Source organism: Streptomyces sp. NPDC026301 (assembly GCF_055567935.1).
Genome location: NZ_JBVHPN010000004.1, coordinates 55,925 through 281,622, shown reverse-complemented (window position 1 = coordinate 281,622; position 225,698 = coordinate 55,925). Strand labels below are relative to the sequence as shown.

The following is a 225,698-nucleotide window of genomic DNA, read 5'->3' as shown; positions in this document are numbered from 1 at the left end:
GAGGCGGGGATGCCGGCCGCGACGAGCGCGGGCAGCACGGACCCCGTGCCGTAAATGAAGTTGGTGCCCCAGCGGCCGAACCACGCGCCGGTCGGGTCCTGCTCGGCCAGCAGCCATTCGATGCCGCGCCGCACGCGCGGGTCGTGGGTGGCGCCGACGTCCGCCGCCATCTCCACGACGTGCGCGGTGACGTCGGCCGACGGCGGGTCGATGACCTCGCCGAAGTCGCAGAAGGGCAGCCGGTCGGGGAAGGGACTGGTGTTGTCGGCGTCGAAGGCGCCCCAGGCCCCGTCGCGGGACTGCATGCCGAGATTCCAGCGCACGGCGCGGCGTACGGCGTCCTCGACGCGCTGCGGGTCGGGGTGCTCGACGCGGCGCAGCGCGAGGACGACCTCGGCGGTGTCGTCGATGTCCGGGTAGTTGTCGTTCTCGAACTCGAAGGCCCAGCCGCCGGAGGGCAGCCGCGGCCGGCGCACGGCCCAGTCGCCGGGCCGGTCGATCTGCTCGTCCAGCATCCAGTCGGCGGCCTTGACCAGCTGCGGGTGGTCGCGGGGCAGTCCGGCGTCGGCGAGCGCGATGGTGGCGAGGCAGGTGTCCCAGACCGGGGACTGGCAGGCCTCGATCATCCGGGCGCCGTCCTCGCGCCAGACGGCGAAGCGGTCCAGGGAGGCCAGGCCCTCGCGGAGCACGGGGTGGTCCAGGTCGTAGCCCAGGAGGTGCAGCGCAATGACCGAGTAGACAGCGGGCGGCTGGATACCGCCCCAGCAGCCGTCGTTCTCCTGCCTCTCGATGATCCAGCGCGCCGCGGTGCGCATGGCGCTGCGGCGCAGCCGGCGCGGCGCGACCTTGCGGTAGACGTGCAGCGCCGCGTCCAGGCGCTGGAAGACGCCGTCCCAGGTGGTGACGGGGGCGAGCGGCCGCGGTGGGTTCGGGTGGCGCGGGTCGGTGTGCAGCTCGTCCAGGGCGAACGGCGCGGGGCGCACGGGCCGGTGGGCGGAGACGATCGTCAGCGGGACGATGGTCTGCCGGGCCCAGCAGCCGAAGTCGTAGATGTTGAGCGGGAACCACTTCGGGAAGGCGATGAGCTCGGGCGGCAGCTCGGGCAGGTCCTCCCACTTCCACCAGCCGAAGAGGGCCAGCCAGATGCGGGTGAAGACGCGGGAGGCCGCGATGCCGCCCTGTGCGCGGATCCAGGCGGACGCCCTGGCCATGTGCGGGTCGTCGGGCCGGTCGCCGGCCAAGCGGAGGGCGACATAGCCCTCGATGGTGGTGGAGAGCTCTCCGGGGCCGCCGTAGAAGCTGGCCCAGGTGCCGTCGTCGCGCTGCTCGCCGCGTACGAAGCGGGCGGCGGCCTCGGTGGTCTTCGGGTCGCTGATGCCCAGGAACTGGCGGAGCATCAGGTCCTCGGCGTCCATCGTCACGTTGGTGTCGAGGTCGCCCTTCCACCAGCCTGCGGGGTCCTGGAGGGAGAGGAGGTATTCGGTGGCCCGGGCGGTCGCCTGCCGCGCCGCGCCCGTCGGGTCGTCGGGCGCCGGGGGCGGGGCCGCGGGGCTCCGGTGGGTGGTCTCAGCGGTGGCATCGCTGGCCGAGGGTGCCCGGGCCGGCAGGGCCGCCCCGGTGCTTCCGTCGGTCGTCGCTGTCATGGCTTCCCCTTCTGCAGTAATCAAAGACGAATGCATGGGGCTTCCGTCGGCCGGTGCCGGGCCCCCGGTATGGCGTACCGAGGGCGGCCGGCACCGGCCGGCGACTGCGAACTAGTTCGGTGTAATCGTGATCATCTCTTCCGTACGACGACGAAGTCCGCGAGGGCGACGAGCTGGCCGCGGACCTCTTCGGGCATATCGATCTCGTCGAGTGCGGCGATCGCGGTGGCGTGCTGGCGGCGGGCCTCCTCCGAGGTCCACTCGCGGCCACCGGCCTCCTCGATGAGAGCCGCGCGGGAGGCGAATTCCGCCTCCGTGAAATCGGCGATCTCGGTCTCGCTCTTCTTGGCGTCGGCGGCCAGGATGCGGGCGAGCTTCTCGGATGCCGGGCCGCCCGCGTCCAGGGCGGCGACGACCGGCAGCGACTTCTTGCGCTGCCGCAGGTCGGACCAGGTCTGCTTGCCGGTGGCGTCCGGGTCGCCCCAGATGCCGAGCAGGTCGTCGACGGCCTGGAAGGCGAGGCCGAGGTGGTAGCCGTACTTCTCCAGGATGTCGGCGGTGCGGTCACTGGCGCCGCCGAGCACCGCGCCGATGGAGACGGCGCAGGCCAGCAGCGCGCCGGTCTTGTTGCCCTCCATCTCCAGGCACTCCGCGACGGTGACCCGGTCGCGGTGCTCGTAGGAGATGTCCTGGGCCTGGCCGTCGATCAGCTTGCGGGTGGCGAGGGTGAGCCGGCGCGCCGCGCGCCCGGCGTCCACGGTCCCCAGTTCCAGCAGTATCTCGTTGGCGAGTGCGAAGAGCGCGTCACCGACCAGGATGGCCTGGGCGGGTCCGTGCACCTTCCAGACGGTGTCGCGGTGCCGGCGCTGCTCGTCGCCGTCCATCAGGTCGTCGTGCAGCAGCGAGAAGTTGTGCACGAGCTCCACGGCGACGGCACCGGGGATGCCGACCTCCGGCGCGGCGCCCGCAGCCTCCGCCGAGAGCAGCGCGAGCGCGGGGCGTACGGCCTTGCCGCCGTCGCCCGCCGACGGCGCACCCGCGGCGTCGATCCAGCCGAAGTGGTACGCGGCTACGGTGTCCATGGGAGGCGCGAGCCGGTCAACGGCGGCCCGCAGCACCGGAGTGGCGAGCCTGCGCCCGCGCTCCAGGAGTGCGGTGACGCCCTCGGTGTCGATTACTGGGGAAGCCGGGTGCACGGTTTCTCCTCTGTTTCCGGTGCTCGTGCTCGTGCGAGCGCGCGTACTCGTAGTCATGCCGCCTCCTGGGGCAGTGATCCCTGGGGGAAGCCGAGTTCGGTGAGTGCCTCGCGTGCGGCACTGGTGCCGCTGCGAACAGCGCTTTCCATGGTCGCGGGCCACCCTGTGGCGGTCCACGAACCGGCCAGGTACAGGCCGGCGGACTGGGTGCGGGCGGCGGGCCTGAGACGGCCGACGCCCGGTGCGGGGGCGAACGTCGCGGTGCGCTCGCGGGTGACGAAGAAGTCGCGGACCTTCGCGCCCCGCGCGGCGGGCAGCACCCGCGCGAGCTCCGGAAGATACCGCTCGCGCAGCACGCCGACCGGCAGGTCGATCTCGTCCTGCGCAGCGGACTGCGAGACGGCGAGGTACTGCCCGCCGCCCTGCAGCCCGGACGCGTCCGTGCGGTCGAAGACCCACTGCAGCGGCGAGCCGAGCGTCGCGAAGAACGGGCGGCGCAGGACCTTGCGGTCGTAGAGCACGTGCACGTTGAGGATCGGAGCCGTACCGATGTCCAGCAGCCGGTCGGGACGGGCCAGCGCGCCGGGCGGCAGGAGGCCGTGCGCCTCGCGCTGCGGCAGGGCCAGTACGACCGTGTCGGCGGCCAGCTGCTCCTGGCTGTGCGGGCCGTTCTCGACGGTGACCTGCCAGCGCCGCTCGTCGGTGCGCGTGAGCGCGCTCGCCCGCGTACGGGTCTCCACGCGCACCCCGGCCCTCTCCAGCGCGGCCCGGGCGAGCGTGTCGTGGACCTCGCCGAGCGGGACGCGGGACCAGCCGATGTCGGCGGCCCCGGGGTCGGAGAGCAAGCCGGTCTTGAAGACCATGGCGGCGAGCCCGGCAGAGGCGTCGGCGGCGCGGGCGTTCAGCGTGGCGACGCCGACCAGGTCCCACAGCGCCTCGACGGCACGCGGTGACTGGCCGTGCCGGGCGAGCCAGCTCGCGAAGTCGATGCGGTCCAGCGCGGGGTCGGCCGGGTCCAGGGCCTTCAGGGCGAGCGCGGCCCGGCCCACGGAGGCGCGCTCGGCGAGCGAGAGGTGCGGGTAACCGGCCAGGCTCGCGGCGAGGTGCAGCGGCACGGGCAGGGCGGTGCGGCGCAACCGGCCCAGGCGCATGCCCGTCGCGGCGCGCGCCGGGTCGGCGTCCAGCACCGGCACGTCCAGTCGGTCCTGAATCGGCATCAGGTGCGCGCCGCCGACGCGCTCCAGGAAGTCCCGGTAGGCGGTGCAGCAGCGCAGGTAGACGTGCTGGCCGTTGTCCACGCTCAGCTCGCCGGCCGCGGAGTCGCGGCGGAAGGAGAAGGCGAGGCCGCCCAGCCGGGGCCGGCCCTCGACGAGGGTGACGCGCAGCCCGGCGTCGGCGAGCGCGAGGGCCGCCGTGGTGCCCGCGAGGCCGCCGCCGACGACGACCGCGGTGGCGCCCCCGTCGCTGGAGGCGCCCGCGGTGACGTGCGTGGCCGGCCGTGTGTCGGCGGAAGTCATGCGTCCTCCCGGGATGCCGCTGTCATGGACGCAGCAGTACGCCACGGGGTTGCCCGCCGCTCCCGGGACCGTCGCACGGCGTGTACCTGCGCGGACGTGCTCCGGCTCGCTCGGCGTGTCATGCGCGCCTCCTGACGGCCTGCCGGCGGCCGATCGCCCGCGCGTCGAGCCCGGAGAGGCCGCGGACGGCCACGAACGCCTTCTCATGGCCGGGCAGCGAGACCCGGCCGCGCAGCACCGCCTCGGGATCGTCGGCGATGCGGCGGAGCAGCCGGTGGTAGATCCCGGCCATGGCGGCGACGCAGGCGCCGCTGCGCCGGTCCAGCATGGGCAGCAGCCGGAAGCCCTCGGCGAACAGGGCGAGGGCCCGGCGTACTTCGAAGTGGACGAGCCCGGTGAAGTCCGCGCCCGCGGGCGGGACGGAGCCGTGGAAGCCCGCGGCGCAGCCGAACTTCTCCAGGTCCTCGGCGGGGAGGTACGTACGGCCGTTGGCCGCGTCCTCCCGCACGTCCCGGAGGATGTTGGTCAGCTGCAGGGCGAGCCCCAGCGTATCGGCGTACTCGGGGGCGCGGTCGGCCTCCGGCGCGCCGGGCACGGTGCCGAACACGCCGAGCGAGAGCCGCCCGATGGCCCCGGCGACGCAGCGGCAGTAGCCCTTGAGGTCGTCCCAGGTCGCGTACGTCTCGCCGTGCACGTCCATCAGGACGCCGTCGATCAGCTCGTCCAGGCCGTCCAGCGGGAGCGGGAAGCGGCGCGCGGCGTCCGCGAGCGCGACCGCCACCGGGTCGGTGTCGTCCTCCGCGACCCGGCCGTCCTTGATGCGCGCCAGCAGGCCGCGGGTGTCCGCGAGCCGCTGCTCCTTCTCGGCCGGCGCCAGCGCGCCGTCGCCGATGTCGTCCACCCGGCGCGAGAACGCGTACAGCGCCGACATGGCCTGGCGCTTGTCGGCGGGCAACAGCCGGATTCCGTAAGCGAAGTTACGCGCCTGCTGCCCGGTAACGGCCTCGCAGTAGCGGTACGCAGCGAGCACCGGCGCGGACGCGTGTGCGATTGCCTCCACGGTCCGACTCACCCCTCTCTTCGCAGTGTCGCCCCTACCGCGCGCAGCAGACCGAGCTTGCTGGGCTTGGGCGGTCCAGGGAGGACGTCGTGATCGGCGGCCGCCACCGCCTGGAGGGCGGCGCGTCCGCCGGCGACGAAGCCGGCGAGCAGCAGCTTGAGTCTGCCGTGGACGCTACCCACCAGCGGGGCACCTTCATTCAGCAGCTCACCGGCGCGTTCGGCTTCGAATGCAAACAGTGCGCGCGCGGGTGCGCCCCCTCTCGGGGCGGCCAGGTCGGATTCGGTGACGCCGAAGCGCTTCATGTCCTCGGCGGGCAGATAGATGCGGTCTCTCCGCAGGTCCTCGGAGACGTCCTGGAGGTGTTCGACGATCTGAAGGGCGGTGCAGATGGCGTCCGAACGGCGGACCCGCTCGGGCGTGGTCGTGCCCGTGATGCCCAGGACCAGCCGGCCCACGGGGTTGGCGGACAGTTCGCAGTAGTCCAGCAGGTCCGCGTAGCTCTCGTAGCGACCGACGCGCTGGTCCTGCCGATTGGCTTCGATCAGGCGCTCGAACGGCCCGGGGCTCAGCCCGCAGCGTCGTACGGTCGGGCCGAGGCGGCGCATGAGGGGGTGCCGGGGGCCCGGCGCCCGGTCGCTGTAGACCCGGCGCAGGTCGGCGTCCAGCGCGTCGAGCAGGGCGGTACGTTCGTCGGCCTGCGAACGGTCGAGGCCGAGCAGTACCGCGTCGCCGCCGCCCGGTGCGAGGTCGCCGTCGCCGATGTCGTCGACCAGACGTGCGAATCCGTAGACGGCCATCAGGTCGGCGCGCCAGGCGCGGGGCAGGAAGAACGGCGCGACGGGGAAGTTCTCGTGCGCGGCCTTGTCCAGAACGGCGCGCTCGGGCGCGACAGGCTCCGGGCTCACCGGAGGCTGCCCGGCGCGTTCCGGAGCCGGAGAGATCCCGTAGCCATTGCCGTCACGTCTCCCGTTCTACACCGCCACGCTAAAACTTCATATTTCGGACACGCCGCACGCGCAACCCGTCCGATCAGGGCGCTCATCGCCGCCGTCGGACCATATTGCCCGACTTGTACCACATGTGCCGTTCCGCACCCGTACAGCTTACGCCGTACATCTCACGCCCGTCCGAGGGGGTGCCGAACCATGGAGCAACGATCCGGACAACTCCGCCGGGCGGACAACTGTTCCGCCTGCGGCCAGAGTTGACCATTTCTTCAACATCGAAGGCCCCCGCGCCCGGACGCGCGGGGGCCTTCTCTCCGGATACGGGGCTACTTGCCCGTTTCCTTCTCGTATGCCTTGATCACGTCGTCCGTGGGGCCGTCCATGAGGAGCTCGCCCTTCTCCAGCCACAGCACCCGGTCGCAGGTGTCCCGGATGGACTTGTTGTTGTGGCTGACCAGGAAGACCGTGCCGGCCTCCTTGCGCAGCTCGCGGATGCGGGCCTCGGAGCGCTTCTGGAACTTGCGGTCGCCGGTCGCGAGGGCCTCGTCGATCATCAGGACGTCGTGGTCCTTGGCCGCGGCGATGGAGAACCGCAGGCGGGCGGCCATGCCGGAGGAGTACGTGCGCATCGGCAGGGAGATGAAGTCGCCCTTCTCGTTGATGCCGGAGAAGTCGACGATGCCCTGGTAGCGCTCGCGGACCTGCTCGCGAGTCATGCCCATGGCCAGTCCGCCCAGGATGACGTTGCGCTCGCCGGTCAGGTCGTTCATCAGCGCCGCGTTCACCCCCAGCAGCGAGGGCTGGCCGTGCGTGTAGACATGGCCGCGCTCGGCCGGCAGCAGGCCCGCCACCGCCTTGAGCAGGGTGGACTTGCCCGAGCCGTTGGTGCCGATCAGGCCGATCGACTCGCCCCGGTAGGCGGTGAAGGTCACGCCCTTGACCGCGTGCACCTCCCGCACCCCGGTGGAGGGCTTGCGGCGCACGATCCGGTTCAGCGCCGCGGTGGCACTGCCCCGGCCCGCGCCGGTGCCATAGACCCGGTACACGATGTGCAGATCATCCGCGATGACGGTCGGGATGCGCTCCTCCGCGGTCGCGGCGTCCTGCACCGCCGGCTGCTCCAGGTCGGTCTTCTGCTGCTCAGCCACGGCCGTACCGCTCCTCCGCCTTCCAGAAGTACACAAAGCCCGCCGCGCCCATCACGACCGCCCAGCCCAGCGCCAGCGCCCACACATGCTGCGGGAGGGTGTTGAAGGAGTCGATCAGGGAGAACCGCACCAGGTCGATGTAGACCGCGCCCGGATTCACATCCAGCAGGAACCGGATCGCACCGGGGACGTGCTTGGTCTGCAGGATGTGGTCGATGCTGTACATCACGCCGGAGGCGTACATCCAGGTGCGCAGGATGAACGGCATCAGCTGCGCGAGGTCCGGGGTCTTGCTGCCCAGCCGCGCCATGATCATCGCGAGACCGGTGTTGAAGACGAACTGCAGACACAGCGCCGGAATCGCCAGCAGCCACGACCAGCCCGGCACCTGCCCGAACGCCAGCAGGATCACCACGAGCACGCCCATGGAGAACATCAGCTGCTTGAGCTGCATCAGACAGAAGGAAATCGGCAGGCAGGCGCGCGGGAAATGCAGCGCCCGCACCAGGCCGAGATTGCCCGAGATCGCCCGCGTCCCCGCCAGCACCGAGCTCTGCGTGAACGTGAAGATGAAGACGCCCGTCACCAGGAAGGGCACGAAGTCCGGCACGCCCCGGCTGGTGCCGAGCAGCAGACCGAAGATCAAGTAGTAGACCAGCGCGTTCAGCAGCGGCGTGGCCACCTGCCACAGCTGGCCCAGCTTGGCCTGGCTGTACTGGGCGGTCAGCTTGGCGCTGGAGAAGGCCGAGATGAAGTGACGGCGCTGCCACAGCTGCCGGACGTACTCCGGCAGGCTCGGCCGGGCGCCGCTCTGCGTCAGCCCGTACTTCTGGGCCAGCTGCACCGGCGCGAGCCCGCCTTCGGGGGCCCGCGGGGCATTCATGGCGACCGCACTGTCGTGCCTGGTCTCGCTCACAGTTGACACTTTCGTCCTCAAGGTGCGCTTCCCGGGGGTGCCTCAGGCTCTGAGTACCCCCGGGTCGCGCCGGATGCTGCTCTCCGACCGAGCTTGTCAGATGACCGGCGGACGGCCCAGTCGGGTCAGGCGCCACACGGTACGCCACTTCATGGGACGCCTGGGGCCGCACGACGTGGTCCAGCCCTCCTTGAAACCGCCCAGCCAGGCCCGCAGCCCCGGCAGGGACGGGCGCCTGGCCAGCGTCAGCAGCAGCCATACCCCGAGGTAGACCGGGACCAGCGGAGCGGGCAGGTTGCGGCGCGCCAGCCACACCCGATTGCGCGCCACCATCCGGTGGTAGACGGCGTGCCGGGTGGGGGCCATGGTCGGGTGCAGCAGGACCATGTCGGCGCGGTAGTCGATCATCCAGCCCGCGTCCAGGGCCCGCCAGGCGAGGTCGGTCTCCTCGTGCGCGTAGAAGAAGTCGTCGGGCAGACCGCCGACCTCGTCGAAGACCTTCGTGCGGACCGCGTTCGCACCGCCGAGGAAGGTCGTCACGCGGGAGGAGCGCAGCGGGTCGGCCGCGCGCAGCCGCGGTACGTGGCGGCGCTGGGTCTCCCCGGTGTCCGGGTCCGCGATGCGGAAGCTGATGATCCCCAGCTTCGGGTCGCGGGCGAACGCCTCGCGGCACAGCTCGGCGGTGTCCATATTGGCGAGCAGGCCGTCGTCGTCCAGGAAGAGCAGGACGTCCTTGTCTGCCCCGGCGGGGCCGAACGCCTCGATGCCGACGTTCCGGCCCGCCGGGATGCCGACGTTCTCCGGCAGCTCCACCGTCCGTACGCCCTCGGGGAGCTCCGGCAGCGGCGAGCCGTTGCCGACGACCACCACCTCGATCGCGTCGCCGTTCTGCTTGGCGACGGAGTCGAGGAGCGCGCGCAGCTCCTCGGGGCGGTTGCCCATGGTGAGGACGACCGCGCCGAGCTTCAGGTTCTGTGGAGTCTGGGTCACTTGAGCCTGCTTGAAGCCAGGATGGACACGAGGTGGAGCAGCGTCTGGACGAGCGCGATGCCGGCCAGCACGGCGACGCCGAGCCGCGAAAAGAACAGATCGCCCCTGACCGCGTCCAGGATCGCCAGGACCAGGATCAGCAGGGACGCCTCGATCCCGAGGATCAGCCGGTGGAACTTCAGCGCCCCGGCGGCCTTGCGGGCCAGCGCCATGCCGGACGAGCGCGGCTCGGACGCCGCCTCCTTGACCGGCGGCAGCCCGGCCTGGTGGCGGGCGACGCCGACGAGGTCGGTCTCGGCCTTGACCAGGATGGCGCCGAGGGCCGCGAGCGTACCGAGGAAGGCCCACAGCCAGTCGATCCGCCCGGAGCCGAACAGGTCGGCGGCGCGCAGGCCGAAGCCGACCAGGACCGCGGCGTCGCACAGGTAGGCGGCGACACGGTCCAGGTACACCCCGGCCATCGAGTACTGCTTCTTCCAGCGGGCGATCTCGCCGTCGACGCAGTCGAGCAGCAGATAGAGCTGGACCATCACCACGCCGAGCACGGCGCCCGTGATGCCCGGCACCAGGAGGGCCGGGGCGGCGAGGGCGCCGGCGGCGGTCATCACGTAGGTCAGCTGGTTGGGCGTGACCCGCGTGTTCACCAGGTGCCGGTCGATGCGCAGCGAGATCTCGCGCATGTAGAGCCGGCCGCCCCAGTGCTCACCGCTCCGCCGGTCCTTCACCCCCTCCGGGTGAACGACCGGCCGGAGTTCAGCTACCGATGGTTTTGGCATAGTCGGCGTATGCGTCCCTGATCTGATCGGCGGACAGGTCCAGGTGTTCCAGGATCGTGTAGCGACCGGGGCGGGTCTTCGGGGCGAACTCCACGACCTGCACGAACTCCTCGTCCGTGAAACCGATCTCGCCCGGCGTGACCGGCAGGCCGTGCCGCTGCAGCACCTGGACCATCAGCGCGGACGTCTCCTTGTCCCCGCGCAGGTGCGTGGCGAACGCGGCACCGAGGCCGCACTGCTCGCCGTGGCTCGCAGCCCGCTTGGGGAAGAGGATGTCGAACGCGTGGTTGATCTCGTGGCAGGCCCCGGAGGCCGGCCGGCTGTCGCCCGCGACGGACATCGAGATGCCGGTGAGGACCAGGCCCTCGGCCAGCACCTGGAGGAACTTGTCGTCGCCGACGCCGCCCGGGTGGCGCAGCACGGCCTCGCCGGCCTGGCGCGCCATGGCGGCGGCCAGCCCGTCGATGTCCTCGCCGGTCTCGCGGTGCGAGAGCTCCCAGTCCGCGACAGCGGAGATGTTGGAGATCGCGTCGCCGATGCCGGAGCGGACGAACCGTACGGGGGCCTCGCGGATGATGTCGAGGTCGATGACCACGGCGATCGGGTTCGGCACACCGTACGAGCCGCGGCCCGCGTCGTTGTCGAGGGTGGCGACCGGCGAGCACAGGCCGTCGTGCGACAGGTTCGTCGCGACGGCGACCAGCGGCAGGCCGATGCGGGCGGCGGCGAACTTGGCGCAGTCGATGATCTTGCCGCCGCCGAGGCCCACGACCGCGTCGTAGTGCCCCTTCTTCATGGCGTCGGCGAGCTTGATCGCGTCGTCGAGCGTGCCACCGCCGACCTCGTACCACTCCGCGCCGGGCAGCGCGGGGGACAGCCGCTCCCGCAGCCGGGCGCCCGAACCGCCGGAGATGGCGATCGCGAGCTTCCCGGACGCGGAGATGCGCTGATCGGCCAGCAGGCCCGCCAGGTCGTCCAGCGCGCCCGCGTTGATGTCAACGACGACCGGGGACGGGATGAGGCGGGTCAGTACTGGCATGCGATTTCACGGCCCTTCGCGAGGTCGTCGTGGTTGTCGATCTCGACCCACTTGACGTCGCCGATCGGGGCCACGTCGATCCGGAAGCCGCGGTTCACGAGCTCCTGGTAGCCGTGCTCGTAGAACTGCTGCGGGTCCGTCTCGAAGACCGTCTTCAGGGCGTCGGCCAGCTCGTCGGCGGCCTCGCCCTCGATGAGGGTCAGGCCGATGTACTCGCCGGTCGCCTCGGCGGGGTCCATCAGCTTGGTGATCTTCGTCATGCCCTTCTCGGGGTCGACGACGACCTTCATCTCCTCTTCGGCCAGGTCCTTGACCGTGTCCAGCGCGAGGATGATCTTCTTGCCGTCGCCGCGCGCGGCGAGCAGGGTCTTCTCGACGGAGACCGGGTGCACGGTGTCGCCGTTGGCGAGGATCACGTCGTGCTTGATCGCGTCACGGCCGCACCACAGGGAGTAGGCATTGTTCCACTCCTCGGCCTTGTCGTTGTCGATCAGCGTGAGCTTGAGGCCGTACTTCTGCTCCAGGGCCTCCTTGCGCTCGTACACGGCCTCCTTGCGGTAGCCGACGATGATCCCGACCTCGGTCAGGCCGATCTCGGCGAAGTTGCCGAGGGTGAGGTCCAGAATGGTCGTGTCGCCATCGACCGGCACCAGAGCCTTGGGCAGGGTGTCGGTGTAGGGACGCAGACGCCGTCCGGCGCCGGCCGCCAGCACGAGGCCGATCATGCGGGTTCTCCTTCGTCGTGTACGGCGGGTGCATGAGAGGACACCCAGAAGCGGATGCTCTCAGTGAGCACCAGCAGCGCCAGGGCCCCCGCGAGGACCGTGAGCGCGATTGTGAAACCTGAGGTGGGCAGTGCGGCCGCGGCGATCGAGACCACGAGGGCACGGCCCTCGTGTCCGCCGGTCGCCCGCACCAGAGAGCGCGGAGGCGCGCCGCTGCCGCCGCGGATGCGGTACACCGTGTCGTAGTGATGGTAGGCGACCGCGGCCACCAGCCCGAATGCCGCCGGCAACGCCCCGTTCACCTCGGAACGGGCCGCAATCACCAGAATCGCGACGTACTCGCCGACGCGGAAGAGCGGCGGCACGAGCCAGTCCAGCGCGCCCTTGAGGGGGCGGGCCACGGCGAGGCCGGAGAGTACGGCGTACACCAGCGCGGCGACGCAGACCCAGGGGCTGCCCCAGCCGGCGAAGGCGGCGGTGGCGATCATCACAGCGGCACCGACGGCGGCGATCACGGGGGCCGCGAAGCCGGGGAGCTTGCGGGCCGCGCCCTTGAAGGCGGCGGCGAAGCCCTCGCCGAGCGGCCCGGAGTCGCCGAGGTCGGCGAGGGCCTGCGCTGCCCGGTCGGTACGGCGCGCGCGGCGGGTCAGCGAGCGCAGCACCCGGCCCGCTGTGGTGTAGCAGCCGGCCAGCGCGCAGCCGATGAGCAGCACGTAGAAGACGATGCGGGGCGTCGTGACGGCCGTGAGGACGGCGATCAGGGCCCAGCGCTCGCCGATGGGCAGCACGATCATCCGGCGGGCCCAGACCGTCCAGCCGACGCTGTCGAGCTTGTCGGAGAGCGCCGCGGTCGGGCTGGTGTTGGCGGTGGCGTCGTGGTTCGCCTCGTTGAAGGAGAAGTCCACGACGTGCCGGACCGTCTGCAGCACCATCGCGCCCAGCGCCAGCGCCCAGACGTCATCGCCGCCACGCGCCGCGCCCAGCGCCAGGCCCGCGTAGTACGCGTACTCCTTGGCCCGGTCGAACGTCGCGTCCAGCCAGGCGCCCATCGTCGAGTACTGCAGGGAGTAGCGGGCGAGCTGCCCGTCGGTGCAGTCCAGGACGAAGGAGAAGAGGAGGAGCAGGCCCGCGGCGATGAAGCCGGCGCGGGTCCCGGTGGCCGCGCAGCCCGCCGCGATCAGCGCGGTGAGCAGGGACGCGGTGGTGACCTGGTTCGGCGTCAGGCCGCGCCGCGCGCACCAGCGGGCGAGGTAGCGGGAGTACGGGCTGATGCAGTACGTCGTGAAGAACCCGTCGCGGGACTTCACCGCGGTACGCAGGCGTACGGCCTCGTCGTCCACGGCGCTCACCGCGGCCCGCGCCTCATGGCGCTGCTGTGCGCCGGAGGGTACGGAAGCGACCAGCGAGCCGAGCTCGGGGCGGTGCACCGATACGCCCTCGGCGTCCAGCGTCTCCGCGACGGCGTCCGGGAGCCCGTCGGCGGAGCCCGCCGTGGCGAGCGCCCGGGTGAGCGCGGCGCGCGCCTCGGGCTGCGCCGTGAGCGCGCCGGTGACCGCGGCGGCCGGGAAACGCGGGTCGGTCAGCGCCAGCCGCAGGCTGTGCAGGTGGCCGACGAACCGCGGGTCGACCAGGGCGACCCGCCGGCCTGCCGGGACCTCGGCCAGCAGCCGGGCCGCCTCGGCGGCGTCGGCCGCGCTGCGGACATCGAAGCCCAGCTCGCGCAGGTCGCCTTCGAGCGGCGACCCGGCGACCGGCGCACCGGTGAGGATTGCGGTCGACAGACGAATTCACTCCCTGAATGCTGGCAAGGCCGCCGGCCGGTCCGCATTCGGTACGAACTACCCGGGCAGCAGTCGTGGCACACCTCGGGCCCCGGAGGGGTCGGTGGCACGTCGGCAGAGGTTATCGGATCGCCGGATGCGGCCGTTCACCACGCATTCACCGGGCGGTGGCCGTCCGGCGGTGGCGTCTGCCGCGATCATCATGGTCGATCTTGCCGTCGATGAACAACTGCGGCCCTGGTTAGGGTGCCGGTTATGACATGGCTGATCACAGGTGGGACGGGTTATATCGGCGCGCATGTGGCGAGGGCCATGGCGGCGGCGGGAGAGAAGGTCGTCGTACTGGACGACGTCTCCAGCGGATTCCCCGAGCGGCTGCCCGCCGGGGTGCCGCTGGTGCGCGCTTCGGTACAGGACCGTGACGTGGTGGACGCCACGCTCGCGGAGCACGGCGTGACCGGCGTCATCCACCTCGCCGCGAAGAAGCAGGTCGGTGAGTCGGTGGAGCAGCCGCTGACGTACTACCGGGAGAACGTGCACGGGCTGACCGTGCTGCTGGAGGCGGTGGCGGCGGCCGGGGTGCAGCGCTTCGTGCTCTCCTCCTCGGCGGCGGTCTACGGGATGCCGGATGTGGACCTGGTCACCGAGGACACCCCGTGCCTGCCGATGAACCCTTATGGCGAGACCAAGCTCGCGGGCGAGTGGCTGGTGCGCGCCGCGGGCCGGGCGCACGGCATCGCGACCGCGTGCCTGCGGTACTTCAACGTCGCGGGCGCGGCGGCGCCGGAGCTGGCGGACGTCGGGGTCTTCAACATCATCCCGATGATGTTCGAGAAGGTCACGGCCGGTGAGCCGCCGCTGATCTTCGGCGACGACTACGACACCCCCGACGGCACCTGCGTCCGCGACTACATCCACGTCGAGGACCTGGCCGACGCGCACGTCGCCGCCGCACGGCGGCTCACCGGCCAGGAAAGCCCCGGTGACCTCACGCTCAACGTCGGCACCGGCCAGGGCGTCTCCGTACGGGAGATGGCGGACCTCGTCCTCGGGATCAGCGGCCGCTCGGACCTGACGCCCGTCGTCGAGGGACGGCGGGCCGGCGACCCGGCGCGGGTGGTCGCCTCCTGCGAGCTGGCCACCAAGGAGCTGGGCTGGCGCGCGCGGCACGGCATCGACGCGATGATCGCGTCGGCATGGGAGGGGTGGTGCCTGCGGCATCCGGAGGCACGTGGGGTGACGCGAGACGGCGCTCGGTCCGCCTGAGACGGCGCGCGGCCCCTGCTGTGCGCCGTGCGTTCTGCCACGCCGCACACGGGGCGTCGCCGTACGCCTGATACGGGCGCTACTAGGGCAGACTTGACCATCGAGGACCGAGGAAAACGCGAAGGATGGGCATGCCGATCACACCTGCCAACGGACAGACCACCGGGGCCGCCGCGATGACCGCGACAGACACGGCCGCCGAGCCGATCATGCTGGAGTTGGTGGACGAGGACGGTAGAACGATCGGCACGGCGGAGAAGCTCGCCGCCCATCAGGCGCCCGGGCAGCTGCACCGGGCCTTCTCCGTCTTCCTCTTCGACGAGCAGGGCCGGCTGCTGCTGCAGCGCCGGGCGCTGGGGAAGTACCACTCCCCCGGCGTGTGGTCCAACACGGCCTGCGGCCACCCGTATCCGGGCGAGAAGCCCTTCGCGGCCGCGGCGCGGCGCACCGCCGAGGAGCTGGGCATCGCCCCGTCGCTGCTCGGCGAGGCCGGCACCGTGCGCTACAACCACCCGGACCCGGAGTCCGGGCTGGTCGAGCAGGAGTACAACCACCTCTTCGTGGGCCTGGTCCGGGACACTCCGGAGCCGGACCCCGAGGAGGTCGGGGAGTACGCCTTCGTGACGCCGGACGAGCTGAACCGGCGGCACTCCGAGGCGCCGTTCTCGGTGTGGTTCATGACCGTGCTGGACGCGGCGCGCCCGGCGATCCGTGAACTCACAGGGACGACTGCGGGCTGGTAGCAGCGGCCACCTGGGCGAGCGGCAGTTCGGCCCATACGACCTTGCCGCCGCTCGCCGTGTGTTCCACGCCGCACTTCCCGCCGGCCTCCGTCGTGATCATCTTGATCAGCCAGAGGCCGCGGCCGCCGAGGTCCTCCTCGTCGGCCTCCAGCGCCTTGGGGCGGTAGGGGTGGTTGTCCTCGACGGCGATCCGCACCCAGTCGGCGCCGACGGCCAGCTCGACGGTGATCTGCGGGGAGAGCAGGGCCGCGTGCTGCACCGCGTTGGTGACCAGCTCGGACGTGATCAGTAGCAGGCCGTCCACGATGTCGGGCCCCGCGGGCACGCGCTGGTCGCCGAGCAGATCCCGTACCGCGTGCCGCGCCTGTGGCACCGAGGACTCCAGTGCCGGAGCGGTGAACCTCCAGACACCTTCGTACGCGAGCGGGGCGGTCAGCTCCTCGGGTTCGCACGCGAGCGGGGCCGTCAGCTCCTCGGGGGGTTCGGCTGGGGGTCCGGAAGGCATCCTCACCCTTCGAGTGTTGGGAATCCCACCGTCCGGACTGGGCTGCTGACGAAAAGTCAGCACTTATCGACAGCTTCCGATCGCTTTTGTGCGCTGCGATCACGCCGGGGATCGACTCTGACCCTTTTGTTCCCGTTTCAAGAACTGCCGGGAAGGGATGCCTTTCTCCCGCTTCGCCCCGGACCGACCGGAGCGCCGTCTCCGCGGACCGCCCGCGCATACGCCAGAGGCCCCTTCCCGAAGGAAGGGGCCTCTGACACGCACTGTTGCGGCAGTAGCGGGGACAGGATTTGAACCTGCGACCTCTGGGTTATGAGCCCAGCGAGCTACCGAGCTGCTCCACCCCGCGTCGGTGAACACAACCTTACGGGTTCCGTGCCACAGGGCCAAATCCATTACCGGACGCCGTACGGCGGCATCCGGTCAGCGCCCTCCGGCGGGCCCGCGCGCCGGGCCCGCGCGGTCAGCGCTCGGCGACCCGGCCGTCCGCCACCTCGATCCGCCGCGTGGTGTGCACGGCGTCCAGCAGCCGGCGGTCGTGGCTGACCAGCAGCAACGTGCCTTGGTACGACGCGAGCGCGGACTCCAGCTGCTCGATCGCCGGGAGGTCGAGGTGGTTGGTCGGCTCGTCCAGTACGAGGAGGTTCACCCCGCGGCCCTGGAGGAGGGCGAGCGCCGCCCGGGTCCGCTCCCCCGGCGACAGCGTGGCCACCGGGCGCAGCACGTGCCCGGCCTTGAGCCCGAACTTCGCCAGCAGCGTGCGGACGTCCGCCGGCGCCATCTCGGGGACGGAGCGGCGGAAGGCGTCCAGGAGCGGCTCACCGGCCGCCTCCGGGCCCTGGAAGAGCTGCCCGCGGGCCTGCTCGATCTCCCCGACGAGCACGCCCGGCCCCAGATACGCCTGGCCCTCGTCCAGCGGGAGCCGGCCGAGCAGCGCGCCGAGCAGTGTCGACTTGCCCGAGCCGTTCGGGCCGGTGATCGCGACCCGGTCCGCCCAGTCGATCTGCAGGTCCACCGGGCCGAAGCGGAAGTCGCCGCGGTCCAGGCAGGCGCCGCGCAGGGTGGCGACGACGGCCCCGGAGCGCGGCGCTGCCGCGATCTCCATCCGCAGCTCCCACTCCTTGCGCGGCTCCTCGACGACGTCCATCCGCTCGATCATGCGCTGGGTCTGCTTGGCCTTGGCGGCCTGCTTCTCGGTGGCCTCCACCCGGGCGTTACGGCCGATCTTGTCGTTGTCGGGAGCCTTGCGGCGGGCGTTCTTGACGCCCTTCTCCATCCAGTTGCGCTGGAGGTGGGCGCGCGCCTCCAAGGACGCCCTGGTCTCGGCGTACTCCTCGTACTCCTCGCGGGCGTGCCGGCGGGCCCGCTCGCGCTCCTCCAGATACGCGGCGTACCCGCCGCCGAAGGTGTTCACCTGCTGCTGGACCAGGTCCAGTTCGACCACCCGGTCCACGGTCCTGGTCAGGAACTCGCGGTCGTGGCTGACCAGGACGGTCCCGGCGCGCAGCCCGGTCACGAACCGCTCCAGCCGCTCCAGGCCGTCCAGGTCCAGGTCGTTGGTGGGCTCGTCGAGCAGGAAGACGTCGTACCGGGAGAGGAGGAGGGAGGCGAGCGAGGCACGGGCCGCCTGGCCGCCGGAGAGCGAGGTCATCGGCTGGTCCAGGCCGACCGCCAGGCCCAGCTGGGCCGCGGTCTCCTCGGCCCGCTCGTCGAGGTCGGCGGCGCCGAGCGCGAGCCAGCGCTCCAGGGCCTCGGCGTACGCGTCGTCCGCGCCCGGCTTCTCCTCGACCAGCGCCTGGGTGGCCTCGTCCAGCGCGAGCTGGGCGTCGGCGACGCCGGTGCGGCGGGCGAGGAAGGCGCGCACGGACTCCCCGGGGCGCCGCTCGGGCTCCTGCGGGAGGTGGCCGACGGTCGCGGTGGCGGGGCTCAGCCGCAGCTCGCCCTCCGGCGGGGCGTCCAGCCCCGCGAAGAGCCGCAGCAGCGTGGACTTACCCGCTCCATTGGCACCGACCAGCCCGATCACCTCACCCGGCGCGACGACGAGGTCGAGCCCGGAGAAGAGCGTGCGGTCGCCGTGCCCGGCGGCGAGATTCTTGGCAACGAGGGTGGCAGACATCAGACGGCGATCGTAGCGGCGGGGCGGGTGGGGGGTCGCGCGGCTATTGGGGCGGGGTGCGGGGGCCGCGTGCGCGGCCGGGGTACGGGGGTGGGATGCGGGGGTGGGGTGCGGGGCGGGGCGCCGCGGGGCCTGGCTGTGCGGGGCCGGTGTCGGTGCGGGCGGTGTGCGGGGCCGGTGTCGGTGCGGGCGGGGTGTGCGGGGCCGGTGTCGGTGCGGGCGGCGGGCGCGGTCGGCCGGGCACGTGGTCCGTGGCGCCCGGCGTGGTGGTGATCACGGTCCCCGGGTCGGGACGCGGTCGGTCGTGCCGCTTTACGATCCCCTCCATGAACCCAGGGCTCAGCACGCGTGTCAGTGACGGCACCGCGACCGTGACCATCGGCAATCCCGCCAAGCGGAATGCCATGACGGCCGGCATGTGGCGGGCGGTTCCGGAGCTGGTGGAGCGGCTGGCCGCGGACCGGGCCGTACGCGTGCTCGTGCTGACCGGCGAGGGGAACACCTTCTGCGCGGGCGCGGACATCGGGTCGCTGCGGGAGTCGGGGGACGAGAACCGGGGCCTCGCGCAGGCCGCCGAGGAGGCGCTCGCCGCCTTCCCCAAGCCGTCGCTGGCCGCGATCCGCGGCTACTGCGTGGGCGGCGGCAGCCAGCTGGCGGCAGCCTGCGACCTGCGGTTCGCCGAGGAAGGCGCGCTGTTCGGCGTCACGCCGGCGAAGCTGGGCATCGTCTACCCGGCCGCGTCCACACAGCGGCTGGTGCGGCTGGTCGGTCCGGCGACCGCCAAGTACCTCCTGTTCTCGGGTGAGTTGATCGGCTGTGAGCGGGCGCTGCGCACCGGGCTCGTGGACGAGGTGCTGCCGGAGGGTGAGCTGGACAAGCGGGTCGCGGACTTCGCGGCCGTGCTGGCGAGCCGGTCGCAGCTGACCCAGGCGGCGGCGAAGGAGTTCGCCGACGGCCCCGCGAGCGCGGAGCGGAGCGCGTACTGGGAGGAGCAGGCGCGCGGCAGCGGCGACACGGCGGAGGGCGTCACCGCCTTCCTGGAGCGCCGGGCGCCGCGCTTCGACTGGACGGCGTGAGCCCCGGCCGACGACGGCCCCCCTCGGTCCCCCGGCCCCCCCGGCGCCTCACGGCTCCCCGGCTCCCCGGCTCCCCGGGGCTCAGCCGAAGGACACCCGGTCCAGCCAGAAGTCCAGCAGCTCCGCGTCGCCTATGACCTGTATCCCGTCGCCCCGCGGTGACCGGCGGCGGTAGATCGTCAGCAGCAGCTCGGTGAGCGGTCCCCGGACGGCGACCGCCGCCTTCTCGTGCGCCCGGCGCCAGGTGATGGCGTCCCCCGTCAGGTCGACCACCCACTCGGCCCCGGCCTCGGGCGCGGTGTCCGTGGCATGGAAGTGCAGCGTGCGGCCGGGGCCCAGCAGCTCGCGCAGCTCCGGGTGGTACTCGAACATCACCGGCAGCGAGCCGAGCTCCAGCCACTCTTCGACTGCATCCAGCGCCACCTCCTCGTCGAGGACGTACTCCACGCCCAGGGCCAGCGCGGCATCGGCCCGGTGGATCGCCGTCTCGTGCGTGAAGCGGCGGGCGAAGAACGTCGAGCCCTGCCCGGCGTCACCAGGGAGCGGGGTCCACATCTCCGCGTCGGGTCCCGCCTCGCGCAGCGCGTCCGCGAGCAGCCCGACGCCCTCGGCGAGCCAGCCGTCGAGCTCGGCCGGGTCCTCGCCGACGTACGGGGAGAGATCGCGGAAGTGCTCGTCGGGCAGCGGCTCGGTCGCCCCGCTCCGCACCAGGTCCGCCGCCCAGCGCTGCGCGCCGCCGAGGTGGCGCAGCAGTTGGTTGACGGTCCAGCCGGGGCAGGAGGGCACCGGCCGCGAGAGGTCGGCGCCCTTGATGTGGGATCGCAACAGGTCGGTCTGCGCCACGATTTCGGCGCGGTGTCGGTCATAGCGCAGTCGGGTCATGGAACGCACCGTAGACCCCGCCACTGACAATCCCGCTGACCTCGGCGTTCGCGCCGACCGCGGTCAGTTCGCCGGGGCGGGACGGCCCTTCGGCACCAGCCCGCTGTCGCCGCGCAGCCGCTCGACGATGCCGGCCGGGGCCTTCGCCGGGGAGCCGCTGTCGTACGGCGGCTGCGGGTCGTACTCGATGGTCAGCTGCACCGTCTGCGCCAGCTCGTCGCCGCCCAGCCGGCCGAGCAGGCTCAGGCCCATGTCGATACCGGACGACACCCCGGCCGCTGTCGCGTACTTGCCGTCGAAGACGACCCGCTCGCCGGTGGGTTCGACGCCGTACTCCTTGAGCCGGTCGAGCGCGAGCCAGTGGGAGGTGGCGCGCCGGCCCTTGAGCAGCCCGGCGGCGGCCAGCAGCAGCGACCCCGTACAGACGGACGTGGTCCAGGTGGTGGCGGCATCGACGGTACGCAGCCAGTCGAGCAGTGCGTCGTCCGTCAGCAGGGCCGACTGGTCGGGACCGCCCGGCACGACCAGGATGTCGGGGCTCGTCACCTCGTCCAGCGCCGCTTCCGCGACCATGGCCAGCTGCCCGCTGTCGTTGCGCACGGGTCCGGTGCGCTCGGCCACGAACACGGTCTCGGCCCCCGGGAGACTCCGCAGGGTCTCGAAGGGCCCGATGGCGTCGAGCGCGGTGAAGCGGTCGTAGAGAAGGATCGCGATCTGCATGAGATTCCTTTCACAGGTGGTCAACTTGTCCGCGCGTGCGGCCGGAACCGGCGCCGGTACTCCGCCGGGCCGGCGCCGAGGGCGCGCACGAAGGCGCGGCGCATGGCTTCGGGGGTGCCGTAACCGCAGCGCCGGGAGACGCGTTCGATGCCGTCGGTGGTGTCCTCGAGAAGCCGGCGCGCGGCCTCCAGCCGGACTCTGTCGACATAGCGACCTGGCGTCATGCCGACTTCGTCGCGGAAGGCTCGGGCGAAATGGCGAGGTGAGAGCCCGCAGCGGGCCGCCAGCGCCTCGACGGAGAGGTCGGCTGCCGGATTGCCCGTGATCCAGTGCTGCACCTCGCGCAGCGGCGGGCGCTCCGCGGTCTGCGCGGCGAGCTGGGCGCTGAACTGCGTCTGATTGCCGGGTCTGCGCAGGAAGACGACGAGATGGCGGGCGACGGTCAGCGCGACCTCCCGGCCGAGGTCCTCCTCCACGAGGGCCAGCGCGAGGTCGATGCCCGACGTGACGCCGGCGGACGTCGCCAGGTCGCCGTCCCGGATGAAGATCGGCTCGGCGTCGACGTCGACGCCGGGAAAGCGGTCGGCCAGCGCGTCGCTCAGCGCCCAGTGCGTGGTGGCGCGGTGCCCGTCCAGCAGCCCGGCGGCGGCCAGCAGGAACGCGCCCGAGCACACCGAGACCTTGCGGCGGGCCCGCGGCGCCCGCGCCCGCAGCCAGTCGACGAGCCGCGGGTCGGGGTCACGGGTGCCCTCTCCGCCCGGCACCAGGAGGGTGTCCGGCGGACCGGCGTCCGGCAGCGCGAGGTCCGGGGTGATCCGCAGGCCGCTGGAGGTGCGGACCGGCCCGCCGTCGAGCGTGGCGGTACGCACCCGGTAGGCGCCGGGCGCGCAGCGGTCCGCGCCCGTGAAGACCTCCAGCGGGCCGGTGACGTCCAGGCTCTGGACGTCGTCGAAGAGAACGACCAGTACGTCGTGCGGTGGCATGGCCCCATCCTGGGCGGGCGGCCGGATGGCGGCAATGACGACTTTCCCACCTTTCCTGCCATGCCGAGTGCACCTCCCGTCCTTCCGGCCCGGCCCCTCTTCACACCGCCCCGCCCTACCAGGCATACCGACGGGTCGGTAACGTGCCGCCATGACCACAACGGCTTCCCCGCAGGACCGCTCCGCGCTGCCCGACCGCGCCGGACGACGCTGCCACAACGTCATCAACCCGCTGCACTCCACGGTGTACTTCTCGCCCGACTTCCCCGAGGAGCTGGCGAAGCTCGGCATCGAGGAGCGCAGCACCGCTTACTTCCTGGGGCGGGCCGCCGCCATGGGCCCGGTGGGCCCCGGCGTCATCGCCGCGACGTTCTACAACTTCAAGTACGAGCTGATCGCCCGGCACATCCCGGACGCCTGGGCGACCGTCAGCCCGCAGCAGGTGCTCGACGCGCGGCTGCGCGCGGCCGACAGCACGCTGCGCCGGCTGCTGGGCGACGAGCTGGTGGAGTCCGACAGAATGGCCGAGGCCGCAGGGCTCGCGCTGCGCGCCGCCGAGGCGTGTTCCCGGCACGCCCGGCCCCTGTACGCCGCCCACGCCGACCTGCCCGTACCGGACGCGCCGCACCTGGCGTACTGGCACGCCGCGACCCTGCTGCGCGAACACCGCGGCGACGGCCACCTCATCGCGCTCGCCGACGCCGGCCTGGGCCCCCTGGAGGCGCTGGCCTCGCACACCGCCAGCGGCCGTGGCATGAGCACCAAGTGGATCCTGGCGACCCGCGGCTGGTCCGCCGAGGAGTGGCAGGGCGCGCGCGACGGGCTGCGCGAGCGCGGCATCCTGGACGCGGACGGCGGCCTGACGGAGGCCGGTACGCAGCTCCGCGCCGACCTGGAGGAGGCCACCGACCGGCTCGACGCGGCCCCGTACGAGCACCTCGGTGCCGAGGGCGTGGCCCGGCTGACCGAGCTGGCCACGGAGTTCACCACCACCGCGGTCGGCAACGGGGCGTTCCCCGCCGACCTGTTCGGCCAGGGCTGAGCCCGGCACCGGGGCGGGCGGCCGGGGTACGGCGGCCCGCCCTGTAGTGCCGTGCCTCTTGTCACACCTGTGGCCTCCTGCCCGGGTCACGCGACAGGCTCTGCCGCGACCCTGCACAATGCAGGCTCAAGCACAGCGCGAGAAGGCAGGTCGGGAGCATCGTGACGGCAACCACCGAGTCCACCGGACCCACCCAGGCCCCCGGGGCCGCCGGGGCCCTCGGGTCCATCGAGAGCAGGATCGCCGGGGAGCTCGGCGTCAGGGAGCGGCAGGTGAAGGCCGCGGTCGAACTGCTCGACGGCGGCTCGACCGTGCCGTTCATCGCCCGGTACCGCAAGGAAGCGACGGAGATGCTCGACGACGCGCAGCTGCGCGCGTTGGAGGAGCGGCTGCGGTACCTGCGGGAGCTGGAGGAGCGCCGGACGGCGGTACTGGAGTCCGTACGCTCCCAGGGCAAGCTGGACGCGGCCCTTGAGGCGCAGATCCGGGGCGCGGAGTCCAAGGCCCGCCTGGAGGACATCTACCTGCCGTTCAAGCCCAAGCGGCGGACGAAGGCTCAGATCGCCCGTGAGGCCGGTCTGGAGCCGCTCGCGGACGGGCTCCTGAGCGACCCGGCGGTGGAGCCGCAGGCAGCCGCAGCGGCGTTCGTGGACGCGGACAAGGGCGTGGCCGATCCGGCCGCGGCCCTCGAAGGCGCGCGGGCCATCCTCACCGAGCGGTTCAGCGAGGACGCGGACCTCATCGGCGAGCTGCGCGAGCGGATGTGGACCCGGGGGCAGGTGGCCTCGAAGGTCCGCGAGGGCAAGGAGGAGGCGGGCGCCAAGTTCGCCGACTACTTCGACTTCGCCGAGCCGTTCACGGAGCTGCCCTCGCACCGCGTCCTGGCGATGTTCCGCGGCGAGAAGGAGGAGGTCCTCGACCTCTCGCTGGAGCCGGAGGCCGAGCCGGCCGAGGGCCGGACGGCCTACGAGCAGGCGATCGCCCACAAGTTCGGGATCGCCGACCGCGGTCGCGCGGCCGACGGCTGGCTGCTGGACACCGTGCGCTGGGCCTGGCGCACCCGCGTCCTGGTCCACCTCGGCATCGACCTGCGGCTGCGGTTGCGCCAGGCCGCCGAGGACGAGGCGGTACGGGTCTTCGCGTCGAACCTCCGCGATCTGCTGCTGGCCGCGCCGGCCGGCACGCGCGCCACGATGGGCCTGGACCCCGGCTTCCGTACGGGCGTGAAGGTCGCCGTCGTGGACGCGACCGGCAAGGTGGCCGCGACGGACACGATCTACCCGCACGTGCCGCAGCAGAAGTGGGACGCCGCGCTGGCCACTCTGGCGAAGCTCGCCCGTGAGCACGACGTGGAGCTCATCGCGATCGGCAACGGCACGGCCTCGCGCGAGACGGACAAGCTGGCCGCCGACCTGATCGCCGCGCAGCCGGAGCTGAAGCTGACGAAGGTGATGGTGTCCGAGGCGGGCGCCTCGGTGTACTCCGCCTCCGCGTTCGCCTCGCAGGAGCTGCCGGAGCTGGACGTGTCGCTGCGCGGCGCGGTCTCCATCGCGCGCCGCCTCCAGGACCCGCTGGCCGAGCTCGTCAAGATCGACCCGAAGTCGATCGGCGTCGGTCAGTACCAGCACGATCTGTCCGAGGTGAAGCTGTCACGCTCCCTGGACGCGGTGGTCGAGGACTGCGTGAACGGCGTGGGCGTGGACGTCAACACCGCCTCGGCGCCGCTGCTCTCGCGGGTGTCGGGCATCGGCTCGGGGCTGGCGGACAACATCGTGGCGCACCGCGACGCCAACGGCCCGTTCCGTACCCGCAAGGCGCTCAAGGACGTGGCGCGGCTGGGCCCGAAGGCGTACGAGCAGTGCGCGGGCTTCCTGCGCATCCGGGGCGGCGACGACCCGCTGGACGCCTCCAGCGTGCACCCGGAGTCGTACCCGGTGGTGCGGCGGATCGTCACTGCAGCGGGCAGCGACGTGCCCTCGCTGATCGGCAACACCGGCGTGCTGCGCACCCTGAAGCCGGCCGACTTCGTGGACGACTCCTTCGGCCTGCCGACGGTGACGGACATCCTGGGCGAGCTGGAGAAGCCGGGGCGCGACCCGCGGCCCGAGTTCAAGACGGCGACCTTCAAGGAGGGCGTCGAGAAGATCGGCGACCTGCAGGCCGGGATGCTGCTGGAGGGCGTCGTCACGAACGTCGCCGCCTTCGGTGCCTTCGTCGACATCGGCGTCCACCAGGACGGGCTGGTGCATGTCTCGGCGATGTCGAAGACGTTCGTGAAGGACCCGCGTGACGTGGTGAAGCCGGGCGACATCGTGCGCGTGAAGGTGCTCGATGTCGACATTCCGCGCAAGCGGATCTCGCTGACGCTGCGGCTGGACGACGACCACACGGCGGCCGCCGGTCAGGGCGGCCAGGGCGGCGGCCGTGGCGGCGGACGGCGCGAAGAGCGCGGCGAGCAGCAGCAGCGGCGCGGCGGCGCCCCGCGGCAGCGGCAGGGCGGCAGCCAGGGCAGTGGCCAGGGCCGGCGCGGTGGCGGCAACGGCGGCAACGACCGCGGCGGGCGCGGCGGCGGCCGGGACGCGGCCCCCGCGAACGGCGCGATGGCCGACGCGCTGCGCCGCGCGGGCCTGCTCGGCAAGGACAAGGGCGGGCGCTGACGGTCCTCCGGAGGCGGGGGGGGGGGGGGGGGGAAGAAGCCCCCCACCCCCCCCCCCCCCCCCCCCCCCAAACCCCCCCCCCCCCCCCCCCCCCCCCCCCCCCCCCCCGCCTCCGTACGTCTCAGACCGCCCCCGCGTACCCCCGCATCCGTTCCAGTTCCGCCGCGACGTCGCTGAGCGTGGCGCAGTCGGGGGCCGACTCCAGGGCGGGCGGCGGCAGCGGCCGGGGGCGGTGGCGGCGCGGCGCGTTCAGCGCGGCCGCCATGTCCGTGAGGACGAGGCACAGCCGCCGCGCGTCCTCCTCGCTGGGCCGCTGCGCGCCCTGGTCCAGGCGGACGGCCGCCGCCGTGGTCGCGTCCACGATGCGCTCGGCGGCCTTGACGACGGTCGGCCAGTCGGGGTCGCCGCGGCGGTGCGCGAGCAGCTCAGCAGCCGCCGTCTCGGCGGCCGTACGGGCCTCGCCCAGCGCCTGGTAGGCCGCCCGGCGCAGCGCCAGCCGCTCCCCCGTGTCCGTGCCGGGCTCGGTCGCGAGGACCTGCCGCAGGTACGCCTCCGTGCAGTGCAGCGCGGCCCCGACCCGCGGCCCGACCCGGCGCCGCGGGTCCGCCAGCCGCGGCAGGTGACCGACGACCAGCACGATGAGGCAGGCGATCGAGGTGTCGACGATCCGCTCGGGCGCGGCCTCCGGCGCGCCGCTGACGTGCACGAACGACAGCACCATGAGCGTGATGGCGACGGTCTGCAGGGCGAAGTGCCGGGTCGCGAAGGGCAGCAGCGCGCCGCCCGCCGTGGCCATCACCACGGGCCACCACGCGCCGGGCAGCGCCAGTCCGGCGAGGGCGAAGACCAGCACGCCGCAGGCGGTACCGGCGAAGCGGTTGACCGTACGGGAGAACAGCGGGCCGAGGTCGGGCTTGACGAGGAACGTGGCGGTGGCGGGCAGCCAGTACCAGTGCTCGGCGCGCAGCAGCAGCGCCATGGCCGTGCAGGCCGCGATGCAGATGCCGACCCGCAGGCCGTAGTCGCGCCCGGCGGGCCCGAAGACGCGGCGGCCGGGCCCGCGCCGCCAGGCGAACACGCCCGCGACGCCGCGCGCGAAGGAGGCCCAGCGCCCGGTCTCGAACGCCGCGCGCGACCCGAAGGGGGCCCAGGCGCCACTGTCCTCGGACACGCCGCGCTCGCTGCTGTCCTCCTCCAGTACGCCGCGTTCCGAGGCGCCTACGGGAGCGGCGGGACGCAGCCCCCGAAGGAGCCGCTCGTCCGTCGCCCCCGCCGCGGTGCCGCCCGCCGGCGGCTGGGTGCGCGCGAAGACCACCGCCGCGTCGAGCAGCGCCCGGTCGAAGGCGCTGCGGGCGGGCGTGGAGGTCTCGGGCGCGGGCAGCCGGCCGGGAGGGCGCCCGGTGCGCAGCGCCCGGGAGAGGGCCCGCGGCCCCTCGGCGACGCGGGCGGGCAGCGGCCGGGCCTCCCACAGCAGGGCGACGCTGGCCTCGCAGAGCGTGGTGGCGGCGGCGAAGCGTTCGATGAGCCGGCGCTCGTCGGTACGGGGCCTGCGGCGCAGCAGCCGGCGCAGCCGCATGGCCTCGTCGGCCCGGTCCAGCGCCGTGGTCAGCCGGCGCCTGGCCGGTTCGGCGCCCGGCGTGCCGACGGCCGTCAGCGCGTCGGCGAGCGCGTCGAAGACGGTGGCCACGGCCGCGCGCTCGCCGCTGAGCGAGCCGCCCGGGGGCCGCGGCGAGCGCAGCACCAGCCGCAGCAGGAGCAGCCAGCCCGCGCCGGCCAGCGTCAGCAGGCCCTTGGTCCACGGCTCGAGCTGCGGCAGCGGCATGCCGGCGCCGAGGATCGCGGCGGCCAGCATCTGCATCCCGGCGGTGGAGCGCACGGGTCCGGCGACGCTGCCGGCGCCGGAGACGAATCCGATGCCGAAGAGGGCGAGCACCAGCCACCAGCCGACGTCCGCGAGCGAGGCGCCGGCGAACATGCCCAGGGCGACGGCCAGCGCGGGCAGCCCGATGTGCACGACGCCCCTGCGCCGGGTGCCGGGCCGGTCGTTGACGCCCGCGAGCATCGCGCCCAGGCCCGCGAGGACGCCGGCTGCCGGGTGTCCGGTGGCGATGCCCGCGCCCAGCAGCGGCCCGGCGCACAGCGCCCCTCTGACCACCGCCGGCCACGGCACGGGCAGCCGCTGCCACTGGAAGGGGTGGGCGAGCCAGACGGGTACGGCGCGGGGCATGAGCCTCCTTGAGTCGGCTGCGTACGGATGCGGGACGGTGCGTAGGGGTCTGCGCTGCGTACGAGTACGGACGGTCCGTGGGGCGTCGTCGGCCGACGGTCTGCTGGTACCAGCCTAAGTGCCGGGATTGTCCGGGTCGCTGCCGGAGGGTTAAGTCAAGATCACAAACCACCGAAGAGACTCCGGATACGGTCCTCGATACGGTCCTCGCATGACGAACGATGTGATCGTGGTGGGAGCCGGTGTCACCGGCCTGACCTGCGCCGTCCAGCTCGCCGAGACCGGCCGCGCGGTCCGGGTGGTCAGCCGGGACCAGGGCGCCGGTACGACGTCCTCCGTGGCGGGCGGGCTGTGCTGGCCGTACCGCATCCTCCCGGAGGAGGCAGCGGTCGAGTGGTCGGTGCGCGGCTACGAAGCGCTGGCGGGCCTCGCGGAGACCGAGGGCGCGGGCGTACGGATGGTGGCGGGCACGATGGCGGCGGCGTCGGTCCCGGACCGCTGGCGGGACGCCGTACCGGGGCTGCGCGCCGCGCGCCCTGAAGAGCTGCCCGCCGGGATACCTCTGGGCCTGCGGGCCCGCACCCCGTTGGTGGACATGCCGACGCACCTCGCCTACCTGGAGCGGCGGCTGGCCGCGGCGGGCGGCACCGTGGAGCGGCGCCCGGCCGACTCCCTGGACGCGCTGGCCCGGGAGGCCGGCGCGGTGGTGAACTGCTCGGGCCTGGGCGCCCGCGACCTGGTGCCCGACCCGTCAGTACACCCGGTGCAGGGCCAGGTGGTGATCGTGGAGAACCCGGGCATCGAGGAGTGGTTCGTCGCCGCCGACGGCCACACGGACGTCACGACGTACGTGCTGCCGCAGCCGTACGGCGTGGTGCTCGGCGGCACCGCCGTGGAGGGCGCGTGGTCCACCGAGCCGGATCCGGCGGTCGCCGAGGCGATCGTGGAGCGCTGTGCCCGCATCCACCCCGGGCTGGCCGACGCGCGGATCCTCGCGCAGCGGGTGGGGCTGCGCCCGGCCCGGCCCGCGGTGCGCCTGGAGGCCGAGCGGCTGCCCGGCGGCAGGCTGTGCGTGCACAACTACGGGCACGGCGGCGCGGGCGTCACGGTGGCGTGGGGCTGCGCCGACGAGGTGCTCCGGCTGCTGGAGGCGGCGGCCTGAGCGCGTCCGAACACGCGGGAGCGGAGGGCACAACGGCCCTCCGCTCCGATGACGCGCCCGTGGATCAGTCGGGGATCAGTCGCTGATCAGTCCTTCCCCGTACCCGCCGGAGCAGGGCCGTCCGTGTCGCTGACGACCGTCGTCTCCTTCGCCGAGCCGCCGGTGGCCGGCCCGATCCGGATCTCGAAGTCGCCCTCGTACTTCTCGTGTCCGGCCACGACCGCGGCCTCGATGACCTCCTCGCCGATCTGGCCGCGGACGATGAGCGGATCGCTCCGCAGGTCCTTCAGCAGCGCCCAACACATCATGATCATGACCAGGGTGAACGGCGCGGCGACCAGGATCGTGAGGTTCTGCAGGCCCGTGAGGGCGTCACCGCTGCCGCCGCCGATGAGCAGCATGATCGCGGCGACCGCTCCGGTGACCACGCCCCAGAAGATGACGACGGGCCGGGTGGGCTCCATCGTTCCCTTCTGGGACAGGGTGCCCATCACGATGGACGCGGCGTCCGCACCGGACACGAAGAAGATGCCGACCAGGATCATGACAAGCACGCTCATGAGAGTGGCGACCGGGTACTGGTGCAGCACATCGAAGAGCTGGCCCTCCACGGAGGAGGTGTCCGACAGCTGCTTGTGCTCCTTCAGGAACATCGCGGACTCGCCGAAGATCGCGAACCAGATGAGGCTCACGACGCTGGGCACCAGGATGACGCCGCCGACGAACTGACGGATCGTGCGGCCCCGGCTGATGCGCGCGATGAACATGCCCACGAAGGGCGTCCAGGAGATCCACCACGCCCAGTAGAAGACCGTCCAGCTGCGCAGCCAGGCGTCGACGCCCGCACCGCTGCTGGCGCCCGTACGGCCGGCCAGCTGCGGCAGTTCGTCGAAGAAGGTGGCGACGCTGGTGGGCACCATGTTCAGGATGAGGATGGTCGGCCCCGCGATGAAGACGAAGACGGCCAGGATCAGCGCCAGCACCATGTTGATGTTGGACAGCCACTGGATGCCCTTGGCGATGCCGGAGACCGCGGAGAGGATGAACGCGACCGTCAGCACGGTGATGATGGTGACCAGCAGGGTCGTGCTGACGCTGTCCTTCCAGCCGAGCACCTTGATACCGCTACCGATCTGCAGCGCCCCCAGACCCAGCGAGGCGGCCGAGCCGAAGAGCGTCGCGAAGATCGCGAGGATGTCGATGACCCGGCCGCCCGCTCCGTTGGCCCGCCGGGCCCCGATCAGCGGTGTGAAGACGGCACTTATCGTCTGCCTGCGGCCCCGCCGGAAGGTGCTGTACGCGATGCCGAGCCCGACCACCGCGTAGATCGCCCACGGGTGCAGCGTCCAGTGGAACAGCGTGGTGGCCATCGCCGTGTCCATGGCCTGCGCGGCGTCATCGGGGTGGGTGCCCGGCGGCGGGGTGCTGAAGTGCCCCAGCGGCTCGCTCACGCCGTAGAACATCAGGCCGATGCCCATACCGGCGCTGAACATCATCGCGATCCAGGAGACCGTACGGAACTCGGGCCGCTCGCCCTCCGCTCCGAGCGTGATGCGTCCGTACTTGCTGATCGCCAGCCAGATCGCGAAGATCACAAAAGCGGACGCGGCCAGGACGAAGGCCCAGCCGCCGTTCTTGATGACCCAGTCGAGCATCGTGCTCGACGCGTTCTCGAGTGACTTGGTGGAGGTCGCTCCCCAGACGATGAAGGCCAGGGTGAGCAGTGCCGTGACGCCGAAGACCGTGCGGTCGGTCCGGGCGGGCAGGGCACGTTGCGCCTCCGAGGGCAGATCGATCGGGGCCGTTGGCCCGCTCCCGCCCTCCGTTTCGTTCTCTCTGTCCGTCACGTGGTGACCTTTCGATGGGCTGGATTTCTCCTGGCCATTACCCCCTACCACAGTTCAACACCCGGTTGACGGCTTCGCGTCCGTAAGGTGATCTGCGGATCGTGCGTCGAGCAGCAGGGGCACCAGCGCGCGCAGGGGCTGGCGCAGCCGGACGAGGGCGCCGTCGCCGTCACGCTCGACCCGTATGCCGTGCAGCGCGAGTTCGTCACCGACCTCCGCATAGCTCTTCTCGTCCAGCCGGTAACCGCACGGCGGGTCCTGGAGGGTCTGCTCGTCCGTCGCCGGGTCGTTGTCGGCGCCGCCGAAGTAGACGGGCCCGCGGTCCGCGTAGCCTGCCAGCCGCGCCGCGGTGGTGGCCGCCTCGATCCGGCCACGGCGCTCCCCGAGGAAGGCGAACGCGCCCTTGAGCCCGGCGAGCTGGGAGCTCACCCGGCGCCGGTTGTTCACGGCCGGATCGTCCTTCTCGGCCTGGGTGAGCGGCGTCGTACGGGTCTCGACGAGCAGCCCGACGGAGTTCTTCACGCCTGCCGTGTTGCGCAGGATGCGCTCCTGTCCGTCGCCCGCCACCTGCTTGACGGGCTCGCCGGTCTCCGGATCGGTCCAGATGCCGTAGATGCCGGTACTGAAGCCGCTGTCCTGCACGGTGGGGCGTACGTATCGCTCGGAGAGCGTGCCGGCCTCCTCGTGCACCGCGTCCGGGGTGTTGAGGCTGCGCGGCCACAGGGACAGCAGGTCCTTGTCGTAGTACGGCGGGGTGGCTCCGTACTCGTGCAGGTCATAGATCGTGTCGGGGCGGTAGTCGCGGAATACCGTGGCCATCGTGCGGGCCTCGGCGGTCTTCAGGGCGAGGTGGTCGCGGTTGATGTCCACGCCGTCGGAGTTGCCGCGGGTGTTCGCGGCCCGGCCCTCGGGGTTGGCGGTCGGGAGGACGAGGACGCTGGTGTGCTCCAGGAAGCGGCGGGTGGCCGCGTCGGTGGCGTAGGCGAGGTTTCGTACCGTGGACAGGCACGCCTCGCGCCCGGAGGGCTCGTTGCCGTGCTGGGAGCAGATCAGCAGGACGGAGTTGCCGCGGCGTACACGGTCGGCGGTGGGCGGCTGTGCGGCGCCGATGCGGACGAGCTGGAGCGGGCGTCCCTGTTTCGTCGAGCCGATGCGGTCGACGCGCGTGCGCGCGCTGTCCCGGTCGACGCGGGCGAGGAACTCCTGCTCCTCGGGCTGGGTGGTCCAGCGCGCGCCGTCGCTGGTCTCGAAGCCGGTACGAGGGCCGTCGCTGGTCTCGAAGCCGGTACGGGGGCCGTCGTGCGCGGTGGCCGCGGCCGCTGCCGGGGCGGGACCGGCCAGGAAGGCCGTGGTGAGCGCGGTGGTGACGGCGCCGAGGAGCGCGGCGCGGAATCTGTACCTCACGAAGCGGTGCCTCCCATAGGTGGAGCGGACAGGGTGCTCCGGGCCGGGGCCACATGCGTACGATGCGGCCCCGGCCCGGTGGTCAGCGGGCGTCCGGCACGGGCCGGCCGAGGCGCGGCGCGTCCAGTCCGGCGAGCGGCCCTGCCCCGGTGTGCGGGGCCTTCGGCGTACCGGAGAGGGCGTGCGCGGCGCCCGTCAGCGGCAGTTCGGCCTTGGTGCGGGACAGGTCGAGGGTGAGCGTCGGGCGGGTGGACGGCGGGTCGATGAGCCCGGCGTCCGTGCCGCCGACGATCAGCGCGAGGCGGTGCCCGGCGGGCACGACATGGTCGGTGGCGGCCAGGTCCAGGGTGATCGTGTACGGCTTTCCGGGCGTCAGCGGACGGCCCTTGTGCGGGTCGGCGTACGTGCCCAGATCGGCCCAGCCGCGGCTGAAGACGGTCTGCTGCACTTTCTCGGTGTCGGGCGCGGTCTCCTTGAAGCAGGCGCTGTCGCCGTCCCGGCTCGCGCCCCAGCAGGTGCGCCGGTCCAGCGTGGTGATGCCTTCGCCCTGGCCCGCGTAGTCGCGGATGGTGGCGGGGCCGAGGTCGACCAGTACGGCCGACAGGTGGGCGGTGGCGGTGGACGGGGTGGCGGTCACGGTGACCTTGCCGGAGCCGGACAGGCGCAGCGGTGCCGCCAGCGGCGCGGTGCTGAACGCGGCCTTCTCCGCGGTCGGCTGGTCGGCGTGCGCCGCCCAGTCGGTCTCGCTCAGCTTCGGGTCGTCGGTGAAGGTCTCGGTCGCGCCGGACGGGGCCGGCCGGCTGCCGAGCACGCCGACACCGGGCGCGTCGCCCGTACCGGGGCGCAGGGTGGTCCGGGCGGCCGTGCCGGGCGCGGGCCAGACGCGGTCCGTCGACCACTCCCCCGGCGCCCGCTCGATGTCGGCCATCGGGGCGCGGTCGACGCCGTTCTCGTAACCCATCAGGTAGTGATCGAACCACCGGTGCAGGGCGGGAACCCAGTCCTCGCGCCGGAAGTCGAACGGATCGACGTGCCCGGTCTGCGAGAGCCAGATCTTGCGCTCCACCCCGTGCTTCGCCAGCGCGTCCCACCACTGCCCGAAGTGCTTGGTGCGGACATTGAGGTCCTGCATGCCGTGCACCACGAAGACGCTGGCCTTCACCTTGCGCGCGTCCTTCACGTAGTCGCGCGCGGACCACAGGTCCGTCCAGTCACCGTTGCGCGGCGCGCCGTCCACGAGCTGCTTCTGGACGGCGGCGCAGCGGTCGCGGGCCGCGGGGCTCTCGACGTAGTCCGACAGCCACTCGGGGCCGGAGTCGTAGAGCGGCGCGCCCTGGGAGAAGTAGTAGTCGTACCAGGAGGAGATGGCGCCGATGGGCACGATGGTCTTGAGGTTCGGCACACCGGTGGCGGCGACGCCGTTGGCCACCGTGCCGTCGTAACTCTTGCCGATCATGCCGGTCCTGCCGTTGGACCAGTCGGCGGTGACCCGTTTCCCGCCGGTACGGGCGTCGTACGCGCGGGCCCGCCCGGCCAGCCAGTCCACGACGGCCTTGGCGGACTGCACGTCGGAGCGGCCGCCGACGTCCACGCAGCCGTCGGAGCGGTTGGTGCCGGCCAGGTCGACCAGGACCGTCGCATAGCCGCGCGGCACGAAGTAGTTGTCGTAGAAGAGCGGGAACTGCACGGGGCGGCCGTCGGCGCCGTAGGTCTTCTTCTGGCTCTCGTTGCCGCGGCCGCAGCAGGAGTAGTACGGACTCGCGTCCATGATCACGGGTATGCGGCGGCCCTGCTGCGCGGGTTCGCGGGGCCGGACGATGTCGACGGCGACCCGGTCGGTCCTGCCGTCCGAGTCGCCGTCGATCTTCGTGTCCACCCATACCGACTCGCGGATGGCGCGGTCGTAGGAGTACACGGGTCTGCTCTCACCGGTGACGGCCCGCGTCTCACCGGTAGTGGCCCGCGCGCTGTCGGCGGGTGGGAGCAGGACGGCCAGCAGGGCGGCGGTGGCCGCCACGACGAACGCCTGCCACGGTATGCGGCCCAGCCGCGTGCGTATGGTCACCCGCGGGACCGTAGCGCGGGCTCCCGGGGCGACGTAAGAGTCTGTGTCCGAACGGAAATGGCTTACTGATCGGTGCCGGAGGACTGGCCGGAGTTGTCGGCGCACTGCTGGTTCTGCGGGGAGGCGAGGACGTTGACGTCCTGGACCGTGACCGGCACCAGGATGCCCACCAGCGATCCGACATTGGCCTTCGCCGGCACCCCGAGGCACAGCGCGTTCAGCGTGCCCTGGACCGCCCCGAACTGCGCGCTCAGTTTTCCGTGGGTCGTCGAGTTGCCGAACGCGGACTGCGCGCCGTTGCCGCTGAGGCTGGTCGGGCCGTCGCCGATCGCGACGGCGCTGCCGGCTCCGCCGGCGATCGCCGCGGCGGCGAGGCCGCAGGCGGTCATGGTGCTACGGATGTACATGGCTCTCTCCACAGGATGATGCTGCGCCAAAGCCAGGAGTACATCCTGCGGTGCGGTGCGTGCACACCCATTCACCTGATCGTCGGCGTGCCCAAGACAAGCCTTCAATAGACAGGACTTCCCTACGTAGCAGGCAGGGAAGTGACCATGACGGCATGATGTCGGTCATGTGTCAGATATGGCCATGCACCTGACGTGGGACGCGCGAGTACATAGGGTCGGGAGCGACCCCGACCAGGGTCGGCACCACCCCCCACGAAGGCCGGAACCGACCGGCCTCTCCGACGAGTTGGAGGACTCGTGCGTCACAGACTCCTCGTGCCGGGCGCCGCCGCGCTCAGCCTGCTGCTGGCGATCCCGGCATCGGCTGCCGACTACTCCCCCGGCGCGCCGGGCGTGGGTGACTCCTACTACCCCGAGAGCGGCAACGGCGGGTACGACGTCTCCCACTACGACCTGCGCCTGAAGTACCAGCCGAAGACGGACCTGCTGGAGGGCACCGCGACCCTCCTCGCGAAGACCACGCAGGACCTCTCGCGCTTCAACCTCGACTTCGGCCTGAAGGTCAGCGAGGTTCGCGTCAACGGCAGGAAGGCGGCCTTCAAGGCGTCCGGCAAGCACGAGCTGGAGGTGACGCCGGACGCGCCGCTGCCCAAGGGCAAGGACATCAGCGTCGTCGTCCGTTACGCGGGCAAGCCGTCCGAGCTGAAGATCGACGGCTTCACGGCCTGGGCGCGCACCCCCGATGGCGGCGTGGTCGCGCAGGAGCCGGACTCGGCGGTCTGGTGGTACCCGAGCAACGACCACCCCACCGACAAGGCCACGTACGACATCTCGGTGGCCGTGCCGGACGGCACCCAGGCGCTCAGCAACGGCGTGCTGCTCTCGCAGTCCTCCAAGCTCGGCTGGACGCGCTACAACTGGCGCTCGGACAAGCCGCAGGCGACGTATCTGACCACGCTCGCGGTCGGCAAGTTCGACATCACCAAGGACACCACGGCGAACGGCCTGCCGGTCATCAACGCCGTCAGCAAGGACCTGGGCAGCAACGAGGGCGCGGCGAAGTCCAGCATCGAGCGCACCACCGAGGTCGCGGAGTGGCTGGAGGGCGTCTTCGGCCCGTACCCGTTCAACGCGCTCGGCGGCTACGTCCCGAACGTCCCGGCCGGTTACGCGCTGGAGACCCAGACCCGCCCGTTCTACGGCAAGAAGGCGTTCGACGCGGGCACCAACGTCTCGGTCGTCGTGCACGAGCTGGCGCACCAGTGGTACGGCGACAGCGTCTCGCTGAAGGACTGGAAGGACATCTGGGTCAACGAGGGCTTCGCGCGCTACAGCCAGTGGCTGTGGTCGGAGAAGGAGGGCGAGGGCACCGCGCAGGAGCTGGCGGACTACGTCTACGCCCAGCACCCGGCCGACGACGCCTTCTGGACGGTGAAGCCGGGCGACCCGGGCGCGGAGAACCAGTTCGACATCGCGGTCTACGACCGGGGCGCGCTGGCCCTCCAGGCGCTGCGCAACAAGCTCGGCGACAAGACCTTCTTCGCACTCCTGAAGTCCTGGCCGACCGAGAACAAGTACGGCAACGCCTCGGTCGCCGACTTCGTGAAGTTCGCCGAGGAGAAGTCTGGCAAGCCGCTCGCCGCCTTCTTCGACACCTGGCTGTACCAGCCCACCAAGCCGTCGGCCCCGGCCGCGCAGGGCGCCACGATCGCGGCCGGCAAGGCCCCGGCGGCACAGCCGAAGTCCTGGAAGAAGATCGCCGCGACGAACGACGTGCACGCGCACGGCGACGTCCACACGCACGACGGGCACCGGCCGGAGTAAATCTTCCCGCCAACTGGCGGTTACCAGAAGGTAATCGCGGCTGATTGGATGTGCGGCGCCGGATCAACCCCCCACCCCACAGGGAGATTCAGTGCCGCACTCCACGCCGCGACGCATGCGCGCCGCCGTCCTCGCCACCGCGATAGCTGTCGCCTCGTCGCCGCTCCTCACAGCGGCCAACGCTTCCGCCGCGAACACCCCCGCGCTCAAGGTCCTCACGTACAACACATTCCTGTTCAGCAAGACGCTCTACCCCAACTGGGGCCAGGACCACCGGGCGAAGGAGATACCGGCGGCGGACTTCTTCCGCGGCCAGGACGTCGTCGTGCTCCAGGAGGCGTTCGACAACTCCTCCTCCGACGCCCTGAAGGCGAACGCCGCCGCCGCGTATCCGTACCAGACCCCGGTGGTCGGCCGCGGCAAGGACGGCTGGGACGCCACCGGAGGCGCGTACTCCTCGCTCACCCCGGAGGACGGCGGCGTCACCCTGCTCAGCAAGTGGCCGGTGGTACGCAAGGAGCAGTACGTCTACAAGGACGCCTGCGGCTCCGACTCCTACTCCAACAAGGGCTTCGTCTACGCCGTACTGAACGTGAACGGCACGAAGGTGCACGTCGTCGGCACCCACACGCAGTCCACCGACCCCGGCTGCGCGGCGGGCGAGGCCGCCGCGATTCGCGCGAAGCAGTTCAAGGAACTGGACGCCTTCCTCGACGCCAAGCACATCCCGGCCGATGAGCAGGTCATGGTGGCGGGCGACTTCAACGTCGACTCACGGAGCACGGAGTACGGGGCGATGCTGGACGCCGCCGGCCTCGCGGCCGCCGACGCCCGCACCGGACACCCGTACTACTTCGACACCCAGGAGAACTCCATCGCCAGGGACCGGTACCCCACCGACCCCCGCGAGGACCTGGACTACGTCCTGCACCGCGCCGGCCACGCCCGCCCCACCGACTGGCGGAACGAGGTCGTCAAGGAGGAGTGCCCGCCCTGGACGGTCACCAGCGGCGGCAAGGACTACACGTACACGAACCTTTCCGACCACTACCCGGTGACAGCGGGCTGAGCCCGGCCGCTGAGCCCGATCGCTGGGCTCGTCAGCGGCGCGGTCCCGGGACCTTCGGTGCGGGCGGGCCCTCCAGGCCGTCCGCGCCGCCGGTGGCGGCTCGTTCCGCGGCGAGGCGGTTCACCCGGCCGCGGACCACGAACCAGCCCGCGACCAGGGCCACGGCGATCACCGGGGCCAGCATGACCGTGTCCCGGCCGACGCCGTTGTCGAACCACATCAGGACGATGACGCCGAGCAGGAACGCGATGGTGACGAGGTCGGTGACCGGCGTGCCCGGCAGCCGGAACTTCGGGCGCTCCAGGACGCCCTCCTTGGTGCGGCGGACGAACACCATGTGGCAGATCATGATCACGACCCAGGTGCTGATGACGCCGAGCGCCGCGATGTTGATCACGATCTCGAACGCCTTGCCCGGCACCACGTAGTTCAGCACGACGCCCAGCACACAGACCGCCGAGGTGAGCAGGATGCCGCCGTACGGCACCTGGTGGCGGTTCATCCGGCCGACGAACTTCGGCGCGGAACCGGCCGCCGACATCGAGCGCAGGATGCGCCCCGTGGAGTACAGGCCGGAGTTGAGGCTGGACATGGCGGCGGTGAGCACGACGAGGTTCATCACGTCGCCGGCGGCCGGCACGCCGACGTTGGAGAGCACGGTGACGAAGGGGCTCTGGCCTGCGGTGTACTTGTCCCACGGCATCAGCAGCGTCAGCAGCACGACGGAACCGACGTAGAAGATGCCGACCCGCCACATGATCGAGTTGACGGCCTTCGGGACGACCTTGTGCGGCTCGCTGGTCTCGCCCGCGGTGACGCCGACCATCTCGACGGCGGAGTACGCGAAGACGACGCCCTGGAGGACGACCACGACCGGGAGCAGGCCGGTCGGGAAGAGCCCGCCGTTGTCGCTGATCAGGTCGAGTCCCGGCGTGTGGCCGCTCACCGGGTGCTGGGTGGCGAGCAGGAAGATGCCGATCAGCATGAAGATCACCAGCGCGGCGACCTTGATGATCGCGAACCAGAACTCCAGCTCACCGAAGATCTTCACCGAGATGAGGTTCACGGCCAGCACGACCGCGAGCGCGATCAGCGCCATCGCCCACTGGGGCACGTCGGTGAACATGCTCCAGTAGTGCGTGTAGAGCGCGATGGCGGTGATGTCGGCGATACCGGTGGTCGACCAGTTCACGACGTACATCCAGCCCGCCACGTAGGCGCCCTTCTCGCCCAGGAACTCACGGGCGTAGGAGACGAAGGAGCCGGAGGAGGGGCGGTGCAGCACCATCTCGCCCAGCGCGCGGACGACGAAGAAGGCGAAGAGGCCGCAGATCGCGTAGGCGATGGCGAGCGCGGGGCCCGCGGCGGCCAGCCGGCCGCCGGCGCCGAGGAAGAGGCCGGTGCCGATCGCGCCGCCGATGGCGATCATGTTGATGTGGCGGGCCTTGAGGCCCTTGCTGTATCCGGCATCGCCAGCGTCGTGCGGGGCGTTACCGTTCCCCCCGTCCGGCGGCCGGTAGGCGTCTTCCTGGACGGTGTGCGTGCTCACAGGTGCGTCATCTCGCTTTCGGGAGGGCGGTGGAGCGACGGCCGGCTGCTGCGGATCGCGCGAGTCGGGCCGACCGCACACCTTCCCCGAAGTACGGACATCCGTCTGTGAAAGAGATCACATGGACGAGATCGATCATGTGCCTGATCGCTGGTAGTCGGCGGTCTTCCTCAGTCCTTGAGGATCAGTACCAGCGCCAGTACCGCGGCCAGCGGCCAGCCGGCCAGCAGTACGAACGCCCACAGCCCGCCGCCGGGCCCCCTGAGCAGCGCCACGAGCCGCCCGACCAGGCCGGGGCGATCCTCGGGGACCCCGTCGCCCTGCTGCGGCCCCTCGTCCGCCCGGGGTCCCGGCATCGCCTCCCCGGGCCCTGCCGAGGCGGCCGACGCGCCCTTCGTGGCGGGCGCCGGTACCGCCGGCTGCCCTGGCTCCGGTACCGGCACGGTCCCCGCGGCCAGCGCCGTCACCGGAACCCGCGCGGAGACCGCGGGCCGGAACGCCCGCTCGTCCTCCAGGAAGCGCGCGAAGATGTCCAGCACCATCGGGCGCAGCCCCGGCAGGTCGGCGTCCGTCACGGACACCCGCGCCCGCGACCCCTCGCTGACGACCACGCCGTACGCGAGCTCGATGGGCCGGCCGCTGCGGTCGCGCAGCACCACGCCATCGGAGCCGGGCGGCGACGCCTGGACGATGCGGTACGAGAGTCCGATGCGCCCGCCGCCCGGCAGCGGCGCCTCCGCGTGCCGGCTCTCCCCCGTCTGCGTCAGGCCGCCGGTGATCGCGTCGCGCAGCACCCCGGAGAGGTTGCGCTCGCCCAGGAAGCGCGGCACGAGCAGCGTCCGCTGGCCCACCACCCGGCCGCGCGCCACCAGGAAGGGCCAGCAGCCGGCCTCCCGTACCCCCCTGCGGCTCACGACGCCTCGCCGTCGCGCAGCACGGAGGCGGGCATCTTGGCCACGAAGGAGGCCAGCTCGGCGTTCATGCGGTCCATCGCGATCCGCCGCGCGGAGGCCGCCTCCTCGGTGAGCCGGTCGACCTGGCCCAGCTCCTGTTCGCGCAGGCCCATCTTGCGCTCGCCCTGCTCCGTGAGCCGGCTGGCGAACATCTCCACCGCGGCCTCGCTCACCTTGTCGAGCTTCTTGCCGCCCACCACGGCGCCCAGGACGCCGCTGATGGCCTTGCTGAGCCGGGTGCTGAGGGTGCCGCTCAGCCACTTGATCCGCTCGGCGGCGGTGAGCGCGGTGCTGCGCTGGATCTCGCGGATGAGCTGGCGGCGGGTGGCCTCGTCCAGCCGGCCGAGGATCGAGGAGAAGATGTCGGGCAGGATCGCGAGGAACGGGATCTCGACGTACTGGGGGTGCGGCAGCGCGCCCGGGTGCTTGCGCATCCGGCCGTCCGGCTCCAGCGTCGCGTAATCGGGGCCCACCGAGCTGACGGGCAGCAGCCGGACGGCGGGCGCGTACTCGTTCCCCGCCATCGCGACGTTCCCCACGAGGTGCGCGAACTCCTCTATGCCGCACAGCGCCTCCTGGACGGCGGCCAGCGACTCCGCCTCCGTACCGGCGTATCCGGCGAGCAGGTCCCACTTGGTGATCACGAAGTGCACCGGCTTCTCCGCGGACTGCAGCAGCCCGAAGATCATCGACATTTCGTGGTGGAAGTGGTCCAGGCCCTCGTTGGTGCCCCGCAGCAGCTCGCGTACGTACTGCCCGTCCAGCAGGCACAGCACCGTGTCGGCCGCCACCAGCCGCTCGGTCAGCTGCTCCTGGGCCCGCGAGGCGGCGTCGTCCTGGGTGGCCTCGGTGAGCAGCTCGCCCGCGTAGTCCAGGTACTTGATGCGCAGCACCGAGTGGTTCGTGGCGTTCCGCCGGGTCTTGCAGTCGAAGGTGTACTCGCGGTCGTCGTTCACCCGCGTCGAGGCGGGCCACTCCCCGGGGCCCCGCACCTGGCGGTGGATGCCCAGCAGCTCGACGCGCTGCGCCTGCGCGCACTCCAGGAAGATCGCGGCGCTGCTCTGCACTTGCAGGCGCTTGAAGAGGCTGGAGAGGTAGACGGTCTTGCCTGATCCGGACGGCCCGACCACCAGTACTCGGACGGTGAACGGGTCGTCGCTGAGTTCGAGCATGTATCCCCCGAGAGCTCTGTACGAACAGTGGATGCTACTGACGGGGACAGCGGGCCGGAAGGTGGTCGGCGCTCCCTCACTCGCGAGAGTGGCGACGACGAGGACGGCGCAAGTGAGGACATCAGTGGCGAGATCGGTGGTGACATCGGTGGTGAGACAGCAATACTGTCCAACATGAGGGAGCCCGCCGAGTCCGCCGAGTCCACTGCCGACCTGAGCCTGACCGTCGACGAGCTGGCCGCCCGGGCCGGTGTCACGGTCCGTACGATCCGGTTCTACAGCACCCGCGGGCTGCTCCCGCCGCCGGAGATCGGCCCGCGCCGCGTCGGCAGGTACGGCCCCGATCACCTCTCGCGGCTCGCGCTCATCGAGGAACTGCAGCACCAGGGCATGACGCTGTCGGCGATCGAACGGTACTTGGAGCAGCTGCCGCCCGACGTCAGCCCCCAGGACCTGGCCATTCACCGCGCCCTCGTCGCCGGCTGGCTCCCGGACCGGGCCGAGGAGCAGACGCTCGCGCAGCTGGAGCGGCGGGTGGGCCGGTCGCTGACCGAGCAGGACCTGGACCGGCTGGCCGCGATGAGCGTGCTGGTGCGCACGGAGGACGCGGGCGTCTTCCAGGTGGATCCGGGGCTGCTCCAGCTGGGCGTGCGGCTGCTGGACGTGCCGATCGCGCTGGAGACCATCCTCGCGGCCCGTACGGTCGTACTGGAGCACACCCGCTCGGCGGCCCGGGAACTGAGCCGGCTGTTCAGGGACGAGGTGGGCGCCGCACAGGAGAACGGCGGGCCGGACGCCGCCGAGGTGGCCCGGCGCAAGTCCCTCTCCGCCGACATGCAGCCGCTGGTCGTGCAGGCGCTGGTGACTGCTTTTCAAAGGTCGATGAAGGACGAACTGCGGGAGTGGTTCGGCGGACGGTGAGCGCGAGAGGGGCGGGCCGCGCGGGCCCGCCCCGTACGCCGTCGGTGCTCAGTCCTTGAAGGTCTCGCCCTTCTCGGCCTTCTCCAGGAGCAGCTTCGACGGCGCGAAGCGCTCGCCGTACGCCGCCTGGAGCTCCTTGGCGCGGGCCACGAAGCCGGCGACGCCGCCCTCGTAACCGTTGATGTACTGCATCACGCCGCCGGTCCAGCCGGGGAAGCCGATGCCGAAGATGGAGCCGATGTTGGCGTCGGCGACCGAGGTGAGCACGCCCTCTTCGAAGAGGCGCACGGTGTCCAGCGCCTCGGAGAAGAGCATCCGCTCCTGCATGTCCCTGAACGGGATCTCCGCGTCCGGCTTCGTGTAGTGCTCGCGCAGCCCCGGCCACAGCCCGGCACGCTTGCCGTCCTCGCCGTACTCGTAGAAGCCCGCGCCCCCGCTGCGCCCCGGCCGCCCGAACTCGTCGACCATGCGGTCGATGAGCGCGTCCGCGGGGTGCGGCGCCCAGCTGCCGCCGGCCTCCTCGATCGCCTTGCGGGTCTCGTTGCGGATCTTCCGCGGCAGGGTCAGGGTCAGCTCGTCCATCAGGGAGAGCACCTTGGCCGGGTAGCCGGCCTGGCCCGCCGCCTGCTCGACGGAGGCCGGGTCGACGCCCTCGGCGACCATCGCCACGCCCTCGTTGATGAAGTGGCCGATGACGCGGGAGGTGAAGAAGCCGCGGCTGTCGTTGACCACGATGGGGGTCTTGCGGATCTGGCGTACCAGGTCGAAGGCGCGCGCCAGCGCCTCGTCGCCGGTCCGCTCCCCCTTGATGATCTCCACCAGCGGCATCTTGTCGACCGGCGAGAAGAAGTGCAGGCCGATGAAGTCCGCCTTGCGCTGGACGCCTTCGGCGAGGCCGGTGATCGGCAGGGTGGAGGTGTTGGAGCACAGCAGCGCGTCGGGCGCGACGATGCCCTCGATCTCCTGGAACACCTTGTGCTTGAGCGCGGTGTCCTCGAACACCGCCTCGATGACGGCGTCACAGCCCGCGAGGTCCTGCGGGTCGGCGGTCGGCGTGATGCGGGCCAGCAGTTCGTCGCGCTTCTGCTCGGTCGTGCGGCCCTTGGCGAGCGCCTTGGCGAGCAGGCCCTCGCTGTACGCCTTGCCCTTCTCCGCCGCCTCCTGGGTGACGTCCTTCAGGACGACCTGGACGCCGGCTCGGGCGCAGCTGTACGCGATGCCCGCGCCCATCATGCCCGCGCCGAGCACGGCGACCTTGGTGACCTTGCGCTCCTCGATGCCCTTCGGGCGGTTGGCCCCGGAGTTGACGGCCTGGAGGTCGAAGAAGAACGCCTGGATCATGTTCTTGGAGATCTGGCCGGTGGCCAGCTCGACGAAGTACCGCGCCTCGATGGCCTGCGCGGTCTCGAAGTCGACCTGGGAGCCCTCGACGGCGGCCGCGAGGATGTTGCGCGGGGCCGGGTACGGCGCGCCGTTCAGCTGCTTCTTGAGGTTGGCGGGGAACGCCGGGAGGTTGGCCGCGAACTTGGGGTTCGCGGGCGTGCCGCCGGGGATCCTGTACCCCTTGACGTCCCAGGGCTGCTGGGACTCGGGGTGCGCGTCGATGAACGCGTGCGCCTTGGCGAGCAGGTCCTCGGGGGTCTCGGCGACCTCGTGGATCAGCCCGTTGTCCTTCGCGCGCGTGGCGTTGTACTGGGTCCCCTGGAGGAGGACCTTCAGCAGCGCGTCGGCGATGCCGAGCAGCCGTACCGTACGGGTGACGCCGCCGCCGGCCGGGAGCAGGCCGAGGGTGACCTCGGGCAGGCCGATCTTGGTGCCGGGCGTGTCGAGCGCGACGCGGTGGTGGCAGGCGAGCGCGATCTCGTAACCGCCGCCCAGCGCCGCGCCGTTGATCGCCGCGACGACGGGCTTGCCGAGCGTCTCGATGCGGCGCAGGTCGCGCTTGATGCCCTGGCCCGCCTCGAATGCCTGCTGGGCCTTGTCGGGCGTGACGGCGATCAGGTCGCGCAGGTCGCCGCCGGCGAAGAAGGTCTTCTTGGCGGAGGTGAAGACGATGCCGCGTACGGTGTCCCGTTCGGCCTCCAGGCGGTCGGCGACCGCGGCGAGGGAGGTCTTGAAGGCGTCGTTCATCGTGTTCGCCGACTGGTTCGGGTCGTCGAGGACGAGGGTGACGACGCCGGTCTCGTCCTGCTCCCAGCGGATGGTGCTGGCTTCACTCATGGTGCGTTCTCCGTAAGGGGTCGGGACGGACGGTCAGAGGCGCTCGATGACGGTGGCGACGCCCATGCCGCCGCCGACGCAGAGGGTGGCCAGGCCGTAGCGCTTGTCCTGGCGCTCCAGCTCGTCGATGAGGGTGCCGAGGATCATCGCGCCGGTGGCGCCGAGCGGGTGGCCCATGGCGATGGCGCCGCCGTTGACGTTGACCTTGTCCAGGCTCAGGCCCATGTCCTTCACGAAGCGCAGCACGACGGCGGCGAACGCCTCGTTGATCTCGACCAGGTCGATGTCGTCGATGGTCAGCCCGGCCTTGGCGAGCGCCTTGCGGGTGGCGGGTGCCGGGCCGGTGAGCATGATGGTCGGCTCGGAGCCGGAGACCGCCGCGGAGACGATCCGGGCGCGCGGGGTCAGGCCGTACCGCTCGCCGACCTCCTTGGAGCCGATGGCGACCAGCGCGGCGCCGTCCACGATTCCGGAGGAGTTGCCCGCGTGGTGCACATGGTCGATCTGCTCGATCCAGTGGTACTTCTGCAGCGCCACCGCGTCAAAGCCGCCCATGTCGCCGATGCCGGCGAAGGAGGGCTTGAGGGAGGCGAGCGAGTCGGCGGTCGTGCCGGGGCGCATGTGCTCGTCGTGGTCGAGGACGGTCAGGCCGTTGCGGTCGGTGACCGGGACGACGGAGCGCTTGAAGCGGCCGTCCTTCCAGGCCGCGGCGGCCCGCTCCTGGGACAGCGCGGCGAACTCGTCCACGTCGCGGCGGGAGTAGCCCTCGATCGTGGCGATCAGGTCGGCGCCGATGCCCTGGGGGACGAAGTTGGTGTCGAAGTTGGTCATCGGGTCGTTGAACCAGGCGCCGCCGTCCGAGGCCATCGGTACGCGCGACATCGACTCCACGCCGCCGGCCAGCACCAGGTCCTCCCAGCCGGAGCGGACCTTGGCGGCGGCCATGTTGACGGCTTCGAGGCCGGAGGCGCAGAAGCGGTTCTCCTGTACGCCGGCGACGGTGTCGGGCAGCCCGGCGGCGATGGCCGCGATGCGGGCGATGTCGGAGCCCTGGTCGCCGACGGGGCCGACGACGCCGAGCACGATGTCGTCGACGGCCGCCGGGTCGAGGTCGGGGAAGCGCCGGCGTACCTCGTGGATCAGGCCGACGACCAGGTCGATCGGCTTGGTGCCGTGCAGCGCGCCGACGGCCTTGCCGCGGCCGCGCGGGGTGCGGATCGCGTCGTATACGTACGCTTCGGAAGTCACGGTGTGCAGCCTTTCAAAGGGGTGAGGGTGAGCCCTGGGTCTTTCCGTGCGCCGGTCCTGCCGGACGTGGCGTCAGCCGAGCAGCGAGCGGCCGATGATCTCCTTCATGATCTCGGTGGTGCCGCCGTAGATCGTCTGGATGCGGCCGTCGGTGAACGCCTTGGCCACGCGGTACTCGTTCATGTAGCCGTATCCGCCGTGCAGTTGCAGACAGCGGTCGGCCACCCGCTTCTGCAGCTCGGTGGCCCACCACTTGGCCATCGAGGCGTGTACGGCATCCAGTTGCCCGGCCGAGTGGTCGACAATGCAGCGGTCCAGGAAAGTGCGGGTGACGGCACACTCGGTGGCCATCTCGGCGATCTCGAACCGGATGTGCTGGAGCTTGGCGAGCGGCCGCCCGAACGCCTCGCGCTCCTTGACGTACTGCGTGGTGATCTCCAGCAGGTGCTCGGCCGCGGCGATGCCGGCCACCGCGATGCCCATCCGCTCCTGCGCGAGGTTGGTCATCAGGTGGATGAAGGCGCCGTTCAGCTCGCCGAGCAGATTCTCCTTGGGCACGCGCACGTCGTTGAAGAACAGCTCGGCGGTGTCCTGGGCCTTCTGGCCGATCTTGTCGAGGTTGCGGCCCCGCTCGAAGCCCTCCATGCCGCGCTCGACGACCAGCAGGCTCAACCCATGCGCGCCGCCTTCCGGCGTCGTCTTCGCCACCACGACGACGAGGTCGGCGAGGATGCCGTTGGAGATGAAGGTCTTGGAGCCGTTCAGTATCCAGTGGTCGCCACGGTCCTCGGCGGTCGTTCTGATGCCCTGCAGATCGGAGCCGGCGCCCGGCTCGGTCATGGCGATGGCGGTGATGATCTCGCCGCTGCAGAAGCCGGGCAGCCAGCGCCGCTTCTGCTCCTCGGTGGCCAGCGTGGTGAGGTACGGGCCGATGATGTCGTTGTGCAGCCCGACGGCCAGGCCCGCGGCGCCGGCCCGGGTGAACTCCTCGGCCAGCACGGCGGAGTAGCGGAAGTCGGCGTTGCCCCCGCCGCCGTACTCCTCCGGCACCGCCAGGCCCAGCAGGCCCTGGCGGCCGGCCGCGCGCCAGGCGTCCCGGCTGACGATGCCGTCCCGCTCCCACTGCTCGTAGTGCGGCGCGACCTCCTTGGTGAGGAAGGTGCGCACGGTCTCGCGGAAGGCGTCGTGGTCCTCGGTGAAGATCTGGCGCGGCAGCTGTGCGGGCTGGGTCATCGTGGGCCTTCCTCGGTGCCGTCCTCGGGACGTGCGGTGGTGGTCAGGGCGGGGACGTCCCAGTCGCGGGCCACCGCTTCGGTGTCCGCGCCGGGCAGGGCGGGGCCGCCGCGCACCGCGCCGGGCGTGCGCGAGAAGCGCGGCGCGGGCGCGGGCTGGGTGACACCGGCGTGTTCGACGAAGGTGCCGCGGGCCGCGAGATGGGGGTGGTCCGGCGCCTCGCGCAGCGACAGCACGGGCGCCACGCACGCGTCGGACCCGTCGAAGACGGCCGTCCACTCCTCGCGGGTGCGGGTACGGAACCGGTCGGCGATGGCCGTACGCAGCGCGCCCCACCGGGCGAAGTCCTCCCGCGGAGGCACGTCGTCCGCCAGGCCGAGCAGCCGCAGGAACTCGGCGTAGAACCGCTGCTCCAGGGCGCCGACGGCCATGTGGCCGCCGTCGAGCGTCTCGTACGTGCCGTAGAAGGGCGCCCCGCCGTCCAGGAGGTTGGCGGCGCGCCGGTCCTGCCAGGCGCCCGCCTCCAGCATTCCGCGGATCATGGTGGTGAGGTGGGCCGTGCCGTCGACGATCGCGGCGTCCACGACCTGGCCGCGCCCGCCTTCGGTGCGCGCGTGCTGGAGCGCGGCGAGGACGCCGATGACGAGGTAGAGCGAGCCGCCGGCGTAGTCGCCGAGGAGGTTGGCGGGGGCGACGGGCGGTCCGTCCGCGGTGCCGGTCATGCCGAGCGCGCCGGTGAGCGCGATGTACCCGATGTCGTGGCCCGCGGTGTCGGCGAGCGGGCCGTCCTGGCCCCAGCCGGTCATCCGCCCGTAGACCAGCCGGGGGTTGCGGGCCAGACACGGCTCCGGGCCGACGCCCAGCCGCTCGGCGACGCCCGGCCGGTACCCCTCGATCAGCACGTCGGCGCGCGCGGCCAGGTCGAGGACCTGACCCGGTCCCTCCGGGGCCTTCAGGTCGACCAGCACCGAGCGCTTGCCGCGGTTGGTGAGGTCGTGCGCCGGGTCGATGCCGATGCCGGAGCCGCCGGGGCGGTCCACGCGTACGACGTCGGCGCCGAGGTCGGCGAGGAGCATCGCGGCGAACGGGCCCGGCCCGATACCGGCGAGTTCCACCACGCGCACTCCGCTCAGCGGGCCGTTCCCTGTCTGCGCCATCGCGCCCCCAGCTTGTGACACCAATGCTGTAACACTCGTGATGTTAAGAACGTGTTCCAGTTTCCACAAGCCCCTCCTGAAGGCTTTCGGGGCGGCGCCCGAAGGGGCCTCCCCGAGGGGCCTTCCCGAGGCTCGGCCACCCGCCTCCCTTGCCCGCGCGGGGACAGCGATGACAATGGCCGGATGCCGTACTCGCACCTCGCCGCCGCACTGTTCGACCCCGCCACCGGCCAGGGCTGGCGCCAGATCACCGAGCTGGCCATAGCGCTGCTGCTGTCCTCCCTCATCGGGCTGGAACGCGAGGCGCGGCAGAAGAGCGCCGGGCTGCGTACCCACACCCTCGTGGGCGTCGGCAGCGCGCTCTTCATGGAGGTGTCGATCCACGGCTTCGGGGCCGTCACGGGACTGAACGGCATCGGCCTCGACCCGTCCCGGGTCGCCGCGCAGGTCGTCTCCGGCATCGGCTTCATCGGCGGCGGCCTGATCTTCGTGAAGAAGGACGCCGTACGCGGCCTGACCACGGCCGCGACCATCTGGCTGACCTGCGCCATCGGCATGGCCTGCGGCGGCGGGCTGCCGCTGCTCGCGCTCGCCTCGACGGCCGTGCACTTCCTCGTCGTCCGCGGCTTCCCCAAGATCACCGACCGGATGTCGATGGCCCCGTCCCTGGAACGCTTCGAACTCCGACTCGCCTACCGCTCCCAGCACGGCCTGCTCGGCCGGATGCTGGAGCTGTGCACCGGCAGCGGCTTCCAGGTGACCGACGTACAGGTCGAGACCGCGCCGGAAGAAGCGGACCGGGTCGCCAACGAAGTACTGCTCCGCCTGGAGGGCATCGCCTCCCCACACGAACTGGTCGAACGCCTGGCCCAACTGGACGGCGTCCGCGGCATCACGCTGGGACGGGAGGCGGACCGTACGGAGTGAGGGCGGGTGCCTAAACCCCGGCCGGATCAGCGCACGTCGTCTGATGCGTGCGACCGCAAGGCGCCGGAAGGTCCTCGATCTCGATGGGGGTATCCCTGGCCGTCAAGGCCTTGGCTACGAGCCCATCGTGCACGGGCCCGACGGCGAGGCACCTCCCTGGCCGTCAAGGCCTTGGGGAGGAGCTACTAGGACGTCCAGGCGGCAGGCCGGCGTCGCTGAGCGGCGGCGAACTGCATCCAGTGCGCGACAGCCAGGCGCCAGACCTCACGCAGAGGCCCGGCCGGCCGGCCCAAGCGGCGAGCACAGAAGCCGCGCGGGCCCCGGCGGTGGGCGGAACACGCTCGCCACCGGGCATCCGCCGACCGCACCCGGACACGCCCTGAACATCCGGTCGGCATCTGCAGTGGTCTCGCCTCCGCCATGAACCAACCGTCACGTGAGGGGCCACGCCCAGGCGTTGCGGCATGGCGGAGGCCTGCCGTAACGTCTTGATGATCTTCAATCCATTACGCATGGAGTTAGGCGTGCTCGATCCACGGTTCCCCCGTTGTCCCGCGGCAGTGGCGCAGGTGACGGCGCAACCGGAGCACGCGCGCGGGTGCTGCCGGCCGGCGGGTCGGTTCACACGGGCGGAACCGCCGATGGCGTGCGGTGCGCCGGGGCCGCCGTACCCGGCGAGCGGTCATGGGCGGCAACGGTGGAGCCGCCCCCCACCAGATGCTCACCCGCGTTCTGGACACCGGAATGGGCTCACAACAGGTGGCTGCGACCCGCGGCACCACCAAGCAGTGCACACAACGACTTTGTTCACCCGTCTGTCCGGCGAACCGAGGGAATCGGGGGAATCGATTGCCATGTTGATACATAAGCAAGAAGAGAGCTGCGGTCACCGGTTGCGGCGTGCCGCATCGGACGGTGCGGAGATTCGCCAGGCTCGGCGCTTCGCCGTGGTGCTGGGGCGCATACGATGAGCGACCTGAAAGCCGACACGCAGCGGATTCGGGAGTGTTCACGCGCGCTGCACCGGATCTACGAATCTTTCACCACCAGGGCCAACCCGACTGATGATTACTCGACAGGAGAGTTGGGGAACCAGAGCGTCGTCGATGCCTTCGGGGAATTCGCCAGCAACTGGAAGATCCACCGCGAAGACCTGGCGGAGAAGATCAAGACCCTGGGCGTCATCACGGAAAAGGCCGCCAAGAGTTACGACGCTCTGGATGCCGAACTCGCCAGAGCCCTGCGCAAGCAGGACGCCGAGAGGCAGCACCATGGCGGGGCGAAATGAGGCGCCCTCCCGCTCATGAGTGGGCAGTCCTGGACGAGGACGAAGACCCCATACCCGGTGACCCCGACCTGGTCGCTGCGCTGGGCCAGTCACTTCGCGATACCGCGGAGGACATCTCACGCGAGGCGGGTGACATAAAAGCTCTCTCCGCCGTCGAGTCCTGGCAGTCCAAGGCGGCTGACAAGTTCCGCGAGACCGCAGATGACACGATCGAGCCGCTCCGCAAGGCCTATCACCGCTACGACAAGGCCGCCGGCGCCATGGGGGAGCGAGTCCGCCCGGAAAGCACAGCCGACTGGGCCTCCGCTTTGGAGCATGCCCAGCAATTGGCCGACAAGGCCCTGAAGGCGGGGCGGGCTGCACACGAGGATCACCAGTCCGCCGTCAGTGCCATAGGTAAGCTGCCATCTCACACACCGGACGACGACCCGGACCGCGTGCGGCTGAAGAAGAAACGTGGTGAGGCTGCCTCCGACCTGCAAAAGGCGAAGTCCGCCCTGCAGGACGCGAAGGAAGTGCGCGATCGTGCCGCCGAGAAAGCGGCCAGAGTCATCCGCCGCGCCATTACGCACGACGGCATGCACGACACCAACTGGGACAAGGCCAAGGACACCGCCGGGACGGTCCTGTCGGACACCGGGCACCTCCTGGAGGACATGGGCGAGGTGGCGCTGTCCGACCTGGCGTCGCTCGGCAACGCAATGCTGCACGACGCCGGGCAGGTTGGCGAGGTGCTGGGCGGTATGGCGCTGGTGACGCTGGGTGCGGGCGGCGAGGTCGGCGGTGCGATGCTCGACGTCACCGGCGTCGGAGCAGTCCTCGGGGTGCCGGCCGGCGTGGTGTCGGCCGGCGCGATTGCCGGCGGCGTCGGGCTGATCACCGCCGGTGCGAGCCAGTTGGCCATGGACGCGGCCGGACCGAACCGGGTCGACATGACCTCCGACAGCGGCGGTGGCGGAGGGAAGGGCGACTGGTCCGGGCCGGAGACCTCGAAGGGCGAGCCCAAGCCGATCTCCGAGGAAGAACAGGTCCGCCACACGCAGCGGAAATCGGACCTGTCGGATCTGAGCCGCAACAAGCAGGTCGCCGAGGTCCGCAAGGGTGTCACGGAGGACGGGCAGAAATATAAGCCCGAGGGAGCCGCCCTGAAGGGCGGCAAACACGGCATCGACTGGAACGAGGGGCCGCAGCGGGCCAAACAGTCGGGAAATCCGCAGGGGAAGTTCGGCAGCCCGGCCGACGTGGACTACGCCGTCCGGAAGGCCAGTGAACTCGGCCCGGGAAAACAGGGATTCTTCGATCTGCCACCGGACAACGATTGCATCGAATTCCTGCCGGAGGGGGCCACGAGAAAGCCGAACGCGATGTATGTCAAGGTCCGTCCGGATGGTACGGTTCACGCGTACCCTTACACCAAATAGGCTGGTCATGGATTTCTGGATTCAAACGGGCTCGCCGGAGGCACGCGACGTCCCCGGTGTCGTGGACAACATGCCCGAAGCCATCGCGGAGATGTACCCGGTCGACACCGAGCGCATGATCCTTTCGTGGAACGGCGTGCCGGTGTCGCTGGTGTACTGCGAGGACGTGCAGGTCATGGTGGACGACATCGCCATGATGCTGGCGAGGCTGGCGGAGGGGACGGACACGCCGGTTCACGTGCACTGGGGACCGTCCGGGTTCCAGGTGGAGTGGCGGATCACACGGGACGACGCCGACTTGGTCATCGACTCCCGCTGGGACAGCGTCGACTACGGCCCCGCCGACCTGCTGAACGAGCGCGCCCGACTGGTGGTGCCCGAGGCGCATTTCCGCAGTGAGTGGCTGAAGGTATTGCAGCTCCTCGTCGACGACGTCACCGCGCGGTCCGTCGCCATGGAGGACCGGCTCATTCTCGACCAGGTCCGCGCGGTGCTCGCCGCCGGAACACTCCCCGTCGCTTCCGCGGAACAGATCCAGAAGGGCGCTCGTACTCCGCAGGCTGCCGGGAATACGGTGCAATTCCGTGCCCTCGCCGAGGACGACGAGGAATCCGGCGCGGTGCTGTGGACAGCGGATTCCGACGTCGCCCGCCTTTTCACCGGGCAGGCTGCGCTCGTCTCGCAGTTGCTCAGTGTCCCGTCCGGCATCGGTGCCGACTCCGAGATCTATGTGGACATCCTGCGCGAGTTCTGCCAGGAGGGACTGCGCCGTTACGGGCGCACCGACCAGGGCGTGGAGCGAGCGCTGACCGTCGGATTCCTGGCAACCGCGCTGGAATTGCTACGGCGCGCCGGCCACGATGTCCCCGCGACGGAATTGCCCGAACAGCGCGTCGCCTGGACCGCCTTGCGCGACCAGCACGCCTCGCAGATGCCTCGCTGACGGCCTCAGGGCCGGCCGAGAGTCCCGAGGGGATGCGGTAGCCGGCGTCCGCCCCGGCCTCGGTCACCGGGAGCGGGCGGCGGCGATGCGGGGCAACAGCCGCATGCCGGCGGCGGTGCCGGAGACAGCGCGTGCCAGGTGGCGGTGCCGGAGACAGTGCGTGCCAGGTGGCGGGCGCCCGGGCGGGGGTTCAGACACAGGCTCTGATCCCTCGGTGGGCTGCCGTCAGAGCAACGAGGCGTCCTCCAGCAGTCGGCGGACGGCCTGCACGGCGGCCGGGCCGAGAGGGAGCTGCGGCGCGGCGGTGGCCGGGCAGTCGATGACGCCGAGCAGGTGCAGCGCCGCCTTGAACGCGCCGAGCGCGGAGGAGCTGCGCCCCATGGCGGACTCGTCGCCGACATCGGTGGTGGCGAAAAGGGCCGCCAGCCGGTCCTGTTCCGCCGCGTCCCCCGGCCACCGCCCGGCCCTGGCGGTCGTACAGCCGGACGTAGCCCTCCGGATCGACGTTGGCGAGCCCGGGGACGACACCGTGTGCACCGGCCAGCAGCGCGCCGTCCACGGCCGGCTCCGACCGGTGTTGGCGCGCCACGACGCACATGGGGCCGTGCCGCGACGCGCACGGGGTCGTGTTGACGCCGCGTATAGCTGTTCCCTAGCGTGCGAGCCTTGCCGGCGCGATCACAACGAAGGGGCCACACCATGGGACGACAGGACGACGCGGGGCGGGCGTACGACGTCGTCCTCTTCGGCGCGACCGGCTTCGCGGGCCGGCTCACCGCCGCCTACCTGGCCGCGCACGCGCCCGAGAGCTGCCGCTGGGCGCTGGCCGGGCGCAACCGGGCGAAGCTGGAGCGGCTCCGCGACGAGCTGGCGGCCCGTCACCCGGCCTGCGCCGACCTGCCGCTGCTGCACGCCGACTCCGCCGACCCCGATTCGCTGCGTTCCGTGGCCACGGCTACGCGAGTGCTGGCCACGACCGTCGGCCCCTACCTGACGTACGGCGAACCGCTCGTGGCGGCCTGCGCCGCGGCGGGCACGGACTATGTGGACCTCACCGGTGAGGCGGAGTTCGTCGACCGGATGTATCTGCGCCACGATGCGACGGCGCGGGCCTCGGGCGCGCGCCTGGTGCACGCCTGCGGCTTCGACTCGGTCCCGCACGACCTCGGCGCGCAGTACACGGTGGGGCTGTTGCCCGAAGGCGTACCGCTGCGGCTGGCCGGCTTCGTCCGCAGCAACGCCACCTTCTCGGGCGGCACGCTGGCCTCCGCGCTGACCGCGGTGTCCCGGCCGCTGGGCATGGTGCGCGCCGCCCGCGAGCGGCAGCGCGCCGAGCCGCGCCCGGTGGGCCGTACGGTACGCGCGGTGCTCGGGGCGCCGACCCGGGAGCAGGGCGTCTGGGGCGTACCGCTGCCGACCCTCGATCCGCAGGTGATCGCCCGCTCGGCGGCCGCCCTGGAGCGGTACGGGCCGGACTTCCACTACCGGCACTACGCCGGCGTCAAGTCGCTTCCGGTGGCGGTCGGCGGCGTACTGGGCGCGGGTGCGGCGTGCGGCCTGGCCCAGCTCCCGCCCGCGCGCCGGTGGTTGTCGGCACGGCTCGCGCCGGGCGAGGGACCGGACGAGGCGCGCCGGGCGAGCAGCTGGTTCGCGGTCCGCTTCGTGGGCGAGGGCGGCGGCCGGCGGGTCGTGACCGAGGTGGCGGGCGGCGATCCCGGGTACGACGAGACGGCGAAGATGCTCGCCGAGTCGGCCCTGAGCCTGGCGTACGACGAGCTCCCGGACACCGCGGGCCAGGTGACGACCGCGGTGGCGATGGGCGACGCGCTCAGGGAACGGCTGACGCGGGCGGGGCTGCGCTTCCGGGTGGTCGGCACGGACTGAGGCGCGGCGGGCGGGGCGGCGGGGCCGACGGGGCGCCGCACGGGATGCGGCATCTCCGGAGTGCAGCGCCTGGGGAGTGCAGCGCCTACGGAGTGCGGCGCCCGCTCACGCCTCCGCGAGCGTCCTCCGGCACAGCTCGTCGGCGGCCCGGGTGGTCTCCGGCTGCCGGTACTTCACCGCCAGCCGCAGCGTGTGGGCGCACGCGCGGTCCAGCCCGACGCGGTGCCCCACGGACACGAAGACCGGCTTCACACCCGGCTGCGTCCGCAGCGCGCGGCCGACCTCCTCGCCGCCGTCCAGCAGCGCCGAGGTGGCGCCGCGCTCCCGCCCCGGCGCCTCGTACGTGAAGGTGAACGGGTTCTTCCCGACGCCGATCACCGGCAGCCCTGTGAGCACCCCGAGGTGGCAGGCGAGCCCGAAGCGGCGCGGGTGGGCAAGCCCGTACCCGTCGCAGACCACGAGGTCGGGGACGCGCTCGAGCTGGTCGAGCGCGTCGAGCACGGTCGGGATCTCCCGGAAGGCGAGCAGCCCGGAGACGTACGGGAAGGACACCGGGCCGACCGCCGTCGCCTCGTCGACGACGCGCAGCGTACGGGCGTCCAGCGCGACGGCCGCCGCTGCGACCACGCCCCGCTCGTCGTCGTACGCCACGTCCACCCCTGCCACCGTGCCGTCGAAGTCCGGCTCGGGGCCAGGCTCATCGAGTACTACATGGCGGCGCAGCCGGTCCTGGGCGGCGCGGGCGGCGGCCTCGTCGGTGGGCCAGTGGCGCAGTTCGTCGTCGCGGGAGACCGTTCCGGAGTTCATCATGATCCCGCCACGCTACCGGGTCCGGCGAGGAGTGGAGACCAGTGATCACAGCTCGCCGCTCGGGTGCAGCCGGGCGAACTCCTCGGCGAGGATCCCCATGATGACGACATCGTGGTGCCGGCCGGCGCAGAACGCGTGCTCCCGCAACCGGCCCTCCTCGATGAAGCCGAGCCGACGATGGAGCGCCAGCGACGCCTCGTTGAAGCCGTATATCCGCGCTTCGCACTTGTGGTACCGCCGCTCGCCGAACATGAAGCGCAGCAGCAGTACGGCGGCTTCCGAGGCGTAGCCCTTGCCCTGGTGGCCGGCGCCGGTGGCGATGCCGTACTCGAACCGGCCCGTACGGGGGTCGGCGTGGGTGGTGGCGACGGTACCGACCAGTTCCCCGGTGTCGAGCGCCTCGACGGCCAGCTTGAAGCGGTCGCCCTCGGGCTCGGCCCCGGCCCGCTCCTTCGCCCAGGCGCGGTACCCCTCGGCGGAACGGGGCGGACGGATCATGTCTCCCGACCGCTGGTGCGCGGAGTGTTCGTCGAAGCCCATGAATATCCGCCAGTCGTCGGGCTCGATACCGCGCAGCCGCACCCGCTCGCCCGTCCAGAACGATGTCATCCCACCATTCGATCAACCCGGGCATCCGGCGTCCAGGGAGCTGCCCGACGGCCCGCTCCCCGGCCCTCGCGGGCCCCGTTGTGGAGAGGCGGCGTCCAGGTGGTGTGCCGTCCCCGAAGCGTGTCGTGTGCCCTCGCCCCCCGTAGCGGGCGCGAGGCTGGCCCCGAGTGCCGGCAGGTGCGAACCGCCGCCGGGCGGGAACCCGCGTCCCGTACAGGACCGGTGCAGTCGGCGCAGGGCAGGAGGGCACGCGCGATGCCGGAGCAGAACCACAGGAACGGGAACCGGACGCCACTGGACCGTGCGGCGGGTACGAGTAACCGCACTGCCCGGAGCCGCGTCGACGACGTATGGGGCGCCAGGACCCCGTACGCCCCCGGAACCCCCTGGCCGGAGCGCGTCGACCAGTACCTCACCGTCGACGAGCCGCAGGTCGACCACTGGACGCCCGCCACCTGCGTGTTCTGCTCCAACGGCTGCGGCCTCGACCTCGCCGTCGCGGACGGCCGGGTGGTCGGCGTCCGCGGCCGGGCCGGCGACCGCGTCAACCGCGGACGACTGGGCCCGAAGGGCCTGTTCGCCTGGCAGGCCAACAACTCCCCCGACCGGCTCACCACTCCCCTCGTACGCAGCGGCGGCCGGCTGCGCCCCGCCGACTGGAACACCGCGTTGGACACCGTCGTGGAACGGTCCAAGGACGTACTGGAACGGTACGGACCCGGCGCGCTGGCCTTCTATACCAGCGGCCAGCTGTTCGCCGAGGAGTACTACGCCCAGGCGCTGATCGCCCGCGGCGGCCTCGGCACGCCGCACCTGGACGGCAACACCCGGCTCTGCACGGCGACGGCCGAATGGGCGCTGGTGGAGAGCTTCGGCAGCGACGGCGACCCGGGCTCGTACGCCGACATCGACCTGTGCGACACGCTCTTCCTGGTCGGCCACAACGTGGCGGAGACCCAGACGGTGCTGTGGACGCGGATGCTGGACCGGCTGCACGGCCCGGACCGCCCGCGCCTGGTGGTCGTCGACCCGCGCACCACACCCACGGCACGCGAGGCCGACGTCCACCTGGCGCTGCGCCCCGGTACGAACGTCGCGCTCCTCAATGCCCTGCTGCACGAGCTGATCCGCACCGACCGGATCGACCACGCCTTCGTACAGGAGCACACCGTCGGCTTCGAGGAGCTGCGCGCGACGGTCGCGGACTGCACACCGGAGTACGCGGCGGAGATCTGCGGCGTGCCCGCCGACGACCTCCGCGAGGCCGCCCGCCTCCTGGGCGCGGGGCAGCGGCTGGTCTCCACCGTGCTGCAGGGCGTGTACCAGTCGCACCAGGCGACGGCCGCCGCCGTCCAGGTCAACAACGTCAACCTGCTGCGCGGCATGATCGGACGGCCGGGCTGCACGGTCTTCCAGATGAACGGCCAGCCGACGGCCGAGAACACCCGCGAGACGGGCGCCAACGGCACTCTCCCGGGCTTCCGCAACTGGCAGAACGACGCCCAGGTACGCGAGCTCGCCGACGCCTGGAACGTCGACGTACTGCAGGTCCCTCACTGGTCACCGCCCACCCACGCCATGGAGATCTTCCGCCACTGCGAGGACGGCTCCGTCAGGTTCCTGTGGATCACCGGCACCAACCCGGCCGTCTCCCTCCCCGAGCTGCACCGCATCCGGTCCGTATACGGCCAGGACCGGCTGTTCATCGTGGTGAGCGACGCGTTCGCGACGGAGACGACGGAACTGGCCGACGTGGTGCTGCCGGCCGCCCTGTGGGGCGAGAAGACCGGCTGCTGCACCAACGCCGACCACACGGTCCACCTCTCGGAGAAGGCCGTCGACCCGCCGGGCGAGGCCCGCCCGGACTTCGACATCCTGCTCGATTACGCGCACCGGATGGACTTCCGCGACAAGGACGGCCGGCCGCTGCTCCCGTGGAAGCGGCCCGAGGACGCCTGGCGGGCCTTCACGGCGGTGACGGCGGGCCGCCCGTGCGACCAGAGCGCGCTCACGTACGAACGGCTGCGCGGCGGCGACGGCATCCAGTGGCCGTGCACCGCCGCCGCCCCCGAAGGCACCGAACGCCTCTACACGGACCACGTCTTCCCCACCCACGCCGACCACTGCGAGGACTACGGCCACGACCTGCTCACCGGCGCGCAGAACGAGGAGGACGAGTACCGCGCCCACGACCCGGCAGGGCGCGCGTTCCTGAAGGCGGCCGCCTACCAGCCCCCGCACGACCCCCTCGACGCCGACTACCCGCTGCGCCTGACGACCGGCCGCACGGTCCACCACTGGCACACCCGCACCCGTACCGCCCGCAGCCCCGAACTGCAGGACGCGGCCCCCGGGATGTGGGTCGAGCTGCACCCGGAGGACGCGGATCCGCTGGGCATCAAGGACGGCGACACGGTCACCGTCAGCTCCCGCCACGGCCGCATCGAGGCCCCCGTACGCCTGTCCGGCCCCCGCCCAGGGGTCGTCTTCGCCCCCTTCCATTACGGGTACTTCGACCGCCCTGTGGACGACGGGCCCGCCGCTCACACCCGCGCGGCCAACGAACTCACCCCGACCCAGTGGGACCCGGTCTCCAAACAGCCGCTCTACAAGGTGACGGCGGTACGGGTGACGAAGGCGACGGCCCCCACCACGGAAGGCTGACCCCCATGAACAAGATCGGCCTGCTCCTCTCCGAACTGCACGATGCGGAGACCGATTTCGCCACCGCCTGCCGCAGGACCGCCGAGCGCCAGGCCGCCGACCACGGCACGTCCTCCCCGTGCCGCACCATCGCCACCCAGTGCGACACGCACGCCGCCCGAGTACGCGCCATCGCCGAGCGCTACGGCAAACGCCTCACCCCGCCCCGCCGCCCGCCCGCGCCCGTCTCCTCGGCCATGGACTCCGTACGCCGCACGTCCTCCGTGGTCCTCGGCCGCCGCCCGGAGTCCGGCCTCCTCCTGCTCCGCGACCTGCGACAGCTCTTCCTCGCGGCACAGGCCGTGAACGTGCACTGGATCTGCCTGGGCCAGGTCGCCCAGGCGGTACGCGACCAGGACCTCCTCACCGAGGTGACGGCCCACCACAAGGAAACCCTCACCCACATCAAATGGATCAAGACCCGCATGAAGGAGGCCAGTCCCCAGGCCCTTACGGTCGCGGACTGACCCCCTCTCGGGAGCGGACACCCTCCTGCTCTCGGTGGCGGACACCCTCCTGGCCTTCTTGCCGAGGGTTCCGAGGGCTCTCCGGTCCCGGATGGGGCCTGTCGGCCCATGGTGGTGCGTGCGCGGGTGTACCAGGCTGGGGGCGTCGTCCCGAAGGGACGCGATGCCCGGACGTCGCCGCCCCCCGACGCCGCCGCTCTTGGGCACGGACCGGGCAGCACCGGACACGAACCAGGCGGGACCGAACACAGGCCAGGCGAGACCGAACACGGACCGGGCAAGGACCGGACACGGACAAGGACGGAGCCGAGACCATGACGGAGCCCGGCGGTGGTGCGCAGACCTCCCCCATCCGCGTCTTTCTGCTGGACGACCACGAAGTGGTCCGCCGCGGCCTGCGCGACCTCCTGGACGCCGAGCCGGACCTGACCGTCGTCGGCGACGCGGCCGACGCCCGCCAGGCGCTCGCCCGCGCCCCCGCACTGCGGCCACACGTCGCGGTGCTCGATGTACGGCTGGGCTCCAGTACCGACAGCGGGGATCACGAAGGCATCGACGTCTGCCGGGAGTTGCGCGGCACGCTCCCCGGCCTTGCCTGCCTGATACTCACCTCTTTCGATGACGACGAGGCGCTGTTCGACGCCATCATGGCCGGCGCCGCGGGGTACGTACTGAAGCAGATCAAGGGATCCGACCTGGTGACGGCCATACGGACGGTGGCGGCCGGCCAGTCGATGCTGGACCCCGGCGCCACGGCCCGCGTCCTGGCCCGCGTCCGCGGCCCAGTGGCGCCCGCCGGCCCGCCGGAACTGGCCCGCCTCTCCCCCCGGGAGCGGCAGATCCTCGACCTGATCGGCGAGGGCCTGACGAACCGCCAGATCGCCGACCGCCTCTTCCTCGCCGAGAAGACCGTCAAGAACCGGATCTCCGCCATCCTGACCAAGCTCAAGGTAGGCCGCCGCATCCAGGCCGCGGTCATCGCGGAACGCGTACGGGACCGGGGATTCGGACGGGACCGGGAACTCGTACGAGATCGGGAACTCGTACGGGACCGGGAACTCGTACGGGAGCGGGGGCCGGGGCGGAACCGGAACCAGGGCCCGGAGCCGGCTCGCGAGCCGGATCGCGAGACGGAGGAGATCCCCCTCAGGAAGCGCCCCGTCCCGGAACCCCAGGAAGCGCCATGGCCAAGTACCGCGTACTGATCGCCTACGCCTACGGCACCAAGGCCGAATTCACCCACGGCATCGCGGAGGAAATAGCCGCCGTGCTGCGCGAGGACGGCTTCGATACTGAACTGCGCCCCGCGGCGGAGGTCGTCAGCGTGGGCCCGTACGACGCCGTCGTCCTCGGCGGCGCGCTCCACGCGCACCGCTGGCACCGCGACGCCCGCCGCTTCGCCCGCCGGCACGCGGCACAGCTGCGCTCCCGCCCGGTGTGGCTGTTCAGCAGCGGCACTTCGAGCGCCTCGGCGAGCGACCCCGACGTGCCGCCGGTCCCCGGCGCGAGCCGCGCGATGAACCGGGCGGGCGCCCGCGGGCACATCACGTTCGGCGGCCGCCCCGGTCGGCCCGGTTGGTCCGGTCGGTCCGGTCGCTACAGCCGCTCCGGCCGCCCGGCCCGCCGCCTCCGCGGCCTGCTCGACCGCTCGACGGCGGACCGGGACGGGGGCCGGGACCGGGACCGGGACCGGGAGCGGCCCGGCGGCGACGAGGCACCGTCTGCCGATCACCGGGACACGACCCGGGTCCGCGACTGGGCCCACCACATCGCCAACGAGGTGAACGGCCCCTGAGAGCCGGCGTTGGAGAGCCCACGCTCTTGTGCGGTGCCGACGTTCTTGCGCGGAGACGGCCTTCTTGTGCGGAGACGGCCTCTTGTGCGGAGCCGGCGTGGCCGCGAGGCCTCAGCCCTGGCCGCCGCCGAAGAGCGCGCCGAGCACATCACCGGCGAACTCCAGCCCCGCCTGCTCCCGCGGGGTCAGCTGGTCCGGTTCGTCGGCGGGCGCCGCGACGGCGGACCCTGTGGCAAGGAGCCCGGCGGCGAAGAGAGCGGTGAGCATGACAGTGAGACGACGCATCATGTGCTGTTCCCAACCGTGAGGAGACAGGTGCGGCCTCCATCCTCGGCCGCCCTCCGATCGCCCGCCACGCGACGCCCCATCCACTGCTGCGAACGGACCACCCGACCGCCCTCCCGCCCCTGCGGTCCCCCGTCACCCGTCATCCCTCACCCGTCATCCGTCGCGCCCTCGCCCGTTCCGCCTGCCCTGCATTCCCTGTCCTATATTCCAGGGATGTTCATACTCGAATTGACCTACACCGCTCCCCTCGACCGCGTAGAGGCCGCGCTCGACCAGCACGTCGCCTGGCTGGACCAGCACTTCGCCGCCGGGCATTTCCTCGCCTCGGGCCGCAAGCAGCCGCGCGACGGCGGCGTCATCATCGCCTCGGTCGACGACCGCGCCACAGCGGAGAAGATCACCCAGGAGGACCCGTTCGTCACGGCCGGCGTGTGCGAATACCGGATCACGGAATTCATCGCGACCAAGACCGTCGCGGACCTGGCGAGCTACCGGCAGCAGCTGCCCAGCTGACGACGACCGGGAGCAGACGGACAAGAACGGACAAGAGCAGACTTCGGGCGAGAGCCCGGCGAAGGGGTGCGCGAGCCGGAACCGGCCCGCGCACCCCTTCGTTTCCTCTGCACGCACTCGCTTCCTCCCAAGTCATCCCAGTCCGTCCCAGTCCATCCCGGGCCCTCCCCCGCGAGCGATCCCCTCCACGGCTCATCCGAACGAGGGATGGCGACCCTCCTCGTTCATGCGTACAGTTGATTGCAACGAAGCCGAAAATTGCATCTTCACTCACTCATTCAGCCACTCATTGAGCGCCAACACGCAAAACACCAACCGGCCGACTGACCGACTAGCCGACTGACGGAGGGGCGGGATCACCATGACCGGCACGTCGTACATGGAGCAGGAGCTGAGCAGCCAACCGCAGACGTGGCGCAAGGCCGCGCGCCTGGGCGGTGAAGCGGGCCCGTTGCCGAAGCACGGCCTGCGCGTCGCCGTCATCGGCTGCGGCACGTCGTGGTTCATGGCGCAGTCGTATGCCGCGCTGCGCGAAGCCGCAGGCGCCGGCGTCACCGACGCTTTCCCCGCCTCCGAGAGCTTCCTGGGCGCGGACCGCGGTTACGACGCGGTGGTGGCCATCACCCGCTCCGGGACCACGACGGAGGTCCTGCGCGTACTGGAGGCCGTCCGGGGCCGGATTCCCACGGTGACCCTGCTCGGCGACCGGGACACCCCGGCGAGGGAGCTCTCCGACGAGACCGTCGCGCTGCCCTTCGCCGACGAACGCTCCGTCGTACAGACCCGGTTCGCCACCACAGCCCTGGCCCTGCTCCGCGCCCACCTCGGCGAAGACCTCTCCGCTGCGATACGCGACGCCGAGGAGGCGCTGACCACTCCCGTCGCGCAGGAGTGGGTCGACGCCGAGCAGTTCTCCTTCCTCGGCACGGGATGGACCGTCGGCCTGGCCAACGAGGCGGCACTCAAAATGCGCGAGGCGTCGCAGAGTTGGACCGAGTCGTATCCGGCCATGGAGTACCGGCACGGCCCGATATCCATCGCCGCCCCGGGCCGCGTCACCTGGCTCTTCGGCGCCGCGCCGGACGGGCTGACGGACGAAGTCACCCGCACCGGCGCCCGGTTCGTGGCGCACGACCGTGACCCGCTCGCAGACCTCGTACTGATCCATCGCGTCGCACTGGCCCGGGCCCGCGCCCGCGGCTTGGACCCCGACAACCCGCGCAGCCTCACCCGCTCGGTCATGCTCGACAACACCCCGCCGACCCCCTGATCCCCTGCCCTTCCTGCCCCCCTGATCCCCCTGTCCTCCCTGTCCTCCCTATTCGCGATCCTTCCTGATTCCTCCTCCGCCCTGACTGTCTTCCTCATGTCTTCCTCATCCGCCCACACGCCAGGGAGGCCGGCTCCATGCCCCTCGTCCCCACGTCAGAGATAGTCCGGGCCGCCGATGAGGCACGGGTCGGCGCGGTGTCGTTCAACGTCATTCACCTGGAGACCGCCGAGGCGCTGGTCGCGGCCGCCGAGCGCACGGGCATCCCGGTCATCCTCCAGATCAGCGAGAACTGCGTCCGGTATCACGGCAGCCTGCTGCCGATCACCCGCGCCACCCTCGCGCTCGCGGAAGCCTCCTCCGCGCGGACGGCGGTGCACTTGGACCACATCACGCAGCCCGAGTTGGTGCACGAGGGAGTCGCGGCCGGGGTGAGTTCGGTGATGGTCGACGCCTCGGCCCTGCCCTACGAGGAGAACGTCGCGACCACCACCGAGCTGACCGCCTGGTGCCACGAGCGGGGGGTGTACGTCGAAGCGGAGCTGGGCGAGGTCGGCGGCAAGGACGGTGTCCACGCGCCGGGCGTGCGCACCGACCCGGAGGAAGCGCTGGCGTACGTCACGGCCACGGGAGTGGACGCGCTGGCCGTGGCGGTCGGGTCGTCGCACGCCATGCGGGAGCGGACGGCCGTACTGGACAAGGAGCTCATCGCCGAACTGCACGAGAAACTGCCGGTTCCCCTGGTGCTGCACGGTTCCTCGGGCGTACCGGACGAAGAGCTGCGCCGGGCGGTGGCCGCCGGCATGACAAAGATCAACATCTCGACCCACCTGGTCTCGGTCTTCACCCGCTCCCTCCGGGACACACTGGCCGACGACCCGGACCTGGTGGACTCGCGGAAGTACGTCAAGCCGGCCCGGGCAGCGGTCGCCGACGAGGCGGCCCGAATACTGAGTGCCCTCGGCGCGACGACGGCCCTCCCGGGCCAGTACTCCCCGGCGGCCTCGGCCCGCGGCTGACGCCGACTCCGACTCCGGAGCCGGTGCCGGAGCCGGTGCCACAGCCCGTGCCGGTGCCGGAGCCGACGCACCAACGCGGCGAACGGCGGACAGGCGGCGGTTAGGGTCTTCGCATGAAGCGCCATGAACGGATGAATGCCCTGCTGGAGCTGCTCGGGGAGCGCGGCAGGGTGGATGTCGACGAGGCGGCGACCGCGCTGGAGGTCTCGGCCGCGACGATGCGCCGCGACATGGACGCGCTGGCCGAGCAGCAGTTGCTCACCCGGACGCGTGGCGGTGCGGTGCTGAGCTCCGTGGCGTACGACCTGCCCATCCGTTACAAGCACGCCCATCGCGCGGCGGAGAAGGAGGCGGTGGCCCGGGCAGCGGCCGAACTGGTCGGGCGCGGCGATGTCGTTGGGCTCAGCGGCGGTACGACCACCACGGAGATCGCCCGGACCCTGGCCACCCGGCCGGAGTTCGCGGAAGCCGGTCCGCACCCCCATCTGACGGTCGTCACGAACTCGCTCAACATCGCCAATGAGCTCGCCGTACGGCCGCAGATCAAGATCGTGCTGACGGGGGGCGTCGCGCAGTCGCGGTCGTTCGAGCTCGTCGGCCCGTTCAGCGAGCTGGTGCTGCGGCAGATTTCCGTGGACATCGCGTTCATCGGCGCGAACGGCATGGACCCGCAGATGGGGGCCACCGTGCACGACGAGGCGGAGGCCCGCGTCAACCGCCTCATGGCCGAGCGGTCCCGGCGGGCCGTCGTCGTCGCGGACTCGTCCAAGATCGGTGCCCGCTGCTTCGCCCGGATCGGCGACGCCGATGTCTTTGACACGTTCATCACCGACGACAGGGCGGAGGAATCCGTGCGAAAGGAGTTCACCGACCGCGGCCTGCGAGTCATCGCCGCGTCGTCCCAGCAACAGGAGACCATCACGACCGCAGAGGGCTGAGGCGGCGGCGTGACGCGGGCCGGCGCGGCCTGAGCGGCATGAGCGGGTCGGCGCGCACTGAGCGGCATGACGCGGGTCGGCGCGGACTGAGCGGTCTGAGCGGCGTGACGAGGTCGGCTCTGCTGCTGCCGCGGCGGCCGGAGCCACGGGTATCGCGTATCGCGTGTCCACCCCACGCGACACCCGTGATCCTCCAGTCGTCGCGGGCCCGACTGCCAGGTCCGGTTCGTGCGTCACGTACGGCGGAGGAGGGCTTCGGCGCCGCCGTCTATGAAGAGGAGTTGGCCGGTCACGTGGGTGTTCTCGGGTGAGGTGAGCCAGGTCAGGAGCGGGGCGACCTGTTCGGGGCGGGCGTGACCGTTGAGCGGCATCGGGACGACGGTGTCGACGACCTGGCGCGTGGCGGGGTCAGCGAGCATGCCTTCGGTCATCGGGGTCAGGACGGTGCCGGGGCCGATGGCGTTCAGGGGGATGCCGGCGCCCGCCCAGTCGTCGGTGACGGCGGTGCGCCGTACCCAGCGGACGATGGCCGCCTTGGACGATCCGTAGAGGAGGTGCCCCTCGCCTCGGTCGATGGCGCTCTGCGCTGCCGCGGTCGTCGCCGCCTCGTCGCCGGCCAGGGCGGCGTCGACGATGGCCGGGTCGCAGGGGTGTACGGCGGCGACGGAGGCGACAACGGCCGCGCGCGGGTCGGTGCCGGCGGCGAGCAGCGGGCGCAGGCGTTCCAGGGTGGCGACCGCGCCGAAGTAGTTGACCTTGAGAGTGTCGGGCGTGAAGTGCGCGAGGCCGGCGCAGGCGATGACGGCGTCGAGCCGGCCGCCGGTGAGTTCCCGGGCGCGGGCGGCCAGTTCGGCGCGGCCCTGTTCCGTGGCGAGATCGGCCGCTATCGCGACGCCGGCTGCCTCGGCGGTCCGGTCGGCGCCGATGACGGTGTGGCCCGCTGCCCGGAGGCGGGCCGCGGTGGCCTCGCCAATGCCTGATGCCGCTCCGGTGACGAGGTAGGTGCGCGAGGCAGGGGGCATGGCCGGTGGCTCCTTCGCTGCCGGCGCCGCCGGCCTCGGGCGAGTGGAGTGACCAACCTAGATTAAATGGCATGTCGTGCCAATAAGGGCGGCAAGGAGAGGAGGGAGAAAGGAGGAGGAAGGAGGGAGGAGAGGGGGAATGCGGCGAGGAGGTGGCGGGGAGGGGGACGTGGGCGCTGCGGGCTTCGCGGGTGGAGTGAGTGTTGTGGGGGCTGTGGCAGAGTGACGAGGTTCCGGGCGGCGATGCCCGAGCGGCGGCGGTGCCGGGGTACGGGACGGCGGGGAGCGGGCGGGAGAGGGGTGACGCGTATGGCAGCGGGGCGGGGGCGGCCGTCGATCGACGAAGGGCGGCGCCAGGCGACGCGGATGGCGATCGCCGAGGCGGCGGCAGAGTTGTTCTCCGAGCGGGGATACGAAGCGACGACGGTCGAGCACATTGCAGGGGCGGCCGGCATCTCGCTGCGTACCTTTTACCGGTACTGCCCGGCGAAGGAGGACGCGCTCACGCCGGTCTTCAGGGCGAGCGTCAGCGGCCTCGTCGACGAGCTGGCGGCGCGGCCTGCCGACGAACCACTGAGCAAGGCCGTCGAGGCGGCGTTCGCCGACTCGGCGTCCCTGCGCCGCCTGGCCGACGCGGACCGGGCGCGGCGGCTGCTCCGGGTGATGGGCTCGGTACCGCCGCTCCGTACGCGCTGGCTGGCAGCCGGGCGGGAGCTGCAGGACCGGCTGGCACCGGTGCTCGCGCCGCGTACCGGCGGCGATCCCCACAGCATGGAGACCCGGCTGCTGGCCGCGGCGCTGATCGATGGGATCACGGTGGCGATGGAGTACTGGGCGCGGGGCGATGGGGCAGAGGACGTCATGACGCTGACCGCTCGGGCGCTGCGGTATCTGCGGATCGACCACCTGTAGACGGTCGACGGGCGGCAGCCAGCGACGATCCGGTTGATCGGCGACGGTCCGGTCGATCGGCGACCGGTTGCGGACCTACGGCGGGCGGCGGCCGGCGGCGGAGAGACCGCCGAACCCGTGGTTCGTAGCACGGCCAGAGCGTTCTCGTGGGTGTGCTCCCGTGTCGGGCGCCCCGCGTGCCCCCCGTACCGCAGCGTGCTCCCTTGTACGGGCAGGGTGCCCCTTGTCCGGCTCGCGGAAAATGCGATAGTCAAGTGACCGATCACGGGGGGACCCATGCGTAGATTTCTGGCTGCAGTCATCGCTGCCGCCGCACTGAGCGGGACTCTGGGCATAGCGTCGGTGGAGCCGGCCGCGGCCGCGTCCCGGCACCATCGGGCACCGCAGTGCGTCAAGGTGGTCAAGTACTTCACGAAGAAGCACAAGCGGTACGTCCGGCTGACGAACCTGTGCGACAAGCGGACAGCCTGTTACACCGTCGTCGTACCAACGCGCCCTGATCCGCGCGGCAGGCTGAAGAAGGGCGCGACGAAGAACGTGCGCTACGGCACGGATCGCGACCCGCGGGCGCTGTACGTCAAGAACCGTCCCTGTTGAGGATGACGCACGGCAAGTGACGGCGGCTGACAGCCACTGGTCGGGGGCGGCTGCGCTTCGGGCTGAGCCGCCTCCGCCGGGGGCTCCCATGACCTGCCTTCACTGCGGGCTAATTCTTCACTAGTAAAACACCTGTTAATATTTGCGTATGGGCAAGCATGCTGGACCGACGCGACTGAGACAAAAGGACACGAAGAGCAGTGGTGGCGTGATCCGGGCGCGGCCGCTGCCGGTCAAGAGCACCGTGCGGCTGCGTCGCCCCGTGGAGACGCGGCACTGGCACAAGCCCGCGTTCAGCGCGGCCGCCGCCATCGCCGTGCCCGACCTGGCGCTGCTCGCCCTGGACCGGATGGACCTGGTCCTCTACACCTCGGCCGGTGCGATGTGCGCGCTCTACGCGCACAACAAGCCGTACGCCGCGCGCGCCCGGACCGTCGCCTGGGTGGTCCTTTCCATGATCGCCAGCCTCGCCGTCGGCCTGGTCAGCTCCGCCTTCATCGGCAACACCATGCTGCTCGTGCTGATCGCCTCGGCGCTGGCGGCGGTGCACAAGATGATGTGCGACGCGACCCGTATCGGACCGCCCGGCAACCTCATCATCACCTTCATCTCCGCCTCCGCCTTCTTCGTGCCGCAGCAGCCGGGCCTGATCCCCTTCCACCTGCTGCTCGCCGTCGCGGGCGGGGCCGTCGCGTGGCTGGTGTGCATGGCGCCCTGGCTCGTACGGCCCGAGGGACCGCAGCGGATCGCCACGGCGCGGGCGCTGGAGGCCGCCGCCGGGCTGCTGCGTGCCGCGCCCGACGCCGCCGCCGGCCCCCGGCACGCCACCGCGGCCGCGGTCAACGCCGCCTGGCAGACGCTGTTCCTCGTACCGGCCCGCAGCGCGGCCAAGTACGCCGCCAGGGCCCGCCTGGAGGGCCTGCTCATCCAGGCCGAGTCCGCCCTGGCCGAGCCGACCACCGGCGCCCGCGCCCGCGCCGCAGACGCCGGTACCCGCGCCATAGCCCCTGGTACGCGCGCCTCGGACGCCGCCACCCGCGCCGCGGACGCCGCGTGCTTCGACGCCTGGGCGCATGACCTGCGCCGCGGCCGGCCGCTGCCCGAGGTGGCATTGGACGCCGGGCAGACCGCAGAGCTGGCGGGCATCGCCGCCGACCAGGAGGCAATGGCCCGTACCGGCCGGGCGGCACTGGCCCCGACCACCCCGGCCCCAGCCACCCCGGCCACCCCGACCCCCGCCGGCTCCGACTCCGGCTCCGGCCCCGGCCCCGGCCAGGACGGTGGCGTGGCCGATCTGCGGCGCCCCTCCCCCGACCACCTGCGCGGCTTCCGGCCCGTACTGGCGCGGCTGCGGCCCGGTTCGCCGCTGCTGCCGCTCGGGGCGCGCGTCATGATCGGCTGTACGCTCGCGGGCTGGGCCTCCATGGCGATCGGCTCCGAGCACCCGTACTGGGCGGTGGTCACCGCGGCCTCGGTCTTCCAGGCCAACACCACGCTCTCCTGGCAGCGCGCCGTCCAGCGCGCGCTGGGCAACCTCCTCGGGCTGCTGCTCTTCACCGCGCTGCTGCCGGTGATCCACACCGGTCACCTGGCGATGGTGCTGCTGGTGCTCCTCTTCCAGGTCGGCGCGGAGGCGTGGATTCCCCGCAACTACTGGCTCGGCTCCGTCTGCGTCACCCCGATGGCGCTGCTGCTCACCTCCTTCGGCAACGCGATGCCCGCCGACGTCCTCGTGCGCGACCGGTGGGTGGACACGGTGGTCGGCGCGATCATCGGCCTGATCTGCTGCGTACTGGTGACCAACCGGCGCGCCACCGACCGCATCGAGGCCGCGGTGGCCCGCGTCGTCGCGGCCAGGGAAGCGGCGGCCGCGGTGCTCGACGCGGATCTGCCGGACGACCACGAAGCGGGGTGGGCCCGCGACCGGCTCGCCGCGGCACTGGTCGAACTGCGCGAGGCCGTCGAGGTCGCCTCCGGCGAGTGGTGGCAGCGCGCCCTGCCCGCCGAGCGCGTCACCCTCACCGAGCGCGACGGCCACCGCACCCTCGCCCGCCTCGTCCGGCGCCTCACCGCGCCGACGCTGGCGGCGTAACGGCCCAGCGGACAGCGGACAGCGAACCACCACCAGCAGCAGCAATACCAGGCGTACGTCGGCGGCCCCGCCCCGGCGTGAGACACGGGTACGCGCCCCGTGGGCAGAATGGGCGCGGAAGAACGGCGGACGAAGGAGAGCTGAGCGTGGCCGAGGACATCGTCGCAGGGGTGCTGCGGCAGTGGCAGCAGGTGCATCCCGGTCTCGACACCGGGCCGATGGCCGTGATCGGCCGGCTCAACCGCTGCTCCGCGCTGCTCCAGCAGGCGGTGGACGCACCGCTGGTACAGGAGGGGCTGACCCGCGCCGAATTCGACCTGCTCGGCACGCTGCGGCGCACGGGGCGCGAGCTGACTCCGGGGCAGCTCGCGCGGGAGACGTTCGCGTCGGGTGCCGCCGTCACCAAGCGGCTGCGGCTGCTGGAGGAGCGCGGCCTGGTCGCCCGGCGCGCGGATGCGCGCGACCGCCGGGTCGCCCACCTCAGCCTCACCGACCAGGGCCGCGAGCTGATCGACCGGCTGCTGCCCGATCAGCTCTCGTTCGAGTCCAGCCTGCTGTCCGGGCTGTCCGGCGAGGAGCTGGGGAACCTCTCCACGACCCTCTCCGACCTGCTGCTGCACCTCGAAGGGCGGCTGGGCACCCCGCGCACCTGAGACTGGGCACCCGCGTACCTGAGACTGGGCACCCGCGTACCTGAGAGCGGCCCCGGCCGCCGGGGCAAAGCCCGGCCGCGCCGAATCGCGGTCGAGTGCGCCGCTTCCTACAGTGAGCCGTAAGGCCCAGGGGCTTGTGCGGTAGTGAGGAGTGACCCATGGACCAGCAGGAGATCCTCTCCCGTATCGCGGCGATGGTGGAGACCGAGAAGGCGCTGCGCGAGCGCATCGCCGACGAGGAGAGCGGCGGTGACGAGGAGCGCACGCAGCTGGCGGCGCTGGAACGCGAGCTCAACCAGTGCTGGGACCTGCTGCGGCAGCGGCGCGCCAAGAGCGAGTTCGGGCAGAACCCGGACGAGGCGGCCGTCCGCCCGTCGTCCCAGGTGGAGCAGTACCGGTCGTAGGACCGGCCTCGAAGCCCGCCCCGGGGCCTCAGTCGCAGGACCCGCCCCGGGGCGCTGCGCCGCTCCGGAGTGGCGTACGCGTGTCCGGCGGTGGCGGCCGGTACGTTCGGCGTATCCGGCGGTCGCCCCGGGCGCCGGGGCGCGTACGGCAACCGGCGGAGAGCGAACGCGTCCTGCTTCCGGCCGCTGCCCCCGGGAGGCGGTGCGCGGTCGGCGTGAGGAGCGGTTGTCCGCTTCCCCGGGGACCCGTGACGCAGCTCACGCGGAAATCCGGTGCACTGCCGTAACGATGCGGTCGTCATAGATGTCGTACAGGCAAGGAACCGCACCGGACAGACACCAGGGAGCCGACGATGCCGGACATCATCGACCACGCTGTTCAGGCCGGCCTCATCGCGACGGAACCGCAGTCGCGCGCCGTCCTCGCCCGTCTGCGCTACAAGAGCACCGACCCGTTCGCCGTCCAGGCGATCTTCCCGGCCGCTGCCTCTCTGGACGGCGCGGAGGTCCGCTGGACGTTCGGCCGCGATCTGCTGGCGGACGGGCTGCAGGGGCCGGCCGGGGACGGTGACGTGCACGCCTGGCCGTGCGGACCGCGCCACACGATGCTGGAGTTCCACGCCGCTGACGGCATGGCGATGGTCCGGTTCGCCTCCGCCGATCTCCGGCGCTTCCTGTCGAGTGCGTACCTCGTGGTGCCGCGCGGCGCCGAGTCCCGCTTCCTGGACGTGGACGCCGACCTCGCGGCGCTGCTGCGCGAGGCGTGAAAGGCGGGACCCGGGTGCGCGCCCAGTAGGAGCACCTGATATTCCGTATCTGACACATCGGACCCGGGAGGGAGCCAAAGGTGGGCGCCTCCCCCAGACGACACGGATCACACCTGACATGACATAGATCACACCCATGTCACATGCACGGCTCACCCGGGCACTGCGTCTAGCAGAGTGGGCCGTGTGCACACCCGGCCACGATCACGACCCGACAGCCGTAAGGGAGCAGCCGCGATGCAGAGCGCCATCGACCAAGCCGTGCAGGTCCGTCTGATCGCGACCGCGCCGGGGTCGCGTCCGGTGCCCGCCACCCTGCACTACCACCCGGCAGACCCGCTGGCCGTACGGATGTCCTTCCCGCCGGAGATCTCGCTGGACGGCGCGGCGGTGGAGTGGACGTTCGCGCGAGAGCTCCTCTCCGAGGGGCTGCGCGGGGCGTCCGGCACCGGCGACGTACGGGTGCGGCCGCTCGGCGGCGACCGGACCGTACTGGAGCTGCACGTGGCGGACGGCGTCGCGATGGTCCAGATGAGCTCCGCCGACATCCGGCTCTTCCTGACGCGTGCGTACGAGGCGGTGCCCGCCGGGGAGGAGCGGCTCGACGTGGACGGCGGCCTCGCGGAGCTGCTCGGTGGCGAGAGCTGAGAGAGCCGGGAGGGCGTGACGGGGCCCCGTCGGGTGCCCCTGTTACCGACCCGTCAAGAAACGTACCGATACTGGTCACATGCCACGAGTACTGCTCATCGAGGACGACGCCGCCGTTCGGCACGGGGTCTCGCTCGCGCTGCGGCGGCGCGGCCACGAGGTGGCGGCCGCGGCCAGCGGCGAGGAGGGGCTGACCACGCTGCCGGCCTTCCGGCCCGACATCGTGCTGCTGGACCTGATGCTGCCGGGCAAGGACGGCTTCGAGGTGTGCCGCCGCATCCGGGCCGACCGGCAGCTGCCGATCATCATGCTCACGGCGCGCGGCGACGACCTCGATGTGGTGCTCGGCCTGGAGGCGGGCGCGGACGACTACATCGTCAAGCCGGCCCGCGGTGAGGTGCTGGAGGCCCGCATACGGGCGGTGCTGCGGCGTACGGCGCCGCCCGCGCTCGGCGAGTCCGCACCGCACGAGCCGGGCCCGCTGCCGGTGGAGGCGCACGGCGAACTGGTCGTGGACCGGGCCGGGCTGGTGGTGGCCAAGAACGGCCAGGACCTGGCGCTGGCGCCGTCGGAGATGAAGCTGCTGCTGTTCCTGTCGGCGGCGCCGGGGCAGGTGTTCAGCCGTCAGCAGCTGCTGGAGCACGTGTGGGAGCACAGCTACCACGGGGACGCGCGGCTGGTGGACGCGTGCGTGATGCGGCTGCGGACGAAGATCGAGGACATCCCGCGCAGCCCGCGTTACGTCCAGACGGTCCGCGGCTTCGGCTACCGCTTCGGCCCACTGTGAGGGACCACTCCGAGGACCGGCACGCCGGGCAGGGCTCCTCCGATGTCCGGACCGCTGGGAACGACCACTCCGGCGCCCGGTCGGCCGCGAGCCCGCCGACGGCTCCCCCGGCCGGCTCCCGGCGGGCCCGGCTGCGCCAGTTGCTGCGCGGCCTGCGGGCCCGGCTGGTCGTCGCGTTTCTGCTGGTCGCGGCCGTCAGCGCGCTGACGACTGCCGCGCTCACGTACCGGGAGGCCCGGAACGCGATCCTGGAACGGTCGCAGGACACCGCCATCAACGATCTGCGGGCGCAGATCAATTCGCTCGCGCCCGACCTGCCCGTGCCGCCCAGCCGGGCCGATCTGGACGAGTTCGCCCGGCAGCTGGACCGGTCCGGCAAGGCCCGGGACTGGGACGTCGAGGCGGACTACGAGGGCGTGCCGGGCGACGGCTCGGACGCGGACGTGGCGGTGCCCGACGCGCTGCGGGAGTCCGTGGAGCGGCGGCACGTACCGGCGTTCCAGCGGGTCGAGCGCGGCGGCGAGCCGTGGCTGCTGATCGGCATGCCGGTCACCCGGGCGCACGACCGCGCCCCCTCGGCGCTCTCCGTTTACGCCCGGCTGCCGCTGCGCGCCGAGGAGGCCAACGTCGAGGAGCTGGTGAGCGCCGCGCAGCGGGGCGCGCTGCCGGTGCTGGCGCTGGCCCTCGTACCGGCGCTGTTCGCGGCCCGTGGCGTGCTGCGCCCTGTCCGCAAGCTGCGGCAGGCGGCCGGGCGGCTCGCCCAGGGCAAGCTGGACACCCGGCTGGAGGTCAAGGGCGGGGACGAACTGGCCGAGCTGTCCCGTACGTTCAACGACATGGCGGCGCACCTGGAGGAGAACGTCGCCGAGCTGCGCCGGCTGGAGTCCAACTCGCGGCGGTTCGCGGCGGACGTCTCGCACGAGCTGCGCACGCCGCTCGCCGCGATGAGCGCGGTCACGGACGTACTGGACGAGGACGTGGAGGCCGGGGAGCTGGACCCGGACACCGCGTCGGCGGTGCGGCTGATCAGCCAGGAGACCGGCAAACTGGCCCGCATGGTGGAAGACCTGATGGAGGTGTCGCGGTTCGACGCGGGTGCCGCGGCGCTCCATGTGTACGACGTGGACGTCGCGGAGGCGATCCGTAAGACGCTGCAGGCCAGGGCGTGGCAGGACCGGGTGACGGCCGATCTCGCGGCGGGCGTGCGGGCCCGGCTGGACCCGCGCAGGCTGGACGTGGTGGTCGCCAATCTGGTCGGCAACGCGCTGCACCACGGGGGCGAGCCCGTCGCCGTACGGCTGCGTGCTCCGGAGGACGGCCGGCTGGTGATCGAGGTGGCGGACAACGGACCGGGCATCGATCCGGAGGTGCTGCCGCACGTCTTCGACCGCTTCTACAAGGCGGACTCGGCCCGGGCCCGGTCCGAGGGCAGCGGTCTGGGGCTGGCGATCGCCATGGAGAACGTACGGCTGCACGGCGGCACCCTGCGCGCCGCCAACTCCCCGGAGCCGGACAGCGGCGCGGTCTTCACGATCGAGCTGCCGCTGCGCTCGGGCGAGGAGGAGGCATGAGTCGTGCGAGGTGGGTGAGGCGGGTGAAGTATGCGAGGTGGGTGAAGCGCGTGCGGCCCATGAGGCGCCGCCGGGCGGCCGCCGCCCTGACCGCGCTGCTCGTCGGCGCGACGCTGGCCGGCTGCGGCGTCGAGCCCAGCGATGTGATCGACGCCGGGGAGCCGGCGACGGGGCTGAAGTCGGACGGGCAGGCCCCCGCCGACGTGCAGCTGTTCTTCCTCGCCTCGACCGGTCTGCGGTCCGCGGCGCGGTCGGCGGACCGCCCGGCCACCCCGCAGCGCGCCGTCGACCTGCTGCTGACCGGCCCGAACGCCGCCGAGCGGCAGCGGGGCCTGACGACCGCGCTGCCGGACCTGCGCGGGCAGGTCACGGTCACCTCGCGCGCCGGCCGCCTCACGGTGGCCATGCCGGCCGACCCGGAGAAGCTCGACCAGCCGGCGCTCAGCCAGCTGGTGTGCACGGCGGCCAACGGGCAGGTGCCCGGCGACCGGCCGCCCGAGGAGGTCCCGGTGACCGTGCGCGGCAAGGACGTCGAGGTCGGCCCGCTGGTCTGCGGCGGCAACAACGCCTACCCGTACATCACACCGCGCTCGGCGTCCCCGCAGGGCACCCCCACGGCGACTCCGGACAGCACACCGCACTCCTGACCACTGCCCGCACCGCTGACCGGGCGGCGGCCGTTCCTCTACGCTGCTGTCGGCGATCACTCCGGTCACCATGCCGACGGCGCAAGGGAGTTGCGGATGACACGGCGGTCAGGAACGCACGGGGGCGCGGCTTCGGGAGCGTACGACTACATCGTCGTCGGGGCGGGCTCCGCGGGCTGTGTGCTCGCCGCGCGGCTGTCCGAGGACCCGACGGTGCGGGTCGCGCTGGTCGAGGCGGGCGGCCCGGACCGCAGGCAGGAGGTCCGCATCCCCGCGGCCTTCCCGAAGCTGTTCAAGACGGAGTACGACTGGGACTTCACCACCACCGCGCAGGAGGCGCTGGACGGCCGGGCGCTGTACTGGCCGCGCGGCCGCACCCTCGGCGGCTCGTCCTCGCTCAACGCGATGATGTGGGTGCGCGGCCACCGCGACGACTACGACGCCTGGGCGGCGACGGCCGGCGAGGAGTGGGGGTACGACCAGGTCGCCCGCTACTTCCGGCGGGCCGAGCGGTGGGCGGGCCCGCCCTCGGGCGGCGAGGGGCGCAAGGAGCCGGTGCACGGCGCGGCCGGCCCCCTGTGGATCTCCCCGGCGCGCGACCTCCACCCGCTCTCCACCGCCTTCCTCGACGCCTGTACGGAATCCGGCCTGCCGCTGCTGCCGGAGCTCAACGGCCCGGATCACAGCGGCTGCGCGGCGACCCCGCTCTCGCAGCGGCGCGGGCGGCGCTGGAGCACGGCGGACGGCTATCTGCGGCCCGCGCTGCGGCGCGCCAACCTCACGGTGGTCACCGGCAGCGAGGCGCGCCACGTCCTCTTCGACGGCGGCCGGGCGTGCGGGGTGGAGCTGGCGGACGGCGTGCTGCGGGCCCGGCGCGAGGTGCTGCTGAGCGCCGGCGCGATCGGTTCCCCGCAACTGCTGCTGCGCTCGGGCATCGGCGACGCCGACGACCTCAAGGCGCTGGGCATCGCGCCGGTGGCCGATCTGCCGGGTGTCGGGCGGCACTTGCAGGACCACCTCTCCGTGCCCGTACTGCGGTACGCGCAGCACCCGGTCACGCTCACCGGTGCCGATACGCCCGCGAACATCGCGCGCTATCTGCTGGCCCGGCGCGGCCCGCTGACCTCGAACGTCGGTGAGGCCGTCGCGTTCATCCGCAGCGCCCCGGAGCTGGCGGCGCCGGACCTGGAGCTGATCTTCGCGCCGGTGCCGTTCGTCGGCCACGGCCTCACGCCGCCGGCCGAGCACGGCGTGACCATCGGGGTCATCCTGCTGCAGCCGGAGAGCCACGGCCGGATCACGCTGACCGACGCCGATCCGGCCGCGCCGCCGTGCATCGAGCCCGCGTACCTGAGCGCGCCGGCCGACCTGCGGCGGATGGTCGCGGGCGTGCGCTTCGCCGACGAGCTGTACGGCACCGCGGCGCTGCGCCCGCACGTCGGCGGCGCGCTGCCGCCGTGTCCGGAACGCACGGACGACGCCGGTGCCGAGGCCATGGTGCGGGCGCTGGCGGAGACGCTGTACCACCCGGTGGGCACCTGCCGGATGGGCACGGGCGACGACGCGGTGACCGATCCGGCGCTGCGGGTCCGGGGCGTCGAAGGCCTGCGGGTCGTCGACGCGTCGGTCATGCCACGCATCACGCGCGGCCACACCAACGCCCCCACCATCATGATCGCCGAACGGGCCGCCGACCTGATCCGCTACGGGAACGGCGAGTGAGTCGCAGCCGGGTGACGCTCAGTCAGGTGCCGTCATCCGTACCCGCAGGAACCGCGGCCGGTACAGCGTCACGTCGTCGTTGACCGCGCCGGCGGCCGGAGTGCCGGGCGGGCCGAGGGTGTTGACGTCGTAACTGAGCACGAGGCCGGGCCGGCCGGTGAACTCAGGGTGCGCCTGCGGGTTGTAGACCGCGGTGCGCTCGTCGGAGTCCGCCGGGTCGGGCGGCCGGGGCGGGGTGACCGCGCCGTTCGGACCGTGCCAGGGGCCGTGCGCGGTGCAGGACCAGTAGCTGGTGAAGGTGGCCAGGCCGCGGCCGCCGGGGCCCGCCGCGTCCATGGTGAACAGCAGCCATGTGCCGCCGTCGCGGACGACGGTGAAGGCGCTGCCGACGCCGCGCCGGCCGCCGCTCCGCAGCACGGGCACGGCACGCGCGGCGCCGGCCCGCCAGCCGGCGCCGTCCCAGTAGCGCCAGGCGCGCGCTTCGGCGAGCCGGCCGACGGGGACCCGGGCGAGGTACGCCCGGGCGGCCGGGTGGTTGGTGGGGGCATCGCCGCCGTACACGTAGGTGTAGCGCCCCTCCGGTACGGCCGCCGTCCCGTACAGCACGCGGGCTCCGGGGTCGGGCACAGACGCGCGGTCGGCGACCGTGGTGACGCGTTCCAGGCGCAGCCGGGGCAGGGAGAGCGTGGCGACCTCGGTGGAGCGGGGCTCGCCGAAGAGCCAGGGGCCCGTTCCCGGGGCGCGGTTCCACAGCAGGACGCGGAGTACCCGTTCGGAGGAACCGGGTGTACGGGGTTCCACGCGCGCGGCCACCGGCCAGCGCCACGCCCCCGTCGGCGCGCGCCCACGCGGCGGGTCGGGGAAGTAGCCAGCGGGCCCGGCCGGAGTGTGGCGGACCAGGGTGTCGTACGGGCGTCCCGTCCGGTCCCCGACGACGAGGGAGTTGCGGAGCAGGGCGGGCGGGCCGCCGCCGTCGGCCTTCCGGCGCCAGGAGTGCGGCTGTCCCTTGGGGTTGGGCGGTCCCTCGACCCGGTCGAGGAAGGTGTCGGAGAACAGCCAGAGCACGCGGCCGTCGGGCAGCCGTACGGAGTGGGTGCCGTCGCCGCCCGTCCAGTCGTCCAGCCGGGAGTTGTCGTCGCCGTACCGGGCGAACGCGCTGGTGAGGCGGGGTTCGGGAGCCCAGGAGGCGATCTCCCTGGCGGCGCAGGGGGCGGCGTGTCCGCCTGTCGGTACGGTACCGAGCACGGCGGCCACGACGGTCGCGGCGAGCAGCGCCGCCAGGGCGGTGGTGCGCCGGGACACCTGGCCGACGGGACGTCTCATGCCCCGATCATGCCTCGGCGGGCCGCGCGCTTCGGTCCGACACAGGCTCTCAGTGGTGCCCGTCGTGTCCGGGAATCGTGCCGTCCGGCTTGGCGATCAGGAGCATGCCGGCCATGCCCATGTCGGAGTGGCTCTGGACGTGGCAGTGGTACATCCAGGCGCCGGCGCCGACGCCCTCGCCCGCCAGGAACTGGAAGCCGAAGGAGTCGGCCGGGCCGGTGATCTTGTTGTCGACGATCCGGCTGGGGTCGTCCGGGCCGGTCAGCAGGCCCGTGCGGTTGTCGGCCCAGCGGTGTCCGTGCACGTGGAACGTGTGGTAGTACTCGCCGTGCGTGATCATGATGATCTCGACGCGGTCGCCGATGGTGGCCTTGAAGTCGGGCCCCTTGGGCAGGTTGTTGATCGTCATGTCGTTGAAGACGATGGTGAACTGGCGGTCCGGGTCGGGCAGGATGTCGCCCTCCCTGCGGACCACGACCGGGCCGTAGAGGCCCTTGCGTATGCCGCCGGTGCCGTGTTCGGTGCCGACGACGTGGTCGTGGTAGTGCCAGTAACCGGCGCTGCCCGGGCGCCAGGTGCCGTCCTTGCGTCTGCCGGGGGTGTGCGTGCGCCAGGTGTAGGTGCGGGTGCCGCCCGGCTCGATGTGACTGCGGTTCATCTTCGTGCCGTCGCTGGCGGTGTCGTAGTCCACGCCGTGCACATGGAGGCTGGCCGCGACGTCGAGGGTGTTGGTGACCTCGATGTGCAGGGTGTCGCCTTCGGTGCACTCGATGAGCGGGCCGGGGACGGTGGCCTTGCCCTTTTCCAGGCCGTAGCCGAGCTTTCCGTCGGGGAGTTGCTCCATGTAGAGCTTCAGGTGTTTCACCTCGCCGCCGGCGCCTGCCCTGCGTACGGTCCCCTGGGGCGCGGCGGCCGTTGCCGCGGGGGCCAGGCCGATCGTGCCGAGTGCCGCGGCGGCGGCCCCGCCCGCGAACAGCCGGCGGCTGACCGCCCCGGGCACGGCGGTGTTGACGGAGTCCTCGGTCATCGTGCTCCCCTCGCAGAAAGCGCTCTCGGCAGTGAGCCGTCCGGAACGGTAGCGCCGTGATCTTCGTTTATCCACGCCAAGGACAAAGTTTGTTGACTTGCGGTCATAGCTCTTGGCGGGCCGCCGAAAGAGGTCTAGCTTCGTCGGCTGTCGCTGTGTGCTCACAGCTGTGTCCTCAGAGGGGTGGGTGAACCATGCGTCGCGCACCACGTCAGAAACGCACCACCACCGGGCGGCTGAGACGGACGGCCGGGCTGTCCGCGCTGGCCGTCACGGCGGCCCTGCTGGGCGGGACCCCCGCGCTGGCCGGGGCCCCGCCGGAACCGTCCGTACCGAAGCTCGCACTGCCCTCGCCGCCCGGCGGCGAGAACGTCCGCGTACTGGTCTTCCACGCCTCGGCGGGCGAGGAGCCGCCGACGGTGAACGCCGGCATCGAGGCGATCGAGAAGATCGGGCGGCAGGGGCCGGCCGCCGAGCACTTCGCGATCGACGCCACGGCCGACCCGTCGGTCTTCGCCAAGCCCCGGCTCGGCCGGTACAACGCGGTCGTCTTCCTGACCGGCGGCGGCGATGTGCTCGATCCCGAGCAGGAAGCGGGCCTGGAGAGCTACATGGAGGCCGGCGGCGGGTTCGTCGGCATCCACGACGCGGCCCGCGCCGAGCCGTACTCCGACTGGTTCACCGGCCTGATCGGCGCCCGCCCCACGGGCGGCACCGACAACATCCAGCGCGCCACCGTCGAGGTCGGCGACCGGGACAACCCGGCCACCAAGAGCCTGCCACTGGAGTGGAAGCGCCCCGACCGGTGGCTCAACTGGGCCGAGAATCCCAGCGGTTCGGTGCACACCGTGGCCCGCGTACGGGAGAACACCTTCCGGCCCGGCACGGGTGCGAACGGCGCCGACCATCCCATCTCCTGGTGCCGCGACTACGACGGCGGGCGGTCCTTCTACACCGGCATGGGCGGCACGGCCGCCGGCTTCCAGGAGTCCGACTTCCGGGCCCACCTGCGCGGCGCGCTGCTGTGGACCACCCGGCTCGCCCGCGCCGACTGCCGGGCGACCATCGCCTCGAACTACACCGCCGAGCGGGTCACCCGGCCCAACCAGCCGGGTCAGCACGACCAGATCGGCGAGCCGCACGGCGTAGTGACCGCCAAGGACGGCCGGGTGTTCTACATCGGCCGCGGCGGCGAGGGCTCGGACGCGCCCGTGATCACCGACTGGAACAACCCCGACATCGGCAAGGGCAAGGGCACCGTCCACGTCTACGACCCGAAGACACAGCAGGTCACGCTCGCGGGCGAGGTCACCGTCTTCGGCAACAAGGGCGGCGGCGACGAGCTGGTCAAGAACGAGGAGGGGCTGCTCGGCATCGAGCTGGACCCGCACTTCCTCGACAACGGCTGGGTGTACCTGCACTACACGCCGCACTCGAAGATCGACCGCGAGACGCACATGGCCGAGCGCCGCGTCTCCCGCTTCACCATGGACCTGAAGACGGACAAGCTGGACATGTCCTCGGAGAAGGTGCTGCTGAAGTGGCCGGTGCAGATCCACAGCTGCTGCCACGCGGGCGGCGGCATGGCCTGGGACTCCAAGAACAACCTCTACATCGCCACGGGTGACAACAACTCCAGCCAGTTCAGCGACGGTTACTCGGGCAACAACCCGCAGCCCAACTTCAAGGGCGTCTCCTTCGCCGACGCCCGCCGGACCGCGGGCAACACGAACAACCTCAACGGGAAGATTCTGCGGATCCACCCCGAGGACGACGGCACGTACACCCTCCCCGAGGGCAATCTCTTCACCGGCAAGGAGACCGCCGAGGGCGGCGGCAAGACCCGCGGCGAGATCTACGTCATGGGCGTCCGCAACCCCTCCCGGATCTCCGTCGACAAGAAGACCGACACGCTCTACGCGGGCTGGGTCGGGCCGGACGCGACCGACCCGAGCGAGACCTGGGGACCGGCGAAGTACGACACGTTCGCCACGATCACCCACGCCTCCAACCGCGGCTGGCCGTTCTGCATGGGCAACAAGCAGCCCTACCGCGACCGCAACCTGCCGGACCCGGGCAAGCCGCTGGGCTGGTACGACTGCGACAACCTGAAGAACGAGTCGCCGAACAACGACGGGCTGGTCAACATCCCGCCCGCCGAGGCCAACAACATCTGGTACTCCCCCGCCGGCGGCGGCCCGGACTTCCCGCGGGACGCCAACGGCGTGCCGAGCTACAAGAAGTCCGAGCAGAAGTTCCTGCTGCCCTGGCTCAAGGGCGGTGGGCAGGCCGCGATGGACGGCCCGGTCTACCGTTACGACGCCGCCACGGCGGGCAAGGACGCCTGGCCCGCGTACTGGGACGGCAAGTGGTTCGTGGGCGACTTCTACGACGGTGAGCAGCCGCGGAACGCGGTCGTCATGGACCCGAAGACGGCCGGTTCGGGCGGGCTGCCCGTGCACGCCGAGACCCTCGACAAGATCATTCCGGTCGGGGCCGACGGCATCCGCAACCTGATGGGCTGGACGTTCGCGCCCGACGGCTCGCTCTACGTCCTGGACTACGGGCGCGGCTTCTTCACCCACGACGGCAAGTCGGCGCTGTGGCACATCACGTACCACGGCGGCCCGGCGACTCCGCTCCCCGCTGACCTGGCCCGGAAGGCGGTCCGATGAACCGGCGGCTGACCGCTCTGCTCTCCGTCCTGTTCCTGCTGCTCGGGGTCGGCGTCACGACGGCCCACGGGCAGCCGGCGCCCGCCGAGGTGCAGCAGACCCTGACCTGGACGGCGGGCGACGACATCACCAAGTACGCCTCGGCGCCCACCACAGCCGTGGCCGGGAAGACGACCATCGTCTTCGAGAACAGCGAGGCCACCGGCAACACCATGGGGATGCCGCACACCCTGACCTTCGTCACCTCCGACCCGGAGTACAACCAGGACGTCAGCCTCAACATCATGGCGAATCCCGGTGACTCCTCCGGCGGCAAGCACACCGCCGAAGTCACGCTCAGCCCCGGCAAGTACCGCTACCACTGCACCATCCCCGGCCACGAGCAGATGCAGGGCATCCTCGTCGTCACCGACGGCGGCAACGAGGACACCACGGCGCCGGAGACCTCGGCGAAGGTCGAGGGACAGAAGAATGCCGACGGCGCGTACGTCGGCAGTGCCACCGTCAGCGTCTCGGCGACGGACGGCGGCTCGGGCGTGGACCGGATCGAGTACGCGGTGGGCGACGCCGGCTTCCAGCCGTACACCGCGCCCCTCGTGGTCGACCAGGTCGGCACGCACAAGATCCGTTACCGCGCTGCCGACAAGGCGGGCAATGTCGCGGCGGAGAAGTCGGTGGACTTCACCGTCGTCGCGCCGCCGACGGACGACACCACGCCGCCGGAGACCAGCGCGACCGTGACCGGCGAGAAGAACGCGGACGGCGCCTACGTCGGCATGGCGACGGTGACCGTCACCGCGTCCGACACCGGGTCCGGGGTCAACACCATCGAGTACGCGCTCGGGGACGGCGCCTGGCAGCCGTACACCGGGCCCGTCATGGTGCACGAGGCCGGTGCCCACAAGGTCCGCTACCGGGCCGCCGACAAGGCCGGCAACGCCGCGCCGGAGAAGTCCGTGGACTTCACCGTCGTCGCGCCGCCGCCCGAGGACACCACCCCGCCGGACACCGCGGCCAAGGTCGAGGGGGACAAGAACTCGGACGGCGCGTACATCGGGAAGGCGACGGTGACCCTCACGGCCACCGACGAGGGCTCCGGTGTGGCGAAGACCGAGTACTCGCTGGACGGCGGGCCGTATCTCGCGTACGAGAAGCCGGTGATCGTGGACCGGGTGGGATACCACTCGCTCGCGCACCGGGCGACCGACAAGGCGGGCAACACCTCGCCCGCGCGGACGGCCTCCTTCACCGTCGCCACGGGCGGCGGGGTGCCGGCGCCGCCCTGCCCGGAGCACGACGAGCGGCTGACCGTCATCGTCGGCACGGTCGACACCGGTGTACCGAACCGGGTCACCGGCAACCGCTGCATGATCAACGAGCTGATCGAGGACGAGAAGGACTGGTCCTCGCAGGCGCTCTTCCTCAAGCACGTCACGGAGGTGACCGACAAGCTCCTGAAGGAGGGTGTGATCGACAAGCGGGAGTACCGCGCGATCAACAAGGCGGCCCGCCAGTCCGGCATCGGCAAGCCCGGGCAGCACACCGGCTACCGCGACCTCTTCGACGGGACGCAGGCGTCCTTCGAGAAGTGGGAGCACGTGGGCGGCGGCGCCTTCTCGCTCACCGGTGACGGCGCCATGACCAGCAGCACCAAGGTCGACGGCATGGGCATGCTGTGGTTCCCCGAGCGCCGCTTCGACGACTTCTCGCTGAAGCTGCGCTTCCGGGACGACGCGCCGGGCACCGGCAACGCCAACGGCGGGGTCTTCGTCCGCTTCCCCGATGTCCACGACCACCCCGAGGAGTCCCGTCCCGAGTGGGTCGCCATCAAGTACGGACATGAGGTCCAGATCCTGGACCGTCCGGACGGCGACATGTACAAGACGGGCTCGATCTACGGGTTCGACCGGGTCGGCCTCGGCGGCGCCGGGGTCACGCCCAAGGGCACCTGGAACGACTACGAGATCCGGGTGACCGACCAGCACTACGAGATCTACCGCAACGGCAAGCTGATCAACGAGTTCGACAACACCGGCGGGCAGGTCTTCAACCCGCCGCGGGACGACGACCCGGGCACCGACGGCCGGCGCTACGCCTCCGGCTACATCGGCCTCCAGGTCCACAGTACGAGCGACGTCATCTCGTACCGCGATATCCGCATCCAGGAGCGGTGAGCGCGCGTACTGACGGCGGCGGCCGCCGGGGATCTTCCCTGGCGGCCGCCGCTTTCGTCCGTGTCAGGCGGTCAGCAGACGCCGTCCCCCGGCTTCGGGTTGCCGAGCCCGAAGGCCGGGCGCAGGCGGAGGCCCGCCCAGGTGCCGACGAGCGCCGCCGCGCCCCAGATCCAGCCGTGCAGGCTGCCGGAGGCGATGCCGGCGAGGTACGCGCCGATGTTGCAGCCGCCGGCCATCCGGGCGCCGACGCCCATCAGGACGCCACCGAGCACGGCGGCGAGCGCGGTGCGGGCGGGCAGGCCGCGGTGCAGCTTCCATACGCCACCCGCCGCGGCGGCGACAGCCGCGCCGATCATGATGCCGAGGTCCGTCAGGCTGGTCTTGTCGGCGAGGACCGGGCCCGCGTACGAGGCGGCGTTCTTCGGGTCCTGCCAGAACGCCCAGTGCTCGGGAGAGCCGCCGAGCGCGCCCACCAGCTTCGAGCCCCACAGCGCGAAGGCGCTGGTGATCCCCCAGGCGCCGCCGGAGACCAGCAGCACGCCCGCGCCGAGGACGGCGAGCGCCAGCGCGCCGGCCCACAGGGTCCAGGAGCCGCGGAAGACGCGGGCCGGGGTGGTGCGCGCGGACGGCGGGGTGCCGACCGGCGGCGGGTTGCGGCGGGCCTGGACGCGGCGGGAGACCAGGACGACCACGGCGAGCAACACCATGGTCACGGCCCAGGAGCCGGCCCAGCCCAGGTGGTCGGAGAACAGCACCGGGTCAAAGGCGGGCAGGTCGCGCCAGAGGTTGTACTGCCAGGCGGCGAGGGTCGAGCCGGCGATGAAGCCGCCGAGGGTGAGCACGATGGTGCTCTGGCCCGAGCCGACGGCGAAGAGCGTGCCGGAGGCGCAGGCGCCGCCGAGCTGCATGCCGACGGCGAAGAGGAAGGCGCCGACCAGCAGGGCGATGCCCAGCGGCCCCGCGCTGGGCGCGGGTACCGAGCCGAACAGGCCGGTGCCGGTGCCGATGAGCAGCGCGAAGAGCGTCGCCGTGGTGCCGAGCAGCAGGGCGTGGGCGCGCAGCCCGGTGCCGTTGCCGACGGCGATCAGCTGCCGCCAGGCGGAGGTGAAGCCGAAGCGGGAGTGGAAGAGGGCGAAGCCCAGGGCGATGCCCAGGAGCAGCAGGATGCCGGGCTTGGCGCCGTTGGCGGTCCACACGTAGGCGGTGAGGCCCGCGCCGATCAGGCCGGCGACCACCAGGGGCGTCCGGCGGACGGGCGGCGCGGGCTCGGCCTCGGGCGCGGGCGTGCGGGTGGGTGCCGGGGTGAGCAGGGTGCCGGTACGAGGCGGGGCCTCGGCCGCCCCGGCGGGGGGAGCGGTCGTCACGTGGGTCTCCGTGGGAGGGGATGCGGTACGTACGGACGTACCGGAAAGGGCCGGACCGGGGGCGTCAGCGGCTACAGAGCGCGTCGTCGACGTCCCACGGCGTCGCCGCGAAGAGCGCGAGCGTGAGCACACTGGCGGGTCCGAGCATGCCCTCCACGGTAATACCGGGTGTAAGCCCCACGTAACGCCGTCTCGTATGGCGAGACGATGTGTCCGCTCGGCGATATCACGGCCGTACCTCCGCGACCGGGCACAATGGGCGCATGCCCCGTCGTACCCCGCGCCCCCAGCACACCGCAGCCCCTGCGATCACCGCGTCCTCGCCCTGCCCCTGCGGCCTTTCCGCCCCGTACGGGGAGTGCTGCGGGCGGTGCCACGCCGGGACGGCGGCGGCGCCCACCGCCGAGCGGCTGATGCGCTCGCGCTACAGCGCCTTCGTGGTCCGCGACGAGGCCTATCTGCTGCGGACCTGGCATCCGGACACCCGGCCGCCCCGCATCGAGTTCGACGCGGGGCAGCGCTGGCTGGGCCTGGAGATCCTTCAGACGTCCGAGGGCAGCGCGTTCCACACCACCGGAGCCGTCGAATTCCGGGCGCGGTTCCTGTACGGCGGCACGGAGGACACGCTGCACGAGCACAGCCGCTTCGTCCGGCACGACGGCACGTGGGTGTACCTGGACGCGCTCTTCGCGGAGTGACCGTCGGCGGTCACCCGCCCGGTACGAGTGTGATCCGTCGCGTCGTGTGCCGCTCGATACGGTCGCGCGAGTACAGCAGTGGGAACGCCTCGTCCGCCGCCCATGGCTCGAACAGGTCCCGGTAGTGCGGGCCGGCCGGGTCGCCGGACTGGCCGGGCGCGTTCATCGCCACCGAGTCGTCCCACGAGCCGACGTCCACGACCAGCCGGAAGGTGGCGCCGCCGGACTGCCGGAAGCCGGGGCCGTACGCCGTCGCCGAGACCGTGTCGCCGCTGCCGCCGCGCGGCGCGGGGCCCACCGAGGACCAGTCCGCGGCCTCTTCGCCGAGGAGCGCGGCCAGGGGGTGGTGCGGATGCGCTTGGTGGAGCGCGCCCCAGCGCCACGCGCCGGGGTCGGGCCCGAGCAGCTCCGCGGTCTCCGCCATCGCGGGGCCGAGGCTGGTGAGGATCGCCGCGCGGATCGCCGCGTCCGGGTCGGGCCCGAGCCGGTCCCCCGGTGCGAGGAGGAGCGAGAGGTCGACCCGGGGGTCGGCGCTGGCGTCCTCGGCGGGCAGCACGCGGGCCAGCGCCGCTGCCACCCGCTCCGCAGGGAGCAGCCGGGCGAGGGCGCGGCGCAGCAGCTCGGCGCGTAGGTGGCGGCGGTACCAGATCTCGAAGAGCGCGGCGGCGGGCGAGTCCGCGTCGAGCGACGCGTCCCAGTCCCGCAGCAGCTTCAGCCCCTCGCTCACCTGCTGGTCGTCCGCTGTGAGGCCCGCCAGCAGCGGCTGGATCTCGCGCGCGGGCAGGCTCACGTAGTCGTTCTGCAGAGCCACGCAGTCCGGCACGGTCCAGTCCGACCGCGCGGCCAGCGCCTCGGCGAGGCGGTGGTGGCGGTGGGGCGCGTACCAGTCGTAGGTGACGGTCCGCTCGGCGTGGGGGTACTCCTCGGGGAGGTTGAGCTGGTTGGCCGTGGCGAACCAGCCGTCCTCCGGGTCCCGTACGGAGGGCAGCGCGCCGACCGGATGGTGCCCGTCCCATTCGTACCGGCCGTCGCCCGGCACCGGGAGGGTGCCGTCCCAGCCGCGGCGGACGGGGACGCGCCCGGCCGGGCGCCAGCCGGTCGTGCCGTCCGGGGCCGCGTAGACCTGGTTCTCGCCGGGCGCGCCCCACCGCTCCATGGCGGCGACGAAGGCGTCGGGCCCGGCCGCGCCCATGTAGTCCATGCTGCCGAGGTACGGGGCCATGCCCGGCTCCAGCCAGGCGGCCCGGACCGCGAACGCGGCGGCCCGGTCCGGGCGTTCGTCGATGACCGGGCCGTGCCGGGTGAACCACAGGTCGGTGGTGACGGGCTCGCCGCCGCGCACCGGAATGGTCTCGGTGACCTTCGTCATCGCCTCCCAGCCGTCCCCGTAGGCGTACCGCTTCGGGTCGGCGGGGTCGGTGCGGTAGACGTACAGGTCCTCCTGGTCGATGGGGAAGATCGTGAGGCCGAAGGCGAGGCGGCCGTTGTGGCCGATGGAGACGCCGGGCAGGGCCGGCTCGCCCGCGCCGATGACGTCGAGGCCAGGGGCCGAGAGGTGCGCGAGGTAGCGCAGCGCGGGCAGGGTGACGGCGCGGTGCGGGTCGTTGGCCAGCAGCGGGCGCCCGGTGGCGGTGCGGGACGGCCCGAGCACCCAGTTGTTGCTACCGTCGATGCCCTGGCGCGGCGCGTTCGCGGCCCACGGCGGGGTGGTGGCCATCCGGTACACGCGCAGCACGTCGTCCGGGATGACGGAGAGGTCCAGGCCCTCCGGTACGCGCAGCTCGTGGGCGGGCTCGCGGACCTTGCGCAGCTCCTCCACCTCCGGCCCGAAGTCCCGCAGGGTGAGGGCGCGTTGCACCTCGTCGTGGAGGTTGTAGTAGAGGCCGTGGCTGCGGATGCGGGCGACGTCGGCAGGCTGCCAGTACGCCGGTTCGTAGTCGAGCAGCCGGAACTCCGGCGGGAGGTACGCGCGCTGCTCGCGACAGAGGGTGACGAAGGCGTTGATGCCGTGCACGAAGGCGGTGGTGGTCCGCTCGGTGTCCGGGCCGTACGCCTGCCACTCCGCCGCCATGTCGCCGCGGTAGAGGAACAGCCGCGCCGCCCGGTCGTGTTCGGCGTACTCGGGGCCGAAGACCTCCGCCAGCAGGCCGAGGCCGCGCCGCCGCCACAGGTCGATCTGGAAGAGCCGGTCGCGGGCCGCGTTGAACCCCTGCGCGAGGAAGAGGTCGGCGCGCGAGGAAGCGTAGAGGTGCGGCACGCCCCAGCGGTCGACGAGGATCTCCACGGGGGCGGCGAGGCCCGGTACTTCAAAGGTGACCGCGGTGCCGGATGCCGTCATCGGGTGGCCTCCTCGTGTACGCGCTCGCCGCCCACGTATGTCGCGCGTACGGGGATCGCGGCGATGCCGTGGGGGTCGGTGGTCAGCGGGTTCTCCCCCAGGACGACGAAGTCGGCGAGGTGGCCGGGGGCGATCCGGCCCTTGTGGTGGGCCGTGCCCTCCGCCTCGGCCGAGCCGAGGGTGAAGATGCGCAGCGCCTCGGCGGCGGTGACCCGCTGCGAGGGTCCGACCGCCGCGCCGTCCTCGATGCCCTCGCGGGTGACCATCGACTGCAGGCCGAGGAGCGGTTCGTACGGGCCGCAGGGGTAGTCCGAGGACCCGGCGACGGTGACGCCCGCGTCCAGGAACGAGCGGTGCGCGAACATCCGCTCCGTGCGCTCGGGCCCGTACCAGGTGTTGAGCGCGCCGCCGTGGTAGCCCGCGTACCCGGCGAACGGCACGGCGATCGCGTCCAGCGCCTTCATGCGGGCGAGGATGGCGTCGTCGATGAGGGTGCAGTGTTCGATGCGGTGCCGCAGCCCGGGGCGCGGCAGCTCGCTGTGCGCCGCTTCGAAGGCGTCCAGGACGAGGCGGATCGCGGCGTCACCGTTGGCGTGCACGCCGATGCGGTTGCCGTCCGCGTGCACCTCCCGGACCTGCGCGAACAGCTCCTCGGTGGACGTGGTCTGGAGACCGTGCCCGTCCGGGCCGCCGCACTCGGGGTCGGCGTACGGCTCGGCCAGCAGACAGGTCCGGCCGCCGATCGCGCCGTCCAGGAACGCCTTGACGCCGACGAAGCGCAGCAGGTCGTCACCGAAGCCGCTGCCGACGCCGAGTGCCCGGGCCTTGGCGTAGTGGTCGATGGAGAGCAGCATGCCCGTACGCATCGTCAGCCGTCCCTGGCCGCGCGCGGTGCGCAGGAGGGCAATGTCATCCGGGGCGATCAGCGCGTCGCAGATGGAGGTGAGCCCGGCGGCGTGCCACAACTCCTGGGCGCGCAGCAGGCCGCGCAGCCGGTCCTGCGGGGAGCTGGGGGTGAGCGGGGAGTCGCCGCGGGCCGTGGCCGGATAGACGACGTTCATCAGGGCGCGTTCGATCAGCCGCCCGTCGAGGCGGCCGTCGGCGTCGCGGCCGAAGTCGCCGCCGTCCGGGGCCGGGGTGTCCTCGTCGACGCCCAGGGCGCGCAGCGCCGCCGAGTTGGCGACGCCCCAGTGCCCGGCGACCTGCACGACGAGGACGGGGTGGCCGGGCGCGGCCCGGTCCAGCTCCCGGCGGGTGATCCGGCCGGTCTTGACGTCGTCGTACCGGCTGCCGCGTATCCACTCCCCCGGTGCCGTGCGGGCCGCCTCGGCGGTGACGGCGGCGAGCAGGTCGTCGACGGTCGCGACCGCCGCGGCCGAGAGGTCGAGGTGGAGCAGGTCGGTGGCGGCCATCGCGAGGTGGATGTGGGCGTCGTTGAGGCCGGGGATGAGGGTGGCGTCACCGTGGTCGACCTCGCGGGCGCCGGGGAAGCGGTCGCGCAGCGCGGCGAGGGAGCCGGTGGCGCGTATCCGGCCGTCCGCGACGGCGAAGCCCTCGGGCTCGGGGGCGCCTGCCGGCCCGGCGGCACCGGGCACGCGCTGGCTGACGATGTGGGCGGCGCGGTGGAGCACGGGGGGCGTCTCGTCGATCACTTTGCCTCCTCGGTGGCCGCCTGGGCGGGGTCGTTGCCTTCCGTACGGGGTGCGTGCGGTGCGGGGCGCGCTCCCCCGGGCCCGGCGAGCGTGACCGCCACAGTGACCACAAGATTGACGGCCAGCCCGACGATGCCGCCGTTGACGCCGTACAGCGGGTCGTTGCCGCTGGCCCACAGCGCCACCACGACGGCGAGCCCGGCGAGCATCCCGGACACCGCGCCGGCCTTCGACATCCGCCGCCAGAACAGCGCGAGCAGTACCACCGGGACGAGCTGCGCCAGCCCCTCGTACGACAGGACCGACAGCTGGACCAGGGTGTTCGGGTAGAAGAGGGCGCCGCCCAGCGCGATCAGTCCGGCGATCAGACAGACCAGCTGGGAGAGCCGCTTGGTGCGGACGTCGTCGGCGGGCGTGCGGCCGGTGCGGCGGCTGCGCGGGTCGGCGCCGTTGCCGCCGCCGAGCAGCGTGCGGCCCCAGAGCGTGCCGATCGCGAGCATGAACACGCTCATCGGGACGATGGCGGAGAGCGCGCCCGCGACGCCGATGATGGCCACGGCGGGGGCCGGCAGCGAGTCGGTGACCAGGCTGAACAGCGCCAGGTCCGGATTGCCGAGGGCGGGCATGACGAACAGCGCGGTGGCGCCGATCATCATCGGGACGAAGAGCAGGAGTTGGTACCAGGGCAGCAGTACGGCGTTCCGGCGCAGCGCGTTGGGGTTCCGCGCGCTGAGGTAACCGGCGACGGTGGTCGGGAAGATCGTGATCGTCACGGCGTTGAGCAGCAGCGTGCTGATGAACCAGGCCGCGTCCCGGCCGCCGGACGCGTGCCCGGGGAAGGTCAGCCACTCGGGCTTCTCCGCGACCATACGGTGCATGAAGTCGCCGACACCGTCGAGGTAGTGCATCGGGACGTACACCGCGAGGAAGACCACCGCGGCGATGACCAGGACGTCCTTGAGCGCGCTGACCCACGCCGAGCCGCGCAGCCCGGACACCAGGATGAAGATCTCCGCGACGACGAACGAGATGACCGCGGCGACCCGCAGGTCCACGCTCCCGTACGTCATCGCGTTGACCACCACGCCCATGCCCTGGATCTGCACCTGGATGTAGGGCACGAGGAACACCGTGGCGATCACCGCGACGAGGATGCCCACCGGCCGGGAGCGGAAGCGGTGTTCGGCCATGTCCGCGATGGAGATCAGGCCGTGCCGGCTCGCGTACGTCCAGATGGCCGGGCCGACGACGTACGCCACGGCGAAGCCGACCGTGAGGTAGGCGACGAGGTAGAGGATCGGCACGCCGAAGGAGTACGACCAGCCGGCCGTGCCGAGGAAGGAGAAGCTGGTGTAGGTCTCGCCGGCCATCAGCAGCCAGATGAAGAGCACGCCCAGGCCCCGGCTGGAGACCGACCACTCGGCCAGGCCCTTGTCCCGGCCGCGGGCGCTGAGCACGCCGATGAGGATGGTCGCGACCATGGCGAGGCCAAAGATGGTCGTCGCGAGCGCCGCCGAGCCGCTCATGCGGTGCCTCCTTCGGATCCTTCGGGCCCTTCGGCTCTTTCGGTGCTTTCGGGCAGCGGTTCGGCCGCGCCCGTGCGGTACGCGGGGTCCAGGCGGGTGACGGCCCAGATGACGAGGGGGCTGACGACCGTGGCGGCGAGAATCCAGAACAGCAGGAACGGCACGCCGAGGACGCGCGGCTCGATGCGGTTCGCCACGAGCGGCGCCAGGCAGTACAGGACGGCCGGGACGAGCAGCAGCCACAGCGCGGGGCGCCGGGCGCTCACTTGGGGCAGGCCGTCGAGCGGGTGCGCGCCGGCCTCCGCCGGGCCCTCCCGCCCGCGGTCCTCAGGGGCGTGCGACATGGGGCTCCTTCGAGGGGTTTCGAAAGGGATCGAGGGGTACGGGACGACGTGCTGCGGTCGCTGGCCGCTCGGACGTTACCGCAGGTCAGGCCGAGGTCAGACCGTGGGTTCGTAGCGGCCGTCGACCGCGGTCCAGCCGCCGTCCACGGTCAGCACGCTGCCGGTGACGAAGGTGGACGCGTCCGAGACCAGGTAGTGCACGGCACCGGCCAGCTCCTCGGCGCCGGCCCACCGCCGCAGCGCGGACGCCTGCGCGTACGCGTCGTACCACTCGGGGTCGGCGGCGATCTGGTCGGTCAGCGGCGTGCGCACGACGCCGGGCGCGATGGCGTTGAACCGCAGCCCGCGCGGCCCCCATTCGGCGGCCGCCGTCCGCAGGAACTGCACCAGGCCCGCCTTGGACGCCGCGTACACGCTCTGGCCCGGCTCGACCTGTATCGCGCGCATGGAGGCGAGCCCGACGACGCTGCCGCTGCCGCGCTCGGCCATGGCCGGGGCGACGGCCTGTACGAGCGCGAAGTGCGCCCGGAGGTTGAGCGCGACCACCCGGTCGAACTCCTCCAGGGTGTAATCGACGATCCGCTTGCGGACGTTGGCGCCGACGGTGACGACCAGGCCGTCCGGCGCGCCCCACGCGGCGGCGGCAGCGCGCACCGCGTCGCCGTCCAGCACGTCGAGCTCGAACGGGGTGGCCGTGCCGGTGCGGCTGCCGGGCGCCGGCGGCTCCTCCCGCGCGAGCCGGGCGGTCTCCGCCGCGCCCTTGAGGTCGCGGTCGGCGACCGTCACGTCCGCGCCGTGCGCGGCCAGCGCCCGCACGGCCTCCCGGCCGATGCCACTGCCCCCGCCGACGACCACGATGTGCCGCCCGTCGAGGCGGAAGAGGTTCGCGTACGTCATGCCCGGCTCCTTCGCCTGCTGATCGAGTACTGGCCACTGATCAAGTACTGGCCATCTGACGTCATGCACGGATCACCATGTACGGATCGCCGCCATCCGCGTCACCGTCAGCTCCTCGATGGCGAAGCGCGGGCCCTCGCGGCCGATGCCGGAGTCCTTCACGCCGCCGTACGGGGCGACGTCACTGCGGTAGCCCGGTACGTCGTTGATGACGACACCGCCCACGTCGAGCGCGTCGATCGCTGTGAAGGCGGCGCCCAGGTCGCGGGTGAAGACCGCGGCGTGCAGCCCGTAGCGCGAGTCGTTGACCAGCGCGTACGCGGAGTCAAGGTCCGGTACCGCGCGCAGCGCGACGACCGGGCCGAAGATCTCCTCGGCCCAGGCGGGCAGCCCGCCGGGCACGTCGGCGAGCAGCGCGGGCGTGAGGCAGCGCCCGTCCCGCGTGCCGCCTGCGACCACCCGTGCGCCGGCCGCGCGGGCCTCCTCGACCCATGCCAGTACCCGGTCGGTGGCCGCCTCGTCGATGAGCGCGGAAACCCGCGTCGCCTCCTCGCGCGGGTCGCCGACCACGACCTCGGCGAGCCGTTCGGCGATCCGCTTCTCCAGCTCCTCGGCGATCTCCTCGACCGCGATCACCCGCTGGACGGCGATGCACGCCTGGCCCGAGGCGTAGTAGCCGCCGCGGAGCACGGCGTCGGCCGCCGCGTCCAGATCGGCGTCGGCGGCCACCACCAACGCGGCGTTCGAGCCCAGTTCGAGGACGACCTTGCGGGGCGCGGCGTCCCGGGCGATGCGGTGGCCGATCGCGGCGGAGCCGGTGAAGGAGACGGCGGCCACCGCGTCGTGCGTGGTGAGCGTGCGGCCGACCGCCGCGTCACCGGTGACCAGCTGGACCGCGCCGGCGGGCGCGCCGGCCGCGGCCAGCTGCTCGCGGACCAGGTGGACCAGCCAGAGCGTGGCGAGCGGGGTGGCGGGCGCGGGCTTGACGACCACGGGGCAGCCGGCCGCGAGCGCTGGCGCGATCTTGTGGGAGGCCAGCAGCATCGGGTAGTTGAAGCCCGCGATGCCCACCACGACGCCGATGGGGCGGCGGGTCCAGAAGCCGGTCATGCCGTCCCCGGAGGGCAGCAGGTCCAGCGGCACGGTCTCGCCGTGGATGTGGGCCACCTCGTCGGCCGCCGCCTCCCACGTGGAGACCGCGCGCTGCACCTCCGTACGGCAGTCCACGCGCGGCTTGCCGGTCTCCAGGACGAGCAGATCCTCCATGGGGCGCGCGACCTCGGCGAGCGCCGCCGCCACGCCCCCGAGCACCCGGCGCCGGACCCGAGTGGGCAGCCGTGCCACGTCCTTACGGAGCGCCGCCGCGTGCTCCACCGCCCGCCGCGCCAGCACCTCGTCGCCGACGGGCGCCCGCGCGACCTCGCTGCCGTCGTACGGGAAGGTGACGGCCTCCGTACGGGGCGCGGGCACCCAGCCGTCGCCGACCGGCAGCCCTTCGGGGAACAGGTCCTCCACTGCGTACAGGGTCATCGCGCCGCCCCTTCCCCGGTCGCTCCGCTCACCTCGGTTACGTCGGTCGCCCCGGTCACTCCGGTCGCTCCGGTCGCTCCGCTCAGGAAGTGGCGCGCCGCCTCGGCGTACACCCGGGTGTACTCGCCGATCTCGCGCACCTCCACGTACTCGTCCTTCTGGTGCGCGATCCACTTGCCGCCGGGTCCGTAGACGACCGTGGGCAGGCCCGCGTCCCGGGTGAGGACCGTGCCGTCGGTGGTGCCGGGCACGGCGCCGAACGGCGGTGGGCTGCCGTGCACCCGCTCGTGGGCCGCCACGATGCCGGCGACCACGGGGTGGTCCTCGGGGATCTCGATCGCCGGGCGGTCGTCGACGACGGTCAGCCCGACCGTGACGCCGGCCGTCGCCGCGGCCTCCTCGGCCTCGTGGCGGATGCGCGCGATCAGCTCGGCGTGGTCGGCGCCCGGGATGGTCCGTACGTCGACGCCTACCAGGCCGTGCGCCGGGATGACGTTGAGCTGGTCGGGGTCGCCGCCGTGCAGCACGGTCGGGGTGACGGTGACGCTGCCGGCGTGCGGGTGCGTGCCGAAGCGCACCTCGGCCCAGGTCTGGGCGCGGCCGAGCGCCTCGACGATGCGGGCGCCCGCGACGATCGGGTTCTTGCCCTCCTGCGGCATCGCGCCGTGCGCCATCACGCCGGTCAGCTCCAGCCGGAGCCGGATGCCACCGCGGGCCGAGGTGCACACCTCGTACCCCTCCGGCTCGCAGACGATCACTCCGTCGATCTCCGCGGCGAGCGGCGAGGCGGCGAACGCCTTGGCGCCGAGCATCATGCCCTCCTCGTCGCAGAGCACGCCGAGGACAATCCGCCCGGGGAACGGGCCGGCCTGCTGGAGCGCCCGTACGCCGTAAATCATGGCCGCCACGCCGGACTTCATGTCCGCGGCGCCCCGGCCCCACAGCCTGCCGTCGCGGATCTGCGCGCCGTACGGGTCGACGCTCCACGCCGCCGGGTCGCCCTCGGTGACCACGTCCGTGTGGCCCTCGAACATAAGGGTCGGGCCCTCGCCGCCCTTGCCGTCGACGACGGCGATGACGTTCGGCCGGCCCGGCGCGACCTCCACCACCTCGTGCTGCCAGCCGAACTCGGTGAACAGCGCGGCGACCAGGTCGGCGGCCGGCCGTTCGACGTCGGTGGCACCGGTGGCGTTGACCGTACGCAGCCGGATCAGGTCCTGGGTGAAGGCGACGGCCGCGGCTTCGTCGATCGCGATGCCGGTCGGCGGGTGGGTCTGGGCGGCGTGCATAGAACCTCCAAAACACCTGGCCGGGAGGCCAGTCCACTGGTCAGACCAGTTGATTTCCCGTACTCTGCTCGCACGTTCGTACGTTGGTCAAGAGCGGCAGAGGCAATCGCCGCACCAGGAGGGGGGCGAGCAGCACAATGTCCGACAGCGGTACTCCCTTCACCCCCATCCAGCCCGTGCGTGCCTACCAGCGCGTCGCCCAGCAGATAGAGGACCGCATCCTCAGCGGCGAACTGCCGCCCGGCGCCCGGCTTCCCGGCGAGCGGGACCTCGTCAGCCAGTTCGGTGTCGGCCGCTCGACCGTCCGCGAGGCCCTGCGAGTACTGCAGTCGGCGGGCCTGATCCGTTCCCGCCCCGGCGACCCGCTCGGCCCCGAGGTGCTCGGCGTCTCCGCCGACAATCTCAGCCAGGCGCTCGGCCGGCTCACCCGCTCCCACCTCTGCAGCCTCGGCGAACTGATCCAGTTCCGGATGGTCCTGGAGGCCGAGAGCAACCGGCTCGCGGCCCGGCTGCGCACCGAGGACGATCTGACCCGGATGGCCGAACTGATCGAGCGCATGCGGTCCCTGACCGGGGCCGGAGCGGGGCTGCGGGCGTTCAGCGAGGCCGACGCGCTGTTCCACCAGGCCGTCGCGGAAGCCAGCCGCAACGCCCTGCTCGGCCTCTGCGCCCGCGCCGTCCACGACGCCGTCGTGGAGATCATCGAGCACAAGATCGCGAACGCCGCGGACGCCACCGCCTGGATGGCACGCTCCGTCGACCACCACGAGCAGGTACTGGCCGCCATCCGCGCGGGCGACGCCCCGCACGCGGCCCAACTGGCCCGCCAGGCACTGCACGCCTACTACGCCGACCACGTCGAACCGGACACGCGAGCCCTCCTGACGGCCGCGCTGGAGGACTCCTGAGCAGAGGCCCGGCACGGCGGCCGCTGACGGGCGACACCTTGGCGGGCCGGACCGCCGCGGTCGAGCGGGGCCACCGGCGAAGCGGTCGGCGCCTCGCCACCGGCCTCGGGGAACATCGGTACAGCCGTTGGCGCTGAGAACAATCATGGTCGGACAGCGCACGGACTGGAGGCTCCGCCGGGGTTCTTGGACAAATCGCCGGACGGTGCCGGTGCTGGGTGGTCTGCGGCCGCTGCGCGATCCGGATGCGCCCGGCCGTTCTCGGTCAAGCTCTGGCCTGTTGTCCGTCTGAAGGTTTCCACGGCGTCATTCATCCGTTCGAGTGGCCAGCACGGAACGCTTTCCGGGAGTGATGTTGGCGGGGTGAGCATGTGTCTGACACCTCGTTACCATCCCTTTCACAGAAGGCGGGTACAGCCATGTCTGTTGACGGAACTGCGGAGACCCCGTTCGCGCTCGGCGCCGACGACCTCACGAAGCTGGGCGCGATCCGCGAAGCGCTGCTGGACCCGTCGCCGCGCCGGATCGGCCGGGTGGACCAGTGGGGCCTGGCCGACGAGTACGAGATGTACGCGGAGACCGCCCGGTACTCGGAGGTCTCGCTCACCATGCAGGACGGGACCGTCCTGGACGCGTCGCTGAGCGTCCCGCGCGACCTCGCACCCGGACAGACCTGTCCGGCGGTCGTCCTGCCCGCCCCGCTGATCAACATCGGGCACCGGGCCTACCTCGGCATGCTCTCCCGCTGGGCGCGGGGCGGCTACGCCGTCCTGGCCTACAGCCAGCGCGGCCTCGCCGAGTCCACGGGTGAGATCCACGTCGCCGGACCGCAGGACGTCGCCGACGCCACCGAGGTCATCGACTGGCTGATCCAGCAGGGCGATGTCGACTCGGACCGGATCGGGTTCTTCGGTTCCTCCTACGGCGCCGGGACGAGCCTGCTCGCGGCCGCGCGGGACCCGCGGATCAAGGCCGTCGCGGGCACCAGCGCCTGGGCCGACCTCTTCACCTCGCTGTACGAGAACGGCACCCGCCACCTCAAGGCGTTCGAGGCGCTCGTGCAGCTCTTCGGCGAGGACCGGTGCTCGAAGGAGTTCCGCGAGGTCATCCAGAAGATCCGCGCCAACACCATCGACGACAAGGTCAGGGAGTTCGCCGCGCAACGGTCGCCCAAGAACTACCTGGACGCCTACAACGACGCCGCGACGCCCATCCTGCTGACCACCTCCTGGCACGAGACCATCTTCTCGGTGCCCGCCGTCATCGACTTCCACAACCGTCTGACCGGGCCCAAGACGCTCCTCGTCCAGGTCGGCGACCACGGCAACGCCGAGCTCCCGGGCTTGGCCGGCCTCCCCGCCAAGCCCACCGACATGGCCTACCGGTGGATGGACCACCACCTCGGCGGCAGCGCCGGCGACGGGGAAACTCCGCGGTTCGACGTCCGCTCGGAGTACATGTTCAACCCCCTCTCCGACGTCCGCCACCCCTCCTGGGGCGACTTCGCCCTGCCGAAGCGGCGGTTCCACCTCGCCGACGCACCCGCCGGGGAGAGGGACGGGCAACTTTCCGAGAGCAACCCGCAGGCAGGCTGGACCCGCTCGGTGAAGGCCACCGGCAAGGGCACCGACATCGTCGTCGCCCCCAAGCTCGTCCAGACCGGCATGGCCGAACGCATGGGCCTGCCCCACGCCTACAAGACCACCGAAATCGACCGCGGCCTGGCCGCCGTCTTCACCACCACGCAGCTGCCGCAGTCCTCACGCGTCCGCGGCGAGCTGGAACTGCGGGTGACGGTCAAGTCGCAGCAGGCGGACGCCACGATCGTCGCCTACCTGCTCGACACCGACCCGGCCACCGGCAGGGCCCACATCATCACCCACGCCCCCTGCACCGTCACCGCCGCCGAGCACACGGGCCAGGCCACGACCGTGACCATCCCCCTCCAGCCCGCCGACTACGTCGTGGCCAAGGGCCACCAGCTCCAGCTGATCATCGACACCCACGACCCCTTCTTCGCCTACGACAACACCACCCCGGCGTTCACCATCGACATCACCTCCCCGACCGGCGCCGAGTCCTACCTCGACATCCCCCTCCACCCCATCGACTGACAGTGATGATGTTCGCGGGGCCGCTGCGGGTGGATCTGATCCGCCGACGAGCGGGAGGGGGCCTTGCGCGGGCGCGTAACGGCCGACGCCGTACCACCCGGTCTCCCGCCTCACCAGCCGAACGCTCTTCGAATCTACTTTGCTACAGCAAGTAAGGGGCGGTCGCGTCCCCCGTTGACACAGGAGGTCATGATGACCACGTCCGAGAACGAGCAGATCAGCCCCGCCGCCAAGCTGGGTCTTCAGAGCGGGCAAGTGGTTCAGGAATTCGGCCACGCCGACGACGCCGACGAGGAGCTGCGCGACGCCATCGTGGCAGTCACCGGCAATGAGCTGGTCGACGAGAACTACGAAGACGTGGCTGACGTGGTGCTCCAGTGGTTCCGCGACCAGGACGGCGACCTCGCCGACCAACTGGCCAACGCCCTCGGGTCGCTCGCCGATGGCGGGTGCATCTGGCTCCTCACGCCGAAGGCCGGGCAGGAAGGGGAGGTCGAGCCCAGCGACATCGGCGAGGCTGTGCCGACCGTCGGCCTCTCCCGGACCACGTCCATCAGCGCCGGACCTCAGTGGCGTGCCACCCGCCTCGTCAGCCCCAAAGCCTCCCGCAGTCGCTGATAGCCCGCTGAGGCACACTTCCACGAAGCCAACGGTTCGGCCCTGCACTCCCAAAGCTGCCGTGAAGTGACAAGTAGCTCTCTCTGTGAAGCTGAGGGCTCCATATCGTCCCGGCAAGCGCCAGCTGACCGGCGCTCCCTCCGCCTGTGGCGCCGCCGCCGAGCCCCGATGCGGGGCACTGGCGGGGGTGCCGCGGGTGGCAGAGCGGTCTGACCCATCTCGTTGCCGAAGCTCAACAGCGGATCGCGGATCAAGGACTGAACGGTCTTCCGCAAGGTAGTAAAAAATCCGCGCTGCCGCCGCCGGCAGCCCCACCAGGTCGCCGACTTCCTCCACACGGCGCCACGCGGCCTGCGTTACAGCTCCGCCGCCGCCCGCAGGCCCTCCAGGACCGCCTCCTCGACCGTCCGGGGTGACACGCAGTCGCCGATGGATATCAGGGACCCGGGCGGCAGCTCCGGCAGGTCGGTCTCCGCCGCGGGAGCGCGCACCGGCTCGTGCCCCTGGGCGAGGACGACCGACCCGACCCCTTCCAGCAGCACCGGCTCCTCGGTGAGGGTGTGCTGGAGGTAGACCGTGTCGCTGTCCGCGCCGTACAGCCGGACGTTCGGCACCACGTCCACCTTCGCCCGCACCGCCTCGCCGAGCATCGCCCCGCGTACGTACTGCTGCAGATGCTCGCCCGCGCCGAACCCCGTGACGCACAGCGTGACCTTCCGGCCCAGCCCGGCGAGCTGGACGGCCACGCCGAGCCCGATCCAGTCGCCGCGCCAGTCCGCCACGACCACCCGGCCCCGCGGCACCTCGGCGCCCCGTATGACGTCCCAGGCGTCCAGTACGACCGGCTCGTCCACGAGCTCCAGCGCCGGCCGGCGGGGCCGGGCGCCGGTCGCGACGATCACGGCGTCCGGCCGCTCGGCACTCAGCAGCTCCGCGTCGACCCGCGAGCCGGTGACGATACGGGCCCCGGCCTGCCGCGCCTCCCGCTCCAGGTTCGTCACCGCACCGCCGAACTCCGCGCGCCCCGGCAGCCGTTCGGCCAGCAGCACCTGCCCGCCGGTTCGGCGCGCCGCCTCGTGCAGCGTGACGTCGTGCCCGCGGGCCGCCGCGACCGCCGCCGCCTTCAGCCCGGCGGGCCCGCCGCCCGCGATCAGTACCCGCTTCCGGCGCGTGATCGTCGGCAGCACCCCGAAGCGCCGCTCCCGGCCCGTCTCCGGATGCTGGATGCAGGAGATCGGAAAGCCGCGCTGGAAGTGGCCGATGCACGCCTGGTTGCAGCCGATGCAGGCCCGGATGTCGTCCGCGCGCCCGGCGCCGGCCTTCTCCGGCATCTCCGGGTCGCAGATCAGCGCCCGGGTCATGGCGCAGGCGTCGGCCTGCCCCCGCTCGATGATCCGGTCCGCCTCCTGCGGCTGGTTGATCCGCCCCGCGACCATGACCGGCACGTTCACGGCGGCGCGCACCTTGGCGGCCAGCGGCGCGGTGTATCCGGCGGGCTCGGACATCGGGGGCGCGATGTGCAGGGCGCCGGACAGCGTGGCCGAGCTGCCGGCGCACACGCTGAGGTAGTCCAGCAGCCCGTCCTCGTCCAGCCGCGTCGCCACGTCCACGACCAGCGCGGACGACAGCCCGTCGTGGCTCAGCTCGTCACCGGAGATGCGCAGCCCGACCGTGAAGTCCCGCCCCGCGGCCTCCCGCACCGCCGTGATGATCTCGCGCAGGAAGCGCAGCCGCTTCGCGTCGCTGCCGCCGTAGTCGTCGGTGCGGCAGTTGACCTGTGGGTTCAGGAACTGGGCCGGGAGATAGCCGTGGCTGGCCACGATCTCCACGCCGTCCATGCCCGCGTCCCGCAGCCGCCGCGCCGCCGCGCCGTATCCCCGTACGACCTCCTGGATCTCCGCCACCGTCATGGCCCGCGGCATGACGTGGAACCGCTCGCTCGGGGTCGCCGACGGCGCCCAGGCGACCGGCGCCGAGCCGTCCCGCGACTCCAGGATCTCCCGGCCGGGGTGAAAGATCTGACCGACGGTCCGCGCGCCGTGCCGGTGCACGGCGTCCGCGAGACGGCGGTACCCCTCGATGCAGGTGTCGTCGGTCGCCATGAGGACGTGGGTGGTGTACCGCGCCGACTCGTGCACCCCGGCGACCTGCACGACGATCAGGCCGACCCCGCCCACGGCCCGCGCCTCGTGGTACGCCACGAGGTCGTCGGTCACCTGCCCGTCCCGGACGAGCACGGTGTCATGCCCTGAGGACACGATGCGGTTCTTCAACGTCGTGGACCCGATCCGCAACGGCCGGAACAGATGCGGAAACTGCTCACCACTCACCGGAGCTCCTCCCCTCTCCCCGCACCCCGAAGACCGCGCGGCCCGTGCCGAGGAGTACCTCGGCGTACCGCTCCGGTGTCAGGCCGCCGTCCGTCGCGATGGTCATGTCGCAGCCGTCGACCACCGCCATCACCGCGCCCACGACGGCCTCCTGGGACATGACCGGCGTGAACTCGCCGCTCGCCACGCCCTCGGCGAGGATGCCGGAGACCAGGGCCCGCCACTCGTCGTGGACCCGCCGTATCCCGTCCCGCAGCTCCTCGTGGCGGGCCGCGCTCGCGCAGAACTCGGTCCAGGTCGTGCAGCGCCGTATCAGGTCCGGGTCGCCGGTCAGCTCCCGTACGAGCAGCTCGAACCGGCGCCACGGGTCCGGCTCGCCGACGGCCGTGCACCGCCACCGGCCGATCAGCTCGCTTATCGACCACTCGAAGGCGTGCCGGAAGAGCGCGTCACGGGTCTCGAAGTGATGCTGTATCGACCCTATGGAGACCTGCGCGGAGTTGGCCACGTCGCGCAGCCGCGCGGCGTCGAAGCCGTGCTCCGCGAGGGCGAGGGCCGCCGCGCGCAGTATCCGCTCGCGCTGGACGTCCGCCCCGGCCGGCACCGCTCCCGTCCGCTCCGGCACCCCGCGCTCGGCCACCATGCCGCCCACCCCTTCACCGTTTTCCGTCCGGCCTCTTGCCTTCCAATAATACCCAATTATTGTGACGGCGAACACATTTTTGGCACGCCTGAACAACGGACGTGCGTCCGGCCGAAGTTCCTCAAGAGACGGGCGGCAGAGCATGGACAACCTGCGCAAGTCCCTCACCTGGCGCGACGGGTTCGCGATCGCCCTGGTGATCCCCAACGGCCTGCTGCTGACGGTCGGTTACGGCATCGGCGCGATCGGCGCCTGGACCGCGATCGCGCTCTGGGTCGGCGGCGCGCTGATCGGCCTGCTGCAGAACATGCTGTTCGCCGAGACCGCCGCGATGTTCCCCGGCAAGTCCGGCGGCGTCAGCCGGTACGCCTCGGAGGGCTGGAAGCGGTACTTCGCGCCGCTCGGCGCCGTCGCCGCGTACGGCTACTGGATCGGCTGGTCGTTCAGCATCGCGGTGAACGCGGCGGCGATCGGCGCGCTCGTCACCGCGCACTGGTTCCCCGGCACGCCCGAGGTGTCCCTCCTCCCCGGCCACGCGGTCGGCCTGGCCGAACTGATCGGTGTCGCCGCCGTCTTCGCCGCCTGGGCCTGCAACTACTTCGGCGCACGGCTCACCGCCCGCGCCTCGAAGATCACCAGCGGCATTGTGCTGTGCGGCCTCGTCGTGGTCGTCGCGGCGCCCTTCCTGAGCGGCCACACCTGGCACACGGCCAACCTGACCTGGTACCACGGCGGCAGCTGGACGACGCTGATCGTGTGGTTCTACGTCACCGCGTGGACCACGTACGGCACCGAGATCTGCGCCTCGTTCGCGCCCGAGTACAAGGACACGGTCCGCGACACCGCCAAGGCGCTGCGCGCCACCTCGCTCCTCTCCCTCGTCCTCTTCTTCGTCGTGCCGCTCGCCATGGTGGGGTCGGTCGGCGAGGATGCCATCCGGAAGGACCCGGTTGGCGCGTTCGCGATCGCCTTCGAGCAGGCGCTCGGCGGCTTCTCCTCGCTCGGCGTCCTCATCCTCGTCTCCTCGATGTTCCTCGGGATGGTGTCCACCACGGCGGACGGCGGCCGGGCGCTGTACGGGCTGGCCCGCGAGAGGATGACCGTCCGGCAGCTCGACCACCTGAACCGCTGGGGCGTACCGGGCCGCGCGCTCACCCTCGACGCCGTACTGAACAGCGCGATCCTGCTGCTCCTCGGGGAGCCGCTGAGCATCCTGATCGCCAGCAACTTCGGCTACCTGGTAGCGATCGTGCTGGCGGTCTCCGCCTTCCTGCTGCTGCGCAAGGACCGACCGGACTGGCCCCGCCCGATCCGCCGCGGCCGTATCTGGATACCGATCGCCTGGGCGGTGCTGGTCATCGATGTCGTGGTGGTCGCGGTGGGTGTCACGCATCCCTCGCTGGCCGCGCAGGGTGGCCCGAAGGACACGCTCATCGCGGTCGGCATCCTGCTGCTGTCCGTCGTGCTGTACGTGTACCGCCGCGTCGTCCAGGACAAGCAGCGCATCGCCTGGCGCATCGAGACGCCGGCCCTCCCGGAGCACGAGCCGCCGTCCGGGGACGGCGACGGCAGCCCGGCCGGAATCCACGCCTAGCCATCCCGCCCGCACCGTGGCCAACTTGCGCCTCTTTACGGCGCGTTGGCCACCCCCGTACGCTCCGGCCACCGTACGTACGCGCGAGGAGGGGCGGTCGACGTGAGCGCTGGACGCAGAGGGCGGGCCGCCGGGCTGCTGGCGGCCGTCGGGCTGCTGTGCGCGGCCGTACTGGTGCCGGTGCCGGCGGCCGGCGCGGCACCGCGGGAGAGGTCCGTCACGGCGACCGCCGAGGTACTGCCGATCCAGCGCACCGGGCCCGCGGAGAAGCGTTTCAACCTGGTCTTCCTCGGCGACGGTTACACCGCGGACGAGATGCCGGAGTTCCGGGCCGACGTCGCGAAGCACCTCAATGTGCTGTGGAGCACCGAGCCGTTCGCCTCGTACCGCTCGTACATCAATGTCTGGGCGGTGCAGACGCCGTCCGCCGAGTCCGGCGTCGACTGCGATCCGGGGCTGACCGCGCCGCGCCGTGACACCGCGCTGGACATGGGCTTCTGGGGCGGCTGCGACGCGCAGAGCGTGCAGCGGCTGATCACGATGGACGACGCCAAGGCCAAGGCGGTCAGCGATCTGGTGACCGGCACGTCGGCGGCCAACCGGCAGATCGTCGGGCTGGCGCACAGCGACACCTACGGCGGCGCGGGCGGCACGTACGCCACCGCGTCCGGCGGCAACTCGCTCTCCTCGCTGATCACCCCGCACGAGATCGGCCACTCGCTGGGGAAGCTGCAGGACGAGTACGACTACTACCAGCGCGGCGTCCCCGGCGGCCGGTATACGGAGGGCGAGCCCGCGTCGGCCCACCACACCGTGCTCACCGAACGGCAGATGCGGGAGCAGCGCAAGAAGTGGTGGCGCTGGCTGGGCGAGGAGAGCGAGTCCGGCGGCCGCATCGGGCGCCACGAAGGCGGGATGTACAGCACGAAGGGCGTCTGGCGGCCCAGCGCGCACTCGATGATGAAGACCCTCGGCTACCCCTTCGACCAGGTGGAGCGCGAGGTCATGACGCGGGCCATCGCCTCGAAGGTGAACCTGGTGCAGGGCCACACGCCGAACGACGCCCCCGTAGGCGCCGACCGCACCGTATGGGTCGACACGCTGCACCCCACGGGTGGCGAACTCCGCGTCACCTGGAGGGTGGACGGCAGGCCGCTCCCCGGGGCGGCCGGACTGCGCAGCCTGGACCTGCGCCGCTACGCACTCCCCGGTACGCGGCCGCGCCGCCTCACGGCCACCGTCACCGACCCGACCCCGTTCGTCCGCGACCCGGCCGTCCGCGGCTCGGCCGCGCTGACGCGGACGGTCGGCTGGACCGTGGACCCGTCCGTGACCACCGAGCCGGCGTCCGTCGCCGAAGAGTTCACCGGGCACACCGCCACCGACGCCCCCGTAGGCGCGTCGTCCGTCCTTTACGCCGACACCACCCACCCCGTACGGGGCGTGGCGCGGGTCTCCTGGGCGGTGGACGGCCGCCCGGTCGCCAACCGGGGCAACGACCGCGACCTCGATCTGCGCACGCTGCGTCTCCGCCCGGGGAGCCACACCGTCTCGGCCCGCATCAGCGGCACCCGTCCCTCGCCCGCCACCCGCCTGACCTGGGCCGTCGACGCCACTCCGGCCACCGTCGCGTACGCCCTCTCCGAGCCGCTGCGGACCGTGCGCCGCTCCGGCGAGCCCGTGGAGTACGTGTACGACGGGCCGTTCACGATGAAACTCACGGGAAGGGATGACCGCGACGGCTATGTGGTGACGCAGTTCCGGGTCGACGGGGACGGCTGGTTCACGTACTTCGGGTGGCCCACGGACGCGGACGCGCCGTTCCGCTTCTCCCCCGAGGGCACGGTGATCGACGACCTCGTGTACGGGAAGCTCGGCACGCCCCGTGCCGTCCCCTGGGACGACGCCACGCCGGACTACGGCACGCACACCGTCGAGTACCGGGCGCTGGACGCGGCCGGGAACGTCGGGCCGGCGCAGCGCTTCCGGGTCACGCTGCTGCCGCCCCGATAGGGCGCGCCGCACCTTCGTGGCGGGCGCTCCACCGGGCGAGTTGGGCAGTTCGCCCGCAAGATCAATATGATCCGGCGATGATCATAAGACGGCGACTGGCGGCCGCGGTGTGCGGCCTGCTGGTCACTTTGACGGGCGGGCTCGCACCGGCGACCGCCTCGGCCGGGGAACCGGCCACCGGACACACCGCCAAGGACGCCCCCAAGGTCGACCTCGTACTCGACGTCAGCGGCTCGATGCGGGCTCGCGACATCGACGGGCAGTCCCGGATGTCCGCGGCCAAGCAGGCGTTCAACGAGGTACTGGACGCGGTGCCCCAGGAGGTCCAGCTTGGCATCCGTACGCTCGGTGCCGAGTACCGCGGCGACGACCGCAAGGTGGGCTGCAAGGACACCCGCGCGCTGTACCCGGTGAGCCCGGTGGACCGCACCGAGGCCAAGACCGCGGTGGCGACGCTGACGCCGACCGGCTGGACCCCGATCGGCCCGGCCCTGCTCAAGGCAGCGGACGACCTGGAGGGCGGCGACGGGGCCCGCCGCATCGTGCTGATCAGCGACGGCGAGGACACCTGCCAGCCGCTCGATCCGTGCGAGGTGGCGCGCGAGATCGCGGCCAAGGGCATCCACCTCACCGTCGACACGCTCGGCCTGGTGCCGGACGCCAAGACGCGTACCCAGCTGAGCTGCATCGCCGAGGCCACCGGCGGCACGTACACCTCGGTGCAGCACAAGGACGAGCTCTCCGGCCGGGTCAAGCAGTTGGTGCACCGGACGGTCGAGCCGGCCGTCACTCCGGTGCCGGCGAAGGGCGCCGACAGCTGCGAGGGGGCACCGCAGCTGAAGGCCGGGCTCTACACCGACCGGGAGTCCTTCGGCGAGCACCGCTTCTACCGGGTGGACGTGCGGCCCGGTCAGGAGCTGCGCGCCTCGGTGAGCATCGCCGCCGACCGCGCCGTCAACGACGACTACGGGGTGCAGCTGCGCGCCTCGACACTGCGCGGCCGGGAGATCGTGCGCGGTGAGGCCACGGGTGACGGCCGTACGGACGTCCTCTCGACCGGCCTGCGCTACCCGAAGGCCGACGACGGCGAGGCGGCGGAGGACGCGGACGGCGAGCCGGTCCCCGAGACCGTCTGTCTGCGTGTCAGCAACGCCTTCTCCGCGCCCGCTTCGGTGAAGGCCGAGCCGGGGCTGCCCGTCGAGCTGTCCGTGGACGTGGTGGACGGTCCGTCCACGGCGTCCGACGCCGCGTTCCTCGGACTGGGCCACGGCTGGTGGTTCCTCATCGCACTCACCCTCATCGGCCTGGTCGCCGGGGTGCTGTGGGGCTGGATCTCGCGCTGGCGCGTCACCGTCTGGAGGACCAACTGATGTCTGCCGCAGCTTCCGTACGGCGGCGCTGGTCCGCCGCTCTGCTCGCCGGTGCGGCGCTCCTCGGCACGGCCGGGGCGGCCCAGCTCGCCCTTGCCGGGCCCGCGATGGCCGCGCCCGCCTCATCCGCCTCTCCCGTCTCACTCGCCTCACCCGCCGATGACCCGGCCCCGACCCCCTCCGCGTCCGCCTCCGAGACCGCCGACCCCGAGGACGCCCCCGCGCCCACCGAGGCCGGTACCTCCTTCCGTACCGCCACGGTCATCCGGCCGGGCCAGCAGGCCACCGCCCAGGCATCCACCGGTGACTACCTCTACTGGCAGTTCCCGGCCGACGCGGGCCAGGGCGCCACGGTGGACGCGACCGTCGAACTGCCCGACGCCGACGCGCGGCACGGCGACTCGACCTGGCAGCTGGACGTGTACGACGGGCTGCGCCGCCGGCAGGCGTGCCGGTACGGCACGCAGACCAGGACGGCCGCCGCCGACGCCACGACGGTCAAGCTCTCCTGCGCGCTGCGGACGGTCCGCGCCGACACCGAGCCCTGGTCGAACGACCCGCTCCCCGGCGCGTACTACGTCCGCCTCACCACCCTGCACACCGCGTCCGCCGACGCCGGCCTGCCGGTCGAGGCGGCGGTGACCGCCACCACCACGGACGCGGGCAGCGCCCAGGACGTGGACGGCTCGCTCGCCGCACCCCTGGTCCAGGGGTCGGCCGCGCAGCCCGAACCGGACGGCGGCTGGTCCTCGGGCTGGTGGTCGGCCCGCTGGCTGTGGACCGCTGCCGGTGCCGCGCTCGCGGCCCTCGCCGGGATTGCGGGCTACCGCGCCACCGCCGGGCGCGGGCGACCGTCCTACGTGCCGCCGGGCGCCTGACCGTCGTACCGCATCAACGGCCCCAGGGCGCGCATCAGCAGGTCCGCGGTCGGCCCCGCGGTGTGGTGCGCGTCACGGGAACTCCTCGGGCCGGCCGGAGAGGTAGGTGGTGTGAGATGTGATGAACAGGGAGATCCGGAGCGCATGCGCGCACGAATCAGGGCGGGCGACCACGAGGCGTTCGCCGCGCTCTACGAGGAATACGTGCGGGAGGTCTACAACCACGCCTACCGGCTGTCGGGCGACTGGTCGACGGCCGAGGAGGTGTTGTCCGAAACGTTCCTGGCGGCGTGGCGTACTCGTCACGCCGTCGAGCCGGAGGGCGACTCGCTGCGGCCGTGGTTGCTCGGGATCGCCACGAACAAGGCACGCAACGCCAACCGCGGTATCGGGCGGCGCCTGGCCTTCCTGGCCCGCCGCCCCGCACCGGAACTGGTGGCGGACATCGCGGATGCCACGGTCGGACGCGTCGACGACGCACGGCGGCTCGCCGCGGTCCGGCAGGCACTGGGCGGACTCCGCCGCCAGGAACGCGAGGTGCTGGCCCTCTGCGTCTGGTCCGGGCTGGACTATGCCGAGGCCGCCGAGGCCCTGGGCATCCCGGTGGGCACCGTGCGGTCGCGGCTGTCCCGCGCCCGTACCCGGCTGCGCCGGCTCACCGACGAGGAACTCGGCCGGACGCCGGGCGGGTCCGCGCGGGAAGCACGCCCCGGAGAAGCGGTCCGGTCCGGAAGGGAACCCCGTCCCGGCCGCGGAGAGGTAGAGAGCAGGGCCGCGTTCGTGGCCCTGCCCATCCAGGAGGAAGCCCGATGAACGACCGTACCTCCGGCCCCGAGCGGGACGCACGCGAGGAACTGGCCCGGCTGCTGCCGGCCCCGGCCGAACGGGACCTCCCCCCGGGCCGTCACCTCCACCACAAGGACACCCTGATGCGTCTGATCGACCAGGACGGCGACCGCGCCACCGCACGCCCCCGCCCCCGTCTCCTGCGCCCCGCCGTTCTGCTGCCCGCCGCCGGACTGGCTTTGGGCGGGGTGCTGCTGACCACGCTCGCCGTGACCGGCCAGGACAGCGCTCCGGCACCGTCCGCCGCGGGCAAGGGTTCCCATGCCACGGCTCCGCGTGGCGCGGCCGTGCTGCTCGACCGGATCGCCTCGGTCGCCGCGAAGAGCGGCGAACAGAAGGTCACCGGTGACCAGTTCGTGTACGTCAAGTCACTGCAGACCGAGGGGGACTTCGCATTCGGTGACCCGGTGAAGCTGACCGAGCCCCGCGAGCGTGAGGTCTGGATGTCGCAGCAGGCGGGACCGGTGATCGACGTCGGCCTGATCCACCAGGACGGCAGGTACTTCCCGATCGAGGTCGGCGTCCCGGACGGCGAGCCCGCCGTCGGCTACCCGGCGGGCCTCGACCGGCCGACTTACGCGTGGCTGGCCTCGCTGCCCACCGACCCCGACGTCCTGCTCCGGCGGCTCCACACCGAGATCACCCGGGACCAGGACACGCGCGACACCCCGGCCAAGGACCGGGACCAGGACCAGGACACCTTCGACGCCATCGGTGAGCTGCTGCGGGAGACAGTGATGCCGCCGAGGACCGCGGCCGCCCTCTACAAGGCCGCGGCGAAGATCCCCGGCGTGATCAAGGACCCCGACGCGGTGGACGCGGCCGGCCGGCACGGGATCGGCGTGGCGCGCGACAACACCCGCACCGGTGAGCGCACCACCTGGATCTTCGACTCGACCACCCTGGAGTACCTGGGCGAACGGAGCTACCTCATCAGGGACACCTCCATGGGCAAGAAGGGCACACTGATCAACAAGTCGGCGGTCCTGGAGCGCGCGGTCGTCGACGCCCTCCGCGAGAAGCCGTCGAGGGAGAAGCGGTCGAACGGCGTATCGACCGACCGACGCTCTGGGTAGAGTCGGGCAATGCCCGAGCTGAAGCGGCTGCATGCTCGTCATGCCCCGGCGGTCCTGGCCTTCGAGTTGGCCAACCGCGCCTACTTCGCTGCCTCGGTCCCCGACCGCGGCGACGACTTCTTCGACCGGTTCGCCGACCGGTACAACGCCCTGCTGGCCGAGCAGGAGGCCGGCATCTGTGCCTTCTACGTGCTCGTCGCCGAGGACGGTGCGGTACTGGGCAGGTTCAACTTGGTCGACATCGAAGAGCGCACTGCCGACCTCGGTTACCGGGTCGCGCAGCACGTCGCCGGCTGCGGCGTGGCGACCGCGACCGTCCAGGAGCTGTGCCGGCTGGCGGCAGCGCGGCACGGGCTGCACACGCTGCGGGCGGCCGCCGCCCACGAGAATGCCGCTTCCCGGAAGGTGCTGATCAAAGCCGGGTTCGTCCCGGTCGGCCCAGCCGGCCCGGCCGACCTCGGCGGTAAGCAAGGCACCTGGTATCGACGCGACCTGGCGCTCCAGCCGCAGTCCGCGGTCCCACTGGCGGACCGGCAGCGGGAAGGCCACGGCCACCGCTGATCACCGCGGGCCCGGCGCCACGCTGTTTCTCGTCGCCTTGTCCATACCCTTGTCGATACACGAATGCATCCCATACATTCGCGTATCGAACGGCGTACGGCGGAAGGCGGGACCGGTCATGACATCGGCGGAGGCGGCAGCCCGGCCGCGACGTGTCACCCGGCGGCGGGCGCAGACCCGGCAGCGGCTGCTCGACGCCGCGCTGGAGGTCTTCGCCGAAGAGGGCTTCGGCCGGTCCACCGTGGACCAGGTGTGTGAGCGGGCCGGGTACACCCGGGGCGCCTTCTACTCGAACTTCACCTCGCTCGACGAGCTGTTCCTCGCCATGTGGGAGCAGCGGTCGGCGACGATGGTGGCCGATCTGCGGGACGCCCTGGACCGGCTCGGCACCCTGGAGTCGGTGTCGGCGGACGAGGCGCTGCGGGCCGTGCTGGACGCCGTACCGATCGATGACGCGTGGTATCGCGTGACGGCGGAGTTCACCGCGCACGCGCTGCGCAATCCTTCTCTGCGCCGGGTGATGGCCGCGCGCGAGCAGGCCATCCACGACACCCTGCTGCCGATCGTCGAGGCCGCGCTGGCCCGCGGCGGGCGGGTGGTCACCGACCGTACGGGGCTCGGGCACGCGCTGGTCGCCGTGCACGACGGCACCACCGTGCAGTGCTTGATGGAGCCGGACGACGCGGCCGTACGGCGGCGCCGCGAGGAGCTGTACCGGCATGTGGTCAACGCCTACAGCACCCCGGAACACCAGCAGGGGCAGTAACAGCCGGAGCGGGAGCGTCCAGAGCGAAGGGGCTCGGAATGAGTGAGCGCGAACAGGCCGATGTGATCGTCGTGGGGGCCGGACTGGCCGGGCTCGTCGCGACGTACGAGCTGGTCAGGGCCGGGCGCAAGGTGCTCGTCGTGGATCAGGAGAGCGCGGCGAACCTGGGCGGCCAGGCGTTCTGGTCGCTCGGCGGGCTGTTCCTCGTGAACAGCCCCGAGCAGCGCCGGATGGGCATCAAGGACTCCTACGAGCTGGCGCTGAAGGACTGGTTGGGCTCGGCCGGTTTTGACCGGGAGCGGGAGGACCACTGGCCGCGCCAGTGGGCGCAGGCGTACGTCCAGTTCGCCGCCGGGGAGAAGCGCGCCTACCTGCACGAGCTGGGGCTGCGGCTGATGCCGAACGTCGGCTGGGCCGAGCGGGGTTCCGGACTCGCCTCCGGGCACGGCAATTCGGTGCCGCGCTTCCATCTGACGTGGGGCACGGGGCCGGAGGTCGTACGCGTCTTCCGCGACCCGGTGCTGGCGGCCGAGCACCGCGGGCTGGTGACGTTCAAGCACCGGCACCAGGTGGACGAGCTGATCGTGGAGAACGGTGCGGCGGTCGGCGTCCGGGGCACGGTGCTGGAGCCATCGGACGCGGCGCGGGGTGTGAAGTCCTCGCGTACGGCGGCCGGTTCGTTCGAGCTGCGGGCGCAGGCCGTGGTCGTCACCTCGGGCGGCATCGGCGGCAACCCGGACCTGGTGCGCAAGAACTGGCCGGTGGACCGGCTCGGCCCGGCGCCGGAGCGGATGATCAGCGGGGTGCCCGCGCACGTCGACGGGCGGATGCTGGAGATCACCGAGAGCGCGGGCGGCAGCATCGTCAACCGCGACCGCATGTGGCACTACGTCGAGGGCATCCGGAACTGGGACCCGATCTGGCCGGACCACGCCATCCGGATCATCCCCGGCCCGTCCTCGCTCTGGCTGGACGCCACGGGCCGGCGGCTGCCGCCCCCGTACTTCCCCGGCTTCGACACGCTCGGCACGCTCCGGCACATCCGGGCCGGCGGCCACGATCACAGCTGGTTCATCCTCACGCAGTCGATCATCGAGAAGGAGTTCGCGCTCTCGGGGTCCGAGCAGAACCCGGACTTCACCGGCAAGGACCTCAAGATGACGCTCGGCCGGACGAAGAAGGGTCCGACCGGCCCGGTGGCCGCGTTCATGCAGCACGGCGCGGACTTCGTCGTCCGCGACAACCTGCGCGACCTGGTGAGCGGGATGAACGCGCTGGGCAGCGGCCCCGAGCTGGACTACGACCAGGTGCGGCGGGAGGTCGTGGCCCGCGACAGCGAGGTGGGCTCGGCGTACTCCAAGGACATGCAGCTGATGGCGGTGCGCAACGCGCGTGCCTACTTGGCGGACAAGATCGTGCGGGTGGCCAAGCCGCACCGGCTGCTGGACCCGGCGCACGGCCCGCTGATCGCCGTACGGCTGAACCTGCTCACCCGTAAGACGCTCGGCGGCCTGGAAACCACGCTGGACGCGCAGGTCGTACGCCCTGACGGCACGCCCTTCGAGGGGCTGTACGCGGCGGGCGAGGTGGCCGGCTTCGGCGGCGGCGGGGTGCACGGCTACAACGCGCTGGAGGGCACGTTCCTCGGCGGCTGCATCTTCTCCGGCCGCGCGGCGGGCCGGGCGCTGGCGAAGGACCTGGCGTGACGGGCGACGCGGCACGTGACACACGCGGTGCGGTACGTGACACGGCTCGGCGTACGGCGCTGGTCACCGGTGCCTCCTCCGGCATCGGCCGGGCCGTCTGCCGGGCCCTGCTGGACCGCGGTTACCACGTGATCGCCACCAGCCGCGCGCCCGAGAAGATCTCCGAGGCCGAGCGGCTGCCCGGCGCGGCCTATCTCGCGCTCGACCTCACCGACCCGGCGAGCATCGAGGCGTGCGCGGCGGCGGCGGGACCGGTCGACGTACTGGTCAACAACGCGGGCGAGAGCCAGCTCGCCGCCCTCGAAGAGCTGCCGATGGACGCGCTGGAGCGGCTCTTTCAGCTCAATGTCTTCGGTGCGGTGCGGCTGACCCAACTGCTGCTGCCGGGGATGCGGGAGCGGCGCAGCGGCCGGGTCGTCATGGTCGGCTCCATGCTGGCCAGCTTCCCGCTGGCCTTCCGCTCCTCGTACGTGGCCTCGAAGGCGGCCGTCAAGGCGTTCGCGACCGCCGCCCGCCGCGAACTCTCCCCGTACGGCGTCTGGTTGACCACCGTCGAGCCGGGCTCCATCAACACCGGCATCAGCGAGCGCCGCACCCGCTACCTCGCCGACGGCTCCCCGTACACCGACGCCTTCCGTACGGTCTCGACCCATCTCGACCGCAACGAGGCGACGGGCATCAGCGCCGCGACCGTGGCGGCGACGGTCCTCAAGGCCGTCGAGGCGCCCAGCCCCAAGCCCCTGTACGCGGTGGGCAGCCGCGCCCCGCTCGTCTTCACCCTCCGCCGCCTGATCTCCCGCCGCCTCGCCGAGTCCCTGGTGTCCCGGACGCACGGCCTGAAGTAGGGCAGACCGACGAGTGGGGTGACGACTCAGGGCCCTGGTGGGCGGAGCTCGGGACGCTGGCGGCTGCCGCACTGATCATCTTGGGGGTGCTTGCGGCAGCGGGGGGTGTTTCTCACGTACTGCGCGGAGCGCGGTGCAGGAGGAGACACGTCGCGCTGAGCGCGGCCATCGCGGCGAAGGCGAGGGCGACCGGGGTCCAGGAGTTGCCTGTTGACGCGAAGAGCCACGTCGCCGCGGACGGGGCCGCGCTGCCGAGCAGGCCCGCGAGCTGGAAGCTCATCGAGAGGCCGGTGTAGCGGACGCGGGGCGCGAACCAGCCCGACAGCAGCGTGCCGATCGACGCGTACGCGATCGTGCTGGCGAGCATCGGCAGGCACATCGCCGCCCACAGGCCGCCCAGCGTACGGGTGTCGGCGAGCCAGAACATTGGGAAGGCGACGACGAGGTGCAGCAGGATGCCCGCCAGGGTCAGCCTGCGCATTCCGAAGCGGTCGGCGGCGAGCGCGGCCAGCGGCGTGCAGACGATGACGACGACGGAGGCCGCCGTGCCGGCGCCCGCGGCCTCGGACTCGGAGAAGCCGAGCTGCCCGACCGCGTACGTCGACATGAACGTGACGATCACGTAGTAGCCGCCGACCGTGATCAGGAAGGCGCCGGTGGCCAGCAGCCAGGTGCGCCAGGCGTCGCGCACCACGCCGACGACCGGCGCCGCCTGCTTCGCCTCGCTCTCCCCCGCCGCGCGCGCCGCTTCGAATTCGGGTGACTCCTCGATCGAGGAGCGGATGACGAGGCCGAGCAGGACGAGGACGGCGGAGAGCAGGAAGGGGACGCGCCAGGCCCAGTCCACCAGGGCGTCGTGCCCGAGGAGGGCGACCAGCGAGAAGACGCCGGTGGAGAGGAAGTAGCCGACGCCGTCGCCGACTTGGGGGAAGGAGCCGAAGAAGGCGCGGCGGCGGGGCGGGGCGTGTTCGACGGCGAAGAGCACCGCGCCGCCCCATTCGCCGCCGACGGCGAGCGACTGCGTCATCCGTATCAGGACGAGGAGGAGCGGCGCCGCGACGCCGAGCGTGGCGTAGCCGGGCAGCAGGCCGACGGCGACGGTGGCGAGCCCCATGAGCAGCATCGACCAGATCAGTGCCTTCTTGCGGCCGTACCGGTCGCCGATGTGCCCGAAGATGATCGCGCCGAGCGGGCGGCCGAGCGAGCCGACGAAGAGCGTGGTGAACGAGAGCAGGGTGCCGAGCGCCGGGCCGGCCTCGGGGAAGAAGAGATCGGGGAAGACCAGCGCGGACGCGGTCGCGTAGATACCGAAGTCGTACCATTCCACGCTGGTACCGATCAGCGAGGCGCCGGCGACCTTCCAGGGGTTGGCGCGGCGGGGTGGGGCGTCGCCCGGTGGTGGTGCGGAGTCCTCGGCACCTTCGGCGTTCTCGGCGGATGCGGCTGCAGTCATGCTCCCGTGCTCCTTCCGAATGGGTCCGTGCGGACCCGAATAAGATGCACGGGACGGTATGGTCGCTCCGGAAGGCTGTCAATAGGGTCCGAGAAAAGCCCTTTAATCGACCGGGGGTCGCAGGTGAACGGCACGGACGCGGAACGGGACGGGGCGCGGCGGTCCGCCTCGCGGGACCTCGTCGCCGAGGCGCTGCGCAAACGCATCGCGCTCGGCGGCTTCGAGCCCGGCGACCGGCTGCCCAGCGAGCGGGAGCTGGCCGCGGCGTTCGGTGCGGGCCGCAACACGGTGCGCCAGGCCCTGCGGCTGCTCGCCGAGGAGGGCCTGGTCGTCACCACGCTCGGCCGCAGCGGCGGGACCCGGGTGGCCGAGGCCGCCCCCGTGGGCACCGCCGGCACCGGAGCGCAGGGCGCGGTGGCCGCCGAGATCCGGGCCACGCTGCGCGACTACATGGAGTACCGGCAGGCCATCGAGCCGCTCGCGGCCCGGCTCGCCGCCGAGCGCGGCTCCACCGGCGCCCGCCGGGACCTGGTGAAGCTGCTGGACGCGGAGGTCGGCGAGCTGCCCGACATCGGCGCGTACCACCGCGTGGACAGCCGCTTCCACCTCGCCGTCGCGGCCGCCGGCGGCAACGAGGTGCTGCACGAGGCGGTGGCCAGGGCCCGCTCGGAGATGTTCGCGGGCGGCAATGCGCTGTGGCTGCGCTCGGACTGGCATGTGGTGTACGGCGCCGAGGCGGAGCTGGGCTGCGTCTTCCGTGACGAGCACGAGGCGATCGCGCTGGCCGTGCTCGCCGGGGACGGGGCGGCGGCGGAGCGCCGCATGCGGGAGCATCTGCAGGACTCCTACCGGCAGTTCCTGACTCTGCTCGACCACTTCGAGGGCCAGGGCTGAGGGGCCGGGAGCGGCTTGACCTTGCTCGGGCGGCGCCATACCCTCCGAATTGGATCCGATTGGATCCAATCAGAGAATCCTTACGGCGATGCCGACGCCCGCTCAGGAGGTAGGAGCCCATGCACACCCACGACGAGGACCTCACCCGTCAGGTCATGGACCACCTCCGCCACCGCATCGCCCTGCCCGAGCCGCCGCTCGGCCGCCCCGGCGACCACGCCGAACTCGGCGTCGCCCTCAAGGGGGCGATCGGCGCGGGCCCGCGGCCGGCCGCCGAGGTCCTGCGTACGTACGCCGAGGACATCGAGCCGGCCGTCATATCCTGCGACCACCCCGCCTTCCTCGCCTTCATCCCCGGCGCGCCCACCAAGGCGGCGGCCCTCTTCGACATGGTCGTCTCCGGGGCGTCCCTGCACGGCGTGTCCTGGCTGGAGGCCGCCGGCGCCATCGCCGCCGAGAACCAGGTGCTGCGCCTCTTCGCGGATCTCGCCGGGCTTCCCGAGAGCGCCGGCGGCTGCTTCGTCAGCGGCGGCTCGGCCGGCAACCTCTCCGCACTCGTCGTCGCCCGCGACACCGGCCGGCGCCGGCTCGGGCTCACCGGACACGCGCCCGTACGCGTCGCCGTCAGCGACCAGGTGCACTCCTCCGTCGGCAACACCCTGCGCATCCTCGGCATCGACGCCCTCGTCGTACCGACCGAGGACCACCGGCTCACCGGCGAGGCCGTCCGCATCGCCCTGGCGGCCGCCGAGCACGACGGCGGCGCGCCTGTCGTCGCCGTCGTCGCCACCGCGGGCACCACCAACGCCGGGATACTCGACGACCTCGCGGGCGTCGCCGCGCAGGCGCGCGCCCGCGACCTGTGGTTCCACGTGGACGCGGCGTACGGGGGCGGCGGCCTCTTCGTCCCCGAACTGCGCGCCCGGATGGCCGGTATCGAGCACGCCGACTCGCTCGTCGTCGACCCGCACAAGTGGATGTTCGCGCCCTTCGACTGCGGCGCGCTGCTCTACCGGGACCCGCGCCTGGCCAAGGCCGTCCACACCCAGGACGCCGCGTACCTCGACGCGATCCACGGGGACGGCGCGGGCGCCGACGACCTGGAGTGGAACCCGAGCGACTACGCGTACCACCTCACGCGGCGCCCGCGCGGCCTGCCCCTGTGGTTCTCGCTCGCCGTGCACGGCACGGACGCGTACCGGGACGCGGTCGCCCGCGGCGTCCGGCTCGCCCAGTACACCGCCCGGCTCGCCGAGCGCACCGACGGCCTCGAACTCCTCCGCGAGCCCGAGCTGTCCGTCGTCCTGCTCCGCCGCACCGGCTGGCAGCCGCGCGACTACTACGCCTGGTCCAAGCGGCTGCTCGCCGCCGGCACGGCCTTCGTCACGCCGACCGTGTGGGAGGGCGAGACCGTCGTACGCATCGCCTTCCTGCACCCCGGCCTCACGGAGCAGACCGTCGACCACATCCTCGACTCGCTGACCGCCGACGGCTGATGGGGCGCGGCTCGACGGGCACGCGGGTCAGCGGGGGCGCGGCCGGTAGCCGAGGCTGACCGACAGGTCGTTCGCGCCCTTCAGTGCCAGCTCGGCGAGCTCGGACTCCCGGTCGGCCGTCCAGCGGATCATGGGGGCCGAGACGGAGAGGGCGGCGACGACGCGGCCGGCGCTGTCGCGGACCGGGGCCGCGACGCAGGAGACGTCCGGGTTGGACTCTCGGTGCTCGGTGGCGGTGCCGCGCTCCCGGATGGCGGCGAGTTCGGTACGCAGCGCGTCCGGCGCAGTAATGCTGCCGGGGGTCAGGGCGACCAGTTCGCGGCCCTCGATGCGGGCGGCCAGCTCCGCATCGGGGAGCGCGGCGAGCAGCATCTTGCCGACGGCCGTGCAGTGCGCCGGCAGCCGGCGGCCGGCCGCCGAGACCATGCGGACGGCGTGCGTGGAGTCGACCTTGGCGATGTAGATGACGTCGGTGTCCTCCAGGATCGCGACGTGCACCGTCTCGTCGCAGGTGGCGGCCACCTCGCGGGCCACCCGCTGCCCCTCGGCCGCCAGGTCGAGCTGTTCGGCGTACCGGCTGCCGAGCTGGTACGCGCGGACGCCGAGGCGGTAGCGGCCCGGCTGGTCGGGGACGGGGACCAGGTAGGAGCGGGCCGCCAGGGTGGTGAGCAGTTCGTGCACGGTGGTGCGCGGCAGCTGGAGCTTGCGCACCACGTCGGGGGCCGACTGCGGGCCGTCCGCCTCCAGGAACAGTTCGAGTATGTCCAGTGCCCGGGTCACCGCTGGGACCAGTCGCCCCATGCCGTTCACCCACCCTCCGCCGCCGTCGCCAGTGTTCGTCATTCCGGTCGATGGTCGGAATGACGAACACAGGGTAGGGGGATGAGGGTTCGGCTGTCGACGGCCGGGACGTACCGGCCGCCGGCCGTCGACCGCCGGTCTCACCGCCCGTCCCGTGCCTACCGCGCTTCCAGCGCCTCCAAGCCCGCCGGGAGCGCCTCGGTGTGCAGCACGCCCATGCGCTGCGTGGCCCGGGTGAGGGCGACATAGAGGTCGCTCACGCCGAACTCGGCCGGTTCCGTCACGAGTACCGTGTCGAACTCCAGGCCCTTGGCCTGCCGCGGGTCCAGAAGGACGACCGGGCTGGTCAGGTCGGGGGTCGGACCGGCGGACGCGGCGGGGAGCGCGGCCAGCAGGGCTTCGTGGTGGTGCCGCTGGGCGATGACCGCGAGGCGGCCCTCGGCGTCGGCCTCCCGGGCGACCGCTTCGGCGACCGCGCGCGGCAGGTCGTCGGTGCGGTGGGACCAGGGCGGTACGCCGGTGGAGCGGACCGAGCGCGGCGGCTCGAACGCCTCGGCCGTCGGAGTCCCGGCGTACGCGGCCCGGATCACCGCCGCCGCGACCGCCATGATCTCGGCGGGGGTGCGGTAGTTGACGCCGAGGCGTACGTGCTCCCAGCGGTCGCCGACGTACGGCGCGAGGATCGACTCCCACGTCCCGCAGCTGCCGGGTTCGGCGGTCTGCGCCGGGTCGCCGACCAGCGTCATCGAGCGGGTCGGGCAGCGGCGCATCAGCAGCCGCCACATCATCGCGGACAGCTCCTGCGCCTCGTCGACGATGATGTGGCCGAAGGCCCAGGTGCGGTCGGCGGCGGCGCGTTCGGCGGCGGTGCGGTGGTCGGCCTCCTCGTGCCGGTCGGCGAGGCGTTCGGCGTCGACCAGGTCGTGCGCGGCCAGCACCTCCGAGTCCTCGTCGTCCTTGTCCTCGAACTCCTGGGTGCGGGAGCCGTACGAGAGGTCCAGCACGCCCTGCGCGTACGCGATGCGCTCCTGGCGCTCGGCCTCGGCGGCGGCCTGGGCCGCGGAGTCGTCCTCGCCGAGCAGTTCGGCGGCCTCGTCCAGCAGCGGGATGTCGGCGGCGGTCCACTCGCCGCCCTCGCGACGGATCGCGGCGGCGTCGGCCTCGGGGAGATGCGCCGGGTCGGCGAGGAAGTCGGCGACCAGTTCCTGCGGGGTGAGGACGGGCCACAGTTCGCCGATCGCGCGGTGCACTTCGCCGCTGGCCGCGATGGCCTTGCCGAGCTGCGCGATGTCGTCGGGGCCGAGGAAGTTGGGGCCACCGTACGGGTCGGCGCCGAGCCGGTCGGCGAGCTGGGCGGTCAGCGAGTCGATGATGCGGAAGGCGAAGTGCGGGCGGGCGAGGTTGTGCGGCAGCTTCGTCTCGCGCGCCTGGTGCCGGGCCTCCAGGACGATGTCCGCGTCCAGCAGCAGGTCGCCGTCCTCGTGCGGGATGACGGTGACGGGATCGGGCAGGGTCTGCCGGTCCCGTACGTACGCGGCCAGGGCATCGGCCATCGCGGCGTCGCCCTTGACCGCGGCGGCCTCGGGCGTGTCCGTGCCGGTGGCGTGGACGCCCGGGAAGAGCTCGCCGGGCGAGGCGAGCAGCACGCCGGTCTCGCCGAGCGCGGGCAGCACCTCTCCGATGTAGCCGAGGAACGCCGGGTTGGGGCCGACGATCAGTACCGCGCGGCGGGCGAGCAGCTCGCGGTGCGCGTACAGCAGGTACGCGGCGCGGTGCAGGGCGACGACGGTCTTGCCGGTGCCGGGGCCGCCCTCGACGACCATGACGCCGCGGTGCGGGGCGCGGATGATGCGGTCCTGCTCGGCCTGGATGGTCTGCACGATGTCGTGCATCCGGCCGGTGCGCGCCGCGTCCAGCGCGGCGAGCAGCACGGTGTCCGCGTCGGTACCTTCGTGGCCGGTGCGCACCGTGTCGGCGAGGTCCATGATCTCGTCGTGCAGGGCGGTGACCCGCCGGCCCTCGGTGGAGATGTGGCGCCTGCGGCGCAGCCCCATCGGGGTGTGGCCGGTGGCGAGGTAGAAGGGGCGGGCGACATCGGCGCGCCAGTCGATGACCAGGGGCGTGCGCTCGGCGTCGTCGCGCCGGATGCCGATGCGCCCGATGTGGTGGTCGGCGCCGTCGCGGAAGGAGAGCCGGCCGAAGCACAGGCCGTTCTCACCGGAGTCGAAGGCGGCGAGCAGCCCGGCCTGTTCGGCCACGGTCACGTCCCGCTCCAGCCGCGCCTGCAGCGTGCCGGTGTCGGCCGCCGCCAGGGCGCCCTCCACCGCGGCACCCGCCCCGGCGCGCAGCTCGCCGAGGCGCTCGTAGAGCATGTCGATGAATTCCTGCTCGCGGCGCGTTTCCGCGTGGGCTGTCTCCTCGTCGGCGGACCGGCCCGGCCGCACGTCCGACTCTTCGCCCGGCACCTGGATTGACAATTCGGCTCCCGCCTGGTTAAGATGACTCCATAAAGCTTCGCCATGCCCAGGTTTCTATCGAGGCATGGAAACTCCCAATATACGCGGAGACCCACCCCGGCCGCCAATGCGACCGGGGTTTTGTTGTGCCCGGGCTTCCGTTACCGCGGTCGGTCACCGCGGACGCGGCGCAGCCGCAGCGGGGCGTACACGGCGACCGAGACCACGAAGGCCACGAAGTACGCCAGGTCGCCGCCGTGCAGCGCCTCCGCGACCGGGCCGACGTACAGGGACGTGTCCATGAACGGCACGGCGACGGCGAAGGCCGCGACGAAGGCGAGGGCCGCCGGCCACCAGGGCTGCGGCCGGTCGAACTCCGCGTGCACGTCGACCGGAGCGCCGCCGCGCGCCCTCCTTCGGGCGAGCCAGTCGATCGCGACGACGCCGATGAAGCCGGGGATCCAGTAGCCGACGAAGAGCAGCACGTTCTGGAAGCGGGCCGTGGTGTCGGCGGCGTGCATCCACAGCACGAGCAGGAAGCCGAGCACGGCGGCAACGGCCGCGGCGAGCGGGCGCGGGATGCGGACCCCGGCCGTCTGGAGCGCCAGCGAACCGCTGTAGTCGTTCATGGCGTTGCTGCACACCGCCGAGGCGGCGATGGCCAGCAGCCCGAAGGCGCCCAGCGCCCCGCCGCCGAGCAGCTTCTGCACGCCCGCCGCCGTCTGGTCGGTGAACAGGCCCGCCGCCCACAGGCCGAGCGTCTGCACCCAGAGGTACGCGGCGGCCATGCCGAGGAGCGTGTACCAGAACATCCGCTGCCGGGACGCGGAGCGCGGCAGGTACCGGCTGAAGTCCGAGGCGTACGGGGCCCAGGAGATCGCCAGGCTCAGCGCGACCGCGGTGGTCAGCAGGAAGGCGCCGGCCCGGTCGGCGCCGTGCGCGGTGGATGCCGACGGCAGCGGGACGCCGTCGAGCAGCTTGACGCTGAGCGCGAGGAAGGCCGCGCCGAGCACGAAGGTCATCACGGTCTGGAGGCGGTGAATGGCCTCGTATCCGAGGACGCCGACGACGCCCTGGAGAAGCAGCACGGTCAGCGCGCCCAGCCAGAAGGGCCAGCCGGCCAGGCGGGCCAGCGCGTCGCCGCCGAAGAGGCCGATCAGCGCGTCCCAGGCGATGGAGGACAGCCACTGCAGGACGCCGGGCAGCACGACGCCGCGGCCGAAGGCGAGCCGGGCCAGCGGCAGCTGCCCCGTGCCGGTGAGGCTGCCCCACGTACCGAGGTAGGCGGAGGGCGCCGCGCCGAGCAGCGTGCCGAGCGCCATCGCGGCGAACGCGGTCCAGAAGTCGAGCCCGAGGCCGATGCCCACGGTGCCGGTGAACACCCCGGTCATGGTCAGGTTGGGCGCGAACCAGACGGTGAACAGGCGGCCGGGGCGGCCGTAGCGGTTGTTCTCGGGCACCGGGCCGATGCCGTGCCGTTCGACGGACAGGTCGCCGGCGCCGGCGGGCATACGCCCGTCGAACACGGGACGCTCGATGGTCATGGGGATTCCAGCGGAGGTCGGGGTTCCGGATCGGGAACGGGGTGCGAGTAGCATGAGGGGCACACGAGACACGGGGTGCCCCCTCTCAAGGGCTGAGATCACACCCGTCGAACCTGATCTGGCTCGCACCAGCGAAGGGATGTCACAGAAGGAATGCCCCTATGACGCGTCCGGCCGCCGCCGACGACCTGCTTGCCACTGCCCGGCAAGCGCTCATCCGCGTACGCCATGAAACACCACTGGTGCAGTGCCTCACCAACCAGGTCGTTGCCAACTTCACCGCGAACGTGCTGCTCGCGCTGGGCGCCGCCCCGGCCATGGTGGACATCCCCGAGGAGGCCGGCCCGTTCGCCGGGGCGGCTTCCGGGCTGCTGGTCAACGTGGGTACGCCGCACGCCGAGCAGCGCGCGGCCATGACCGAGGCGGTGGCGTCCGCGGCCGCCGCGGGAACACCATGGGTGCTGGACCCGGTGGCGATCGGCTCGCTGCCGGTACGGACCGCGCTGGCGCACCGGCTGGCCGCGCAGGGCCCGGCCGTCGTACGCGGCAACGCCTCGGAGATCATCGCGCTGTCCGGTACCGGGGGCGGCGGGCGCGGGGTGGACGCCACCGACGAGGTCGAGTCGGCGGCCGAAGCCGCGGGCACGCTGGCCCGCGCCACGGGCGCCGTGGTCGCGGTCTCCGGACCGGTCGACCTGCTCACCGACGGCGAGCGGACGGTACGGGTCGCCAACGGGGACCCGCTGCTGACCCGGGTGACCGGCGGCGGGTGCGCGCTCGGCGCGGTGCTGGCGGCCTTCGCCCCGCCCGCTTCGACGTCCCCGGCCCCGTCCGGTGACCGGCTCGTCGCCGCGGTCGCCGCCGTGACGGTCTACACCGTGGCCGCCGAGGTCGCGGCCGAGCGCAGCAACGGTCCCGGCACCTTCGCCGCCGCCTTCCTGGACGCGCTGTACGGCCTCGACGAGGACACGCTCACCAAGCGGGCGGCGGTCTCGTGGGCGTGAGCGGGAACGAGGATCTGCCCGCGCCGCCGGACCTCTCCGTGTACCTGGTCACCGACGCGGCGCAGGCCGCCGCGTGCGGCCGGGACGTGGCGGGCACGGTCGCCGAGGCCGTGGCCGGCGGGGTGACCGCGGTCCAGGTACGGGAGAAGGACGGTGCCGCCCGGGACTTCCTCGGCACGGTGCTGCGCATCGCCGCGGTACTGCCGGAGCGGGTCGCACTGTTCGTCAACGACCGGGTGGACGTGTACTTGGCGGCGCGCGCGGCCGGCGCGCGGGTGACCGGGGTGCACGTCGGCCAGTCCGATCTGCCGGTGGCCGCCGTCCGCGCGCTGACCGGGCCGGAAGCGGTGATCGGGCTGAGCGCCGCCACGGAGGACGAGCTGCGGGCCGCGGCCGGGGAACGGGCCCGGGTCGACTACGTCGGCATCGGCGCGCTGCACGCGACCCGCACCAAGGCGGACGCGCCGCCGGAGCTGGGCATCGAGGGCTTCGCCCGGCTGGCGCCGCCCACGCCGCTCCCGGCGGTGGCGATCGGCGGGGTGACAGTGGCGGACATGGCGCCGCTGCGGGCCGCGGGCGCGGCGGGCGGCGCGGTCGTCTCGGGCATCTGCGCGGCCGCCGACCCCCGTACGGCGGCGCGCGCTTACGCGGAGGCGTGGGGCCGGGCCTCCTGAGCCACCGTGCCCCGCCCCCGACGGGCCGTCAGCCGGCGCGCGGTCTCCAGTACGGTCACGATCACCAGCGCCAGGGCGAAGGCCAGCAGCAGTCCGCTGACCGGTTCCTCGGTGAAGGCCGCGCCGCCGACGTACCCGATGGCGGTGCTGGTGACGGCCCACAGCGCGGCGCCGGCCGCGTCCAGCAGGACGAAGCGGCGCAGCGGGAACCGCAGGCTGCCGGTGGACAGCGCGGACGCCACCCGACCGCCCGGCAGGAAGCGGCCCGCCACCACCAGCGTCGTGGCGTGCCGCCCGACCATGGCCCGCGCCCACGCGTACCGTCGCCGGCCCTTCTCGCCGCGCAGCAGCCGGTCGATGGCCCGCGGTCCCGCCCAGCGGCCGATGGCGTGGCCGAGGCAGTCGCCGCCCAGCGCGCCCAGCGCCGCCACCAGGGCCAGCAGCGCGAGCTGTTGGAGGTCGGCGCCGGTCAGCACGGCCACCGTCACCACCGTCGTCTCGCTCGGCATGAACGGCAGCAGCGCGTCCAGGCCGGCCACCAGCAGCACGATCAGCCAGAGCCAGGGCGAGTCCAGCTGCGTCCTGACCAGCTCCGCGAACTGGTCGAACAGCTCAGACATGGACCGGCGGCCGGGTGCCGCAGATCGCCGCGTGCGCCTCGGCGGCCAGCGCCCGCCGGTCCCGTCGCCCGGGGTCCAGCTCCGGGTGGGCGGTGACCCGTACCGTGAGGTCTCTCGCGCCGATCACTCTGTGCAGCGAGGTCGCGAAGTCCTCGTCCCCGAGGAACGCGGCCACCGTACTGGGCCTGCCGTGCTGCAGGTACGTGATCGTCACCGGCCGGACCGGCGCCCCCGCGTCGATCGCGGCCTGGAACGTCGCCCGCCGGAAGCCGCCGCCCGACTCTGTGCACCAGGTCGTGCCCTGCGGGAACACCAGCATCGAACGGCCGCCGCGCAACGTGGCCGCGAGCTGTGCCACGTCCCCCGGCAGCGTGCGCAGCCCGTCCCGGTCGATGAACTGCGCCCCCGCCTTGCGCGCCAGCTCCCCGAAGACCGGCCACTGGCCCACCTCCCGCTTGGCCAGCGGCATCGACGGCTCCACCGCCAGCAGGGCGATGACGTCGAGCCAGGAGATGTGGTCCGCCACGATGAGCGTCCCCGGGCCGCCGGGTCCGCGCGGCACGCTCAGCGACGGCGTACTGCTCTCCAGCCGCAGCCCGAGGGCGCGGAGCACCGCGCGCGCCCTGACCCGCATCACCCGCGGGTCGGCGAGGCGCGGCCCGGCCGCCATGCCGCGCCCCAAGGCGCAGGCCAGAGCCGCGTACCGCCCGGCCCGCTCTCCGCCGGAGAGGTGCGGCACGGCGTGTACGGCGCAGCCGGGCGTGCAGGGTGACGTGACGCCCCAGGGGCTCATCGTGACTCTCCGAGGAAATAGCGGTAATAGCGGTCGTTGAGCTGCTCCATGTCCAGTACGACGAAGAAGTCGGCGACGCCGAACTCCGGGTCGTGCGCGGGCGGCCCGCACACCCAGGCGCCCAGCCGCAGATATCCCCGGAACAGCGGGGGCAGCCCGGCGTATCCGGGCTCGGCGTCCGCCGACCGCCCGGCGGGCTGCCAGGGGCGGTGCGGGCGGACGGCCATGCCGGCGGGCGGGGCGTGCTTGTCGGCGCACAGGGACCAGGCGTTCGCCGCCGCCCGGCCCCCGTCGCCCAGCGGCACCGAGGCGCAGCCCGCGAGGTAGCGGTGGCCGAAGAGCAGGACGTACCGGGCGAGCGCGGCCCACATCAGGTTGATCACCGCGCCGGAGCGGTGGTCGGGGTGGACGCAGGAGCGGCCCGCCTCGATCGTCCGGGACCGGATGCCGGCCAGTGCGCTCAGGTCGAACTCGCCCTCCGAGTACGAGCGTTCGCTGCGTCCCGGCGGCAGCAGCCGGTAGGTGCCGACCACTTCGCCGGTCACCGTCTCGGTGACGATCAGGTGGTCGGCGAGGCCGTCGAAGCTGTCCGTGTCGTGGCCCGCCAGCGACGGGTCGAGGGTGGCGCCCAGCTCCTCGCCGAACACCTTGTGGCGGAGCCGCTGGGCGGCGCGTATCTGCTCGGTGGAGTCCGCGAGGGAGGTGACGTAGGAGCGGGTTTCCTGCACGGTCGACGGCGTCGCGGTCGATGACGTCACGGTCGAAGGCGTCGCGGTCGATGGCGTCGTGGTCATGGGTGTGGGGTCTCCGTTCGCTGGGTGTCCACGGCGTGGGAACGGGTACTCGAAGTCCCCGCACCGTTCCCGACCGACGGTAGGAGCCGGGTGAGCCGCGCCGCAGTGCCCGAAGGTCCGAGGCGGCCCCTGACCTTCGTCAGGGGTCCCGTTCCGTCGGCCGGAGGAGCCCGGCACCGGTACGTACCAGGGTTATCCCTACTCCCCCAGGAAGAAGCGCCGGTAGCGGTCGTCGATCCGCTCCATGTCCAGCAGCACAAAGAAGTCCGCGACGTCGGACTCCGGGTCGTGGGCCGGTGCCCCGCACATCCAGGCGCCGACCCGGAGGTAGCCGCGGAGCAGCGGCGGCAGCAGCGCGTAACTCGGCTCGTTCTCGATCACGCCCGGCGGTGTCCACGCGCGGTGCGGGTGGACCCGCAGATCGGCCGGGGAGGCATGCTTCGCCGTCCCCAACAGCCAGGCGTGGCAGGCCGCCTGGCCGCCGTCGGCCAGCGGTACGGAGGCGCAGCCCGCGAGGTAGCGGTGGCCGGAGAGCAGGACGTACCGGGCGAGCGCCGCCCACATCAGGTTGATCACCGCGCCGGTCCGGTGGTCCGGGTGCACGCACGAGCGCCCGGCCTCCACCATCCGCCCGCGCAGCTCGTGCAGCGCCCGCAGGTCGAACTCGCCCTCCGAGTACGAGCGTTCGCTGCGCCCCGGGGGCAGCAGGCGGTAGGTGCCGACCACCTCGCCGCTGGCGGTGTCCGTCACGATCAGGTGGTCCGCCGACGCGTCGAAGCCGTCGACGTCGTGGCCGGCCAGCGGGGTGCGCAGCCGGGCCCCCAGCTCCCCGCCGAAGACCCGGTGGCGCAGCCGCTGCGCGGCCCGTATCTCCTCCGTCGTGTCCGCGATGGAGGTGACGTAGGAACCGGTGGCCGCGGCAGCGGTGGATACCGAGAGCATGAGAAATGTTCTCCCTTCCTGGGGACGGCCGGCGCCGGCACGCACGCCCGGCGGACGAGCACCGCCGGAACGGCGGGTGCGCCGCTCGACCATGAAAGCTACGAGTGCCCCTCCGGACCCGGCATCGGCCGAAAGACACCGTTCGTCCCCGCCATTCGGCAGGCTCCCCTACCGCGCCCCGGCGCCGGGCCCAACAGAGCCTGCCGGTCCCAGTACGAGGCCGAGCGGCCCTGTCCGCCGGGCGCGGAGGGGTGGCAGAATCCCACTCGCTCCCGCGTCGCGGCACGGCGGGCCGCGACGGCTTGTCCCACAGGTCTTGATGCCGAGGGAGACCGCGATGACGTGGACCGCCCCTACCCTGCACCCGTTGTGGAGCTCTGTCCTCCGCCGGCTCCGGCCGGCCTACTTATCGGTGCCCTCCCGGGTGGCCCGACCGGCCGGTACCGCCGTGGCGGCCGGCCGCGCGGACGCCGGGATCGGCCCGTCCCCGGTCGCGGTACGCCGGTACGCCGACCGCACCGTCATCGAGGTGCACCGGCCGATCCGTCCGGCCGCCGAACCGCACCTGGGACGGCTCCTCAACGCCGTCATCCGCCCGGGCAGCGGCGCGGTCGTCGTCGACCTGCACCGGGTGGGCCGGGCGGACGGTGCCGCCGCCCTCGTCCGGCTGGCCCAGGTCCTCTGCGCCCACCACGAGGTGGACTGCTCGGTCGAGTACGACGCCTCGGACACCGTGGCCCCGTCCCCGAGCAGACGCCTGCCCGACGCGCGGGCAGCGCCGCGCCGAAGCGGCCTCCGTATGCCGGGATCGCTATCTGATAACGGACTTCCGTTCGAACGTCCCTTTCATCGCGTCCGCCCCGTACCGTGCTTCTCAATGCCCCTTTGATCTTGTTCAAGGGGCTTCGGGGAGGGGGACGCGGAATGCGCAGCGGGGTGAAGGCCACCATTGTCGGCGGGGTGTGCGTCGTGGTGGGCGGGGTCGTGCTGTACGGCGGCTACAACCTGGTGAACGGGATCACCGGGTACGGCGGCACGGGCGGCACCACGCAGGCGGTACCGACCGGCCCGCCCAGCGCCGAGGAGACCTCGGAGACGGCGAAGGACTTCCTCGCCGCCTGGGCGAAGGGTGACAGCGCGGCCGCCGCCGCGCTCACCGACAACCGGGAGGTCGCCCGGACCGAACTGGCCGGATTCCACCACCAGGCGCACCTCACTCACCTGGTGATCACGCCGGGTGAGCGGTCCGGCACGACCGTTCCGTACAAGGTCACGGCGAAGGTGTCGTACAAGGGGCGGACCGCACCCCTGTCGTACGCCTCCCAGCTGCGGGTCGTCCGCGGCCGGACCACGCACAAGCCGCTGGTGGACTGGCGGCCCGCGGTGCTGCACCCGCGGCTCGAGGAGGGCGAGAACCTGATCACGGACGCGGGCGCGGCGCCGGAGATCAAGGCCGTCGACCACCGCGGCCGGCCACTGACCAAGGAGCGCTACCCCTCGCTCGGGCCCGTCCTGGACGGCCTGCGGGAGAAGTACGGCAGTGAGGCCGGCGGCACGCGGAGCATCGGGCTGCGGATCGAGGACGAGGAGGGCGAGACCACCCGCACCCTGGTCACCCTCCGGAAGGGCCGGGCCGGGACGCTGCACACGACGCTGGACGCGGACGTGCAGGCGGCGGCGGAGCTGGCGGTGAAGGAGTACGACGAGTCGTCGGTCGTGGCCGTCCGGCCGAGCACGGGCGAGATCCGCGCGGTGGCCAACAACCGTACGGACGGCTACGACGCGGCGATGCTGGGCAGAGTGGCGCCGGGCTCCACGATGAAGATCGTCACGGCCGCGATGATCCTGCAGAACGGCGTGGGCGACGCGGCGGGCCGGGCCGCCTGCCCGCCGACCGTGTCCTGGGAGGGCTACACCTTCCACAACCTCGACGACTTGTCGATACCGGACGGCACGCTCACCGACGCGTTCGCCCGGTCCTGCAACACCGCGTTCATCAAGGCCGTCAAGCCGCTCAACGACAAGGGCGTCGCGGGCACCGCGCTGGGCACAACGGCCCGGGACTCCTTCGGGCTCGGCGGCGACGACTGGCAGACCGGCATACCGTCCTTCGACGGCAGCATCCCGGAGTCGTCCGGGGTGGAGACCGCCGCCTCGTACATCGGCCAGGGCAAGGTCCAGATGAGCCCGCTGGCCATGGCGTCCGTCACCGCGACCGTGGTCAACGGCGGCTTCCGGCAGCCCGTTCTCGTACCGCAGGGGCTCGACGGCCGGCCCCTGGCCACCGCGCACCCACTGGCCCCCTCCGTCGCCCGGCAGCTGCGGCAGATGATGCACGCGGCGACCGTCGGCCGGGGCACGGCGGTCGCCGCGATGGCGGGCGTCGGCGGGGACAAGGGCGCGAAGACCGGCTCCGCCGAGAAGGACGGGCAGGCCCGGTCCAACAGCTGGTTCACCGGCTACAGCGACGACCTCGCGGCCGCCGCCCTGGTCCAGTCCGGCGGCCACGGCGGCGACGCGGCGGGCCCGGTCGTGGCGCGGGTACTGCGCGCGGGTTAGGGCCTGTTCTTCGGCTCTTCGGCCAGGGCTTCAGCTCAGGGGCGCTTCGGCTCAGGCCGGCTTCAGCGTGCGCGCGAAGAGGTCCAGCAGCGCGTCCCAGTGCCGGGCCAGGCCCGCCTCGCTGTAGGCGGCGGTGTCGGACATGGTGAAGCCGTGGATGGTGTCCGGGTACACCTCGGAGCGGTACGTCGTGCCCGCGGCCGCCAGCGCCGCCTCCAGCTCGGCGATGTGCCCGGCGTTCATGCTGTCGTCCTGGGACGCGTGCCCGAAGTACAGCTCCGCCTCGACGTCACCGGCCAGCCGGTGCGGGCTGTCCGGCGCCTCGGTGACGAGGTGGCCGCCGTGGAAGCTCGCCGCGGCGGCGACCCGGTCCGGGTACCGCGCCGCGGTGCGCAGCGAGAGTACGCCGCCCATGCAGTAGCCCGTCAGGCCCACCGCACCGGGACGCACCTCCTCCTGACCGGCCAGGAAGTCGAGGAAACAGCCGGCGTCGCGCATCCCGAGCTCCGGGGTCAGCTCGTGGACCATCGGCATGATCTTCGCCAGGAACGCCTCCCGGCCCTCCGGCCTGCTGAGGTCGGGGAGTTCGGCGACGGGCGCCTTCCCGTGCCGGTAGAAGAGGTTCGGCAGCAGCACGTAGTACCCGTGCGAGGCGAGCTCGCGGGCCATGTTCTCCAGCACCGGACGCAGGCCGATGGCGTCCATGTAGAACAGCACGGCGGGGTGGCTGCCGCCCCCTTCCGGGTACGCGACGAACGCGTCGCACGCCCCGTCCGGCGTGCTGATCGTCACCGACCTGGATTCCGTCTTCGCCGTGTTCCCCGTGTTCCCCGTGTTCTCCGTCTGCGCTGCCATGCCCTCTCCTCACCGTTTCCCGGGTCACCGTTCCCCGGGCGACCATCGTGCCTCATGCGGGGGCCTCGAAGGCGTCCGGGGCGATGTGCGGCAGGGCTTGGCTGGTAATGCGATAGCGCCCGTTGGGGAGCCGGTGCCTGGTCTCGGCGACATGGACGGCGAGCGGCCCCGCCCACTCGTAGCCGTGGTCCGCCGCGTGCCGGGCCAGGGCGTCCGTCAGCGCGCGTCCGACGTGCTCGTCCCGCTCGCCGAGCTCCTGGTGGACGTAGCGGGCGAGCTCGATGTCGTAGGCGTTGGGCACCAGTATCCGGCTCTCGCTGCACACGACGGCGTGGTCGTCGCACTCGCGCCGCAGGGCATCGACCAACCGCACCGGATCACTCCGGAACACCCGATTGACCAGGGTGTGTTCCCAGTGCTCCACCGCGTCTTCCATTTGCGTGAGCAGTCCCATGCCACGCCGGGTGCCCGCCGCCCGCGCTTGTCATGCCCAGGGAGCCGTTGTCATGCCCGGAGCACTCTTGTCATGCCCAGGGAGCCATTCCGGCCATTGGCACGCTTGGCAGGAAATCACACGCTTTCCAAGAACAAGACCCGCTACTGTCAGCAACGTGAGAGTCGCTCACCTCTCCCCACATCTCCCCGCACGATGAGGTTGCCAGATGCCGCTTCCCGACGGCTTAGAGATGACCGCGCTCGCCTCCTGTGAGGCGGGCGCGGTGCTGCGGATCAGCGGCGAGCTCGATCACTTTACCGAGCAGCTCTTCCGCGCCTCCGTCGGTACTTTCCTGGACCGCGGCCACCGCCATGTCGTCCTGGACTGCGCCGCTCTCACCTTCTGCGACTCCCGCGGCCTGAACTGCCTGCTCAGCCTGCAATGGCTCCTGGAGCGGCGACAGGGCCGGCTGCTGCTGGCCCGCGTACGCCACAACGTCGCCCGCGTACTGCACCTCACCGGCTCCGACGAGCTGCTGCGCGCGTTCCCCACGGTGGCCCAGGCGCTGGCCACGCTGCCCCGGGAGGAGCGACCCGGCTGGCCGGGCCCGCCGGGGTCGCCGGGTCCGCCGGAATCGAGCCCCTTGGAGCAGACGTGCCCGTCGGGGCCGGCGTACGGGTACCGGTCCGGGTCGGCACCGGCCTGAAAGCAGGCGGTCCACGGCCCTCGCCGCGCTCCTGGAATTCCTCACCCCTCCGGCATGAGATCCCTCGCGCACAGCCCGGCGGCCCGCTCCGCCGCGGCGGCGACGGCGAGGAGGAGGGTTTCGCCGCCGTGCGCGGCCACGAGCTGCAGGCCCGCGGGGCAGCCGTCCGAACCGAAACCGGCCGGAATGCTCGCCGCCGGATGCCCACTGAGGTTGAACGCCCAGGTCAGCGCGGTGCTGTAGCGGTCGCCCGGACCCTCGTGACCGTGCGGCGGATTCGGGGTGGCGGGCGTCAGCAGGAGCGGAGCGCGCGCGAAGAGGACGGCGAGCCGGCGGTCGTTGTCCGCGCGTACCCGCTCGGCGGCGGTCGGGTCCGCTCCCGGTGTACGCAGGGCGAGCCAGGCGGAGCCGGGGTCGGTCAGGCGGACCGCGTCCTCGGCCACGAGCCGGACGACGCCCGCCTCGGCGAGCCGGCCGGCCGCCCGACGGACGATCTCCACCCGTTCGGGATCCGGCTCGGCGAAGCCGAGATCGGCGGACCAGAGGGCGGGAAGAGGCGCACTGCCGGTGAGGGCGGCGCCACCGCCCTCGTCCACGGGCGGCGTGCGCAACGCCCCCCGCACCACACCCCAATACGCCGCCGCGTCCGCCGCGCACCGGGTGAGTACTCCTGGCGCGGCGAGGCCCGTGCGGTCGGGCGAGGGCAGCAGGCCGTTGGTGACCTTCAGGCCGAACACGCCGCACCAGGCAGCGGGAATCCGGATCGAACCCGCGCCGTCGCTGCCCGTGGCCAGCGGTACGAGACCGGCCGCGACCGCCGCGGCGGACCCGGCCGAGGAGCCGCCGGGCGTCCGGTCGGCGCGCCAGGGGTTACGCGTATGTCCGCCCCGCCCCAGCCCCCAGGTCTGCCACGGCGTGCCCGGCCCCGGTACCGCCGTCGCGCCGACCGGCACGCACCCGGCCGCTACCAGGGCCCGCGCCGCGGCGGACCGCGCGCCGCGCAGCCCCTTGACCGCCAGCGGTACACCGGCGAGGGGCAGGTCCGCTCCGGCGGCGACCAGCCGCTCGACCTCGGCGGCCCGGCCCAGCGCCGCGTCCCGCCACACCTCGGCGAACGCGTGCAGCTCCGGATCGGTCTCGGCGATCCGCGCCAGCGCGGCCGAGACGACCTCGACGGCGCCGGCCTCCCCCGCCCGCACGGCCGCCGCGATCCCGGTGGCGGTGGGCGCCGGGTGGGTCACTCCCCGCTCTCCCCCGCCCCCACCCGGCAGTCCGGGTGCCCCCAGCCCTGCGGATTCTTGGCGATGGTCTCGCCGGCGGTGTAGGCGCGGCCGCAGCGGCAGCGGCCGGGGAACTTGGCCTTGAGGGTACGGGCGGAGGACGCCGAGGCGCGCCGCTTCGGCGCGGCGGACGACTTGGCGGCGCCCGGGGCGCGGCGGGCGGCGCCGGCGCGGGCCGGTGCCGACGCGGGCGGGGCCGGGGAGCCGTACTCGCTGCCCGCGGCCTCCTGCGCGGTGGCGGCCTGGCTGGCCGCGCGGTCGGCGAAGTCGTTGAGCGGGTCGCCGTCCACCTGGTGCGCGGGCACGTACTGGAACTCCACGGAGCGGCCCGCGAGCAGCGCGTCGATGCGGACGACGAGCTCCTGGTTGGCGACCGGCTTGCCGGCGGCCGTCTTCCAGCCCTTGCGCTTCCAGCCGGGCAGCCAGGTCGTGACCGCCTTCATCGCGTACTGGGAGTCCATCCGGACCTCCAGCGGCACGTCGGCGTCGACCGCCGTCAACAGCCGTTCCAGCGCGGTGAGTTCGGCGACATTGTTGGTCGCCGTACCCAGCGGACCCGCCTCCCAGCGCGCGGGCCGGCCCGCCTCGTCGGCGATGACCCAGCCCCAGCCGGCCGGGCCGGGATTTCCCTTCGACGCCCCGTCACACGCGGCGATCACACGTTCAGCCATACCCCGATCATCCCAGCCCGCCCGACCCCCGAATGCCACGGCGCCCACCGGAGCCCGGCATCCGGCCGGGGCGGGACCCAGAGGGTGAGAGAACTCATAACGCGAAGCCGCGCACGAACCATGGGGGACCAATGGGGAGCCAATGGGGGACATGCCACGGCCGCCTGCGCCCGAGCACGACCAGCGGACGGCGAGCGTCCGCAGGCGGGCTATTGCCAGGGGCCGGCGGGCCCAGGCGCCGGTGCGGCGTCGGCGCGGACGACGACCACACTGGTGATCTTGTCGGCGAACGTCTGGCTCCTGACGTCCCAGATGGCCCACCACCAACCGAGCCCGAACACCACGTTGTTGAGGAACTGGAGCAGCCGGCGGCCGAGCGCCAGCCCGACGCCGAGCATCTGGCCATCACGCTCGCGGATGGCCCGGATACCGAGGACCTTCTTGCCCACGGTCTGCCCGGTCCGGCCCTCGCTCCGCAGCTGCAGGACCACGGCCACGATCATCGCCAGGATGCCGACCCAGGACACGATGGTCGCGAAGACCTCGCCGCTTTCGCCCGAGCGCTCGTCGATGGAGGTCCCGATGCCCACCAGCGCCCACACCGGCCCGAAGTTGATCAGAATGTCGAGCAGGAACGCGCCCGCACGCTGCAACCAGCCGGCATACGGAGGATGCTGCGGCGCGTACGGAAACCCGGCTTGCTGGGGCGGCGGGTAGGGGGCCCCGTACGGCTGCTGCTGGGGCGGATACCCGTACGCCTGCTGCTGGGGCGGATATCCGTACGCCTGCTGCTGAGTCGGCGGCTGCTGGGGCGGGTAGCCGTACGGCTGCTGCGGCGGCGGCCCGGGGTGGCTCACTGCGAACACTCCTCATACGTATTGACGGTGGGCCCTGAAGGGTAGCCCGGCCCGCCTGGCGCGGCCGCGGCCTTGCGCGCCGGGACGCCGCCGTTCGGATCTCTACACTGCTGTAGATACCGAAGATTCCGACCTGGCTTCACCTACCGCCGGGCCCCGACACGAGCGAGGCTTCTCCGTATGTCCGTGAACCTGAACAAGGGTCAGCAGATCAGCCTGAGCAAGTCCGACGGCGGCACGCTCAGCGTGGTGCGCATGGGTCTGGGCTGGCAGGCCGCCCAGCGCAAGGGCTTTTTCGCCAAGCTGGCCGGCACCCGGGAGATCGATCTGGACGCCTCGGCGGTGCTCTTCGCCGCGGGCCAGGGCGTGGACGTCGTCTTCTTCCAGCACCTGACCAGCAACGACGGTTCCGTGCAGCACAGCGGGGACAACCTCGTCGGCGGTACGGGCCAGGGTGACGACGAATCCATCGCGGTCGACCTCCGGCGCGTCCCCGCCAACGTCGACCAGATCATCTTCACGGTGAACTCCTTCACCGGCCAGACCTTCGAAGAAGTGCAGAACGCATACTGCCGGCTCATCGACGAGAGCACCGGCGAGGAACTGGCCCGCTACACCCTCACCGGCGGCGGCCGGCACACCGCCCAGATCATGGCCAAGGTCTACCGCTCCGGCACCGCCTGGAAGATGGCCGCCCTCGGCGAACCGGCCACGGGCCGCACCTTCCAGGACCTGATGCCCACCATCAGCCGCCTGCTCTGACAGACCCGGCGGGGGCCGCGGCCGGCCCCCGCCGACTCCTCGCCCCCTCCCCATGAGCGCACCCGCACCCTGACCACCCGCACTCTGACCATCTATACACTCCGTTTATACATGCCATGTATAGTCCACGACGATCTTCGCCTCACGTTGGACGTTGGAGTACACATGGCCACGAAGAAGAACCTGGTCGCCAACCGCGCCGCCCTCGCCCACAAGGTCCGGTACGCCATAGGCCACCCGCACCGCATCGCCCCGTACGTCAAGCGCGCGGCCCGGGACCGCTGGCTGGCCTTCAAGCACCCGGACCACGTCGGTTACTACCGCGCCGTCATGGCCTCCGACACCCGCCGCAACCCCGAGGCCGCCGTCGGCAGCCAGACGCACGACCGGTGGCTCGCGCTCGGGAAGATGCAGTTCGACTACCTCCGTGAGCACGGCCTGAAGCCGGAGTCCCGGATGCTCGACATCGGCTGCGGGAACCTCCGCGCCGGCTGGCACTTCATCGAGTACCTCGACGCCGGCAACTACTACGGCATCGACATCTCCCCCGACATCCTCATCGCCGCGAAGCAGACGCTGACCGCCCAGGGCCTCCAGGGCAAGGTCCCGCACCTGACCATCACCCAGGACCTCACCCTGGACTTCCTCCCGGACGCCCACTTCGACGTCGTGCACGCGCACAGCGTCTTCTCGCACTCCCCCATCGAGATCATCGAGGAGTGCCTCGCGCACGTCGGCCGCATCCTGGCCCCCGGCGGCTTCTTCGACTTCACCTTCGACCGCACCACGGGCGCCGAACACCAGGTCCTCCGCGAGGACTTCTACTACCGCACCGAAACCCTCATCGCCCTCGCCGCGAAGCACGGCCTGAAGGCCCGCTTCATGGACGACTGGGAGACGAGAGGGCACGGCCAGTCCAAGATCCGCGTCACGGCCGGCTGAGCGGCCGGCTGCCTCAGGTGGCGGTCTTCCCCGTTCGCACAGGCCGCCGGTCCTCCGGCCGCTGGAGGGCACGGAAGTCGTCGAAGAACCCGTAGTTGTGGGCGGGCAGACCGTCGTCAGGCCGCTCGACGGTGCGGTTGGCGTAGAGGCTGTTCAGCAGCCAGGGATCCTTCTGCGGCCCGAAGTCCTGTGCCATGGCGGCTGCTTGGGTGACGCCGTAGGTCGCCACGGCCAGGCGCCCCGTGCCCCGGAGCCGGCCCACCTGGTTCCGCAGGAAGTGCTTGTGGCTCTCGAACCAGGGGCTCATGGAGAGGAAGTCGCGCCACCGCTCCTCCGGCACGGGATGCGCGAGGGCTTGCTTGATCACCTGCCACACCCGGGTGTCCGGCGGAAGGTGGTAGCGGCGCGCGTACGGGGCGGGAACGGTGTCGTTCAGGTGCAGCTTCCACAGCTGTACCAGTGAGAACTCGGTGACCAGGAACTTCTGGTCCTTCCGGAGCCGGGGAAGCACGTAGTCGAGGTACGCCTGGATGCCCTCCGGGGCGTTCACATGGGGGTGGATGTCCACGCCCTCGATCTCCCGCGTGGCGCGCGTGAAGGACAGCCAGCGATCGGTGGCCCTGGCCCGCTTGTCGGGCTGGTCGAGGAAGTTGAGCGCGCCCATGTAGAGGCGGGTCCGGCAGCCGTCGGGGAAGTGCTTCTTCCGGTAGGTGATGACGTGCGCCGCGACCTTCTCGTAGAACGCGTTCAGCGCGCCGGAGTCGCGGTCCCGCGGAAGGCTCTCGATGAACGGCTCGTTGCCGATGGCGAGAACGTCGACGGTGTCGAGCACGGTGTGCAGGACCTTGTCGACCCGGTCGAGTTCCGTGGCCATTTCGGGGCCGTCCGGCCGGGGTATCGCCCGGTGGTTGTACGGGAACTTCAGCGAGAGCACCGTGCCGTAGCCACGCTTGTGGGCAGCCAGGAGCTTCGAGACGGCCCGCTGCCGAGAGGCGTCTTCCCCGACCTCGGGCATCGGCACGAACCCTCGGAGCCAGCTCGCGGAGAGATCGCCCAGTTCATCGAACGTCACGCTGTCCGGGTCCTCGTTGAAGTTCGCTCCCAGTACGCCGCGCGGACCGTCGGCGCTGCCTCCGCCGGCCGAGCGGTGGCTGACCTGCCCCGCGGGCCGTTGCTCACCGTTGGTGCATCCCGCGGCCACAAGAGCCCCGCCCGACAGTGCAAGAAGACGCCGCCGCGTAATCAATTCCCACTCACTTTCCCTGCTGGCGCGTGCGGTACGGCCGCTAAGGCCCCACCGGCCGTACCGCCCGGCCGACCACGGCGCTTTCCTGACCGGCAGTCAACTACCCTGCCCGACCGTCCCGGCCCTACGCATGCCCGGCCCCGCTGACACGTGTGCCCCGGCCGGGTAGGGGCCAGGGGCACACGGGGCGTCGGAACGAGGGCGGCTACTCGTCGTCCTTCCGGCCGTGGTGCCGCGGCAAGCGGCCATGGCGGAGGCCGATCCAGACGTCGCGGGCGCGGCGGCCGGCTCGGGTGCGGCTGTGGGCGACGAGTTGGCGGGCCTGTTGCTCGTTCTCGACCATGTGCGAGGAGCCGCGCAGCGGCTTGCCCGCCGTCTCGTGGAGGAAGATGGCCGAGATGACGCCGATGATGCCGGCCGCCATCAGGTAGTACGCGGGCACCAACTTGTCCTTCGTGGACTCCACCAGCGCCGAGGCGACCAGTGGTGTCGTGCCGCCGAAGATCGAGACGGAGACGTTGAAGGCGACGGACAGGCCGCCGTAGCGCAGGTGGGTGGGGAAGAGCGCGGGCAGGGTGGAGGCGCTGGTGCCCGCGAAGCAGACCAGGAGCAGGCCGAGGATCACGCAGCCGATCGCGGGGAGCAGGATGCCGCCCTGCTTGATGAGCAGGAACGCGGGGATCGCCAGGATGACCATCGCCCCGCCCGCCCACAGGAACATGGGGCGGCGTCCGAAGCGGTCGGAGGAGCGTCCGACGGTGGTGATCGTCAGGACGACCAGCACCATCGTGCCGAGGACCAGGAGCTGTGCCGTCAGGCTCGGTTCGCCGAGGGTGGTGGTCATGTAGGTGGGCAGGTAGGAGGTGACCATGTAGTTGGTCACGTTGTAGAGCAGCACCAGGCCCATGCAGATGAGGATGGCCTCCCAGTGGTGCGTGAACAGCTCCTTCAGGCGGCCCTTGCCGGACATCCGGGCCTGCTCGACCGGGTCGACCTCCATGGAGCCGTCCCGCTGCGCCTCCTTGTGCTTGGCCTCGACCTCCTGGAAGGCCGGGGTCTCCTCCAGCTTCATCCGCATGTAGAGGCCGATCAGGCCCAGCGGCCCGGCGACGTAGAAGGGGATGCGCCAGCCCCAGGAGAGCATCTGGTCGTCGCTGAGCACGGCGGTCAGTACGGTGACGAGGCCGGAGCCGAAGGAGTACCCGACGAAGGTGCCGAAGTCGAGCCAGCTGCCGAGGAAGCCGCGTTTGCGGTCCGGTGAGTACTCCGCGATGTACGTCGTGGCGCCCGCGTACTCGCCGCCGGTCGAAAAGCCCTGCACCAGCCGGCAGAGCAACAGCAGTATGGCCGCGGCCAGGCCGATGGCGTCGTAGCTCGGCAGGAAGCCGACCGCGAAGGTGCTGATCGCCATCATGATCATGGTGGCGGCGAGCACCCGCTGGCGTCCGATGCGGTCACCCAGCGGCCCGAAGACCAGGCCGCCGAGCGGGCGCACGAGGAAGGCGGCGGCGAACGTGGCGAAGGTGGAGATCACCTGCGCGCCGGGCGAGCTGGAGGGGAAGAAGACCTTGCCGAGAGTGGGGGCGACGTAGGCGTAGACGCCGAAGTCGAACCACTCCATCGTGTTGCCCAGGGCCGCGGCCGAAACCGCCCGTCTGACCTGGGGTTTGTCGACAACGGTGACATCCTCGGGGGCCACCGAGCGCTTGCGTCGGCGTAGCAGCGTACGCACCATGCGCTCGGTCCGTACGCTGCCCGATCCGTACCCGGCGGACTGCGTACTCTTGCGCGCTTGCCTGGATCGTTCGTTCTGCCCGTGTTTCATGGCTCCGCGTACTCGTCGTCGGGTCGGGTGGCATGGGCGGGTGCCGTCCGGAGGGCGGGTGACCGCCACGACTGGCACGCTTTCGTCATCCTATTGCCGGTTTGCCCCACTGGGCACAGTTTGCCGGTGCGCGCGCCGTCCGTACCGTAAGCTCCCACCGGCCCCCGCCTACCCACATGACCGCGGACAAACGGCCCAATCCTCGGTCTCCGGTCCTCGGTCCGCGCCCTTCCGCCCCCGGCCCTCACCCCCGGACCTCGGTACCCGCTCCCGGGCGTGTCCGCCGCCGTTCACCCGTCCAGCGGTGCGCGCCGGAACACGCCGGGCGGCACGCCGTAGACGCGCTGGAACCAGCGGCTGAAGTGCGCCTGGTCGGCGAAGCCGGTGGCGGCCGCGGCGTCGGCGGGCGTGGTCCCGGCGGCCAGCAACGAACGGGCCCGGCGCAGCCGCAGTTGGCGCTGGTAGTCGCTGGGCGCGAGGCCGTACTCGGCGCGGAAGGCCCGGTAGAGCGCGAACCGGCTGCACCCGGCGGCCGCCGCCAGCCGCTCGGCGGGTACAGCCTCCAGGTACGCCTCCGCCAGCAGATCCCGCGCCCGGCGCGCGGCCTGCCGGCGGGCGCGGTCGCTGGGCGTACGGGCGGCGAGCGCGGCCGAAGCCCCAGCGGTGGCGCCGCGGCGGGCCAGCGCGGTCACGGCCGCGGTCAGGCGTTCGTCGCGGACCAGCGGGTCGGTGGTGCCGGCGAGCGCGGCGTGCAGCCGGGCGAGCGCGTACGCGAGCGCGTGATCGGTCAGTACGGGGTCGGGGAAGAGCGGGAGCGCGCCGGACCGGCCGTCGGTGACGTCGGCGAGTACGTCACGCACGACGGAAGGGCCGAGGTGCACGATCCGGTAGTGGTATGGATCCGACTCTGACGGCCCCGGGCCCCGCCCGTCGCTCCAAGTCGGTCGTGGCGCAGGTGCCGCACGAGGTGGCGGCGCTGCTGCGCTTCGGGGGTGCCGCGCTGGCGCTGCTGGTGGCGGTGCTCCTCCTCGGCTCCCGGGGGCAGGGCGCGAAGGTGTCGCGGCGGGCCGGCGGTCGGGCGGCGCTCGCGGGTGTACTGGGGGTCTTCGCCTACAACAGCGTGTTCTTCTGGGGTCTTTCGCTCGCCCCGTCGCTGGACGCGGGCATTCTCATACCCGTCATGAGCCCCGTGCTCACCAGCCTGTTCCTGCTGGTCACGGGGCGGGAGCGAGCGTCGCGGGCACGGCTGGCGGGGCTGGGGCTCGGCCTCGCCGGTGCGGTGATCTTCTTCCTGGGCGCGGGCGGCAGCACGGACGGGGGCCCGTCGCGGCTCGCCGGGGACGCGCTGTTCCTCCTCAGTGCGGCGTGCTGGGCCGCGTACACGCTCGCCGGGCCACGAGTACTGGCCGGTGCCGACCCGCTGCGCGCCACGACGTACGCCACCTGCGCGGGCGCCGTCCTGCTGGGGCTGGTGGCCGCGCCCGCCGTGCCGGACGTGCGCTGGGGCGAACTGCCGCCGGGCCTCTGGCTGAACGTGGGCTTCCTGGCGCTGGGCGCCGCGGCCGTCGCCAACCTCCTGTACTACCGAGGCGTGGGCGCGGTGGGCCCGGCCTCCGCCTCGCTGATGATGTTCACCGTCCCGGTCGTCAACACCGTGTGCGGCACGCTGTTCCTCGGCGAGTCCTTCGGTCCGGTGCAGGCGGCGGGCGCGGCGGTCCTGCTGGCGGGCGCGGTCCTCGCCGCCACGCGGGGCCGGCCGCGCAAGCGCGTCCCCGTACCCGCTCCCGAGTCCGCTGAGTCTGCTGAGTCTGCTAAGACTGCTTAGGCGCGCGTCGCTCCCCCGGCTTCGAGGCGCGTTTCGGTGCCGGCCGGGGCTTCTCCCCCCGTACGGACGGCTGGTCCGCGTTCACCTCCTCGGCGCTGCGGTCCCTCTCGTCCTTGGCGGGCTCGCGCTTCTGGGCCGGTGCCATGCCCGCCTCCCGCGGGTCCCGGTCCGTACGTTCCTCACCCATGCTGCCTCCCTGGTTCGCGACGACGGCCGCATGCCGAACGGGCGCGGCGGCGGACTCCCGCCACCGCCCCCATCCCCTCACGCCCGGCCGCCCCGGGCGACCTCCGGCTGCTCCGAACGGCGGCACGGACCCGGCCTCGGGTGCGGCCTCGGCCTCGGCCCGGTGGTCAGCTGCCCGCCGGCACGCCCTTGCGGGTGTACGCGACCGCGGCGGCGCCGTACGTGAGGCCGCCGACCGCGCACAGCCACGTGAAGGGGCCGCCGGACTCGCCCTGGGCCACCTCGTAGACGGCACCGCAGAGCAGGACGACGGCCAGGACGTTCCCCGTCACCGCGGAGGCCCCGCGGCTGATCGCGCGCCGGCGTTCGTCCTCTTCGTGCCCGCTGAGCTGCGCGGCGACATCGCTGCGCCGGGCGAGGACCGTCACGGCCAGGCCATAGCCGATGACGATGACCGGCAGCGTGACGGCCATCGCGACGTTCCCGCGCATGGCCATGAGCACCGACTCCACCGCGCCCACGACCACGGTCAGCGCCAGGACGCTCCACCGCCTCACGCTGCGCCCGTTGCCCCGCGGGGTGTTACGCGTCGTCGACATGAAAGATCTCCTCCACGGTCAGCTCGAAATGCCGGGCGATCCGTATGGCCAGTGGCAGGGAAGGGTCGTACCGGCCCTGCTCGATGGCGTTCACCGTCTGCCGGGAAACCCCCAGCGCCGCCCCCAAAGCCTGCTGGGACAGCCCCTGGTCGGCACGGAGCCGCCGGACCTCGTTTCGCATATATGGAAAGTAAGCTTTACAGGGAGGAGTGTCAAGCACGCTTTACACGGCGGGTCCGGCCGCTCAGCAGTGAGCGTCAGGTACCGAACGGCAGCACCCGCCGGAAGAGATCCAGCGCCTCGTCCGCCCAGCCGATCACCTTCAGCGTCGGTGTCACATTCCCCGGCGGCCGGTTGATCAGCGTGTCGCGGCGGATGAGCCGGTCGAAGTCCACCATGACCGGGTCCTGGCGGGGCGTCACTCCATCGGGGTGCCGGAACTCGACGTTCGCCCGTCGCATCACATTGATCAGCTCCTGGGCGACGATCCCGTACGCGACGGTGGTCGGATGGACGCCGTCCAGCGAGAACAGGCCGCCGTCGGAGCGCCGTTCCCCGTCACTCGCGAGGAAGTGGGTGTTGGGCGGCGGGGTGAGGGCCTGCAGTTCGGGCGGCAGCGGGTACGGCTGCCACCAGTCCGGGCGGGCGAGCGGGTCCTCCAGATAGCGGCGTGCGGCGAGCCGGTCGAGAAGACCCGCGGTGTCCAGCAGGTACCAGTCCCGGCCCGCCTCCCGGGCCTGCCGCACTTCCGCGGTGAACGCGTCGTTGTACTGGTCGATGGCGTGGTCGACGGCGCGCGCCTGGTCGCCGGTGATGTGCGGGTCCTGGCGCGGATCGAAGGCGCTGTCGCTGATCCAGGGGCGGGTGTAGTACGGGAAGTAGGCGGACCCGGGCTCGGTCTTGCCGCCGACACCGCGCGCGAGCGGCGCGACCGTCACATGCGGCACGGTGCACCATATGACGTGCCGCGCCTTGATCTCCCGTACCTCGCGGACGACCTCCCGCAGTTCGGCGGCGAAGTGCTCGGGCCGCCAGACGGTGAAGGCGCCCTTGCGCCTCAGATCGTCGTAGCCTTCCTCGCTCCAGACCACGCGCAGGTCCGTCACCGCCCGCAGTGCGTTGTTGGCCCCCAGGAACACGATCAGCGTCTCTATGCCGTGCTCCGGGTCCGTGTCCCCGGCCTCCTCGCCGAGCGCCTTGGCCGCGCCGAGCTGCGACAGGGCCCCGGCTTCCGGCGGTTCGGTGGGCAGGACGCGCAGCGCGGCGCGCTCACCGGCGTTCTCCACGATCTGGTACACCAGATCGTCCTTGGGCGCGGATATCCGCGCGCGGCACACGTCGGCCGACTTCTCCAGCGCGTCCCGCAGATCCCAGCCGAACGCCGCGAGGTTGTGGTTGACGACCCGGGTCCGCGGCACCGCCGTGCCCGGGCCGCGCTCCCAGTAGTCCTCGACCCGGTCCATGAAGCCGCGGACCCGGAAGAGCGCGGGCGCCGTCTCCCACCAGTCCACGTCCCGGCCGTAGCGCGCTTCCAGGTCGCGCAGCAGCAGCTCGATATTGAGCGGCAGCCCTCCGTACCCGTTGTAGGAGGGGTACCGGAAAGCATCGCTCCAGCCCATCTCGTGGGCGATGATCGCGGGGAAGGACAGATCGGTGTGGAAGATCGACCCGCTCTGGAACCCCTGGGTGAGCGAGTCCCCTATGGCGACCAGCCGGTGCCGCGGCTGCCCCTGCCACGCACGCGGGGCGCTCGCTATGCCCAGCGTGGGATCGCTGACCGGTACTCGCGTGTGGTGCGGTACTCGCGTGCCGTGCTGCCGTCGTCCGGAATCGTTCATGCGCTCCCGCTCTCCCGTGACATGCAGAGCCCCTTACATGACAGCGCAAGTTGCCGCCGCAGGCTACGGGGCCGACGTCCGCCCGGTGGTTTCCCGCCGGTACGTCTCGCCGGTCATGGATTCCAGTTCCCGCTGCTTGGTCTCGGGGATCTTCCGCTCCACGAAGAAGAAGGAGGCGAAGGCGAAGAAGGCGAAGGCGCCGTAGAGCCAGGAGAGGCCGACCTTGTGGGTCATCGGCTCGAAGGCGAAGGTGACGATGAAGTTGAAGATCCAGTTCGAGGCGGTGCCGATCGCCAGCGCCATCGCCCGCATCCGGTTGGGGAACATCTCGGCGAGCATGACCCACATGATCGGGCCCCAGGAGAGCGCGAAGAACACCACGAACGCGTTGGCGCCGATGAGCGCCAGCGGCCCGTAAGGGCTGGGCAGGGTCACGCCCGCACCGCTGCCGCGCTGCTGCGAGAAGGCGACCGCGGTGAGCAGCAGCGCCACGAACATGCCGGCCGAGCCGATGGAGAGCAGCCGGCGGCGCCCGACCCGGTCCACGAACAGCATGGCGACCACGGTCATCACCACATTGATCCCCGCGGTGATCACCGACGTCGTGAACGAGCTCGACTCACTGAATCCGACCGACTTCCACAGCGTGGTGGAGTAGTAGAAGATCGCGTTGATGCCCACCAGCTGCTGGAACGCGGCCATGACGATGCCGACCCAGACCAGCGGCTGCAGCCCCATCCGGGGGCCGCGGATGTCCTGGAAGCTGCTCTTGTGCTCCTTGTGCAGGGTCTGCCGGATCTCCTGTACTTTCCCCTGCGGGTCGGCGACGCCGGTCACCCGCTCCAGTACGCCCGCGGCCTTGTCGTACTGCCCCTTGAGGACCAGGTAGCGCGGGGATTCCGGGATCAGCAGCGCCAGTACGCCGTACACCAGCGCCGGGACCACGCCGACCAGGAACATCCAGCGCCAGGCCGGCATGTCCAGCCACAGCTCGTTCGACGCGCCCCCCGCGGCTCCTGCCAGGCCCTTGTTGGAGCTGAGCACCACCAGCTGCCCGACGGTGATCGCCAGCTGCTGCAGCGACCCGAGCGCGCCGCGCCCGCTCGCCGGCGCCACCTCCGAGATGTAGGCGGGCGCGATCACGGACGCGATACCGATGCCGAGCCCGCCGATCACCCGCCAGACCATCAGGTCCGGTACGGAGAAGGCGAAGGCCGAGCCGGTCGAGCTGATGAAGAACATCGCCGCCCCGAGGATCATCACCTTCCGCCGCCCCCACCCGTCGGCCAGCCGCCCCGCGTACCAGGCGCCGACGGCGCAGCCCAGCAGCGCGATGGAGACGACGAAGCCGGAGAGGAAGGAGTTGAGCTCGAAGTGCGAGCTCAGGGAGTCCACCGCGCCATTGATGACGGAGGAGTCGAAGCCGAAGAGAAAACCGCCGACCGCGGCGGCGATGGAGATACCGACGGCCTTGCCGTGGCGGCCGGAGCTGGGGCTGGACGGCTGTGGTCCGGAGGCCGTTCGGGCCATAAGCGGGTGTCACCTTTTCCAGAGTCGACGCGGTCTGTTGTCCTGGAGTACCAGGTGCATTGTCGAGCAGCGACCCGTCCCGGCCGTGCAGGAACCGCCGGAACGCCCACCCCCGACACCACCGACTACCCCGATGGCCCGGACCTGCATCCGAACGGGTGACGGCCACGGATTTCCTTCTCCTCCCGCGCGCTGCTGCGGGAGGCGGCGGCTGGCTGGAGTCGGAGCCGGCGGTGTGGTGCGTATGGGCTGGATGTGGCACGCGGGGAACGACGGTCATATTCTGTAGGCCAGTTGGGGGCGGAGCCTGATCGGATCGGCCCTCTTTTGCGCTGGGCCGGCAACGCTTGACCGCGCGCTCGCATGTTCGCGTCGGCCGGCCGGGGTCGGCTCCGTCCTCACTTCCTGGAGACCAGCATGGCGCTGACCACCGGTCAGAAGGTAGCGATCGCCGTCGGCAGCATTGGCGCGGCAGGGGCGATCATCGCCGCGACGATCACCGTCGTGGGCGGCGACTCCGGCAATGACTACCGCTGCAACAACTCGGCGACGTGCGGGAACAACAACAAGGTGTCCACGTCGGACGACGGCGACGAGAAGCCGTGAGGGCAATGGTGCCGGTACCCGTTATGGACACGGAAGGAAACCCTGCTTTGTCCCGTCGCCCCTGGTGTCATCACACCGTCCGCGTCGCCTCAGGGGTCGTTCTCCTCCTCGCCGCCATGACCGGCTGCGCGGGCCAGACCACCCAGTGCAACGAGGGCGCGGTGTGCGGCAATGACAACGCCGTCGAGCACCACCCGACGCAGTCCACCACGCGCGCGTCCAGCTCCGCGCCGGCCTCCCCCTCGTCGGGCGGTGCGTCCGCCGAGTCGGCCGTCGGCCCGCCGGCCGCCGGCCCGGCAACGGCCTCGTCCGCGCCGTCGGAGAAGCGCTCCGCCGCGGACGAGTGCACGAGCTGGCGCGCGATCGACGCCGTACCGGGCGTCGAGGCCCGGCCCTGCTGGCGGCGCGATGGCGACAAGGTCTACCTGGTCGCCCAGTGGCGCTCGGACAGGCAGACACACATCGATGTGTACCTCTGGCTGAAGGACGCGGCCGGCGACCGGGTCGTCTACGCGAACGGTAAGGAGCCGTGGTCCTGGTCCCGGCTGAACACCGCGGACACCTCCCGCTGCCAGTATCCGGTGGGCGTCGCCCTGAAGCCCGGCACCACATACAACGTCAGCCTGTCCGTCAAGCCGCATCCATCCGATCCGCCGTACATCAGCAACCCCGCCGTGGACGGCTTCCAGATGAAGCTCGAGTACACGTGAACTCGACTGCGCGCTAAGGCATTCGCAAGCACGTACGGCCCATGCCACCACCGGGTCACCTCTGTGGATCAGGACCGGTCCGCCGCATTGCGGCAGCACAAAATGTGCGCATGAAAGAGGACTGGAAGCAGCAGATCGACCGGCTCCACGCTGATCTGGTGCGCCGGGACGACCCGGTTGCCTGGGTGAACGAGGCCGATGCCGTACAGGCGTCCTGCCGCTATCCGCACATCGCCGTCCGCGGGGCGCTCTTCGGTATCGCCACCCAGGACTCCGCGTCCGGTACCGAATGGCGGCTGCGGGGGCCGATGGCGGACGGCACGCCCCAGCAGGCCAGGGACGGGCTCAACTCGAAGCTGTGGTTCAGGGCTCTGGAAGACACCGATGACCCGGCCGTCCGCCGTGAGCTGCTGAAGGCGGTGGCCGTCCTCGAACGCGAGCGGGTCGACGAGTTGGAGGTACTGGGCGTGCGCTACCGGGTGGTGCGCGCCGACGAGTTCGCCCGGAGCGGCGAGGACGGGCTGGAGCCGCCGCGGCCGACGGACACCGAGCCCGCCGATCGGTCCTGGACCGGCCCGCACAAGCCGCCCTCACGCGATGACGGCCACGTCCTCGACCCCGGCCGTAAGGACGGCCTCATGGCCGGTGCCCTGAAACTGGGCCTGCGGGACTTCGCGTACGCCGGAGCCAGGTACCCCGCCGACGTGCGTGAGGACTCCGAGCGGGCGGCGACCACCCACCCGGACATCGCCCTGCTGCCCGTCGGCTTCGGCATCGCCGAACGGGTCGGGAAGGGCTGGCGGCCGCGCGGCTCGCTCATGCCGACGCCGCACGACGCACGCCGGCTGCTCCACGACGCGCTGACCGATGTCTGGCCGCGCCTCTACGAGCTCGGGGACGATGAGCGAGCCCGGTACGCGCGGGCCGCCGAGCGGTTCAAGGCCACCGGGCGGGACAACGAACTGCGGGTGGGCGACAGGCTGTTCAGGGTCTGCCGCATCGAGCGGTTGGTCAGGTGGGGGCCGGACGGGCCGGAACCGCCCCGCCCCTCGGACCAGGCCAACGACTACGAACCCATGAAGATCCACCCCACGATGGACGACGACGGCACCGTTCATCACGACCGCTGATCGTCCGGCCGCTCGCGCGCACGCTTCCTCACCTGCCGGGCCTTCCCAAGCAGTCCTCACTTGACCAGCAGTCCTCACTTGCCGGGCCTTCCCGTCGCAGGCCGTACCCCCATTCCGTACGCCACCCGGCAGGCGGATTCCAGGGCGCCCTCGATCCAGGCGCGGTAGTGGGTGCTGGTCTGGTCGCCGGCGAACCAGAGGCGGCCGTCGGCTTCCGGGGTGCGGGTGTGGGGGCCCAGTTCGACGGCCTGGCCGGGGGCGTAGCGGGCGGCTTCACCGCAGGCGTACTCGTTGCGGGCCCAGGAGGGGGATGCCCAGCGGCCCGTGTACGAGCGCTCGACGTCCTCCCCGTACAGGTCGGTCATCAGTTTCAGTGCGTGTCCGGCGCGGGCCTTGCCCGGCATGCTGTCCCACACGGCGGCGTCGTCGGCCGAGGTGGCGGAGGCGAGGACCACACCGCCGTCGCCGGAGGGGTGGGAGGGGTAGACGGTGCGGCGCAGGGGGGTGTCGGAGAGGTCGGCGCCGCCGTCCGTTCCCCACCAGCGCTGGTCGAATTCCAGCAGGACATTGGTCGCGGCGCCGTGCCGGAGTTCCTGCATGGCGCGCCGTTTTCCGTAGGAGAGGTCGGGGGTGAAGGTGACGTAGCGGAGGGCGGGGAACGGTGCGGTGATGATGACGCGGTCGGCCTCCAGATTCTCCGGCCGGCCCGTTCCGGTCTTCTCGACCGCGAGGCGGAGCTTGGCCGGCCGGGAGTCGACGCCGGTCAGCCGCCAGCCCGGGCGCAGCGTCCCCTCGTCGAGCTTGTCGGCCAGGGCCTTGGGCAGGTGGTCCATGCCGCCGGGGATCTCCCACTGCCGCGTGTCGGGAGGGAGAGCCGTGGTGGTGAGGAGGGCGTGGGTCAGGGAGAGGGGGAGGCGTGCGGTGCCGCTCTCCAGGGTGTCCAGCAGGTCGAGTTCGCCGGCCGTCAGCCCGGCCCGGTCGGTGAGGAAGCGTTGCAGCGACCATGAGTCGTACTGGTCGAGGAAGCGCGCCCAGCCGTCCGTGCTGTCGCCCTTCACCATGGCCCGTACGGGTTCGAGGGCGTCGTCGAGCATGGCAGAGGCGGTGCGGTCGTCGGTGACGTCGAAGGTCTTGTTCAGGGTGCGCGGGTGGCGTCGGTACTGGGCGCGGGAGGCCATGGCGCCGTTGACGTGCAGGATCCGGCTCTCGTCGTCGCGGACGAACGGGCGCAGGCCCACGCCGAGATGGCGGGCGAGGCCGGTCACGAGGGTGTGGGTGCCGGGGATGCGCAGGGCGCCGGCTTCCGCGTAGGCGGCGGGGTGGTGCCAGTCGCGCAGGGTCTGGACGCGGCCGCCGATCCGGTCCGGGTGGGCGTCGATCACCCGGACCTGGTGTCCGGCCTTCTGCAGGATGTACGCCGCGGCGAGACCCGCCATGCCGGCGCCGACGATCGCGATCCGCTGCCCTCTGGGCTCGATGTGCACGTCGTCGGTGAGGAGTTGGAGGTAGGTGGGGGTGAGGATCGTGCCGTCTTCGGCGGAGCGGGTGATGTCACGGGCCGCCGACCGTACCGCGGAGTCGGCCGCGCCCCCGCCGCCACCGTGGGGAGCGGCACCGGAGGTGGTACTGGCGAGCCCGGCTGCGGCCGACGCTCCGCCGGCGACTGCCAAGGCTCCTGCGGTGGCGAGGACTTGGCGCCGGCTGACCGGAGGATTCATGACGTGAGTGTGCTCGGATTACCACCATGTGTAGTCACCTGGTGATGGTTTATCACTCTTGGTGGGGATATCTGCCCACCAGTCCACGTCGGTGAGGGTCGGACGGGAGGGCGGAGGCGGGGGTGGGGCCCCTCCTCCCCCGCCGCCACCGCCGCCGTGGGACGGCGGGGCAGGGGGTGCGGCGGCGCCGCGGATCATGGCCGCCACCCGTCGGCGGAGTTCCCGCATATCCAGGCCCCGGGGGTCGGGCTTCCCCGGCTGCCACTCCTTGTGCCCGATCAGGGAGGTGTCCCCGTCGAGACCCCAGCCGTGCGCCTTGAGCAAGGCGGCCGACGCCCGTACCATCGCGTCCACCTGCGCGGCGGGCCACGGGTCGTAACCATCCCCGAGGTTCACACACTCGAAGCCGTAGAAGCAGGGGTTGCCGTCCACCGTGGCCTCGTCGTCGGCCGGGAGCGGCTGCTCGCAGACCACGGCGCCGAGCACGTCGGGGTCGCCCAGGCCCGCGTGGTTCGTACGGCCCCAGCCCACCAGCCACACCACGCCCCGCTTGTCGATGACGGCGTGGCAGAGCGGCCCCGGCAGTCCGGGGCGGCCGTCGCGGCACAGCTCGACGGTCCGCTCGGTACCCCTGGTGCCGGTGTGGTGAAGTATCACTCCGTGTACCGGCCCCCAGCGTCCCTGCCGGTTCCGGTTGTGCGTGCGCCAGTTGCCGACCTGCTTCACGGTCAGACCTTCTGCTCTCAAAGCGCGCAGCGCCTTTGAGGCTGTCAAGGGAATCGCCACACCTCAACTCTTTCCTTATTACAGGGGAGTTCAACCGCATTACAGGGGTGTTCAGCCGCCATTTCCGGATCAGGGGTTGTTTGTCGCCCGGCGGCACCGGTCGGCCCTCGGGGGCGTGGCGGCGGTCGGTGGATGCGCCGTCTGCGCGTGCGTGCCCCTGCCGGGCGGGCGCCCGGCGTTTGGCTCCGCGCGCCGGGCGGGCAGGTGCTGGGAGGTTGCAGAGAGTGACATCGGGGGCTGTCCGGCCGTGCCGGGCTCGCCCGTCCCCACCCGAAGGAGTCGACTGTGTCGTCCGCCGCCGACCCGCTGCCCGGCCTCCTGATCGTCGTTCCGGTCGTGATCGTCGCCTGCCGGGCGGGGGCGGCGCTCTGCCGCCGCCTCGGGCAGCCGCCAGTGGTCGGCGAGCTCGCCACCGGCATCCTGCTCGGCCCGTCCCTGCTCGGCTGGTTATGGCCCGAAGGGCAGGCGTGGCTCTTCCCGCCGGCCGTCGCCCCCTACACCGGGGCCCTCGGCCAGCTCGGGCTGCTGATCTTCATGTTCCTGGTCGGCCTGGAGCTGGACCTGGGGAATCTGCGCGGGCACGGCCGTACGGCCGTCGTCGTGAGCCAGGTGAGCATCGCCCTGCCGCTGCTGCTGGGCTCCGCGCTGGCGGTCGCGATGTACTCCACGCTCGCCCCCGAGGGCACGCACCGGCTGCCGTTCATCCTGTTCATCGCCGTGGCCATGAGCATCACGGCCTTTCCCGTACTCGCCCGCATCCTCACCGACCGCGGGTTGTACGGGACGCGGCTGGGCGCCCTGGCGATGACCTCGGCGGCCATCGACGACGTCACCGCGTGGTGTCTGCTGGCGGTCGTCGTGGCCGTCACCCGCAGCGGCTCGCCGCTGGACGCGGTCACCACGGCGGCCCTGGCGGCGGTCTTCTTCGCCTTCATGCTGTACGTGGTCCGGCCGGTGCTGGCCCGGTGGGCGGCGCGGGCGGCCCGGGTGACAAAGCCCCGCCCGGCGTCCGCACGCGAACCCGCCGGTACCGCCGGCCGGGACAGTCTCGTGCTCGTCGTGCTCTTCGCCGGGCTGTGTCTGTCCGCGTTCGCCACCGACAGGATCGGGGTGCACGCGCTGTTCGGTGCGTTCGTCTTCGGTGTGATGACGCCTCGCGGCTCCCTTGAGGTCGAGCGCTGCGCGACCCGGCTGCGCGCCGTCGCCGTGCCGCTGCTGCTGCCGCTGTTCTTCGTGCACACCGGGCTGCACACCGACGTCGGCATGCTGGTCGGCGACCCGGTGCAGTGGCTGTGGGCCGGTGCCGTGCTGGCCGTCGCCGTGCTCGGCAAGTGGGGCGGCAGCGCCGTCGCGGCCCGCGCCTGCGGGCAGCGCTGGCCGGGCGCCCTGTCGCTGGGCGCGCTGATGAACTGCCGCGGCCTGACCGAACTGGTCATCCTCAACATCGGCCTGGAGCTGCATGTGATCGGCCCCGACCTGTTCACCATGCTCGTCCTGATGGCACTCACCACCACCGCGATCACCTCCCCCGCCGTGACCTGGCTGCGCCGCCGGGCACGGCCGGCCGGTGGTCCGGATCGCCCCTCCATTTATGAGGGGTTGCACACACCGGTGCGTAACCAGGAGTGAAAAGGCATTCAGTTGGGGCCGGGCGATGCCGGGCACCAGCGGCCTCCCAGCACTTCTTGGAGCGCCCATGGACGCCAAGAACAGATTCGAGACGAAAACCACCTTCGCACTCTCCAGGCTCGAATGGCTGGCCTTTCTGGCAGCGTCACTCGTGCTGGCCTACCAGCATGTTTCCGAGATTCGCTGGGGCGTGTTCGCGGGCTTTTTTCTGGCGATCGACGTCATCGGTTACATTCCCGGCGCCATCGCCTTCCGGCGCAGCGCGGACAAGCGCATCGCGCGTGGCTACTACGTCGCATACAACGTGATGCACAGCCTGGTCACGGCGGGTGTGCTGGCCGGCGCGTGGGCACTGTACGCCGGGCCGGAATGGGCGCTGCTCGCGCTGCCCATCCATCTCATGGGCGACCGGGCGCTTTTCGGGAATTCACTGAAACCCTTCGGTGTCACCTTCGAGCCGCACACCAACCCGGCCTACCGGGCGTTCAAGAAGCAGTACTCGGACACGACCGTCGGCGGCGCACGACCCCCGCTGGAGGGCACGAATGCCGTCGGTACTTGACACGCTCACCGAATACAGCGACAACCCCAGCGCTTTTCTCGCACTGAACAGCGGGAACGAATATTTCCACGACGACCGGTTCGACGGCACCTGCGCCTATCTGCGGTCCGGGCGGTACGTTTTCCAATTCGGCGGTCCGTTCGCCGCGGCGGAGCACCGGGCGCAGCTGCTCGACTCCTTCGTGGCGCACGCGGGACGACGGCTGGTCGCGGTACAACTGCAGCGGCAGGACGCCGAGTTGTACGAGAAGCACGGCTTCACGGTCAACCAGCTCGGTGCTTCGTACGCCGTCGACCTGTCCCGCTTCACACTGCGCGGCTCGCGCTTCGTCCGGCTGCGGAACAAGATCTCACGTGCCCGGCGGGCGGGTCTGGAGGTGGCCGAGGTCCGGGTCGGTGACGACTGTGCCGAGCTGGACCGGGTCGACCGCGACTGGCTGCGGGACAAGGGCCGGCACGTCAAGGAGCTGCGGTTCCTCGTCGGGCAGCGGACCGGGGACCTGCAACGGCACCGCCGGCTCTTCGTCGGCCGGATCGAGGGCGCCGCGGTCGGCTACATCAATTACTCACCGGTCTTCGGCAGCCGTCCCGGGTGGCTGCACGACCTCAGCCGGCGGCTGCCCGCAGCGCCGCCCGGCGTGATGGAGGCGCTCAACGCCACCGTCGTCGAACGCCTCACGGCCGACGGCGCCGGGTGGCTGCACTTCGGGTTCACGCCGTTCACCGGCCTGGCCGAGGAGCACGAAGTGACCGGCGCCAGCCGCACGTTCGCCCGGTTCGCGCGCTTCCTCGCGGAGCACGGGCAGGCGATCTATCCCGCGGCCTCCCAGCTCGAATACAAGGAGAAATGGGCGCCGCACGCGGTCATCCCGGAGTACATCGCCTTCAAGGGCAGGCCCCGCATCGGGGCCGTCTGGCAGCTGATGCGCGCCGCCAACGCCCTGTGAACGGACGGGCCCTGACAGGGCCCTGGCTGCTCATTCCACCCCGCACCCTGGAGGACGCACGTCCATGAGATTTCTCGAGCGTGAACGCACCACGCTGGCCAAGCTGTTGCCGGACCTGGACCCCGCCCTCCGGGAGATCCCGCTGATGGAGCTGGAGCGGCCGGGCAGCCCGGGCATCGGGCTCTTCCGGGACAGCGGCGGCCCGGGGCTCCTGGTCCCCGAGGCGCACCAGGGCCGGGGCGCCACCGCCCTGGACGCACTGCGGGTGCAGCGGGCCATCGGCAGCCGCTCGCCGTCGCTGGCCGTGGCGACCACCATGCACCACTTCTCGATGGCCACCCTGGTCGGCCTCGGCGATCTGGGCGACGGCCTGGAGTGGATGCTGATCGAAGGCGCCGCTTCGACCAACCGCATCATCGCCTCCGGCTTCGCCGAGGGGCGCCGCGGCGCCGGCATCCTCGACCCGTCGATGACCGCCACGGTGACGGAGGACGGCGTACGGCTGAACGGGGTCAAGCGCCCGTGCAGCCTGGCCCGCTCCATGGACATGCTGACCGCCAGCGTCGTCGTGCCCCGCGAGGACGGGCAGGGCGACGAGCTCGCGGTGGCGCTGGTGCCCGCCGAGAGCGAGGGGCTGAGCGTCAGCGGTTTCTGGTCCAGCGCCTTCCTGGCCGGTGCGGAGAGCGAGCAGGTCACCCTCACCGACGTACTCGTACCGCCGGATCTCCTGCTGCGGACGGCGACGCCCGCCGGAGCGCGGCTGGACGACCTCCAGACGGCCGGACTGGTCTGGTTCCAGCTGCTGATGACGGGCAGTTACCTGGGCGTCGCCAGTGCCCTGGTGGAACGAGTACTGCTCAACGACCGGGTCCCCGACCACGACCGCGTGCGGCTGCTCGTCGAGACCGAGGCCGCCATGGCCGCGGCGGAGGGCATCGCCCGCCGCGTGGACGAGGGCGATCTCGGCGAATCCGCGTTGGCCGCTGCGTTGTACACCCGGTACAGCAGCCAGGACACCATCGCCGGCATCGTGCCGCGCGCGGTCGAACTGCTCGGCGGCCTCAACTTCATGACCTCCGACGAGGTCGGCCACCTGGCCGCCTGCGCCAACGGACTGGCCCTGCACCCGCCGTCCCGCGCCCGGATGACCGGCCCACTCGCCGACTACCTCGCCGACCAGCCTCTCGTCATCGCCTGATCCACCGCCCCATCGCCTGACCCACCCACCGACACCACGACAGCCGACACCTGTCGGGAGGAATCCGACCCATGCCGCAGTACCCCTTGCCTGCCGCCGTCCCGCCCACGTCCCGCGCCGCCTCGCGCGCGCGTCCCACCCTGTTGCTCACCGGGGGCTCCGGAGTGCTCGGGCGCGCCCTGATCGACGAGCTGTCCCCCGACTTCGACCTGGTCTGCCTGCGCCGCAACCGGCCGCTGCACGATCCCCGGGTGCGCGAGATCCAGGGCGACCTGCTCGCGCCCTCCCTGGGCCTGACCCCCGTGGCGTACCACCGGCTCGCCCTCGACGTGGACCTGGTGCTGCACTCCGCCGCCGAGACCAACTGGCGCACCCCGCCCAAGGACATCGAGCGGACCAACACCCTCGGCACACAGGCCATGCTCGACCTGGCAGCGCGGGCCGACGCGCCCCTGTACCTGGTGAGCACCGCGTTCGTGGCGAGCGCGCTGACCGAGGAGGACCGGCAGCGCTTCCCGGGCGCCGCCGCCTACCTCGACTCCAAGATCACGGCCGAGCAGATGGTGCGTACCTCCGGCGTGCCCGGCGCCATCGTGCGTCCGTCGGTCGTGATGGGCGACTCCGTCACCGGGCGGATCGCCGGGCAGCAGGGCCTGACCAAGGCGATCGGGTCGATGGTGCTGGGGCAGGTGCCGGTGCTGCCCGGCGCCCCCGACGCGCGGATCGACATGGTCCCGCAGGACGTCGTCACCCGCGCCATCGGCGATCTGATCCGGGGCGGGGTGGGCAGCGGCGAGTACTGGCTGACGGCCGGCGAAGAGGCCCCGCTGCTCCGCGAAATCGCGGACACCTGCGAGGAGTTCGCCGTCCGTCGCGGGCTGCCGCGGCCCGCCCGGCCGCGGCTCGTCCCCGTCGAGGCGGTGCACCGGCTGCTGCTGCCGATGCTGGAGGGCACCTCGCTGCCCGAGTCGATGCGCCGGCGCTTCCAGTACTACGCGGAACTGCTGCTGGTCTTCCAGCGCGAGCTGCCCTTCGCCACCTCTCTGGGCGGTCCCGACTGCGGCAGCCGCCCCGCCCACGCCGACATCCGCACCGCGCTCGTCCGCAACCTGGAGAGCTGGGCCGAAGGCCGCTCCGGAGTACTGCGCCGGCATCGCGCGCGGCCGGCCGACGCGTCCCCCGCGGAGGTGGCGTCATGACCCCCTCGGCACCGGCGGCCCGGGCCCGGGAGGGCTCGCCTGCCGCGCCGCTGCCCCGCGGCTCCGACCTCGTCGAGCTGTACCGCAAGCACGTCGGCTCCGGCCGCGCGGTCATGGGCTGGGTGCTCGGCGGCATGGGCGAAGTACGGTCAGAGGGCCCCTGGGTGTATGCGGACGACGGTCGCCGGTTCCTCGACTTCGGCGGGTACGGCGTCTTCATCCTCGGGCACCGGCACCCGGCCGTCGTCGAGGCCGTGCACCGCCAGATCGACACCCACCCGCTCTCGACCCGGGTCTTCCTCGAACCGGTCGGGGCGCGCGCCGCCCAGGCCCTGGCCGCGCACACGCCGCCGGGGCTCGACTACGTCCACTTCGTCAACTCCGGCGCCGAGGCCACCGAGGCCGCCCTCAAGCTGGCCCGCGCGCACGGACGCAACGCGATCATCACCACCCGGCACGGCTTCCACGGCAAGACGCTCGGCGCGCTCAGCGTCACAGCCAACCCCAAGTACCAGGCGCCGTTCGAACCGCTGCTCCCGGACACCACGCAGGTCACCCACGGCGACCCGGCCGACCTCAAGCAGGCGCTGGCCGCCCGCCGCGACCGGGCGTGCGTCATCCTGGAACCGGTGCAGGGCGAGGCCGGCGTGCGCATCCCGGAGCCCGGCTACCTGACCGAAGTGGCCGCGCTGTGCCGTGAGTTCGGCGCGCTGCTCGTCGTGGACGAGATCCAGACGGGGCTGGGACGGCTCGGTACGTGGTGGGGCGTGGACGCCGAGGACGTCCGCCCGGACGTGCTCCTGGTGGGCAAGGGGCTCAGCGGCGGGGTGGTGCCGATCGCCGCGATGGCCGCCACGGAGGAGGCGTACGCCCCGTTCGGCCGCGACCCGTTCCTGCACACCTCCACCTTCGGCGCCTCCCCGATCGCCTGCGCCGCCGCGCTCGCCACCGTCGAGACGATGGAGCGGGAGCAGATCGTGGCGCGCGCCGCGACGCTCGGCGAGCGCATCCTCGCCGGGGTCCGTGCCGCGTGCGCCCCTCATCAGGGCGGCCTGGTCCGTGAGGTACGCGGCAAGGGCCTGCTGATCGGCATCGAGTTCGCCGAGGAGCGGGCGGTCGGCGAACTCCTGCTGGAACTGATCGCGCACGACGTGCTCGTCAACCACTCCCTCAACTCCAACCGGGTGCTGCGGCTGACCCCGCCGGCGCTCGTCGACGGCGCCGCTCTCGACCTGTTCTTCACCGCCCTCGCCGAGGCCCTGAACACCGCAGCGGCCCGGATGGCCGGCTGATCTCCCGTACGGAAAGGAACGCGATACACCCATGCGCCATGTATCCCTGCACGCGCTCGCCCGCGGCCTGGCACCGGCCGACGCCTACCACAGGATCACCGATTTCCGCCGGTACCCCGAACTCACCGACACCGTACGGGAGGTCAACGTGGGGCCCCCGCTGCCCGACGGCTCGGTGGTCTCGGAATGGGTCGTCTCCTTCCGCGGCGGTCTGATGAGGTGGCAGGAGCGGGACACGTTCTCGCCGAAGACGCTCACCCTCACCTTCGAGCAGACCGAGGGCGACTTCCAGACCTTCGAAGGGAGTTGGCGTTGTGCTGCCTCCGACGACGGCACCCTGATCGTCTTCACCGCCTCCTTCGACCTCGGCATCCCGACCCTGGCGGAGATCCTCGACCCGGTGGCCGAGTCCACGTTGCGTACCAACATCGCCCGCATCCTCGCGGGCCTGGTCGACGCGGAGGTGCTCGATGACTGCGCGGCTGCGGCCCGTGGCTGAGCAGGCGGCGACCGCCGCCCCCGCACGCGTGCCGCGGCCCTGGGCGGGCGACGACGAACCGGCCGGTGCGCGGTGGGACCCGCTGCGCGAGGAGCCCGGCCCCGGTGCCGCCCGCTGCCTGGCCCTGTACGCCAAGCTGGCCTCCGGGGTGACCGTCGTGACGGCCAGGGGCGAGGACGGCCCGCTCGGCATGACCGTCTCGGCCGCCACTTCGGTGTCGGCCCGGCCACCGCTGCTGCTGGCCTGCCTGCGCGACGGCTCCCGTACGCTCGGCGCGGTCCGCGCCTTCGGCGCCTTCGCGGTCCACCTGCTGCGGGAGGAACAGCGCGACCTGGCGGCCCGGTTCGCGAGCCCGACGACTCCGGCGGCGCAGCGGTTCGCCGGTACGGACACCTGTGACGTGCTCGGTGTCCCGGTGTTCACCAAGTCCCTGGCCTGGTCGGTGTGTCTGGTGGAGGACGTGCGCCGGTACGGCGACCACCACCTGGTCGTCGGGCGGGTGGCGGCCGTGCACGTGGGCGCGGGGCGGCCGCTGCTCTGGCACGACCGGGGGTTCCGGTCCCTCGCCGGGGCGCCCGCGGCGGACGGCGCCGGGTGAGCCGGCCGCCGGCCGGTACGCCCTGCTGGGAGCCGGCGGACCGCGGAGCGCCGGGCACCGAGCTGCCACCACTCCCCCGGCTCCGCGGCGTGGTCACGGCGGACGTGGCCGTGGTCGGGGCCGGTCTCGCGGGGCTGGCCTGCGCCTATCACCTCGCGGACCGGGCGCCCGGGCTCACCGTCGTCGTGGTCGACGCGGAACAGCCCGCCGCCGGGGCCAGCGGGCGGGGCACCGGTCTGCTGGGCCCGAGGGCGGGGCCGCCGGTCGATCAGGCGCTGCGCCGCTTCGGCCGGTCGACCGCACGCCGTATGCACCAGGCGAGCGTCGAAGCGGTGGATCAGGTACTGGACCTGTGCGCGCGGCTCGACGTGCAGTGCGGGCTGCGGCCCGGCGAGCAGCTCATGGCGACCCGCGCGCCCGCCGGCCTGGTGTCCCTCGCCCGGCAGGCCAAGGCGTACCGGGCGCTGGGCCTGGACGTGCCGGTGCTCACCCAGGGCGCGATCCGCGCCCGGGTGGGCGTGGCTTACAGCGCGGGGCTGCTCCACCGCCCCGCGGCCACGCTCGACCCGGCCGCGCTGACCCGCGCCCTCGCCCGCGCCTGCGCCGCCAAGGGCGTGCGGTTCTACGGGGACAGTCCGCTGCGGTCGGCGCGCGCCGGGGACCTGATCGGCCCCGAGCTGCTCTTCCCGCACGGCAGCGTGCACGCCGGGCAGGCGGTACTGGCCGTCAACTCCGCCGCGGGGGCGCTGGACCTGCCGGTCGGCACGGTCCTCCCGCTGGAGGTGTACGCCGTCGCCACCGCTCCCCTGAGCCCGACGGCGTACGAAACGCTGGGCGGCCGTGCGGGGTGCTCGGTGGTGGACGCGGTACCGATGGCGCCGTACTTCCGGCTGCTCCCGGACGGCGGGCTGGTGGCGGGCGGCGGTACGGCCCTGGCTCCGGACGGGCTCGGCGCGCGGCGGGTTCAGTCCGTCCGCGAGCGGGCCTGGGCCTGGCTGGAGCGGTGGGTGGGGTCGCTGCACCCGGAGCTGTCCGGGGTGCCGGTCACCCACCGCTGGTCAGGGCGCATCGGCATGACCGGGGACGGCCTGCCGGTGGTCGGCCGGGTCCCCGGCTGCCCCGACGTCTGGTACATCGGCGGCTGCTGCGGGCACGGCCTGGCGCTGTCCGTGGCGCACGGCGCGTACGTGGCCGGGGCCCTGCTCGGCGATCCGGGCCCGGGCGGACCGCTGCCGTGGCACCGGTCGAGAGCGCCGCGGCTGCCCGTCCACGGGGCCGGCCGCCCCCTGCTGCGGGCCTACGTGGACACGCTCGGCAGGGCCGCACGACGGGCGTGCTGAGCGCCGTACCGGGGCCCCCGGCCACGACGAGCGTGCTGACCACCGCCGGGGTTCGGCCCCCTCCCCCCGCATATCCAAGTCATCCCCACCCCGACAGGGAGTTCACGATGCGACCACACCCCGGCACCGACGGGGCCCTGCTGCCGTCCCTGCCCATGGGGACGGCGGATGCCGCCTATCACCGGGCCATGGACGGCCGGCCGTTGCCACTCAGCTTCATGTTCGGCTTCGGCGGGCGGCCGCCGACGCTGGACGCCGTACGCGCGCGCGTTGCCGAACGCGCCGACCGCATCCCGGCGTTGCGCTACCGCATCGTCCGCGACCGCAAGACGCTCCAGCGCGTCGACCGGATCTCCGTGGAGCAGCACGTCCACGAGGCATGGCTGCCCGACGACGCCGACGGGTCGGTGGCCGGTCGGCTGATGCTGTCCAGCCCGATGAGCGCGGGCGGCCGGCCGCCCTGGGAAGTCTGGCTGATCCACGGGCCGACGGGCAGCTACACCCTGTGTTACCGCACCGACCACACTCTCCAGGACGGGGTGGGCGCCGCCCATACCGTCCGGGCCCTCCTCGACGACAATCCCGAGGGCGGCGGGCTGGTACCGCAGCGCCGCGCGTGGCCCACCGCCAAGGGGCTCGCCGGTGCCTTCGGCGACGTGGCCGCCGCCTTCCGCCCGCCCGGCGCCCAGCCGGCCTTCAGCGTGCCGGGCAGCGGCCGCACCAGCGTGTGCCACGCGGACACGCCGCTGGCGCGGCTGCGCGCGATCGGCCGGGCGTACGGCGGCACGGTCAACGACGTGTACCTCGCCGCGCTCTCCCACGCCGTACACGCCTGGCACATGAAGGGCACCGGTTCGCTCCATCCGCCGCTGCCGGTGGCGGTGCCGATGTCGGTCCGGGCGCCGGGCGAGGAGTACGCCCCCGGCAACCGGATGGTGACCGCCCGGCTGCTGCTGCCTTGTGACGAGCCGTCACCACATCGCGCTCTGGCCCGAGTCATCGCGGACACCGGCCGCCTGCGCCGCACCCGGCAGCGCGACGCCATCCGCCTGCTGATGGCGGCCACCCCGCGCGCGATCGGTGCCCGGGTCGGCATGCGGATGGTCAACGGCGAGGTGATCGGTGCCCCGACGAGCAGCGTGAACTTCGGCAACGCCCTCGTCCACCGCGGCGCCGCCTCCCGCCGCACCGCCGTCTTCGCCGACCTGGCGGCCGGCATCCGCTGCCTGACGACGCTGACCAGCCAGCACGACACCGCCTGCCTGACCGTCGTACACGACGACGCCCTCCCGACCGCCGACGAACTCCCGGACCTGTGGCTCGCGGCACTGCTGGAGCTGGAGCGGGCGTAGGGCGTCTCTTTCGTACGAGCGCGCGATAGGTTGCCCGCCATGACCGAACTCGGACCCGGCGCCTGGCCACCCGCCCCGATACGGACCGAACGGCTCGTGCTCCGCGAGTCCGAGGCCCGGGACCGTGCGGCGTTCATCGAGCTGTTCGCCTCACCAGAGGTGGGCACCTACGTCGGTGGGCCTCGACCGTGTGATGAGCTCGAACGTGCAATGCCTGAGGTGCCCGGGCGGCGCCCCGGCCTTTTCGTGATCGAGCTCGACGGAGCGATGATCGGCACCATCGAGCTCAACCGCCGCGACGCGGAGCGTCGGAGCCGTGTCCGTCCCGATGCCGGAGAGGCCGAACTCGGCTACCTGCTCCTGCCGGAGGCATGGGGGCACGGGTACGCCGCCGAGGCGTGCGCGGCGGTACTCGACTGGTTCGCCGACGCGCTTCCCGGCGAGCCGGTGGTGCTCTGCACCCAGACCGCCAACGACCGTTCGATGCGTCTCGCGGCGAAGCTGGGGTTCGCCGAGGTGCAACGGTACGAGGCGTGGGGCGCCGAGCAGTGGATGGGCGTGTGGTCCCCGGTCGCGCCGTCCGGTTGAGCCAGGCCGGAAGGTGCACTGCACTGGCCCACAGGCGGAGAGCCCCGGACACGGTGTCCGGGGCTCCCGTATGCGGTGTGCCGTGTTCAGTCGCCCGGTCCGTCGCCGAGCGTCCCGGTCATCAGGAAGACGCACTTCGCGGCGCCCGCGGTGAGGATCGGCAGGTACGGGGAGAGGCGCTGCATCACGTATGGCAGCGTGAACAGGTCGGCGGCCTGGGCGTCCCAGCCGTGCCGCGTCCACCAGCGTTCCGGCTCGACCAATTGCCAGCGCCAGCCGAGCCCGGTGCCGGCGAGGGCGTCCAGGAAGGGCGCCACGAAGGTCGACGAGGTGGCGGAGGCGTTGACGCACTCGGCCGCGAAGGCGCTGCCGGGCGCGGAGAGTTCCGTCATCGTGCCGACGATCGACTCCACCGTCTCCGGCGGGAGGTGGTACAGCAGCGTCTCGGCGAGCCAGGCGGTGGGTTTTCGCGGGTCGAACCCGGCGGCGACCAGGTCCCCGCCCCAGGCCCCGGCCGGGTCCGCGCCGACGGCGGTGCGGCGTCCGCAGGAGGGGCGCCGGTCAGCCAGTACGCGTTCCTTGAAGTCCAGTACGGCGGGGTGCTCGACCTCGAAGAGGTGTACTCCGGTCGGCCAGTCGAGGCGGTGGGCGCGCGCGTCGAGGCCGGCGCCGAGCAGTACCACCTGACGGCAGCCCGAACGGGTCGCCGCGTTGAGGTAGTCGTCGAAGAAGCGGGTGCGCACCACCGCCCAGTCGGGCAGCAGCCGCTGCAGCAGGCCCTCGCCGGGAGGCCCGCCGCGAAAGCCCGCCGCGTCGAGGAACTCGGCGGCGAGCGGGTCGCGTACGTACGGCGCGGCCCGCTCGCACTCCGCGGCGTGCGCGGCCGCCGTCCAGAGCGCGACCGGCGAGAGCCCGTCCGGAAGCGTGGCGCCCGGTGGCGAGGTGGACTGCGGTCCTGCGGTGTCCGGCATGGGGAACCTCCGTGTCGTGGGGGTGGATGACGGCCGCGCGCCCGAGGTCAGCGGGCGCGGCGATGGCCGAGCAGCAGCGCCAGGGCGCCCAGCGCCAGCAGGCCGCCCGACGGGCGGGTGGTGCGCTGGCCGCCCATGGCGGCGGTGGTGCGTGGCTCGTGGACGTTCAGGGCGAACTGGCGGTTGGCGATGTCGGCGAGTACGCCGCGTACCTGCTCGGGGCTGGTGACCGCGGCGAGCAGCATTTCCATGGAGTTGCGGGCGAACTGGCTGCCGCCGAGGAACTCGCGGCCCAGCGCGAGCAGGATCTTGGGCACCTCGCCCTTGAACACCTCCGGCAGCGTGATCTCGGGGGCGAGACACCGCACCGAGCCATCGAGGTTGGCGAACGACTTGCCGAGCAGCGAGACGGCCGGCGGCGAGCCGATGCCCCGCTTGGTGGCCTTGGCGAGGACGGTGGTGAGCGAGACGCCGAAGTTCAGGTCGTCCAGCGAGAGATGGGAGACCTTGGGCACGAACGCCGCCATGTCGGCGGTGAAGGCCGGCATGTTGGACCACGCCGTCATGCGGCCCATCTCGGCCCAGTGGTGGGCGAGCCCGACGCCGTCGTTCTGGGCCAACGTCATGAAGAGCGGGAGCAGTTGGAGGCTGGTACGCCGGTCGAGGCGGCCGACCATGCCCCAGTCGATCAGGGTCGCGGGGCCGCCGGGCACGGCGAAGACGTTGCCCGCGTGCGGGTCCGCGTGGAACATCCGGTGGACGAAGTACCCGTGGTACATGAACCGCAGCAGGTCCTTGCCGATCTCGATGCGTTCGTCGTCGCTGAAGTGCGCGCGGTCGATGTGCCGTACCGAGGAGCCGGGGGCCAGCGACTGGACGAGGACCCTGGGGCCGGCGTGCATCACCCTGGGTACTTCCAGCGTGCGGAACCGCCGGATGTGCTGGCGGGCCTCGTCCATGTTGCGCGCCTCGCCGGTGAAGTCGAGCTCCGGCTCCATCGCGTCGAAGACGGAGCCGAGCATCGCCTCGGTGTCGATGACCTCGTTGAACCGGGGCGCGACCCGGGCCACGATTTTGGCGGCCCGGCGCATCAGGGCCATGTCCGCGAGGACACCCTCGCGGATGCCGGGCCGCTGGATCTTGACCACGGCCGGCCGGCCGCCGGGCAGCGTGACCCGGTAGACCTGGGCGAGCGACGCCGCGCCGAGCGGGGCGGTGGTGTCGATGTCGTCGAACCGCAGCTTCCAGTCCGGGCCGAGGTCCCGCGCCAGCACGGGCTCGAAGACGGAGAACGGCTGGACGTCGACCTGGTCGTGCAGGTTCTGCAGCTCGTCCCTGATCGACTCGGGCACCATGTCGGGCCGCGTCGAGAGGATCTGGCCGAGCTTCACGTAGAAGGGGCCGAGGCTCTCCAACGCGTGGCGCACCGCTTTGGCGCGCCGGTCCTCGGATCCGGCGGAGGCCGCGTCGGCCTCCGCCGGGGACCGTTCGTCCCGTTTCGACCGGCGGCGCCTCTTGGTGGCCTGTCCGACCTCGTCGGCGACGAGGTTTCCCAGGACCTTGACCACGAGACGCAACCGGTCACCGACTACAGACGCCACCGTGTGTGTTCCTCCTCGGTCGACTGTGTACGAGGGCCAACAGCCGGTGTGCTCGGCACGACCGGCCGAGCGGGACGGATGGGCGGGCGGGTCAGCTCTGGGGTGCCGGCTGGCCGCCGCCCTGGCTCTGCAGCGCACCGCCGGCCTGGCTCTGCAGCGCCTGCATCAGCTTGGGCAGCATTTCGAGCAGCTGGGTGAGCTGGTTCGGCAGCGTGGAGAGCGACGTGAGCAGGTCGCCCACGCCGCCGGCGGCGTGCCCGGCGCCGCCGGCCAGCTGCCCGAGGCCGCCGAGCGCGCCTGCCGCACCGCCGAGCGCGGCGAGCGGGTTGGCGGCCCCGCCGAGTGCGGCCAGCGGATTGCCGGCGCCCCCGAGTGCGGCCAGCGGATTGCCGCCGACGCCCTGGAGTGCCGCCAGCGGATTACCGGCGGCACCGGCGAGGCCCGCGAGCGGGTTGGCGGCACCTGCCGCGCCGCCCGCGGCGTCGGTGAGCGCCTTCAGCGGGTTGCCCGCCGCATCCGCCACCGCACCCAGGGGGCCGGCCGCGCCCGCGAGCGCGGCGGCCGGGTTGACGGCGCCGGAGAGGGCGCCCAGCGCGTTCCCGGGCAGCCCGGCCAGGGTCTGTACGGGGTTGTCGGAGTCGGACTTCTTTCCCGGCCGGTTGAGGATGTCGTCGAACGCCTGCTTGCCGCTGTCGGCCATATCGCCCGCCAGGTCCTTGAAGATGTCCTGCATGTTCTTGTTGCTCGACATGAGCGGAGTTCCTTTCGTTCGTGATGCCGCGTGATCGTGCACGGCGCTGCGCCACCGTGCACACAGGGATTTCTGTCCGGAGCGGGATTTCGGTCCGGAGCGCAGGGTTATCGCGAAAAGTCATGTCGCCCGGCCTTCCAGGGCCTTCGCGCAGGCCGTTCGAAGCCGCGCGCGCCCTCTGGTGAAAGCGCCTTCCGCAGCCTTGATGGAGATGTTGTGCCGCCGGGCGAATTCCGCCGTGGAGATACCGGCGGCGCGCGCGAGTATTACCTCCTGCTCCCGGCCGCGCAGCTGGCGGACCTGCGCCAGCAGCCATCTGCCGAAGTCCTCGTCACAGACGTCCTCCTCGGTCGTCCAGGGCTCGTCCAGGATGGCCGCACGCTGCAGCAGGCGCCTGCGGCGCTCCACGTCCCGGTAGAAGTCGATGCAGAGGCGGAGCGCGACGGATGTCAGAAAGGGGCCCAGCCGATTTCTGTCCAATGCGGAGTGGGCCGCCGCGCGCGCCATGGTCTCTTGTACGCAGTCCTCGGCGTCCTGGGCACTCGGCAGTCTTCGGCGAACCAATCGCATAAGACGGTCCCGATGCTGCAAAAGCTCTTCCCAGGAGCACGCGGAGAGTGATTGGCCAGCGGTATTTTGCGCCATGGGAATCGTGGCCCATTACCTCTCGGTCAAACAGGGGAAACCACGGTCGAATTTCCTTTTCTCGGCCGTATGGATTTCCTACCCGAGGCGCCGGGGCGACAAACCGGAACTTCTCTCTTCCGCATGAGCAGGAATGATTTTTCATTCACCGTCCGATTTTCTGACACTCATGCGGGCGCCACCTGGGGCGACCTGGAGCGGTACTGTCAGCTTGGCATATGAACTCCCTTCCGGTATTCGCAGGAAATGGTCAGTTGCGCGGCTCGGGCGCCGAGCGCGGAGCCGGCCGCCGCGTCCAGTCGCGGTTCCAGTTGAACCACATGTCCCGTACGGTCTGGTGCACTTGGGAGGTGCTGCGCAGCAATTCGGTGGTGTAGCTCTGCACCGCCTCCTTGCCCACGAGCCGTGCGCCGCCGGTGAAGTACTTGCCCCGTACGTGCCGCGGCGAGCGGAATTTGCCCCACAGCAGGATTTTCATCAGGGGCCAGAGAGTGAACACGCCGGCCGGGCAGCGGTCTTCGGGGTCGAGGGTGCCCCACACGGCGGGGCACAGCCCGCTTTCCCGCAGCAGTTCATAAATGCGCGCAATGGCCTCGTCCTTCGTCAGCTCGCCCGCGCGGTACGCCAGTACGGCGTCGCGCGAGTGCTGGAAGAGCTGCTCGACCCATGGATTGTCGACGCCCTGGAGCCCCCGGTAGGGCGCCTTCTCCAGCGCGTCGAAGACCCCCTGATCGTGGGTCTTCTCGAAGGCCACGGCGGTCTGGTTCTGGGCGTTCGTGCCGTAGAGCGTGGTGATGGTCCAGACGCGGTTCCAGGCGTTCCACAGCTCGAAGTCGTCGAAGGACACGTAGCTGCAGGACACCAGATCGTCGTAGAAGCGGAACATCCGCTTGGTCCACTCCTGGAGATACGCGAACCGGGCGGTGTCGAAGTCGTCCTGCCGCACCGCCTCGATGAGCCGGTGCCCCAGTGCGTTGAGCGCCATCACCGTGACCGCGAGCCCGCTGGAGAAGAGCGGGTCGATGAAATCGCTGGCGTGCGGCAGCAGGCACCAGCGGTCGCCGACCACCTCCTGCGAGGAGAATTGCGTACGGTCGGTGGAGACGTACGGCCGCACGGCACGGGCGTGCTCGAACTGCCGTGCCACGCTCGGGAATCGCCGGACGTGCCGCCAGAATTCCTCCTCCGCCGACAGGCCGTCGGGCCGCGGATACCGGTCCAGATCGAGATTGATGCCGACACTGCACAGCTCGCTCGTGCTCGACGCGTGGTTGTCGAAGGGGATGACCCAGATCCAGCCGCCCTCGAAGAGGTGGTGGAGCGTGCCCTCGCTGAACGGACTGGGCATCTCGTGCTGTTCACGCGCGGGCGCCACGATGTCAAAAGGACGCACGTTCACCATGTGCGTGAAGATCGTGCGCGACTGGGTGCGGTACGGCGGCTCCTGCCGCAGCCCGAGGCGTTCGGGGAGAACGGCCCGCATGCCGCCGGCGTCGACCACGTACGACGCCTGGAAGTCGCCCCTTTCCCGGGTGACGATGGTGGCGCCGCCGTCGTCGAACTTCACGTCGTCGACGACGGTGTGGGTGTAGGCGGTCGCGCCGTAGGAAACGGCGACGTGGAACATGTAGGCGTCCACGTCCTGCCGGAAGTAGTGCGAGTCGGGCCCGAGCGGCGGCCCCCATGTCGGGTATTGCGTGCATTCCTTGGGCCGGGTGGGCTCGCCTTCGCGGTGGTAGACGAAGCTGAAATTGCGCTTGACGCCACAGTTCGACGAAACGTGGTGCCGCAGCGCTCCATTGGTCGCCAGATGTTCGATCTCCGGGACGTCATAGCGGCGCGCCAGGACGCGCAGCCCGAATGTGGTCTCCGGCACCGTGGACTCGCCGATGGCGAACCGCGGGTGGCCGCTTCCTTCCAGCAGCAGTACGCGTACGCCGTGGCGGGCGAGGATCGCCGCCAGCATCGTCCCGCCGATGCCGCCCCCCACAATGCCGACATCAAACACACGCTGGTCTTCCTGCATCTTCACGGTCCTTTCGGGACGGGGAAACGAGTGGTACGTCCGGCATTCAGCGGGCAGCGCCCGAAGGGGCCGGCAGCACCCGGCGCAGCCCGCAGGTGGCCACCCGGGCGGAGAAGGAGACGGCGAACCAGGGGGTCGGCGCCAGTTCGGCCAGTCGCCGCCGTTCGCCCGGCAGCCGGCGGCAGCCCCGCCCGGTGACGTCCAGCCAGGCCCCGAAGTGCAGCAACAGCGCCTCGGGGCCGGCGTCCCGAGCGGGGAACGGCCGCATGTGCCGGCGCACCGCGCCGGTCAGGGCCCGGCGCCGCGCGTCCGCCACCTCGTGCTCGGCGAGGAAGCGGTCGAGCAGCGCCGCCGAACGGGCCGGGAATCCACCGCGCACCCGCGGCGCACTCCCGGTCAGCCCGGCGTCGTGGAACGCCGCGGCGGCGAGCAGCCCCACGCGGTCGTACCCGGTCCCCCGGGCCGACGCGTACGCGTCGGCCAGCAGGAACGTCCGCAACGAGTGCAGCGCGAGGCGGGGCGGCAGGAGCCGGTGCAGTTCCCTCAGCGCCTCGTCCACGAGGGGCTGCTCGCGCAGCTTCGCCAGGGCCGGCTGTGCGAGCAGCGGGCGCCACGCGTCCGGAAAGACCTCCTGCGGAACCCCCATTGCCCCTGTCCCCCTCGCCTGTCCACCGCGCCGGTCGCCGGTCTCATCTCTCCTTACGCTCCGGGTTCCGGCGACCCTGTCGGCACGCCAAGGCGTATCCCCAATAGGTGTGAACGTGACGGGGCTCCGCTTTTCCCGCGCCGTAATCCCCCGTAAAAGACTCCACCGGCGGACCTCACCGTGCGGGACGGCCGAAGGGAGAACCCGTGATCGCCGTGCTGAATGTCCACGAACGCTCGCTCCCCGCTCCGCCGGAGGCCGTCGGCGCTCTGCTCGACTCCCTCGGCAGCGAGAACGACCGGCTCTGGCCGCCGGATTGGCCTCCCGTACGTTTCGCCGGCCCGCTGGCCGTCGGAGTACGGGGCGGTCACGGCCCTGTCCGGTACGTGGTGAGCCATTACGTGCCGGGCCGATGGGTGCGTTTCGCCTTCACCGGGCCTAAGGACTTTCACGGCTTCCACGAATTCAGCGTCGAGCCGCACGGCCGGGGCCGCACGGTCCTGCGCAACACCCTGGTCCTCCGTCCCCGCGGAATCCGCTGGCTCGGCTGGCCGCTGTTCTTCCGGCCCCTGCACGACGCGGCGTTCGAGCACTGCCTGGACTGCGCCGAGCGTGCACTCACCGGCCGGGTGGCCCGCCCGGTCAGGTGGAGTCCGTACGTACGACTGCTGCGTGCCGCGGCCGCGCGATATGCGACGACACCGGCACCGGCACCGGCACCGGCACCGGCACCGGCACCGACATCACGGAAATCCGCAGGCTCCTTCCTGCGGGAAAGGAATTCGCCATGATTTTCCCGGATCCGAATCGGAAAATCCCCGGGCTCAACACGGACGACGTCACAACGGACCTCACCGAGGCCCCGCACCGCGTGAGCGGACTCGCGCAGGCCGCCGAGGGGCAGCTCATCGCCACCGTCGACGTAAAAGCGGGTGAGGACGACTGGGACCTCCCGCTGACCGAGGAACACCCCCGCCCGGTGGTGCTCGTACACGGCACCTTCGGCAACCGCGGCTACACCTGGACGAAGGCCGCCCCGCTGCTGCGGCAGAACGGCTACCGGATCTTCCGCCCGGATTACGGCCAGCACCTCAACCCGGTGCTCTTCGGGCTCGGCGACATCAAGGAATCCGCCAAACAGCTCGGGAAATTCGTCGACGAGGTTCTGCAGCGCACCGGCGCACAACAGGTGGACATGGTCGGCTTCTCGCAGGGCGGCATGATGCCGCGCTACTACCTGAGCGCACTCGGTGGCGCGCCCAAGGTGCACAACTTCGTCGGGCTCTCCCCCAGCAACCACGGCATCACGGCCCAGGGCCTGATGAATCTCGCCCGCCAGATCCCGGGCGCGAAGGAACTGGTCGAGCAGGGCGCCGTCCAAGTGACCGTGCCCGCCTGGCCGCAGCTCCAGAAGGACCACCCGTTCCAGCGGGAGCTCGCCGACCTGGGCGAGACCGCGGAGGGCGTGCGCTACACGGTCATCGCCACCAAGTACGACGACGTGGTCACCCCGTACACCTCCTGTGCGCTCGCGGAGACCGAGGGCCACTACGTCAAGAACATCGTCCTGCAGGACATCGCCCCGGACGACCACACCCCGCACGCGAGCATGCCGTACAACGCCACGGTGCTGAACGAAGTACTCAAGGCGCTGGCGTCCTGACGCTTCGTGCAGCGCTTACAGGCGGTGGAGGCGCGCGAGGGTCTGTTCCAGCTCGGCCTGGAGGGTGCGTGCCGCGGCGTCGCCGTCGCCGCGCTCGACGGCCCGCACCAGCGCGGCGTGTGACTCGTCCCCGTGGTTCGGCTCGTCCGTCCGCAGGCCGACCATGTCCAGCAGGTCGATCAGCCCGTTGCGCAGCGCGGGGACGAATTCGGCGAACAGGTCGCTGAGTACGGGATTGTGTGCGCCGGCGACGACTGCGGCGTGCAGCGCGATGTCCGCGTCGACGAAGGCCGCGTCCGCACCGGCGGCAGCGGCACGACGGGCCTCCAGCGCCGTCCGCAGGGCGGCGAGGTCCGCTTCCGTACGGCGCTCCGCCGCCAGGCGCGCGGCCTGCACCTCGACGAGCATGCGGACCTCGTAGACATCGGTCACCGCGGCGCGGCGCAGCCGGGTCGGCCAGTCCTCGTCCGGCTCCGTGGCGATGACGAAGACGCCGGCCCCCTGCCGCGCCTCCAGCAGGCCGGCCCCGGCCAGCGCGCGCAACGCCTCGCGCACGGTGGAGCGGCCCACGCCGAGGGTCTTGGCCAGGGCGGTTTCGGCGGGGAGCTTCGTGCCGACCGGCCACTGCCCTTCGGTGATCTGGACGCGCAGGTGCTGGGTGGCCTGTTCGACCAGGGGACTGCGGCGGAGGGCACCGAGCGGCATACCCGCCATCACCTCTCAGGTTGTCCGACAAGAGTTCCCGGACAGCTTACTCGGCCGGTCGTCGCAGGCTCCTGACCACACTCGGGACCCACTTCCTCGCCACACCTCAGGTTGTCTGAGGAGTTGTTTGCGGCTACGGTACCCGGCATGTCGCTGCGCGAGCTTCTTCTTCTCGGCCGCCGCTGCGGGGCCTGATCCGACCGGCACCCCGCAGCGGGGTTCCGGGCTGCGCCGGTCATCACCGATGGCCGAGGGAAAGAAGTACCGCCACATGGCTCCCAGCGAGACCCGCGATCCCCGCCCGATCCGCGAGACCACGAAGTTCCCCACGCTGCGCACCCCGTCCGGTGCTGTCCCGGCGGATGCGCCGGCGTGGAATCCCCAGCGGCCGAGCGCGATGCCGCATCGCCGGTATCAGCCCGTGCACGACCGGGTCGCGCTGCCCCTCACGGACCGCACCTGGCCGTCCCGCCGCGTCGAGCGGGCCCCACTGTGGGTGCCCGTCGACCTGCGCGACGGCAACCAGGCGCTGGCCGAGCCGATGGACACCGCGCGCAAGCGCCGGATGTTCGACCTGCTGGTCGCCATGGGGTTCAAGGAGATCGAGGTCGGCTACCCCTCCGCGAGCCGGACCGACTTCGACTTCGTACGCCACCTGGCCACCAGTGGTGCCGTGCCCGAGGACGTGACCGTCGCCGTCTTCACGGCGGCCCGCCACGACCTCATCGACCGGACCATCGCCTCGATCGAAGGTCTGCCGCGCACCGTCGTGCACCTCTACACGGCCACCGCGCCCACGTGGCGCGACGTGGTACTGGGACGGTCCCGCGCCGAGGTGCACGCGCTGATCCGGGACGCCGCCACCTATCTGATGCGGCGCACCGAAGAACAGCCGGGCGCCGACATCCGGTTCGAGTTCTCCCCCGAGGTCTTCAACCTCACCGAGCCGGACTTCGTCCTGGAGGTCTGCAACGGCCTGACCGAGCTGTGGGACGCGTGCCCCGACCGGCCGGTGATCCACAATCTGCCGGCGACGGTGGAGGTGGCGACTCCCAACGTGTACGCGGACCAGATCGAGTACATGGACCGTCATCTGGCGCGGCGCGGGTCGGTGATCCTGTCCGTGCACCCGCACAACGACCGCGGTACCGGTGTCGCCTGCGCCGAACTCGCCGTGCTGGCGGGGGCGCAGCGGGTGGAGGGCTGCCTGTTCGGCAACGGCGAGCGGACCGGCAACGTCGACCTCGTCACCCTGGCCATGAACCTGTATGCGCAGGGCGTGAATCCGATGGTCGACTTCTCCGACATCGACGCCGTGCGCGAGACGGTGGAGCACTGCACCCGGCTGCCGGTACACCCGCGCCACCCCTACGGCGGCGACCTGGTGCACACCGCCTTCTCCGGTACGCACCAGGACGCCATCGCCAAGGGCCTCGCCCAGCACGCCAAGCAGGCGGCCGAGCGGGGCGTGCCCGCGGAAGAGGTCGCGTGGGCGGTGCCGTATCTGCCCATCGACCCGGGTGACATCGGCCGTACGTACGAGGAGGTCATCCGCATCAACTCCCAGTCCGGCAAGGGCGGCGTGGCCCACCTGCTGCACACCCACCACGGTCTGGAGCTGCCCACGACGATGCGCCCGGATTTCTCCCGGACGGTGCAGCGGACCACGGACGCGGGCGGTCAGGAGCTGTCGCACAAGGACCTGTGGGACCTCTTCCACGCGACGTACATCGCGCCGGGCCGGGGCGGTCATGGCGGCCAGGGCGGCCCGGTCGAGCTGATCTCCTGGAGCGCGACCGAAGCCGGTCCCGGTGAGCACCACTTCTCCTGTGCGCTCCGCATCGACGACGAGGAACGGCACTGCCGGGGCGCCGGGAACGGTCCGCTGTCGGCCTTCGCCGACGCCCTCCGCACGGCCGGGCGCACGGTCGACATCATCCAGTACGCCGAACACGCCACCACGACGGGTCCGGGCAGCCACGCCATCGCCTACGCCGAGTGCCGCGTCAACGGCGTCACCCGCTGGGGCGCCGGCTGGGACACCTCCCTGCTGACCGCATCGGTGCAGGCCGTCATGGCCGCCGTCAACCGCGCCGAGTGCTCGGATGGCGCCCGATGAAGAAGGGACAACTCGGCTTCCTGGCCGGTACGCACCTGGTCAACGACCTCTACCAGGGCGCGATCCCCGCGATGCTGCCCTTCCTGATGTCGCAGCGGCACTACAGCTACGCGGCGGTCTCCGGCCTGGCGTTCGCGGCGAGCGGCATCTCCAGCCTGTTCCAGCCGCTGTTCGGCGTGGTCTCCGACCGCAGGCCGCGGCCGTGGCTGGTGCCGGCCGGCTTCGGCACGGCGGCGCTGGGCGTGGCCGCGGCAGGGCTGTCCGGGAGCTACCTGCTCACCTGGTTGTGTGTGGCGCTGGCAGGGATCGGCATCGCGGCCTACCACCCGCCCGCGACCAGTCAGGCCCGGGCCGCCGGCGGATCGTCGCAGCGGGCCATGAGCGTCTTCTCGGTCGGCGGGACGATCGGCGGCGCCCTCGCGCCGGCGCTGGTCACCCTCGTCATCGGCTCGGCGGGCTTCTCCGGGAGCTTCCTGCTGGCGGTCCCCGCCCTGGTCATGGCCGTACTGTGGGCCCTCAAGGGCCCCTGGACACGGTGGCGGGGGCACGCCGCTGCGGCCCCGCAGGCGATCGGCGCGACGGCGGTGCCGGGGACGGGCGAGGACCGGCGGACGGACGACTGGCGCTCCTTCACCCGCCTGGTGGCCGTCATCGTCGGCTGGTCCATCCCGTACGTCACGGTCACGTCGATGGTGTCGCTGCACGCCCAGCGGGACCTGCACCAGTCGGCGGCGGCGGGGGCCGCCGTGCTCACCGCATACACCGCGGCCGGCGCGGTCGGCACGCTGCTGGGCGGCTGGGTGGGTGACCGGTACGGCCGCAGGTCCTCGCTGCGGGCCGGCTACCTCGTGGCGCTCCCCGCCCTGGCGGGCATCGCCTGGGCACCGACGTTCCCCGTACTCGTGCTGAGTACCGCGGTGTTCGGCGTGGCGATGTTCCTGCCGTTCGCCGCGCACGTCACGCTCGCCCAGGACTACCTGCCGCACCGCCCCGGCACGGCCAGCGGGCTGACCCTGGGGCTGGCGATGGCGGCGGGCGGCCTCTGCTCCCCCGCGTTCGGCCGGCTCGCCGACACGAGCGGACTGCCGACCGTATTCCATGTACTGCTCGCGGTGTTCGTCGTGCCCGTCGTCATGGCCTTCCGGCTTCCCGACCGCACCTCACGGGAAGGCCTCACCTCACGGGAGCGCGGGCTGCTCCCCGGCGCGTCCCGTACGGCGTCGGCTCCGCGTGAAGAGGGCGCACGTATTGGCGGCGACGATGGCGGCGATGCCGGCCGCCTCCGTCCAGCCCAGGTGCTGGTCGAGGAGGAGCAGGCCGACCACCGCGGCCAGTACGGGATTGACGCTCATGAAGAGGCCGAAGAGCTGGGCCGGTACGCGGCGGAGGGTGACGAGGTCCGCGAGGTACGGCACGGCTGAGGAGAGGACACCGGCGACCACGGCGTAGCCCATCGCTCCCGTGGTCGGCGGATGCCGTACGGCGATGACGATCCCGACCGGCAGGAACATCAGCGCTGAGAGTCCGGCCGCGGCCGCCGATCCCTGCGCACCGGGGATGCGGCGGCCGACCGTACGGTTGAGCAGGATGTACGACGCCCAGCAGGCGGCGGCCAGCAGTCCGAGGCCCATTCCGAGGTAGTCGGCGGACGGGCGCGGGCGCATCAGCACGACGACGCCCGCCACGGCGACCAGCGCGCAGCACGCGTCCACGCGGCGCCGCGAGGCGGCCAGGGCGATGGTCACCGGCCCGAGGAACTCCAGGGTCACCGCCAGCCCCAGGCCGATGCGGTCGATGGCGCTGTACAGAGACAGGTTCATCGTGCCGAACACCACCGCCAGCAGCAGGACCGGCCACCACTGCCGCCAGGTGAAGGCGCGCAGCCGGGGCCGGCCGACGGCCAGCAGGACGAGCGCGGCGACGTACTGGCGTACCGCGACGACGCCGATCGGGCCCAGCACGGGGAAGGCGAGCGAGCCGACCGCGGCACCGACCTGGTTGGACAGGCCGCTGGCGGCCATGGTGACCACTCCGGCCAGGCGCCCACCGCCGGCGCCCGGACCGGAGGCAGCGGAGCCCGCGGGGTCGGCGGGATCGGAGTGGTGCGCGGCGGCGGCAGATGCGGCAGTGCGTGCGGAGGCTGCGTGCATGCGCCGATCGTGCGGGGGCCCGCCGATTCCACATAATGCATGAGGGTCCCTATCTATACGCTGGGCGTATGGACAAGACGGAGCTGCGGCAGCTGCGCTGTCTCGTCGCGATCGTCGACGAGGGCAGCTTCACCGACGCCGCCATCGCGCTCGGCGTCTCGCAGGCGGCCGTGTCCCGCACACTGGCCTCGCTGGAACGCGGATTGGGGGTGCGGCTGCTGCGGCGTACCTCGCGTGAGGTGACGCCCACGGCGACGGGGCTGCGCGTCGTCTCCCACGCGCGGCGGGTGCTCGCCGAGATGGACGCGCTGGTCCGGGAGGCCACGTCGGGCCACACCCATCTGCGCATCGGCTACGCCTGGTCGGCGCTCGGCCGCCACACGCTGGCCTTTCAGCGCCGCTGGGGCGAGGCGCGCCCCGAGACGGAGCTGCAGCTCGTCCGCGTCAACTCCGCCACCGCCGGGCTGGCGGAAGGCGCCTGCGAACTCGCCGTACTGCGCAGGCCGTTGGACGACCGCCGCTTCGACTCGGCCATCGTCGGCCTCGAACGCCGCCTGTGCGCCATGGCCGCCGACGACGCCATGGCCAGGCGCCGGTCGGTCCGGCTCGCCGACATAGGCCGACGTACGCTGCTCCTCGACCGGCGGACCGGCACCACGACGACGGAGCTGTGGCCGCCGGACGCCCGACTGTCGACGGAGGACACGCACGACGTCGACGACTGGCTCACCGCGATCTCCACCGGCCGCTGCGTGGGCATGACGGCGGAGGCCACCGCCCACCAGTATCCCCGTCCCGGCGTCGTCTACCGGCCGGTGCGCGACGCCGAGCCGATCGCCGTACGCCTCGCCTGGTGGCGGGACGACCCGCACCCCACCACCCCGGCGGTGGTCGAACTGCTCACCTCGCTCTACCGCGCGCAGTGACCCGCGACCGGTGGAGAGCTGCCGTCAGGTGGCGGTGGCCGCGTAGAGGGACTGCGCCGGGATGCGGCGCAGCGGGGTCCGCCGCGGCGGGGTGAAGCCGGCGTCGCGCAGCCACTCGGTGAGCTGTCCGGGGCTGTACAGGGACGCGCCCGAGGTGAGGTGGAAGAGCAGGCCCAGGCAGCTCGCCGCGGCGTCGGGGCGGTGCGGCCGGCTGTGCGGCCGGCCGGAGTCGCTGAAGAGGTCGAGGACGGCGATGACGCCGCCCGGCCGCAGCGCCGCGTGGATCCGGCGGAACAGAGCGGTGATCTCGTCCGGCTGGAGATGGTGGATGAGGTTCAGGCAGAGCGCCACGTCGTAGTCGGAGCCGAAGTCGGCGCTGCGGGCGTCGCCTTCCCGGTGCTCGACCAGGTGGCCGTAGCCCGCCGTGCGGATGATGTCCCTGCCGACGGCCGCGCTGCCCGGGAGATCGACCACGGTGGCACGCAGCCCGGGGTGCCGGCGGCACAGCTGCGCCGCGAACCAGCCGTGCCCGCCGCCGACATCCAGTACCCGGCGGGCGCCGTCGGGCACGGGGAGCGCCGCCGCCAGCTCCGGTGCGCTGAACCGCGCCAGCTCGTACTGGCCCATGATGTACTCGCGCCAGTACGGGTCGTCCGCCGCCGCGGTGTGATGGTCGACGACGGTGCCGCCGCGGGCCACGTCCGGCAGGCTCGCCCACCAGCGCCAGTAGTCCTGGTGGCCGGCGACGAAATGGGCGACGGACCTGGGCGACGCCGACAGGAGCCAGCGGCGGGCCCGTCCGGTCGGTACGTAGCGGCCCCGGCGCCTGCGCAGGTAGCCGAGCGCCTGGATGCCGTCCAGCAGCAGCCGGGTGGAGTCGGCACGCAAGGAGAGCCGGGACGCCAGCTCTTCGGCCGTGGCGGGCCGTCGGGCGAGTTCTTCGAACAGGCCCAGCCGTACGCCGGCGATGAGCGCGCCCGACAGCGCCATGCCGGCCAGCGACTCGAAGGCGGGCACGGGGGCGAGGCGCGTGCGCAGCGCGACGCGTTCCCGCAACGTCTCGCCACGGACGACCATGCGCACGGGCGAACCTCCCTCTCATCGGGCCGGTTGGCCAACTCTCATCGGGCCATTCGTTTCGACCCTCATCAGGCCAGTCGTTTCGGCCCTCATCGGGCCAGTTGATCGACGGTCCGCCGGAAGACGCCGGGCGCGGCGGCGCAGCAGGGCAGCAACAGGCCGCGCACGGGGGCGGTGGCGGTCGCCACGACCAGTCCCCGGGTGAGCAGCCGGTACTGCCGGGTGAGTCGGCGCCAGCGCTGCTCGTAGCCGCCGGGCGCCCCTGCCAGCAGGGCGTCGACGGCGGCCCGCGCCTGGGCGACGGCCAGGCTGACACCCTCGCCGGTCAGCGCGTCCTCGTAGCCCGCGGCATCGCCGACCAACAGGACCCGTCCCTGCACGCGCCGTTGCGGACGCTGCCGCAGCGGTCCCGCACCGCGTACCGCAGAAGCCGCCGGGGCTCCGGCGAGCCGCTCGGCCAGCTGCGGGAAGCCTCGCAGCAGCGCCGTGTAGGTGTCGGGGGCCTCCGGTCCGTACGCGGGCGGTGTCCTCCCCCGCCGGTACAGCACGGCGACGCCGACCTCGTCCGGCCCGACGGGCGTCACGTACGCCTCCGCGTGCCGCCCCCAGGTCACCTCGACGGCGTCGGTCCACGGGGCGAGCCGCCAGTGCCGGCGCAGTCCGAAGCGCGCGGGTGCGCCGCGCCGGACGGGGATGCCCAGGTGGCGCCGGACGGGCGAGTGCAGGCCGTCGGCCGCGATCAGCCACCGCGCCCGCACGCCCGCGGCCGTGACGCCGGAGGCGTCCTGCGCGACATGGGTGACGCGGGCGGTGCTCCACTGCGCACCGGCCTCCTTGGCGGCCCGCGCCAACGCGGTGTGCAATTCGGTGCGCCGTACTCCCAGACCGGGCCCCGCGCTGAAGGACGCCCGGACGCGCCGGCCGGCGAGGTCGGCGTACTCGATACCGGTGAATGCCATGCCGACGGGGCGTACTCCCAGCTCCGCGAGCCCGCGCACGCCGCCCGGCATGATTCCCTCGCCGCACGCCTTGTCCACCGGGGCGGTGCGCGGCTCACACACGAGTACGGAGAACCCGGCGCGCGCCGCGTACACAGCGCTGGCCAGACCCGCCGGTCCGCCCCCGGCGACCAGTACATCCGTGTCGTATCCGGTACCGGGCACGCTCACGAGGCCGGTTCCAGCGCCGCGTTCTCCACCCGCAGCCGGACGGCCAGCACGACGGCGTTGGCGACCGTGAACAGCAGCGCGGTGAGCCAGGCCGTGTGCACGAGCGGCAGCGCGATCCCCTCCAGCGTCACCACGAGGTAGTTGGGGTGCCGCAGCCGGCGGTACGGGCCACGCGCCACCAGCGGCAGCCCGGGCACGACGATCACCCGGGTGTTCCAGCGCGGGCCGAGGGAGCGCACGCACCACCAGCGCACCACCTGCGTGGCCACCACGACGCCGAGCGCCGGCCAGCCGACCGCCGGGACGAACGGGCGGTGGGCGAAGGCGACCTCCGCCCACATGCCGATCAGCAGTCCGGTGTGCACGGCGACCATCGCCGGATAGTGCCCGCTGCCGTACTCGACGCCGCCCCGCTCCCGTGCCCAGCGGGTGTGACGTACCGACACCAGCAGCTCCGCCAGCCGTTCTAGGGCAATAGCCAGCAGCAGCACGGTGAACCAGACCGGCACGGACGGGAACGCCGCGAGGCCCGTGTCAGGCCGTGGTGAAGACCAGAACGGCATTCTGCCCTCCAAAGCCGAAGGATGAGGTCAGCGCGGCGTCCATCGGCACCGGGCGGGGACGCCCCGCCACCACGTCCAGGTCCAGATCCGGATCGCGACGGAGGTGGTTCCCGGTCGGCGGCACCGTCTGCTCCTGCAAAGCCAGCACCGTGGCCGCCGCTTCGATCGCTCCGGAGGCCCCCAGGACGTGGCCGGTGACGCTCTTGGTCGCGGTGACGGGCGGCGGCTCGCCGAAGACCCGCCGCAGTACCGCCGTCTCGACGGCGTCCCCCACCACGGTCGCCGTGCCGTGCGCGTTCACGTGGTGGACGTCGCCCGGAGCGCAGCCGGCGTCGGCGAGCGCGCTGCGTACCGCCTGTTCGGCTCCGCGCCCCTCCGGATGCGGGGCCGTCGCGTGGTGGGCGTCCGCGGACGCGCCGTAGCCGCGCAGCAGGGCCCGGACCGGGGCGCATCGCGCACGGGCGTGCGCACCGGACTCCAGTACCAGGACGGCGGCGCCCTCGCCGAGTACGAACCCGTCGCGCGCGGCGTCGAACGGCCTGCAGGACGGCTCGCCGCGGCCGGGCCCGTCCGTACCGCCTCGCGAGAGCACCCCCAGCTGCCCGAAGCCCGCGACGGCCATGGGCGCCAGGCCCGACTCGGTCCCGCCGGTGAGTACCACGTCGCAGGTTCCCGAGCGCACCAGATCGCGCGCGACGCCGATCGCGGTCGCTCCCGAGGCGCAGGCGCTGCTGGTGACGAAGTTGGGCCCGCGGCAGCCGAGGTGGATCGCCACCTCTCCGGCGGCCATGTTGGGGACGCTGCGGGGCAGGGCGTACGGGGAGATCTTCGTGGGCCGGCCCGCCGCCAGGCGGCCGAACTCGGGTGCGTAGCGCTCCAGGCTGTTGCTGCCCACACCGAGGACCACGCCCACCCTCTCGGGCGCCCATCCGCCCGGGTCGAGCTTGGCGTCCAGTACCGCCTGCTGTGCCGCGGACAGGCCGAGTTGGGTGAAGCGGTCCAGCCGCCTGCTCAGCCGGCCGCCCAGCTCCCGTTCGGGGTCGAAGCCGTCGGCGCGGCAGGAGAAGGTGTGCCGGAGGGCGGCGAGCGCGGGGTCGGGCCGTGCCGTCGACCGTCCGGCGCACAGCGTCCGCCAGAACTCTCCGGCGCCCGTTCCCGCGGCGGTCACCAGCCCCAGACCGGTTACCGCGACGTCATCCGCGCGCATGGGGAACACCTGCGTCGGCCCCGCCCGGGCCGTCGGCGGCCGTCACGCTGAGCGTTTCGAGGACGCGGGCCGCCTCGGCGAGTGTCGTGTCGCGGTCCACCCCGGGCAGGTCGGACGGCAGGTCGAGGCCGGTGTCGTTCTCGATCGCCACGATCAGCTCGACCAGGGCGAGCGAATCGATGTCCAGTTCCCGGAAGGTCCGCTCGGGCAGCAGCTCCTCGGGCGGCAGCGCGGTCAGTTCGGCGATGTGGGCCACCAGGCGTTCTTGCAGATCCGGACCTGATACGGACGACATGGACAACTCCTCTGCATGATGTGCGTGATGTATGCAATGAGCCCTGCAGGGACGTCACCAGCGCAGCAGCACCAGCTCACTGGCGAACCCCGGGCCCATCGCGGTGAGCAGGCCCCAGCTCCCGGCCGGCGGCGGCGCCGCCATCGTGCTGCGCAGGACGTCGAGTACGGAGGCGGAGGAGAGGTTGCCGCGGCGGGCCAGCGAGTCGCGGGTGTGCGCCAGCGCATCGGGCGGCAGACCGAACGCGCGCTCCACGGCCTGGATGACCTTCGGCCCGCCCGGATGGCAGATCCAGCTGGTAATGGACTCCGGCGTCAGCCGGTAATCCCCGAGGAAGTCATGCACATCCTTGGGCAGTTGGTCCTCCGCGACCGTGGCCACGTCCGGCGACAGCACGATGCCGAAACCGTGGGCGCCGATGCGCCACCCCATCACGTCCTCGCTGTCCGGGTAGAGACAGCTGCGGGTCGCCACGACCTGGGGTCCCCCTCGGCCCTCCGCCCGTCGCTCGCCCACCGCCACCACCGCCGCGGCCCCGTCACCGAACAGGCTCAGCGCCACCAGGTTGGCCGTCGACGCGTCGGTCCGCTGCACGGTCAGGGAACACAGCTCCACGGAGAGCAGCACGGCCACCTGGTCCGGGAAGGCGCGCAAGTAGTCGTGCATCCGGGCCACGCCCGCCGCGCCGGCCGCGCAGCCCAGACCGAACAGCGGAATCCGTTTGACGTCCTCGCGCAGCCCCAGCCGCTGTACGAGCCGCGCCTCCAGGGAAGGAACGGCGAGGCCGGTCACCGTGGTACTGACCACCACATCGACTTCCTCCGGGAGGATGCCGGCGGTCTCCAAGGCCCCGCGCAACGCCCGCTCGCCGAGGTCCAGGGCGGCCGTCCGCCAGGCCTCGTTGGCCGCGGTGAAGCCGTCCAGCTTGCGGTACTCCTCCAGCGGCAGCGCCATGTGCCGGGTGCGGACGCCCGCGTTCGCGGAGATCTTCTCGAGCACCTGCCGCGCCGGCCGGTCGTGCCCCAAGCACGCCTCGGCGAAGGCCGAGGTGATCTCCTCCTGCCGGTAGCGGTACGGCGGCGTGACCACCTCCGCCGCAAGGACCACCGGCCCGGCCGGGACGGAGCCGGGCCGACGCGACCTCGTGGGAACAGAGCCGGAAGGTGGGCGCATGACCTGGCCTCTGCTGTCGGTGACTGCGGCGCACTCACCCTAAGCCATACAAAAACCACATTTCTTGGCAATTCGCCGTGTCACGCGCTTAGTGCTTTTATCGGGCGGGGTGGTGTCCTGGTCCGGCTGCGCCAAGGCAGCTGTTTTCACGCGGCGCTGATCAACGGGTGTTCCGGTGGCGCCCGCCACGATGCAGAGTGGGCCTGCCATCCGGGCGAGTCCGGTGAGAGTGAGGGGCGATGGACGCGAACGTCACGGTGCGGGACCTGCGCGCGGTGCTCGAAGTGGCGGAGCGCGGGAGCTTCGCGCGCGCGGCCGACGCGCTGTGGGTGTCGCGCGCGACCATGAGCGAACAGATCAGGGGCATCGAGCGCGGCCTCGGAGTACGGCTGTTCGACCGCACCACGCGCAGCGTCAGGCTGACCCCGGCCGGACGGGTCTTCATCGACCACGCCGCGCGGCTGCTGGCGGACCTGTCCGGCATGGAGGAGGCGGTACGCGAGGCCGGCGAGCAGCCGCGGGGCACGGTGCGGCTGGGCCTGCCGGCCGGGGTGGTCACCCAGCGGATCTGGCACGTGCTCTCGGCGTTCCGGCGTTCCTACCCCGCGATCGAGCTGATCTTCGCGGAGACGACGATCCAGGACCTGATCCACGCGGTGCAGAAGGGCGAGCTCGATCTGTCGGTGGCGGCGTGGCCCGCGGAGCGGACCCCCACCGGGGTGAGCACGGCCGAGCTGGCGCTGAGCCACACCGGGGTCGCCGTGGCCCCCGATCATGAGCTCGCCAAGCTGCCGAGCGTGCCCGCCGAGGAGCTCGCCGACGTGCCGCTGGTGACGTTCGTGCACGGCTTCGCGCTCCGCACCATCGCGGAGGACTTCTGCCGACGAGCTGGGCTCGACCCGCTGGTCGCCATGCAGAGCTCGGTGGACGAGACGGTCTCGGGGCTGGTCCGGGCCAAGGTCGGGTACTCGATCCTGACGCACGAGCGCGCGGCCCAGGACGGGCTGACACTGCTGCCGACCGACATCCCCTGCCCGGACCGCGTCCTCGGCCTCGCCTGGGCACAGCACGGGACGCTCGCGCCCGCGGCGGTACGGCTGCGCGAGCGCATCATCGACGGGTTCCGCGTCACTTCGTAACTGTTCGGTTGGGCCGAACAGTGCGTTCGGCTGATCGCTCTTGATGAACGAGTGTGCTGGGCCACACACTCGTTGCCACCACCAAGGGCCCGGTTTTCTTGCGGCGGTCGATCCCGTCACTCACCGGGCGGCGAGCCCATTCGGCATACGCGCGGCAGCGGCCCGCCAAGGGCCCCGCGTATGTCATTCCCGAAAGGCCCAGTCGATGACCCATGTGCGTTTTCACCAGAGTGCCGCGGATTACGGGACGCTCTCGATGTGGATGGACGAAATTTCCCACGACCTCTCCCCCCGGCCGGAGTTGCGGGGTGATGTGGAGGTAGACGTCGCCATTGTGGGCGCCGGTTTCAGCGGCCTGTGGACCGCCTTTTACCTCCAGCAGGCCGACCCCTCCCTCCGTATAGCCGTACTGGAGGCGGAGACCGCCGGTTACGGCGGGTCGGGGCGCAACGGCGGCTGGTGTTCCGCGATATTCCCGACCTCCTGGGGAAGGCTCGCGGCCGGCCACGGCCCGGATGCCGTACACCGTCTGCAACAGGCGATGAACGCGACGGTCGACGAGATCGGCCACGTCTCCACGACCGAGCCACTGGACTGCGATTTCACCAAGGGCGGCTATGTGGCCCTGGCCCGTAACCGCGCCCAACTGCTCAGGGCACACGCCGAAATCGCCGAGGCGCGTCGCTGGGGTTTCGACGACGAGCAGCTGCGGTTTCTCGACGCCTCGGAGGCACGCGCGCTCGCCCCGGCGACGAACGTCCTCGGCGCGACCTTCACCCCGCACTGTGCCGTCATCGATCCCGCGAAGCTGACGCGCAACCTGGCGCGGGTGGTCGAGGACAAGGGGGTCAGGATCTACGAACGGACCGCGGTCACCCGTATCGAGCCCGGCCGCGCGGTCACCCCGTACGGCACCGTCCGCGCCCGCCACGTCGTCCGGTCGACCGAGGCGTACACGGGCAGCCTCCAGGGCCACCGGCGCACCGTCGCACCGGTCTACGCACTGGCCGTGGCCACCGAGCCGCTGCCCGAACCGGTACTGGCCGAGCTCGGCATGGACACCCGGCCGGCCTTCAACGACCTGCGGCACATCCGCATCTGGGGCCAGCGCACCGCTTCGGGGCGCGTCGTCTTCGGCGGGCGGGGAGCTCCGTACCATCTCGGGTCCGCAGTGCGCCCCGGGTTCGACCGGCACGATGGCATCCACGCCGGGCTGCGGCACACCTTGCTGGAGCTGTTCCCGCAGCTCAACGGCGTGCAGTTCACCCACCGTTGGGGCGGCCCGGTGGCCATCCCCCGCGACTGGCACCCGTCGGTCGGGCTGGACCGGGCGACCGGTCTGGCGTGGACCGGCCCGTACGTCGGGGACGGTGTCGCCACGGCCAATCTGGCGGCGCGCATCCTGCGCGATCTGATCCTGGAGCGCGACACCGAGCTGACGAAGCTGCTCATCGCCAATCACCGCTCCCCGCGGTGGGAGCCGGAACCGCTGCGGTGGTTCGGCATCAACGCCGGCCTGCGGGTCATGAACAGCGCGGACCGGAGCGAGGCCCGGAAGGAGCGCCCCTCCCAGCGCGCCCGCCTGTTCAGCAAGCTCATCGGCGGCCACTGAGAACCACCACGGAAAGGTGCGGAAAAACCATGGAACTGACGGCCATCGATGACGCCCCCACCACACGTTTCCACAGAAAACTCACCGTGTCGTGCAGTGGCGGTCCACTTCTCGACGGATACCTGCTCACCATCATCGGAGTCGCCCTCACCGGTGTCACGAAACAGCTTTCGCTGACCGATGTCACCGCCGGACTGGTCGGTGTCGCCGCGCTGGTGGGGATGTTCTTCGGCGGGCTCGTCATCGGCCCGCTGTGCAATGCCCTGGGACGCCGCCTGCTCTATCTGGCCAACCTGGTCGTCCTCCTCGTCGCCTCGCTCGCGAGTGCATTGGCCACCGAGGCATGGCAATTGATCGCCCTGCGTTTCGTCATCGGCATGGCCGTGGGCGCGGACTATCCGATCGCCACGTCACTCATGGCCGAATGGCTGCCCCGGCGGGCGCGCGGACGGATGATGGGCACGCTGATCGTGGGATGGTTCGTCGGCGCCATGCTGTCGTACCTCATCGGCTATCTGCTCGTCGAAACCGTCGGCGACTCGGCATGGCGCTGGATGCAGGTCAGTTGTGCACTGCTGACCCTGATCGTCCTGCTGCTCCGCCTGGGCACTCCCGAATCGCCACGCTGGCTGGCGTCGAAAGGCCGGCTCGCGGAAGCACAGGAACTGGTGGAGAAAGTCCTGTCGGTAAAGGTGGCCGACGCGGACATACGACGGGCCGCGCAAGCACCGACGCACCCGCAGGCACGCGCGCGATTCCGCGGTACGTACCTCCGGAGAATCCTCTACTGCACCGGCTTCTACACCTGCAACATCATCCCGCTGTGGGCGATGTACATCTTCGGCCCCACCATCCTGAAGTCGCTGGGCTTCGGGTCGGGGAACGACAGCAATCTCGGCTCGCTGCTGCTGAGCGTGTTCTTCCTGGCGGGGTGCTTTCCTGCCATGTGGCTGATCGAGCGCGTCGGCCGCCGGCCGAGCAACATCTGGTCGTTCGCGCTGTCGGCCATTCCCTTTCTCGTACTGGCCATTTGGCCGGACGCGTCACCGGCCGCCGTACTGCTGTGCTTCGCCGCCTACGCGATCCTGCAGGGCCCGCCGGGAATCCTCCAGTGGATCTACCCGAACGAGGTCTTCCCGACCTCCATCCGGGCCTCCGCCGTCGGCCACGCCGTGGCGTGGAGCCGCATCGGAGCCGCGGTCGGTACGTACCTCATCCCGCTCTCCCTGTCCCACATCGGCCCGCGCTTCACGATGCTCATCGGCGCCGTCGTCCTCCTGATCGGCTGGCTGATCAGCGTGCTCTGGGCCGAGGAAACCCGCGGCAAGAGCCTGGAGGAGGCCGCAGCCCCCACCGAAACAAGCACCGCCCCGCTCACCGACACGGACACTGGCACCGGCACCGGCACCGGCACTGGCACCGTCCGCACCACCGACAGGAGCACGACATGAACGCCCGTCCCCCTCACGAGAGCTGGTCCCTCCCCGACACCTTCCCGGACCCGCACGACTTGCAGGACTGGGGCCTCCGCCCGGGAGCCGACCGGGGCGCGCCCCAGCAGCACGGCCTGCGGCTCGTCGGTACCGAACGCGCTCTTCCCGAAGCGGGCCTGTGGCAGTGCACCCCCGGGAGCTGGCCCCTGCGGGACATCCCGTACACCGAGTTCGTCCACATGCTGCACGGGCACAGCCTGATCACGGACGCGGACGGCCGCACCACCGAACTGCGCCCCGGGGACGTACTCGTACTGCCACGCGGCTGGTCCGGCCGGTGGGAGGTCGTCGAGACCACCAGAAAGCTCTACTTCCGCAGCTGACCGCGGCTCATCGCGGCTAACTGCGGCTAACCGCGGAGGCGATGAGGACCTGCCCGGCATGTTCCGCGAAGGAGCGCGGGCGGTGGCCGGTGACGTGCTCGACGGCGTCCGTGGTCCTGTCTTCGGCACCCTCGGCGATCAGGGTGTCCATGCGCGCGAGCATCGTCGCGAAGTCCTCGGGCACTTCCCGCAGGTACCGCGCGATCATCTGCTCCTCGGTCACGGACTCGTGGCGCACGCGGCGGCCGGTGACCTCCGAGAGCACGGCGGCGACCTCGTCGTAGCTGAGGGCCTGCGGTCCGGTGAGGACCCAGTCGGTGTTGTGGGGTACGGGGTCGGTCAGCGCGTGGGCGGCGACGGCGGCGATGTCGTCGGCGTCGACGAACGCCACCCGCCCCTGCCCCGTGGCCGTCGTGATGCGGCCTTCGGCGCGGATGCTGTCGGCGTGTTGGTGACGGCCGGTGAAGTTCTGCATGAACCACGACGGGCGCAGCACGGCCCACTCCTCGAAAAGGTCCGGCAGCGCCTGGTGGACGACCCCTGTAGCGGGCCCGCCGGCGGGAATCCGGGAGGAGCTGAGCAGGACCGCCCGCCGTACTCCTGCGCGGCGGGCGCGGTCGAGGAAGGGCAGCATCACGGCGGCGGGGTCGGCCGCCCCGACGGGCGGCACGAGGTAGACGGCCCGCACTCCTTCCAGTACCGCGTCGTGGGTGGAGCGGTCGAACCAGTCGAAGGCCGCCGGCTCGGCACCGGCGACGGGCGCCGCCTTGCGACCGGCGGCCTTGACCGGGTGTCCGTCCCGTACCAGCCGGGCCGTGAGGCGCGTGCCGGTGTTCCCGGTCGCGCCGGTGACCAGGTAGTACGGGTAGTACGTGCCATGAGGGGCCATGCCGCTCTCCTTCATCTGCTTCGTCGGCGCAGGGGTCCTGGACGCTGGCGCGCGCGGCAGGCCGCTACGATACGGACCGGCGGTCCGCTTTTAACGATACGGACCGGCGGTCCGTTTAACAAGGAGAGGGCAAGGAGAGATCACCGATGCCGGAACCAAGGCAGCGCGCCGACGCCGTACGCAGCCGCGAAGCCGTACTGGACGCCGCCGAGGCCCTGTTCGCCCGCTCAGGTGCCGAAGGTGTGAGCATGAACGCCGTCGCAGCGGCCGCGGGCGTCGGCAAGGGCACCGTCTTCCGCGCCTTCACCGACCGCACCGGCCTCCTCCAGGCCCTCGCCGAACGTCGCTCCGCCCCGCTGCGCCAGGCCATCACCGAAGGCCCCGCTCCGTTGGGTCCCACGGCTCCCCCGCACGAGCGCGTCCCGGCGGTACTCGACGCCCTGGCCCACTTCAAGCTCGACAACCGCGGCCTCTACCTGGCACTGGAGGAGGCCGGCACGGCCAGCCCCTACCGCAGCCCGAGCTACACCTGGTGGCACACGGTCCTGCGCGAAAGCCTGGAGCAGCTGACCGCCCCCGACGACGCCGCGTTCCTCGCGCACGCACTGCTGTCCGCCGTCCGCGCCGACCTGATCACCCACCTGACCGAGACGGAACACCGCACACCGCACGACATCCGGGCCCGCCTGGCCGCCCACGTCCAGGCAGTACTGCCCGCGGCCCAACGCCCTTAGGGCGCAGCTTTCGTCTCAGCCGACGTGCACGCGCGGCCGGCGCTTCGGGTCGGGTTCCGCGCGGCGGAGGACCTCGCGGGTGACCGGGGCGACCTCGCCCTCGCCGAAGACGAGGAAGCGCAGCAGGTGACCGACCGGGTGGCCCTCGGTCCAGGTGAAGTAGGCGTGCGGGATCCGCCCGGTACGGTCGCGCAGCTCCATCAGTACGGCGGCGATCGTGTTGGGCACCACGGGGCCCTCCACCCGCAGCCTCCGTACGCCGTACGCCTCCTCCCCGTGCACGGCCAGGTCGGCGGTGAAGTCGGAGGAGTCCTGTACGAAGACTTCCAGGAAGAGGACGGGCCGGCCGCCGGGGATGTGGGTCTCCTCGCGCTGGCTGTACTCCTTGGTGCGGTACTCCGCCGCGCTGCGTTCGTCCGGATCATTGGCGATCACGCGCAGCGGGCCCGAGCGGGCGGCCTCGTCGATCAGCCGGGCGGCGGCTTCGTCGAAGGTGACGTCCACGGCGCGCAGTTCGAAGGCGCGGTGGAGGCGGGAGGCGAAGGAGGTGAGCAGGATGCCGATGATGAAGAGCGAGGCGATCTTGATGCCGTCGGGGCGTTCGACGACGTTGGTGACCAGCGTGTAGGCCATGACGGCGGTGATGGCCGCGAAACCGTACATCGCATACCGGTGACCGGTGTGCCGCGCCGCGACGGCGGAGGCGAAGGACGCCGAGAGCATCAGCACCAGCACGCCGGTGGCGTACGCGCCGCTCTGGTCGTCCACGCTGGCGTTGAACCACACGGTGATGAAGACCGCGATCGCCAGGAAGACCAGCACCAGCGGGCGCACGGCGCGCGTCCACTCCGGGGCCATGCCGTACCGGGGCAGATAGCGCGGTACGAGGTTGAGCAGCCCGGCCAGCGCGGAGGCGCCGGCGAACCAGAGGATGGCGATGGTCGAGACGTCGTACACCGTGCCGAACACCTCACCCAGGCGTTCATGGGCGAGGTAGGCGAGCGCCCGGCCGTTGGCCGAGCCGCCGCTCTCGAACTCCTTCTGCGGGATCAGGATGGTCGTCGCGAGGCTGGAGAGCAGCAGGAAGCAGCTCATGATCACGGCGGCGACCGTCAGCAGCTTCCGCGTGTCGCGGATGCGGCCGACGGGCTTCTCGTACGTGTCGCCGGCATCGCCGCGGACCTGCGGCATCACCGCGACACCGGTCTCGAACCCGGACATGCCCAGTGCCAGTTTGGGGAAGACCAGCAGCGCCACGCCGATCATGCCGAGCGGTGAGGAATGGCCGGCGGCCAGCGCGTCCGTCCAGTCGCCGATCTTCGCCGGGTGGCTGAGGACCTGCCAGGCGGAGGCGGCGATGACGACGAGGTTGAGGGTGAGGTAGCAGCCGACGAGGACGACGGCGACGCCGATCGCCTCACGGAAGCCCTTGAGGAAGACCGCGGCCAGCGCGGCGATCAGGACGAGGGTGATCCAGATGTTCTCGCCGCGCAGCCAGTGCGGGGCGAACGGGTTCTCCACGGCGTGCGCCGAGGCGTCCGCCGCCGACAGCGTGATCGTGATCATGAAGTCGGTGGCCGCGAAACCCAGGAGTACCAGGACGAAGAGCTTCCCCGCCCACCAGGGCAGCAGCCGCTCCAGCATCGCGATCGAGCCCTCGCCGTGCGGGCTCTCCTTGGCGACCCGGCGGTACACCGGCAGCGCCCCGAGCAACGTGAGCGCGATCAGGACCAGGGTCGCCAGCGGCGAGAGCAGCCCGGCCGCCAGCGCGGCGATGCCGGGCTGATAGCCGAGGGTGGAGAAGTAGTCCACACCGGTCAGGCACATCACCCGCCACCACCGGTGGCCCTTGTGCTCGGCGGGCGGGGTGCCGTGGGGGCCCGGGTGGCGTGCGGTCTGCTCACTCAGCCCTTCGAGCAGCCAGGCCCGCCAGCGGCGCCGGCGGGCGGCCTCCTGCTGCGGCCGGAGGTGGGACTGGGGCTGTGGCTGGTGCTCGGCCTCAGTGCCGGTCATTGGTGCGCTCTTCCTGTCGGGGGCCGGCGGAAAACGACGTTCGACATGCGGGTATCCCGCTCATCGTCTCTCGCACGGCCCCCGGGAACCCGAAAGGATCGCCGCGAGGCGGCTCGCTAGGGGCGGACGTAGGGCCGGGTCAGGATCTCCATGTTGTGGCCGTCGGGGTCGGCGAAGTACGCGCCACGACCGCCGAACAATCCGTTGGTCCGGCCCGGTTCCGTATGGCTGGGGTCGGCGTGGTAGGTCACCCCGACCGCCTCCAGGCGGGCGATCATGGCGTCGAACTGCGCGTCGGGCACGAGGAAGGCGTAGTGCTGCGACTGGATCGGCTCGTCCCGCTTCTCGTAGTAGTCGAGCGTCACGCCGTTGCCCAGGTCGACGGGCAGGAACGGCCCGAACGGAGCACCGACCTCCAGCCCGAGGATCCCAGCGAGGAACTCGGCCGACAGCTGCCGGTCGCTGGCGTAGACGACGGTGTGGTTGAGCTGGATGGTGGTCTGGTCGGTGGTCTGGTCGGTGGTCTGGTCGGTGGTCTGGTCGCTGGCCGTCGGCGGCTCGGATTCGCGGGAGGGCGAGTGGGAGTGGGAGGGTGAGTTCTGCTGGTTGTACGGCATGGGTGAGGAGTCTCCGGGTCTTGGGGCCACTGGGGTGGGGCGCCACGTGCGGGCGCCGGGAGAAGACGCGGAGAGAGGGGCGGGGCTCTTGCCCGCCACGCGCTCACGCCAAAGCCGGGCGCGTCACTCGTACTTGGCCCACGGCCGACCCGGCAGTCACCCGAGGGACTTTAGTGCGCATCGCCCGGCCGGGACAACGCGTTTTCTCCGCCGCCGACCGGCCATCGAAGGCCGCCCCGTCACAGGACCGCGCTACCCAGTGGCCGCTCCCCCGCGGGAGGATTACCCGCCGAGCTTCCCGAGCTCGGTGACGCCGGCCCGGGCGAACTTCTCGTCCAGGTCGCCGGACGGGGCACCGGCGACACCGATACCGGCGACCGGCGCGCCCTTGGCGCTGACCGGGGCGCCACCCGCGAGGAACAGGGTGCCGGGGATGTCCTTCAGCGTCGGGGCCTTCTCCAGGCGCTTGACCAGCTCGGAGGTCGGGGCGTTCCAGGAGACGGCGGTGTACGCCTTCTTCACGGCCGACTCGTAGGACTGCGGGCCCGCGCCGTCGCCGCGCAGCTCGACGATGGTGTTGCCGTTGCGGTCCACGACGGCGACGGAGACGCGCTGGTTCTCCTTCTTCGCGGCGTCGAGGACGGCCTCGGCGGCGTCGGTGGCGGCCGCGACGGTCAGATGGGTCGACTGCATGAGCTTGTCGGTCGACGTGGCGTTGTCACTCTGCGCGCCGGCCTTGACGGCCGCCGGGGCCGCCGAGGAGGCGCTCGCCGACCAGGCGCCGACACCGCCGAGGACGAGGGCGGCGGCGAGGGCACCGCCGCTGATGACGCGGACGCGCTTCGAGACCTGCTTGACGTCGTGATCGTTCATGCCGTGCTTGACGTGCTTCATGGGTGCCAACTCCTAAGATTCTCGGGGCCGGTTCCGGGGCCGGGACCGGTGCCGGTGCCGGTACGTGTCCGTGCTGTCCGGCTCTGAGATCCATCCTGGGGCGGCATCCCCCTGCTCCCCGTCGTCGTACCGGCTGCATACGGCGCGCGGGACGGTGGACATCGGGGTCAACCGATCGGATGACCCCGCCCCTGCCCACCCGGCGGACAATGGGAATGTTCCGCCAGCTCAGTGGGATGGACAGCGGGATGGACAGCTTGGTCCGGCCGGTCAGGAAGGCGGTACACAGTGCACGCAGGTGGGCAGTCGCAGCCCCGCGACGACGATCCTGACGCCCGCCGGCTGGCGACCGTCATGCACGTGACCTTCTTTCTGCTGCTCGGGGCGTCCATGGCCCGGTTCATCCAGCGGCACGGCGGCGAGGCGCCCGCGCCCTGGGTGATCGCGCCCTGGGTGATCGCGCTGGCGGTGGTACTGGCCGCGCTGTATGTGGCGGGGCTTTACGTGACCGGGCTGTACGTGACCGGGCCCGGCCGGGGCGCCCCGGCCATCCCCCAGCTGCCGCCCGGCGCCCGGGCGCCATGGCCGCCGGCCCGCCGCCTGGTGTGGCTGGGCGCGGTCGTCGTGGTGTGGGCGGTACTGGTCGACCTCGCCCCGAGCTTCGCCTGGGTCGCGGTCCCCCTGTTCTACGCGGCGCTGCGCACCCTGCCGCCGCTGGCCGCGTACGTCCTGGTCGCCGTTCTCACCGTCTTCGTGATCATCGCGCAGCTCACCCTGGCTCGCCGCTTCGACCTGGACCTGGTGATCGGCCCGGCCGCCGTCGCCACCTTCGCGACCGCGATCTTCATGTACATGCAGCGGCAGGCGGCCCGGCAGCGCGTCCTGATCGACGACCTGGTCCGCACCCGCCGCGAACTGGCCGCCACCGAACGCCGCGAAGGCACCCTCGCCGAACGCCAGCGCCTGTCCATGGAGATCCACGACTCCCTCGCCCAGGGCCTGTCCAGCCAGCGGATGCTGCTCCAGGCCGCCGAGCGCACCTGGGACGCCGACCCGCCCAAGGCCCGCGGCCACGTCCGTACCGCCGCGTCGATCGCCGAGCACAACCTCGCCGAAGCCCGCCGCTTCGTCCACGACCTGGCCCCCGCCGACCTCTCCGAAGGCGGCCTCCCTGAAGCCCTGCGCGCCCTTGCCGGCCGCGAGAGCCACGATCGCCTCGCGGTCCGCGTCCACATCGACGACCCCACCGGTACCCCGCTGCCCGACCTGGTGCAGTCGGCGCTGCTCCGTATCGCACAGGGCGCCCTGGCCAACGTACGCGAACACTCCGGCGCGACCACCGCAGCGCTCACCCTCACCACCCTCGACGACCAGGTCGTCCTGGACGTCGCCGACGACGGCCGCGGCTTCGACCCGGCGGTGCTACCCGACGCGCCCACCGGAGTACGCGGCCACGGCATCCCGGCGATCCGCGCCCGGGTCCAGCAGCTCGGCGGCACCCTCACCGTCGAGTCGGCCCCCGGCGAAGGCGCCGTACTGACCGCCGCGATTCCTCTGGAGCGGCCCTCGCTTTCCCTGGAGCAGCCACAGTGACGACGCCCCCGCCTCCACCCCCGACCCCCACCACGCCGACCGCGCCCACGGCCCCGGAACGGCCCCCCGTACGCATCCTCCTCTGCGATGACCACGTGGTCGTACGGGCCGGCCTCCTGGCCCTGCTGGACAGCGCCCCGGACATCGAGGTCGTCGGGGAGGCGGGCACCGGCGAGGAGGTACTCGCCCTCGCCGCGAAGCTCCACCCCGATGTCGTCCTCATGGACCTTCAGCTCGGCGCCGGCATCGACGGCGTGGAAACCACCCGCCGCCTCACCGCCACGGGTCAATCCCCCCAGTCTCCCCAGCCCCCTCATGTACTGGTCCTGACCACGTACGACACGGACGCGGACATCACCCGCGCCATCGAGGCGGGCGCGACCGGTTACCTCCTCAAGGCCGAACGCCCCGAGGAACTCTTCGCCGCGATCCACGCCGCGGCCCAGGGCCGCACGACGCTCTCGCCCCCGGTCGCCAGCCGCGTGATGGCCAACATGCGCACACCCCGCCCCACCCTCACCGACCGCGAACGGGACATCCTCACCCAGCTCGCCCAGGGCCTGGGCAACCGCGACATCGCCAAGGCCCTGTTCATCAGCGAGGCAACGGTGAAAACCCACCTGGGCCGCATCTACGGCAAACTCGGCGTGGACACCCGGGCCGGAGCGGTGGCAGTAGCGAAGGAACAGCGCCTGCTGCCATGACCCGAGGACGGCTGCGTCCAACCCTGGGATCTATCGCAGGAGTTACGGACAGAGTCGCGGCCCGCGGCGGTTTCGCAGTGCCCTGCCGGTGGGGTCAGTAGGGTCCGTGGGGTCAGCGGGCGAGGCGGGGGAAGAGGATCTCGGCGTTCTTGCGGTTGATGGCGTCGGCCTGGCCCGGGGCGTAGTCGGGGTAGGTCTCCAGGTAGTGGTTGTAGTAGCTCCCGGCCTCCTGCGGGGCGAAGGGCCAGTCACTGCCGTAGAGGACGTGGCCGGGTTCGGCGAAGGCGAGGAGGGCGGGTAGGGCGCTGGGACTGGCGGACAGGGCGGTGTCGAAGTAGAACCGCTTCAGGTCGCGCAGGATGTCCTCGGCCTTGCGCTCGCGGTCGACGACGGTGGAGGTCAGGCCGGTGAAGCGGTACGCGGCGTAGGGGAGGAAGCCGCCGCCGTGGGAGAGGATCACCCGCACGTTCGGGTAGCGGTTCATGACGCCGTTCAGTACCAGGTTGAGGGCGCTGCGAGTGGTGTCGAAGACGTAGTCGGCGAGCGGGGCTGGGGTGCCCGGGAGCAGGTCCATCGGGGGCTGTGCGGGGTGGATAAAGACGTTTGCGCCTCGGCGGTCGAGCTCGGCCCACAGCGGTTCGAAGTCGGGATCGCCGAGGTAGCGGCCGCGGGCGTTGGACATCAGTACGACGCCGTCGGCGTGCAGGTTGTCCAGCGCGTGGACGGCCTCCGCCACGGCGGCGTCGGCATCGGGCAGCGGGATGCTGGCGAAATGGCCGAAGCGGTCGGGGTGGTCCTTGACGACCTCGGCGCCGTACTCGTTCACGGCACGGGCGAGATCCCGGGCCTGCACGTCGTCGCCGAGATGGACGCCGGGAGCGGTGACGGACAGAACGCCGGTGGCGATGCCCTGCTCGTCCATCATCGCGATGGCGCTCTTCGGGCTCCAGTCCGGGATGGCCCAGCCGCCGGAGTCGAGGCCCTGTGCGGCGAGGATCTTGGCCCAAACCGGCGGAACGATGTGCTGGTGGACGTCGATGCGAGCGGCGAAAGACATATTGCTTCGCTCCCTAATGCTTAGCTTGCTAACAACATTCGTTTAGTAAGCTAACAGTCATGCGAGATGCAGGCAAACCCGAGACCGGCAACGCCCCCGACCTGCCCGTGGAGCCCGGCGTCGAAGATCTGGCCCAGGCCGCCGACCGGCTCTTCTACGCGATGCGACGCTCGCGGTCCGCCACCGTCGGCCAGTCCGCCGCCGGCCTGTCCATGGCGCAGCTGGCCCTGCTCGCCCCCCTGGCCGAGGACGCCGACGGTGAGGGCCTGCCCGTCGGCCGCCTGGCCGCTCGAGCCGAGGTCAGCGTGCCCACGGCCACCCGCATGCTCAAGCAACTGGAGGGCAAAAGCGTGGTCACCAGACGCCGCTCACCGCACGACGAGCGCCAGGTCCTCATCCGCCTCACCCAGGAAGGCGCCGAACACCTCGCAGTCATGCAGGCCCAGCTGCGCGCACGCCAGTACGCGGCCCTGTCGCAGTTCACTCCGCAGGAGCGGCACGTACTCGCCGCACAGCTGCACCGCCTCGCCGGCATCATCAGCGAGACCACTCCCAGGGCAGCCGGACCAGCGGCGGACGAGGGCTGAGCATCCAGGCGACGAACCCCGCCGACCTGGCCCCCAAAGCCGAGCACCCCAGGCCCCCCTCCACGCCGCACAATGTTTCGAACGGCCGAGAGGCGCTGTTGTTTCTGAGCGATGGATCGGCCTGCTGCGCCCGGGCCTACGCCTAGGCCTGCGCCTGGAGAACGCCACGGGCACGGGTACGGGTGGCGGTACGGGCGGCGCCTGAGGGAATCCGGCCGTATCCCGAGGTGCTGCTGACGGCGCGCCTGGAGACGACCGCACCGTATCCCTGGCACCCGGTCATCTGCCGGGAGTTCGCGCCGATGCCCGACGACGACCCGGTGTGGGACGAGGTGGAGTCCGAGGTCGCCCGCGGCGCCCTGGGGAGCCCGCCCGCTCGGCCCGGCTCGCCTAGCCGCTTGGCCGCCGGGCCGCCGGAAATCGTCAGCCCGCTTCGTCGGTCGGGAAGCGGGTGAGAACGGTACGGGCGAGTCCTTGGGCGTACTCGGCGTCCAGCAGCCCCGGGCGGAAGAGGATGCGGTACATCATCGGCGCCACCAGATGGTCGAGGACCGTGTCCACGTCGGGCGCCGGCTCGCCCCGCTCGGCGGCACGGTCGAGGAGCACGGCGACCTGCTCGACGGCGTATGCCGAGCACTGCCCGGCGTTACCGCCCTCCCGGTCACCGGCCAGCGCGTCCTGAATGTAGGCGCGGCCGGCCGCCGAGGACATCTCCTCCAGCCACTCCGCCGCCCAGGTCTCCAGGTCCGTGGCCAGGCTGCCGCGGTCGGCGGGCGGCCCGTCCGGGCGCAACCGCTCCACCGCCACATCGGACAGCAGTTCCTGCAGGTCCCCCCAGCGCCGGTAGATCGTCGAGGGGGTGACCTCGGCACGCGCCGCGATCAGCGGCACCGTCAGCGCCGCACGCCCCACCTCGGCTTCCAGCTCGCGCACGGCCCGGTGCACCGACTCCTGAACGCGTGCGCTCCGCCCGCCCGGGCGGCTCCTCGGCTTTGCTCCCATTCTCCTAGGTTAACGCTACTTCTTTGCTACAAGGTGGGCGTCCACCGCTGCCCGCGGCGCAGGCCCGCATTCCTTCTCGTACGCACCCGCCGCGCCCAGCAGCGCGGCCTCGCCGTACGGCCGCCCGATCAACTGCATACCGATCGGCAATCCGTGCAGGTCGAGTCCCACCGGCAGCGACAGTGCCGGCAGCCCGGTGATGTTCGCGGGCGCGCAGAGCCGTACGTACGCGTCGGCCACCGCCTCCGCCGTCCCGTCCGGCCAGACGAACGCCTCCTGCCCGGCCTGCGCGGCGGTCGCCGGTACGGTCGGCGCCGCGATCAGGTCCACCTGCCCCAACAGCCCCTCCCATTCCCGCCGCATCAGCGTGCGGGCCCGCTGGGCACGTATGTGGTCGACCGCGGGCAGCAGCGCCCCCGCTTCCAGCAACACCCGTACGTCGTCCCCGTACAGCTCGGGCGCCCGGCCCAACTGTTCGGCGTGGTACGCGGTCGCCTCGGGCACCATCAGCCCCCACTGGACCGCCTGGACGTAGCGGTGCAGCGGGATCTTCACGTCCACCAGATGGGCCCCGAGGTCGGCCATGCGGTCCAGGGCGGCCCGCACGGCGGCTTCCACCTGCGGGTCGACGCGGTCGAAGAAGTAGTCGCTGGGGACGCCCACGCGGACACCGTCCAGCCCGCCGCCTACGCCTCGCGGTATCCCGTACCCGTCCCCTCCGAATCCGTACCCGTGCCCGTGTCCGTGTCCGTCCGGGCCGCGCTCGGCGATCGCGTCCAGTACCAACCCGGCGTCCCGCACCGTACGCGTGATCGGGCCGACGTGGTCCAGCGACCAGGACAGCGCCGCCACCCCTTCCCGCGGCACCAATCCGTACGTCGGCTTCAGACCGACCGCTCCGGTCAGCGCGGCGGGCACCCGGATCGAGCCGCCCGTGTCCGTCCCCAGCGCGAACGTCGCCGACCCGGCCGCCACCGCGGCCGCCGATCCGCCGCTGGAACCTCCCGGCACCCGGTCCGGCGCCCACGGATTGCGGGTCTGCGGCGTCGTCAGGCCGTAGGCGAACTCGTGCGTGTGCGCCTTGCCCAGCAGCACCGCGCCCGCCCGCTTCAGCCGCGCGGCGACGGCGGCATCCCGGTCCGGTACCCGGCCGGCGCGGACGGCCGAACCGGACGCGGTCACCACGCCCGCGGTGTCGATGAGGTCCTTGAGTGCCATGGGTATGCCGTGCAGCGGGCCGCGGCGCCGCCCCGCGGCTATCTCCCGCTCCGCAGCGCCGGCCTGCTCGCGTGCCGAGTCCGCCGTGACCGCCGCGTAGGCGTTCACGAGCGGCTCGGTCGCCTCGATGCGCGCCAGGACGGATTCGGTCAGGTCCACCGGGGACAGGTGGCCTCCGCCGATCGCGTCGGCCGCCTCGGCGAGGGAGAGCTCGTAGGGCTGCACGGCCGTCACCGCTCGTCGGCGCGGTAGGAGGGGGCGGGCGGGACGTCCGCCAGGTCGAGCTCCCGGAGGCGGCTGACCACGCTCAGGATGTGGTCGGCGGTGGCGGCCACGACCGGATGCCGGTCACCGCGCAGCGGAACCCCGGCGCGCTCGGCCGCCGCCGCGGCGCTCTGCGGAGTATGACCAGGAAGGGGAGGGAGGGGAGAGGGGGGAGGGAGCGGAGGAACGTGCGTCAGGGCCATGGCTGATCCGCATCTTTCGTGAGTGGTCATGAGTGCTCGTGAGTGTGGTCGTGAGTCCGACGGTAGGCCGCCATCCACCACTAACGCAAACTATTTGCTTTAATGGCCTGCCTCTTCTACCATTAACGCAATGCCTGTGCTTTAAGGTTCCCGGCTCCCACACTCGCCTCTCGCCCTCAAGGACCCTCATGGCTGCCCCCGCTCCCACCCCCACCCCTACTCCCGCCACTTGGACCATCGGCGACATCACCGTCCACCGCATCGACGAGACCGAACTCCCGCCGGAGACCGGCCCCTGGCTGCTCCCCGACGCCACCCCGGACGTGGTCGCCGCAGCCCCCTGGCTACGCCCTGATTTCGCCCGTCCCGACAACGGCCTGCGCCTCGCCAGCCACTCCTTCGCCGTGCGCGCGGGTGGACGGCGCATCCTCGTCGACACCGGCATCGGTAACGGCAAGGACCGCGCCAACCCCGCCTGGAATCACCTCCGTACGGACTACCTCGCCCGCCTCGAACAGGCAGGTTTCCCACCCGAGTCCATCGACCTGGTCGTCCTCACCCACCTGCACACCGATCACGTCGGCTGGAACACCCGTTACCGCGACGGTGCATGGGTCCCCACCTTTCCCCACGCGCGTTATCTGGTCGCGCGCGACGAGTGGGCGTACTGGTCAGCCGCCGAACTGGACGCCCCGAGGCAGCAGATGTTCCGCGATTCCGTCCACCCGGTGCACGAGCACGGCCTGCTCGACCCGATCGACGTCCCCGCCGCGGGCGCGGAGATCGCCCCCGGCGTGACCCTCGTACCCACTCCTGGACACACCCCCGGCCAGGTCGCCGTCCGGCTGACCGACGCCGGACAGTCGGCACTGATCACCGGCGACTGCATCCACCACCCCGTCCAGCTCAGCCGCCCCGACCTGAGCAGCTGCGTCGACATCGACCCGGCCCGCGCCGCGGCCACCCGCCACGACCTGCTCGCATCCCTCGCCGGCACCGACACACTCGTCCTCGGCAGCCACTTCCCCCCGCCCACCGCCGGCCTCGTCCGCCCCGACACCTCCGGCTACCGCCTCGTCCCGATACCCGGGCAGTAACCGACGCCGAGCCCGAGCCCGCTCCACGCCACCCTCCTGACAGCTCAGCGCCTTAGGAGTGGACCGTTGGGCGGCGCACCGTGGCGACGCGAGTGGCGGCCACGCGCTGACCACCGTGCTCGTCGCCGTGGTACCGGGTGGTTCGCTGGTGGTAATAGACGTTGCCACTGATCAGGTGGCCAAGTTCGGTGACGTAGCGGGAGATGTCCGCTCGCCCGGCCAGAGGCCCTTCGGCGATCCGCCGGCGGGCCGCGACGAAAGCGTCCTCCACCTCACCGATCAACTCCGCGAGCCTGTCGATGGCCTGCTGCAGCGCACGACCCTCCCGTACGACGAAGATCCACACCGCATTCATGACCTCCCTGGCGTCGTACTCCTTGGGGAAGGAGTACAGGTCGTTCACCAGGACCATGTGATCGATCGTCAGGTCACGTACCAGTGCGAGGTCTTCGCTCTCGTCGAGCTTCCGGCCGAGGTCGAGGCCGAGCGCGAACTCCGTCTGGATGGTCGCCCAGTATCCGAAGAGGTTGGTCCGGCGCCCCTGCATGTACGTCGCGAAGTCCGGCAAGCTGCCGTCCTTGCGCTCTTCGGCCTCCTGGACCGCGCTGTGCAGGATGTCCCGGTAGGCGTCCCGGTAGCGACGAGCAACGGCCGGTGTCATCTGCGGGATGGCCAACGCCATCGCGTCGCCCAGCATCCGCCCGGCCGGGAAGTCATCTCCGGCCTGCTCCCCGTCGACCACGCGGAGGTACCGGTCCCGCAAGCGGGCGGCGGCCCGCACACTCTCCTGGACGCCCGGACGACTGAAGGCATCGTCGACGATGCCGGAGGGAATCATCAGGTTCGGAAGCGTGAAGGCACGGTCTTCCTTCGTATGCGGATAACACACAGGCCCATAGAGGCATGCGCTGGCGGATATAGCGCTCTGCGAGCGTCGCTTTCCCGAAGTAGGCGGTCAGATACGGCCGGACCCACTCACCGCACTGTTCCTCGATCCGCTCGCTGTCCGCGTGACACTCCACGGGCAACACCGAGGGAAGCTCCGGCACGAAGAACTCCGTGCCAGGAGGAAGCGAAACATTCACTCTCAACACCAACGTCCCGAACGGCTCAGACTCAACGACTCAGACCCAACGACTCAGACCCAACGATCCAGCAAAGAGTGCCACGCCGGCCCGAGAAAAGGCAGTAACGCAAGCACTCTTCACCGCGAAGGAGAAACTTCGTACTAGGCATTCTTCCGAGTTATCGGGCCGTCGACGTATCACGTCAGCCTGGAACGCTGGATCTACTCGGCCCAGGCGCTCACTTGATCACCACAGGATTGACGGGGGCGCCGGTCCCGCGGTGCACCTTCAGGGGCGCCGCCGTGTAGAGGAACGCGTACCGACCGTCCTCCGCACAGTTCGCGGCGAGCTTCTCCAGGTCGCAGATCTCGGTGAAGGCGATACCGAGGTTACGCATCAGGGCGCAGTGCAGCGACAGGGCGAAGCCGGTCTCGGGGTCGCGAGTGCGCTCGTTGGCGAAGGTGTCCGTGACGAGGTTGGGGATTTCCCTGTCCTGGAACCACCGGACCAGCTCCGGGCTGTACGTCAGGCCGGGCTCGCAGAAGTCCTCGTAGAACGCGTCGCCCTGCTCATGGAAGAGCCGCAGAAAATTCGTGCGGACCAGCAGGATGTCGCGCGGCTCGATGGTGACACCCTGAGCCTCGGCGCAGGCTTCCAGGTCCTCGTGGGTGAAGGGCTCACCCTTGTCCAAATTCTTCTTGCCGCGGAAGCGCGCCATGTCGAGGAGAATTCCGCGGCCGACCACACCGCGTTCGGCGATCGGCTCGACACCGGCCTTGTCCATACCGCCGACTGTCGTCCGCGCGTCGTATCCATTCCAGATCTGGCCGCCGTACCAGACATGACCGAGCGCGTCGTACTGCGTCGACCCTTGCAGGAATGCCTCGATCTTGTCGTCGGCGTAGTGCAGCCCGCTGGGAGATGCCGGAGCGTCCGGACCGTCCCAGCTCGACTCGTCCATGACCATGGTGCGCTCGGCGGGCGCGCGCCCCGGCCACACCGGATCCCCCTTCGGATCCCCGATCAGCCGCTGCAGGGTAAAAACCTGCCCGGAGCGGATATGGGCGGCGCCGCGCAGCACCTCGGCCGCGTCAAGATAATTCAGCGCACCGACCTCGTCGTCGGGCCCCCACTTGCCCCAGTTGCTCGGAGCGTCACGGAGAAGGTCGCTCATGGATGCACTCTCACTCATAGTTTCACAGTACACATAAGCCATCGCGGCTCCTCCAGGCGTGCCGAGGCTTACACGGACGCGGTGAAACTCGCACGGAGCGTGGCTCCGCAGTTCGCCGGAGTCGCCCACACCCGCAGGCGGGGCCGTCAGGCCCGGGTGAAGCTTCTGGTGTCCAGGCCCAGCCAGGAGTGCAGGCCCGCTTCGCCGGCGGGAAGGATGCGGAGTGCTCGGCTGTTGGGTGAGCGTTCCAGCCAGCCGCGGTCGACGCACGCGTTCAGCACCGCGGCACCCACAGCGCCTGACAGATGGTGGCACTGCTCGGTCCAGTCCACGCAGTAGCGCACGACCGGCCTGCGGGTTTCCGGGAGCGTCACGCCGATCTCAGCGAGCATGTCCCAGCCTCGCGGGGTGACGCGGTATTCGAGGTCCTTACCTCGGGAGGAGAGCTTGTCCTGTATTGCGCGGTTCGGGTCATGGCGGCCGTCTCCGCCGACCACTGCCTCACGGTCGATCAAGGCCCGCATGACGCCCACGCCGAGATGTCCGGCCAGGTGGTCGTAGCAGGTACGGGCGACGCGCAGCGCCCGGGCGCGGGTGCCGGAGCGCAGCGACTTCGGCTCGAACGGCGGGGCCAGCCGGGCCAGGGACTCGATGGCGCGGGCCACCTCGGGAGAAGCCAGGCTGTAGTAGCGGTGCCGCCCTTGCGTCTGGACGCGAAGCATCCTGCCGTCCACGAGCCGGCTGAGATGGCCGCTCATCGTGGACAGGGCCACGCCGGCCTCGGAGGCCAGCATGGACATGGGGAGCGAGCGTTTGTCGAGCAGCGCGAGAAGAATGCGGGCCCGGGTCCTGTCGCCGATCAATGCTGCGGGATCAACGAAATTGGCGTCGCCGGCGAGATCACGCATCGGCTTGACTTTCCCCCTCGTACATCAAGAAGCCTGGAAGAGACCTGGTCCGTCGAGAGACCTGACGGTCTACTCATAACACAAGATAAACAGAGACGTTGAGCAATGCCAACCGGAAAGCAATCGCCAGGCGAAAAGTGACGGTTTGCTGCGTGTGCCGCTATGTAAGTTTTCCCGCGGCATGGAATCAGTAAATTCTCGGCGATGAAGGTAATGCGATTCTCCGCGGCATCGATGTCGGCACGCTTCGGCCGGGACCGAAGAAATACGGGGTTACGGTGAGCGGGCCGACGGGGAGTCCGATGCCTGACGCCCGCCGCCTGACGCCCCGTCAACAGTGAGCAGCAGAGAAAGGTGTGCCACGTGCCGGACGCACAAGTGCACGAGTCCGGATCCGCCACCACCGCTCGGCAGGTGTACGGACGCCCGTCACAACTCCCCCTGATCGCCCTGTGCATGGGCATTTTCCTGGTCATACTGGACGCCACGATCGTCACGGTGGCCCTTCCTCCCATCGGGAAGGAATTCGGTTCCGGCGGTGACCTCACCGGTGTCCAGTGGGTGGCGGACGGGTACACCGTTGCGTTCGCCGGACTGCTGCTGTCCGCCGGATCCATCGGCGACAAACTCGGCAGCCGCTCCGCGTTCCAGGCCGGGCTGGCGTTGTTCGTCGTCACCTCGGCCGGCTGCGGCTTCGCGCCGTCCCTGTGGTTCCTCGTCGTGATGCGGCTGTTGCAGGGGCTGGCGGCGGCGCTCGTCGTACCGACTTCCCTGGCGCTGATCCACGCTTCGTACGCGGACAAGAAGGACCGCGCCAAGGCGATCGGCCTCTGGGGCGGGATCGGCGGCCTGGCCGCGGCTTCCGGCCCGGTACTGGGCGGTCTGCTGGTCGCGGCCTTCGGCTGGCGGGCGGTGTTCTACGTGAACCTGCCGTTCGGCATCCTCGGACTTGTACTGACGGCACGTTACGTCGTGGCACCGCGGCGCAAGCGCGGCGCCGCACTCGACCTGCCCGGACAGGTACTGGGCATCCTGGCGCTGGTCGCGGTGGCGTTCGGCATCATCGAGGCGGGGCACACCGGCTGGACGGACCCGCTCGTCCTCTCCTCGCTGGCCCTCTTCGTACTCTGCGGCGCGGGCTTCCTGCTGGTGGAGAAGCGCACCGCCGACCCGATGCTGCCACTCGGGCTGTTCCGCGACGCCACCTTCTCCAGCGCCACGGCCGTCGGCCTCTTCCTGAACATCGGCTTCTACGGTCAGCTGTTCGTCGTCAGCTTCTACTTCCAGCAGTACCGCCATTACGCGGTCCTCTGGGCAGGGCTCGCACTCCTGCCGCAGACCGCCATGGCGGCCGTCGCCTCCACGCTCGGCGGTCGGATGACGGCACGCACCGGGCCCCGCAAACCGATGCTGCTGGGACTCGGGCTGGGCGCGTTGGGATTCGTCGGGCTGCTGCTGGCGGGCCGGTCAACGCCGTACCTTGAACTGGTGCTGCCACTGGCCGCCATCGGCTTCGGCACCGCCTTCACCATGCCGGCTGCGGTCGCCGCGGTCGTCGAATCGGCGCCCGCCCACCGGGCCGGGGTGGCATCGGGCGTACTCAACGCCGCCCGCCAGGTCGGCAGCGCGGTGGGCGTGGCCCTGCTGGGCGCACTGATCACCCAGACCCCCGACTTCGTCGACGGTATGCGCATCGGCACAGTGATCAGCGTGGCCTGTTTCGCCGCGGGAATCCTCCTGGCGCTCTGCGGCGTGGAGCGGGTGCGGGGAGAGTAGATTTCAGCCGTCCCGAAGGTCATCTCCGGAGGCCGTCCTCCAGACACCACACAGAAATCCGCTGTACGAGATTGTTGCCGAAGCCGCCGCGGTTCCAGGGCTGGGTGACGGGCTGAGTATGTCCCGAGGCGTCGGTGGCGCGGACGCTGAGTACGTGGCGGCCGGGCGTGGCCGTCCAGGGCGCCTGCCAGTACCGCCAGGCCCAGTCGCGCCCGTCCGGCGGCGCGAGGGAGGCGTCACGCCAGGAGTGCCCGTCGTCCGTGCTCACCTCGACCTTGGTGACCGGGGCGCGGCCGGACCAGGCCCGGCCTTCCAGGCGCACGGGGCCGGGGCGTACGACGCGGGTGCGCGTCATGAAGTCCGGGAAGCCGGGCGGGATCATCAGGGCCCGCGGGGCGATCCGGGTGACCGGCTCACCAGGCTCTTCGGCCTCCTGCCGGTAGCGGTAGGCCACGTCCTGCTGGAATCCGGTGAACGGGCTGTCGACGAGGGTGATGTCCCGCAGCCACTTCACGTGCGCCATGCCGTACCAGCCAGGGACCACCAGCCGCAGCGGACAGCCGTGCTGTGGCGGCAGCGGCGCGCCGTTCATTTCGTACGCCACCAGCACCTCCGGATCGCCGCCGGTCGCGTCCGCCAGTGGCAGGCTTCGCTGGTAGTCCTGCTCGATGCCGCGCTCGATGCCGTGATCGGCGCCGGTGAAGACGGCCTCGACCGCGTCCGGCTCCACGCCCGCCCTGTCGAGCAGCGTGCGCAGCGGTACCCCGGTCCACTCGGCGGTGCCGACCGCCTCGACCAGCCACGGCTGGCTCACGGGCCGTGGCGTGAGCCGGGCCCGGCCGTTGCCGGCGCACTCCATCGTCACCCGTTGGGTGACGGCCGGGAAGGACCGCAAGGTGGCCATGTCCAGGGTCAGCGGGGTACGTACTCGGCCGCGCACTGTCAGCTTCCACGTGCGGGCATCGGCTGCGGGGATGTCGTAGTGCACCAGTACGTAGTGCAGCCCGGGCGGGGTGAGGTCGTAGCGCAGGGCCTCCAGCGGCAGCCCGTGATTGCGGGCCGCGAGCGCGAGTTCCGCCAGGCTGATGCCCTCCGCGGGGGCTGCCAGCCGCGCCGGCGCGCTGAGCTCCGCAGTGAGGTCCGCAGTGGGGTCCGCACTGGGGTCCGCAGTGAGGTCCGCACTGGGGTCAATGTCGCGGCCGTCATCCATGCCTCCATGGTGCGCGCTCAGCCCGGCCCGGTCACGTACAGCGGTGGCCATTGCACGTAGAGCGGTGGCGATTGCACATGCCGTCGCCCAGGAGGACGCTGGTCATGTAAGCCCTGTGGTGTCTTTTGTGTGCTTCCCGGCCGCTGACGGCGCCGGGGCACCGGCGCGCACCTGCACCACCGGCGTCCCCAGCAGGGGAAATGCCCGGCGGATTGCGGGCTGTATCCCAGCGGGTTGCGGACAGGACCGTACCGCGCCGCTGCGAGGAGAGCGTCATGGACGGCACCACTCTGGAAGGGATGCGGACCGCACTGCGCGGCCCGGTCATCGCTCCACAGGACTCGGAGTACGACGAGTCCCGCAAGATTTACAACGCAATGATCGACCGGCGGCCGGCCGCCCTCGTGCGCTGCACGGACGCCGCTGACGTGATGAATGCTGTCGACTTCATCCGGGATCACGATCTCGAACTCGCGATCCGGGGCGGCGGACACAGCGGCGCCGGGCTGTCCTTGGTGGACGACGGCGTCACCATCGACCTGTCACCGATGCGCGGGGTGCGGGTCGATCACGTCGCGCGGACCGCCCAGGTCGGCGGCGGTACGCTGCTCGGCGACCTCGACCATGCCGCCCACGGCTTCGGCCTCGCCACCCCCGCCGGCATCATGTCGACGACGGGCGTCGGGGGCCTCACCCTTGGCGGCGGGCACGGCCACCTCACGCGTAAGTACGGCCTGACCGTGGACAACCTGCTGGCCGCGGACGTCGTACTCGCCGACGGCAGCTTCGTCACCGCGAACGAGAGGGATCACCCGGACCTGTTCTGGGCACTGCGGGGCGGCGGCGGGAACTTCGGCGTCGTCACGTCGTTCACCTTCCAACTGCACCCGGTGCACACCGTGGGCGTCGCGGTCACCCTATGGACGCTGGACCGCATCCGCGACGTACTGCAGTGGTACCGCGACTTCCTGCCGCAGGCGACCGAGGACCTGAACGGCTTCTTCGCGGAGCTCGTCGTGCCGCCCGCTCCGCCGTTCCCCGAAGAGATCCACGGGCACAAGATGTGCGGCGTGGTGTGGTGCTGGACGGGTGACCTCGACCGCTTGGAGGAGGTGTTCGCGCCGGTACAGGAGCCCGCTCCACCGGCCTTCCATTTCGCGGCACCGATGCCCTACCCCGCGCTGCAGAGCATGTTCGACGAGCTGATCCCCACCGGCCTGCAGTGGTACTGGCGCGGCGACCTGTTCGACCGGATCACGGACGACTCCATCGACGCCCACGCCAAGTACGCGGAGGCCAACCCCACCGCCCTGTCGACTCTCCACCTCTATCCGATCGACGGCGCCGCCCACCGCGTGAACCACGAGGACACCGCGTGGGGTTACCGCGACGCCGTCTGGTCCGGCGTCATCGCCGGCATCGACCCCGACCCGGCCAACGCCGAGACCATCAAGCGGTGGGCCGTCGACTACTGGGAAGCTCTGCACCCGCACTCCATGGGCGCCGCGTACGTGAACTTCATCGGCGCGGGCGAGTCCCAGCAACGGGTGAAGGCCACCTACCGCGACCACTACGACCGCCTCGCCGCGGTAAAACGCACCTACGACCCGCACAACCTCTTCCACACCAACCAGAACATCGAGCCTGCCCCATAGAGCTCGTAACACGATCACGATCCGGGCTTCTTGAGGCGTGTCCACGCACGCGCGGGTCGTTGGCGGTGCGCGCCCCGAAGGCGCGATGTCCTTCGGCGCGCGCGGCAGGGGTTCGGGTTCAGGCGTTGTAGCCGCCGTGGGCGTCCAGCACCGCGCCCGTGACGTACGACGCGGCGGGGCTCGCCAGGAAGGCGATCGCCGCGGCGATTTCGTCAGGGTGCCCCATGCGTTGCAGGGACAGCGAGCTGACCAGGGCATTGAGGGTCTCGGGGTCCGGCGGTTGCATGCCGCCCTCCATCAGTCCGGCCTCCACGACGTTGGCCGTGATGTTCCGGGGCCCGAGGTCGCGTGCGACGCCCATGGTGTACCTCTCGATCCCGGACTTGGTCGCCGAGTAGTCGGCAAGGCCGGGGGCGCCGACCCGGGAGCCCAGGCCGGAACTCACCGTGATGATGCGGCCGCCCGTGCGCAGCACTCGGGAGGCGGCCCGGATGACGGCGATCACGCCGAGGTAGTTGGTGGCGTGCATCCGGTCCAGTGCGGCGGTGTCGGCGTCCGGGTCGTCCACCGTGCGGCCCTGCTCCACCGAGATCGCCGCGTTGTTGACGAGAATGTCCAGGCCGCCCAAGTGCGCGACCACGTCGTCGATCAGCGCCGGCGCCTGACTCATGTCTGCCTGGTCGGACTTGAAGGCGATGGCCTTCGCTCCCTTGAGGCGAACGTCGTCGACGACGGCCTGCGCCTGCTTCTCGGAGCTGACATAGGTGAAGGCGACGTCGGCGCCCTGCTCGGCCAGCAGTCGTACGGTCGCGGCTCCCAGTCCGCGCGACCCCCCGGTGACCAGGGCGACCTTGCCCGTGAGTGGCTTGCTCATTCTTCTCACCTCGTTGATTGACCCTTCCCCGATAGTCGTAACGCTAATTGTTACGACACCTTGTTGCAACTATCGCTGTTACGACTGCGCTGTCGTAACATAAAGCGTTGCGGCCGAGAGGAGGAGTTCATGAGCGCCAACAGCAGGTTGACCCTTGCCACCCACGCGCTGGCCTGGATCGGTCTCTACCAGCGCCAGGGCCATGAGGTCGCCACCTCCGAGCAGATCGCGACCAGCGCGAACACCAACCCCGTGGTGATCAGGCGGCTGCTCGGCGAGCTGCGCAGGGCCGGGCTCGTGGAGTCCCGGCGGGGTGTGGGCGCGGGCTGGTCGCTGGCGCGCGAGCTGGGGTCGATGACCCTGCTCGACGTGTACGAGGCAGTGGAACCCGGCCCGCTGTTCGCGATGCACCGCACCACCCCGGACCAGGGATGCGTGGTGGGTTACGGCATCCAGCCGGCGATGCAGGGCGTCTACGAGGGCATCGAGGAGACCCTGAGACACGAGCTGGCCCGCGTCACGCTCGAGAACGTACTCCGGGACGTACTCGCGGCACCTCGCTAGCCTCCCCGTTACGCCCTGACATCACCAAGATCCCCATCCATGCCCAGGTCGGCGAACAGCCTGGCAACCAGTCACGCCATAGACGGTTGCAGTATTAGACCGCGTCCTACGAGCTCGTAACTTGATCTCGTTGAAGTGCCCGGGTCCGGCACGCGGTCGGCGAACTCGACTGGTCCCGCGCGTGCGTGGACGGCTCCCACATCCGCGCGAAAAAGGGGGCGCCGACACTGGTCCGTCGCCGGTCGACCGACGAAAGACGGGCAGCAAACACCACCTGATCTGCGACGGACGCGGCACCCCGGTCAAGGTCGTCACCACCGCGGCCAACGTCAACGACGTCACCCAGGCCCTCGCCCTGGTCGATGGCATCCCGCCCGTGGCCGGACGACCCGGCCGACCCGCGCCGTCACCCCGACTCACTCCTCGGTGACAAGGGCTACGACTCCAATCCCAACCGGCGGGAGCTGCGCAAGCGGCGGATCTTGCCGGTCAACTCCCGCAAGGGCACCCCGAACATCAAGGGCCTGGGCAAACTCCGCTACGTCGTGGAGCAGACCTTCGCCCTGCTCCACCAGTTCAAGCGCCTTGCCGTCCGCTGGGAACGCCGAACCGAACTCCACGATGCCTTCTTCTCGTTGGCCTGCAGTCTCATCTGCTGGAGACGCCTCAAGAAGGCCCGCCCGTGATCGTTTTACGAGCTCATAGGGCCCGAGGCCCGAGACCTGACGGCAATCAATTCGCCGCCGCGGGCCCGATGTTCCCGCGCAGAGGGTCCGCGCCGCGTCCACCCTCCTGCCGCCACTCCACCACATGCCACCTCGTGCCACCGAACCGGGGCCGGGGGCGGCTCCCCGCCGCTCCTATCGCCGTGTCGAGCCCCGTGGCCGGAGACGAGCCTTGGTCAGCCGTGGTGAGCGGGCCTCCTCGCCGGCGACAAGGGCCTGGAGGATGTCCAGCAGGGCTCCCACACTCTCCACCGGATTCAGCTCCACCGCCGAGATGGCAGGGCGACTGTTGCGCGCATGCTCGGAATCCGAGCCGGCCACCACCATGGTCCGCTCAGGCACCCCGACACCCCGCGCCATGAGCCCCTGCTGCACACCAGCCGCATGCCGCCCGGTGAGACAGAAAACCGCATCCGGTATACCGTCGTCGACGATCCGGCCTGCCAGCTCCACGCCGCCCTCGACGCCTGCCCGCTCGGCCAGTTCGTAGAGCCGGGGCGTGGTTCCCCGCTCGGCGCACCAGCTCAGGTAGGTGTCCTGGTGCTCGAGGTTCCACGCGTTCGGGTCGGTGCCGCGCACCAGCGCGATACTGCGCGCACCCCCGGCCTCCAGATGGGCCAGGACCTGGCGCGCGGAGGCCGCGTCGTCCTCCGAAGCCCAGTGCGAGAAGTCCGGGCGTCCGGGGACGCGGCCATAGGTGACGTAGGGGATGCCGCGCTTCTCCAACAGCGCGACGACCGGGTCGTCCAGGTGTGGGTTGGTGACGATGTAGCCGTCCATCGAGAACGTCAGCGGCGGTACCGGCGTCCGCGTCAGATCCGGTACGAGCATGAGACTCAGCCCCCGGGCCAGCGCCTGCGAGGCCGCCACGCCCACGAATCTCTCGAAGACGTCCACGCCGACCGGGGCGTAGTCACCCAGGGCGTCCAGGGAACGGAGTACCAGCCCGACCGCACCCATGGTGGACCGCCGCAGACCACGGGCGAGCGCGTCGGCCTCGTAACCCATCTCGTCGGCGACGGTGCGGATGTGCGCACGCGTGGCCTCGCTCAGGGTGCCTTTGCCGTTGAGGGCGTGCGAAACGGCGGTGATGGAGACACCGGCCCGCCGAGCCACGTCTTTGATGGTGATGCCGTGCGTCCGTGCCATGGCGCCGCCTGGGGTCTGGGGTCGGGTCGGGTCGGGGGGGCTGGTGTCGGGGACTGATCTCGGGGACTGATCTCGGGGGCTGCTCTCGGAGACGGATCTCGGGAGTCGCGGAAATCAATGCGCCGTCCAGCATTGTATAAAACGTTTTACATTCCTAGCGTGACTCCGCGCCGCACAGAACAGACAGACGTCGGGAGCGACGTCACTGGGCGCCCGAGTCCCCGAGCCCGGGAGGAACCCCGTGGAGCTGCACACCCTCAGGACCGAGACGACGGATCCCCGCGAACGCGGGTACCTGCTCGGCACACGATTCGGCGCCCAGGTCCGGCGTGCCACGGAGCTGTACTTGGAGCACTTCGCCGTACTGGGCATCCCGGCGGAACGGGCGCGTGACATCGCCGACCGCAGCCATGAGGCCCTGCGGGCCTGGGCGCCGGCTCTGGCCGAGGAATCGGACGCCTGCGCCGACGCGGCGGGCATCGAGCGCTGGATGGTGGCTGCCGTCGGTGCCCGTACCGAAATCCTCGCCGCCTGTCCGCCGGCCAAGGAGGGCGAGTGCTCGACGGCGGTATTCACGCCCGCGGGAGCCGCGCCGGAGACAGTACAGACGTGGGACTGGCACGAGTCGCTCGTACCGGACGCCCTGCTGCACGAGCTGACCCCGAGTACGGGGCGCACGGTCAAGCTCTTCACCGAGTTCGGCGCACCGGCAAAGATCGGCGTCAACAGCGCCGGTCTTGGTGTGCACTTCAACATCCTTTTCCACCGCTCCGACTCCGACGCCGGTGGAATCCCCGTACACGCGATCGCCCGCCGCATCCTCGACGAAGCCGACACCCTCGACCAGGCCATCGAGCTCGCCTCGACAGCGCCGGTGAGCGCCTCGACCTCGCTCACCGTGGTCACCGACGACTCTCCGGCTGCGAGTCTCGAGCTGTCCCCGGCCGGGCTCGCGGTGGTACCGGCCGGCGAGGACGGCTGGCTACTGCACACCAATCACTTCCTCGACCCCGGGCTCAGTGCCGGGGACACCGGCCGGGCCGACTCGTCGACGGCGGAACGCTTCGCGCACCTGCGCAAGGTCCGCTCGGCGCTGCCGGGCCTCGCTCCCGCCGAGCGGGCGAAGGCGCTGTGCGGCGACGCCGGAGCGGACGCTGTTGTCTGTATGCGGCCGGATACGGCGAAGCCGCTGCACGAGCAGTGGGGCACCCTGCTCACCATCGGCCTGGACGTCGACCGGTGCGCGCTGGACTACGTGGCGGGCACGCCGGACGAGGCTGCGCGGCAGGGCTTCGCTCGGTTCTGAACGGCGACGTTTCCCCTCTGGCTGTTCCTCTTCTGATCTTTTCTTCCCGGGCCCTCGCTCCGGAGCTCCCCCCCGGGGGGGGTTCCCCCCCGCCCCCGCCCCTCCCCCTCCCCTCCCTCCTCACTCCCTTCCCCTCACCTCCTTCCCCCTCGCCCTCCCTCCCCTCGACCTCCCCCGACCTTCCCCCTCCCGACCTTCCCTCCCTTGCCCTTGGAAGGATCTGCCATGACGGAGACCGTCAGACCCGGCCTGAAGGCACAGGTCGCCACAGCCACGCGCACCTTCTTCATCTCCGGTTTCGGAACAGCGCTGGAGTTCTACGACTTCATCATTTACGGCCTCGCCGCCGCGCTCGTCTTCCCGACCCTCTTCTTCCCCAGCTTCGACCCCACGGTGGGCACTCTCGTCGCCTTTGCGGCCTTCGGCAGCGGCTTCATCGCCCGCCCCCTCGGCGGCATCGTGATCGGCCACTTCGGCGACCGGATCGGGCGCAAGGCCATGCTGGTGCTCACGCTCCTGATCATGGGAACCAGTACCTTCCTCATCGGCTGCCTGCCCGACTACCGCACCGTGGGCGTCGCCGCGCCGATCATGCTCGTGGTCCTCCGTCTCATTCAGGGCTTCGCGGCCGGCGGCGAGTGGGGCGGCGCGTCCCTGTTCGGCATCGAGAACGCCCCGGAGAACCGCCGTGGCCTGTGGGGCAGCTTTACGAGCGCCGGCATCGGGGTCGGCAGCCTCTTCGGTACCGGCGTGTTCACCTTGATCACCCTGCTGTCGCAGAAGCAACTGCAGAACTGGGCATGGCGCGTGCCGTTCTGGCTGGGCGGCCTGCTGGTCCTGGCGGGCGTCGTGGCCCGCAGTCGTATGCCCCGGGAGGAGCGCCGCACCGAGCATGCACCCCGGGTGCCGATCCTGGAATCCATCAAGCGGCACCCGCGCCAGATGCTGCTGGCCATCGGCGTGGCCTTCGGCTACAACACCCTGGCCTACATCGGCACGATCTTCACCGTGACCTACGCCGAGGAACTCGGCTACAGCCACACCGAATCACTGTTGCTGCAGGCGGCGGGCTCCATCGCCTTCACCCTCGCCGTACCTGTCATGGCCCTCCTCTCCGACCGGATCGGCCGCAAGCCCGTGGTGATCCTCGGCACCCTCGCCTACGGGGCGTTCTTCTTCGCCTACTTCCCCATGGTGGACGGGCACATCCTGGTGCTGGCAACCGTCGCCTACATACTGGTGAACGTACTCATGGCCGCTCCCCAGGGCTGCATCCCGGCCTTCCTGGGCGAACAATTCGCGAGCGCCACCCGTTACTCCGCCATCTCCGCCACCTACCAGACCGGCGCGGCACTGGGCGGCGGCACAGCGGCCACCACCGCGACCGCCCTCTTCATCGCCTTCGACGGCAATCCGATCGGCGTCGGTATCTACTCCGGCGCAGCGGCAGTCATCCTGGCACTCTGCGCCTGGGGTCTGCGGGAGACCTTCAAGGTCCCGACGTCAGAACTCGGCACGCGTCCGCCGGCTAATCGTGACGCCGGCGGCCCTGGACGGTGCGGTCACCTGAAAGTCACCCACCCCACCAGGCGGCAATGACGCGGCCGCGTCGTCCTCTCTTCATTTCCTCCTTCTCGTGTCCTTATGTCCTTGGCGAGATCAGGTGGCGGGCGAGGGTTTGGGGATTGATCGGCGTGGGGGTGCGGGAGTTGATGGGCGAGGTGGGGTGTCGGCTCGGCCTTTTTCGTAGATGGTCAGGCCCGAAGAGCAGCCGAGGGGGACCAGGAGTAGTTCTACGAAGAGGGCCTTCCAGGCGTAGACGAGGTTGACGATCTTGGTGGCGTAGACGCAGGGGAGGTTGATGAGGACAGTGGCGAGGCGGAGGCGGCGTCTGCGGGCGGCGTAGAGCAAGGGTGGGGTGGTCAGGAGGAGTTCGGCGCCGGACCACCACGCGAGGGTCGTGCCCAGCGATTGATCCGTCGTCGCGGCCGCCACGAAAGGTGTGGCCCACCACAGCGGAGCGGTGAGGATTTCCAGGAGGGCGAGCAGCACCCAGACGGCGAGCAGTGGTTTGCGGACGATGAGCTCGCCGAGATGGAGGCGGACGTTCTGGCAGAAGCCGGCCATCCAGCGCCAGACCTGTTTTCGGAGGTAGGTGAGGGTTTCCGGGTCGGCGGCCCAGGCCGTGGCGTCGGGGACGTAGCGCGCCCGTCTGCCCTGGATCTGCTGGGACCAGGTGAAGTCCATGTCCTCGACGATGGTGCGTTCGGGAAAGCCGCCGAAGGCCATCAGGTCGGCGCGGCGGAAGACCGAGCAGCATCCGGAGCAGACCATGGGGCTGCCTGCGAGGGCCTGGATGGGGCGGTGGAAGTGGAAGCCGAAGAGGTATTCCGTGGAGCGGCCGCGCTCCCAGAGGGTGCGGGTGTGGCGGGTCTGGACATTGCCGGCGGCCACGGCGACCGTGGGGTCGGCGAAGACCGGCGTGACGCGCTCGATGTAGTCCGGCGCGAGGACGGTGTCGGCGTCGACCGCGAGGATCAGGTCCGTATCGCAGTGCGGCAGTGCGTGATTCTGGGCTCTGGCCTTGCTGCCGAGTTGGCGGGGCGGACGCAGGACAGTTACGTCGTGTGACGCGGCGACGTCCGCCGTGCGGTCCGTCGAGGCGTCGTCGATGACGATGACGCGGTCGGGCGGGACGGTCTGGCGCCGCAGCGCCGCGAGGGTCGCGGGCAGACCGGCTTCTTCGTTATGAGCTGGGACGATGGCGGTGACGCTGTACATGGCCTACTCCCCCGAGTTTGCGGATTCCAGTGGCGGCGAGGGCGATGAGGCCGATCGCGCCGTAGACGATGGTGCTGATGCCGATGACCGGCAGTCCTCCGTTCATGTCACCGACGGTAGCGGGAAAGCGAGTTGGCCGTTTTCCGGAGGCCGCCTCCTGTGGATAACCGCCGAAGACATTGACACGACGCCTCGCCGACGCCTCGCCGGTGCCTCGTCCCACACGCCTCACTTCGGCTCAGCCGTCCCCTTGCCGCCCGGCCTCCCGGACGTCAAGATGCGGGAACCGACGGGGCCCTTGGCCCACGCGCCGACCGTCCCCACCGGAGGCCACATGCGTCCGAGCCGCACCGTCCTCGCCCTGCTGTCCCTCTCCCTCTCCCTCGCCTTCGGCACGGCCCTGCTACCGGAGGCTTCGGCGTCGTCCCCACCGGAGGCTTCGGCGTCGGCGCTGCCGGAGACTTCGACGTGGGCCGGTATCGAAACGCACACGATCAGCACGCCCTCCGGCACGGTGACCACTCCGGACGGCCGCACCCGGCTCGCCGACCGGCAGGGACGGGTCCTCACTCTGCGCGGCCTCAACCTCGGCAAGACCGACACCGTCACGGAGCACCGCGTCGCGCGCCTGGCCTCCGAGGGCTTCACACTGATGCGGCTCAACATCCAGTGGGAGAAGCTGGAGCCGCGTGGCGGCCACTACGACACCGCCTACCTGCGCCATCTCGACCAAGTACTGGGCTGGGCCGACCGGTACGGAGTGCTGGTACTCGTCGACTGGCACCAGGACGTGTTCGGCCCGGCCTTCGGGCACAACGGCATCCCCACCTGGGCCACCCGCACCGACGGCCTGCCCTTCGAGCCGAACCCCGACGACTGGTTCTCCGACTACTTCCAGCCCGCCGTCCAGGCCGCCTTCACCCACCTGTACGACGATGCGGACCTGCGCGCCGCCCAGGCCGCCGCGTACGCCCGGGTCGCCGCGACGCTGCGCGGTCACCGCTCACTGCTGGGCTACGACCTGTTCAACGAGCCCTTCGGCCCGGTCCCCGGTGACCCCACCGACCCTGCCAACCAACTCGCCGCATCGGTAGCACTCGAACAGGACCGGCTGCCCGCGATGTACCGGCGCCTGATCCGCGCCGTGCGAGCCGTCGACCGCAACGCGTGGCTCTTCGTGGAACCGACCGTCCTGGTCGGCCAGGGTGTCCCGACCAGCCTGCCCGGCTTCCACGATCCGCGCCCCGGCGCCGGCCGCATCGGCTACGCCCCGCACTACTACGACACGGCCGTGGAATCGGGGAAGGACTGGGACCCGACCGGAGGGTTCATCGAGCACTACGAGGCGGCCATCGGCACCTACCCGGCCGCACACCGACTGCCCGTCCTGGTGGGCGAGTGGGGGCCGCCCCGGGCCACCACACCTGGGAACGCGGAACTGATCCGCCGACAGCTGCGTTCGATGCCGGGCTTCGCCTCCGGATGGGCCATGTGGTACGACTGCGACGCACCCCAAGGGGGCGGCTACTGCGTACGAGGCGCCGACGGTCGCCCGGCACCGGGCAAGGAAGCGGTGTTCGGCCCGTACGCGCGTGCCGTCGCGGGCGTTCCCGAGAGCGAGTCGTACACCCCGGCGACCGGCGAGTACCGCCTCACCCTGACCGCCAACCGGACAACGCGCCGGGCGTGGACGGAGATCGCCCTCCCTGCCACGGCGTATCCGCACGGCGTCAGGGTGTCAGTCGACGAGACGCCGGACGCCGTGGTGCGGATCGCGAACGGCATCGCCCGTGTCCGACTGCACTCAACGCATCCAGATACCACGGTCACGCTCACTGTGACTGCCCGTCAGCAACCGTAGGCAAGGGAGTACTCACTGATGCAGCGCCCCATCCCGTCGTCGCCCCCCTCCCCCGCCCCCGTGCACCTGGTGGCGGGAGCCAGCAGTGGTATCGGTGCCGCCGTGGCTGTGCAGGCGGCGGCGTCCGGTGCGCGTGTTGCCGTCTGCGGACGGCGGGGCGACGTGCTGCGTAAGGTCGCGGACGAATGCGGGGCCACGGCGTACGTCGCGGATGTCACCGACCGGGCGCAGGTCGAGGAGTTGGTGGCCGCCGTCGTACGGGATCACGGGCGCCTCGACGGTGTTGTCGCCAACGCGGGCGTGATGCGCCCGGGCGGGGTGCTCGATCTGACCGACGAGGACTGGGACGCGACCCTGCGCACCAACCTGACCTCTGTCTTCCTCCTCGCCCGTGCCGCGCTCCCCCATCTCATCGACTCCCAGGGGTCGTTCGTGACGGTCGGCTCGATAGCCGGGCTGCGTGCCTCGGGAGGGATGTCCGCGTACGCCGCCTCGAAGGCCGGTGCCGCCATGCTGACCGCCACTCTCGCGGCCGAGTTCGGGCCGCGTGGAGTACGTGCCAACACCGTGTGTCCCGGCTGGACGCGTACCGAAATGGCGGATGAGGAGATGCGGGAATTCGGCGGGCCGTTGGGGCTCGGCGTCGCGGAGTCCTACGCCGAGGTCACCGCCCTCGTACCGCAACGCCGCCCCGCCGAACCCCACGAAATCGCCGACGCCGTCCTGTGGCTCCTCGGCCCGCACTCCTCCTACGTCAACGGCACCACCCTCACCGCGGACGGCGGGACCACCATCGTCGACCCGGGCGCAGTACCGTTTGAGTTTCGGGTGTCGGAGCGGTGACAGTGCAGGGCTAGGACATGATGTCCCGTCAGACGCTCCTGAACACCTCGTCGTACGACAGGCGGGGTGCGCGGGGGCGGAAGGCCTCCGGGCCCGGGCGGCCGACGTTCGCCACGACCAGCGCGCGGTGTTGGCCGTCGGGGAAGAACTCCTCGGTGACGGCCTTGGCGTCGAAGCCCGCCATGGGGCCCACGGCGAGGCCGGCGGCCCGTACTCCGACGATGAAGTAGGCGATCTGGAGAGAGGCGTTGACCACGGCGGTGTCGTGCCGCATGGTCTCGTCGGCGAACAGGTCGCGGGCGTTCGGTACGTGCGGTGCGACCTTGGACAGCTTCTCGTGGAAATCGAGGTCGGCGGCGAGGACGACGACGAGCGGCGCCTGGCGCACCTTGGGCTGGTTGCCGGGTGCCATCCGCTCGACGAGTCGTGCGCGTGCCTCGTCGCTGCGGATCAGGACGGCGCGCAGGGGCTGGCTGTTGAGCGAGGTCGGAGCGTTCTTGATCAGCTCGTGGATGGCGGTGACCTGCTCGTCGGTCACCGGCTCGTCGGTGAAGGTGTTCGCGGTGTGGGCCTCCTTGAAGAGGAGGTTCTGCGCGTCAGTGGCGAGGGGGGAAATCATGGAATTCAAAGCGTTTCACCTCGTGAAATAAGAGAACCGTTGGATGTATTGGATGTAGGTGTGGACATGGACATGGGGGCGGGTGTGGCGCGGGGGTAGCTGCCGAGGAAGACGGTCCGGGCGTTGCGTCGGCGCAGGGCGGCGACGATGGAACCGACGGGGGGCTCGTCTATATGGCCTTCGCATTCGAGGAGGAAGGAGTAGCCGCCGAAGCCGGCGCCGCTGGGTCTGGACAGCACCGATGTCAGCGGCACGGACGTGCGGACGAACTCGTGCAGTACGTCGTGGAGGTCGCTGACCTTGCCCGCCAGCGGTACGACCATGGTGCTGCGGTCCGCACCCGTCGGCGGCGCTGACCGCTTGTTGCGTCGGGCCACCTTCACGAATCGGGTCATTGCGTCCGGACGGGTCCCTATGTCCTGCGCGACGATTTCGAGTCCGTATCTCCTCAGGGTCTTCGGTGAGGCGATGGCCGCGGTATCAGGTGTCCGTGAATTCCGCACTTCGCGGGCGGCCTGTGCGGTCGAGGAGGACGTGACGAATTCGGCGTGCGGGAGGTGGGTGTCGATCCAGGGGCGGCACTGGGCGTGGGCGTGTGGGTGCGTCAGTACCCGGCGTACGGAGGAGAGTGTGCCGCCCGGTGGTACGGCGAGCGCGAATTGGACGTGCAGCAGTGTTTCTCCGGTGATGCGCAGGTCGCCGCTGTGCGCGAGGGCGTCGACGGAGGCGGTGACGGCTCCCTCGACGGAGTTCTCCCAGGGCACGACCGCGGTGTCCGCCGCCCCGCTGCGGACTGCGTCGAGTGCCTGGCGGACGCCGGGGTACGGTACGGCCTCGCCGGGCCGTACCTTCAGGCCGGCGAGCGCGGCTTCGGTGAACGAACCGGACGGGCCCAGATAGGCGGTGGGCATCGGGACGGAGCCTCCTTGGTGCGTGCACCGTGAATCGACGCGGCTCACGGTGCATCGTGAATCGGCGCGGTCAGGCGCCCGCTTCGAGCCGTGGAGCGCGGATCGAGTCCGGGTCGATCAGGCGGAGCATGTCGACGGTGTCGAAGTAGTCCTCGAAGTGCACGGCCAGGCCGTCCGCGCCGAGCGTCCAGGAGTGGACGAAACGCAGGGTCGCCTTGCGGCCGTCGCGGGAGGTGACCTCCCGGTCCCCGAGCACCATCACCCGGTCGCCGTCGACCAGGAACTCGTGCGGGTCGAGGATCATCCCGCCCAGTACGCCGGGCACTCGGGCGAGGAACTCCCGCATGCCGTCGTGCCCGTACTTGGTTCCGCCCAGGCCCACTTCCCGCATGCCGTCGGGGTGCACCCAGACGACCGCGGGGTCGAAGCAGGACAGGATGGCGTCGATGTCCCGGCGGTGGAATGCGTCGTATGCGGCACGTATGCGCTTTTCCACGTCGGTGGCACTCACGAGGAAACCTTCTTCGCGTCGGTGGCGTTCACACGGAAACCTTCGTCGCGTCCTTCAGGGCGATGTCGTCCCTCAAGGCGATGTCGGGGAAATGTGCCCGCAGCGTGCGGCGGATGCCGTCGTGCCATTCGACGGTGCAGTCGCCGATCAGCGACCGCCGTTTGGTGCTGTCGAAGGCGTACGTCTCGCGGGTGACGGCGGTCTTCTCGAACTTCGCCTCGATGCCCGTGAGTTCGGACATGTACGTGGCGCAGTCGGTCATGCCGACCGGCTCGTCCCCGCCCCAGTTGACGATGGTCGCGGGCGTGCTCGCGATGGACCACAGCAGCGGTACCTGGTGCACGAGGTCGTCGGTGTGGATGAGGGATGCCCAGTTCTGGCCTTCGAGGGGGATGGGGATCGGCTCGCCGGCGAGCATCTTCTTGAAGTACATGACGGGTACGCCGCCGTAGGAGGCCGGTCCGTACGAGATGTTGAGGCGCGCGATGGTGGTGGGGACGCCGAGCGTGCGGGCGTACGCGCGGGCTGTGCCCTCCGCCGCGATCTTGCAGATGGGGTAGGTCGGCAGCCAGTCGGCCACGCCGTCCAGCGGGTCGGTCTCCTTGTACTGGTGGTCGAGCGTCTGGCGCTTGTAGAAGGCGCCGGTCGACACGTGCAGGAATGCCTCCGCCTTCCGGCAGTGCGTCATCAGCCGTCCGACGGCGACCGAGTTGACCTCGATGGCGGTGTCGAAGTCGCCGTCGTAGCCGCGGTGCACCGCGGAGTGCATGACGTGGGTGAAGTCGTCGGGCAGCGTGTCGAGGGGGTCGTCGCCGCCCATGTCCCAGTGGTACGTCGTGATGCCGCGGGCGCGCAGTTCGTCCTCGGCGCCGGGGGTGGTGAAGCGGCCGAGGCACCAGACCTCGTTGTCGGCGGCGAGGGCCTCGGCGACCGGGCGGGCCGCCTGACCGGTGCCACCGGTGATCAGAATTTTCTTTCCGCGCGTCAACGTCACGTCATGTCTCCTGTGCTCACTTGCCGTCGAGGGACCGGTCGAGCTCGGACCGGAGGATGGTCTGGAAGGCGGCGACGTGCTTGGGGCCCATGAGGGTGTAGTGCTCGCCGGGCACGTCGAGGTACCGGTTCTCCTCGCGGGTGTGCTCGTCCCAGCGGCGCAGCTCGTCGTTGAGCCAGTCCTCCTTGGTGCCGCGCAGCGGGATCGCGTAGAAGACGCTCATCGCGCGCACGGTGCCGCTCGGGTGGTATGTGCGGCCGAGTGCGGTCAGGCCGTCGGCGAGGTCGGCCCAGGCCGTGAACCGGGGCAGATCGAGGTCCAGTTCGGTCAGCCGCTCCGGCGGTGCGATCTCGATCAGGTGCTTGAGCTGCTCGTCCTTGCCGAGCGGCCGCAGCTGTGCGGGCAGCTCGGCGGCCTGCTGCTTGGAGATCAGCTCCAGGAACATCGCCAGGTTGACGGCGGTCTCGATGTAGTCGAGCTCGTCCATGCGGTACTTGATGTGGGGCGGGAGGTTGAAACTGCCGAGGAAGTCGACCCGCTCGCCCTCGGCCTCCAGGATCTTGGCGATCTCGAAGGCCACCGCCGAGCCAAAGGAGTAACCGGCCAGCGCGTACGGGCCGTGCGGCTGCTTCGCGCGGATGGCGTCCGCGTACGTACGGGCCATCTCGTCGAAGGACTCGAAGGGCTTCTCGCCGGGGTTGAAGCCGCGTGCCCGCAGCGCGTAGAAGGGGCGTTCCTGTACGAAGTACTTGGCCAGGTTGACGAAGACGAGCACCTCGCCGACGCCCGGGTGGACGCAGAACAGCGGCGTTTTGTCGCCACTGGTCTGCAGCGGGACGATCGGGTCGTACGCGGCCGGGTCGGCGTCCTCGGCCACCGTGAGCCGCTTGGCCAGTTCGCGGACGCTCGGCGCGGTGAGGATGGCGAGGACCGGCAGGTCCACGGCGCCGAGCCGGCTGCCCACCAGCCGCTTCATGCGCAGGATGTCCAGCGAGGTGCCGCCCAGGTCGAAGAAGCTCGCCGTGGCGCTGACCGTCCCGGGCTCCATGTCGAACAGTTCCGCGTAGATCTCCGCCAGGGCCTGTTCGGTCCCGCCCTCGGGGGCGGTGTATCCCCCGAGGTGGCGGGTGACCACGTCGTCGACGGCCGTCCGCTGCGCGGCGTAGTCGCCGGCCTCCAGGCGCTTTCGCATGAGGGAACGCTGGATCTTGCCGAGGCTGGTCTTGGGGAAGGCGTCCGCGGGCAGCGGCAGCAGCAGCGCCGGGCGGAAGCCCCAGGCCATGACGACGCTGTTGCGCACCGCGATCAGCAGGCGGTGCAGACCGGCCTCGTCGTCCGGGTCGAGGGTGGTCGCGAAGGCCACCACCAGCTGCTCGGTGTCGTTGCCCGCGGGGCGGGTCGGGAAGGCCGCGACGTAGGACTTCCGTACTCCGTCGAGGTCCTCCAGCAGCGCTTCCAGCTCGTGGCTGAAGTAGTTCACTCCATTGACGATGATGCTGTCCTTGCTGCGCCCGACGAGGGTGAGCCTGCCGTCGACGAGGCGCCCCAGGTCGCCGGTGCGGAACCAGCCGTCGGCGGTGAACGCGTCTTCGGTGGCCCGGGCGTTGTTGAAGTATCCGCCGGTGATCATGGGGCCGTTCAGCTGAACCTCGCCGACCTCGCCCTCGTCCAGTACGCGCTCCGCTTCGTCCTCGGCGACGACCCGGATGGTCAGCCCGGTCACCGGACGGCCGACCGCGGCGAACTCCGCGCCCAGGTCGGCCTCGGGGAACTCACGGTTGTAGATGCTGCCGGCGCAGGTCTCGGTCATGCCGAAGGCCGGCCACAGCACGTCGCGGGCCAGGCCGTACTTGGCGAGCTTGTCCAGGAACGCCACTCCGGTGGTGACGAGGTTGGCTTCGCCGCCGGAGACGATGTGGTCCAGCGTGGACAGGTCCAGCGACAGGCTGTCGGACGCGTTGTCGGGCAGCTGGTCCAGCGCCTGGTTGATCAGGCCGAGCAGGAAGTTGGGCGTGAAGGTCATCGTCACGCGGTGCGCGTCGATGAGCCGGAGGAAGCGCACCGGGTCGCCGAGGATCATGTCCGGGGTGGTCTGCAGTTGGTTCGCACCGACCGACAGCGGCAGCAGATGCGCCTCCAGCAGGGCGGCGACGTGATCGTAGGAGATCCAGTTGAGTGTGATGTCCGCCGAGGTGAGGCCCTGCGTGTCGGCCTTGGCCGCCATGGAGGCCAGCAGGTTGGCGTGGGTGAGCATCACGGCCTTGGAGTTGCCGGTGGATCCTGAGGTGAGGACCATCAGGGCGACATCGGTGGGCCGGGCCTCGGAGATCGTCACGTCGGCGGGGGCGACATCGCCCACGTGGGCGGTGAGTTCGCCGAGGGCCTCCACCTCCAGACCGGGTACCTCCGGCATTTCGTCACGCAGCCGCCCCGTGGTGACCAGCAGCGGATCGTCCAGCAGGGCGTTGACGTGCGCGAGCTGGGCGCTCCACCGCTCCTGGTCATTGCGGATGGGAACGAGGGGGCAGGCGGTCATGCCGCCGAGCAGACAGGCCCAGAAGGTGGGCAGGAAGTCGTCAGGGCGTTCCAGCAGCAGCGCGACCTTGCGGCCGGCTTCCGCGCCACGGGCGCGCAGTCCCGCCAGAATCCGGCGGGCCTCGTCCAGCAGCTCGGGGTACGGCTGGAGCCGGGTCTTTGCCGGATCGTCCGTCAGGCAGTACTGCAGCCCGTTGCCCGGGTGGTGCTGGGCGGCCCGGAGCAGCAGGTCAGCGAGGTGCGTGGCCGCCGGCTGGGAGCGAGGGGCCGTCGGGAAGGCGGTGGGTCCGGGTACGGATTCCTGAATCGTCGTCATCGTCCCTCTCCTGAGAGCAGGCACATGGGCAAGCGCATGGCCAAGCGCGTGGGCAGGCACATGGGCGGGCACATGGGCAGGCGTTGAACGGCTGCAAAGGCCGCGAGCTCCGCGTATTCGCCGGTGCGTTTCAAGCAGGGCAGGTGGCGACGGAATTGCGGTCGCCGGTACGAGATCAGACGCCTCCCCGATTGCTCGCTCATGTCCCATGAGTCACTCACCTGTTAAATCAGGCTGCTGCTGCCGCCGTTTTGACGGTGAGTCACCGTTCTCGACTCGGCAACGAAAGGGAAACCACGCGGGGTTGGGGGCATGTTGAGCTTCTTAACGCAACCCAAGGGCGTCAGACCGTCAGGCTGATTGCCGCGCTGCGAGGAAGGTGTAATTCATGAACGTTTACCGTCGTGAGAACCGAATGAGCCGGGATTCCGCCGCCGTATCGGGCGTGGCTGGGCGCCGGCGGTGGGTGACCGTCGCCGGGACGCTGGTGGCCGCGGTGGCGGTCATGGGCGTCGGTGGCGCCGGAACGGCTTCGGCGGCCACGATGACGACCGCCCACGCGGGCCACGCGACGGCACCCGCGTCCAGCCTCACCAGCCCCGTGGGCGAGTCGGTCGACCAGCTGTGGCACCACGTCGAGATGTACCACCTGAGCGACCCGTCCTGGGAGGTGACCAGCATGCTCACCGACCCCACCGGAAACCTCAAGATTCACGGGCAGATGCTGGACGACACGCTGTCCCCGCTCGTCGGGGCGGCCACCGGGGCCCTCGGCGGCTAGGCGTTCTCCCGACGCGGCGGGGAAACCGGCCGCGATATCGGCGGGGCCCGGGAATTCGCGAGCGAGCACCCGGGCCCGCCGACCGGGGAAAATGACTGCGCGTGCGTGGAGACCAAATCCGCCGGATAAGGCGTCTTGAGGCACCTTAAGGCGTCTGGTATGACGCGCTGCGTCAACGCATCATGGCATTACTGTTCCGGGCGGCCGGAATTCCCGGATTCCCGGATTACGGGGTTATGGGGTTGCGGGATCCTGGGTCGTGCGTCATCCACCCTGCCGTCGACCGTCCGCACGTGGCGCGCAGGGAGGGCGGTCAGGACGGCCAGGACGGCCCGACTGGCCCAAGTCGCCTCTGCAGGGCTAAGCTGATCATTGGCCCGGATGCCGCATCCCCCGTCGGTATCCGGGCTCTTTCCGTGCTGTACCCGTACCGGGTCGCGCCGGGCTCTGCGCCCGCCGCCCCGGGCGGCAGTACAGGCAGTACAGAGGGCCCCAGGTGAACCTGGGGCCCTCTGTTTGTACGGGCTCGTCCTGCCCCACCCCCGTGGAGGCGGGACGAGCCCGGGTCAGTGGGGCTCGCTCACGCGGTGAACGCGGGCGGGCGGACGGGCTCGGGCAGGAGCCGTGCGAGGTGCTTGGCCACGTCGAGGACCGTGCGGTCGGCCAGGTAGGGGCCGATGATCTGGATGGCCAGCGGCAGGCCGTCGGCGGTCTTGCCGGCGGGGATGACGGCGGCGGGGAGCTTGACGTGGCCGGCCATGTTCAGCCATGCCGTCTGGTCGAAGTACGGCCGCTTCTCGCCGTCGACGGTGATGGACCGGCCGGGAACCGGGGTGGCGGTCTGGTCGTCGACGGCCGCCGTCGGGGCGGCGGGCGTGATCAGTACGTCGTGGTCGGCGAAGTAGTCGGCCCAGCGGCCGCGCAGCTTCTCGCGCTCCTCGTTGGCGCGCATCCAGTCCCGGTGCCGCATCGTCCGCGAGTGCAGGAACAGGGCGCTCGGATCGTCGGCGGGGGTCTTCTCCGCGGCCGCGACGTCGGCGGCGAACGCCTCGTCGGTGGCGGTCGCGCTCGCCGTGGCGTACATGAGGCGCTGGAACAGCTTGTCGCTGTCGGCGAGGTCCACGGGGCGGGTGGCGTCGTCGACCGTGGCGCCGGTGGACCGTACGATCTCGGCGACCGCGGCCAGGAGTTCGCGGGTGTCCTTGTCGACGTGGCAGTACGGGTCGTCCTGCCAGAGGCCGATCCGGTAGTCGCCGAGGCGCTGGTGCTTCGGTGCCGGGAGGTCGATCTTCCAGGCGGCGGCGTCGGCCGGGGCCGGTGCGGCGAGCACGTCCAGGAGGACGTCGAGGTCCTCGGGCGTGCGGGCGATCGGGCCGAGGGTGATCATGTCGGAGCTGGTGAGCCAGCCGGGCGGGCGCGGGATGTGGCCGCGGGTCGGCACGATGCCGAAGCTGGGGCGCAGCGCGTACACGCCGCAGTACGCGGCCGGGAGCCGGAGGGATCCGGCGAGGTCCGAGCCGACTTCGAGGCTGGTGAGTCCGGCGGCGACAGCGGCGGCCGGGCCGCCGGAGGAACCGCCGGCGGTCTTGGTGTCGTCGTGGGGGTTCTTCGTCGTGCCGAAGAGGGGGTTCGAGGTCTGGATGTCCTGGCACATCGTCGGGACGTTGGTCTTGCCGACGATGAGGGCGCCGGCGGCGCGGAGCCGGGCGACGGCGTCGGCGTCCTGGTCGGGCACGTGGTCGGCGAGGTCCGGGGAGCCGCTGGTGGTGCGCAGTCCGCGCGTCTCCAGGGCGTCCTTCACGGTGAGGGGCAGGCCGTGCAGCGGGCCGAGCGGCTTGCCGGTCTCGGCCAGGTGACGGTCCGCCTCGTCGGCGGCCGCGCGGGCGCCGTCGGCGTCGAGGGTGACGACCGCGTTCAGGTCCTCGGTTGTGGCGATGTGCTGGAGGTACTGCTCCAGCAGGGCACGGCTGGTGATCTTGCGCTGGCGCAGCGCGGCGAGCTGTTCGCGTGCGGGGGCCAGGTGCAGAGCGTTGTGGGGAGTCTTGCGCGGGGCCTGCGCCGCGCCGGCGCGTGCGCGGGCGGCGGCGGGTGAGGCCATGGAGGCCGCTGCGGCGATGGCCGTGGAGGCGATGAGGAGGGTGCGTCGGAGGATCACGAACGGGCTCCAGATGTGGTGCTGTGAGAGGTGGTGGCGTGGGGGCTCTCGGGCGGCGGGGCGAAGTACGAGGCGACGCGCTGAAGGTGCGTCAGTTCGTCTTCGGTGGTGCTGAGGGG

Annotated in this window: 198 protein-coding genes, 1 tRNA gene, 3 pseudogenes and 1 riboswitch (2 of these 203 running past the window's edge); of the genes and pseudogenes, 97 read left to right on the top strand and 105 right to left on the bottom strand. The window is 71.7% G+C overall.

From position 1 onward, the window contains the following. The 12 genes from shc to ACZ4MH_RS09085 all read right to left on the bottom strand — a co-directional run. Positions 1-1,643, bottom strand: the 5' portion of a protein-coding gene (shc, locus tag ACZ4MH_RS09140) for a squalene--hopene cyclase (protein ID WP_351598725.1). Its footprint begins 376 nt before the window's first position; 1,643 of the gene's 2,019 nt are visible here — the first part of the coding sequence; its start codon is at positions 1,641-1,643; its stop codon lies off the left edge, out of view. Between the two features lie 131 nt (positions 1,644-1,774). After that, complete coding sequence (locus ACZ4MH_RS09135) at positions 1,775-2,896, bottom strand: polyprenyl synthetase family protein (RefSeq protein ID WP_467754429.1); 1,122 nt, start codon at positions 2,894-2,896, stop codon at positions 1,775-1,777. Further along, positions 2,893-4,356 carry a hydroxysqualene dehydroxylase HpnE gene (gene hpnE / locus ACZ4MH_RS09130; RefSeq protein ID WP_467754428.1) on the bottom strand — a complete coding sequence of 488 codons (1,464 nt, stop codon included), beginning with the start codon at positions 4,354-4,356 and terminating at the stop codon, positions 2,893-2,895. Before hpnE ends, ACZ4MH_RS09135 begins: the two co-directional genes overlap by 4 nt. Before the next feature lie 118 nt (positions 4,357-4,474). Then, the gene (gene hpnD / locus ACZ4MH_RS09125; RefSeq protein ID WP_351598719.1) at positions 4,475-5,428 is read right to left on the bottom strand and encodes a presqualene diphosphate synthase HpnD; all 954 of its coding nucleotides are present in this window, start codon (positions 5,426-5,428) and stop codon (positions 4,475-4,477) included. After that, the gene (gene hpnC, locus ACZ4MH_RS09120) at positions 5,425-6,324 is read right to left on the bottom strand and encodes a squalene synthase HpnC (protein ID WP_351598717.1); all 900 of its coding nucleotides are present in this window, start codon (positions 6,322-6,324) and stop codon (positions 5,425-5,427) included. The genes hpnD and hpnC overlap by 4 nt, the downstream gene beginning before the upstream one ends. A gap of 368 nt (positions 6,325-6,692) precedes the next feature. Next, positions 6,693-7,514, bottom strand: a complete 822-nt coding sequence (locus ACZ4MH_RS09115; RefSeq protein ID WP_467754427.1) for an ABC transporter ATP-binding protein — start codon at positions 7,512-7,514, stop codon at positions 6,693-6,695. Then, complete coding sequence (locus ACZ4MH_RS09110) at positions 7,507-8,430, bottom strand: ABC transporter permease (RefSeq protein ID WP_351598715.1); 924 nt, start codon at positions 8,428-8,430, stop codon at positions 7,507-7,509. The genes ACZ4MH_RS09115 and ACZ4MH_RS09110 overlap by 8 nt, the downstream gene beginning before the upstream one ends. Before the next feature lie 96 nt (positions 8,431-8,526). Beyond that, positions 8,527-9,372, bottom strand: coding sequence for a glycosyltransferase family 2 protein (locus ACZ4MH_RS09105; protein WP_351598729.1), 846 nt, complete (start codon positions 9,370-9,372; stop codon positions 8,527-8,529). Positions 9,373-9,416: 44 nt separating this feature from the next. Further along, on the bottom strand, positions 9,417-10,196 hold the full coding sequence (locus ACZ4MH_RS09100; protein ID WP_351598713.1) for a CDP-alcohol phosphatidyltransferase family protein: 780 nt from the start codon (positions 10,194-10,196) through the stop codon (positions 9,417-9,419). After that, positions 10,174-11,235, bottom strand: coding sequence for an iron-containing alcohol dehydrogenase family protein (locus ACZ4MH_RS09095; protein ID WP_351598711.1), 1,062 nt, complete (start codon positions 11,233-11,235; stop codon positions 10,174-10,176). The genes ACZ4MH_RS09100 and ACZ4MH_RS09095 overlap by 23 nt, the downstream gene beginning before the upstream one ends. Further along, the gene (locus ACZ4MH_RS09090; RefSeq protein ID WP_351598709.1) at positions 11,223-11,960 is read right to left on the bottom strand and encodes a phosphocholine cytidylyltransferase family protein; all 738 of its coding nucleotides are present in this window, start codon (positions 11,958-11,960) and stop codon (positions 11,223-11,225) included. The genes ACZ4MH_RS09095 and ACZ4MH_RS09090 overlap by 13 nt, the downstream gene beginning before the upstream one ends. Further along, positions 11,957-13,741, bottom strand: coding sequence for a DUF5941 domain-containing protein (locus ACZ4MH_RS09085; RefSeq protein ID WP_351598727.1), 1,785 nt, complete (start codon positions 13,739-13,741; stop codon positions 11,957-11,959). The genes ACZ4MH_RS09090 and ACZ4MH_RS09085 overlap by 4 nt, the downstream gene beginning before the upstream one ends. 255 nt (positions 13,742-13,996) lie before the next feature. Here ACZ4MH_RS09085 and galE point away from each other — a divergent pair, with 255 nt between their 5' ends. Together galE and idi are read left to right on the top strand one after the other, a co-directional pair. Further along, positions 13,997-15,007 carry a UDP-glucose 4-epimerase GalE gene (galE, locus tag ACZ4MH_RS09080; protein WP_351598707.1) on the top strand — a complete coding sequence of 337 codons (1,011 nt, stop codon included), beginning with the start codon at positions 13,997-13,999 and terminating at the stop codon, positions 15,005-15,007. A gap of 131 nt (positions 15,008-15,138) precedes the next feature. Next, positions 15,139-15,750, top strand: coding sequence for an isopentenyl-diphosphate Delta-isomerase (gene idi / locus ACZ4MH_RS09075; protein WP_351598705.1), 612 nt, complete (start codon positions 15,139-15,141; stop codon positions 15,748-15,750). Here idi and ACZ4MH_RS09070 read toward each other — a convergent pair. From ACZ4MH_RS09070 to ACZ4MH_RS09060, 3 genes are all read right to left on the bottom strand, one after another. Beyond that, positions 15,725-16,255: an ATP-binding protein gene (locus tag ACZ4MH_RS09070; protein WP_351598703.1), complete on the bottom strand. Its 531-nt coding sequence runs from the start codon at positions 16,253-16,255 to the stop codon at positions 15,725-15,727. The two genes, idi and ACZ4MH_RS09070, sit on opposite strands and share 26 nt — an antisense overlap. Before the next feature lie 275 nt (positions 16,256-16,530). Next, positions 16,531-16,604 (bottom strand) — tRNA-Met (locus ACZ4MH_RS09065). A gap of 114 nt (positions 16,605-16,718) precedes the next feature. Then, positions 16,719-18,371 carry an ABC-F family ATP-binding cassette domain-containing protein gene (locus tag ACZ4MH_RS09060; RefSeq protein ID WP_351598701.1) on the bottom strand — a complete coding sequence of 551 codons (1,653 nt, stop codon included), beginning with the start codon at positions 18,369-18,371 and terminating at the stop codon, positions 16,719-16,721. 326 nt (positions 18,372-18,697) lie between these two features. Between ACZ4MH_RS09060 and ACZ4MH_RS09055 the strand changes: the two genes are divergently transcribed. After that, on the top strand, positions 18,698-19,447 hold the full coding sequence (locus tag ACZ4MH_RS09055; RefSeq protein ID WP_351598699.1) for an enoyl-CoA hydratase/isomerase family protein: 750 nt from the start codon (positions 18,698-18,700) through the stop codon (positions 19,445-19,447). Between the two features lie 81 nt (positions 19,448-19,528). Here ACZ4MH_RS09055 and ACZ4MH_RS09050 read toward each other — a convergent pair whose 3' ends face one another. The 3 genes from ACZ4MH_RS09050 to ACZ4MH_RS09040 all read right to left on the bottom strand — a co-directional run bounded on the left by ACZ4MH_RS09050 (position 19,529) and on the right by ACZ4MH_RS09040 (position 22,032). Next, positions 19,529-20,329 carry a maleylpyruvate isomerase family mycothiol-dependent enzyme gene (locus ACZ4MH_RS09050; RefSeq protein ID WP_351598697.1) on the bottom strand — a complete coding sequence of 267 codons (801 nt, stop codon included), beginning with the start codon at positions 20,327-20,329 and terminating at the stop codon, positions 19,529-19,531. A gap of 63 nt (positions 20,330-20,392) precedes the next feature. Then, entirely contained in the window at positions 20,393-21,049 is a 657-nt protein-coding gene (locus ACZ4MH_RS09045) for a DJ-1/PfpI family protein (protein WP_351598695.1), read from the bottom strand. Positions 21,050-21,069: 20 nt separating this feature from the next. Continuing rightward, entirely contained in the window at positions 21,070-22,032 is a 963-nt protein-coding gene (locus ACZ4MH_RS09040) for a GlxA family transcriptional regulator (RefSeq protein ID WP_351598693.1), read from the bottom strand. A gap of 151 nt (positions 22,033-22,183) precedes the next feature. Between ACZ4MH_RS09040 and ACZ4MH_RS09035 the strand changes: the two genes are divergently transcribed. Next, a complete protein-coding gene (locus ACZ4MH_RS09035; protein ID WP_351598691.1) occupies positions 22,184-23,074 on the top strand; it encodes an SCO6745 family protein in 891 nt (296 codons plus the stop codon). Positions 23,075-23,235: 161 nt separating this feature from the next. After that, on the top strand, positions 23,236-25,731 hold the full coding sequence (locus ACZ4MH_RS09030) for a Tex family protein (protein WP_467754426.1): 2,496 nt from the start codon (positions 23,236-23,238) through the stop codon (positions 25,729-25,731). 121 nt (positions 25,732-25,852) lie between these two features. Here the strand turns inward: ACZ4MH_RS09030 and ACZ4MH_RS09025 are convergent, their stop codons facing one another. Then, positions 25,853-27,958 carry an FUSC family protein gene (locus tag ACZ4MH_RS09025; RefSeq protein ID WP_467754425.1) on the bottom strand — a complete coding sequence of 702 codons (2,106 nt, stop codon included), beginning with the start codon at positions 27,956-27,958 and terminating at the stop codon, positions 25,853-25,855. Positions 27,959-28,169: 211 nt separating this feature from the next. Between ACZ4MH_RS09025 and ACZ4MH_RS09020 the strand changes: the two genes are divergently transcribed. Further along, positions 28,170-29,120 (top strand): FAD-dependent oxidoreductase, encoded by a 951-nt coding sequence (locus ACZ4MH_RS09020; RefSeq protein WP_351594839.1) that lies wholly within the window; start codon positions 28,170-28,172, stop codon positions 29,118-29,120. Positions 29,121-29,206: 86 nt separating this feature from the next. Here the strand turns inward: ACZ4MH_RS09020 and ACZ4MH_RS09015 are convergent, their stop codons facing one another. The 4 genes from ACZ4MH_RS09015 to ACZ4MH_RS09000 all read right to left on the bottom strand — a co-directional run bounded on the left by ACZ4MH_RS09015 (position 29,207) and on the right by ACZ4MH_RS09000 (position 34,843). Then, on the bottom strand, positions 29,207-30,967 hold the full coding sequence (locus ACZ4MH_RS09015; protein WP_467754424.1) for a BCCT family transporter: 1,761 nt from the start codon (positions 30,965-30,967) through the stop codon (positions 29,207-29,209). A 54-nt stretch (positions 30,968-31,021) separates the two neighbouring features. Then, positions 31,022-32,371 carry a M14 family metallopeptidase gene (locus ACZ4MH_RS09010; RefSeq protein ID WP_351594836.1) on the bottom strand — a complete coding sequence of 450 codons (1,350 nt, stop codon included), beginning with the start codon at positions 32,369-32,371 and terminating at the stop codon, positions 31,022-31,024. An 82-nt stretch (positions 32,372-32,453) separates the two neighbouring features. Next, entirely contained in the window at positions 32,454-34,430 is a 1,977-nt protein-coding gene (locus ACZ4MH_RS09005; protein ID WP_467754441.1) for a Xaa-Pro dipeptidyl-peptidase, read from the bottom strand. Between the two features lie 68 nt (positions 34,431-34,498). Next, positions 34,499-34,843, bottom strand: coding sequence for a rodlin (locus tag ACZ4MH_RS09000; RefSeq protein WP_467754423.1), 345 nt, complete (start codon positions 34,841-34,843; stop codon positions 34,499-34,501). 300 nt (positions 34,844-35,143) lie between these two features. On the opposite strand from ACZ4MH_RS09000, the gene ACZ4MH_RS08995 reads away from it, so the two are divergent. Both ACZ4MH_RS08995 and sph read left to right on the top strand, forming a co-directional pair. Next, positions 35,144-36,670 (top strand): M1 family metallopeptidase, encoded by a 1,527-nt coding sequence (locus tag ACZ4MH_RS08995; protein ID WP_351594833.1) that lies wholly within the window; start codon positions 35,144-35,146, stop codon positions 36,668-36,670. Positions 36,671-36,761: 91 nt separating this feature from the next. Then, positions 36,762-37,739, top strand: coding sequence for a sphingomyelin phosphodiesterase (gene sph, locus ACZ4MH_RS08990; protein ID WP_351594831.1), 978 nt, complete (start codon positions 36,762-36,764; stop codon positions 37,737-37,739). 31 nt (positions 37,740-37,770) lie between these two features. Here the strand turns inward: sph and ACZ4MH_RS08985 are convergent, their stop codons facing one another. The 3 genes from ACZ4MH_RS08985 to ACZ4MH_RS08975 form a co-directional block, all read right to left on the bottom strand. Beyond that, positions 37,771-39,168: an amino acid permease gene (locus tag ACZ4MH_RS08985; RefSeq protein WP_351594845.1), complete on the bottom strand. Its 1,398-nt coding sequence runs from the start codon at positions 39,166-39,168 to the stop codon at positions 37,771-37,773. A 290-nt stretch (positions 39,169-39,458) separates the two neighbouring features. Beyond that, a complete protein-coding gene (locus tag ACZ4MH_RS08980; RefSeq protein ID WP_351594828.1) occupies positions 39,459-40,202 on the bottom strand; it encodes a hypothetical protein in 744 nt (247 codons plus the stop codon). Beyond that, positions 40,199-41,413, bottom strand: coding sequence for a TRAFAC clade GTPase domain-containing protein (locus ACZ4MH_RS08975; RefSeq protein ID WP_351594826.1), 1,215 nt, complete (start codon positions 41,411-41,413; stop codon positions 40,199-40,201). Before ACZ4MH_RS08975 ends, ACZ4MH_RS08980 begins: the two co-directional genes overlap by 4 nt. 174 nt (positions 41,414-41,587) lie before the next feature. On the opposite strand from ACZ4MH_RS08975, the gene ACZ4MH_RS08970 reads away from it, so the two are divergent. Beyond that, positions 41,588-42,334 (top strand): MerR family transcriptional regulator, encoded by a 747-nt coding sequence (locus tag ACZ4MH_RS08970; RefSeq protein ID WP_351594823.1) that lies wholly within the window; start codon positions 41,588-41,590, stop codon positions 42,332-42,334. A gap of 48 nt (positions 42,335-42,382) precedes the next feature. Here ACZ4MH_RS08970 and ACZ4MH_RS08965 read toward each other — a convergent pair whose 3' ends face one another. The 4 genes from ACZ4MH_RS08965 to ACZ4MH_RS08950 all read right to left on the bottom strand — a co-directional run bounded on the left by ACZ4MH_RS08965 (position 42,383) and on the right by ACZ4MH_RS08950 (position 48,192). Next, positions 42,383-44,554 (bottom strand): 3-hydroxyacyl-CoA dehydrogenase NAD-binding domain-containing protein, encoded by a 2,172-nt coding sequence (locus ACZ4MH_RS08965; RefSeq protein WP_351594821.1) that lies wholly within the window; start codon positions 44,552-44,554, stop codon positions 42,383-42,385. A 33-nt stretch (positions 44,555-44,587) separates the two neighbouring features. Further along, positions 44,588-45,802 carry an acetyl-CoA C-acetyltransferase gene (locus ACZ4MH_RS08960; RefSeq protein WP_351594818.1) on the bottom strand — a complete coding sequence of 405 codons (1,215 nt, stop codon included), beginning with the start codon at positions 45,800-45,802 and terminating at the stop codon, positions 44,588-44,590. 72 nt (positions 45,803-45,874) lie between these two features. Continuing rightward, entirely contained in the window at positions 45,875-47,017 is a 1,143-nt protein-coding gene (locus ACZ4MH_RS08955) for an acyl-CoA dehydrogenase family protein (RefSeq protein WP_351594842.1), read from the bottom strand. A 14-nt stretch (positions 47,018-47,031) separates the two neighbouring features. Further along, on the bottom strand, positions 47,032-48,192 hold the full coding sequence (locus ACZ4MH_RS08950) for a CaiB/BaiF CoA transferase family protein (RefSeq protein ID WP_351594816.1): 1,161 nt from the start codon (positions 48,190-48,192) through the stop codon (positions 47,032-47,034). A gap of 183 nt (positions 48,193-48,375) precedes the next feature. Between ACZ4MH_RS08950 and ACZ4MH_RS08945 the strand changes: the two genes are divergently transcribed. The 4 genes from ACZ4MH_RS08945 (at position 48,376) to ACZ4MH_RS08930 (ending at position 52,771) form a co-directional block, all read left to right on the top strand. Next, positions 48,376-49,119 (top strand): MgtC/SapB family protein, encoded by a 744-nt coding sequence (locus tag ACZ4MH_RS08945; protein ID WP_351594813.1) that lies wholly within the window; start codon positions 48,376-48,378, stop codon positions 49,117-49,119. 967 nt (positions 49,120-50,086) lie between these two features. Further along, the gene (locus tag ACZ4MH_RS08940) at positions 50,087-50,407 is read left to right on the top strand and encodes a hypothetical protein (RefSeq protein WP_351594811.1); all 321 of its coding nucleotides are present in this window, start codon (positions 50,087-50,089) and stop codon (positions 50,405-50,407) included. After that, positions 50,404-51,828 (top strand): putative T7SS-secreted protein, encoded by a 1,425-nt coding sequence (locus ACZ4MH_RS08935; RefSeq protein ID WP_351594809.1) that lies wholly within the window; start codon positions 50,404-50,406, stop codon positions 51,826-51,828. The genes ACZ4MH_RS08940 and ACZ4MH_RS08935 overlap by 4 nt, the downstream gene beginning before the upstream one ends. 7 nt (positions 51,829-51,835) lie before the next feature. Then, on the top strand, positions 51,836-52,771 hold the full coding sequence (locus tag ACZ4MH_RS08930) for a DUF6086 family protein (protein ID WP_351594806.1): 936 nt from the start codon (positions 51,836-51,838) through the stop codon (positions 52,769-52,771). A gap of 225 nt (positions 52,772-52,996) precedes the next feature. Here ACZ4MH_RS08930 and ACZ4MH_RS08925 read toward each other — a convergent pair. Then, a pseudogene (locus tag ACZ4MH_RS08925) lies at positions 52,997-53,342 on the bottom strand (dihydrodipicolinate synthase family protein); the annotation flags it as partial. 128 nt (positions 53,343-53,470) lie between these two features. Between ACZ4MH_RS08925 and ACZ4MH_RS08920 the strand changes: the two are divergent. Then, positions 53,471-54,655, top strand: a complete 1,185-nt coding sequence (locus tag ACZ4MH_RS08920; RefSeq protein ID WP_351594803.1) for a saccharopine dehydrogenase family protein — start codon at positions 53,471-53,473, stop codon at positions 54,653-54,655. Between the two features lie 105 nt (positions 54,656-54,760). On the opposite strand, the gene ACZ4MH_RS08915 is transcribed toward ACZ4MH_RS08920, so the two are convergent. Further along, positions 54,761-55,465: an endonuclease V gene (locus tag ACZ4MH_RS08915; protein WP_351594801.1), complete on the bottom strand. Its 705-nt coding sequence runs from the start codon at positions 55,463-55,465 to the stop codon at positions 54,761-54,763. Positions 55,466-55,510: 45 nt separating this feature from the next. Next, positions 55,511-56,074 (bottom strand): GNAT family N-acetyltransferase, encoded by a 564-nt coding sequence (locus ACZ4MH_RS08910; protein WP_351594799.1) that lies wholly within the window; start codon positions 56,072-56,074, stop codon positions 55,511-55,513. Between the two features lie 255 nt (positions 56,075-56,329). Between ACZ4MH_RS08910 and ACZ4MH_RS08905 the strand changes: the two genes are divergently transcribed. The 4 genes and pseudogenes from ACZ4MH_RS08905 to ACZ4MH_RS08890 all read left to right on the top strand — a co-directional run bounded on the left by ACZ4MH_RS08905 (position 56,330) and on the right by ACZ4MH_RS08890 (position 61,039). Beyond that, positions 56,330-58,738: a molybdopterin oxidoreductase family protein gene (locus ACZ4MH_RS08905; RefSeq protein ID WP_351594796.1), complete on the top strand. Its 2,409-nt coding sequence runs from the start codon at positions 56,330-56,332 to the stop codon at positions 58,736-58,738. A gap of 5 nt (positions 58,739-58,743) precedes the next feature. After that, positions 58,744-59,244 carry a hypothetical protein gene (locus ACZ4MH_RS08900; protein ID WP_351594794.1) on the top strand — a complete coding sequence of 167 codons (501 nt, stop codon included), beginning with the start codon at positions 58,744-58,746 and terminating at the stop codon, positions 59,242-59,244. Between the two features lie 314 nt (positions 59,245-59,558). After that, positions 59,559-60,245 (top strand): annotated as a pseudogene (locus tag ACZ4MH_RS08895) (response regulator); the annotation flags it as partial. Between the two features lie 182 nt (positions 60,246-60,427). Next, positions 60,428-61,039, top strand: a complete 612-nt coding sequence (locus ACZ4MH_RS08890; protein ID WP_351594791.1) for a flavodoxin domain-containing protein — start codon at positions 60,428-60,430, stop codon at positions 61,037-61,039. Positions 61,040-61,150: 111 nt separating this feature from the next. Here ACZ4MH_RS08890 and ACZ4MH_RS08885 read toward each other — a convergent pair whose 3' ends face one another. Beyond that, entirely contained in the window at positions 61,151-61,306 is a 156-nt protein-coding gene (locus ACZ4MH_RS08885; protein WP_169749893.1) for a hypothetical protein, read from the bottom strand. 234 nt (positions 61,307-61,540) lie between these two features. On the opposite strand from ACZ4MH_RS08885, the gene ACZ4MH_RS08880 reads away from it, so the two are divergent. From ACZ4MH_RS08880 to ACZ4MH_RS08865, 4 genes are all read left to right on the top strand, one after another. Then, positions 61,541-61,840, top strand: a complete 300-nt coding sequence (locus ACZ4MH_RS08880) for a YciI family protein (RefSeq protein WP_351594787.1) — start codon at positions 61,541-61,543, stop codon at positions 61,838-61,840. A gap of 361 nt (positions 61,841-62,201) precedes the next feature. Continuing rightward, positions 62,202-63,110, top strand: a complete 909-nt coding sequence (locus ACZ4MH_RS08875; RefSeq protein ID WP_351594784.1) for an SIS domain-containing protein — start codon at positions 62,202-62,204, stop codon at positions 63,108-63,110. A 137-nt stretch (positions 63,111-63,247) separates the two neighbouring features. Beyond that, a complete protein-coding gene (locus ACZ4MH_RS08870; RefSeq protein ID WP_351594781.1) occupies positions 63,248-64,129 on the top strand; it encodes a class II fructose-bisphosphate aldolase in 882 nt (293 codons plus the stop codon). Between the two features lie 113 nt (positions 64,130-64,242). After that, positions 64,243-65,067, top strand: a complete 825-nt coding sequence (locus tag ACZ4MH_RS08865) for a DeoR/GlpR family DNA-binding transcription regulator (RefSeq protein ID WP_351594779.1) — start codon at positions 64,243-64,245, stop codon at positions 65,065-65,067. Between the two features lie 233 nt (positions 65,068-65,300). Here ACZ4MH_RS08865 and ACZ4MH_RS08860 read toward each other — a convergent pair whose 3' ends face one another. Continuing rightward, positions 65,301-66,089: an SDR family oxidoreductase gene (locus ACZ4MH_RS08860; RefSeq protein WP_351594777.1), complete on the bottom strand. Its 789-nt coding sequence runs from the start codon at positions 66,087-66,089 to the stop codon at positions 65,301-65,303. 309 nt (positions 66,090-66,398) lie between these two features. Here ACZ4MH_RS08860 and ACZ4MH_RS08855 point away from each other — a divergent pair, with 309 nt between their 5' ends. The 11 genes from ACZ4MH_RS08855 to ACZ4MH_RS08805 all read left to right on the top strand — a co-directional run bounded on the left by ACZ4MH_RS08855 (position 66,399) and on the right by ACZ4MH_RS08805 (position 76,889). Continuing rightward, positions 66,399-67,001 carry a TetR/AcrR family transcriptional regulator gene (locus ACZ4MH_RS08855; protein WP_351594775.1) on the top strand — a complete coding sequence of 201 codons (603 nt, stop codon included), beginning with the start codon at positions 66,399-66,401 and terminating at the stop codon, positions 66,999-67,001. Between the two features lie 276 nt (positions 67,002-67,277). After that, positions 67,278-67,598: a hypothetical protein gene (locus ACZ4MH_RS08850; protein WP_351594773.1), complete on the top strand. Its 321-nt coding sequence runs from the start codon at positions 67,278-67,280 to the stop codon at positions 67,596-67,598. 208 nt (positions 67,599-67,806) lie between these two features. Further along, a complete protein-coding gene (locus ACZ4MH_RS08845; RefSeq protein ID WP_467754422.1) occupies positions 67,807-69,690 on the top strand; it encodes an FUSC family protein in 1,884 nt (627 codons plus the stop codon). A gap of 146 nt (positions 69,691-69,836) precedes the next feature. After that, positions 69,837-70,343: a MarR family winged helix-turn-helix transcriptional regulator gene (locus ACZ4MH_RS08840; protein WP_351601225.1), complete on the top strand. Its 507-nt coding sequence runs from the start codon at positions 69,837-69,839 to the stop codon at positions 70,341-70,343. Positions 70,344-70,501: 158 nt separating this feature from the next. Then, entirely contained in the window at positions 70,502-70,747 is a 246-nt protein-coding gene (locus ACZ4MH_RS08835; protein ID WP_351601226.1) for a DUF2630 family protein, read from the top strand. Positions 70,748-71,100: 353 nt separating this feature from the next. Beyond that, positions 71,101-71,514, top strand: a complete 414-nt coding sequence (gene ssgD, locus ACZ4MH_RS08830; protein ID WP_351601227.1) for a spore wall synthesis regulator SsgD — start codon at positions 71,101-71,103, stop codon at positions 71,512-71,514. A gap of 237 nt (positions 71,515-71,751) precedes the next feature. After that, entirely contained in the window at positions 71,752-72,162 is a 411-nt protein-coding gene (gene ssgD / locus ACZ4MH_RS08825) for a spore wall synthesis regulator SsgD (RefSeq protein WP_351601228.1), read from the top strand. A 79-nt stretch (positions 72,163-72,241) separates the two neighbouring features. Beyond that, positions 72,242-72,949: a response regulator transcription factor gene (locus ACZ4MH_RS08820; RefSeq protein WP_351601231.1), complete on the top strand. Its 708-nt coding sequence runs from the start codon at positions 72,242-72,244 to the stop codon at positions 72,947-72,949. Positions 72,950-73,080: 131 nt separating this feature from the next. Next, entirely contained in the window at positions 73,081-74,520 is a 1,440-nt protein-coding gene (locus tag ACZ4MH_RS08815; RefSeq protein ID WP_351601239.1) for a HAMP domain-containing sensor histidine kinase, read from the top strand. Between the two features lie 59 nt (positions 74,521-74,579). Further along, the gene (locus ACZ4MH_RS08810; protein WP_467754440.1) at positions 74,580-75,167 is read left to right on the top strand and encodes a hypothetical protein; all 588 of its coding nucleotides are present in this window, start codon (positions 74,580-74,582) and stop codon (positions 75,165-75,167) included. A gap of 96 nt (positions 75,168-75,263) precedes the next feature. Next, positions 75,264-76,889 carry a GMC family oxidoreductase gene (locus ACZ4MH_RS08805; RefSeq protein ID WP_351601236.1) on the top strand — a complete coding sequence of 542 codons (1,626 nt, stop codon included), beginning with the start codon at positions 75,264-75,266 and terminating at the stop codon, positions 76,887-76,889. 18 nt (positions 76,890-76,907) lie between these two features. Here the strand turns inward: ACZ4MH_RS08805 and ACZ4MH_RS08800 are convergent, their stop codons facing one another. Both ACZ4MH_RS08800 and ACZ4MH_RS08795 read right to left on the bottom strand, forming a co-directional pair. Further along, positions 76,908-78,212 (bottom strand): hypothetical protein, encoded by a 1,305-nt coding sequence (locus ACZ4MH_RS08800; protein WP_467754421.1) that lies wholly within the window; start codon positions 78,210-78,212, stop codon positions 76,908-76,910. A gap of 49 nt (positions 78,213-78,261) precedes the next feature. Then, a complete protein-coding gene (locus ACZ4MH_RS08795) occupies positions 78,262-79,239 on the bottom strand; it encodes a multicopper oxidase domain-containing protein (protein WP_351591616.1) in 978 nt (325 codons plus the stop codon). A gap of 194 nt (positions 79,240-79,433) precedes the next feature. Here ACZ4MH_RS08795 and ACZ4MH_RS08790 point away from each other — a divergent pair, with 194 nt between their 5' ends. After that, positions 79,434-81,914 (top strand): ThuA domain-containing protein, encoded by a 2,481-nt coding sequence (locus ACZ4MH_RS08790; RefSeq protein ID WP_351591613.1) that lies wholly within the window; start codon positions 79,434-79,436, stop codon positions 81,912-81,914. Then, a complete protein-coding gene (locus tag ACZ4MH_RS08785; RefSeq protein ID WP_351591611.1) occupies positions 81,911-84,088 on the top strand; it encodes an OmpL47-type beta-barrel domain-containing protein in 2,178 nt (725 codons plus the stop codon). The genes ACZ4MH_RS08790 and ACZ4MH_RS08785 overlap by 4 nt, the downstream gene beginning before the upstream one ends. Positions 84,089-84,159: 71 nt before the next feature. Here the strand turns inward: ACZ4MH_RS08785 and ACZ4MH_RS08780 are convergent, their stop codons facing one another. Then, on the bottom strand, positions 84,160-85,452 hold the full coding sequence (locus tag ACZ4MH_RS08780; protein WP_351591608.1) for a YeeE/YedE family protein: 1,293 nt from the start codon (positions 85,450-85,452) through the stop codon (positions 84,160-84,162). 263 nt (positions 85,453-85,715) lie between these two features. Here ACZ4MH_RS08780 and ACZ4MH_RS08775 point away from each other — a divergent pair, with 263 nt between their 5' ends. Next, positions 85,716-86,150 (top strand): YchJ family protein, encoded by a 435-nt coding sequence (locus tag ACZ4MH_RS08775; protein WP_351591605.1) that lies wholly within the window; start codon positions 85,716-85,718, stop codon positions 86,148-86,150. Positions 86,151-86,160: 10 nt separating this feature from the next. Here ACZ4MH_RS08775 and ACZ4MH_RS08770 read toward each other — a convergent pair whose 3' ends face one another. The 7 genes from ACZ4MH_RS08770 to ACZ4MH_RS08740 all read right to left on the bottom strand — a co-directional run bounded on the left by ACZ4MH_RS08770 (position 86,161) and on the right by ACZ4MH_RS08740 (position 95,726). Further along, positions 86,161-88,488: a penicillin acylase family protein gene (locus tag ACZ4MH_RS08770; RefSeq protein ID WP_351591602.1), complete on the bottom strand. Its 2,328-nt coding sequence runs from the start codon at positions 88,486-88,488 to the stop codon at positions 86,161-86,163. Then, positions 88,485-90,140 carry an amidohydrolase gene (locus ACZ4MH_RS08765; protein WP_351591599.1) on the bottom strand — a complete coding sequence of 552 codons (1,656 nt, stop codon included), beginning with the start codon at positions 90,138-90,140 and terminating at the stop codon, positions 88,485-88,487. The genes ACZ4MH_RS08770 and ACZ4MH_RS08765 overlap by 4 nt, the downstream gene beginning before the upstream one ends. Next, positions 90,137-91,666, bottom strand: a complete 1,530-nt coding sequence (locus ACZ4MH_RS08760; RefSeq protein ID WP_351591596.1) for a sodium:solute symporter family protein — start codon at positions 91,664-91,666, stop codon at positions 90,137-90,139. The genes ACZ4MH_RS08765 and ACZ4MH_RS08760 overlap by 4 nt, the downstream gene beginning before the upstream one ends. Then, positions 91,663-92,010 (bottom strand): DUF3311 domain-containing protein, encoded by a 348-nt coding sequence (locus ACZ4MH_RS08755; protein ID WP_351591593.1) that lies wholly within the window; start codon positions 92,008-92,010, stop codon positions 91,663-91,665. Before ACZ4MH_RS08755 ends, ACZ4MH_RS08760 begins: the two co-directional genes overlap by 4 nt. A 96-nt stretch (positions 92,011-92,106) precedes the next feature. After that, a complete protein-coding gene (locus ACZ4MH_RS08750) occupies positions 92,107-92,907 on the bottom strand; it encodes an SDR family NAD(P)-dependent oxidoreductase (protein WP_351591591.1) in 801 nt (266 codons plus the stop codon). Positions 92,908-92,979: 72 nt separating this feature from the next. Next, positions 92,980-94,437: an aldehyde dehydrogenase family protein gene (locus ACZ4MH_RS08745; protein ID WP_351591589.1), complete on the bottom strand. Its 1,458-nt coding sequence runs from the start codon at positions 94,435-94,437 to the stop codon at positions 92,980-92,982. Further along, positions 94,434-95,726: a M20 family metallopeptidase gene (locus ACZ4MH_RS08740; RefSeq protein ID WP_351591586.1), complete on the bottom strand. Its 1,293-nt coding sequence runs from the start codon at positions 95,724-95,726 to the stop codon at positions 94,434-94,436. Before ACZ4MH_RS08740 ends, ACZ4MH_RS08745 begins: the two co-directional genes overlap by 4 nt. A gap of 137 nt (positions 95,727-95,863) precedes the next feature. Between ACZ4MH_RS08740 and ACZ4MH_RS08735 the strand changes: the two genes are divergently transcribed. The 3 genes from ACZ4MH_RS08735 to ACZ4MH_RS08725 all read left to right on the top strand — a co-directional run bounded on the left by ACZ4MH_RS08735 (position 95,864) and on the right by ACZ4MH_RS08725 (position 99,366). Continuing rightward, the gene (locus ACZ4MH_RS08735; RefSeq protein ID WP_351591584.1) at positions 95,864-96,634 is read left to right on the top strand and encodes a FadR/GntR family transcriptional regulator; all 771 of its coding nucleotides are present in this window, start codon (positions 95,864-95,866) and stop codon (positions 96,632-96,634) included. A gap of 419 nt (positions 96,635-97,053) precedes the next feature. Continuing rightward, on the top strand, positions 97,054-98,748 hold the full coding sequence (locus ACZ4MH_RS08730) for a CocE/NonD family hydrolase (RefSeq protein ID WP_351591581.1): 1,695 nt from the start codon (positions 97,054-97,056) through the stop codon (positions 98,746-98,748). Between the two features lie 189 nt (positions 98,749-98,937). Then, positions 98,938-99,366, top strand: a complete 429-nt coding sequence (locus ACZ4MH_RS08725) for a DUF3052 domain-containing protein (RefSeq protein ID WP_351591578.1) — start codon at positions 98,938-98,940, stop codon at positions 99,364-99,366. Between the two features lie 356 nt (positions 99,367-99,722). On the opposite strand, the gene ACZ4MH_RS08720 is transcribed toward ACZ4MH_RS08725, so the two are convergent. Both ACZ4MH_RS08720 and ACZ4MH_RS08715 read right to left on the bottom strand, forming a co-directional pair. Then, positions 99,723-101,696 (bottom strand): oxidoreductase, encoded by a 1,974-nt coding sequence (locus ACZ4MH_RS08720; RefSeq protein ID WP_351591575.1) that lies wholly within the window; start codon positions 101,694-101,696, stop codon positions 99,723-99,725. Further along, on the bottom strand, positions 101,686-102,339 hold the full coding sequence (locus ACZ4MH_RS08715; RefSeq protein ID WP_351591572.1) for a TetR/AcrR family transcriptional regulator: 654 nt from the start codon (positions 102,337-102,339) through the stop codon (positions 101,686-101,688). Before ACZ4MH_RS08715 ends, ACZ4MH_RS08720 begins: the two co-directional genes overlap by 11 nt. 142 nt (positions 102,340-102,481) lie before the next feature. Here ACZ4MH_RS08715 and ACZ4MH_RS08710 point away from each other — a divergent pair, with 142 nt between their 5' ends. From ACZ4MH_RS08710 to ACZ4MH_RS08665, 10 genes are all read left to right on the top strand, one after another. Further along, positions 102,482-103,933: an APC family permease gene (locus ACZ4MH_RS08710; RefSeq protein ID WP_351591569.1), complete on the top strand. Its 1,452-nt coding sequence runs from the start codon at positions 102,482-102,484 to the stop codon at positions 103,931-103,933. Positions 103,934-104,035: 102 nt separating this feature from the next. Then, entirely contained in the window at positions 104,036-105,946 is a 1,911-nt protein-coding gene (locus ACZ4MH_RS08705; RefSeq protein ID WP_351591566.1) for a M64 family metallopeptidase, read from the top strand. A 77-nt stretch (positions 105,947-106,023) separates the two neighbouring features. Then, positions 106,024-107,316, top strand: a complete 1,293-nt coding sequence (locus ACZ4MH_RS08700) for a VWA domain-containing protein (protein WP_351591563.1) — start codon at positions 106,024-106,026, stop codon at positions 107,314-107,316. Beyond that, positions 107,316-108,194 carry a hypothetical protein gene (locus ACZ4MH_RS08695; RefSeq protein ID WP_351591560.1) on the top strand — a complete coding sequence of 293 codons (879 nt, stop codon included), beginning with the start codon at positions 107,316-107,318 and terminating at the stop codon, positions 108,192-108,194. Before ACZ4MH_RS08700 ends, ACZ4MH_RS08695 begins: the two co-directional genes overlap by 1 nt. Before the next feature lie 144 nt (positions 108,195-108,338). Beyond that, complete coding sequence (locus ACZ4MH_RS08690) at positions 108,339-109,007, top strand: RNA polymerase sigma factor (protein ID WP_351591557.1); 669 nt, start codon at positions 108,339-108,341, stop codon at positions 109,005-109,007. Further along, on the top strand, positions 109,004-110,116 hold the full coding sequence (locus tag ACZ4MH_RS08685; RefSeq protein ID WP_351591554.1) for a CU044_5270 family protein: 1,113 nt from the start codon (positions 109,004-109,006) through the stop codon (positions 110,114-110,116). The genes ACZ4MH_RS08690 and ACZ4MH_RS08685 overlap by 4 nt, the downstream gene beginning before the upstream one ends. A 9-nt stretch (positions 110,117-110,125) precedes the next feature. After that, the gene (locus ACZ4MH_RS08680; protein ID WP_351591551.1) at positions 110,126-110,677 is read left to right on the top strand and encodes a GNAT family N-acetyltransferase; all 552 of its coding nucleotides are present in this window, start codon (positions 110,126-110,128) and stop codon (positions 110,675-110,677) included. Positions 110,678-110,795: 118 nt separating this feature from the next. Then, a complete protein-coding gene (locus ACZ4MH_RS08675; protein WP_351591548.1) occupies positions 110,796-111,443 on the top strand; it encodes a TetR/AcrR family transcriptional regulator in 648 nt (215 codons plus the stop codon). A gap of 38 nt (positions 111,444-111,481) precedes the next feature. Beyond that, complete coding sequence (locus ACZ4MH_RS08670; protein ID WP_351591545.1) at positions 111,482-113,149, top strand: FAD-binding dehydrogenase; 1,668 nt, start codon at positions 111,482-111,484, stop codon at positions 113,147-113,149. Beyond that, positions 113,146-113,994, top strand: coding sequence for an SDR family oxidoreductase (locus ACZ4MH_RS08665; RefSeq protein WP_351591542.1), 849 nt, complete (start codon positions 113,146-113,148; stop codon positions 113,992-113,994). The genes ACZ4MH_RS08670 and ACZ4MH_RS08665 overlap by 4 nt, the downstream gene beginning before the upstream one ends. A gap of 112 nt (positions 113,995-114,106) precedes the next feature. Here ACZ4MH_RS08665 and ACZ4MH_RS08660 read toward each other — a convergent pair whose 3' ends face one another. After that, on the bottom strand, positions 114,107-115,447 hold the full coding sequence (locus ACZ4MH_RS08660) for an MFS transporter (protein WP_351591539.1): 1,341 nt from the start codon (positions 115,445-115,447) through the stop codon (positions 114,107-114,109). Between the two features lie 123 nt (positions 115,448-115,570). Between ACZ4MH_RS08660 and ACZ4MH_RS08655 the strand changes: the two genes are divergently transcribed. Together ACZ4MH_RS08655 and ACZ4MH_RS08650 are read left to right on the top strand one after the other, a co-directional pair. Further along, entirely contained in the window at positions 115,571-116,341 is a 771-nt protein-coding gene (locus ACZ4MH_RS08655; protein WP_351591536.1) for a FadR/GntR family transcriptional regulator, read from the top strand. A gap of 119 nt (positions 116,342-116,460) precedes the next feature. Then, complete coding sequence (locus tag ACZ4MH_RS08650; RefSeq protein WP_351591533.1) at positions 116,461-117,837, top strand: pyridoxal phosphate-dependent decarboxylase family protein; 1,377 nt, start codon at positions 116,461-116,463, stop codon at positions 117,835-117,837. Positions 117,838-117,864: 27 nt separating this feature from the next. Here the strand turns inward: ACZ4MH_RS08650 and ACZ4MH_RS08645 are convergent, their stop codons facing one another. The 3 genes from ACZ4MH_RS08645 to ACZ4MH_RS08635 all read right to left on the bottom strand — a co-directional run bounded on the left by ACZ4MH_RS08645 (position 117,865) and on the right by ACZ4MH_RS08635 (position 122,638). After that, on the bottom strand, positions 117,865-118,638 hold the full coding sequence (locus ACZ4MH_RS08645) for an IclR family transcriptional regulator (RefSeq protein WP_351591625.1): 774 nt from the start codon (positions 118,636-118,638) through the stop codon (positions 117,865-117,867). Between the two features lie 158 nt (positions 118,639-118,796). Continuing rightward, complete coding sequence (locus ACZ4MH_RS08640; RefSeq protein ID WP_351591622.1) at positions 118,797-121,010, bottom strand: HelD family protein; 2,214 nt, start codon at positions 121,008-121,010, stop codon at positions 118,797-118,799. Between the two features lie 245 nt (positions 121,011-121,255). Then, positions 121,256-122,638 carry a purine-cytosine permease family protein gene (locus ACZ4MH_RS08635; protein ID WP_351591530.1) on the bottom strand — a complete coding sequence of 461 codons (1,383 nt, stop codon included), beginning with the start codon at positions 122,636-122,638 and terminating at the stop codon, positions 121,256-121,258. A gap of 61 nt (positions 122,639-122,699) precedes the next feature. Beyond that, positions 122,700-122,795, top strand: a riboswitch (TPP riboswitch). A 4-nt stretch (positions 122,796-122,799) separates the two neighbouring features. Here ACZ4MH_RS08635 and thiM point away from each other — a divergent pair. Both thiM and thiE read left to right on the top strand, forming a co-directional pair. Next, positions 122,800-123,642, top strand: coding sequence for a hydroxyethylthiazole kinase (gene thiM, locus ACZ4MH_RS08630; protein ID WP_351591527.1), 843 nt, complete (start codon positions 122,800-122,802; stop codon positions 123,640-123,642). Next, positions 123,639-124,316 (top strand): thiamine phosphate synthase, encoded by a 678-nt coding sequence (gene thiE / locus ACZ4MH_RS08625; protein WP_351591524.1) that lies wholly within the window; start codon positions 123,639-123,641, stop codon positions 124,314-124,316. Before thiM ends, thiE begins: the two co-directional genes overlap by 4 nt. Here thiE and ACZ4MH_RS08620 read toward each other — a convergent pair. From ACZ4MH_RS08620 to ACZ4MH_RS08605, 4 genes are all read right to left on the bottom strand, one after another. Next, on the bottom strand, positions 124,286-124,936 hold the full coding sequence (locus tag ACZ4MH_RS08620; RefSeq protein ID WP_351591521.1) for a DedA family protein: 651 nt from the start codon (positions 124,934-124,936) through the stop codon (positions 124,286-124,288). The genes thiE and ACZ4MH_RS08620 overlap by 31 nt on opposite strands. Further along, positions 124,929-125,729: a lysophospholipid acyltransferase family protein gene (locus tag ACZ4MH_RS08615; RefSeq protein WP_351591518.1), complete on the bottom strand. Its 801-nt coding sequence runs from the start codon at positions 125,727-125,729 to the stop codon at positions 124,929-124,931. The genes ACZ4MH_RS08620 and ACZ4MH_RS08615 overlap by 8 nt, the downstream gene beginning before the upstream one ends. Beyond that, positions 125,726-126,523, bottom strand: coding sequence for a GNAT family N-acetyltransferase (locus ACZ4MH_RS08610; RefSeq protein WP_351591515.1), 798 nt, complete (start codon positions 126,521-126,523; stop codon positions 125,726-125,728). Before ACZ4MH_RS08610 ends, ACZ4MH_RS08615 begins: the two co-directional genes overlap by 4 nt. 198 nt (positions 126,524-126,721) lie before the next feature. After that, entirely contained in the window at positions 126,722-127,465 is a 744-nt protein-coding gene (locus tag ACZ4MH_RS08605) for a GNAT family N-acetyltransferase (protein ID WP_351591512.1), read from the bottom strand. A 448-nt stretch (positions 127,466-127,913) separates the two neighbouring features. Here ACZ4MH_RS08605 and ACZ4MH_RS08600 point away from each other — a divergent pair, with 448 nt between their 5' ends. Both ACZ4MH_RS08600 and ACZ4MH_RS08595 read left to right on the top strand, forming a co-directional pair. Next, positions 127,914-128,354 (top strand): hypothetical protein, encoded by a 441-nt coding sequence (locus ACZ4MH_RS08600; RefSeq protein WP_351591509.1) that lies wholly within the window; start codon positions 127,914-127,916, stop codon positions 128,352-128,354. A gap of 35 nt (positions 128,355-128,389) precedes the next feature. Continuing rightward, on the top strand, positions 128,390-130,024 hold the full coding sequence (locus ACZ4MH_RS08595) for a penicillin-binding transpeptidase domain-containing protein (RefSeq protein ID WP_351591506.1): 1,635 nt from the start codon (positions 128,390-128,392) through the stop codon (positions 130,022-130,024). A 51-nt stretch (positions 130,025-130,075) separates the two neighbouring features. On the opposite strand, the gene ACZ4MH_RS08590 is transcribed toward ACZ4MH_RS08595, so the two are convergent. Together ACZ4MH_RS08590 and ACZ4MH_RS08585 are read right to left on the bottom strand one after the other, a co-directional pair. Then, the gene (locus tag ACZ4MH_RS08590) at positions 130,076-130,879 is read right to left on the bottom strand and encodes a dienelactone hydrolase family protein (RefSeq protein WP_351591503.1); all 804 of its coding nucleotides are present in this window, start codon (positions 130,877-130,879) and stop codon (positions 130,076-130,078) included. Between the two features lie 52 nt (positions 130,880-130,931). Further along, positions 130,932-131,315: a DUF3662 domain-containing protein gene (locus ACZ4MH_RS08585; protein ID WP_351591500.1), complete on the bottom strand. Its 384-nt coding sequence runs from the start codon at positions 131,313-131,315 to the stop codon at positions 130,932-130,934. Positions 131,316-131,541: 226 nt separating this feature from the next. On the opposite strand from ACZ4MH_RS08585, the gene ACZ4MH_RS08580 reads away from it, so the two are divergent. Further along, positions 131,542-132,021: an STAS domain-containing protein gene (locus ACZ4MH_RS08580; protein ID WP_351591497.1), complete on the top strand. Its 480-nt coding sequence runs from the start codon at positions 131,542-131,544 to the stop codon at positions 132,019-132,021. A 41-nt stretch (positions 132,022-132,062) separates the two neighbouring features. Here ACZ4MH_RS08580 and ACZ4MH_RS08575 read toward each other — a convergent pair whose 3' ends face one another. The 3 genes from ACZ4MH_RS08575 to ACZ4MH_RS08565 form a co-directional block, all read right to left on the bottom strand. After that, a complete protein-coding gene (locus tag ACZ4MH_RS08575) occupies positions 132,063-133,262 on the bottom strand; it encodes an amidase family protein (protein WP_467754420.1) in 1,200 nt (399 codons plus the stop codon). Beyond that, positions 133,259-133,972 (bottom strand): ribonuclease H family protein, encoded by a 714-nt coding sequence (locus ACZ4MH_RS08570; RefSeq protein WP_467754419.1) that lies wholly within the window; start codon positions 133,970-133,972, stop codon positions 133,259-133,261. Before ACZ4MH_RS08570 ends, ACZ4MH_RS08575 begins: the two co-directional genes overlap by 4 nt. Positions 133,973-134,181: 209 nt before the next feature. Next, positions 134,182-134,829 carry an RDD family protein gene (locus tag ACZ4MH_RS08565; RefSeq protein WP_351602195.1) on the bottom strand — a complete coding sequence of 216 codons (648 nt, stop codon included), beginning with the start codon at positions 134,827-134,829 and terminating at the stop codon, positions 134,182-134,184. A gap of 180 nt (positions 134,830-135,009) precedes the next feature. On the opposite strand from ACZ4MH_RS08565, the gene ACZ4MH_RS08560 reads away from it, so the two are divergent. Together ACZ4MH_RS08560 and ACZ4MH_RS08555 are read left to right on the top strand one after the other, a co-directional pair. Further along, positions 135,010-135,591, top strand: coding sequence for a TerD family protein (locus tag ACZ4MH_RS08560; RefSeq protein ID WP_351602198.1), 582 nt, complete (start codon positions 135,010-135,012; stop codon positions 135,589-135,591). Positions 135,592-135,756: 165 nt separating this feature from the next. Next, positions 135,757-136,533, top strand: a complete 777-nt coding sequence (locus ACZ4MH_RS08555) for a class I SAM-dependent methyltransferase (RefSeq protein WP_351601997.1) — start codon at positions 135,757-135,759, stop codon at positions 136,531-136,533. Between the two features lie 13 nt (positions 136,534-136,546). On the opposite strand, the gene ACZ4MH_RS08550 is transcribed toward ACZ4MH_RS08555, so the two are convergent. The 3 genes from ACZ4MH_RS08550 to ACZ4MH_RS08540 all read right to left on the bottom strand — a co-directional run bounded on the left by ACZ4MH_RS08550 (position 136,547) and on the right by ACZ4MH_RS08540 (position 140,464). Then, complete coding sequence (locus ACZ4MH_RS08550) at positions 136,547-137,605, bottom strand: hypothetical protein (RefSeq protein ID WP_351601994.1); 1,059 nt, start codon at positions 137,603-137,605, stop codon at positions 136,547-136,549. Positions 137,606-137,984: 379 nt separating this feature from the next. Beyond that, the gene (gene proP / locus ACZ4MH_RS08545) at positions 137,985-139,514 is read right to left on the bottom strand and encodes a glycine betaine/L-proline transporter ProP (protein WP_351601991.1); all 1,530 of its coding nucleotides are present in this window, start codon (positions 139,512-139,514) and stop codon (positions 137,985-137,987) included. A 380-nt stretch (positions 139,515-139,894) separates the two neighbouring features. Further along, complete coding sequence (locus tag ACZ4MH_RS08540; protein ID WP_467754418.1) at positions 139,895-140,464, bottom strand: helix-turn-helix transcriptional regulator; 570 nt, start codon at positions 140,462-140,464, stop codon at positions 139,895-139,897. Positions 140,465-140,499: 35 nt separating this feature from the next. Here ACZ4MH_RS08540 and ACZ4MH_RS08535 point away from each other — a divergent pair, with 35 nt between their 5' ends. Next, on the top strand, positions 140,500-141,429 hold the full coding sequence (locus ACZ4MH_RS08535; RefSeq protein WP_351599005.1) for a DMT family transporter: 930 nt from the start codon (positions 140,500-140,502) through the stop codon (positions 141,427-141,429). Here ACZ4MH_RS08535 and ACZ4MH_RS08530 read toward each other — a convergent pair. From ACZ4MH_RS08530 to ACZ4MH_RS08510, 5 genes are all read right to left on the bottom strand, one after another. Beyond that, positions 141,416-141,616, bottom strand: a complete 201-nt coding sequence (locus tag ACZ4MH_RS08530) for a hypothetical protein (RefSeq protein WP_351599007.1) — start codon at positions 141,614-141,616, stop codon at positions 141,416-141,418. The genes ACZ4MH_RS08535 and ACZ4MH_RS08530 overlap by 14 nt on opposite strands. A 166-nt stretch (positions 141,617-141,782) precedes the next feature. After that, entirely contained in the window at positions 141,783-142,214 is a 432-nt protein-coding gene (locus ACZ4MH_RS08525; protein WP_351599009.1) for a hypothetical protein, read from the bottom strand. Then, on the bottom strand, positions 142,198-142,395 hold the full coding sequence (locus ACZ4MH_RS08520) for a helix-turn-helix transcriptional regulator (RefSeq protein ID WP_351599011.1): 198 nt from the start codon (positions 142,393-142,395) through the stop codon (positions 142,198-142,200). Before ACZ4MH_RS08520 ends, ACZ4MH_RS08525 begins: the two co-directional genes overlap by 17 nt. A 76-nt stretch (positions 142,396-142,471) precedes the next feature. Further along, the gene (locus ACZ4MH_RS08515; protein ID WP_351599013.1) at positions 142,472-144,052 is read right to left on the bottom strand and encodes an SGNH/GDSL hydrolase family protein; all 1,581 of its coding nucleotides are present in this window, start codon (positions 144,050-144,052) and stop codon (positions 142,472-142,474) included. A gap of 63 nt (positions 144,053-144,115) precedes the next feature. After that, positions 144,116-145,582, bottom strand: a complete 1,467-nt coding sequence (locus ACZ4MH_RS08510; protein ID WP_351599015.1) for a sugar porter family MFS transporter — start codon at positions 145,580-145,582, stop codon at positions 144,116-144,118. A gap of 417 nt (positions 145,583-145,999) precedes the next feature. Here ACZ4MH_RS08510 and ACZ4MH_RS08505 point away from each other — a divergent pair, with 417 nt between their 5' ends. The 3 genes from ACZ4MH_RS08505 to ACZ4MH_RS08495 all read left to right on the top strand — a co-directional run bounded on the left by ACZ4MH_RS08505 (position 146,000) and on the right by ACZ4MH_RS08495 (position 148,028). Continuing rightward, on the top strand, positions 146,000-146,188 hold the full coding sequence (locus ACZ4MH_RS08505; RefSeq protein WP_351599017.1) for a hypothetical protein: 189 nt from the start codon (positions 146,000-146,002) through the stop codon (positions 146,186-146,188). A 47-nt stretch (positions 146,189-146,235) separates the two neighbouring features. After that, positions 146,236-146,898: a hypothetical protein gene (locus ACZ4MH_RS08500; RefSeq protein WP_351599019.1), complete on the top strand. Its 663-nt coding sequence runs from the start codon at positions 146,236-146,238 to the stop codon at positions 146,896-146,898. Between the two features lie 110 nt (positions 146,899-147,008). Next, entirely contained in the window at positions 147,009-148,028 is a 1,020-nt protein-coding gene (locus ACZ4MH_RS08495; protein WP_351599021.1) for a DUF5954 family protein, read from the top strand. A 74-nt stretch (positions 148,029-148,102) separates the two neighbouring features. On the opposite strand, the gene ACZ4MH_RS08490 is transcribed toward ACZ4MH_RS08495, so the two are convergent. Continuing rightward, positions 148,103-149,746, bottom strand: a complete 1,644-nt coding sequence (locus tag ACZ4MH_RS08490) for a flavin monoamine oxidase family protein (protein WP_351599023.1) — start codon at positions 149,744-149,746, stop codon at positions 148,103-148,105. Positions 149,747-149,764: 18 nt separating this feature from the next. Next, on the bottom strand, positions 149,765-150,403 hold the full coding sequence (locus tag ACZ4MH_RS08485; RefSeq protein ID WP_467754417.1) for an N-acetylmuramoyl-L-alanine amidase: 639 nt from the start codon (positions 150,401-150,403) through the stop codon (positions 149,765-149,767). Between the two features lie 414 nt (positions 150,404-150,817). On the opposite strand from ACZ4MH_RS08485, the gene ACZ4MH_RS08480 reads away from it, so the two are divergent. The 11 genes from ACZ4MH_RS08480 to ACZ4MH_RS08430 all read left to right on the top strand — a co-directional run bounded on the left by ACZ4MH_RS08480 (position 150,818) and on the right by ACZ4MH_RS08430 (position 161,735). Beyond that, positions 150,818-152,161 carry a cation:proton antiporter gene (locus ACZ4MH_RS08480; protein WP_351599027.1) on the top strand — a complete coding sequence of 448 codons (1,344 nt, stop codon included), beginning with the start codon at positions 150,818-150,820 and terminating at the stop codon, positions 152,159-152,161. A 67-nt stretch (positions 152,162-152,228) separates the two neighbouring features. Then, positions 152,229-152,723 (top strand): hypothetical protein, encoded by a 495-nt coding sequence (locus ACZ4MH_RS08475; protein WP_351599029.1) that lies wholly within the window; start codon positions 152,229-152,231, stop codon positions 152,721-152,723. Further along, positions 152,707-153,669 (top strand): bifunctional lysylphosphatidylglycerol flippase/synthetase MprF, encoded by a 963-nt coding sequence (locus tag ACZ4MH_RS08470; RefSeq protein WP_351599031.1) that lies wholly within the window; start codon positions 152,707-152,709, stop codon positions 153,667-153,669. Before ACZ4MH_RS08475 ends, ACZ4MH_RS08470 begins: the two co-directional genes overlap by 17 nt. Before the next feature lie 64 nt (positions 153,670-153,733). Continuing rightward, positions 153,734-154,867: an acyl-CoA dehydrogenase family protein gene (locus tag ACZ4MH_RS08465; protein WP_351599033.1), complete on the top strand. Its 1,134-nt coding sequence runs from the start codon at positions 153,734-153,736 to the stop codon at positions 154,865-154,867. Between the two features lie 71 nt (positions 154,868-154,938). After that, positions 154,939-156,066: an SDR family oxidoreductase gene (locus ACZ4MH_RS08460; protein ID WP_351599035.1), complete on the top strand. Its 1,128-nt coding sequence runs from the start codon at positions 154,939-154,941 to the stop codon at positions 156,064-156,066. Next, positions 156,063-157,358: an aspartate aminotransferase family protein gene (locus ACZ4MH_RS08455; RefSeq protein ID WP_351599037.1), complete on the top strand. Its 1,296-nt coding sequence runs from the start codon at positions 156,063-156,065 to the stop codon at positions 157,356-157,358. Before ACZ4MH_RS08460 ends, ACZ4MH_RS08455 begins: the two co-directional genes overlap by 4 nt. 31 nt (positions 157,359-157,389) lie before the next feature. Beyond that, positions 157,390-157,857: a type II toxin-antitoxin system RatA family toxin gene (locus ACZ4MH_RS08450; protein ID WP_351599039.1), complete on the top strand. Its 468-nt coding sequence runs from the start codon at positions 157,390-157,392 to the stop codon at positions 157,855-157,857. Then, complete coding sequence (locus ACZ4MH_RS08445; protein WP_351599041.1) at positions 157,829-158,455, top strand: flavin reductase family protein; 627 nt, start codon at positions 157,829-157,831, stop codon at positions 158,453-158,455. The genes ACZ4MH_RS08450 and ACZ4MH_RS08445 overlap by 29 nt, the downstream gene beginning before the upstream one ends. After that, the gene (locus tag ACZ4MH_RS08440) at positions 158,452-159,795 is read left to right on the top strand and encodes an NAD(P)/FAD-dependent oxidoreductase (protein WP_351599043.1); all 1,344 of its coding nucleotides are present in this window, start codon (positions 158,452-158,454) and stop codon (positions 159,793-159,795) included. Before ACZ4MH_RS08445 ends, ACZ4MH_RS08440 begins: the two co-directional genes overlap by 4 nt. Positions 159,796-159,902: 107 nt before the next feature. Further along, complete coding sequence (locus ACZ4MH_RS08435; protein ID WP_351599045.1) at positions 159,903-161,147, top strand: wax ester/triacylglycerol synthase domain-containing protein; 1,245 nt, start codon at positions 159,903-159,905, stop codon at positions 161,145-161,147. Positions 161,148-161,186: 39 nt separating this feature from the next. Beyond that, a complete protein-coding gene (locus tag ACZ4MH_RS08430; RefSeq protein WP_351599047.1) occupies positions 161,187-161,735 on the top strand; it encodes a GNAT family N-acetyltransferase in 549 nt (182 codons plus the stop codon). 86 nt (positions 161,736-161,821) lie between these two features. On the opposite strand, the gene ACZ4MH_RS08425 is transcribed toward ACZ4MH_RS08430, so the two are convergent. From ACZ4MH_RS08425 to ACZ4MH_RS08400, 6 genes are all read right to left on the bottom strand, one after another. Next, a complete protein-coding gene (locus ACZ4MH_RS08425; protein WP_351599049.1) occupies positions 161,822-162,706 on the bottom strand; it encodes an SAM-dependent methyltransferase in 885 nt (294 codons plus the stop codon). A gap of 47 nt (positions 162,707-162,753) precedes the next feature. Beyond that, positions 162,754-164,307, bottom strand: coding sequence for an ABC1 kinase family protein (locus ACZ4MH_RS08420; protein WP_351599051.1), 1,554 nt, complete (start codon positions 164,305-164,307; stop codon positions 162,754-162,756). A gap of 91 nt (positions 164,308-164,398) precedes the next feature. Continuing rightward, positions 164,399-165,058 (bottom strand): hypothetical protein, encoded by a 660-nt coding sequence (locus tag ACZ4MH_RS08415; RefSeq protein ID WP_467754416.1) that lies wholly within the window; start codon positions 165,056-165,058, stop codon positions 164,399-164,401. Between the two features lie 120 nt (positions 165,059-165,178). Further along, a complete protein-coding gene (locus ACZ4MH_RS08410) occupies positions 165,179-165,628 on the bottom strand; it encodes an RNA polymerase sigma factor (protein WP_351589048.1) in 450 nt (149 codons plus the stop codon). Between the two features lie 325 nt (positions 165,629-165,953). Beyond that, positions 165,954-167,729 carry an NAD(P)/FAD-dependent oxidoreductase gene (locus tag ACZ4MH_RS08405; protein WP_351589050.1) on the bottom strand — a complete coding sequence of 592 codons (1,776 nt, stop codon included), beginning with the start codon at positions 167,727-167,729 and terminating at the stop codon, positions 165,954-165,956. A gap of 46 nt (positions 167,730-167,775) precedes the next feature. Next, positions 167,776-168,375, bottom strand: coding sequence for an HD domain-containing protein (locus ACZ4MH_RS08400; protein ID WP_351589053.1), 600 nt, complete (start codon positions 168,373-168,375; stop codon positions 167,776-167,778). 206 nt (positions 168,376-168,581) lie between these two features. On the opposite strand from ACZ4MH_RS08400, the gene ACZ4MH_RS08395 reads away from it, so the two are divergent. Both ACZ4MH_RS08395 and ACZ4MH_RS08390 read left to right on the top strand, forming a co-directional pair. Beyond that, on the top strand, positions 168,582-169,166 hold the full coding sequence (locus tag ACZ4MH_RS08395) for an SRPBCC family protein (RefSeq protein ID WP_351589056.1): 585 nt from the start codon (positions 168,582-168,584) through the stop codon (positions 169,164-169,166). Then, positions 169,163-170,038: an alpha/beta fold hydrolase gene (locus tag ACZ4MH_RS08390; protein ID WP_351589059.1), complete on the top strand. Its 876-nt coding sequence runs from the start codon at positions 169,163-169,165 to the stop codon at positions 170,036-170,038. The genes ACZ4MH_RS08395 and ACZ4MH_RS08390 overlap by 4 nt, the downstream gene beginning before the upstream one ends. A gap of 15 nt (positions 170,039-170,053) precedes the next feature. Here ACZ4MH_RS08390 and ACZ4MH_RS08385 read toward each other — a convergent pair whose 3' ends face one another. Further along, positions 170,054-170,743 carry a FadR/GntR family transcriptional regulator gene (locus ACZ4MH_RS08385; RefSeq protein WP_351589062.1) on the bottom strand — a complete coding sequence of 230 codons (690 nt, stop codon included), beginning with the start codon at positions 170,741-170,743 and terminating at the stop codon, positions 170,054-170,056. 271 nt (positions 170,744-171,014) lie between these two features. On the opposite strand from ACZ4MH_RS08385, the gene leuA reads away from it, so the two are divergent. Both leuA and ACZ4MH_RS08375 read left to right on the top strand, forming a co-directional pair. Next, on the top strand, positions 171,015-172,862 hold the full coding sequence (gene leuA / locus ACZ4MH_RS08380) for a 2-isopropylmalate synthase (RefSeq protein ID WP_351589065.1): 1,848 nt from the start codon (positions 171,015-171,017) through the stop codon (positions 172,860-172,862). Further along, positions 172,859-173,992: pseudogene (locus ACZ4MH_RS08375) on the top strand (MFS transporter); the annotation flags it as partial. The gene leuA and the pseudogene ACZ4MH_RS08375, both read left to right, overlap by 4 nt. A 48-nt stretch (positions 173,993-174,040) precedes the next feature. Here ACZ4MH_RS08375 and ACZ4MH_RS08370 read toward each other — a convergent pair. Continuing rightward, positions 174,041-175,012 carry an EamA family transporter gene (locus ACZ4MH_RS08370; RefSeq protein WP_467754415.1) on the bottom strand — a complete coding sequence of 324 codons (972 nt, stop codon included), beginning with the start codon at positions 175,010-175,012 and terminating at the stop codon, positions 174,041-174,043. 68 nt (positions 175,013-175,080) lie between these two features. Here ACZ4MH_RS08370 and ACZ4MH_RS08365 point away from each other — a divergent pair, with 68 nt between their 5' ends. Then, positions 175,081-175,938, top strand: coding sequence for a LysR family transcriptional regulator (locus ACZ4MH_RS08365; RefSeq protein WP_351589068.1), 858 nt, complete (start codon positions 175,081-175,083; stop codon positions 175,936-175,938). Positions 175,939-175,962: 24 nt separating this feature from the next. Here ACZ4MH_RS08365 and ACZ4MH_RS08360 read toward each other — a convergent pair whose 3' ends face one another. The 6 genes from ACZ4MH_RS08360 to ACZ4MH_RS08335 form a co-directional block, all read right to left on the bottom strand. After that, the gene (locus tag ACZ4MH_RS08360; protein WP_351589252.1) at positions 175,963-177,015 is read right to left on the bottom strand and encodes a class I SAM-dependent methyltransferase; all 1,053 of its coding nucleotides are present in this window, start codon (positions 177,013-177,015) and stop codon (positions 175,963-175,965) included. Between the two features lie 92 nt (positions 177,016-177,107). Beyond that, positions 177,108-178,181 carry an NAD(P)/FAD-dependent oxidoreductase gene (locus ACZ4MH_RS08355; RefSeq protein WP_351589254.1) on the bottom strand — a complete coding sequence of 358 codons (1,074 nt, stop codon included), beginning with the start codon at positions 178,179-178,181 and terminating at the stop codon, positions 177,108-177,110. A 2-nt stretch (positions 178,182-178,183) separates the two neighbouring features. After that, positions 178,184-178,750, bottom strand: coding sequence for an isoprenylcysteine carboxyl methyltransferase family protein (locus ACZ4MH_RS08350; protein WP_351589071.1), 567 nt, complete (start codon positions 178,748-178,750; stop codon positions 178,184-178,186). Beyond that, positions 178,722-179,957 carry a beta-ketoacyl-[acyl-carrier-protein] synthase family protein gene (locus tag ACZ4MH_RS08345; RefSeq protein WP_351589074.1) on the bottom strand — a complete coding sequence of 412 codons (1,236 nt, stop codon included), beginning with the start codon at positions 179,955-179,957 and terminating at the stop codon, positions 178,722-178,724. The genes ACZ4MH_RS08350 and ACZ4MH_RS08345 overlap by 29 nt, the downstream gene beginning before the upstream one ends. Continuing rightward, complete coding sequence (locus ACZ4MH_RS08340) at positions 179,944-180,252, bottom strand: acyl carrier protein (protein WP_351589076.1); 309 nt, start codon at positions 180,250-180,252, stop codon at positions 179,944-179,946. The genes ACZ4MH_RS08345 and ACZ4MH_RS08340 overlap by 14 nt, the downstream gene beginning before the upstream one ends. 54 nt (positions 180,253-180,306) lie before the next feature. After that, positions 180,307-181,359, bottom strand: a complete 1,053-nt coding sequence (locus ACZ4MH_RS08335) for a type III polyketide synthase (RefSeq protein ID WP_351589079.1) — start codon at positions 181,357-181,359, stop codon at positions 180,307-180,309. Between the two features lie 305 nt (positions 181,360-181,664). Between ACZ4MH_RS08335 and ACZ4MH_RS08330 the strand changes: the two genes are divergently transcribed. The 4 genes from ACZ4MH_RS08330 to ACZ4MH_RS08315 all read left to right on the top strand — a co-directional run bounded on the left by ACZ4MH_RS08330 (position 181,665) and on the right by ACZ4MH_RS08315 (position 185,992). After that, entirely contained in the window at positions 181,665-182,564 is a 900-nt protein-coding gene (locus tag ACZ4MH_RS08330) for a LysR family transcriptional regulator (protein ID WP_351589082.1), read from the top strand. 262 nt (positions 182,565-182,826) lie between these two features. Next, positions 182,827-184,176: an NAD(P)/FAD-dependent oxidoreductase gene (locus ACZ4MH_RS08325; RefSeq protein ID WP_351589085.1), complete on the top strand. Its 1,350-nt coding sequence runs from the start codon at positions 182,827-182,829 to the stop codon at positions 184,174-184,176. 29 nt (positions 184,177-184,205) lie between these two features. Then, positions 184,206-185,627, top strand: coding sequence for an MFS transporter (locus ACZ4MH_RS08320; RefSeq protein WP_351589088.1), 1,422 nt, complete (start codon positions 184,206-184,208; stop codon positions 185,625-185,627). After that, entirely contained in the window at positions 185,624-185,992 is a 369-nt protein-coding gene (locus ACZ4MH_RS08315) for a cupin domain-containing protein (RefSeq protein ID WP_351589091.1), read from the top strand. The genes ACZ4MH_RS08320 and ACZ4MH_RS08315 overlap by 4 nt, the downstream gene beginning before the upstream one ends. 16 nt (positions 185,993-186,008) lie before the next feature. On the opposite strand, the gene ACZ4MH_RS08310 is transcribed toward ACZ4MH_RS08315, so the two are convergent. Beyond that, positions 186,009-186,881, bottom strand: a complete 873-nt coding sequence (locus ACZ4MH_RS08310; RefSeq protein ID WP_351589094.1) for an ergot alkaloid biosynthesis protein — start codon at positions 186,879-186,881, stop codon at positions 186,009-186,011. A gap of 146 nt (positions 186,882-187,027) precedes the next feature. Here ACZ4MH_RS08310 and ACZ4MH_RS08305 point away from each other — a divergent pair, with 146 nt between their 5' ends. Then, positions 187,028-187,615, top strand: coding sequence for a TetR/AcrR family transcriptional regulator (locus tag ACZ4MH_RS08305; RefSeq protein ID WP_351589097.1), 588 nt, complete (start codon positions 187,028-187,030; stop codon positions 187,613-187,615). Between the two features lie 15 nt (positions 187,616-187,630). On the opposite strand, the gene ACZ4MH_RS08300 is transcribed toward ACZ4MH_RS08305, so the two are convergent. From ACZ4MH_RS08300 to ACZ4MH_RS08290, 3 genes are all read right to left on the bottom strand, one after another. Further along, entirely contained in the window at positions 187,631-189,628 is a 1,998-nt protein-coding gene (locus ACZ4MH_RS08300) for an APC family permease (RefSeq protein ID WP_351589100.1), read from the bottom strand. Between the two features lie 116 nt (positions 189,629-189,744). Continuing rightward, positions 189,745-190,245, bottom strand: a complete 501-nt coding sequence (locus ACZ4MH_RS08295; protein ID WP_351589103.1) for a VOC family protein — start codon at positions 190,243-190,245, stop codon at positions 189,745-189,747. 282 nt (positions 190,246-190,527) lie between these two features. After that, positions 190,528-191,139 carry a GlcG/HbpS family heme-binding protein gene (locus tag ACZ4MH_RS08290; protein WP_351589106.1) on the bottom strand — a complete coding sequence of 204 codons (612 nt, stop codon included), beginning with the start codon at positions 191,137-191,139 and terminating at the stop codon, positions 190,528-190,530. 354 nt (positions 191,140-191,493) lie between these two features. Here ACZ4MH_RS08290 and ACZ4MH_RS08285 point away from each other — a divergent pair, with 354 nt between their 5' ends. Together ACZ4MH_RS08285 and ACZ4MH_RS08280 are read left to right on the top strand one after the other, a co-directional pair. Next, the gene (locus ACZ4MH_RS08285) at positions 191,494-192,732 is read left to right on the top strand and encodes a sensor histidine kinase (RefSeq protein WP_351589257.1); all 1,239 of its coding nucleotides are present in this window, start codon (positions 191,494-191,496) and stop codon (positions 192,730-192,732) included. A gap of 74 nt (positions 192,733-192,806) precedes the next feature. Then, on the top strand, positions 192,807-193,436 hold the full coding sequence (locus ACZ4MH_RS08280) for a response regulator transcription factor (protein ID WP_351589260.1): 630 nt from the start codon (positions 192,807-192,809) through the stop codon (positions 193,434-193,436). Between the two features lie 112 nt (positions 193,437-193,548). On the opposite strand, the gene ACZ4MH_RS08275 is transcribed toward ACZ4MH_RS08280, so the two are convergent. Beyond that, positions 193,549-194,493 carry an amidohydrolase family protein gene (locus tag ACZ4MH_RS08275; protein ID WP_351589109.1) on the bottom strand — a complete coding sequence of 315 codons (945 nt, stop codon included), beginning with the start codon at positions 194,491-194,493 and terminating at the stop codon, positions 193,549-193,551. A gap of 59 nt (positions 194,494-194,552) precedes the next feature. Here ACZ4MH_RS08275 and ACZ4MH_RS08270 point away from each other — a divergent pair, with 59 nt between their 5' ends. Continuing rightward, a complete protein-coding gene (locus ACZ4MH_RS08270; protein WP_351589111.1) occupies positions 194,553-195,080 on the top strand; it encodes a transcriptional regulator, SarA/Rot family in 528 nt (175 codons plus the stop codon). 423 nt (positions 195,081-195,503) lie between these two features. Here the strand turns inward: ACZ4MH_RS08270 and ACZ4MH_RS08265 are convergent, their stop codons facing one another. Together ACZ4MH_RS08265 and ACZ4MH_RS08260 are read right to left on the bottom strand one after the other, a co-directional pair. Further along, positions 195,504-196,082: a TetR/AcrR family transcriptional regulator gene (locus ACZ4MH_RS08265; protein WP_351589114.1), complete on the bottom strand. Its 579-nt coding sequence runs from the start codon at positions 196,080-196,082 to the stop codon at positions 195,504-195,506. 15 nt (positions 196,083-196,097) lie between these two features. Then, a complete protein-coding gene (locus ACZ4MH_RS08260) occupies positions 196,098-197,525 on the bottom strand; it encodes an amidase (RefSeq protein ID WP_351589117.1) in 1,428 nt (475 codons plus the stop codon). A 430-nt stretch (positions 197,526-197,955) separates the two neighbouring features. On the opposite strand from ACZ4MH_RS08260, the gene ACZ4MH_RS08255 reads away from it, so the two are divergent. Beyond that, the gene (locus ACZ4MH_RS08255) at positions 197,956-198,864 is read left to right on the top strand and encodes an MBL fold metallo-hydrolase (RefSeq protein ID WP_351589123.1); all 909 of its coding nucleotides are present in this window, start codon (positions 197,956-197,958) and stop codon (positions 198,862-198,864) included. 52 nt (positions 198,865-198,916) lie between these two features. Here ACZ4MH_RS08255 and ACZ4MH_RS08250 read toward each other — a convergent pair whose 3' ends face one another. The 3 genes from ACZ4MH_RS08250 to ACZ4MH_RS08240 form a co-directional block, all read right to left on the bottom strand. Next, positions 198,917-199,702 carry a terpene synthase family protein gene (locus tag ACZ4MH_RS08250; RefSeq protein ID WP_351589126.1) on the bottom strand — a complete coding sequence of 262 codons (786 nt, stop codon included), beginning with the start codon at positions 199,700-199,702 and terminating at the stop codon, positions 198,917-198,919. 467 nt (positions 199,703-200,169) lie between these two features. Then, positions 200,170-201,105, bottom strand: a complete 936-nt coding sequence (locus tag ACZ4MH_RS08245; RefSeq protein WP_351589129.1) for a cyclase family protein — start codon at positions 201,103-201,105, stop codon at positions 200,170-200,172. Positions 201,106-201,251: 146 nt separating this feature from the next. Continuing rightward, the gene (locus ACZ4MH_RS08240) at positions 201,252-202,013 is read right to left on the bottom strand and encodes an ArsR/SmtB family transcription factor (protein WP_351589131.1); all 762 of its coding nucleotides are present in this window, start codon (positions 202,011-202,013) and stop codon (positions 201,252-201,254) included. 363 nt (positions 202,014-202,376) lie between these two features. Here ACZ4MH_RS08240 and ACZ4MH_RS08235 point away from each other — a divergent pair, with 363 nt between their 5' ends. Further along, a complete protein-coding gene (locus tag ACZ4MH_RS08235) occupies positions 202,377-203,789 on the top strand; it encodes an MFS transporter (RefSeq protein ID WP_351589133.1) in 1,413 nt (470 codons plus the stop codon). A 19-nt stretch (positions 203,790-203,808) separates the two neighbouring features. Here ACZ4MH_RS08235 and ACZ4MH_RS08230 read toward each other — a convergent pair whose 3' ends face one another. After that, positions 203,809-204,999: a sulfite oxidase gene (locus ACZ4MH_RS08230; protein WP_351589136.1), complete on the bottom strand. Its 1,191-nt coding sequence runs from the start codon at positions 204,997-204,999 to the stop codon at positions 203,809-203,811. A 275-nt stretch (positions 205,000-205,274) separates the two neighbouring features. Here ACZ4MH_RS08230 and ACZ4MH_RS08225 point away from each other — a divergent pair, with 275 nt between their 5' ends. Further along, on the top strand, positions 205,275-206,654 hold the full coding sequence (locus ACZ4MH_RS08225; RefSeq protein WP_351589138.1) for an FAD-binding oxidoreductase: 1,380 nt from the start codon (positions 205,275-205,277) through the stop codon (positions 206,652-206,654). 118 nt (positions 206,655-206,772) lie between these two features. Here the strand turns inward: ACZ4MH_RS08225 and ACZ4MH_RS08220 are convergent, their stop codons facing one another. Further along, complete coding sequence (locus tag ACZ4MH_RS08220) at positions 206,773-207,528, bottom strand: SDR family NAD(P)-dependent oxidoreductase (protein ID WP_351589141.1); 756 nt, start codon at positions 207,526-207,528, stop codon at positions 206,773-206,775. A 129-nt stretch (positions 207,529-207,657) separates the two neighbouring features. Here ACZ4MH_RS08220 and ACZ4MH_RS08215 point away from each other — a divergent pair, with 129 nt between their 5' ends. The 3 genes from ACZ4MH_RS08215 to ACZ4MH_RS08205 all read left to right on the top strand — a co-directional run bounded on the left by ACZ4MH_RS08215 (position 207,658) and on the right by ACZ4MH_RS08205 (position 208,778). After that, entirely contained in the window at positions 207,658-208,092 is a 435-nt protein-coding gene (locus ACZ4MH_RS08215; RefSeq protein WP_351589144.1) for an Rrf2 family transcriptional regulator, read from the top strand. A gap of 181 nt (positions 208,093-208,273) precedes the next feature. After that, complete coding sequence (locus tag ACZ4MH_RS08210; RefSeq protein ID WP_467754414.1) at positions 208,274-208,522, top strand: transposase; 249 nt, start codon at positions 208,274-208,276, stop codon at positions 208,520-208,522. After that, complete coding sequence (locus tag ACZ4MH_RS08205; protein ID WP_351589147.1) at positions 208,455-208,778, top strand: transposase; 324 nt, start codon at positions 208,455-208,457, stop codon at positions 208,776-208,778. The genes ACZ4MH_RS08210 and ACZ4MH_RS08205 overlap by 68 nt, the downstream gene beginning before the upstream one ends. A gap of 174 nt (positions 208,779-208,952) precedes the next feature. On the opposite strand, the gene ACZ4MH_RS08200 is transcribed toward ACZ4MH_RS08205, so the two are convergent. After that, on the bottom strand, positions 208,953-209,966 hold the full coding sequence (locus ACZ4MH_RS08200) for a LacI family DNA-binding transcriptional regulator (RefSeq protein ID WP_351589150.1): 1,014 nt from the start codon (positions 209,964-209,966) through the stop codon (positions 208,953-208,955). A 241-nt stretch (positions 209,967-210,207) separates the two neighbouring features. Between ACZ4MH_RS08200 and ACZ4MH_RS08195 the strand changes: the two genes are divergently transcribed. Together ACZ4MH_RS08195 and ACZ4MH_RS08190 are read left to right on the top strand one after the other, a co-directional pair. Next, positions 210,208-211,272: a C45 family peptidase gene (locus ACZ4MH_RS08195; RefSeq protein WP_351589153.1), complete on the top strand. Its 1,065-nt coding sequence runs from the start codon at positions 210,208-210,210 to the stop codon at positions 211,270-211,272. 225 nt (positions 211,273-211,497) lie between these two features. Continuing rightward, positions 211,498-212,871: an MFS transporter gene (locus tag ACZ4MH_RS08190; RefSeq protein ID WP_351589156.1), complete on the top strand. Its 1,374-nt coding sequence runs from the start codon at positions 211,498-211,500 to the stop codon at positions 212,869-212,871. A 60-nt stretch (positions 212,872-212,931) separates the two neighbouring features. Here the strand turns inward: ACZ4MH_RS08190 and ACZ4MH_RS08185 are convergent, their stop codons facing one another. Beyond that, entirely contained in the window at positions 212,932-214,053 is a 1,122-nt protein-coding gene (locus ACZ4MH_RS08185) for a glycosyltransferase family 2 protein (protein ID WP_351589159.1), read from the bottom strand. Positions 214,054-214,387: 334 nt separating this feature from the next. Between ACZ4MH_RS08185 and ACZ4MH_RS08180 the strand changes: the two genes are divergently transcribed. Both ACZ4MH_RS08180 and ACZ4MH_RS08175 read left to right on the top strand, forming a co-directional pair. Continuing rightward, positions 214,388-215,914 (top strand): cellulase family glycosylhydrolase, encoded by a 1,527-nt coding sequence (locus tag ACZ4MH_RS08180; RefSeq protein WP_351589162.1) that lies wholly within the window; start codon positions 214,388-214,390, stop codon positions 215,912-215,914. An 18-nt stretch (positions 215,915-215,932) separates the two neighbouring features. Continuing rightward, positions 215,933-216,757 (top strand): SDR family NAD(P)-dependent oxidoreductase, encoded by an 825-nt coding sequence (locus ACZ4MH_RS08175; RefSeq protein ID WP_351589165.1) that lies wholly within the window; start codon positions 215,933-215,935, stop codon positions 216,755-216,757. 28 nt (positions 216,758-216,785) lie between these two features. Here the strand turns inward: ACZ4MH_RS08175 and ACZ4MH_RS08170 are convergent, their stop codons facing one another. The 5 genes from ACZ4MH_RS08170 to ACZ4MH_RS08150 form a co-directional block, all read right to left on the bottom strand. After that, entirely contained in the window at positions 216,786-217,376 is a 591-nt protein-coding gene (locus tag ACZ4MH_RS08170; protein ID WP_351589168.1) for a malonic semialdehyde reductase, read from the bottom strand. Between the two features lie 5 nt (positions 217,377-217,381). Beyond that, complete coding sequence (gene pheA, locus ACZ4MH_RS08165) at positions 217,382-218,287, bottom strand: prephenate dehydratase (protein ID WP_351589170.1); 906 nt, start codon at positions 218,285-218,287, stop codon at positions 217,382-217,384. Between the two features lie 70 nt (positions 218,288-218,357). Beyond that, positions 218,358-218,798, bottom strand: a complete 441-nt coding sequence (locus tag ACZ4MH_RS08160; protein ID WP_351589172.1) for a nuclear transport factor 2 family protein — start codon at positions 218,796-218,798, stop codon at positions 218,358-218,360. A 28-nt stretch (positions 218,799-218,826) separates the two neighbouring features. Further along, entirely contained in the window at positions 218,827-219,786 is a 960-nt protein-coding gene (locus ACZ4MH_RS08155; RefSeq protein ID WP_351589263.1) for an NAD-dependent epimerase/dehydratase family protein, read from the bottom strand. Positions 219,787-219,808: 22 nt separating this feature from the next. Then, the gene (locus ACZ4MH_RS08150; RefSeq protein ID WP_351589175.1) at positions 219,809-222,643 is read right to left on the bottom strand and encodes a non-ribosomal peptide synthetase; all 2,835 of its coding nucleotides are present in this window, start codon (positions 222,641-222,643) and stop codon (positions 219,809-219,811) included. Between the two features lie 388 nt (positions 222,644-223,031). On the opposite strand from ACZ4MH_RS08150, the gene ACZ4MH_RS08145 reads away from it, so the two are divergent. Continuing rightward, positions 223,032-223,424, top strand: coding sequence for a hypothetical protein (locus ACZ4MH_RS08145; protein WP_467754413.1), 393 nt, complete (start codon positions 223,032-223,034; stop codon positions 223,422-223,424). Between the two features lie 580 nt (positions 223,425-224,004). Here ACZ4MH_RS08145 and ACZ4MH_RS08140 read toward each other — a convergent pair. Together ACZ4MH_RS08140 and ACZ4MH_RS08135 are read right to left on the bottom strand one after the other, a co-directional pair. After that, positions 224,005-225,579, bottom strand: a complete 1,575-nt coding sequence (locus ACZ4MH_RS08140) for an amidase (protein WP_351589181.1) — start codon at positions 225,577-225,579, stop codon at positions 224,005-224,007. After that, a protein-coding gene (locus ACZ4MH_RS08135; RefSeq protein ID WP_351589183.1) for an MAB_1171c family putative transporter crosses the window boundary here: on the bottom strand, positions 225,576-225,698 show its end. The gene runs 1,098 nt beyond the window's last position; 123 of the gene's 1,221 nt are visible here — the last part of the coding sequence; its start codon lies beyond the right edge, outside the window; its stop codon occupies positions 225,576-225,578. Before ACZ4MH_RS08135 ends, ACZ4MH_RS08140 begins: the two co-directional genes overlap by 4 nt.

Excerpts from the sequence above, each read along its gene's own strand:
- ACZ4MH_RS08175 (WP_351589165.1), top strand. The coding sequence starts at position 215,933 with ATGCAGCGCCCCATCCCGTCGTCGCCCCCCTCCCCCGCCCCCGTGCAC.
- ACZ4MH_RS08490 (WP_351599023.1), bottom strand. The coding sequence starts at position 149,746 with ATGAATCCTCCGGTCAGCCGGCGCCAAGTCCTCGCCACCGCAGGAGCC.
- ACZ4MH_RS08365 (WP_351589068.1), top strand. The coding sequence starts at position 175,081 with ATGGACAAGACGGAGCTGCGGCAGCTGCGCTGTCTCGTCGCGATCGTC.
- ACZ4MH_RS09035 (WP_351598691.1), top strand. The coding sequence starts at position 22,184 with ATGACCACAACGGCTTCCCCGCAGGACCGCTCCGCGCTGCCCGACCGC.
- ACZ4MH_RS08745 (WP_351591589.1), bottom strand. The coding sequence starts at position 94,437 with ATGACCCTGTACGCAGTGGAGGACCTGTTCCCCGAAGGGCTGCCGGTC.
- ACZ4MH_RS08870 (WP_351594781.1), top strand. The coding sequence starts at position 63,248 with ATGCCCCTCGTCCCCACGTCAGAGATAGTCCGGGCCGCCGATGAGGCA.
- ssgD (WP_351601227.1), top strand. The coding sequence starts at position 71,101 with ATGCCGGACATCATCGACCACGCTGTTCAGGCCGGCCTCATCGCGACG.
- ACZ4MH_RS08615 (WP_351591518.1), bottom strand. The coding sequence starts at position 125,729 with ATGAGCCCCTGGGGCGTCACGTCACCCTGCACGCCCGGCTGCGCCGTA.
- ACZ4MH_RS08560 (WP_351602198.1), top strand. The coding sequence starts at position 135,010 with ATGTCCGTGAACCTGAACAAGGGTCAGCAGATCAGCCTGAGCAAGTCC.
- idi (WP_351598705.1), top strand. The coding sequence starts at position 15,139 with ATGCCGATCACACCTGCCAACGGACAGACCACCGGGGCCGCCGCGATG.
- ACZ4MH_RS08275 (WP_351589109.1), bottom strand. The coding sequence starts at position 194,493 with ATGTCTTTCGCCGCTCGCATCGACGTCCACCAGCACATCGTTCCGCCG.
- ACZ4MH_RS08820 (WP_351601231.1), top strand. The coding sequence starts at position 72,242 with ATGCCACGAGTACTGCTCATCGAGGACGACGCCGCCGTTCGGCACGGG.
- ACZ4MH_RS08610 (WP_351591515.1), bottom strand. The coding sequence starts at position 126,523 with ATGACCACGACGCCATCGACCGCGACGCCTTCGACCGTGACGTCATCG.
- ACZ4MH_RS08555 (WP_351601997.1), top strand. The coding sequence starts at position 135,757 with ATGGCCACGAAGAAGAACCTGGTCGCCAACCGCGCCGCCCTCGCCCAC.
- ACZ4MH_RS08180 (WP_351589162.1), top strand. The coding sequence starts at position 214,388 with ATGCGTCCGAGCCGCACCGTCCTCGCCCTGCTGTCCCTCTCCCTCTCC.
- ACZ4MH_RS08975 (WP_351594826.1), bottom strand. The coding sequence starts at position 41,413 with ATGCTCGAACTCAGCGACGACCCGTTCACCGTCCGAGTACTGGTGGTC.
- ACZ4MH_RS08265 (WP_351589114.1), bottom strand. The coding sequence starts at position 196,082 with ATGGGAGCAAAGCCGAGGAGCCGCCCGGGCGGGCGGAGCGCACGCGTT.
- ACZ4MH_RS08320 (WP_351589088.1), top strand. The coding sequence starts at position 184,206 with ATGGAACTGACGGCCATCGATGACGCCCCCACCACACGTTTCCACAGA.
- ACZ4MH_RS08410 (WP_351589048.1), bottom strand. The coding sequence starts at position 165,628 with ATGCGATTGGTTCGCCGAAGACTGCCGAGTGCCCAGGACGCCGAGGAC.
- ACZ4MH_RS09105 (WP_351598729.1), bottom strand. The coding sequence starts at position 9,372 with ATGGGCAACCGCCCCGAGGAGCTGCGCGCGCTCCTCGACTCCGTCGCC.
- ACZ4MH_RS08415 (WP_467754416.1), bottom strand. The coding sequence starts at position 165,058 with ATGTCGAGCAACAAGAACATGCAGGACATCTTCAAGGACCTGGCGGGC.
- ACZ4MH_RS08685 (WP_351591554.1), top strand. The coding sequence starts at position 109,004 with ATGAACGACCGTACCTCCGGCCCCGAGCGGGACGCACGCGAGGAACTG.
- ACZ4MH_RS08940 (WP_351594811.1), top strand. The coding sequence starts at position 50,087 with ATGAGCGACCTGAAAGCCGACACGCAGCGGATTCGGGAGTGTTCACGC.
- pheA (WP_351589170.1), bottom strand. The coding sequence starts at position 218,287 with ATGCCCACCGCCTATCTGGGCCCGTCCGGTTCGTTCACCGAAGCCGCG.
- ACZ4MH_RS08810 (WP_467754440.1), top strand. The coding sequence starts at position 74,580 with ATGAGGCGCCGCCGGGCGGCCGCCGCCCTGACCGCGCTGCTCGTCGGC.
- ACZ4MH_RS08930 (WP_351594806.1), top strand. The coding sequence starts at position 51,836 with ATGGATTTCTGGATTCAAACGGGCTCGCCGGAGGCACGCGACGTCCCC.
- ACZ4MH_RS08695 (WP_351591560.1), top strand. The coding sequence starts at position 107,316 with ATGTCTGCCGCAGCTTCCGTACGGCGGCGCTGGTCCGCCGCTCTGCTC.
- ACZ4MH_RS08305 (WP_351589097.1), top strand. The coding sequence starts at position 187,028 with ATGCCGGAACCAAGGCAGCGCGCCGACGCCGTACGCAGCCGCGAAGCC.
- ACZ4MH_RS08570 (WP_467754419.1), bottom strand. The coding sequence starts at position 133,972 with ATGGCTGAACGTGTGATCGCCGCGTGTGACGGGGCGTCGAAGGGAAAT.
- ACZ4MH_RS08670 (WP_351591545.1), top strand. The coding sequence starts at position 111,482 with ATGAGTGAGCGCGAACAGGCCGATGTGATCGTCGTGGGGGCCGGACTG.
- ACZ4MH_RS08595 (WP_351591506.1), top strand. The coding sequence starts at position 128,390 with ATGCGCAGCGGGGTGAAGGCCACCATTGTCGGCGGGGTGTGCGTCGTG.
- ACZ4MH_RS08430 (WP_351599047.1), top strand. The coding sequence starts at position 161,187 with ATGACCGAACTCGGACCCGGCGCCTGGCCACCCGCCCCGATACGGACC.
- ACZ4MH_RS09060 (WP_351598701.1), bottom strand. The coding sequence starts at position 18,371 with ATGTCTGCCACCCTCGTTGCCAAGAATCTCGCCGCCGGGCACGGCGAC.
- ACZ4MH_RS08795 (WP_351591616.1), bottom strand. The coding sequence starts at position 79,239 with ATGACCGAGGACTCCGTCAACACCGCCGTGCCCGGGGCGGTCAGCCGC.
- hpnE (WP_467754428.1), bottom strand. The coding sequence starts at position 4,356 with ATGACTTCCGCCGACACACGGCCGGCCACGCACGTCACCGCGGGCGCC.
- ACZ4MH_RS08225 (WP_351589138.1), top strand. The coding sequence starts at position 205,275 with ATGGACGGCACCACTCTGGAAGGGATGCGGACCGCACTGCGCGGCCCG.
- ACZ4MH_RS08700 (WP_351591563.1), top strand. The coding sequence starts at position 106,024 with ATGATCATAAGACGGCGACTGGCGGCCGCGGTGTGCGGCCTGCTGGTC.
- ACZ4MH_RS09000 (WP_467754423.1), bottom strand. The coding sequence starts at position 34,843 with ATGTACATCCGTAGCACCATGACCGCCTGCGGCCTCGCCGCCGCGGCG.
- ACZ4MH_RS08865 (WP_351594779.1), top strand. The coding sequence starts at position 64,243 with ATGAAGCGCCATGAACGGATGAATGCCCTGCTGGAGCTGCTCGGGGAG.
- ACZ4MH_RS08285 (WP_351589257.1), top strand. The coding sequence starts at position 191,494 with ATGCACGTGACCTTCTTTCTGCTGCTCGGGGCGTCCATGGCCCGGTTC.
- ACZ4MH_RS09050 (WP_351598697.1), bottom strand. The coding sequence starts at position 20,329 with ATGACCCGACTGCGCTATGACCGACACCGCGCCGAAATCGTGGCGCAG.
- ACZ4MH_RS08510 (WP_351599015.1), bottom strand. The coding sequence starts at position 145,582 with ATGGCCCGAACGGCCTCCGGACCACAGCCGTCCAGCCCCAGCTCCGGC.
- ACZ4MH_RS08935 (WP_351594809.1), top strand. The coding sequence starts at position 50,404 with ATGAGGCGCCCTCCCGCTCATGAGTGGGCAGTCCTGGACGAGGACGAA.
- ACZ4MH_RS08250 (WP_351589126.1), bottom strand. The coding sequence starts at position 199,702 with ATGATTCCCTCCGGCATCGTCGACGATGCCTTCAGTCGTCCGGGCGTC.
- ACZ4MH_RS08505 (WP_351599017.1), top strand. The coding sequence starts at position 146,000 with ATGGCGCTGACCACCGGTCAGAAGGTAGCGATCGCCGTCGGCAGCATT.
- ACZ4MH_RS08300 (WP_351589100.1), bottom strand. The coding sequence starts at position 189,628 with ATGACCGGCACTGAGGCCGAGCACCAGCCACAGCCCCAGTCCCACCTC.
- ACZ4MH_RS08425 (WP_351599049.1), bottom strand. The coding sequence starts at position 162,706 with ATGCCGGACACCGCAGGACCGCAGTCCACCTCGCCACCGGGCGCCACG.
- ACZ4MH_RS08580 (WP_351591497.1), top strand. The coding sequence starts at position 131,542 with ATGCCGCTTCCCGACGGCTTAGAGATGACCGCGCTCGCCTCCTGTGAG.
- ACZ4MH_RS08360 (WP_351589252.1), bottom strand. The coding sequence starts at position 177,015 with ATGGTCGTCCGTGGCGAGACGTTGCGGGAACGCGTCGCGCTGCGCACG.
- ACZ4MH_RS08460 (WP_351599035.1), top strand. The coding sequence starts at position 154,939 with ATGCCGCAGTACCCCTTGCCTGCCGCCGTCCCGCCCACGTCCCGCGCC.
- ACZ4MH_RS08900 (WP_351594794.1), top strand. The coding sequence starts at position 58,744 with ATGAACAAGATCGGCCTGCTCCTCTCCGAACTGCACGATGCGGAGACC.
- ACZ4MH_RS08775 (WP_351591605.1), top strand. The coding sequence starts at position 85,716 with ATGCCCCGTCGTACCCCGCGCCCCCAGCACACCGCAGCCCCTGCGATC.
- ACZ4MH_RS09040 (WP_351598693.1), bottom strand. The coding sequence starts at position 22,032 with ATGCCACCGCACGACGTACTGGTCGTTCTCTTCGACGACGTCCAGAGC.
- ACZ4MH_RS09135 (WP_467754429.1), bottom strand. The coding sequence starts at position 2,896 with ATGACTACGAGTACGCGCGCTCGCACGAGCACGAGCACCGGAAACAGA.
- ACZ4MH_RS08585 (WP_351591500.1), bottom strand. The coding sequence starts at position 131,315 with ATGGAAGACGCGGTGGAGCACTGGGAACACACCCTGGTCAATCGGGTG.
- ACZ4MH_RS08530 (WP_351599007.1), bottom strand. The coding sequence starts at position 141,616 with ATGGGTGAGGAACGTACGGACCGGGACCCGCGGGAGGCGGGCATGGCA.
- ACZ4MH_RS08185 (WP_351589159.1), bottom strand. The coding sequence starts at position 214,053 with ATGTACAGCGTCACCGCCATCGTCCCAGCTCATAACGAAGAAGCCGGT.
- ACZ4MH_RS08860 (WP_351594777.1), bottom strand. The coding sequence starts at position 66,089 with ATGCCCCCTGCCTCGCGCACCTACCTCGTCACCGGAGCGGCATCAGGC.
- ACZ4MH_RS08890 (WP_351594791.1), top strand. The coding sequence starts at position 60,428 with ATGGCCAAGTACCGCGTACTGATCGCCTACGCCTACGGCACCAAGGCC.
- ACZ4MH_RS08230 (WP_351589136.1), bottom strand. The coding sequence starts at position 204,999 with ATGGATGACGGCCGCGACATTGACCCCAGTGCGGACCTCACTGCGGAC.
- ACZ4MH_RS08740 (WP_351591586.1), bottom strand. The coding sequence starts at position 95,726 with ATGCACGCCGCCCAGACCCACCCGCCGACCGGCATCGCGATCGACGAA.
- ACZ4MH_RS08455 (WP_351599037.1), top strand. The coding sequence starts at position 156,063 with ATGACCCCCTCGGCACCGGCGGCCCGGGCCCGGGAGGGCTCGCCTGCC.
- ACZ4MH_RS08515 (WP_351599013.1), bottom strand. The coding sequence starts at position 144,052 with ATGAACGATTCCGGACGACGGCAGCACGGCACGCGAGTACCGCACCAC.
- ACZ4MH_RS08760 (WP_351591596.1), bottom strand. The coding sequence starts at position 91,666 with ATGAGCGGCTCGGCGGCGCTCGCGACGACCATCTTTGGCCTCGCCATG.
- ACZ4MH_RS08755 (WP_351591593.1), bottom strand. The coding sequence starts at position 92,010 with ATGTCGCACGCCCCTGAGGACCGCGGGCGGGAGGGCCCGGCGGAGGCC.
- ACZ4MH_RS08885 (WP_169749893.1), bottom strand. The coding sequence starts at position 61,306 with ATGCTCACCGCTCTCTTCGCCGCCGGGCTCCTTGCCACAGGGTCCGCC.
- ACZ4MH_RS08710 (WP_351591569.1), top strand. The coding sequence starts at position 102,482 with ATGGACAACCTGCGCAAGTCCCTCACCTGGCGCGACGGGTTCGCGATC.
- ACZ4MH_RS08835 (WP_351601226.1), top strand. The coding sequence starts at position 70,502 with ATGGACCAGCAGGAGATCCTCTCCCGTATCGCGGCGATGGTGGAGACC.
- ACZ4MH_RS08450 (WP_351599039.1), top strand. The coding sequence starts at position 157,390 with ATGCGCCATGTATCCCTGCACGCGCTCGCCCGCGGCCTGGCACCGGCC.
- ACZ4MH_RS08875 (WP_351594784.1), top strand. The coding sequence starts at position 62,202 with ATGACCGGCACGTCGTACATGGAGCAGGAGCTGAGCAGCCAACCGCAG.
- ACZ4MH_RS08520 (WP_351599011.1), bottom strand. The coding sequence starts at position 142,395 with ATGCGAAACGAGGTCCGGCGGCTCCGTGCCGACCAGGGGCTGTCCCAG.
- ACZ4MH_RS08770 (WP_351591602.1), bottom strand. The coding sequence starts at position 88,488 with ATGACGGCATCCGGCACCGCGGTCACCTTTGAAGTACCGGGCCTCGCC.
- ACZ4MH_RS08800 (WP_467754421.1), bottom strand. The coding sequence starts at position 78,212 with ATGAGACGTCCCGTCGGCCAGGTGTCCCGGCGCACCACCGCCCTGGCG.
- ACZ4MH_RS08650 (WP_351591533.1), top strand. The coding sequence starts at position 116,461 with ATGCACACCCACGACGAGGACCTCACCCGTCAGGTCATGGACCACCTC.
- ACZ4MH_RS08475 (WP_351599029.1), top strand. The coding sequence starts at position 152,229 with ATGGACGCCAAGAACAGATTCGAGACGAAAACCACCTTCGCACTCTCC.
- ACZ4MH_RS08645 (WP_351591625.1), bottom strand. The coding sequence starts at position 118,638 with ATGGGGCGACTGGTCCCAGCGGTGACCCGGGCACTGGACATACTCGAA.
- ACZ4MH_RS08945 (WP_351594813.1), top strand. The coding sequence starts at position 48,376 with ATGCCGTACTCGCACCTCGCCGCCGCACTGTTCGACCCCGCCACCGGC.
- ACZ4MH_RS08970 (WP_351594823.1), top strand. The coding sequence starts at position 41,588 with ATGAGGGAGCCCGCCGAGTCCGCCGAGTCCACTGCCGACCTGAGCCTG.
- ACZ4MH_RS08495 (WP_351599021.1), top strand. The coding sequence starts at position 147,009 with ATGAAAGAGGACTGGAAGCAGCAGATCGACCGGCTCCACGCTGATCTG.
- ACZ4MH_RS08270 (WP_351589111.1), top strand. The coding sequence starts at position 194,553 with ATGCGAGATGCAGGCAAACCCGAGACCGGCAACGCCCCCGACCTGCCC.
- ACZ4MH_RS09090 (WP_351598709.1), bottom strand. The coding sequence starts at position 11,960 with ATGATCGGCCTCGTGCTGGCGGCCGGCGCCGGACGGCGTCTGCGTCCC.
- ACZ4MH_RS08690 (WP_351591557.1), top strand. The coding sequence starts at position 108,339 with ATGCGCGCACGAATCAGGGCGGGCGACCACGAGGCGTTCGCCGCGCTC.
- ACZ4MH_RS08535 (WP_351599005.1), top strand. The coding sequence starts at position 140,500 with ATGGATCCGACTCTGACGGCCCCGGGCCCCGCCCGTCGCTCCAAGTCG.
- ACZ4MH_RS08205 (WP_351589147.1), top strand. The coding sequence starts at position 208,455 with ATGGCATCCCGCCCGTGGCCGGACGACCCGGCCGACCCGCGCCGTCAC.
- ssgD (WP_351601228.1), top strand. The coding sequence starts at position 71,752 with ATGCAGAGCGCCATCGACCAAGCCGTGCAGGTCCGTCTGATCGCGACC.
- ACZ4MH_RS08525 (WP_351599009.1), bottom strand. The coding sequence starts at position 142,214 with ATGTCGACGACGCGTAACACCCCGCGGGGCAACGGGCGCAGCGTGAGG.
- ACZ4MH_RS08330 (WP_351589082.1), top strand. The coding sequence starts at position 181,665 with ATGGACGCGAACGTCACGGTGCGGGACCTGCGCGCGGTGCTCGAAGTG.
- ACZ4MH_RS08170 (WP_351589168.1), bottom strand. The coding sequence starts at position 217,376 with ATGATTTCCCCCCTCGCCACTGACGCGCAGAACCTCCTCTTCAAGGAG.
- ACZ4MH_RS08350 (WP_351589071.1), bottom strand. The coding sequence starts at position 178,750 with ATGCCGTTCTGGTCTTCACCACGGCCTGACACGGGCCTCGCGGCGTTC.
- ACZ4MH_RS08880 (WP_351594787.1), top strand. The coding sequence starts at position 61,541 with ATGTTCATACTCGAATTGACCTACACCGCTCCCCTCGACCGCGTAGAG.
- ACZ4MH_RS08370 (WP_467754415.1), bottom strand. The coding sequence starts at position 175,012 with ATGCACGCAGCCTCCGCACGCACTGCCGCATCTGCCGCCGCCGCGCAC.
- ACZ4MH_RS09045 (WP_351598695.1), bottom strand. The coding sequence starts at position 21,049 with ATGCAGATCGCGATCCTTCTCTACGACCGCTTCACCGCGCTCGACGCC.
- ACZ4MH_RS09100 (WP_351598713.1), bottom strand. The coding sequence starts at position 10,196 with ATGCCAAAACCATCGGTAGCTGAACTCCGGCCGGTCGTTCACCCGGAG.
- ACZ4MH_RS08910 (WP_351594799.1), bottom strand. The coding sequence starts at position 56,074 with ATGACATCGTTCTGGACGGGCGAGCGGGTGCGGCTGCGCGGTATCGAG.
- ACZ4MH_RS08605 (WP_351591512.1), bottom strand. The coding sequence starts at position 127,465 with ATGCTCTCGGTATCCACCGCTGCCGCGGCCACCGGTTCCTACGTCACC.
- ACZ4MH_RS08985 (WP_351594845.1), bottom strand. The coding sequence starts at position 39,168 with ATGATCGCCATCGGCGGCGCGATCGGCACCGGCCTCTTCCTCGGCGCC.
- proP (WP_351601991.1), bottom strand. The coding sequence starts at position 139,514 with ATGGTGCGTACGCTGCTACGCCGACGCAAGCGCTCGGTGGCCCCCGAG.
- ACZ4MH_RS08345 (WP_351589074.1), bottom strand. The coding sequence starts at position 179,957 with ATGCGCGCGGATGACGTCGCGGTAACCGGTCTGGGGCTGGTGACCGCC.
- ACZ4MH_RS08445 (WP_351599041.1), top strand. The coding sequence starts at position 157,829 with ATGACTGCGCGGCTGCGGCCCGTGGCTGAGCAGGCGGCGACCGCCGCC.
- ACZ4MH_RS08240 (WP_351589131.1), bottom strand. The coding sequence starts at position 202,013 with ATGCGTGATCTCGCCGGCGACGCCAATTTCGTTGATCCCGCAGCATTG.
- ACZ4MH_RS08730 (WP_351591581.1), top strand. The coding sequence starts at position 97,054 with ATGTCTGTTGACGGAACTGCGGAGACCCCGTTCGCGCTCGGCGCCGAC.
- ACZ4MH_RS08715 (WP_351591572.1), bottom strand. The coding sequence starts at position 102,339 with ATGGTGGCCGAGCGCGGGGTGCCGGAGCGGACGGGAGCGGTGCCGGCC.
- ACZ4MH_RS09095 (WP_351598711.1), bottom strand. The coding sequence starts at position 11,235 with ATGCCAGTACTGACCCGCCTCATCCCGTCCCCGGTCGTCGTTGACATC.
- ACZ4MH_RS08390 (WP_351589059.1), top strand. The coding sequence starts at position 169,163 with ATGATTTTCCCGGATCCGAATCGGAAAATCCCCGGGCTCAACACGGAC.
- ACZ4MH_RS08750 (WP_351591591.1), bottom strand. The coding sequence starts at position 92,907 with ATGACGTACGCGAACCTCTTCCGCCTCGACGGGCGGCACATCGTGGTC.
- ACZ4MH_RS08680 (WP_351591551.1), top strand. The coding sequence starts at position 110,126 with ATGCCCGAGCTGAAGCGGCTGCATGCTCGTCATGCCCCGGCGGTCCTG.
- ACZ4MH_RS08405 (WP_351589050.1), bottom strand. The coding sequence starts at position 167,729 with ATGCAGGAAGACCAGCGTGTGTTTGATGTCGGCATTGTGGGGGGCGGC.
- ACZ4MH_RS08635 (WP_351591530.1), bottom strand. The coding sequence starts at position 122,638 with ATGACCATCGAGCGTCCCGTGTTCGACGGGCGTATGCCCGCCGGCGCC.
- ACZ4MH_RS08215 (WP_351589144.1), top strand. The coding sequence starts at position 207,658 with ATGAGCGCCAACAGCAGGTTGACCCTTGCCACCCACGCGCTGGCCTGG.
- ACZ4MH_RS08920 (WP_351594803.1), top strand. The coding sequence starts at position 53,471 with ATGGGACGACAGGACGACGCGGGGCGGGCGTACGACGTCGTCCTCTTC.
- ACZ4MH_RS09070 (WP_351598703.1), bottom strand. The coding sequence starts at position 16,255 with ATGCCTTCCGGACCCCCAGCCGAACCCCCCGAGGAGCTGACGGCCCCG.
- ACZ4MH_RS09025 (WP_467754425.1), bottom strand. The coding sequence starts at position 27,958 with ATGCCCCGCGCCGTACCCGTCTGGCTCGCCCACCCCTTCCAGTGGCAG.
- ACZ4MH_RS08790 (WP_351591613.1), top strand. The coding sequence starts at position 79,434 with ATGCGTCGCGCACCACGTCAGAAACGCACCACCACCGGGCGGCTGAGA.
- ACZ4MH_RS08735 (WP_351591584.1), top strand. The coding sequence starts at position 95,864 with ATGTCCGACAGCGGTACTCCCTTCACCCCCATCCAGCCCGTGCGTGCC.
- ACZ4MH_RS08850 (WP_351594773.1), top strand. The coding sequence starts at position 67,278 with ATGCGTAGATTTCTGGCTGCAGTCATCGCTGCCGCCGCACTGAGCGGG.
- ACZ4MH_RS08385 (WP_351589062.1), bottom strand. The coding sequence starts at position 170,743 with ATGCCGCTCGGTGCCCTCCGCCGCAGTCCCCTGGTCGAACAGGCCACC.
- ACZ4MH_RS08590 (WP_351591503.1), bottom strand. The coding sequence starts at position 130,879 with ATGGCAGCGCAGACGGAGAACACGGGGAACACGGGGAACACGGCGAAG.
- ACZ4MH_RS08965 (WP_351594821.1), bottom strand. The coding sequence starts at position 44,554 with ATGAGTGAAGCCAGCACCATCCGCTGGGAGCAGGACGAGACCGGCGTC.
- ACZ4MH_RS08190 (WP_351589156.1), top strand. The coding sequence starts at position 211,498 with ATGACGGAGACCGTCAGACCCGGCCTGAAGGCACAGGTCGCCACAGCC.
- ACZ4MH_RS08315 (WP_351589091.1), top strand. The coding sequence starts at position 185,624 with ATGAACGCCCGTCCCCCTCACGAGAGCTGGTCCCTCCCCGACACCTTC.
- ACZ4MH_RS08290 (WP_351589106.1), bottom strand. The coding sequence starts at position 191,139 with ATGAAGCACGTCAAGCACGGCATGAACGATCACGACGTCAAGCAGGTC.
- ACZ4MH_RS08785 (WP_351591611.1), top strand. The coding sequence starts at position 81,911 with ATGAACCGGCGGCTGACCGCTCTGCTCTCCGTCCTGTTCCTGCTGCTC.
- ACZ4MH_RS08620 (WP_351591521.1), bottom strand. The coding sequence starts at position 124,936 with ATGTCTGAGCTGTTCGACCAGTTCGCGGAGCTGGTCAGGACGCAGCTG.
- galE (WP_351598707.1), top strand. The coding sequence starts at position 13,997 with ATGACATGGCTGATCACAGGTGGGACGGGTTATATCGGCGCGCATGTG.
- thiM (WP_351591527.1), top strand. The coding sequence starts at position 122,800 with ATGACGCGTCCGGCCGCCGCCGACGACCTGCTTGCCACTGCCCGGCAA.
- ACZ4MH_RS08640 (WP_351591622.1), bottom strand. The coding sequence starts at position 121,010 with ATGCTCTACGAGCGCCTCGGCGAGCTGCGCGCCGGGGCGGGTGCCGCG.
- ACZ4MH_RS09020 (WP_351594839.1), top strand. The coding sequence starts at position 28,170 with ATGACGAACGATGTGATCGTGGTGGGAGCCGGTGTCACCGGCCTGACC.
- ACZ4MH_RS08470 (WP_351599031.1), top strand. The coding sequence starts at position 152,707 with ATGCCGTCGGTACTTGACACGCTCACCGAATACAGCGACAACCCCAGC.
- ACZ4MH_RS08905 (WP_351594796.1), top strand. The coding sequence starts at position 56,330 with ATGCCGGAGCAGAACCACAGGAACGGGAACCGGACGCCACTGGACCGT.
- ACZ4MH_RS08255 (WP_351589123.1), top strand. The coding sequence starts at position 197,956 with ATGGCTGCCCCCGCTCCCACCCCCACCCCTACTCCCGCCACTTGGACC.
- ACZ4MH_RS08660 (WP_351591539.1), bottom strand. The coding sequence starts at position 115,447 with ATGACTGCAGCCGCATCCGCCGAGAACGCCGAAGGTGCCGAGGACTCC.
- ACZ4MH_RS08435 (WP_351599045.1), top strand. The coding sequence starts at position 159,903 with ATGCGACCACACCCCGGCACCGACGGGGCCCTGCTGCCGTCCCTGCCC.
- ACZ4MH_RS08220 (WP_351589141.1), bottom strand. The coding sequence starts at position 207,528 with ATGAGCAAGCCACTCACGGGCAAGGTCGCCCTGGTCACCGGGGGGTCG.
- ACZ4MH_RS08400 (WP_351589053.1), bottom strand. The coding sequence starts at position 168,375 with ATGGGGGTTCCGCAGGAGGTCTTTCCGGACGCGTGGCGCCCGCTGCTC.
- ACZ4MH_RS08465 (WP_351599033.1), top strand. The coding sequence starts at position 153,734 with ATGAGATTTCTCGAGCGTGAACGCACCACGCTGGCCAAGCTGTTGCCG.
- ACZ4MH_RS08245 (WP_351589129.1), bottom strand. The coding sequence starts at position 201,105 with ATGAGCGACCTTCTCCGTGACGCTCCGAGCAACTGGGGCAAGTGGGGG.
- ACZ4MH_RS08725 (WP_351591578.1), top strand. The coding sequence starts at position 98,938 with ATGATGACCACGTCCGAGAACGAGCAGATCAGCCCCGCCGCCAAGCTG.
- ACZ4MH_RS08340 (WP_351589076.1), bottom strand. The coding sequence starts at position 180,252 with ATGTCGTCCGTATCAGGTCCGGATCTGCAAGAACGCCTGGTGGCCCAC.
- ACZ4MH_RS08915 (WP_351594801.1), bottom strand. The coding sequence starts at position 55,465 with ATGATGAACTCCGGAACGGTCTCCCGCGACGACGAACTGCGCCACTGG.
- ACZ4MH_RS08950 (WP_351594816.1), bottom strand. The coding sequence starts at position 48,192 with ATGGCGCAGACAGGGAACGGCCCGCTGAGCGGAGTGCGCGTGGTGGAA.
- ACZ4MH_RS08295 (WP_351589103.1), bottom strand. The coding sequence starts at position 190,245 with ATGCCGTACAACCAGCAGAACTCACCCTCCCACTCCCACTCGCCCTCC.
- ACZ4MH_RS08805 (WP_351601236.1), top strand. The coding sequence starts at position 75,264 with ATGACACGGCGGTCAGGAACGCACGGGGGCGCGGCTTCGGGAGCGTAC.
- leuA (WP_351589065.1), top strand. The coding sequence starts at position 171,015 with ATGGCTCCCAGCGAGACCCGCGATCCCCGCCCGATCCGCGAGACCACG.
- ACZ4MH_RS08310 (WP_351589094.1), bottom strand. The coding sequence starts at position 186,881 with ATGGCCCCTCATGGCACGTACTACCCGTACTACCTGGTCACCGGCGCG.
- ACZ4MH_RS08150 (WP_351589175.1), bottom strand. The coding sequence starts at position 222,643 with ATGACGACGATTCAGGAATCCGTACCCGGACCCACCGCCTTCCCGACG.
- ACZ4MH_RS09055 (WP_351598699.1), top strand. The coding sequence starts at position 18,698 with ATGAACCCAGGGCTCAGCACGCGTGTCAGTGACGGCACCGCGACCGTG.
- ACZ4MH_RS08675 (WP_351591548.1), top strand. The coding sequence starts at position 110,796 with ATGACATCGGCGGAGGCGGCAGCCCGGCCGCGACGTGTCACCCGGCGG.
- ACZ4MH_RS08325 (WP_351589085.1), top strand. The coding sequence starts at position 182,827 with ATGGACGAAATTTCCCACGACCTCTCCCCCCGGCCGGAGTTGCGGGGT.
- ACZ4MH_RS08200 (WP_351589150.1), bottom strand. The coding sequence starts at position 209,966 with ATGGCACGGACGCACGGCATCACCATCAAAGACGTGGCTCGGCGGGCC.
- ACZ4MH_RS08855 (WP_351594775.1), top strand. The coding sequence starts at position 66,399 with ATGGCAGCGGGGCGGGGGCGGCCGTCGATCGACGAAGGGCGGCGCCAG.
- ACZ4MH_RS08145 (WP_467754413.1), top strand. The coding sequence starts at position 223,032 with ATGAACGTTTACCGTCGTGAGAACCGAATGAGCCGGGATTCCGCCGCC.